Raw genomic sequence first — 230,686 nt, forward strand, 5'->3', positions numbered from 1 at the left:
CGGCCGCGGCACGGCGCGGAGAGCGCGGGGCGCGGCAGGCGCGCGTATCAGCGGTGCGCTGGTTCTGAGCGGCCACGGTTACGGCAGCGGTCGCAGTCGCAGCCCGAGTCGCAGTCGCGGCCCGAGTCGCAGTCGCGGCCCGAGTCGCAGTCGTGGTGCCCGCGGTGGTGGACGTGCTGGTGGTCATGGGTATCCCCCTTGGGTTTGATGCGTCACCCAGTATGGGGGGTGTCCGAGGTGGCCGAGTGGGGACGGGGGTCCGGCGCCGGGGACGGCAGCGGGGCCGGCGGCGCCGTGACCGGCGGCGTCGCGGACGTCGACGGAGCCTCAGGCTTCGGCGTGGCTTCGGAGTTCGCCGGGGCTTCGGACTTCATGGCGCGGGTCTCGCTCTTGAAGATCCGCAGCGATTTGCCCAGCGCGCGAGCGGTGTCCGGCAGCTTCTTGGAGCCGAACAGCAGGATCACCACCAGGACCACGATCAGCAGGTGCCAGGGCTCCAGCCCGTTGCGCAGCATGCCGGTACGTCCTCTCTCTCGTCTCTCGTCCTCGCCCTTGATCAAAGTTGCTACATTGCGCAACTATACAACCAAGGGTCGGTGCGAACCGTCTTCTTCTGTGAGAAGCCGCGCGGATGGGGTGCACGAATGTCAGCAAGCAGCCACAAAGCAGCGGACGGACACGGAGACGGACGCGGCGGACGGAACGGCCACGGCAACGGCAGCGGCAGCGGCAGCGGCAGCGGCGGGCGACGGCCCTGGAGGGTTCTGGGGGTCCTGGCCGCGGCTCTCCTCGTACTGATCGTCGCGGGCGCCGGCTGGGTCTACCTCAAACTCGACGGCAACATCTCCGTCTTCGACGCGGACGGGGTCAGCCCACAGCGCCCCGGCACGGGCGCGGGCGGCCAGAACATCCTGGTCATCGGCTCGGACTCGCGGTCGGGCGGCAACCGCGCACTCGGCGGCGGCAAGGAGGAGATCGGCCGCTCGGACACCGCGTTCCTGCTGCACATATACGGTGACAGCAAGCATGCCGTCGCCGTGTCGATACCCCGGGACGCCCTCGTCGCCCTGCCGCCGTGCCGGCTGCCCGACGGGCGGTGGACCGCGCCGCGCGCCCAGGCGATGTTCAACTCGGCCTTCTCGGTGGGCGGTACGGCCAAGGGCAACCCCGCCTGCACGCAGAACACCGTCGAGAAGATGGCCGGCGTACGGGTCGACCACACCGTGGTCGTCGACTTCGAGGGCTTCTCGAAGCTGACCTCCGCCGTCGGCGGCGTACCGGTGTGTCTGCCCAAGGACGTGTACGAGGGCGACCTCAACCCGCACCTCGGCTCGCCCGGCAAGCGCATCTTCGCCAAGGGGCCGCAGACCGTCTCGGGACAGCGGGCGCTGGATTACGTACGCATCCGGCACGGTATCGGCGACGGCTCCGACATCGGCCGCATCCGGCGCCAGCAGGCGTTCGTCGGCAGCCTGATCAAAAAGGTCAAGGAGCAGGGCCTGAACCCGGCCACCCTGCTGCCGCTCGCCGACGCGGCCACCAAGTCCATGACCGTGGACCCGGGCCTGGACTCGGCCGACAAGCTGCTGTCGTTCGCGATGTCGCTGAAGGACATCGATCTGCACAACACCAAGTTCGTGACGGTGCCCTGGCGTTACCAGGGGGAGCGGGTGGCCGTCGTGCAGTCGCAGGCGGACGAGCTGTGGGCGGCCATCAAGGCGGACCGGGCCATCGGCGGTTCCTCGTCCGCCGGCTCGTCCGCCGGCTCGGGCGGTGGTTCCGGCACCGGTCCGGCCGGTGACGCGACGTCCGGTACGGCTTCCGGCTCCGGCCCCGCCTCCGGGTCGGCTGCGGCTCCCGGCCACGGAGCCATGCCCGGCCGGGGCATCAGCGTCGCCGTCTACAACGGGACCACGACGACTGGTTTGGCGGCCCGCGCGGCCGACCGGCTGCGCGCCGACGGCTTCACCGTCACCACCGCCACGACCGCGCGCTCCCAGGACCACGCCACCACCGTGGTCGAGTACGGCGCGGGCGAGGAGGCCCGGGCGGCGGTCGTCGCCGGCAGCCTGGCCAGCGCGAAGATGGTCCGCGTCGGCCCTCCCGGCATCAGGGTCGTGCTCGGTCGTACGTACGTGGCCGAGGCCGGTGCTGGGGCCGAGGCCGGTGCTGGAGCCGGGGGCGGAGCCGATGCCGGGAGCCGGGCAGACGGTACGGCCACTGCCGCACCCGGAGCCGGCGCCTCCAAGGCGAACGGCGGCAAGGTGCGCTCGGCCGACGACGACATCTGTTCGGGCCTGTCCTACGGGTGAGGCACCCCTTACAGGTGCCTGCGGGTTACAGGTGCCTGCGGGCGCGGACGCCCCGGCGCGTCCCGGCCACCGCCAGCGCCAAGGCGGCACCGTACAGTCCCAGGACACCCGCCAGCAGCGGGTAATAGAGGAGCGGCGGTGCCGCCATGCCCAGGGCCGGGCCCAGTGGTGACAGCGGCAGCAGTACGCCGATGGCGGCGAGCGCGCAGGCGGCGGGGCGGACCGGCCCGTGTCCGAGCCAACGGGACGTACGGCCACGGTCTTCCATACGGCTACGGCCTGCCGTACGGCCACGGCCACAGTCCTCCGTACGGCCACGGCCTGCCGTACGCAGCAGATACATCACCAGCGCCTGCGTGAGCAGATTCTCGGTGAACCACCCGGCGTGGAAAGCCGCTTGGCCGCCCGGGGAACCGGTGTCACCCGCACCGTGCACCGCCGTCGCCAGGATGCCGAAGGTGGCGAGGTCGGCGGCGGCGTTGAGCAGGCCGAAGCCGGTGAGGAAGCGCAGCAGACGGGCGGGGCGCAGCGCCATGGGCCCGCGCAGCGCGGCGGGGTCCGGCCGGTCGAAGGCGAAGGCGAGCTGGACGGCGTCGAAGCACAGGTTCTGCACCAGGACCTGCGCCGGGAGCATCGGCAGGAAGGGCAGCAGCAGCCCCGCGGCGAGCATCGCGATGACGTTGCCGAGGTTGGAGGAGAGGGTGCCGCGCAGGTACGTGGTGATGTTGGCGGTGCTGTGCCGGCCGGCCTCGATCGCCCGGCCGATGGCGCTCAGGTCCTTGGAGGCGAGCACCACATCGGCCGTCTCGCGCGCCGTGTCGACGGCGTCGCGGGGGCAGATTCCCACGTCGGCGGCGTACAGCGCGGGCAGGTCGTTGACGCCGTCGCCCAGGAAGCCGACGGTGCTCCCTTCCGTACGCAGCACACCGACGATCCGCGCCTTGTGCTCGGGCGTACAGCGCGCGAACGCCGTGGTCCGGGCGGCGAGGCGGGCCAGTTCCTGATCGGTCAGGCCGTCGATCCGATCGGCGTTGACCACGGAGACCGGGACCGGGACCGGCCCTGAGCCCGAACCCACGCCCGGGCTCGAACCCACGTCCGAGCCCGGCCCCGGCTCCGCATCCGGCCCCGTTCCCAGGCCCAGGTCGCGGCAGACCCGTGCCACGGTCCCCGGGTGGTCGCCGGTGAGGACCTTCACCGCCACACCACGTCGGGCCAGTGCCGCCGACGCCTCGGCGGCGGTGGGCGCGAGGGCGTCCCGCAGTCCGATGAAACCGACGAGGGTCAGGCCGTACTCGTCGGCCGGGGTACAGGAGCGAGGGCGCGCGGGCTGCTCGGCCAGTGCCACGGCCAGCAGCCGCAGGCCGTCGGCGGCCCGCTCCTCGACGAGCCTGGTCAGCCGGGCGCGGGCGGCGTCGTCCAGTTCGCTGTCCGCCCACTCACCGTGCCACGGAACGCCGTGCTGCGACTCGCCGTGCTGCAACTCGTCGTGCTGCGACTCGTCGTCCTGGCCGGTGGCCCGTACGCGTACCCGTACACAGCGCGCGAGGACCTCCTCGGGGGCGCCTTTGACGACGAGGGTGTACGGGCGCGCGCGGGGGCGTGTACGCCGTTGCGTACGCCCGGAGGCCGTACTGACACCGGAATCGGAGCCGGAACCGCAGCCGGAGCCGGAACCTGGGCCGATCACCGCGTCCGCCCACACCCGGGCTCCCGGCTGTCGCGAGGCGCCCGGATGATCCAGGGGAACCGGGGAGTCCACGGGGTCCAGAGCAACAGGCCGTCGCACCACCGCCGAGGAGATACGGCGGACCGGGTCGAACGGCAGCGCGGCCACACCGTCGTACGCGGCCGGGTCCGGCCTGCCCCCGCCGGCCACCACCGCCTCCTCCCTTGCTTCCGCACCCGCTTCCGCTTCCACCTCCGCCTCCGCCTCCGCCGCGTCGAGGATCGCCTCGTCCAGGGCGTCCGGTACGGGCAGGTCGGCGAGCTGGAGCGTCCACAAGCTGTTGACCGCCGCCCAGTGCAGCGCGTCCGGGCCGGGCCGGCCGTCCGGGTCGAGGGAGCAGTCCAGGACGGGGCGGTCCTGGGTGAGGGTGCCGGTCTTGTCCGTACAGAGCACGTCGACCGCGCCGAGGTCGTGCAGTGCGGGCAGCCGCTTGACGATCACCTCGCCGCCGCGCGCCAGCCGCGCCGCGCCACGGGCCAGCGCGGCGGTGACGACGACCGGCAGCATCTCGGGCGTCAGCCCGACCGCCACCGCGACGGCGAACGGCAGCGTCTCCAGCCCGCGCCCGCGCAGCGCGGCGTCGGCCATCAGCACCAGCGGCGGGGTCAGCAGCATGAAGCGGATCAGGATCCAGGAGACGCCGTTCACGGAACGGTCGAACGCGCTCTCCCGGCGCCGCCGCGCGGGGCTGCCGGACGCCGCCCGGTGGCTGTCGGCCAGGGCGGTACGCGCGCCGGTCGCCAGCACCACTCCGGTACCGCTGCCGGACACCACACCGCTGCCCTGGAAACAGAGGTGCGGCTGTTCGAACAGGTTCGCGGCTGCCGGTGGCGCGTCGACCGCGCGTTTGGGCACCGGCGCGGACTCGCCGGTCAGCGCGGCCTGGCGCACGGTGAGGCCGGTCGCGCGGAGCAGCCGCAGGTCCGCAGGGATCACGTCACCTGGCGCGAGGCGGACCACATCACCCGGGACGAGCTGGTCGACGGGAATTTCCCGAAACGATTCCGCGGGCGGGACGGCCGAGGTGGGCGTATCCGGTGGACCGGCGGGGCGGCGCGCTACCGACGCCGTATCGGGCAGCAGCTCGCGCAGCGCTTCCGTGGCACGCTCGGCCCGGTACTCCCCGCCGGCCCGCAGCACACAGCTCACCACGACCAGGACGCCGATCACGCAGGCCGTGCCCCAGGAGGCGACGGCCGCCGAGACCAGGGCCAGACAGAGCAGCACCGTCGTGAACGGGTCGCGCAGACTGCGCAGGAACCGCCGGAGCCGGCCGGCGCGGCGCCGGGCCACGAGCGTGTTCTCGCCGTGGCGCGCGAGACGCTCCTCGGCCTGCGCCTCCGTCAGTCCGCGCGGCCCGCTCTCCAGCAGCCGCAGCACTTCCAGGGTCGTGAGCGCGGTGGACGATACGGGTGAGGTTGCGGTGGCAGGTGCGGTTGCGGGTGCAGTTGAGGTGGCGGGTGCGGTCGAAGCGGTGGATGTGGCTGAGGGGGCGAGGGAGGCGAATCCGGCGCCCGGCCCACGTACGTCATCGACCCGCTCCGTACGACCTCCGAAGCCGATGCCAGTGCCAGTGCCAGTGCCGGAGTCGGTGCCGGAGCCGGTCCCGGCCGCCGTGACCTCGTCAGGCGCCCAGACCACGGACTCGTCCCGGCACCGCGCGTCCGTCGCTACCGTCAAGGCGATCGACGCGATCGGCGAGCCGGCCGACCAGCATCCGTACCACCGACACCACGTCCGGATCGTCGACCAGGTACACCACCCGGCGCCCCTCCCGCCGGGACCGCACCAGACCCGCGAGCTTCAGCTTCGCCAGGTGCTGGCTCACCGCGGGCAGCGCGCCGCCCACCCGCGCGGCGAGGCCGGTCACATCGCTCTCGCCCTGGGCCAGTACCCATACGATGTGGAGCCGCGCGGGCGAGGCCAGCAGCCCGAAGGTCGCCGCCGCCTCCGTCAGTACCGCGGCGGAGGGATCCGTCAGTACCTCGGGGGACGGGTCCGTCACGTCCTCGACGCCTCTCGCCACTGCCGCTCTCCGTCCGCCCGGGCCGTCGCCCTCACCCCCGAAAAGGCCCAGTCTAGGGCGTTTCTGATGGATCTCCGTGGAAGACGGAGCGGTGTTCGGTGCGTGCGCTCGGCGTGCGGTGTGAAGGGTCATGTGGCGGAGCCACCTGTCCCTTTGCGCCGTGCGGCGAGGGTGCGTGCCGGGCGTCGCGAGGCCGCGGAGATCCGTCAGAAGCGCCCTAGGGGCCCGGGAGCCGCTTCCCGGGGCACTCCCGGCAGCAGGGGAAACAAGGAGCACAAGGAGAACGAGGAACACGAGGGGGCACGGAAAGAGGCTCAGGTCGGGGGAAGCGGCACCGGGGGAACAGGCCGCCTCCCCCGTTGAGGGCCGGACCTCACAGTCCACGCCGGGCTCGGGGGAAGCCGCGGCGTGGACCCCGCAGCGAGGTCCTGTTCCCGGGCCCTGCGCGGACTCCTGCCAGATCCCGCGGGGCACACATCCATGCTGGGCCCCGGACGCCCGTCCGCCGAGCGGCAAAGGGCCCCGTCGGGCGGGTCATTGGTCCTTAAAGAGCGCATCAGTGCGAACGGCGCGTGACACAGCACGTGACACGGTTCCTGACACAGCGCGTGAGAGCAGAGTCTCAAACGCGCTGGTGATACGTGAGGGCTTTTGTGAGGCAGGTGTGGTTAGACTCGCCCGTCCGTGCAGGGTGCCGGGGAGGCGCACGCATTGCCGTAGGGGAGACGGAGCAGATGGCGCAGGCGAAGAAGATCGGGCTGTACGTGATCGTCGTCTTCGTGCTCTACACGATCATCACGTCCCCGGCGCGTGCCGCCGATCTCGTCCAGATAGGGTTCGAGGGCATTTCGTCCGCCGCTCACGGCGTCGGGCAGTTCATGACCGCACTGATCGCGTAGGCGGCGGGAGCCCCTCCCGGGCGGCGGCGCCTCGTCCGTACGTACGGAGGGAAGTTCCGGTGATACGCCACCTGGTCCTTTTCAAGCTCAACGAGGGCGTCCGGCGGGACGAGCCGCGGGTCGTGGCCGGCGCCCGTGCCTTCCAGGAACTGAAGTCGCACATTCCGGAGCTGGAGTTCTGGGAGTGCGCCTGGAACATCACCGACCGGCCCATCGCGTACGACTTCGCCGTCAACTCGGCCGTGGCGGACGCCGACGCGCTCAAGCGCTACATCGAGCACCCGGCCCATCAGGCCGCCGCGGCCCAGTGGCGCGAGTTCGCCACCTGGGTGATCGCCGACTACGAGTTCTGAGTCCGCCCGGTCTGCCGGGAGGCGCGAGAGCTCCACGCCGGGGCCACGCCGGGGCCGCGCCAGGGCCGTACGGAGAAACCCGTACGGCCCTTTCGCATACCTGTTCCGCCTTGCTGAACAGCGCCCCGGTTCGTACGCATCGTGAGGCTATCGCCAAGGCTTGACATAAAGCGATCCACGCGGCTCACACCCGCCCGCGCACGCCCCCGCGCACCCCGTTCACGGCTCCGCCATGTGCTCAACTCTGCCCTCAACACGGTGTTATGCGGTGCTTGCACACAGTGCACATGTCTTGTGATGCTATGACCGCTTTTGCCGGATGAATGGACAGTGAAGGGTGGCGTGACCGTGACGTCTCGTACTGCGCCCAAGGCTCCATCCCGCGAGAGCCGGAGCGCGGACACGCGAGCGCTCACGCAAGTCCTCTTCGCCGAGCTGGCGGGCCTGGATCCGGGGACGCCCGAGCACACACGGGTCCGTGCCGCCCTGATCGAGGCCAATCTGCCGCTGGTGCGCTATGCGGCGGCACGTTTCCGCAGCCGCAACGAGCCGATGGAGGACGTCGTCCAGGTCGGCACGATCGGGCTGATCAACGCGATCGACCGGTTCGACCCCGACCGCGGGGTGCAGTTCCCGACGTTCGCGATGCCCACGGTGGTCGGCGAGATCAAACGTTACTTCCGCGACAACGTACGTACCGTCCACGTGCCGCGCCGGCTCCACGAGCTGTGGGTGCAGGTCAACGGCGCGACCGAGGACCTGACCGTGCTGCACGGCCGCTCACCCAGTACGGCGGAGATCGCCGAACGCCTCAAGATCGGCGAGGACGAGGTGCTGGCCTGCCTGGAGGCCGGGCGGTCGTATCACGCCACTTCTTTGGAGGCGGCGCAGGAGGGTGACGGGCTGCCCGGCCTGCTGGACCGCCTCGGTTACGAGGATCCGGAGCTGGCCGGCGTCGAGCACCGCGACCTCGTACGGCATCTGCTCGTACAACTGCCCGAGCGCGAACAGCGGATTCTGCTGCTGCGGTACTACAACAACTTGACGCAATCGCAAATCAGCGCGGAGCTGGGGGTGTCGCAGATGCATGTCTCGCGGCTACTGTCGCGGAGCTTCGCCCGGCTGCGGTCCGCAAACAGGATCGAGGCATAACCGGGAAGAGCGACCCGTTCCTGCACAGATATGTCGACTTGGCGCTACAGCGCGTTGCCGACATGTGACATTCTGCAGGAACTGCGTTTGCCACGGCGCCGCCTCCGGTATTCAGGTGGAGGCATACGTTCCCGGCCCGGCGAGGACCGGGGACGCCACAGCGACCCGACCGCGACCTCAAGGGGGTGGCATGTCCGTAGAACTGGGCAGCTCGAAGGTGCTTGCCGCGATTCCCGCACCGGCACCGCATGTGCACGACGACGACGCCATCAACACCCGCACGCTCTCCCGCTCCCTGTTCCTGCGGCTGGCCACGCTCGACAAGGACAGCGCGGAACGTACGTACGTCCGCGACACCTTGATCGAACTGAACCTGCCGCTCGTCCGCTACGCGGCGGCGCGTTTCCGCAGCCGCAACGAGCCGATGGAGGACATCGTCCAGGTCGGCACGATCGGACTGATCAAGGCCATCGACCGTTTCGACTGCGAACGCGGCGTGGAATTCCCCACGTTCGCGATGCCGACGGTGGTCGGCGAGATCAAACGCTTCTTCCGGGACACCTCCTGGTCCGTACGCGTACCGCGCCGGCTCCAGGAACTGCGGCTGGCCCTGACGAAGGCCAGCGACGAACTCGCCCAGAAGCTCGACCGCTCGCCGACCGTGACCGAACTGGCCGAGTGCCTGGGGGTGTCGGAGGAGGACGTGGTCGACGGGCTGGCGGTGGGCAACGCCTACACGGCCTCGTCGCTGGACTCCCCCTCGCCCGAGGACGACGGCGGCGAGGGTTCGCTCGCGGACCGGCTCGGGTACGAGGACAGCGCGCTGGAGGGGGTCGAGTACCGCGAGTCGCTCAAGCCGCTGCTGGCCAAACTCCCGCCGCGGGAGCGCCAGATCATCATGCTGCGCTTCTTCGCGAACATGACGCAGTCGCAGATCGGTGAGGAGGTCGGCATCTCGCAGATGCATGTCTCGCGCCTGCTCACCAGGACGCTTGCGCATCTGCGCGAAGGACTCATCTCCGACTGACGCCGGGCGCCGGTCCGCCGTCACGGGGCGGGGCGGCCGGCGCGGATGGCTCGTACGGGAAGGTTGTCGCCCTCATGGGAAGGCGATCGCCCGTAGGGGAAGCTGATCACCCGTACGGCAAGCTGATCGTTCCTGCGAGGTGAACCACCCGTACGGGATGGAGCGTTCGACGTACGGAACGTATGCGAGCCGTCCCGGACCGGTAAGTGCGGAACTCGTACGGGACCCGGACAAGGACCCGTACAAGCGCCGTACAGGCCGTACAGAAAGACACCCGCCGGGCATCCAACGCCCGCGCGCCCCCGCCCGCTTGAGGCAGCTTCCGCTTTCCGGCGGAAAGCGCCCGCCGGGGCGTCACCCCGCGAGCGCCGGCCCCTGGCGATGCTCCAGGGCTCCCCGAACGCCCAGGCCCCGGCCCCAGGCACCAGGCCCCGGGCAGCCCCGCTCCGAGCGCCCCAGGTCTTAGAAGAGGGCCAGCCACGCCGCCGCGGCCACGGCCGCGATCACGACCACGACGCCCACGATGAGCCCGATGCGCGGGCCGGCGGCAGCCTGCGGCGCCGCGGCCCGGCGCCCTCCGCCCTGCGGCGTGCCCTCGTCGACGAAGGCGCGGAACATCTGCGTGCTGCCGGCCGGGTCGTGGTTGCCGTCGGCCGGGTTCTGCGGGTAGTTCGCCATAGGGCAGGACCCTAGCGAACAAGGGCATCGAAGGCACCCCTGGGCCTCACTCATCACTGGCCGGCGGCTTTACGGGGCCCATCGCGCTCCTTGACCACGCCACGGCCCACTCTTTTCGCTCCTTTTACCCTTCTGGTCCGATATACGTTTGCCTTCAGCAACCAAATGACTCTATGGTTGCCCTAAGCAACAAATGAATGCGTGGAGGTGCCCATGGCCGCTCAGAGTCAGTACGAGGAGCTGGCCCGGCAGCTCAGTGCCATCGGTGCCGTCAAGCGCGAAATGGGACGCATCCTCCCCCACGACTGCCCGCCCGCCTCGGCCGGTGTGCTCACCCTGCTCGATCGTTACGGCGAGATGCGGATGAGCAGGCTCGCCGAACTGCTGGCGATCGACATGTCGGTCACAAGTCGACATGTCGCTCATGTCGCGGAGCGCGGCTGGATCGAGCGAGAGGCCGATCCACTGGACAAGAGGTCGCGGCTGCTGCGCCTGACGCCGAGCGGCCGGGAACTCCTGGCGGAGCTCTCCGAGCGCTACACGGAATCACTCGCCCGGTACCTGGACGACTGGTCCGACGCCGACGTCGGCCGTCTCAACGAGCTGCTCGCCAGGCTGCGTGACAGCTTCGGCGACTGCCGTCCCCGGGCGCACCACGACTCCACCACCCGTACACCCGCAGTATGAAAAGGAACCACATGGCTACGACCACACCGTCCGGTGTGCGGGGCGGCCACGCCAAGCGCGGGGGCCACCCGGCCCCCGACGGAGCCCCGATGTCGCACCGACAGATCATGGAGGCGCTGTCCGGGCTGCTGCTCGGCATGTTCGTCGCCATCCTCTCGTCGACGATCGTCTCCAACGCCCTGCCCGAGATCATCCACGACCTCAAGGGCGGCCAGAGCGCCTACACCTGGGTCGTGACGGCATCGCTGCTGGCGATGACCGCCGCCACCCCGCTGTGGGGCAAGCTCTCCGACCTGTTCAGCAAGAAGCTGCTGGTGCAGGTCGCCCTGATCATCTACGTACTGGGCTCGGCCGCGGCCGGACTCTCGCAGAACGCCGGCATGCTCATCGCCTGCCGTGTCATCCAGGGCATAGGCGTGGGCGGTCTGTCCGCCCTGGCCCAGATCGTCATGGCCGCCATGATCTCCCCGCGTGAGCGTGGGCGGTACAGCGGCTACCTCGGCGCCACCTTCGCCGTCGCCACCGTCGGCGGCCCGCTGCTGGGCGGCGTCATCACCGACACCAGTTGGCTCGGCTGGCGCTGGTGCTTCTACGTCGGCGTGCCCTTCGCGGTGATCGCGCTGATCGTGCTCCAGAAGACCCTCAAGCTCCCGGTCGTCAAGCGGCAGGTCAAGGTCGACTGGGCGGGCGCCTTCTTCATCAGCGCGGCGGTCTCGCTGCTGCTGGTGTGGGTGACGCTGGCCGGTGACAAGTACGACTGGATCTCCTGGCAGACCTTCGTGATGGTCGGCGGCGCGATCGTGCTCGGCGCGGTCTTCGTGTTCGTGGAGTCCAAGGCGAGCGAGCCGATCATCCCGCTGCGGCTGTTCCGCAACAAGACGATCACCCTCGCCTCGCTGGCCTCGCTGTTCGTCGGTATCGCGATGTTCACCGGCACCGTCTTCTTCAGCCAGTACTTCCAGCTCGCCCGCGACAAGTCGCCGACGATGTCCGGCATCATGACCATCCCGATGATCGGCGGCCTGTTCGTCTCCTCGACGGTTTCCGGCCAGGTCATCACCAAGACCGGCAAGTGGAAGGCGTGGCTGGTCTCCGGCGGCGTCCTGGTCACCGCCGGCCTGGGCCTGCTGGGCACCATCCGCTACGACACCGAGTACTGGCACATCGCGATCTTCATGGCCCTGATGGGCCTGGGCATCGGCATGATGATGCAGAACCTGGTGCTGTGCACCCAGAACCAGGTCGCCCCGCAGGACCTGGGCTCCGCGTCCTCCGTCGTCACCTTCTTCCGCTCCCTCGGTGGTGCGGTGGGCGTCTCGGCGCTCGGTGCGGTGCTCGCCAACCGCGTCACCCACTACGTCAAGGAGGGCCTGACCGAGCTGGGTCCCAAGGCCGCACACCTGGCCAAGGGCTCCGGCGGTGGCGGCGGCATCCCCGACCTGGCCGCGCTGCCCGCCCCGCTGCGTACGGTCATGCAGAGCGCGTACGGCCACGGTGTCGGCGACGTCTTCCTCTACGCGGCGCCCTGCGCGCTGCTGGCCTTCCTCCTCACGCTTTTCATCAAGGAGGTCGCGCTGAAGACCCGCGGCGGCCTGGCGCAGTCCGCCGAGCCGCAGGGCGCGGACACCGCCGTCCCCGCGGCCGGTGCCACGGCTCCCGCCGCGGCGCGGGCCGAGGAGCCGGTGCCCGCCATGGCCGGCGCGCCGTCCGTCGCGGACGACGGGGACGGCCGGGCGCCCTCCTGGGCGCGGCAGGCCCAGGCCACCGACACCCAGCCGCTGGCGGCGTACGCGTCCGCCGGTGCCCCGGAGGCTCCCGGCACCCCGTCCGGTCCCTCCGTGCACGGTTTTGTACGCAACGCCGAGGGCAACCCCGTGCCGCGCTCCGCGGTGACGCTGATCTCGCTCAGCGGTCAGCAGCTCGGCCGCTCGGCGGTCCAGGCCAACGGCTCGTACGTGCTCAGCGCCCCCGGCGCCGGCTCGTACGTCTTCATCGCGGCGGCCGACGGCCACCAGCCGCAGGCGTCCACCATCGTCATCGGTGACCAGCCCCTGAGCTACGACGTGCTGCTCAGCGGCACCAGCGGCCTGACCGGCCAGGTGCGCGGCGCGGTGACCGGCGAGCCGGTGGAGGGTGCGATGGTCGTGGTCACCGACGTACGCGGTGAGGTGCTGGCCACCGGCACGACCGGCCCCGAGGGCCACTTCGCCTTCGAGGAGCTGGCGAGCGGCTCCTTCACCGTCGCGGTGAACGCCGCGAGCTTCCGGCCGACCGCACTGCCGGTCGAGGTCGGCGGGCAGGGCACGACCCGTATCGAGGTCGAGCTGCTGTCCGGCGCGCGGGTGCAGGGCGTCGTACGGGCGGGCGCGCAGCGCCGTCCGCTGCCGGACGCGCGGGTCACGCTGGTGGACGCGGCGGGCAACGTCGTGGCCACCTCGACGACCGGTGAGGACGGCGCGTACGCCTTCACCGACCTGGACGCGGGCGACTACACGGTCATCGCGAGCGGCTACCCGCCGGTCGCGGGCGGCCTGACGGTCGACGCACGCGGGGTCGACGGCTTCGACGTCGAACTCGCCCACCCCGGGGACTGACCCCGGCCCCCGGAGCTGACCGACGGTCGGCTCCGGGCCCCGGAGCGCGGCTCCGGGCAACCGATCCCCGGCCCGCGGCGCATCGTTCGAGCGGAGGCGCGCCCCGGGCCGGGACCCAGGACCCCGGGCGGCGGCTCGGCGCACAGGCAGGGGACGGCCTGCGAGCTGCTGCCCGGGGCCCGACATGTACGAGGCGAGAAACGGGAGCGGGAATGACTTCGACGGGCGCGGGAGCGGCAGGCGTACGGGCGCGGATCCGCACGCGGGACGGGTGGGCGGTGCAGCACGCGGTGCTGACCGTCACCGACATGACGGGCGCGCAGATGGTGCGCGCCTCGGCCGACCAGGACGGTGTCGTACGGGAGGCGCAGCCGCTGGCCCCCGGCCCGTACACGGTGATCGTGACGGCCGTCGGGTACGCGCCGGTGGCCTCCAGCGCGATCGTCACGGCGAGCGGCCGGCTGGACGCGGGCACGGTGGTGCTGGCCCGCCAGGGTGGCGCGGAGCTGCCGCCGCCGGGGGCCTGGACCGTCGACCCGATGCACTCCACGGTCGCGGCGGTCGCCCAGCACCTGGGCATCTCCAGCGTGCACGGCCGTTTCACCGAGTTCGGCGGCCGGATCGAGATCGCCGAGGACCTGGAGAAGTCCACGGTCGAGGCGGTCATCAAGGCCGCGACCATCGACACGGGCAACGAGATGCGCGACGGCCATCTGCGGTCGGCGGACTTCCTGAACGTCGCGGAGTTCCCGGAGATCACCTACCGCAGCTCCGGGCTGGAGCCGGCCGGGCCGGACCGCTGGACCGTGCACGGCGAGCTGTCGCTGCACGGTGTCGTACGGCCGGTGGACCTGAACCTGAGCTACCTCGGTACGGGTCCCGACCCGTGGGGCGGGGTGCGCGCGGCCTTCCACGCCACCGCGGAACTGAGCCGCGAGGACTTCAAGATGAACTACAACCAGGTCGTGGCGGCCGGGATCGCGGCGATCGGCACGACGCTGCGGGTGGAGCTGGACATCCAGGCCGTACAGGGCGAGAGCCTGCCGACGGCGTGACGCGGGGCGTACAACGGCGGGAGCGGAGCATGTAACGGCGTTACGGGCGTTACGGCACGCTCAGCGGCGGTCGGGCCGTGGGCCGAAATCCTTCGGGGTGGGCGGCCTGCGGCCCGTCTGCGTCACCAACTCCACGCTGATGTCGCGCAGTTTGACGTTGCGCCCCTGGGAGGCGCGGCGCAGGATCTCCAGCGCGGTGTCCGCGTCGACCCGGCCACGCGCCATCACGATCCCGATCGCCTGGTCGATGACGCTGCGCGAGAGCATCGCCCGCCGCAGGTCCTCGGTCAGCTCCATGTGCCGCTGGATGCGCAGGGCGACGCCCACGGCACCGGCGGCCTGCGCGGACAGCAGCCGTGCGGTGTCCATCTCGTCCTCGAACGCCTTGGGGACCCTGGCGTAGAGATTGAGCGCGCCCAGACAGGCGCGGCCGTCCTTCAAGGGCAGCGCGAGGACGGACCGCACGCCGTACGCCCGCGCGTCCCGTATGTACTCCGGCCAGCGGCTCTCGTCGTGGACGTCCGCCACGTGCTGCTCGCAGCCCTCGCTTATGCTGGTCAGGCAGGGGCCGCCGTTCTCCCCGTACTGGATCTCGTCCAGCCGCCGGGCGTCACCGTCGCTGCTGGCTGCGGTGGTCACCTGGCCGTGGCGGCACAGTGTGACGCTGCTGGAGTGCACGTGTTCGAGACTTTCCACGGCCCGGTCGGTCAGGTCCTTGAGGAAGGCGTCGAGGTCTTCGCTGTCGGCCAGTGACCGGTGCAGCGCGAGCAGATCCAATCCGTTGCCTTGAGTCATCGTGCCGCCGCGAGTACCCCTGTACGGTTCTCCGACACCCCCTCGGCGCCGGTGTGTACGGGCGCGATCACCTACCGTGGCCGCCGGGCGCGCACCTCCACCATGGCTCCGCCGGGCGCGGCTGCCTGCCCGGCGGCGGCCCCGCCTCCTACCCGTTGGCCGGCTGCGGACCCTGCGTCCCGTTGGCCGTCTCCACGATCCGCAGCGCGATGTCGCGCACCTTCACGTTCTCCTTCTGCGAGGCGCGCACCAGCCGCCCGAACGCCTCGGTGCCGTTGATGTCGAGCTTGCCCATCAGCACCCCGGTCGCCTGCCCGATCACATCGCGGGTCTGCATGGCCTCGGTGAGCTGCTCCTGCACCATGGCCGACTCCAGGGCGATGCCGACGTATGCGCTCAGCAGCCGCCCGATGCGTACGGAATGCCGGTCGAAGGCGCGCGGTGCGCGGGCGTAGACGGTCAGCACGCTGGTGCGGCGCGCGGTGCCGCGCAGCCGGAAGGACAGCGCGGAGCGCAGCCCCACGAGGCTGAGTTGCGGGTCGCTCTCGCCGCGCTCGATGACGGTGCTGCCGCTCTCGTGGAAGCGGTCGAGCAGGTGGTCGGGGAAGCGGTCGTGGGACTGGTCGACCGTCCGTACGATCTCGTCCGTCCATGCCAGGGTGCGGATCTGGTCGTTGCGGTCGGCCGCGGAGATGCCGGCGTACTCGGCGGCGGGCACGGTCCGTACGGCGAGGTTGACGGCGGTACGCATGGTCGCGCGGGGGCCGTCCGCGACGTGCAGCTCGACCGCAGCCGCCGTCAGCGACTCGGCCAGCCCAAAGGCGTCGCCGGAAAACGACACTTCGGAAGTATGTAGGGAATCCACCACGAACCTCTTCGGCATGCATGGCCGTAAGGCCATACGCAGGAGAGCTCCGCAGCACATTCCCGACTGCGAGCACACGAATGGGCAACACTCTACCGTCCACGGACTCTTGGGGTCGATCTCGGTCGGAATGCTCCGTGGCGCGCCCGCACGTGGTGCAATGGAGTGCCCGGGTCAGGAAGCGGCCCTGTTGAGGGGGTCCGCCCCCGGCGCAGGTCTGCCCGTCCGGCGTGCCCGCCCTGCCGGACCCCACGGTCACTGGTTGGACAGGTGTGAAACCGATGACACATCACTTGGTGGCGCACGACCTCGCGCGCTGCACCCTTCTCTCCCTGCCCGAGGAAGTCGACTTCGCCAACGCCGGCGCGCTGTACGAGGACGCCAGCGGCATCGTCGACGCACGGTCCGAAACGTTGGACGCGCTCATCCTGGACCTGACGGCCACGTCCTTCATCGACACCAGCGCGCTGGAACTGATCGCTTCCGTGAAGGAGCACGCCTGGGAACGCAGCCGCGCCCCGCTGCGGGTGGCGGCCCGTACGCCCCAAGTGTGCCGGTTGCTGGACATGGTCCATATCCGCAGGGACGTCCCTGTTTACGATGACCTGGCCGAGGCGCTGCTGGGCGGCCCGGCGAGCTTTCCCCGCTGACGGCACGCGCCGGTGCCGACTCCGCACCGGCGCGTGCGCCCTGAACCGCCGAGGCACGTACGGGAGCACCGGCGCGCACCCGCGGTCACCGGCGCGTACTCGGAATCACCGGCGCGCACCCGCCGTCATCGGCGCGCGCCCGGATTCACCGGCGCACTCACGCCACCGTGCGCCCCGCGTCACGCAGTGCTTCGATCCCCGCGATCTGCAAGTCGAGTGCGAACGCGAAGTCGCGCTCGCTCAGCTCCTTCGCGCTCAGCCCGCGGTCGGCGTCCAGGGCCTTGGAGGACATCTGCCAGGTCTCGGCGAATTCCGGCAGGCTCCGGATCGTCCCCATGACCTGTTCCAAGTAGTCGTCCAGGGAGATGCCCACCTCGCGGCAGCGCGCCTCGTGCAGGGCCTCGACGGCGCTGAACCCGTACACGAACTGGAAGACGGCGGCCAGCGCGCCGGAGATCTTCTCCTGCGGCAGACCGCTGCGCTGCATGGCGCGCAGCGTGACGTTGTTGAAGGCGATCGAACGCGGTCCGATGTTGAGGTACTCGCCCAGCAGGCGGGCCACCCAGGGGTGGGCCAGCAGCATCCTGCGGTACTCCCCCGCGAGTTGCCGCAGGTGATCGCGCCAGTCCGCGCCCTCGTCCGCCTCGTCGGGCAGGGTCATCTCGCCGGTCACCGCGTCGATGGCCAGCTCCAGCAGGGCGTCCTTGGTGTCGACGTACCAATAGACCGACATGGCGGTGACACCCAGCTCGGCGGCGAGCCGGCGCATCGAGAACTTCGCGAGCCCCTCGGCGTCCAGCAGCCGGACGGTGGCCGCCACCACCTTGTCCAGGTCCAGCCCGGCCGGCTGGTCCGCCTTCCGTTTGAGGGGAGGGCGCTCGGCCAGCCAGACACTCTTGAGCTGCTTGCCGGCGCGGCTGTCCGTCGCTGCCATGGCGCGCCCTCCTTCGTTCCGTTCGCAGTGGTGCGCACTCGATGCTATTCCGGCCGGCCGCCCGCGGGCCCCGGCCGGACGGCCTCTTCGGCGGCCCCGCCCTTCTCGGGCCCGGACGCCGCGGACCGCACAGTTGACGCCTCATCGGACGGATCGCCGGCCGGTGCGCCGGACCGGGCGCCGGACGCAGCCGCGGACGGGTTCTGCTCCGGTTCCGGTGCCGACGAAGGCGTACGCTCCGTACGACGCAGCAGTACGGCAGCGAGCATTCCGCCCAGGAAGACGGCCCCGGCGCCGACCAGTTGGCTCACCTCGATGCCCGCCGCGAAGGCGTCCTGCACACTCACCCGCTCCGCGTCCGTACGCGCCAGGGCGAGGGCCGCGGGCAGCGAGCCGGCACCGGCCGCGACGGCCGGCAGCAGCGCCGCGAAGCGGGAGTTGAGGACCGCGCCCAGGACGGCGACGCCCAGGCTCTGGCCGAACTCCATCAGCGTGCCGTTGACGCCCGCGCCCACGCCCGCCTTCTCCGGCGGGATCGCGGACATGATGGCGTTGGCCATGGTGGGCATCGCCACCGCGATGCCGGCACCCATCACCACCAGGCCGAACAGCATGCCTCCGTAGCTGTGGCCGCCGAGGGTGGCGATGGCGGCGAGCCCGCCCGCGAGCAGCGTCATCCCCGTGACGATCATGCCCGGGGTGCCGAGCTTGGGCAGCAGTTTGGCGCTCAGGCCGGTGAAGTTCAGCAGGACGACGGTCAGGGCGAGCGGCGCCATCCGCAGCCCCGCGTCCAGGGCCCCGTACCCGAGGACCAGTTGGAGGTGCTGGCTGAGCAGGAACAGCGAGCCGCCCATGCCGAACGCCACGAGGATGCCGCCGGAGACCGCGCCGATGAACCGGGCGTCACGGAAGAAGTGCATGTCCAGCATCGGGTGCGGGACGTGCAGCTCCCACAGGGTGAACGCCGTCAGGGCGACCAGGCCGACCGCGGCGGAGACGAGGACCTGGCCCGACAGCCAGCCATGCTCGGGTCCGGTGATGATCGCGTAGACCACACCGACCATGCCGATCGTGGACAGCAGCGCGCCCAGCAGATCGGGACGGTGTTCGCTGCCGCTCTTGGACTCCGGCACCAGTTTCAGGACGGCGACGAAACCGAGGAGCGCGACCGGAATGTTGATCAGGAAGAGCGCACCCCACCAGAAGTGGTCCAGCAGCGCACCGCCGATCAGCGGCCCGGTGGCGAAGCCGAGCGAGCTGACCGAGCTCCAGATGCCGATGGCCTTGGGGCGGTCCTTGTCGTCGAAGGTCTGCATGACGACGGCGAGCGTGGTGGTCACCAGCAGTGCGCCGCCGACACCCATGGCCGCCCGGGCGGCTATCAACTGCCCCGGCGACTGGGCGAGGGCCGCCCCCAGCGACGCGGCGCCGAAGAGGAGCAGGCCGGTGGCGAGCATCTTCTTGCGCCCGTAGCGGTCGGCGGCGTTTCCGGCGGTCAGCAGCAGTCCGGACTGGACCAGCGAGTACGCGCTGATCATCCACTGGACGTCGGCGGTGCTCGCGCCCAGCTCCCCGGTGAGGGAAGGCACGGCGACGGTCAGAACGGTGTTGTCGAGCAGGACGGTTAATTCCGCCAGGCAGATGACACCCAGGATCAGCCAGCGCGTCGAACTGCGGGGCGGGCTCCCGGGCGGGGTGCCTGATGGGGTGGCTGTCTCGGCCACGGTGGACATAAGGGGCTCCCTGTGCGGTGCGTGCGTACGGGCATGCGCACGCTGCAGACGCGCGGACGTTGCAGACGTGCGGACGTGCAGGGGTGCAAGTGCGGGCGCGACGGCCCACATACACCGTACAGGGATCGCTATACGCCGTACAGCGACTTTTTCTCAGCGCACGGACGCCGAACCCGGCTTGATCAGATACCCCAGCCCCCTCCGCGTGTGAATCATCGGATCCCGCCCCGCATCGATCTTCCGACGTAGATAGGAGATGTACAGCTCGACCACATTGGCCCGGCCGCCGAAGTCGTAGCTCCAGACCCGGTCCAGGATCTGCGACTTGCTCAGCACCCGGCACGGATTGCGCATCAGGAACCGCAGCAGCTCGAACTCGGTCGGCGACAGACCGATCTCCTCCCCGCCGCGCCACACCGCACGACTGTCCTCATCCATCAACAGATCCCCAACACTCAACCGGGGCCCGCTGGACGCATACGGAGAGAAGTGGCGCCGCGGCGCCGAGGTCATGGACATGCCCCCACCATGCCCGCCCGCCCTGAAAACCCCCTTTCCCCTCCCTATAAATCCCCTAAGAAACCACCCCTCACAGATCCCCCGAGAAACCAGCCCACCCCCCGCAACCGCCCCCTCAACCCCTCAACCCCTCAATCCCACAATCCCTCCCCCCGCCGGCCGGCTGGGCCGCCCCCGCGCGGTCCAGCCGGCCAACACCCCATCAGCATGGCACCCACCACTGACAATCGCCCTGACCAGCTCGTTCACCGAACCCGCGGCCCACCAGCCCTTAAAACAACCCCTCCTGACAGCCCGCGCCCGCACCTCCCGGCCGCACGGAAACAGTCGTCACCCCACCCGCCGCGCCCCTCAACACCCATCCCGCCAACAACCGCCCATCCACCACAAACACCCCACCCCCAACATCACTCACATACACATCACCTCCCACCCCAGCCACCACCTCCCCCACAATCTCCTCCCCCGCCGCCAACGCCACGACCTCCCCGGCCCCCACGGGCACCCGCGCCAGCCCGAAAAGCTCCCCCTGGTCCTCGTACGCGAAAGGCACCGGCTCCAACGCCTCCGGCCATCCCGCCAGCCCCTGCGCCGCCGCATGCAGTGCGGCCAGCGCGGCAGCCCGCTCCGGCACCGGCGGCAACGCCGCACGCCCCGCCCGCTTCTCCGCCTTCCCGAACCGGTCCCGCACCTCCAGCGCGCTCCCCAGCAACGCCTCCGCCCGCCGCGCCGCCATCAACGGCCCCCGCCCCAGCCACGCGTACCCGACGGCCCCCTGCTCCACCAGCCGCGCCGCCCCCCGCGCCACGCCCGTGATCCCCACCTTCACCAACCCGGCCCCGAAATACGCCAAATACACCCCATAGGGCCGCGGATCATCACCCATCGTGTCCGCAGCCACCGACCGGGACCGGTCCAACCGCGCACAATCCGCACACCGACCGCTCGCACTCCCCCCGTCGAGCACCGCCCCGTACGGACACAAAATCCACCGCCCCCCGCGCCGCACCCCCACACAGCGCCGCTCCCCCACCACCGCAAACGCCAGCCCCCGCCCCGCCGCCAACGCACTGAACCGCTCCTCGCCCCGCTCAGGCGAATACCACCCCAGCCCCTGCCGCACCCCCCGCCACCACACCCCCGTACACCACCACACCCACCCACCCTACGGCCGCCCCACCGGCCCCGCCGCGGACGCGACCGACCATTCGACGGCGTTCACGTAACCGCCCAGACCACCCCCGCACACGCGGGAACCACATCCACGTCCTCGACCATGTCACCGAGGACTGGGGACCACCCCCGCACACGCGGAGACCACACTCTCCTGGTCGACATGGACGGAACGGCCCGGGGACCACCCCCGCACACGCGGGGACCACTGCGCCGTCCAGCCGGGTATCCACCAGGGCTCGGGACCACCCCCGCAACACGCGGGGACCACTCCAGGTCTCCAATCAGAATGTGCGGCGGCCGGGGACCACCCCCGCACACGCGGGGACCACCGGTCGACGGCGATCAGCGCGGCCCGGCTGAAGGGACCACCCCCGCACACGCGGGGACCACCGGTGGGTACGGTGTTGAGTTTTTCCCCCACCGGGACCACCCCCGCACACGCGGGGACCACGACCCTGGCGGCACCGGCGCGTTCACCACGACGGGACCACCCCCGCACACGCGGGGACCACAGGAGCTGACCTGGGCTTTCAGTCGGCGAGAGGGCCGTTTTTGCTTACTTTCCGAGAACTCGACATAACACCTACTCCGGGCATGGCCTACTCATCGCATCAAGGTAATCGCCACGGTCGACAGTCAACAGGCCAGTCCGCTGCCCGACTTGGCCAAGAGCCGTCGGCCCCCGGCGCCTGCGGGACCCACCCGTGCCCCGCCGTCCGGGGGCGCCCCCGCTCCCGCAGCGCCCACCCCCGGCCCCGGCCCCGGGCCCCGGAACGTCGCTCTGTATGCGCTGGGTGAGACCCCCAAAGCAGCCTGGAGGTGCTGTCTCAGGGAAGCCGCCGTACCGAAGCCGGCCTCGGCGGCGATTCGGTCGATCGTCAGGTCCGTCTCCTCCAGCAACTGGCGGGCCCGCTCCACCCGTTGCTGGGTCAGCCACTGCAACGGCGAGATGCCGGCCTCCTCCCGGAACCTGCGCGTAAAGGTCCGTACGCTCATCGATTCGCGCGCCGCCAGCTCTCGCAGGCTGACCGGCCGGTCCAGGTGCTCCAGCGCCCAGGCCCGTGCCGCGCCCGTGGAGGAGAGCTGCGGCTCGGGAACCGGCCGCCGGATGTACTGAGCCTGTCCGCCGTCACGGTGCGGCGGTACGACCGTGCGCCGGGCCACGTCGTTGGCGACCGCCGCCCCGTGGTCGCACCGGACCATGTACAGGCACAGGTCGATGCCGGAGGCGACGCCCGCCGCCGTCAGGACGTTCCCCTCGTCCGCGTAGAGCACATCCGCGTCCAGCGCCACCGCAGGGAACCGCCGCCGGAACTCCTGGGCCGACTTCCAGTGCGTGGTCGCCCGCCGCCCGTCCAGCAGCCCGGCCGCGGCCAGGACGAAGGAACCCGTACAGATCGAGGCGACACGCGCACCAGGCCGGATGCGGGCCATCGCCTCGGCCACCGACGGGAGCAGCCGCCCCTCGTCGTCCATGCCGTAGCTCTCCTGGGAGGCCGGTACGACCACGGTGTCGGCCTCTTCCAGCGCCTCGGGCCCGTGCGCCACGTAGATCGTGAAGTCGGCGTCCGTACGTGTCTCACCCGGCTCCGGCGCACACGTCAGCACCTCGTACAGGGGTTCGCCCCCCGCCCCCTGGGCGTGCCCGAACACCCGGTGCACGATCCCGACCTCGATCGGCAGCAGACCGTGCCGTACCAGTACGGCGACCCGATGACGACCGTCATCCGCGAAAGCGCTCATACCCCCGCCCCCATCCCCCGATCCTCACGGCCGGGCCCTCATCACCCGTCCCCACCCGTCCCTCATGGCCCGATCGTTGCACAGCGCGATCATTGGGCCAACGTCCCCAGCGCTCACGCAACGACAACAGGCCCGGTATACGTACAGCGAGTACGTATACCGGGCCTGTCATTCAGCAGTAGCGGGGACAGGATTTGAACCTGCGACCTCTGGGTTATGAGCCCAGCGAGCTACCGAGCTGCTCCACCCCGCGTCGGTGAACCCGACCTTACGCCACCACCCCACCACCTGGGAAATCCTTTACGGAACCGACAGGCGATCCGGGGCCGGTGTGCGGCGGCCACAGGTCCCTCAGGCGGCCTGGACAGTCTGACCGGCCTGGACGGTACCGGCGGTCTGGACGGTACCGGCGGCCTGGACCGTCTCGCCGGTCCGGGCGTCCCGGGCGGCGCCGGGGGTCAGGCCCAGGGCGCGGAAGGTGACGCGCTGGTCGAACCACAGCAGCGCCATCGTCGTACCCGCCATGACGACCGCGAAGAGGACATGCCCGACCGTGGAGGTGACCTGGGTGCCCAGAGCGCCCAGCAGCGCGTGTGCGCCCATCCGGAAGGCGATCAGACCGATGGCGATGAAACGGGTACGGGAGTTCTTCAGCAGCGCCTTCACCAGCTTGATCCGGCGGCGCAGCACGGTCAGGCCGACGGTGATGTTCACCGCCGCGAAGCCCAGGATCACCATCCAGGCACCGGACCACGCGTGGCACAGGTCGTAGGCGGCCCCCATGACCCCCTCGAAGGCAAAGAACCACACCGGCAGCGGCTTGACGTTCGCGAGCTCCTCCGCGGAAACCTGCGTCGACTTCTTCTCGGCCTTCGTGAAGATCTTCATGTCCGTCCCCTGGTGAAGTGGTGAAGTACTGCTGCCCTGTGATGTCTCCATCCTGGTAAAACCCCGGTCTTCCCGGCAGCATCAAGCGTCCCTACCTCGCCAGGACAAATGTCATGGCGCCCGGCCGTCGGCGCCGGCAGGGCGTTCGCCGATCACCGTTACGGGAGCGAAGAACCGCAGGATGCGCTACTGGGCCTGGCGGCGAAGCATGCGGCGCACGCGGCCGGCACGCCGAGCAGAGGCGAGTTCACGGCCCAGGCCACCCCTTGCTGACACCCCTGCTGATACGTACGGTCGCCCCGTATGCGAACCCGCCGACGTGACAGTCGTGTTGACTCGCAGCGGGACAGCCCTGCGGGTTATCAGAACCTGCGTTGCTGGAACGGCGCCCCCCAGAAGCCACGGGATCCGAACCGCTCGAAAGAGTCCGCACCTCGGCCGCGGAAAGGCGTCTCGCCGCCATCAACCGCCGCAAGGTCAAGAAAATAGCCTTCTGGGTCGGCATGCTCGCCTGTCTTGTGTGCTCGCTCGCCGTGATCGCAGGTCTCGTCCAGGGCTATTACGAGATGGGCCATCCACCCGGCGGCTGGTGTCAGGACGATTCCCCCAAGCGTGTGAAGCCCTGACCAGGCTCAACCAGATTGACTTGAAGCATGTGGGTCGCATGTTCGCGCTCACGCCGGCCCCTCCGGCGTGGTCCGCTCCCCTCCGTGGCGGTCCGGGAGCGATCCCACGGCCACCCCGCCCGCAGGGCGGGCTTGAACCAGTAGAGAAAGTTGTAACTCAGGCTGGCGGGAGGGGCTTGAAGTCTTCTGTGCAGGCGGGGAGTGCGGTGCCGTGCCGGTGGGCTAGGGGGAGGAAGAGTACGGGGCGGATGGTCCAGGTGATGCGGGTGGTGGCCTGGGTGACGGTCACCGTGTAAGGCTGTCGGTGGAGCAGGGCTGCCCTGGCCTTCATGCGTCCTTCGCAGAGCCAGGTCCAGGCTTCGCGGGAGGCGTCGGGGTCGAGGGCCGGTGTGATGGTGCGGAGGGCGACGGCTACCCACCTGTCGGCCTGGTGGGCCGAGTAGGCGTCGAAGGATGCGTGCAGGGCCGGCTTCTCGGTCGGGTTCGCGAGGTCCTGCGTCCAGCACTCGCACCAGTAGCCGCGGCGGGGCTTGTCGGTCTTCAGCATGGGTGGGCTCCTGGCCGGTTGCTCGTGAAGAGTTCTGCGGTGACGGTGTGGGCGCCCTGGCTGCTGTGGACCACCACGCGGTGAGCGATCGCGTTGACCATGCCGAGCCCGCGGCCGTGCTCGGCCTCCTCGTTTTGGTCCTCGACCTTGGGGTACGTGCCTGCGCCGCCGTCGTCGGTGACCGACAGGGCGATGACCTGTGGAGTGACCGCAAGGGACAGGTGGAAGCTGCCGGAGTCCCGCCCGCTGGCGGTGTGCAGGATCGCGTTCGAGCTCAGCTCGCTCACGAGCAGTTCGGCGTCCTCGGCCAGCGGGGAATCGCGCAGTACGTCGCGGGTCCATCGGCGGGCCCGGCTCACCTCTTCCGGGGAACCTGGGCAACTGAGCCCCCAGACCCGAACCCTACTCATATACTCGTGCATACAAGCTCCTTCGCGCTGGTAGGCCGCCATGTACAGCGGGTTCGGGCTAGACGAGTTTCACGCCGTCGTGGGCGCGGACGGCCGGCGGGGCAGTCGCGTCGAGCGCGTCCAGGACGCGGATCGCGTACGCCTCGTCGGCGAGTTCGGTGACTTCCTCGCGGGTGGCCCACCGCAGCGCGCGGGTCTCGTCCCCGGTGGCGGGGGTGCCGTCGGCGGCCCGGCAGCGGAAGACCAGAGACACGATCAGGCCCGTCATGTTCTTGTAGACACCGGTCAAGGTCGCTGGAAGATCGATCTTGATGCCGGTCTCTTCGAGGACTTCGCGCTGAAGGGCTTCCGGGATGGTTTCCTCGCGTTCGAGGACTCCGCCCGGCGGTTCCCAGTGGCCGTTGTCGCGGCGCTTGATCAGGAGAGCCCGGCCCTGGTCGTCGACGATGACTCCGGCGACGCTCACGGAGTGCGGACGGTCGGTGCTCACGTTCCTCGGCCCTTTCGGATGGCTAGGCTCTCCACCGTAGCAACAGCACTCGCCCACTCGTCTAGATATCTAAAGGAGTAGTCCACGTGACGTCTCTTCCGAGCGTTCTTGGCGCTCTCGACCCCATGAGTGATCGTGCGGTTTTCCGGCAGATCGCCGATCAGCTTCGCGAGGCCATCGACCGTGGCCGGTTCAGGGAAGGGGAAAAGCTGCCCTCGGAAGCCGAGCTGGTGGAGCACTACGGGGTTTCCCGTATGACGGTGCGGAACTCCTTCTCGGTCCTCCAGGGCGAGGGCCTGGTCCATGCCGAGCACGGCAAGGGTGTCTTCGTCCGGCCGCGCCCGCCCGTCCACCGCCTCGCCTCCGACCGCTTCGCCCGGCGCCACCGCGAGCAGGGCAAGTCCGCGTTCACCGTGGAGGCCGATGCCGCCGGCAGCCATCCCACGGTGGACGGCCTGGAGGTCAAGGAGGAGAAGGCCAGCCAGGACATCTCCGCCCGGCTCGGCTCCGTACGGCGGGTGCTCGCCCGGCGCCGCCGCTACCTGCTCGATGGCCGGCCGGTCGAGTTCGCCACCTCCTACCTGCCGCTCGACATCGCCCGCGGCACGCAGATCGCCGAGCCCAACCCCGGCCCCGGCGGCATCTACGCCCGGCTTGAAGAGCTGGGCCACCACCTCGACCACTTCGAGGAGGAGATCCGCGCCCGGATGCCCTCACCCGCCGAGGTCAAGACACTGCAACTGGCCTCCGGCGTCCCGGTGATCCGCCTGATCCGCACGGCGTACGACACAGAGAAGCGGGCCGTGGAGGTCTGCGACACGGTGATGGCGGCGGACGCCTACGTCCTCTCCTACCAGCTCCCGGCCACCTGACCGGCGGTGCGCGAGGCACCCCGATTGAGCCTGGCAACCTGTGACCCGCATGTTCGCTCCGCGGGCTCGTCGGGGCGGGCTGCGGCTGATCCCGCTCCAGAAGACGCGGAACACATGCGAGCGGCGCTCGACAGTCTTTCGGGAGCTGTGAGCGGCACCGGCTGGCCCGGTTGCTGTTTTCGCTGCTGTACGGCACGACAAAGCCCCCGTCCGGGTGACCCGGCGGGGGCTTTGACCTGCTGTGCGCTCGGCAGGATTCGAACCTGCAACCTTCTGATCCGTAGTCAGATGCTCTATCCGTTAAGCTACGAGCGCTTGGCTTTCCGGCGGTTTTTCTTGCCGGTCGGCGTTGCGGGAACAACATTACATGACCTGCGCCGTGAGGCGAAATCCGATTCCCTGACCGCCTCTGACCTGCGGAAACGCGGTTGGGGGCGGGGGCGGGGCGGGTGGTCCGGGTGGGGGAGCCTTCGATGATCCGGGCGGGAATCGGGCAGGTGTGGCCCTTGGCGGGGGAAGCGGCGGGGAAGTAGACGGGCAGCCGGGTGCTGATGCTGCCTGCCTGGTCCTGTTGGTGCTGTGAGGCCGGTCCTTGGTGTGCGCCGGGTTTGTCGGCAGGTGTGTCGGCGGGTGCGTCACGGCGCGTACGGGTGAGGGCGTACGAGAGAAGGCGTACGGGAACGGGCGGGCGAGTGGGGGCACCGTCGGTGGGGCGTACGGATGGAAAAAGGTTCAGGCCCTGGTCTGTGGGACCAGGGCCTGAACCGTGAAGCGGAGGCGGAGGGATTTGAACCCTCGATGGGCTTTAAAACCCAAACCGCATTAGCAGTGCGGCGCCATAGACCGGACTAGGCGACGCCTCCACACACCCCACCCGCGCGTAAGCGCTTCGTGGCGTGTCCAGAATGATGGCACAGCTCAGTGTGCTGCGACCAATCGCCCCCTACGGTACTAGGCAGGTGGGCCACCGGGCAAAGGTCTTCCGCGCCGGGACAGCGCGCGCCCCGGGCTGGGTCGGCGGGGCCCCGGGCGGAGTCGGCGGCGCCCGGGCGGGGACGGCGGGGCGCTCATGGGGGCTTACACATCTCGCACACCGCACGTACACGGTTTGCACGCGGCTCACGCACGGTTCGTACACGTCTCGAACATGGCGTCCCGTACGGCGCGGCGCGCAACGTCATGGGCCGCGGCGCGTTAAACGTGCCGGGAGCTCTTGCGGGCGAGAGAGCCCCGTAGTGCCTCTGCAGGTCTTCGTATGTCCCTCAGACGACGCCCCTCCCCGCGCACCTGGAGTCCGTGATGCCGCTCCGCCGACCGTCTCTGTTCGCCGCGGTCATCGCCGCCGCCTCCGTGGCGTCCCTCGCGTCCGCGGTGTCGCCGGCCGTCGCGTCGGCCGCCACCGCGCCGGCCGCCGCCGCTCCGATTCCGCTGTTGCCGTCGCGGACGGCTCCCACGGCCGGGGATCACCTCACCGTCACCGTCAGCCACTCCGGCGGTCCGGCCACCGACGGCACGTACGAGCTGCGCTGTCACCCCGCCGGCGGCACCCACCCGGCCGCCCGGTCCGCCTGCGCGCTGCTGGACCGGCTGACGACCTGGGGCTCCGATCCGTTCGCGCCGGTGGCCTCGGACTCCCAGTGCACGATGCAGTACGGCGGCCCGGCCACCGCCCGCGTCACAGGCGTCTGGGCCGGCCGCCCCGTGAAAGCGAACTTCAAGCGGTCCAACGGATGTGAGATCAGCCGCTGGGACCGTTTCGAGCCGCTGCTGCCGGCGACCGCTTCATGAGGGCGGGGAGGGATGTGGGGAGAGGTGTGGGGATAGACGTGCGGAGAGGTGTGCGGAGAGGTGTGGGGAGGGATGTGCGGAGAGGCGCGCGGAGGGATTGGGTGCGGATTTTTGGGGAGGACTTGGTGAGGGATTCGGTGAGGAACTTCGGGAGGGAGTAGCGCGGCAGGTCAGGACGCGGGGCACATGTCGGGCGTGCGGCGAGTCGCGCGGAGCCGTGCCGGTACCTCCCCCTCATCCGTCTCCGCGCCCTCATACAGTGCCCGTAGACTCCTTTCCAGTGACCCGCCACGGACGTGACGGTGAGATCTGCAAGGTGCGGTAACAGGGAGGAAGCGTCGTCGTGAGCAGCAGGCCATCCCGAGGCGCTGCTCGCCTCGCAGCCATACTCGACGCCCTGCCCGACGCGCTGTTGCTCGTCAACTGCAACGGCACGGTCGTCAACGCCAACACCATCGCGCTGGAGACGTTCGAGGCTCCTGGAACCGCCCTGGTGGGCCGTGGGCTGCTCGACCTCCTGCCGTCCTTCGACTCCAAGCGCATCCCCGGTTCCATGCGGCGCCGGGACGAGGAGATGGACGGCCCCCGGACGAAGCCGACGCGGATGGTCGCGCGGCGCACCGACGGCACCGAGCTGCTGGTCGAGGTCACCAGCGCCAACCTGGAGGACGGGCGCACCCCGTACGAGTCCGCCTTCGAGGCCGCGTACGCCGATCACCGCAACGGGTACACCGGCGACGAGCTGCTGATGCTGGTCGTACGGGACCTGACCGGGACGCTGGACACCGAGACCGAGCTGGCGCGTCAGCAGCGGCAGACGGAGATGATCCTGCGCGCGGCGGCCGAGGGCGTGGTCGGCGTCGACGACGAGGGCAAGGTCGTCCTGGTCAACCCCTCCGCGGCCCAGATCCTGGGCTACCGGGCGAGCGAGCTGGGCGGCCGGGAGCTGCACCCGCTCATCCACCACTCGCGGCCGGACGGCTCGCCGCTGCCGTGGGAGGAGACGCCGCTGGCGGACACCCTGAAGTCCGGGCGCAAGCACCGGGTTCGGGGGCAGGTGCTGTGGCACAAGGACGGCCGTTCGGTCGCGGTGGACCTGACGACGGCGCCGGTACGGGACGGGGACCAGCTCGTCGGCGCGGTGATGACCTTCACCGACCGGCGGCCCTATGACGCGCTGGCGGCCCGCCACGCGCAGTTGCTGGCCGTCCTGGACCAGTCGCTGCGCGGTCCGCTGGAGGAGCTGAAGGCCGAGCTGAGCACGCTGGCGGCCGATCCGGCAGGCCAGTTGTGGCCGGAGGCGAACCAGATCCTGCACCACCTCGCCGCGGGCTACACCCGGATGACGACGCTGGTGGACAACGTACTGAGCTTCCAGCGGCTGGACGCGGGCCGCGAGCGGCTGAAGCGTACGAAGGTCTCGCTGGACGATGTGGTGGCGGCGGGCGTGGAGGGTGCGGTCGAGCTGATCGGGCCGGGCCGCGCGCAGTTCGCCGTACACGCGCCTCCCATAGAGGCCGAGGTGGACGCGGAGCGGATCGCCCAGGCGCTGGCACATCTGATCGCGGATGTGGCGGGTGTGGACGCCACGGGCAATGCGGGCGGCGGCGGTACGGGTGCCGCGCGCAATGCGGGCCGGGCGAGCGGCACGGCGTCTGCGGCGGGTGGGGCTGGTGGGACCGGCTCGGGGGCGGGCGCGCGCGCCGGGACCGGTGCTGGTGCCGGGGCCGGGGCCGGTGCTGGGGACTCCACGATCGTGGTCGCGGCGGCCAAGCGCGGTGACGTCGTACGGATCGAGGTACGCGGGCCGTACGGCGGCGGCGACCCGGTCCATCACCCCATCGTGCGCGGGATCGTGCGGCAGCACGGCGGCGTGCTGCAGACGCACGAGGTGCCGGGCGCGGGCGGCAGCTCGTACGTACTGGAGGTGCCGGTCACGGCGGACGGCTCGGCCGCGACCGGGGACCGGGCACGCGAGGCGACCGGGAACGAGACGACCGTGATGCCGGTGCCCGCCGAGCGGGCTCGGGGCACGGACGAGGGCCGGGGCGGGGGCCAGGACGCGGGCGCGGGCGCGGCCGGAGCCGTGGGGGCGGCCGGGCGGGGCGGGCGGCCTGTGCCTGTGCCGGGTACGGGGCGGGGCCCGACTGCGGGTGGTCGTGGTCACGGTGGGCCGGACGAGTCGGCCGGTGGGGTCGAAGGTGCGGCGCCGGGGGCTTTGGGGGTTCCGGGCTCTTCGGGTGCTCCGGGTGCTTCGAACTCTTCGCGTACTTCTGACGCTTCTGGGGCGTCGGGGTTTGACGGGGCTTCGGCTGCGGCTGGCGCGGTCGGCCGGGACTCGGCGGGCGGGGTGGAGCCGGCGAACGCGGCGGGGAACGCCGGCCCCGGTGCCTCGGAGGACATGCCCTCCGGGCGTCGGCGCGCACGGCACTCCGGCACGCCGGGACAGCGGCCGGACGAACAGCGGCCGGACGAGGACACGCCTCGTGCGGGCGTACCGGGCACCGGTGTGCCAGGTACCAACGTGCCAGGCATCGGCGTTCCGGGCATCGGCATTCCCGGTATCGGTATCCCGGGGCAGAACACCGGTCCGCACAGTGGCGGCACGGCCTCTTCCGGCCCCCGGCCCGGCGCCACGGGGCAGGCCGGGGCCGACGGGCCCTCCGGAACCGGAAGCGGTACGGGGGGTGGCCGCCGTCCTCTGGGTCAGGTGCCGAACGCCCGTACGGCGCCGGGGGTTCACGGTTCAGCGGCGGATTCGTACGGCGGTGTCGCCCCGCGCCACGACCAGGAGCACGACACCGGCGCAGGTACCGGCACCGGCACCGGCGCGGGCCACGGTGGCGGCGGCCGGCCCGGCATGAGTACGGAACCGGGGCCGGGCGGCGCCGGGACCGTACCGCCGAGCGGGCGGCGGCGCGGACAGCCGGAGGCGGCCGAGGACAGCGCGCTGTCCTCGCTCCCGGCCGGGCTGGGTGGCGAATCCGTCCAGGGGTCCGCGGTGGCCCACCCCGGGGCACCGGCGCAGCCCACCGGCCGGCGGGCGCGCCGTCCGCTCGCCGACGCGAGCGAGCGAGCGGTGCCCGGCAGCCGGCAGCCCGCGCACCAGCCGCTGCCCTCCCCCGCGCAGCCGCACACGCCCTCTCAGGTGCCTGTTCAGCAGGTGTGGCAGGCGGGGCAGGCGAAGGGTGCGTCGCCCACCGGCTCGTCTTCCGATCCGTCCACCGGCTCGTCCCCCGGTTCGTCCGCCGGCTCCTCTTCCGGTCCGTCCGTCGGTGGCCGTACGGCGTTCGCGCTGCCGCCCGCCGCCGCGGACCAGACTCCGGAGTCCCTGGCGGCGGCGCTGCCGACCGTGGCCGGCCAGTTGCCCGCGCAGGCGGCCGGGCCGCAGGACGACGGCGTGGGCACGGGACGGCGCCGGGCGCGCCGGGCCGTGGCCGAAGGTCCGGTCGCGGGCGGGTCGGGCGATGCGGCCATGCCGGGGCAGCCTGCCGGTGCCCTGAATTCGGCGCAGGCGCAGGGCGGTTGGGGCTCCGAGCCGACCGGACGCCGTCGTGCACGGCGGGCCGCGGCCGAGGAGCGGGCTGCGGCGGCGATGGCCGACACGGAGTCGACGGGAACGTTCGTCGCGGGTCCCGAGGGCCTGGTCGCCCACCCGGCCGGGCCGGTGCCCGGACCGGCGACCGGACCGGGCACCACCGGCAACGCGACGGGTACGGGTGCGGCTACAGGTACGGACACGGGTACGGATGCCGAGGCCGGGCCCGGGGTGGGCGGCGAGGCCGGACCTCTCGCCCGTACGGCCTCTGAAGGCGCCATGGGCACGGTTCCCGGCGAAGAGCACGGGACGGCGCCCGGCGACCTGTCGAGGGCCGGGGACCCGGTGCCCGCTCCCACGGGCCGCCGGCGCGGCCGGCCCAGCCCGGTCGAGGCCCCGCAGGCCGCCGAAGCCGCTCAGGCCACTCAGGAACAGGCGACGGCCCGGGACCCGCAAGGACCGGTCCAGGGCCAGGGCCAGGGTCAGAGCCAGAACCAAGGCCAGGCCCCTGGCCACGCCCGCCGACAGCCGCCGCCTCAGCAGCCACAACAAGCACAGCAACCGCAACACGGTCAGCACGCACAGCACGGACAGCAGGCACAGCCCCAGCCACAGCCGTCCCAGCCCCAGCCACCGCGGGCGAGCGCTCATCCGCAGCCACGCCCCCTCGGCCACGGCCCGGGCCAGTCGGCGCCCGAGCCCGAGGAGGAGGGCGCCGGGCCGGCCGCGAGCCAGTCCCACGGCCGTGCGTTCAGCGTGCGTACGCTCGGCCAGGGCGCGCCGTTCGCCCAGCACCTCTCCGACCGGCAGCACCCGGCGGCCCCCGGCGGTACGCCCGTACCCGGCGCCGCACCCGCCGGTTCCGGCCGCCGCCGTAAGCTCGCCGCGCCTCCGCAGGAGGACGACCGTACGGGCGCGGCCGACGCCGTACCCGGTGAGAACCGCCCCCACCCGCACGCGGCCGGCCCCCGCCCGGCCCCGCACGCCCCCGCCCCGGGCGCGCCCCTGCCACCGGACCAGCAAGCCCAACCGCAAGCCCAACCGCAGCCACAGCCCCAACCACAAGCGCACCCACAGCCACACCCGAACGCGCCCTCGCACCTCCTGGACCCCTCCGAGGGCCGCGCCTTCGCGATCTCCGCGCCCGACGACGGCAGTGAGGGCCCCGAGCCGCTGGACGGCCCGAACGGCGCGGTCGAGGTCGTGGACCACCAGCCTCCGCCGATGGACGACGAACTGCCGCCGGAGCCGCTGGACAACCCGCGCCGGCTGCTCGTATGGCCCGCCCCGGACGCCTCCACGGAGCAGGCGCTGACCGACCGCGGCTACCGCCCGGTGATCGTCAACTCCCGCGAGGAGGTGGACGCGCAGATCGCGGCGTACCCGGCCGCGCTGTTCATCGACCCGCTGACCGGACCGATCACCCGTACGGCCCTCCAGTCGCTGCGTCAGGCGGCGGTGGCGGCCGAGGTCCCGGTGCTGGTGACGGCCGGGCTCGGGCAGGCGACCCGGGAGGCCGCGTACGGCGCCGACCCGGCCGTACTGCTCAAGGCCCTGGCCCCGCGCGACAGTGAAATGCACCCGGCCCGCGTGCTGCTGGCCGAGGAGAACGACGCCATCGCCGGTGCCCTGACCGCCTCGCTGGAGCGGCGTGGCATGCAGGTCGCGCGGGCCGCGACGGACGCCGATGCGGTCACCCTCGCCGCGCAGATGCGGCCGAACCTGCTGGTCATGGACTTGATGCAGGTACGCCGCCGACGGGCCGGGATCGTCGACTGGCTGCGCGCCAACGGCCTGCTGGCCCATACGCCGCTGGTCGTCTACACCTCCGCCGACCTCGATCCGGCGCAGCTTCCGCAGCTCGCCGCGGGCGAGACCGTGCTCTTCCTGGCAGAGCGCTCGACCAGCGCCGAGGTACAGACCCGGATCGTCGACCTGCTGGCCAAAATCGGCACAAACTAAGCAGACCAAGCCGAACAAACCGAACGAACCGAACAAACCACCCCGGTACAGACAGCCCGCGGCGGCGATCAGTCCTCGGCCGGCCAGTCCCAGCCGAGCTGGAGAAACATCCCGAGGCGGTCGCTGACGGCCCGGATCCGCGAGATCCGGCCGTCGGTGACCGTCAGGATCCAGATCTGCTCGACCTCGAAGGAACGGCGGGTGGGCTCGGGCATCCGGGGGTGGAAGCCCGTATGCGTACCGCTGACCAGCAGTCGGGCCACCACACTGGCACCCTCGGCAATGAGTTCCTGGGGCCGCATCCGGGCGTTGCTGAAGGCGTCGAGCTGCTGGCGGAAGCCGTCGAAGGCCGCGCCCGGCTCGTCGGCCGCGCCCACAATGATCTTGTTGTGGTCGATGACGTCCCGCGCCATGTACCGAGGGAGGTCGTCGAGCCGCCCCTCGCTGAGCGCCTGGAAGAAGCCGGCCGCCACCCTCTTGTTCTCCTCTAGACCCATCTGGCCCATCCTTACGCCGTAAGTAACGTGGAAGCCGCTACGATGAACTTACGACGTAAGAAAGTCAAGCGGTCCACCGACAACGGCGAGAGCAACAGCGGCAGGCAAGGAGCACCCCACGATGACCCCGAAGCGGAAGCAGGGCGAACGGGCCGGCCTGACCAGGGAACAGGTCCTGGACGCCGCGCTGGCCCTGGTGGACCGGGAGGGCGCCGCCGCGCTGACCATGCGGCGGCTCGGCTCGGAGCTGGGCGTCGAGGCGATGACCCTCTACAACTACGTTCCCAACAAGGCGGAACTGCTCGACGCTCTGGTGGAACGGGTCTGCACCCAGGCCCTGCCGCCCGAGCCGGCGCAGGTGTCGCCGGACGTGGACTGGCGGGGACTGCTGCGCGGGTACGCCGACTCACTGCGGCAGGCACTGCTGCGCCACCCCAGGATGCTGCCGCTGGTGGCGACCCGTCCCGCGGTGACTCCGGCGACGCTGGACGCGGTCGAGCGCGGCCTGCACGTACTGACGGCCGTGGGATTCCCCCTGGGGCGCGCGGTCGACGCCCTCAACGCCCTGACCCTCTTCGTCGTCGGCCACACCGCCGCCGAGGCCGGCATCGGCGGCGGGGAGGGCGGCCGGGGCTCGGTGCAGTGGCTCGCCGGCCTGGATTCCGCGCGCTATCCGCTCGTGGTCGAAGCCGCGCGGACCGGCGCCGGAGTCGATGACGCGGCCCGCTTCGACTTCGCCGTACGGGCCCTGCTCAACGGCTTCTCCCCGGCCGCCGACACGCCGAGCCCCGACACCCCACACCCCGAGGCCCCCACCCACCACACCCCCTGAGCGCCGCCCCCTTCCCCCTCACCCCAACCCCCTCACCCCAACCGCATCACCCCAGCCGCGTCACCTCCATCTCCCCCTCCGCGTACCACCGCCGCAGCACCTTCTTGTCGAACTTCCCCACGCTCGTCTTCGGCACCGCCGCCACCAGCGCCCACCGCTCCGGAACCTGCCAGCGCGCCACCCGCTCGCCCAGGAACGTCCGCAACTCCTCGTACCCGGCGCTCGCGCCGTCCCGCAGCACCACGGTCGCCAACGGCCGCTCTCCCCACTTCTCGTCCGGTACGGCCACCACCGCGGCCTCCGCGACGTCCGGGTGCGCCATCAGGTGGTTCTCCAGCTCGACCGACGAGATCCACTCGCCACCCGACTTGATGACGTCCTTGGCACGGTCGGTCAGCGTCAGATAGCCGTCCGGCGTGATCGTGCCGACATCGCCCGTACGCAACTGGCCGAGCGCGGTGAACTTGTCCTCGGGCCGGAAGTCCGCCCCGTCCGCCCCGCCGTAGTACGCGCCCGCGATCCACGGCCCGCGCACCACCAGCTCACCGGTCGACTTCCCGTCCCAGGGCACCGTCTCGCCGTCCGGCCCGATCAGCCCGGCCTCGACGGAGGCGGGGAAGCGGCCCGCGGTGATCCGGTAGCGCCAGGCGTCCTCGCCCTCCACACCGGCCGGCGGGTGGGCGATACAGCCCAGCGGCGAGGTCTCCGTCATGCCCCACGCCTGAACGACCCGCAGCCCGTGCCGCTCCTCGAACGCCCGCATGACGGACGGCGGGATCGCCGAGCCGCCGCTGACGACGGTCTTAAGGAAGGACAGATCGCGCGGCCGGGCGTCCAGTTCGGCCAGCAGCCCCTGCCAGATGGTGGGCACGCCCGCCGTGACCGTGGGCCGTACGGACTCGATCATCTCGGCGAGCGGCGCGGGCTGCAGGAAGCGGTCGGGCATCAGCAGCGAGGAGCCCGCCATGAAGGCGGCGTGCGGCAGACCCCAGGCGTTGACGTGGAACATCGGCACGACCGGCAGACAGATGTCCGCGGGCGTCAGCCCGAAGGACGAGGCCGCGTTGACCTCCATCGCGTGCAGATAGACGGAACGGTGGCTGTACGTCACACCCTTGGGATCACCGGTCGTCCCGGAGGTGTAGCACAGCGCCGCCGCCTGCCGCTCATCGATCTCAGGCCAGTCGTAGCGGCGCGGCCGGCCCGCGATCAGCTCCTCGTAGTCGTGTACGCGCGGCCGGCAGCCCTCCAGAACGGAGCGGTCCCCCGGCCCGGCGACGACGACGTGCTCGACCGTCGGCAGATGCGGCAGGAGCGGCGCGAGCAGCGGCAGCAGCGTGCCGTTGACGATGACCACCCGGTCGGCGGCGTGGTTGACGATCCACGCGATCTGCTCGGCCGGAAGCCGCAAATTCAGGGTGTGCAGCACGGCCCCCATGGACGGCACCGCGAGGTACGCCTCCAGGTGAACGGAGTTGTTCCACATCAGGGTCGCGATCCGCTCGTCGCCCCGCACCCCCAGCTCGTCGTGCAGGGCGTTGGCGAGCTGCACCGAGCGCTCACCCACCTCCCGGAACGTACGGCGCTCCGGCTCGGCCTCCCCGGTCCAGGTCACCACCTCCGCCGCACCGTGCACGAGCGCTCCGTGCACGAGGATGCGGGTCACTGTCAGCGGTACGTCCTGCATCGTGCTCAGCACCGGTGGCCTCCGGAAAGATCAGGTTTACGCGCGGGTAAGGAACCCTGATTCTTTCGCCGTATCTCCCGGTAAGTCACTACCTCGCGCGAGCTACTCAGGCCGCCACCGCGAGGTCCGGGTCCTCCCGGAGTTTGGCCAGGGCGCGGGAGACGGCGCTCTTGACCGTGCCGACCGAGACGCCCAGGACCTCGGCGGTCTGGGCCTCGCTCAGGTCCTCGTAGTAGCGCAGTACGACCATGGCGCGCTGGCGGGCCGGGAGGCGCAGGACCGCCCGCCACATCGCGTCGCGCAGCGCCTGTGCCTCGGCCGGGTCGGGGGCGGGTATGGGGTCCAGCTCGGGGATTTCCTCGCACACGTACTCGTCGACCTTGCGCTTGCGCCACTGCGAGGTACGCGTGTTGACCAGGGCGCGGCGTACGTACCCGTCCAGCGCCCTGTGGTCCTCGATCCGTTCCCACGCCAGGTAGGTCTTCGTCAGTGCCGTCTGCAGCAGGTCCTCCGCATCGTTCGGGTTCGCGGTGAGCGAGCGGGCGGTCCGCAGCAGTACCGGTCCGCGGTCGCGTACGTACGACGAGAACGACGGGAACACAGCGGCGGTGGAGGCGCTGGTGCACACTGGCGTGGTCATGGCTCCACGCTAAAAGTGCGGGGGGTCGCCATGGATCGGCCCCAGGTGCCGAAGCGTTCTCCGTCTCAAGTTGTACGGGTGGGGCGTACCCCACCTTCTCAGGGCGTACGGGCGGTGATCGTCCCCTAGGGTCTCCCCGTCGGCGGCGGTGCTTCCTACCTGATCACCGCGACCGGGGCGTCCACTTTGTTTCGGTCGATGTGGAGCTTGCGTCCGCCGTGTTTCTCCACCACGTTGCCCGCGTACTGGTGGATCCGCCGGTGCGGGCGCCAGCCCTGGCCGGACAGCTCCGGCTCCCCGTACAGCGAGGGCTTGCCGTGCCAGCGCGCGAACCACATCACGGCGGGCAGGTCCCCCACCCCGGAGCGCCGGGCCTGTTCCAGGTGCCGCACCCCGGAGTCGGCGCTGCCGTAGAAGCCGGGCAGGTATCCATGGTGACGCACCTCGCGGCTCCAGCCGCGGACGAAACGCAGCGTCGCGCGGGCGCACGGCTTGGAGTTCAGTTTGTACGCCTCCATGTCCAGGTAGATCGGGCTGCCGCCGGCGATACCCAGCGGCCGGGCCCGGCGGATCGCGTCCCGGGCCTCGGCCTCGCCCTGCCGCCACGGCCGGCTGCCGATGGTGTGGTGCCGGCGGTCCTTGCCGACGACGCACGGGGCCTGCGAACCGACGTAGAGGGGCAGGACGTACCAGCCCAGGCGGCGGGTGGCACGCATCCAGGCGTGGCTGAGGTGCGACTGCTTCTTGCAGGACCGGCCGCGGCCACCGTAGTAGACGCCGATGGCGCGGTACTTGGAGTGCTTCCACGCCCGCAGGGTGCGCTGGGAGGGGGTGTTGCAGGTGTCCAGGCCCCAGCCCCGGAAGATCTTGGGCGAGTCCAGCGCTGCGCGGTCCGATACGCCCGAGCTGTTCAGTACGCCCGCGCTGTTCGGTACGGCCGAGCTGTTCGGTACGGCCGAGCTGTTCGGTACGGCCGCACGGACCGACGTGCCTGCCGGGTCCGCCGGGGACGCTGCCACGTACGGCGAGCCCGTCCCGTACGAAAAGGGTGCACCGCGCGGCGTGTGCGGGCCGGTCCGCCACGCGTCGGCCGTCCGGCCCGGCTGGTCCGCCCGCCGGGGCAGCGGCCCGGCGACGGCGCCCGGCTCCACCCCGGCCATCAGGGCGACCAGGGCGGTGAGCAGCAAAACGCCCCTTCGGATGATCCTTTTTGTCGATCGCATAGGGCGAGTGAAAGGGTCCGGCCCGGCCGAGACCGGACGGACACGCCAGCTTTTACCGTTTTACCCGCTTTCAGCCGTCTGCTGGAGGGGGCGCGGTCGGTTCTCCGCCACCCGCCGTCAGCCGCCGGGCACTCTGCCGACGGCCTCCATGCGCCCCGCCGTCAGCCACCGGGCGCCCCGCCGTCAGCCGTCCGTGCCGAGGACCAGTCCGGAGGTCGGTACGCCCGTCCCCGCGGTCACCAGGACCCGTGCGGCGCCCGGTACCTGGTTGACGGAGGTGCCGCGGAGCTGCCGTACCGCCTCCGCGATGCCGTTCATGCCGTGCAGATACGCCTCGCCGAGCTGCCCGCCGTGGGTGTTGAGCGGCAGCGCGTCCGCCGCGACGAAGCCGGCCGCCTCACCCCGCCCGCAGAAACCGAACTCCTCCAGTTGCATCAGCACGAAGGGCGTGAAGTGGTCGTAGAGGATGCCGACGTCGATGTCGGAGGGACGCAGCCCGCTGGTGCGCCACAACTGCCGTGCCACCACTCCCATTTCGGGCAGACCGGTCAGGTCGTCGCGGTAGAAGCTGGTCATCTGCTCCTGCGCCCGGCCCGCGCCCTGCGCCGCCGCGTGGATCACCGCGGCCGGCCGCGCCAGGTCCCGGGCCCGTTCGACCGAGGTCACCACGAGCGCCTGGCCGCCGTCGGTCTCCTGGCAGCAGTCCAGCAGCCGCAGCGGCTCCACGATCCAGCGTGAGGCGACGTGGTCGGCGAGGGTGACGGGCCGCCCATAAAAGTACGCGGCGGGGTTGCGGGCCGCGTACCGGCGGGCGGTGACGGTGACATGCCCGAACACCTCGGGAGCCAGTCCGTACGCGTACAGGTAGCGCTGTGCGGCCATGGCGACCCAGGAGGCGGGTGTCAGCAGGCCGGCGGGCAGGTTCCAGCCGAGCGCGACGCCCTCGGCAGACGGTTCGCGACGCCGTACGCCGGCTCCGAAGCGGCGGCCGGAGCGCTCGTTGAAGGCGCGGTAGCAGACGACGACCTCGGCGACCCCGGACGCCACCGCGAGGGCCGCCTGCTGGACCGTGGCGCAGGCCGCGCCGCCGCCGTAATGCACGCGGGAGAAGAAGGACAGCTCGCCGATGCCGGCGGCCTGCGCGACCGTGATCTCCGGGCTGGTGTCCATGGTGAAGGTGACCAGCCCGTCCACGTCGGCGGGGGCCAGCCCGGCGTCGTCCAGGGCGGCGCGTACGGCTTCCACGGCGAGCCGCAGCTCACTGCGGCCGGAGTCCTTGGAGAACTCGGTGGCGCCGATGCCGACGACGGCGGCCCGGCCGCCGAGCGAGTCCGCGGCGCGCAGGCTCATCGGGCTGCCTCCGGCTTCGGTTCCGGTTCTGGCTGTGGCTGCGGCTCCCGATTCGGCTCCGGCCCCGCCTCCGGGAGGGTGACCGTGATCGTTCCGGTCACGTGGGGGCCCAGGCTGTTCATGCCCACGATCCGTACTTCTGCCGTACGTCTGCCGTCGTCGCCGGTGTCGTCGCCGGTGCCCCCTTCCACCGCCGACCTGGTGACAGTGCCCCGCAGTACCATCTCGTCCCCCGGATAGTTGGGCACGCCGAGCCGGATGGCCGCCTTGCGCAGGACGGCTCCGGGACCCAGGCAGTCGGTGACGTAGCGGCCGACGAGCCCGTTGGTGGTCAGGATGTTCATGAAGATGTCCGGGGAGCCCTTGGCGCGGGCGGCCTCGGCGTCATGGTGCACGTCCTGGTAGTCGCGGGAGGCCACGGCTCCGGCGACGATCAGCGTACGGGTGACCGGTATCGCGAGCGGCGGCAGCTCGTCACCGGCCGGCGTCGCGGGCGGGGCGGCGGGCTCCGCACCGGATTCGGCAGGGGTTTCCGACCCCGCCGCCGCCACGCTCCCCATATCGTCTTCCGCCCCGGCTGCCGCCCCGCCTTCCGCCCAGTCTTCCGTGCCGCCTTCCGCCCCGGCTGCCGCGGTGAAGACCGGCAGCTCCCATTCGCCGTCCACCCGGCGGAAGTCCAGCCGTACGGGCATCCCGATCCGCACCCGGTCGTACGGCACACCGACCACACCGGCGACGATCCGTACCCCCTCCGCCAGCTCGATCAGCCCCACCGCGTACGGCCCCGTGCCGCCGGCTGACGAAGCGGGCAGGGCCGGGTGGTGCACCACCACGTACGAATAGACCGTTCCCCCGCCGCCGGCCGGCACCGTGTCCCACTTCTGCGAGCCGCAACTGCCGCACCCCGGCAGCCAGGGGAAACGCAGCGTCCCGCAGCCGCAGCACCGCTGGATGAGCAGCTTGTGCTCGGCGACGCCGTCCCAGAATCCCGCGTTGTCGCGGTTGACGACGGGCCGCGGCCGGCCCCCGGACCCACCGGCACCGCGCTCGGCACCCTCGCTCCCGCCCTCGCCGGCCCCCGAACGGCCGTCTCTGCGCCCGCCCTTCGCCACCGGCGCGTACTTCAGTATCCGGAAGCGATGCGTCCCGGCCGGCACCCCCCGGGCACGTATCTCCATCCGGGTCGTGATGAAGTACCCGGACCCGAGCTTGGTCGTCTTGCGGGCGGAGACCGACTCGATGACGGCGTCGAAGGTGACCGTGTCCCCCGGGCGCAGCGGCCGTAAGTACTCCTGCTCGCAGTCGGTGGCGACCACGGAGGCGTATCCGGCGGCGTCCAGGAGTTCGAAGAGTTCGTCGTACGCCGCCGAGCGCCCCGTAGCGTCTGCGTGGTCTGCGTGGTCTGCGCGGTCTGCGCGGTCCGACTGGCCCGAGAGGCCGCCCATCGTCCAGACCTGGAGCATCGTCGGGGGCGCGATGGCGTCCGGCCCCCGGTAAGCGGGGGAGGCATCGCCCATCGCCTCGCACCAGTGTCTGATCATCGGCGCGTTGACGGGGTCCTTGCCCACCCCCGCCGTCACCGCGGCCTTCCCTTCGAACAGCTTCAGCCGCTCATGGAGCCCGTCCGTCCGCGGCGCCCGGTCGTCCACCGCTGCCTCCCCGCCCGCCGCCACCCGCGCGGGCGCGCGAGTGAGAGGGTTTCTGACTGTCCGTCAGAAACCCTCTCACTGTCAAGGCCGCCGCGGCGGCCCGCTGCGGGCCCCGCGCCACCCTCAGGAACGCAACGTCACCAAAGGGTGGTGAAGTTGATCGTCGTGGTGGTCTCGTCGATGTAGGCGAAGCCCACGTCGTTGAAGTTGTAGATACGGCTGTCGTTCGACGCGCCATAGCCGGTGGCCGACTGCTGCGAGGTGGTGGAGTTGCCCTCGTTGTCGTCGGCGACACCGGAGCCGAGCACGCCCGCCGCGGAGGCGTTCGACCCGTGGTTCGCGTAGCCGCCGTTGTCAGCCTGGGCTACGCCGGTGAAGCAGGCGGCCGCGAGGGGGAGCGCTGCCAGCGAGGCGAAAACGCGGGTGCGGGTGCTTGCCATGACTATTCCTCCTACGGAACACAACTCGAGTTCGGTGAGAACTGCTTGGTGGCGCAGGGCGGTTGGCCGGCCGCCCTGCAAGACGCTTCACGACGTCGCGCAACCAGATGTGCCCAGCGGGACTCCGGCGATACCACCCATAGGCTCCGTTTCCCCCGCAAGTATGAATATTGGGGGCAACTGCATCCAAGCGCGCAATATCTCATCGCAACCCCACAATTGCGATGAACCACCCTCAGTGCAAGCGGCGCACCGGTTCACCATCTTTTCGATCCATTTCATCCCCCCTCTGCCCTCCCTCTCGCAGCCCCGTTCCACCCCTTCCGGGAATCGAACTGGCATACGAAAATAGACCCATGGCCTCTTCCTCACGCCATGCCCGGACATCCGCCGCCCGCCCCCGCCGGCCCGGAAACGACCACGCCACAGCCCTGACCCACGCCCTCGTCGCGGCCGGCCGCGGCTACGCCGTACTCCCGCTGACCCGTACGAAGCTGCCGGCCCTGCGCTCCCCGCACCGCCCCATGCCCGGATCGGCCATTTGCCACGGGGAGTGCGGCCGGCCGGGGCACGGCGTACACGACGCGAGCAGCGATCCGCTGACCGTCCGCCGGCTCTTCGCCGCCGCCCCGTGGGCCACGGCCTACGGCATCGCCTGCGGCCTGCCGCCGTACCACCTCATCGGCATCGACCTCGACACCAAGAACGGCGCCGACGGCCTGACCGCCCTGCGCCTCATCACCCAGGAACACGGCTTCGCACTGCCCCCCACGGTCACCGTCCGCACGCCCTCGGGAGGCCGGCACCTCTGGCTCTCCGGCCCGGCCTCACCGCCCGCCCCGCCGGTCCCCAACTCCGCGGGCCGCCTCGCCCCGGGCATCGACATCCGCGGCGCCGGCGGCTACCTGGTCGGCCCCGGCTCCCTCACCGCCCGCGGCCACTACCGCCTGGTCCCCGGCTCCCCCCGCACCCCGGCCCCCGCCCCCATCCCGTTCCTCTCCCTCCTGACCGCACCCCACACCCCCACCCCCGACTTCCCTCATCCCTCCGCACCGGTCCCCTCCTCCGCCCAGGCCCTCGTACGCTTCGTCCGCACCTCCCCCATCGGCCAGCGCAACGCCCGTCTCTTCTGGGCCGCCTGCCGCGCGTACGAATCCGGCCTCGGCCAGGAACTGGCCCCCGCCCTCGCCGAAGCCGCCCGCCGCACCGGCCTGACCGACCGCGAGGCCCACACCACCATCACCTCCGCCGCCCGCCCCCGCCCGCGCCCCGCCCACCGGTACTGATCGCAGCGGTACGCGGCCGAGCCACCTCGCCGGAAGACTTGCCGGAAGAAACGGGTGGTCTGCTTGACGTCCGCGGATGGTCCGTGGTGGCCACCGTCCTGGGAGAAGGGCTGCGTTACGAAGGGCGCGAGGCGTGCGGGTGCGGCAAGGACCCCAAGTACCGACCGCGAACGCGCGCCGAACTACGGGTACGGCAGACCGCTGCCGCAAGAGACGCACTGCCGCTGTCCGAGACACTGGCCCGCCCGGGCCCCTTGACCCCGCCGGCGAACTGAAGGTGTCCGGGCCGGCCTGGCTGAATCCGCGGTGAGACGAATGGCGAGAGGGGCACCCGGGTGGTCCGGGCGCCCCTCTCATCTGCGGTTTTTACCGCGTGGGCGGAGGCTGTGGGATTTGAACCCACGGTGAGGGGTTACCTCACGACAGTTTTCAAGACTGTTCCCTTAGGCCGCTCGGGCAAGCCTCCCCGCGCCGCCGGTGGAGTGGTGGCGCGGGGATCAGACTAGCGCGTCACTTGTCTCCCGTGCGCTGGTCCAGGGTGACCTGGGCGGTGTGCTCCTTGCCGTCGCGTACATATGTGAGGGTCACCCGGTCGCCCGGCTTGTGCTGCCAGATCTCGCTGATCAGGGTCGGGCCGCTGTCGATGACGGTGTTGTCGAGCTTGGTGATGGTGTCGCCTGGCTTGAGGCCGGCCTTGTCGGCGGGGCCGCCCGGGGTGACCGGGGCCGAGCCGTTGGTGCCGGTGCGGCTGATCGTCGCGCCGTCGCGGGAGTCCTTCAGGCCGACCTGGACGCCGATCTGCGGGTAGATCGGCTTGCCCGTCCTGATCAGGTCGTCCGCCACCCGCTTGGCCTGGTCGATCGGGATCGCGAAGCCCAGGCCGATGCTGCCGGACTGCTGGCTCTCGCCGCCGAAGCCGCCTCCGCCGCCCGCCGACTGGATCGCGGAGTTGATGCCGATGACATTGCCGCCGGCGTCCATCAGCGGACCGCCGGAGTTGCCCGGGTTGATCGAGGCGTCGGTCTGCAGGGCGCTCATGTACGAGGCGCTGCTGCCGCCGCCGTCGCTGGAGGCCACCGGGCGGTCCTTGGCGCTGACGATGCCGGTGGTGACCGTTCCGGAGAGGCCGAAGGGGGCGCCGATGGCGATCGTGGCGTCACCGACCGCCACGTTGGCGGACCGGCCCAGCGGCAGCGGCGAGAGGTGGGCGTCCGAGGCGTTCTTGAGCTTGATGACGGCCACGTCGTACCCCTGGGCCCGGCCCACGACCTCGGCGTCGTACTTCTTGCCGTCGGAGAACGTCGCGGTCAGCCTGCCGCCCTCGGCCGCGCTGGCGACGACGTGGTTGTTGGTGAGGATGTGGCCCTGCTTGTCGTAGACGAAGCCGGTGCCGGTGCCGCCCTCGCCGCTCGCGCCCTGCGCCTCGATCGTCACGACGCTGGGCAGCGCCTTCTGCGCTATGCCGGCGACCGAGGTCGGCTTGCGGTTCAGGGCCTCGGGGTCGCCGGAGGCGCTGACGGTGGTCGAGCTGTTGGTGTCGCTGCGGCCGGCGGCCCAGAAGCCGATGCCGCCGCCGATGCCGCCCGCGACCAGCGCGGCCACCAGGACCGCGGCGATCAGGCCGCCGTTGCGGCGGGGCTTGGGCGGGGGCATGGGGGCGCCCCATACGGCGGTGGTGTCACCGTCGCCGCCCCCGCCACCGCCGTACGGAGGGGGCGGGGGGCTGCTCCAGCCGCCGGTGGCGGGGGTGGCGGTGCCGACGGCGGCGGTCGGGGTGCCGGGCGCCGGGGTGCTGTGTGCCGGCGTACCGTGCGGCGGCTGCGGCGGCTGGTCGGCGCCCTGGGCCGCCGTGGGTGCGAAGCCGGGCGCCGGGGGCGCGTCCGAGGGCGGGGCGGCGGGCGGAGCCGTGGGCGGAGCAGCGGGCCGGTCCGCGGGGGCGGAGGCCGTCGTGGAGGGCGTCTGCGGCGCCTGAGGGGCTTGCGGCGGCGCGGCGGGCGCGGGAGGCGCGGTGGGGGCGGGCGAAGGCCGGGTGCCGGACTCCGGGGCGCGCTCCGGCGCCCGCGGCGCGGTCGACGGCTCGGCCTCCGAGGGGACGGCGGCTCCCTCGTTCTCGGTGCTCACGGCTCTCTCCTCAGCTTCACGACGGTTCCGGCCCGCGGCTCACGCTCGGGCACCGGTCCTTATCCGTATACCGGCTCCTGTACCGGATATCGCATACGGAGTTTCACCTATCCGGTGTGTCCGGTGTACGAGCGCCCCGGACCCTGAAGGACGGCCGGCTGTCTCCAGCCTTTCCCACGGTGCGTCAGAGCACCGTAAGCCGGGGCTGTGACTGTCCCCTCATCCTTTATGTCGGACAATTCGGGCGCATCTGGTGGTATGCACATCAGGTGTCGCTCAAGGTCCGGACCAGCGGCCGGACCGGGGGCCGGCCGGCGGGCCCGCCCGGCGGCGTACCCAGTGGCTCGCCCGGCGCACTGCCCGGCAGCGATGGCACGATAACGCGGTGACCACTGCGCGCCCGGCCCGGGACGACCGTCCGGGGCCGCCCACCATTTCCGTCGTAGCCCATCGTGGCGCGTCCGAGGACGCGCCGGAACACACCCTCGCCGCGTACCGCAAGGCCATCGAGGACGGTGCCGACGCACTGGAGTGCGATGTCCGCCTCACGGCCGACGGCCATCTCGTCTGCGTCCACGACCGCCGGGTCAACCGCACCTCCAACGGGCGCGGCGCCGTCTCCGCCCTGGAGCTGGCCGACCTCGCGGCCCTGGACTTCGGCTCGTGGAAGGAGGGCGCCGACGGCACAGCGCCACAAGGGGCCGGCGGGCGGGGCGCCGACGGCGCGTACGGCGGGCCCGGCACGTACGACACCGCCGAGGCGCCCGACCGGCAGCACGAGGACCCCGAGCGCACGTCCGTCCTGACCCTGGAGCGGCTCCTGGAGCTCGTCACGGACGCGGACCGCCGGGTGGAGCTGGCCATCGAGACCAAACACCCCACCCGCTGGGCGGGCCAGGTCGAGGAGCGGCTGGTCGAACTGCTGGAGAGATTCGGCCACACCAAGGGAACCGGCGACCTGCCACCGCCCGTCCGCGTCATGAGTTTCTCCGCCCGGTCGCTGCACCGCGTCCGGGCCGCGGCTCCGGAGATTCCCGGTGTCTATCTGATGCAGTTCCTCACCCCCCGTCTCCGCGACGGCCGGCTGCCGCCCGGCGTACACATCGCGGGGCCCGGCATACGGATCCTGCGCGCCCATCCCGAGTACGTCGCCAAGGCGCACCGCGCGGGCCACCAGGTGCACGTGTGGACCGTGAACAGTGAGGCGGACGTGGAGTTGTGTACACGTCTGGGAGTGGACGCAATCATCACCAACCGCCCGAAACAGGTACGAAGCCAGCTCGGCCTGGCCTGAAGGCCATTAGAAGGCCATTACAGGGAGTGCACCGGCGCATTCGAGCCGTATCGGCTCGGCGCGAGTGCGTCGGCACGCAAGGATTGGCCGGTTTCCGGTCCAGTCCAATGGGGCATTCATCCGGTGGCGTGGGGCAAAGGAGGTCTCGGGGGTGGCGTTGGTGGTGGCACAGAAGGTGCCGGCGTCGTCGATCATGGCCGTTCCCCATGGTCCAGCGGGCGTGGGCTCGGCCAGACGTCGTCTGCGCGACGATCTGCTGGCAAGTGGCATTCAGGGCGGCGTCGTCGATGACGCGGTCCTTATTCTTTCGGAATTGCTGAGCAATTCGTATCGGCACGCGCGTCCGATATACGCGAACGGCGCACCGGATTCCGTACGGGCCCCCGTACCGGACTCCATATGCGGCCCCGCACGGGATTCCGGGCCGGGCGCCGCGCGCGATGCGGCGGCGGAGCCCGTACCCGATTCCGTACGGGCTTCGTGGCGTATCGACGGACAGGGGCAATTGACCGTTTCGGTCACCGACGGAGGGGGTCCCACCCGACCACTTCCGGCCACTCCTTCGGTCACCGCGCGCGGCGGCCGGGGTCTTGCGATCATCCGGTCCTTGGCCAAGGACTGGGGAGTGCATGACAGTGAGGGAGAAGTGACGGTCTGGGCCGTCCTGTCGGTGCACGACGCGTTCGCTGCCCGCGTGGACCTGGCGCCGGCTCCCCTCGGCGGGGAAACGGCACGCCCGACCAGATTGCCGAACGGGGTGCCCAGACCCCTGCCGAACGGCCTGCCGGGAGGGCTCTCTCCCGCGCTGGCGGCCGAACTGGCCCTGGCGGACCTGGAAGAGCCCGCGTGAGGGGCTGTAGGAGGGGTTCTGAATGAGGGGCTCTGTATGAGAGGCCGCATGAGGGGCTCTGTGGCTCTGTGTGAGGAGCTGCCGAGGCTCCGCATGGAGGCTCGTGCGGGGGCTCCGTAAGGGCCCTGCACAGGGTTCACGTAAGGGCTTCACAGGGGCCCGCGCAGAGGCCGCGCGGGCCCCTGTGGCACGACCGGTCGGCGCACTGCCGCCCGTACGGCCACGGCGCCCGGCCGCCCGTACGGTGGCGGCGCGCTGCCCGGCGAGGCGATCGGGCTAGGCTCGCGCCGACGCGTGCCCGTACGCGTCCGCCTGCCAGGACCGACCAGGAGACACCCTCGCCATGGCCAAGAAGCACCGCCCCAGACCAAGGCAGCAAGCTCGCACAACTCCCGGATCACCAACGGGGAGGTGCCCGTCGTCGGTGCGCGCGAGCCCTGCCCCTGTGGCTCGGGCCGCCGCTACAAGGCATGTCACGGCAGGTCGGCGGCGCAGGCCGCGACCGAGCTGGTGCGCCGCCCCTTCGAGGGGCTGCCGGGCGAGTGCGACTGGGTGGCGCTGCGTGAACTGGTGCCCGCCGCGACGGTCGAGCTGACGCTCAAGGGCGGGCTGCCGCAGGGCGTGCCCTCGGTGACGCTGGCGACCGTCCTGCCCATGGCCTGGCCCGCGCTGCGCCGTGACAACGGCGCCGTCCTCCTCGGACTGCAGAACGACACCGCTTCGGGTGACATCAGCCGCGACCTGGCGGACACCCTCCAGCGCGCGCTGACCGCCGAGCCCGGTACGCCGGTCGCCGCCGCCCGCGCGGGTGCCGACGGGCCGCGCCTGCAGGACCTGCTGGACCTGGACGCGCCGTTCGAGCCGGTCGTCCACACCGGCTTCGAGTTCTGGGTGGAGGACGCGGACAACGCGTCGGGCGAGGTGGCGGCCTCCCTGGAGCGGGCGAACGCCGCGGCCATCCCGACCGCGCGGCTCGCCGGGCTCGAAGGCGCCTACTGGTGCGAGGCCCCCGGGAAGAACCACCTGCGCTGGGTCATGTCCCACCCGGAGGAGAAGCTGCTGGACGCGCTCGCGCGGCTGCACGCCGCCGGGACGTCCGCGCTCGGCGAGGGCACCCGCCTGGTCGGGTCCTTCCGCGCGCACGGACTGGTCGTACCGGTCTGGGACCTGCCCTCGCAGATGGGCGCGGAGGAGGCGGCCGGGCCGGCCGCGGCGTTCGGCGAGCGGCTCGCCGGGGCGCTGGCCTCGGACGCCCCGCTGACCCCGGAGGAGCGCCGGGCCCGCAGTGGTCTCACCAACCGTCAGGTAACGCTGAGCTGACAGTGACGACAGTGGCGCGAGGGACGTGACTCCTGTCACAACTCCCCGTGTACACCGGGAAATGCGCGTCCGGAATTCCACGATCGAATTTGCGAACGGCCGATCTCTTGTTACCGTTCTAGGAGCCCGGTCGCTGGTGCATCCCCCGTCGCCAGCGACCGGGCGCTTCCATGTCCCGGTGCCGCCGCCCCGGGCCCGCCCGGACGTTGCGCGTTCCGCGCCTGGTCCGGCCGCCTGCGGCCCGCCTCGGCCGCCTTCCGTACCGGCTCCTCGCCCCGCCGGCCGGTCCCCGTACGCACGGCTGTGGAAGTGCCTCCTGCGGCCTGCGGAACGCGTCCGCACCGTCCCCGTGGGACCGGACTCCGACCCGGGAACCGGCCGATCGCCGTCCCGCGCACCGGCCGTGCACCGGCCCGGCGTTGCTCCGAACGGGTCGTCATTGGTCCGAACCTCTGGCGGGCAGGGTGGAGTTGCTGCCCGCCCGCAGCAACAGCCGCTCCCCGTCCACGTCGGACACCTCCGCCACCGCGCTGTACGCGCCGTAGGCCCCTTCCTCCCCCGCACGGCCCTCCAGCAGCCCGCTGCCAGCCTCGGAGCCCGCCGCCTCACCGTTCCCGCCCCGGCCCCCGTCCAGGCCCTGTACGGTCCGCTCAGCCGGTGTCTCGCACGTCCCCGGCTCGTCCCCGGCGGGCACCTCGCAGTGCGCCTGTACGGTCCCGCCGTCCGGCCGCATCAGCGTCAGTTCGGCACGCAGCGGTGCTCCCGAGGTGTTGCGGTAGTACGTACGCGCCCATGTGCGGCCGTCCGCGGCCACGACACAGGTCTGCGCCTCGACGCCCGCGGGAGAGGCCAGTTCGGGCCCGCACCGCGCCGTGTGCCGGACCGCCGTACCCCCCGGGCTCAGGCCCAGGCCCGCCAGCAGCTCACCGTCGGCCTTTCGCGTACGGCCGAAAGGCCCGGCGTCCGCGCTCCCGCCCGCCGCCGACGCGAGCGGCTCACCGGCGCCGTACGGCGTGCGGGACCGCCCGGACGAGGGCGCGTCACGCGCGCCGGACCGCTCCGAGGGCCCGGGCACGGCCTTGGCCGGCTCGGCGCGCCCGGACTCGGCGGGCCCCGCTGTCGCGGCGGCCAGGGGCAGCGCGATGGCGAGCGCCACCGTGCTCGCGAGTGCGATCATGCGGAGATTCGGCGCGCGCTCCATGGGACCCACCTGCTGTTGACCGGCCGTCGGCGGATGACCGACGGTTCGACCGCCGACGGCCCAACGGTCCGGCGAGGCGACTTGGGTACCGGCCGGGCGCAGCGGCCGACGGCTTGTCGATGCGCCGAACATAGCGGTCACAGGGGGGCGCATCGGAGGCTCACGCACCCGATTCCCCTGGAACACCGGACGCCTCATACCCGTACGAGTGAATCGCGAGCGCGTCGCTTCATTCAGCAGGACGGTCGGGTATGGAGCGAGCGCCTCCGCACGTCCGCGTCCGGCCCCGTGCCGGGCCACATGCCGGGTCCCGGCACCCCCGCCCCCGCGTCAGTACGCCAGCCGGCTGCCGCCGTCCGGGGCGCTGGTGCTGGCCGCCACCAGCGCGTCCACGATGGTCGCCACCTGCGGCAGCCAGGGCGCGCCGGTCCCGGCGGCGGGCGGGCGCTCCCAGCGCACCTTCCCCGCGCCGATCTGCGAGGGCGGCAGCACCACATAGCCGCCCTCGCCGTGGAACCGCAGCGAGCTGGGCACCCACGCGTGCGAGTGCAGCAGCTCGCCCAACTCCTCCAGGCAGTACGGCGAGACGAGCAGCGACCAGCGGGTGGGCGTGGCGACGACCGGACCCAGACGTACGCCGAAGTGGTCCAGGGCCGCCAGGGCCCGCGCCCCGGCCACCGCCGGCAGGCTCACGGCGCACGGCGCCCGGCCGCCGGTGGCCAGCACGACGGGCGCGTCGGGCCGGTTGGTCCACCACCAGCGCACCATACGGGCGTCGGTCGTGGCCGCGAACAGGCCGGGGTCGAAGGGGTGCGCGCCGGGTACCGGGCAGTCCGGGTCGGGGCAACTGCACGGCCGGGCGGCGCGCTCGGCCCGGCCGGGCCACCCGCTCGTCGTACGGCCGCCCGCCGTACGACCGCCGGGCGGCCGTACGGCTGCCTGGAGTCCTACGCCCGGGAGTACGGGCCACTGCCACTCGGTGGCGCAGTGGAGCGCCGCACCGAGCAGTGCCGGCCTTCCGCCGCGCCGGAACAGGAGCTTGCGTCGCCTTCCGAGGATCTCGCGCATGAGCGCTCGTTCCTTTCCGTTAACGCCGAGGGCTATGTCCATCGCACTGAGCACTACGCACTACATGCTGGTTCGTCCCGCTTTGTGGAGGTTCTCGGCGGTTGCCGGCCGCCCCACCACATGGATCTCATTCACTGCGCGTACAGAGCAGCGCATCACGCCGTACACCGAGCGTGGAACGTGGCGGGGGGTGGCGCGCGCAGGGCGCTTGCTGTCCCGTAGTGCATCCCGCCACTTGGGGGTGCGGCGCGGTCGTCGCCGTGTAAGACGCCCGTGCCGGTCGGAGAGTTCCGGTGCGGGTTCAACTGTCCCCGCCCTTTTCGACTCCTACCCGCCACATCGGCCGTGACGCGCTGTCGATCGCCGTCAGTCGACCTCGAATTGACGCCCGGTGGGACATTTTCCGGCCAAACTTTCCATCCCACAGACACCACAAGCCCCAACAGGACAATGCTGGACATCCCATCACCGGGGCGTGTACATGTGGAGGGATTGATAGCGGAGCAACACGACATGGGGGTTTGCGATGCTATTGAGAAAATCGAGCGGTCGGACACACTGTGCGACAGCCCTCCCCGCAACGTCGAAATCCATCCCGTTCACCGTCCTGACCTCGGAAGACACCCGGCGCGACGTAAGCCGTCGGCCATGAGCACCCCCCACCTGCCGAAAGTGGCCGGAATCGAACCCACACTTCCCGGCCCCGCGCACACTGCCGAGCCTTCTTCGGCTCCCCCGGCCGCCTCCCCGGCCACTTCTGCTTCTGCTACCGCCGCCGGTACGGCCACCGGCCCCGGGCCCGGGCCCGACGCCGGCTCAGATGCCGGGGCCGGACCCGGCGCCGCCTCCGCGGACGTCTCGCCCGCCGTCCGGCTCGCCGCCGTCCAGGACCGACTCGCCGGCTGGATCTCCGACCTCACCACCCTGCACGACCTGACCGGACAACTGGCGCGTACGCGGGCCCTGGACGACGCCCTCCAGGAACTGCTGCGCGCCGGAGCGTCCCTGGTCGGCGCGCGCCGCGGCCTGGTCATCCTCGAACCGGCCGACGGCCTGGGACCGGACACCACCCTCGGCCTCGGGCTCGGCCGGGCCGACATCGGTGACATCGAGACCGTCCCGCGCCGCGCGCTGTCCTATGGGCGCATCCTCGACGGCCTTCCGGAACGGGAGAGTGCCGAGGGGTACGGGGGCGGGTCCCGGGCCTCTGGGGCGCACGGCACCGGCACTGGTACGGGTGCCGGAATCGGTGCCGATGCCAGTGCCAGTGCCGGTGCCGATATGGGGGCGGGTGGCAGTACGCCGGGTTCTGTCTCCCCGGCGGACACCGACGCCCCCGGCGCGGGCCCCGCCACCGGCCCCGCCACCGGCACCTCCGACGTCACCGAGCCCGACATCCCCGGCGCCCCCGGCCTGGACCCGCGCCTGCGCGAGGTCGCCGCCCGCCTCGGCTACGCCGCCAGTTACGCCGTACCGCTCGCCGCCGCCCCCATGGGAGGGATCGGCGCCGCGGTCTGGCTCTACGACGAACCGGCCCGCCCCACCGCGCGGCAGCGCCACCTCATCGGCCTCTACCTCGCGTACGCCACCGAGCACCTGGCCCGCCTGCTGGAACTGCGCCGCCAGGAGCGGACCGTCGCCACACTCCGCGAGGAGCTGCTGCCCAGCCGGCTGCCGCGGATCCCGGGCGTACGGCTCGCGGTACGGCACAGCTCCGGGCCGCTGGGCGGCGGCGACTGGTACGACGCGCTGCCGCTGCCCGACGGCGCGCTGGGCCTGGCCATCGGGTCCGTCACCGGCTCGGGGCCGAGCGCGGTGGCCGCGATGGGCCGCCTCAGGGCGTCCCTGCGCGCCTACGCGGTCATGGAGGGCGAGGATCCGGTGGCGGTCCTCTCCGACCTGGAGCTGCTGCTGCGGCTGACCGAACCGGCCCGCAGCGCCACCGCGCTGTTCGCCTTCGCCGAAGCCCCGCCGGCGGTTCCCGGGCCTCTTCCCGGGTCGCTTCCCGGTCCCCATACCGGGCCTCTCCCCGGCCCGGGCGCGACGGACGGACCCGGAGCCGGACCGGGCGGACCGTATGGGCCGGCCGGAACCCCCGGGCCTCCCGGGCCTCCCGGACCGCTCGGACCGGGACCGTCCCCGTCCGGTGGCCCCCCGGTGACCGGGCCGTCCCCGCTGTCCGTCCGCGGCCCGGTCGGCGGCCCGCCCGACCCGTACGGTTACCCCGGCCCCGGTGGTCCCGTACCCGGCAGCCCGGGCTCCCCCGGCGTTCCCGGTGCTCCCGGCGGGCCGGTCGCCCGCAGGATCGTGCTGGCCGGAGCGGGCCACTGCCCCCCGCTCCTCATCGGTGACCACCGCGCGGAGTTCGTGGAGACCTCGCTGTCCGCGCCGCTGGGCATGCTCGCGTGCTGGGAGGCACCGAGCGTGACCATCGAACCGGTACGGGGCGAGACGCTGCTCCTCTACAGCGACGGGCTGCTGCACCGCACCGGCGACCCCATGGACCGCGCCTTCGCCCGGCTGCACACGGCGGCGGCCGGCGTCCCCAAGGCCGTACGCCGCGACCCCGAAGCGATCGTGGATCACATGGTCCGCGCGCTGCTGCCGCAGGGCCTGGAGGACCCGCGGTCGCAGGAGGACGTCGTCCTGCTCGCCGCCCATTTCGAATAGGCCGAACAGCGGCCGACCCCAGGCAGCACCCCTCACGCACTCCTCGCGCACTCCTCACGCACTCCTCGCCCACTCCTGGTGCCCTCCTCGTGCACTCTTCGCGCACACACCGACGCACACCGCCACCGCCCCGTCCCCGGTGGCGCGACAGGACCGAAAGCCGCAAAAGTTCATGGCTTCCTGCCCCTGGACCGCCCTTCATTCGCACATACGATGGAGGGCGATTCAGTCCTAAAAGGAGGCATGGTGACCGACGAGCTCACGCCGGAGACCCCGGACAGCGAAGAGCAGCCGATCAAGCAGCGCAAGAACGGCCTTTACCCGGGCGTCTCGGACGAGCTCGCGGAGAACATGAAGAGCGGCTGGGCCGACACCGAGCTGCGCGACCTCAAGCCCGTCGAGCAGGCCCCGAACGCCGCCCGGCGGCGCGAGGCGCTGTCCCGGCGCTTCCCGGGCGAGCGGCTGGTGATCCCGGCGGGCAACCTCAAGACCCGTTCGAACGACACCGAGTACGACTTCCGTGCCGCGACGGAGTACGTCTACCTCACCGGCGACCAGACCGAGGACAGCGTGCTCGTCCTGGAGCCGCGGGCCGACGGCGCCGAGGGCCACGACGCGACGCTCTACCGCCTGCCCCGCTCCAACCGCGAGAACGGCGAGTTCTGGCTCGACGGCATGGGCGAGCTGTGGGTCGGCCGCCGCCACAGCCTCAGCGAATCCGAAGCGCTGCTCGGCGTTCCGTGCAAGGACGTACGCGAGCTGGCCGAGGCGCTGCGCGAGGCCACCGGCCCGGTCCGGGTCGTACGCGGCCACGACGCCGGCATCGAGGCCGCGCTGACCGACAAGGTCACCGCCGAGCGCGACGAGGAGCTGCGCGTCTACCTCTCCGAGGCGCGGCTGGTCAAGGACGACTTCGAGATCGGCGAGCTCCAGAAGGCCGTCGACTCAACCGTCCGCGGCTTCGAGGACGTCGTGAAGGTCCTGGACAAGGCCGAGGCGACCAGCGAGCGCTACATAGAGGGAACGTTCTTCCTGCGGGCCCGCGTCGAGGGCAACGCCGTCGGCTACGGCTCCATCTGCGCCGCCGGTCCGCACGCCACCACGCTGCACTGGGTCCGCAACAACGGACCGGTCCGCCCCGGCGACCTGCTCCTGCTGGACGCGGGCGTGGAGACCACCACCCTCTACACCGCGGACGTGACCCGTACCCTGCCCATCGACGGCACCTACACCGACCTCCAGCGCAAGATCTACGACGCGGTGTACGAGGCCCAGGAGGCGGGCATCGCGGCCGTCAAGCCGGGCGCGAAGTTCCGCGACTTCCACGACGCCTCGCAGCGCGTCCTCGCCGAGAAGCTCGTCGAGTGGGGCCTGGTCGAGGGCCCGGTCGAGCGCGTCCTGGAGCTGGGCCTCCAGCGCCGCTGGACCCTGCACGGCACCGGCCACATGCTCGGCCTGGACGTCCACGACTGCGCCGTGGCCCGTACGGAGACGTACGTCAACGGCACACTGGAGCCGGGCATGGTCCTGACCGTCGAGCCCGGCCTGTACTTCCAGGCCGACGACCTGACCGTGCCGGAGGAGTACCGCGGCATCGGCGTACGGATCGAGGACGACATCCTGGTCACCGAGGACGGCAACCGGAACCTCTCGGCCGCGCTGCCGCGCCGTGCCGAGGAGGTCGAGGCGTGGATGGCCGCCCTGAAGGGCGAGCAGTCCTGACCCTCTGCTGTGATGCGGCGGGCCGCTGATCCGCGGCCCGTCAGGCACAGGTGACGGCCGGTGCCCCCTCTGGGGCCTCCCCGGCCGTCACTCGTCATTCCCACTCGTCATTCCCACTCGTCATTCCCACTCGTCATTTCCACTCGTCATTTCCACTCGTCATTTCCAGTCGTCGTCCCCCGTACGAACACACCCGCCCGCGCCGAGACGTACGCCGCGCTCGCCGCGGACTCGATCAGCTCCGCGTCGACGGGACGGCGGGCGATGAGCATGCGGTAGTAGAACGGCGCCCCCAGCGCGGCCATGACGTCGCCCGGATCCGTACCGGCGGGCACCTCCCCCCGTTCGACCGCGCGCACCACCATCCGCCCGGCCAGCCGCAGCCGGTCGTCGAAGAACTCCCGCAGCGCGTTCGACGCCTGCGGCTCCCGCGCCGCGGCGGACACCACCGCCTCGATCAGGCCGTGGTGGCGCGGCTCCGCGTAGAAGCGGGCGATGGTGGCGGCCAGCGCGCGCAGGTCCGCGAGCAGCGAGCCGTTGTCGGGCAGCGGCACCCGCTCGCTCATGTCCGCCAGCAGATCACACAGCAGCCGCTCCACCGAACGCCACCGCCGGTAGAGCGTCGCGAGGTGGATCCCCGACCTCTGAGCGATCCGCTCCATGCTCAGCGCGGCGTACCCGCCCTCACCCAGTTCGTCGAAGACCGCGGCCAGGACGGCCGCCCGGGTACGGGCCGTCCGTCCGCCCGGCCGGGTCGCACCCGGGGTGGGCTGCGCAGTGTTCATGGCCGCTCCGTATTGCAGTGCGGGTTCCCGCCAAGTATTGTCCGGAACACATTAACGCGAGCAACTTCGCGTTAGCTGGTCATGCCGGTCCCGCGCCGCCGGGGACACCGCGGGGGAGGTCCACCGTCGCCGCGGGACCGCGCTGGCCAGCCCTCGCAGTTGCCCCTGGCCCGCAGGCCGGTCCGCAGGCGTCATGAAGCCACTCCGCCTCCGAGAACCACCGAGGAATCCCCTCGATCGGCAGATCATCGTCGCCGAACGACCCCGTGACGGCCAGATCTACTGATGGAAAAGAGCTGTGCGATCACCACGACAGGGCGGACAGACCGGCTGAAGTCCAGCGAACTGTGGCTGGAAATAGCCGACGATTTCCCCCGATTCGATGTTTTCCGGATAAATATCATCGGCCATAAGCATGCCAAGTCGGCACGCGCCAAGATCATGTTTACCTGAATCAGTGTCAGCAGGTCACGATCCTGGTACTTACATCAAGACTGTCAGGACGCCATGGGAAGCGTCGCCCCCTCCCTCCATTTGAGGATCTTGTCGAAACTCACCACCGCGCCGTGCCGCCCCGAGCGGTTGCGGTAGCGGACGTGGTCGGTGAGGGCCTCAATAAGAAAGAGCCCCCGTCCGTGCTCGGCCTGGGCCGGGGCGGGGGCTGCTGCCATCTGCTGAGGCGGTGTCGGATGGGCGGGCTGTTTGGCCCGGCGGTTCCTCCTGGTGCGGGGCGGCCGTTCCGTGAAGCCGGGGCCGGAATCGGTCACTTCGATGCGGCAGGTGTCCCCGTTGATGAAGGCGGTGACCCGGTAGTCCTCCGTGGTGCCGTCACCGCCGTGTTCGACGGCGTTGGCGCACGCTTCGGAGAGGGCTACGGACAGGTCGTGGGAGATGTCGGGGTCGACCCCGGCCGTCTCCATCGTTCCCAGGAGGAGCCGTCGGGCGAGCGGCACGCTCGCGGCCTCGCGCCGCAGATGGAGGGACCACCAGATGCTCATCGCTGTAGCCTCCAGGTCACGGCTCGACATACCGATACGTATTGCCGGGCCCGGAGGTCCGTAAGCGTGCCGTTGACGTGACTCCGCTCATTCGGCGGATGTATGGATCATGCCGACCGGTGTAGGGGAGGTGTAGGGGAGAGGATTCCCGCAAATCTCCACGGGTCCCGCGAACCTCCACGGGTCCGCGTCGGCCCGCACCGGCTCGCACGGGCCCGTACGCGGGCACCATGACGAGTGGCCGGACGACGGCCCTGCCGATGGCGTCCCGTAAGCGCAGTGGGATGATGGCGCGGCCATGTCTGCACCGTCCGCCCCCGCCCCGCGTGCCGCCGCCGATCTGCGGCTGCTTCGGGCCGCGGTCTTCACCGCGGTCTGCGTCGCGCTGTCCGCGGCCGGGCACATGGCCGGCTCCTGTGCCGCCGTCCCGCTGTGGACGCTGGGTACGGGCTGCGCGGTGGTCTTCGCGGTCGCCGCACCGTTGGCCGGACGGGAACGGTCGCTGCCGGGGATCGCCGCGGCGCTGGCCGCCGGGCAGCTCGCCCTGCACGCCCTGTTCGCGCTGGGGCAGCACTCCACGGCCCTGTCCATGTCCGGTCCGGCGTCCACGGGTACGGTCCTCAGCGACCGCTCGGCGATCGTCCTCGCCCAGCACATCACGTGCGGCCTGGGCGCCGGGCAGCTCGGCGGTGCCGAGGCCCGCCACATCCTGCACACCGCCGCGATCGGCCCGGCCGCCGCCGGGTATCCGGCGGCGCTCGCGGATTCGGGCACAACGGCCGGGGCCATGCTCCCCATGGCGGACGGCGGGTACGCGGGTCCCCCGGCGGTCCACGGGCTGCTCCCCTCCGTACCGATGCTGATCGCCCATCTGCTCGCCGCGCTCGCGGCCGGCTGGCTGCTGCGCCGTGGTGAGGCGGCGCTGTGGCGCCTGGTACGGCTCTCCGCGCCCGCCGCGCGCGAGGCCATGGCCGCGGCGGAGTGCCTGGTCGGCGCGTTGCGCTGGGCGCTGACGCTCGTCCGCGCGCTGCTCGCGGGCCTGCGCGGAGCCTTCGACGGTACTGCGCGCCCCCTTCGTTCGTACGGACATGACAAAGCCGGCCCGAAGGAACTCGCGCTCGCCCACAGTGTCATCAGGCGGGGCCCGCCCGCCCCGGCCCTCGCGGCCTGACGACACGCGCAGCACACCCATCCCCACAGGACGGGGCCCCGGCCGGACCGCCGGGCCGGCTCGCGTGCCGCCGCCGCACGCCCGCCACCCATCCCTTCCCTCCTTCCTGTGGAGCGTTTCCTCATGTCCCGGACCACCGCACCGTCCCGCCGTCTCGTCCGCCGGCTGCCGCTGATCGGCGGCGTCGCCGCCGGCAGTGTGCTGCTGCTCGCCGCCCCCGCGTTCGCGCACGTCAGCGTGCAGCCCGGACAGGCCGAGAAGGGCGGTTACGCGACGATCAACTTCAAGGTGCCCAACGAGCAGGACGCCGCCTCGACCGTGAAGCTGGAGGTCACCCTGCCCGCCGACCACCCGCTGGCGTCCGTCATGCCGCAGCCGGTGCCCGGCTGGAAGGCCGAGGTCACCAAGACCAAGCTCGCCAAGCCGATCGAGATGCACGGCAAGAAGATCGACGAGGCGCCCTCCAAGATCACTTGGACGGCGGACGGCGGCAAGATCGGGCCGGGCGAGTTCCAGCAGTTCCCGCTGTCGGTCGGCAAGCTTCCCGAGGACGTCGACCAGCTCGTCTTCAAGGCCCTCCAGACGTACGACAACAAGGACGTCGTGCGCTGGATCGAGCCGGCCAAGGAGGGCGCCGAGGAGCCGGAGCACCCGGCGCCGGTGCTCAAGCTCGTCGCCGCGAGCGGTGACGGCCACGGAGCCGGTGCGGCGGGCGCGGCCGGTGCCAAGAGTGCCTCCACCCAGAACGCGTCCGGGACCGGCTCCTCGGACAACAGCGACACCACCGCGCGGGTGCTGGGCGCCATCGGCATCCTCGTCGGCATCGTCGGGGTCGCCTTCGGCGTGCTCGCCGGCCGGCGCCGCAGCGCCTGAATCCGTACGGGCGTCGGGACCGGCCGCGTACGGTCGGCAGACGTGCCCGCCGGCTCGGCGGCGTATGCGCGTGGGGTGCCCACCGGCGCCGGAGCCGGCCGTACGCGGCCGAGCCGGCACCCGGTGCGCCGGTCCCGCCCCCTCACCTTCCTGAAAACGGACGAATGTCATGCCTGTAACGCGTAGCAGAAACGCGCTCGTGGCCGCCCTCGTGGCCGCCACGGCCCTCACCCTGACCTCCTGCGGCAGCGACGACGACAGCAACAAGGCCGTCGCCGACGTGTCCGGAGGCATCCGGTCCAAGCCGATCGTCACGCTCGACTCCCCCATGGAGAAGCCGGACCTCGTCCTGACGGACACCGACGGCAAGAAGTACGACCTGATCGAGCGGACCAAGGGCCACCCGACCCTGATCTACTTCGGCTACACCCACTGCCCGGACGTCTGCCCGCTGACGATGAACAACATCGAAGTGGCCATGAAGCAGCTCCCCAAGGCCGAACAGGACGATCTGCGCGTCGTCTTCGTCACCTCCGACCCCGAGCGCGACACCCCGGCCGCGCTGAAGAAGTGGCTGGCCGGCATCAACAAGAAGTTCATCGGGCTGACCGGTGACTTCGACACCATCCAGACCGGCGCGAGCCGCGTACGGATCGGCATCGAGAAGCCCGTCAAGAAGAAGAACGGCGACGTCGTCTCCACCCACGGCGCCCAGGTCCTGCTCAGCTCCCCCAAGGACGACAAGATCCACTGGATGGGCATGCAGGAAGCCACGCCCGACAACTACACCGCCGCACTGCCGAAGATCGTCAAGGGACAGAACCCGTGAACCGCCGCACCACCCTCGCCGCCGCCCTCGCCCTGACCGCCGCTCTCGCCCTCGCCGGCTGCGGGTCCCAGGACGCCGACGGCGTCAAGGACGCCAAGGACTCCAAGGGGGGCGCGCCGCAACTGAAGGTCTCCGGCGCATACATGCCCCAGCCGGTCACGCAGGAGATGGCCGGTGCCTTCATGACCGTACGGAACTCCGGCGGCACCGCCGACAAGCTGACCTCCGTCACCAGCGACATCTCCAAGGACATCACGATCCACGAGACCGTCGGCACGAAGATGCAGCAGGTCGACGCGCTGGACGTACCGGCCGACGGCCAACTGGAGCTGGCCCGCGGCGGCAATCACCTGATGTTCATGGGGCTGAAGAGGAAGCCGGTCAAGGGCGACAAGGTCACCGTCGAGCTGCACTTCGAGAAGTCCGGGCCGGTCAAGGTCGACGTACCGGTCGAGGCGAGCACCTTCGTACCGAAGAAGAAATAGCCCAGCAGTCCGAGCAGTCCATGCAGTCCCAGCAGTTCATGCAGTTGCAGTCCGAGCCGAAGAAGAAGTGAGGGGACACCCGCCATGTCCACCACCGCCCTCCGCGCTCCCGGGGTCACCGGCCGCGCCGCCATCGGGTTGCGGCCGGTGCTGCGGCCACTGCTGCTCGTCGCGGCCGTGCTCGGCGCGCTACTGGCCGGCGCCGCCCCCGCCTCGGCCCACGCCGCGCTGACCGGCAGCACTCCCGCGCAGGGATCGGTGGTGGACCGCGTCCCCGAGCAGGTCGCCCTCACCTTCTCCGAGGGCGTCCTGATGGGGGACGACTCGATCCGCGTCCTGGATCCGCGGGGCAAGCGCGTGGACCGCGGCCATCTGCGCAACCTGTGCAGCGGCGGCACCGTCAAGTACGGTGCCGGGCTGCCCCCCGGCCTGCCCGACGGCACGTACACCGTGGCCTGGCAGGCCGTCTCCGCCGACAGCCACCCGGTCGCCGGCGCCTTCACCTTCTCCGTCGGTGCGCCCTCCAGGACCAGCGCGCCACTGCCCCAGCAGGAGGCCGGCGGCGGCGTGGTGGGCGCCCTGTACGGCATCGCCCGATACCTCGCCTACGCCGGGTTCGTCGTGCTGGTGGGCGGCGCGGCGTTCGTTCTGCTCTGCCGTCCGGCCGCGGCCCGCGTACGGTCCGTACAGCGCCTGGTCGTACGGGGCTGGGCCGTACTGACCGCCGCCACGATCGCGATGCTGCTGCTGCGCGCGCCGTACACCGGATCGGGCGACCTCGCCGACGTCTTCGACCTCGGCGGGCTGCGGGACGTGCTGACGACCAAGCCGGGCGCGGCCCTGGTCTCGCGGCTGCTGCTGCTCGCCGCCGCGGCACTGTTCGTCGCGGTGCTCTTCGGCGCGTACGCCCGCGCGCAGGAAGCCGGCGCCGGCGCCGCACCCGGAGGCGGCGCCACGGATACCGACGACAGTGCGGACGCCACGGATACCGACGACAGTGCGGACGCCGCGGACACCGGGGCCACCGCGGACGCCGAGGACGACAAGCGCCGCAAGGACCTCTCTTTCGGTCTCGGCATCGGCGGAGCGATCCTCGCCACCGGCCTCGCCGCGACCTGGGCGATGGCCGAGCACGCCTCCACCGGTGTGCAGCCCGGCATCGCCATGCCCGTCGACGTCCTGCACCTGCTGGCCGTCGCCACCTGGCTCGGCGGCCTGGTCGCCCTCCTCGTCTCGCTCTACCGTGGCCCGGCCGTCGAACGTTCCGGTGTCCAGCGCTTCTCGCGGCTGGCGTTCGGCTCCGTACTGGTCCTGGTGGTCACCGGGATCTACCAGTCCTGGCGCCAGGTCGGTACCTGGTCGGCGCTGGGCGGCACCTCCTACGGCCGGCTGCTGCTCGTCAAGATCGGCCTGGTACTCGTCCTCGTGGGCATCGCCTGGGTGTCGCGGCGCTGGACGGCGCGGCTCGGCGAGGGCCCGGCCGCCGAGGCGGAGGCCGCCGCGGTCCTGGAGTCCAGCACGGTCCTGGAGTCCAGCGCCGACGACCTGAAGTCAGGGAGCGGGAGCGCAAGAGACGGCCGTACGGCAGACGGCACCGCAAGCGGCCGTACGCAGGACGGCGGCTCGGGACCGGACCGTGAGCTGGTCACCGTCCCCCCCGACCCGGCCCGCGCCGCCCAGCTAGCCCGCCAGCGCGCCGCCGCTGCCGCCGCCCGCGACAAGCGCGTCCGCGACGCCGACCCCGAGCGCTGCGGGCTGCGCCGTTCCGTACTGGCGGAGGCGTCGGTCGCCGTCGTCCTGCTGGCCGTCACCACCGTGCTGACCTCCACCGAGCCCGCCCGTACGGAAGAAGCCGTACGGGCCGCGGGCGGGGCCGCACAGTCCGCCGACGCCAATCAGCCGCTGGTCCTGAACGTGCCGTTCGACACCGGCGGCACCCGCGGCAAGGGCACCGTCCGCGTCGACCTCGACCCCGCGCGCAGCGGCAGCGCCAACGACCTGCACCTGCGCGTCGCCGACCCGGACGGCAAGACCATGGACATCCCCGAGGTGAAGGTCTCCTTCACCCTCAAGGCCAAGGGGCTCGGGCCGCTGCCGGTGACGGCCGACCACGTCAGCGAGGGCCACTGGAGCGCGCGCGGCGTCCGGCTCCCGGTGCCGGGGCAGTGGCGGCTCGCGGTCACCGTGCGTACCTCCGACATCGACCAGGTGACCGAGACCAGGAACGTGAAGATCAACTGATGACCGCCTCCGACGCTTCGACTCCTTCCGACGCTCCCACTCCTTCCGACACCCCCACTTCCTCCGACGCTCCCTCTCCTTCCACCGACCGCGCCTCCTCCGTGGACCACGGCCCGTCGGCCTCCCCCGGCCGCGCCTCCCGCGCCCCCGTCGAACTCTCCCGCCGCCGGCTGCTGGGCACCGTCGGTGCCGCGGGCGCGGCCGGACTCGTCGTGGGCGCCACCGGCGGCGTCATCGGTGCCACCGCCGCCCGGGAGGACGCCCCCACCGCGCTGACCACCATCGGCTCGACCTCCGTCCCCTTCCGCGAGGAGCGGGCCCGGCACCAGGCGGGCATCACCACCCCGCTCCAGGCGTGCGGCCATCTCGTCGCCTTCGACCTCGCCCCCGGAGCCGGCCGCAAGGCCGCCGCGGCCCTGCTGCGCCGCTGGTCGGCGACGGCCGAGGAGCTGATGGCGGGCCGCGCGCCCGCGCACGACACGGGGATCGCGCTGGACGCGGGCCCGTCCTCCCTCACCGTCACCTTCGGTTTCGGCCGGACCTTCTTCGACCGTACGGGCCTGGCTGCGCGGCGCCCCGCACAGCTCGACCCGCTGCCGGAGTTCTCCGCCGACGCGCTGGACCCCAAGCGGAGCGAGGGCGACCTGTGGGTCCAGATCGGCGCGAACGATGCGCTGGTCGCCTTCCACGCGCTGCGCGCCCTCCAGAAGGACGCCGCGGGCACCGCCCGGCCGCGCTGGCAGATGAACGGCTTCAACCGCACTCCCGGCGCCACCGCGCGCCCCATGACGACCCGCAACCTGATGGGCCAGGTCGACGGCACCAACAATCCCAAGCCCTCGGACGAGGACTTCGACGAGCACATCTTCGTGGGGCGGGACGCGGAGCAGGAGTGGATGCGCGGGGGTTCCTACGCCGTCGTACGCCGTATCCGCATGCTGCTGGACGACTGGGAGCGGCAGCCGCCGGCCAAGCAGGAGGCGGTCATAGGGCGTCGCAAGTCCGACGGCGCCCCGCTCAGCGGCGGGAGCGAGACCACGCCGATGGACCTGGGCAAGCTCGGTCCCGACGGGGGGCTGGTCATTCCCGCCGACGCCCACGCGCGCATCGCGGCGCCGGACGCCAACCAGGGCGCGACGATGCTGCGGCGGCCCTTCTCCTTCCACGACGGCTTCCGCGAGGACGGTGCTCCGGACGCCGGGCTGCTGTTCATCTGCTGGCAGGCGGACCCGTCGCGGGCTTTTACGCCGGTGCAGCGCAAGCTGGACCGCGGGGACGCGCTGTCGGCCTTCCTGCGGCACGAGGCGAGCGGTCTGTTCGCGGTGCCGCCCGCCGCGGAGCCGGGCGGGTACGTGGGCCGGCCGCTGCTGGAGGGCTGAGGTACCGAGGTACGTGACCGGGCGGGGATCCAGCCGGTCACGGGGCAGGGGCCCGGCGGGTAACCGGGCAGGGGCCCGGCGGGTAACCGGGCCGGGGTCCGGCGGGTGACGGGGCAGGGGCCCGGCGGGGCTGCCCGTCACGCGGGACCCGCATCCGCCCGCGGGCGCCCTCGGTATCGTGACGGGACACGGGAGATCGCGGGGAGCCCCCGCAGGCACGCGAGGGAGTCACCCTGATGTCGGACAGCCGCTACACCTATCTCGGCCCCGAGGGCACCTTCACCGAGGCGGCGCTGCGTACGCTGCCCGAGGCGGCCACCCGCGAGCTGGTGCCGATGGTCTCGGTGCCGGCCGCGCTGGACGCCGTACGCGCAGGTGAGGCGGCTGCCGCGCTGGTGCCGATCGAGAACTCCGTCGAGGGCGGGGTGACCACCACCGTGGACGAACTGGCCGCCGGCGAACCGCTGATGATCTACCGCGAGGTGCTGCTGCCGATCGCCTTCGCACTGCTCGTACGGCCCGGTACGAAGCTGTCGGACGTCAAGACGGTGACCGGGCATCCGGTCGCCCAGCCCCAGGTGCGCAAGTGGCTGGCGGCCCAGCTCCCGGACGCCGTGTGGGAGTCGGCCGCGTCCAACGCCGACGGGGCGCGGCTGGTCCAGGAGGGCCGCTACGACGGCGCGTTCGCGGGGGAGTTCGCGGCGGCGACGTACGGGCTCCGGCCGCTGGTCACCGGCATCCACGACGCGCAGAACGCCGCCACCCGCTTCGTGCTGGTGGGGCGGCCGGCCCGGCCCGCGGCCCGCACGGGGGCGGACAAGACCTCGGTCGTGCTGTGGCTGCGTACGAACCGGCCCGGTGCCCTGCTGGAGCCCTTGCAGGAGTTCACCGCGCGCGGGGTCGGCATGATGCGCATCGAGTCGCGGCCGACCGGTGAGGGCATCGGCCGCTACTGCTTCTCGGTGGACTGCGAGGGCCATGTCACCGACCGCAGGGTGGGCGAGGTCCTCAAGGGGCTCAGGCGGATCTGCCGGGACGTACGGTTCCTCGGTTCGTACCCGAGGGCGGACAGGGTGGCGGCGGACGTACGGCCGGACACCGAGGACGCGGCCTTCACCGAGGCGTCGGACTGGCTGGCCCGCTGCCTCGACGGGCGGGTCTGACCCGCCCCGCCAGGGCGTCCACGACTTGTCCACAGAGTTGTCCACAGACTTGTCCACGGGTTTATCCACAGGCCCGGTTCTCGACCTGGGGATAAGTCGACTTGGCCGAGCCTCCGGCGACCGTCCGACCCGGACAGAGTCGACATATCCCTCTAGTGATGCCCACCCCTCTCCACAGCTTGCGGACGGGCGGGCATCCCGCTCCGCGTCAGCACAATTCGCCCGATCAATCCTTTAGGGCGAGGTAATGCCACACGAAAGAGCGTACGGAGGAGGTTTTGGCGAGGAATCCACGGACCAGCCTTTCAGAAACGGAATGACTTCTTCCGACTTCCACAGATTCCACACACAGCCTGTGGATAAGAGTTCCCAGGCTTCTCGCACCTGTGGACAACCCGGTGGGGCACACGCCCGGTCATGCCCCAACTCCCCGCCCGGCCGGGCCTGGTCACCTTGATCCGCTCTGCGGGAAAGGGAGCAAATGCCCCAGGTCCGGGAATTCGCGCGAATTTGCTCCGACCGCCCTCCGGCCTCCCCGTGAATGGAATAAACGATATCAAAACGGACAAAAGGTGACGCGCCCGGGGAATATCACGTCGATCGCCGGGCCCGGCCCCGGTAGCCTGGTGGGGTGATTGACCTTCGCCTGCTCCGTGAGGACCCCGACCGTGTGCGCGCCTCCCAGCGCGCCCGTGGAGAGGACGTCGCGCTCGTCGACGCACTCCTCTCCGCCGACGAGCGGCGCAGGACCTCCAGCGTCCGCTTCGACGAGCTGCGCGCCGAGCAGAAGGCGCTCGGCAAGCTCATCCCCAAGGCGCCCGCCGAGGAGAAGGCCGAGCTGCTGAAGAAGGCCGGCGAGCTGTCCGCCGCCGTCAAGGCCGCCGACGCCGAGCAGGACGAGGCCAACGAGGAGACCCAGGCCCTGCTGCGCAAGCTCGGCAACCTCGTCCACCCCGACGTGCCCGTGGGCGGCGAGGAGGACTTCACCGTCCTGGAGACCGTCGGCACCCCGCGCGACTTCGCGGCCGAGGGCTTCGAGCCCAAGGACCACCTGGAGATCGGCCAGGCGCTCGGCGCCATCGACGTCGAGCGCGCCGCCAAGGTCTCCGGCTCGCGCTTCTACTACCTGACCGGCATCGGCGCGCTCCTGGAGCTCGCGCTCGTCAACGCCGCCATCGCGCAGGCCACCGAGGCCGGCTTCGTACCGATGCTGACCCCGGCGCTGGTCCGGCCGCACGCCATGGAGGGCACCGGCTTCCTCGGCCAGGCCGCGGAGAACGTCTACCACCTGGAGAAGGACGACTACTACCTGGTCGGCACCTCCGAGGTCCCGCTCGCCGCGTACCACATGGACGAGATCATCGACGCGGCCAAGCTGCCGCTGCGCTATGCCGGCTTCTCGCCGTGCTTCCGTCGCGAGGCCGGCACGTACGGCAAGGACACCCGCGGCATCTTCCGCGTCCACCAGTTCGACAAGGTCGAGATGTTCTCGTACGTCGCGCCGGAGGACGCCGAGGCCGAGCACCGGCGCCTGCTGGAGTGGGAGAAGCAGTGGCTGACCGGCCTGGAGCTGCCCTTCCAGGTGATCGACGTGGCCACCGGCGACCTGGGCGCCTCCGCCTCGCGCAAGTTCGACTGCGAGGCGTGGATCCCGACCCAGGGCAAGTACCGCGAGCTGACCTCGGCCTCCAACTGCGACGAGTTCCAGGCCCGTCGGCTGTCGGTCCGTATGCGTGACGGCAAGAAGGTGCAGCCGCTGGCGACGCTGAACGGCACGCTGTGCGCGGTGCCGCGCACCATCGTGGCGATCTTCGAGAACCACCAGCAGGCTGACGGTTCGGTACGCGTACCGGAGGTGCTGCGCCCCTACCTCGGCGGCCGGGAGATCCTGGAGCCCCTCGCCAAGTGACCCCACCGCCCTACAAGCTCGTCGCGACGGATCTGGACGGGACGCTGCTGCGCTCCGACGACACCATCTCGCGGCGCACCCGCGACGCGCTCGCCGCGGCCACCGCGGCGGGCGCGGCCCACATCGTCGTCACGGGCCGTGCCGCGCCCTGGACCCGGCACATCCTGGACTCCCTGGACTACCGGGGAATAGCGGTGTGCGGGCAGGGCGGACAGGTCTACCACGCGGGCGAACACCGGCTGCTGACGTCCGTCACGCTGGACCGGCAACTGGCCGGTCTGGCGCTGGCCAAGATCGAGGCCGAGATCGGACCGCTGCTCCTGGCGGCGAGCCGGGACGGGCTGGACGGCGATGTCGTGGTCGCCCCCGGCTACCGCATCCAGGAGGGGCCGCTGCCGCACGTCATGATCGATGACCCCGGTGACCTGTGGGCGGCCCCGATCAACAAGCTCTACCTCCAGCACCCCCGCCTGGACGACGACGCCCTGGCCGAGGCCGCGCGCACGGTCGCCGGGGACCTGGTGGGCGTCACCATGGCCGGCCCCGGCATCGTGGAACTGCTCCCGCTGGGCCTCTCCAAGGCCACCGGCCTCTCCCTCGCGGCCCGCCGCCTGGGCGTCAAGGCCGCGGACACCATCGCCTTCGGCGACATGCCCAACGACATCCCCATGTTCGGCTGGGCCGCCCACGGCGTAGCCATGGCCAACGCCCACCCGTCCCTGAAGGCGGTCGCCAACGAGGTCACCACCGCCAACGACGAGGACGGCATCGCGGTGGTGCTGGAGCGGGTGTTCGCTTAGCGGGTGGTGATACGTAGGGTCCAGGTCGGGCCTTACGTCCGGCAGGTGCCCACAGGACGGCCTGCCGCGGGTGCTGACCCGGGGTTTTTTGAAAAGGACATCCTGTTTCTTTCAAAGGAAAGTTATCCACAGCTACGGCTTGGGGGCCGCGCTGCCGCCGTCACACGCCACCTGTGCGCATCTGCGCGTTTTCGTTTGATTACGTTGAGTAACTGTACGTTTATCGGCTCGTTGTCCAGGGTGCGCGAGGGCAACTGGGGATTCGAGGCGTCGAGAGCACGTGAAGTTGAGGTAACCGGCAGAACAACCGGTCGCAGAGGCAGTGGCATCCGTGAGCAGCCCTTGCTCCTGAGCCCTGGATACGGGCATCCCACCAACCCAACTAGTGGATCAGGGGACAAGCCCATGCCACCAGAAACCGTGCTGCTCGAATCCCGGGCTATGCGTGACAGCGTGATCGGACGCGTCGACGTCCTGGACAAGGTCAAGGCACTGAGCCTGCTGCCGGACGGCCTGCACATCACGACACAGATGCTCGCGGACTACTACGAGGTCGGCGAGCGCGTCATCAACAGGCTCATGCAGCGCCATCGCGCTGAGCTGTCAGACAACGGCATGCGCGTCCTCCGAGGCGCTGACCTGCAGGTTTTCGAAAGAGACAACCTGGCTCTTTCAATGAAAAGTTATCCACAGGGACGTGCGCACCTCACCATCTACAGCCGTCGCGCGGTGCTCAACACCGCCATGCTGCTGCGGGACAGTGAGGTCGCTCGTAGGGTCCGTACGCATCTCCTGGACAGCGAAGCGTACGGCCGTCGGCAAGCTCCGGTAGCCGCGCCCGGCTACGCGTCGCTGGACGCGCGTCTGACCCGCGTCGAGTCGTGTCTGGCAGACATCGGGCCGGCGCTGCGTGATCTCGGGCCGGTCATCGGGCGGATGTCCGTACGGCTGGAGCGCCTCGATCGCCGGCTGGAGGCGACGAACCGGCGGTTGGACGCCACCAACCGCGTCGTCGGGGCGATGAGCGAGCGGCTCAGTGATCTCGCGGCGGACGTCCGGGAGTTGCGCGGTGGACCTCGGGGGTCAGTGGCCAGGCGACGAAGCCGAGGGTGAGTGCGATGGCGTGGCCGAAGTCGGTGAAGGTCGCGCCGGTGAGCAGGGGGATGCCGAAGAAGGACAGGAGGGCGGCCAGGTAGAGGTAGCGCCAGGGCGGCGGCAGCCGATAGGTGAGTACGCCGGCCGCCGCCGCCAGGCCGTAGGAGACGCCGATGTCCACGACGTGCGTCATGCTGCGGGGCAGCCGGTGGCCCTTGATGGCGAGCAGGACCAGTTCCTGGCTGACGAGGGTGGCGGCGATGTGTGCGAGGCCGACGGTCAGCAGCCAGCGCCAGGTGCCCAGCCAGCGTTCGACGTTGGCGTGGACGAGCTCGAACATGACGGCGTACAGAAGGAACGAGGCGGGGTTCTCGATCCAGAAGCCGCTGAGCAGCAGGGCGGAGACCGGATGCTCGTTCAGCTCGTCGATGTTGCTGCTGGTGCGGTGGAGGAGGAAGTGCTCCAGCCCTTCGGTGGCGCCGGCCACGACCAGGCTGGTGATGCCGATGATCAGCAGCCAGATGTGGGTGCCGGGTGCGGAGCGTACCCAGGCCGGCACGCGGTCCAGGGGGTGCGCCGGCAGGACGGGCCTCATCGGAGGCGCCCCGGGGCGGCCGGGCGGCGGGCGACCATCGGGCCGGGGCCCTTGACGCGGCGGATGAGCGGCGCGGACTCCATGGTCCGTACGGCGGGCAGTACCGAGATCCGGGTGGTCAGGTAGGTGTAGAGGGAGCGGACGTCGGGGCACAGGACGGTCGCGAAGAGGTTGTTCGGTCCGGTGGTGGCGCAGGCGAAGGCGACTTCCGGGTGCTCGGCCAGCGCCTCGCCGGTGGCGGCCAGCTCGGCGGGCGTGACCGAGAGCCACAGCGCGACCGTCACGCCGAGGCCGAAGAGCCGCAGGTCGTAGTCGACGTCGAAGTACAGGACGCCGTCGGCGCGCAGTTCGGCCAGCCGCCGGCGGACGGTGGACAGGGACCAGCCGGTGACGGCGGCCAGTTCGGCCAGCGGCGTACGGCCGTCCTGTGCGAGCGCGTCCAGGAGGCGGCGGTCGGCGTCACCGAGTTGTACGGGGTCGGGCGGGGCGATCAGGTCGGGCGGGCCGATCGGGGCAGCAGAGGCGGCCGGGTCGATCGGGGTAGCAGAGACGGCCAGGTCGGTCGGTACGGTCGCGTCAGCCGTGACGGCCGGGGCAGACCGGCCGGCCGGGGAGGCGTGGCCGTTCGTACGCCGTACGGACGATGACGGCCGCAGCCGCTCGACCTGCGCCTCGGTGAGCGCCCCGGACTTGACCACCATGTTCTGTGGCCCGCCGAAGAACTCGTGCAGCATGCAGTGGGCGGTGACACCGACGACGCTCGGGGTGCGCGGCAGCTTCTGGAGCAGCAGCGCGTCGCTGTCGCGGCTGCTGGCCGCCCGGCACAGCGCGGAGATCTCGGTCCCGCCGGACATCAGGCTGACCCAGGCCGTGTCCGTACGGCGGGCCAGCGCCTCGGCGATCGCCAGGGCGGTGTCGGGCGTGCTCTGGATCCGTACGAGCCATTCGACCTCCCCCAGGGCACGGGGGTCGGACAGCCCCAGCACCTTGATCACCCCGGCGGTGCGCAGACGGGTGTAGCGGCGGGCGACGGTCTGGTCGGAGACCCCGAGCACCTCGGCGATCTTGCTGAAGGGGGCCCGCCCGTCGATCTGAAGGGCGTGGACGAGCCCTCGGTCCAACGCGTCGAATCCGTCGGTTTTCACCGTTCAAAGCTAGCGGGTGTCGGATCTCGCCGTCGGAAGCGGCGTGGCTGGGCCATACGTGGCGTCGCATCGGACGGTGGGACGGCATCCGAGTGACATCCGAAGGGCATCCGTACGGAATTCGCACGGCATCCGTACGGCATTCGGCATGGACCCGATCGGCACCCACCCGCCATGCAATCGGCATCCAGCCGGCCTCCGAACGGCTTCCCAGCGGCTTCCCAACGGCATCCGATCGGCTTTCGGACCACAACACCCGGACCACTTCCGGACAGCTTCCAGACAACTTCGATCACTTCAAACACTTCGAACACTTCGATCCGCGGAGGAATTGATGCGGAGCAAGTGGTGGCCCCTGGCCGCCATCACCCTGGGCAACTTCATGCTGCTCGTGGACGTCACCATCGTGAACACGGCGCTGCCACGGATGGCCGACGGCCTCCACGCCTCCTTCACCTCGCTCCAATGGGTGCTGGACATCTACGCGCTGGCGCTGGCCGCGCTCCTGATGGTGGCCGGTTCGGCCGCCGACCTGTACGGGCGGCGGCGGGTCTACCTGGCCGGACTCACGGTCTTCGCGCTCGCCTCGCTCGCGTGCGGGCTGGCGCCGGACGAGAGCGTGCTGATCGCCGCGCGGGCGGTGCAGGGCGCGGGCGCGGCGGCGATGTTCGCCACCAACACACCGCTGCTGATGGCCACGTACCACGGCCGGGACCGCGGAGTGGCCTTCGGCGTATGGGGCGGTACGAGCGGCGCCGCGGCGGCCGTCGGACCGGTGCTGGGCGGGGTGCTCACCGAGTACCTGGACTGGCGGGCGATCTTCCTGGTCAACCTGCCGGTGACCGCGCTGGCGGTGTGGATCACGGTTCGCTCCGTCCGGGAGTCCCACGGGGACCGCACGGCGCGCATCGACTGGCCGGGCGCCGCCTCCTTCACCGTGTGCGCGGGCGCGCTGACGTACGGGCTGATGCGCGGCGGCGAGGAGGGCTGGACCGAGGCCGGGACCCTGACGGCCCTGGGGGTGGCGGTGCTGGCGCTGCTGGCCTTCGTCGCGGTGGAGCGCGGCGCCCGCAAGCCGCTGCTGGACCTGGCGCTGCTGCGCCGTCCGTCCTTCGCGGTCCTGATGGCGGCGGCCCTGCTCCTCCAGGCGGCAGCGTTCCCCTATCTGACGTACGTGGGGCTGTGGACGCAGAACGAGCTGGGGCTGAGCCCGGTGATGGCGGGGCTGGCGGTGCTGCCGATGGCGGCGGCCTCGCTGGTCGTGGGCGCGGTCGGCGGCCGGCTGCTGCACCGCGCGGCGCCCGCACTGCCGCTGGCCGTCGGCCTGCTGCTGATCGGCGCCGGCCCGCTGGTGCATCTCGCGCTGCTGGAGGACGGGTCGAGCTGGCCGGCCCTCGTCCCGGGGCTGGTCGTCAGCGGCCTGGGCGTCGGCCTGGCGATGCCGGTACTGGTCGCGGCGGCGCTGGGCGCGGCCCCGCCGGCCCGGGCCGGTATGGCCAGCGGCGCGGTGAACACCTTCCGGCAACTGGGCTACGCGCTGGGCATCGCCATCCTGGGAACGGTCTTCGCCCGGGCCCTGCGGGGCGCTTCGGCCGGTTCTGCCGGCGCGGCGTACATCACCGGGTTGCAGCGGGTGTCCCTGATCGCGGGCGTGGTGGCGCTGGTGGCGGGGCTGCTCGTCCTGGTCGTCGTACGGGACCGGGGCGCGGCCGGACCGCAGGAGCCGGGGCCGGGAGCAGGAGCGGACCAGGGAGCCGAACAGGGCGCGGTCGCGGGCACGCCGGAGCGGACGGCGGCCGGGTCGGCCTCGTAGCGACGGCCGGGACGGCCTCGTAGCGGCGGGCTGTGGGCGGGTCGGCTCCCGGAACCGTACGGCGCCGTAGCCGGTTCCGGGTCGCCGCCCTGGGCCCTGCACCGATCGTCGCGGCAGCGCAGACCCAAGTCAATCCTCGGGTTTTCTAGGAACCTACCTGTCAATTGCTTGGGTCCCGCTCCAATACTCGCAGGGGTCGAGCCCCCAACGGCGCTATTGCGCCCGGCCCTTGGCCTCAAGCCCGGTTGAGTTTCCAGGGTCCCGCGCATGACACAGGAATCCGCAACCCCCGACGTCACCGCCCTGGCCGGCCAGCCCGTCGCCTACTGGACACGGGCCACGACCGAAGCAGTACTCCGTTTCGTACGCGACGCCCCTGACCGTCCTGCAGCGCATGATCCGTAACACGGGCGGCACGGCGACACCCCGTTGAGCCGCGTGACACAGCCCGGCCACCGCACCGATCAGCCGCCGAACCACCCCGGCACATCCAGCCGGAACAGGTCCGGCGGCGTGACCTTGCGCAGGTCCGACTCCAGGGCGCTCAGCCGCCCGGCACCCAGGCGGTCCGCCCAGCGGGCGCGCAGCTCGTCGAAGATCCGGGCCGAGCGCGCGAGTCCGTCGTGGCCGCGCCCGGTGAGCCGCACGATCTTGCGGCGGGTGTCGGCGGGGTCCTTGACCCGTTCGACGTAACCGAGGCGTTCGAGGGTGTCGATGGTCTTGCCGGCCGCCTGCTTGGAGACGCCGAGGCTGCGGCCCAGCTCCACCGCGGTGGTGCCGCGGGCGCCGACCGCCTGGAGTACGAAGCCGTGCAGCGGGCGCAGGTCCGGGTGGCCCTGCCGGGCCAGTTCGGCGTGGAGTTCGTCGATCAGGGTGCGGAAGCCGAGGAAGAGCAGCAGCGGCAGCTCATAGCCGGGAGTGTCGGGCTCCGGAGCCGTAGAAGCATCCGGGGTGCGCGGAAGATCCATTGACACGATAGACAACCTGGTTAACTATATCGACAACACGGTTTACCATCTTAGGAGAAGCACCGATGCCTGTCGTCCGCGCTGCCCAGGCCCGCCGCACCCGTACCCCCAACGGCGTCATGACCACCCTCGCCTCGCCCACCCAGGGAGCCGCCGGCCACCTGCTGTGGCGGGTGGAGCTGGAACCCGGCCGCACCGGCCCGTTCCACGCCTTCGACGCCGAGCAGATCTGGTCCGTGCTGGAAGGCGGCGCCACCGTCGAACTCGGTGACGAGCGCTTCAGAGTGGGTCCCGGTGACACCGTCGTGATGCCTGCCGGCCTGCCCCGGCAGGTCACCACCACACTGGAGTCCGGGCTGACCGCCGTGGTCACCGCGCCCACCGGCACGCTGGCCTACAACCCCACCGGCGTCACCGAGCCCGACGCCTGTGAGCTGGCGCCCCGGGACACGGAGCGGACCGCCCCGCCCTGGACTCTCTGACTGCGATTCCTGACCGCGATCCCTGTCCGCGATCCCTGTCCGCGATCTCTGGCTTCGAGCCCTGACTACGAGCCCTGACTACGACCCAGGGCAGGCGCGGACTCGGGCTCAGGCCGGGGTGACCGGCTCCTGGAGTTCGGTCACCCACCGGTCCGGGTCGGACGGGCACTCCAGATACAGCTCCCGCGCGTACCCGGCGGACCGGTAGCCGTTGGCGTCGATCCAGCGCGCCAGATGCTGCGCGGTGGGCATGATCTCGTCCATCGAACCGCGGTGGACGACGGTGGCGGCCCGTTCGATCGCGGGCAGGTCCACGATCGCGAAGTCGTACGACTCCTCCGGCCGGGCCGTGACCACGAACCCGGCGTGCACGACGACCGCCTCCTCCCCGTCCACCGGCCCCGGCGTGCCGGCCACGCTCTCGTAGTACGCGATGCCCGGGCCGGCCGGGACCACCCCGGCCGCCGCCAGCCGTCGGCACAGCTCCTCGTACAACGGCTGGATGACCGGTCCGATGCTCTCGGGCGCGAAACTGTCGGCGATGCCGGTCAGTTCGGCCACCCGTACGGATTCGACCCGCTTGACCACGATGTCGTCGGCAGACATTTGTCCCTCGCTTTCGATCGTCCGGAGCCTCGCCTCCACCTGCGCCAGCCGCACCCCGGCCGCGGTCACCGTCGCGGCCAGCTCCGCCCGCCGCAGCCGCAGCATGCCGCGCAGTTCCTCCGCACTCACCTGCTCGTCGAGGATGGCCCCCACCTGTTGCAGGCTGAAGCCCAGGTCCTTGAGCGCGATGATGCGGTTGAGACGGGCGAGCTGGCCCGCCTCATAGAAGCGGTATCCGCTGGCCGGGTCGGTACGGGCGGGGCGCAGCAGCCCGATCGCGTCGTAGTGACGCAGCATGCGGGCCGAGACGCGTCCGATGGTGGCGAAGTCTCCGATGCTGAACATGACGTCTCCCAGTGCAGGACTTGCCACAGTGTGAAGGTCAAGGGGCGGGAGGCGCCGTGCCGCGCGGCACGGGCGCGCGGCACGGGCGGACGGGCGGCAAGCGTCGCGTCAAGTCCCGTCCACCGTCCGTCAACAACACGTCAGGACAAGGAGGGACGAAGGGGTGTACGGGCATAACGTCGTCGCGGAGCCCCGGCGCGCCAGTGTCCCGGTCCGGGGCCAGTGTTCTGCGCGAGGAGCGACGTCGTGCCCCAGAATCTGTACGCGGAAGATCCCGAGCCCTCCGAACCTGTCCCGGCCGGGCCTTTGTTCGTACCCGTCCGGCCGGGTCCGGCGGGCTGGACGGCCCGTCTGTTCCGCACCCCGCTCGGCGGCCGTACCGCCGTCGGGTTCACCTCAGCCCAGCGGCTCTCCGCGGTCCTCGGCGCAGGTCAGCCGTGGATCCGGCTCGCCGAGCCCGCGCTGCGCGCGCTGACCGAACCGGTCGGCGCCACCGTCCTGACCGTGGATCCCCGGCCGGGCCCAGAGGTCCGGCGCGTCAGCCATCTGCGGGCCGTCTGAGGAGGGGCGTACGACCATGACCGTCACCACGAGCGCCACCAGCGACACCAACGCCACAAGCACGACGGGCGCAACGAACACGACAGGCGCCATGACCACGGCGAGCACGGCGGGTACTACACGTACAGCGAGTACTACACATTCGGCGCGCACGGCGAAGATCCCGCGCCCGTCCGTCCCGGCACGCGGACCGGCCCCGCTCCCACCGTCCGGCACGCGCGAGGCAGCCGCCGCGCCCGCCGACGACCTGTCCGTCTGGCCGGCCTCCACCACCGCCCTCCCCCACGACGACCTCGCCGTGGGCGGTGTCGCCCTCACCGAGCTGGCCGAGCGCTTCGGCACGCCCGCCTACGTCCTGGACGAGGGCGAGGTGCGCGACCGCTGCCGCGCCTACCTGCGCGCCTTCCCGGAGGCCGATGTCCTGTACGCGGCCAAGGCGTTCCTGTGCCGCGCCATGACCCACTGGGTGCGCGAGGAGGGACTCGGCCTGGACGTCTGCTCCGCCGGAGAGCTGGAGCTCGCCGTCACCACCGGCTTCCCGCCCGAGCGCATCGTCCTGCACGGCAACGCCAAGAGCCCGCACGACCTGCGTACGGCGCTGCGGCTGGGCGTCGGGCGGATCGTCATCGACAGCACCTCGGAGATCGCCCGGCTGGCCGCCGCGGTCCCCGCGGGCAGCCGGCAGCAGGTCCTGATACGAGTGGTGCCGGGCATCGCCGCGGGCGGCCACGCCAAGATCCGTACGGGGACCGACGACCAGAAGTTCGGGCTCTCGCTCGCGGACGGCTCGGCCCAGCACGCCATCACCCGTGTCCTGGGCCAGCCGCGCCTGGAACTCGTCGGGCTGCACTGCCACCTGGGCTCGCAGATCACCACCGTCAAGCCTTATCTGTGCGCCGTGCGACGGCTGGTCGGGCTGCTGGCCAGGGTCCGCGAGCAGCACGGTGTCGTCCTGCCGCAACTGGACATCGGCGGCGGTCACGGGGTCGCCTACCGGCCCGGCGAGGCCGCGCTGGACATAGCCGCCCTCGGCGCCAAGGTACGTGCCGAGCTGACCGGTAGCTGCGCGGCGGCCGGACTGCCGGTGCCCCGGCTGACCGTCGAGCCCGGCCGGGCCGTCGTGGGGCCCGCGGGCGTCGCCCTGTACCGGGTGCTGGCCGTCAAACGGACCGGCGGGCAGACGTTCGTCGCCGTCGACGGCGGGATGAGCGACAACCCGCGGCCGGCCCTGTACGGAGTGCGGTACGCGCCGCGGCTGGTCGGCCGCCGCTCGGCCGCCGAACCCGCCGTGGTGACGGTCGTGGGGCGGCATTGCGAGGCGGGGGACGTGGTCGCCGCCGACGTACGACTGCCCGGGGACGTGCGCCCCGGCGACCTGATCGCCGTGCCGGTCGCGGGCGCGTACCACCTTTCGATGGCGTCCGGGTACAACCTGGTCGGCCGCCCGCCGGTGGTCGCGGTGGCGCAGGGGCGGGCGCGTCTCCTCGTACGGCGCGAATCGCTCGCCGACATCCAAGGGCGCGATATCGGCTTGTGAACTCGTGACCTGCCTGGCTCATGTCCTGCCCTGGCTCATGTCCTGCCTGGCTCGTGACCTGCCTGTCGGCCGGTGGGCGGGGCTACGGGTTCCTGGGTCGCTGGGCTCCTGAGCAGCCCCTGAACAGCCCCTGGGTGGCCCCTGGGCGGCCGGACCACACGGCCGTCCGGGGGCCCTGCCACCCCTCGTTCCCCTCCCCCGCTTCCCAGTCCGTGCATGCTGCAACAATCAGTTGTAGGATGATTGGGTGACTGGCGGCGGCAGGTGATCTCCCTGGCTGCCGCACGGAGACGCACGCACCGACAGCCTTGAGGACGTACGGACATGCCATTGCAGGCCGCGGAACGGCAGTCGCTCGTGGACGCCGTCGTCGACGCCCTGCGCGCCCGGCTGGCCGCCGGGGACTGGAAGGTCGGGGAGCGCATCCCCACCGAACACGCACTGGCCGAGCAGCTCCAGGTGGGCCGCAACACCGTCCGGGAGGCGGTGCGCGTGCTGGTGCACGCGGGACTGCTGCGCTCGAAGCAGGGCGAGGGGACCTTCGTGATCTCCACCGCCGACCCGGGCGACATCATGCGCGCCGTACAGCGGGCCGGAATCCGCGACGTACTGGAACTGCGGATCGCGCTGGAGGCCGAGGCCGCCCGACTGGCCGCCCGGCGCCACCACCCCGCCGACCTGGAGCGGATGCGGGCGGCGCTGGACGCCCAGGCCGCGCTGGAGGACTCCGGCGGACAGCCCGCCTCCGGCAGCCTGGAGCTGTACGCGGACCACGACATCGCCTTCCACACGGCCGTGGTCGAGGCCGCGCACAACACGGCGCTGACGGCCACGTACGGCTGGTTCAGCAGCTCCGTACGCGAAGCCCTGGTCTCGGCGCTCGGCGACCAGGAGATGCCCCGGATCGCGCACGGCGACCACCGTGCCGTCCTGGACGCCATCGCCTCCGGGGACCCGCAGGCCGCCGAGCAGGCCACCCGCGCGCTGCTGGAGAAGCCGAAACGGGCCGTGGAGGCCCTGCTCGGCGATGACTCCTGACCTCCTGGGTCTTCTCTTGGAAGCTTCGGGGACTCTGGGGGCTCTCCGGTCGTCCTGAAACGAACGCCTGCGGGAGTACGTACGTCCGTACCGCCGTACCGCGCCTTCATACGCCGTACGCCCCGCTCACCACCCCGCCCCGCACCTCCCTTCTCCTCTCCTCCCCTCCTCCCTTCGCCCACCGCACGATCAGAAACGAGCAGAAAGGTACGCACCCATGTCAGGGACCAGGTCCGAACCGCCCTTGATCGACGCCGAAGAGGATCTGACCCCGGCCCCTCAGGTCGCCGCGGCCCGCCGCCGGCTGCGCACCCACCCGGCCCTCCTCCTGGCCGGCATCGTGCTGGCCTCCCTCAACATGCGGGCAGCGCTCGCCGGGGCCTCGCCGCTCGTCAGCGAGATCGGTGACCACTTCCGCCTCACGGCCACCACCAGCAGCCTGGTGACGACCATTCCCCTGGTCTTCATGGGGCTGGGGTCCATCGCCGCTCCCAAGCTGGCCCGGCGCTGGGGCACCGAGGCGGTGCTGTTCGGCGCGCTGGTGCTGCTGTGCGGCGGCATCCTGCTGCGGGTGGCGCCGCCGGTGGTCGCGCTGTTCGCGGGCTGCGCGGTGGTGGGCACCGCCATCGCCCTGCTCAACGTCCTGATGCCGGGCCTGATCAAGCGCGACTTCCCCGACCGGGCCGCCTCCATGACGGCCCTGTACTCCACCGCGATGATCCTGGGCGCCACCGTCTCGGCCGCCTGCGCCGTACCGCTGGAGAACGCCCTCGGCGGCTGGCAGGGTTCGCTGGCCTCCTGGGCGCTGCTGGCCGCGGTCGCCGCCCTGCTGTGGATTCCGCAGGTTCTCATCACCCGGCGCGGCACCGGCCACGGCGTACCGGCCGCGACCGCCGCGCGGGGCGGCGGGGACGGGCCGCGGCTGAGCCGTTCACCGCTCGCCTGGCAGGTCACGCTCTTCATGGGGTCGCAGTCCCTGATCGCGTACGTGATGATCGCCTGGATGCCGGTGATCTTCACCGACCACGGCATGAGCAAGACCGAGGCGGGGCTGGTCTTCGCGTTCAGCACGCTCGTACAGATGGGCGGCTCGTTCGTGGTGCCGATGCTGGCGGGGCGGATGCGCCGGCAGCGGCTGCTGGCCGTGTGCGTGATCGCGCTGATGGCGTGCGGGATCGGCGGACTGCTGGCGGCGCCGGTGGCGGGTGCCTGGCTGTGGGCGGTACTGCTCGGCCTCGGCCAGGGCGGCGCCCTTGGCCTGGCGCTGACGATGATGGTGCTGCGCTCCGGTGACGCCCACACCGCCGCCCGGCTGTCGGGCATGGCCCAGACGTGGGGCTATCTGCTGGCGGCCGTAGGCCCGCTGGCGCTGGGCGCGGTCCACCAGGCGACCGGTGGCTGGACGGTACCGGTCGTCCTGCTGCTGGCGGTCTGCGTGGGTCTGGTCCTCCTCGGCCTCGGCGCCGGCCGCGACCGCCGCATCGGCACGGACCCCGCCGCCACCCGCTGACACCGGTCGGGCCCGGCACCCCTGACCTGGCGCGTACGAGCAGACCCCAGCCCCTGAACACCCGCCGGCCGGGCCCGCCCCGAAAGCGCGACGCACGCCGAACGGCCCCGGCCCGGCCGGTGGTCGTGCACCGAACGGCCACAGCCTGTCCCGGGGCGTCGTGCGCCGGACAGTCCCGGCCCGGCCGGTGGTCGTGCGCCGAACGGCCACAGCCCACCCCGGGGCGTCGTGCGCCGGCCGGACCGAAACAGTCCGACCCGACCCCGCCCGGCGCGGCCCGAGGTGTCGTAAACCGGACGGATCCCGCCCCGGGGCGTACGCCGAATGGACCCGGCCTGTGTGTGATCACCGGATTTCCCTACGGCCTGGCCTACCGTCCCCTTATGAGCAATGTGCAGCACCCCGTTCCCCGGCACGGTGGGCGCCTGACCCGCAGGGGGTGGCTCGTCCTGCTCTGCGCCGCCGCCGCGCTGGTGGCGGTGGCGCTGACGCTGCTCCTGGGAGACGACCACGCCCGTACGTCGAAGCTGACCGTCCCGGAAGGGCAGCGGGCCTCGCAGGTCTACGCGGCGGTCGACAAGGCCCTGGACGTCGACCCCGGTACCACCGAGAAGGCCGCACGGACCACGAAGCTGAAACTGCCGGCCCAGGCGAAGGGCAACCCGGAGGGCTACCTCTTCCCGGCGACCTACCCGATCGACGACCACACCACGCCCGGCTCGCTGCTGACCTTCATGGTGGACACCGCGCACCAACGGTTCGCCGCCGACGGCATCAGCGCCTACGACACGGTCGTCACCGCCTCCGTCGTCCAGGCCGAGGCGGACACCCCCCAGGACATGGGCAAGGTCGCCCGGGTCATCGAGAACCGCGTCGCCCAGGGCATGCCCCTCCAGATGGACTCGACCATCAATTACGCGCTGGACCGCAGCACCCTGGACACCAGCCACGCCGACACCCGTACGGACAGCCCGTACAACACCTACAACCACCAGGGCCTGCCGCCCACCCCGATCGGCAACCCCGGGCAGGACGCGCTGAAGGCCGCGAGCGCCCCTCCCCCCGGAGACTGGCTGTACTTCGTCACCGTCAAGCCGGGTGACACCCGCTTCACGGCCGACTACCAGGAACACCAGAGGAACGTACGGGAGTTCAACCAGCGGCGCGGCAAGGCCGCCTCGGGCGGATAGCCGGCGGCCCCGGCCGCGCACCGGCTACGGCGCAGGAGACCAACAGCCCCTGCCACACGGCCCGGCCCCGGCCCTGGCCCGCCGAGCCGCAAGCTGGAACCGGAGCCCGAGGCGCGGCCGTGCGGCCCTCGGGCTGTCTGCTCCTCCTGCCGCTCCTGCTCCTCCTACTCCTCCCCCGCCAGCGTCAGCGCTCGCAGCCGGCGCCCGGCGTACCAGGTGGCGACCACCGTCACCGCCAGCATCAATATCAGTCCCGGCACCAGTGCCACCTCCGAGGTGATCGCGCCCTCCGCACCGATCTTCTGGGCCAGCGCCAGCGCCCACTGCTGCACGCTCAGTGTCCGCGCGCCCGGCACCAGACTGCCGAAGAGCGATTCCCATACGAGCGCGTACACCAGCCCGAAGACGACGGCGTGCCGGCTGATCGTGCCGAAGAAAAGAAACAGGGCGCTGTAGGTGACCGAGGCGACCGCCGCGGCGACCGCGTACGCCACCGCCATCTGCTGGCTGTTGCCGTTGAGTATGAACCCGGCGATCAGGACGGGCACGGCGGAGAAGACCGCCGTCACGCCGATCGCCACGACCAGCTTGGTGAAGATGACCGAGGACCTCGGTATGGGCTTGGCCAGCAGATAGACCACCGAGCCGTCGTCTATCTCCGGGCCGATCGCGCCCGTACCGGCGATGACGCCGATCAGCGGCACCATCGTCGCCAGCGCGAAGCTGCCCAGGATGCCACCCGCGGTGGAGTCGTCCGCGCCGGTCAGCCCCCGTACGGCCACCGCGATGACGATCAGGAGGGCGGGCAGCGCGAAGAGGATCAGCGCGCGGCGCCGTCCGAGCAGCGCCCGGTAGGTGAGCCGGGCGACGGTCGGGTTGAACAGGGTCGGTACCGCCGTGGACTTCGGTGACCTCGCGGGCGGCGTGCCGACCGGGGAGGTCGCAGCGGTGGGGCTGGTCGGGGACATCGCGTCAGGGCTCCTTTCCGGCATCTCAGGCCGCGACGAGGTAGGAGAAGACCGATTCCAGGGACTCGTCGGAGGGCGAGACCGTCAGGAGGCGGATGCCGTGGTCGCGGGCGACACGCGGCAGGAGTTCGGTGAAGCGGCCGAAGTCGACGGCCTGGATACGCAGCGCGCCTTCCGCGAGGTCCACCTCTATTCCGGCCGTGGAGGGGTCGGCGATCAGCGCGGCGGCCAGTGCCCGGTCGTTGTCGGACCGTACGAGGTAGCGGTGCGGGCGGTCAGTCATCAGGCGCCGGATCTTGCGGAAGTCACCGGAGGCGGCATGCCGTCCGGCCACCACCACCTCGATGTGCGAGGCCAGTTGCTCGACCTCCTCCAGGATGTGCGAGGAGAAGAGCACCGTACGGCCTTCGGCGCCCATGCGCCGCAGCAGGTCCATGAGCTGCATGCGCTGGCGCGGATCCATGCCGTTGAACGGCTCGTCCAGCAGCAGCACCGACGGCTCGTGGACCAGCGCTGAGGCCATCTTCACCCGCTGCCGCATGCCCTTGCTGTACGTGGCGATCTTGCGGTCCTGGGCGTACTCCATCTCGACCGTGGCCAGCGCACGGGCCGCCTCGGCCCGGCCCAGGCCGTGCAACTCGGCGTTGGCCAGGACGAATTCGCGGCCGGTGAGGAAGTCGTACATCGCCTCTCGCTCGGGCACGATGCCGATCTCGCGGTAGATCTTCTCGTTGCGCCAGATGGCGGCGCCGTCCAGCGTGACGGTCCCGTTGGAGGGGGCGAGGAAGCCGCCCATCATGTTGATGAGGGTGGACTTGCCCGCGCCGTTGGGGCCGAGGAGGCCGGTGACGCCTGGTCCGACGGTCATCGTGATGTCGTTGACGGCGACGACGTTGCCGAACCAGCGGGAGACGTGGTCGATACGGATCGTTGTCATGGGCGCGGCCCATTCCTTCGCTGGGTGGTGGCGGGCGACGGGCGGACGTTCACAGGCCGGCCTTCCGGTAGCGGCGCATCAGCAGGGCGTAGCAGCCGGCGATGACGGCCAGGGTGACCAGGAGGTAGCAGAACCCGGCCGCCGTGGACGGCTCCGCCGCGTTGGGGAAGGAACTGCTGCCGCCGAGGAACTTGGTCTGTACGCCGTCTATGAGCGTGGTGGGGGAGAACAGACCGAGCCAGCCGACGATGCTCTCCCTGCCCTGTACGGAGGCGATGCCCTGTACGGCGCTGACCGCCGCGTACGGGATGGTCAGTACGGCGATGACGGCGGCCACACCGAACCCGCGGCGCGGCGTGAGCGCGGATATCACCAGGCCGATACCGGCGAAGAGCAGTGACAGCAGGGCCACGGACACCAGGCCCTGGGCGAGGCCCTTGGTCTGGTCCAGGAAGTCGAGTTTGGCCAGCAGCGCGCCCACGTACAGGATCAGCAGCGGGGCGGCGGTCAGGGTGAACAGCGCGCTCGCCATCGCGGCGAACTTCGCGGCCACGTAGTCGACGCGCTCGATCGGCCGCGAGAAGTACAGCGGAACGGTCTTGAAGCGCAGGTCACGGGAGACGGACTGCGGGGCCTGGGCGGCCAGGTACAGCCCGATGACGGCCTGGAGGTAGATCGCGTAGCGGCTGTAGGCGACCGGCAGCGCATTGGCCTTGGTCACCACCGTCACTGCCACCATGATGCCCGCGGGCAGGCACATCACCGCGAACAGCAGCATCGGCAGCACCTTGGACTTGGCGGACCTGCCCAGTCCGTACGCGCCGCGCAGGCTCTGTGAGAACAGCGAGCGGCGGGCGTAGGCACGGCCCAGGCGCGGGCCGTCGTAGTGGCGGTAGCCGATGTTGTGGATGACGCCCTGCGCGGGGACGCCGGTCGTCGTGGTCTCAGGCGGCATCGGATGCGCCTCCGTCCTTCTGGGCGTGGCCGTCCTTCTGAGCGTGGCCGTCCTTCTGGGCGTGCTCGGTGCCGGGGGCGGCCGGTGCCCGGAAGACCTCGGAGATCTGGTGGCGGCGCTGCTCCATCCGGACCAGGCCGAGCCCGAGGCCGGCGACGGTGTCACGCACCAGGTCGTACGTCTGCTCCCCCGCGGCCTCCACATACAGCAGATGGCCGGAGGTGGCGGACTCCGAACCGGCGGAGGCGGAGGTCACCGCCACCCCGGCACCGGCCAGGGCCGCGCGCAGCGCTTCGGTGCCGTCCGGATGCCGCTCGGTGTCGGTGACCTCGACGGCCAGAGTGGCGGTGGTCCGGGTGAACTCATCGGTGGAGGAGGAGCGCAGCAGCTTGCCGCCGTCGATGACGACGACGTGGTCGCAGGTACGCTCCAGCTCGCCGAGGAGGTGGGAGGTGACCAGGACGGAGATGCCGAAGTCGGTGTGGACGCGGCGGATCAGGCCGAGCATGTCGTCGCGGCCGACCGGGTCCAGGCCGTTGGTCGGCTCGTCCAGGAAGACCAACTGCGGGTCGTGGACCAGCGCCTGGGCCAGCTTGACCCGCTGCTTCATGCCCGTGGAGTAACCGCCGATCGGCCGGTAGCGCTCCTCGTACAGACCGACGTGACGGAGCGTGTCGGCGGTGCGCTCGCGGGCGGCGGTCGGCGGCAGCCCCGACATGCGCGCCATGTGGACGACGAACTCGGTCGCCGAGACGTCCGGCGGCAGACAGTCGTGCTCGGGCATGTAACCGACACGCTCACGGATGGCTCCGCCGTCCTGCGCCACGTCCAGACCGAGCACGGTGGCCCTGCCCTCGGTGGCCGGGGACAGCCCGAGGAGGATCTTGATGAGCGTGGACTTGCCGGCACCGTTGGCACCCACCAGGCCGGTCACGCCGGGGGCGATGTCAACGGTCAGCCGGTCCAGGGCGGTCACCCGTGGGTACCGCATGCTGAGGCTTTCGGTGGCGATCACTGTCACGTCTTCGACGGTAGTGGCGCGGAACACACCCGGCGTCAGCCTCAACGGCTGGATGTCCGTCCGACTCCAGGCGTACGGGCCCGTAGGGGGATGAGGGATCGGTTCGGGCGGATCTCAGGGTGCCGGAGCGTCGTATGGGTCCCGGACCGGGACAGGGATGCCGCCCACCCGTGGTGACGGGCGATGCCTAGGAGCCGCTGGGTGCCACCGGCGGGTGCCGGCCCCCTTGACGCAGCCGCCGGTCATTGTCACATTCAGCGGTGTCAAGTTACGTACGCGTACCGGTACCAACGGATGACGGACGGATGGTTGACGATGGCCCCAGTCAGGGAAGCGACCGCCGAACTGCGCGGCTTCCGGGACGTACAGCGGCTCGCGTACGCCTGCGCGGAGGCGGTGGCCGCGCAGCTCAGGCCCGGCGTCACCGAACGCGACGCGGCGCGGATGCAGCGCGAGTGGCTGCGCGAGCGCGGCGTACGGGACTGGTTCCATCTGCCCTTCGCCTGGTTCGGGGACCGCACGGCCTTCGTGGGCATCCGCCTGCCCACCCAGTTCTTCCCCGGCAACCGCCGGCTGGAGCCCGGGATGCCCTTCATCCTGGACATGGCGCCGATCCTCAAGGGCTTCACGGCCGACATCGGCTACTCCGGCTGTCTGGGGCTCAGCCCCTTGCACGACCGGCTGCTGGACGATCTGGGAACACACCGTGAACTGATCCTGCGCGAGGTCCGTGAGCGCCGCCCGCTGCGGGAGATCTACGAAGACGTCGAGCGGCTCATGGTCCGGCAGGGCTACACCAACCGCCACCGCGCCTACCCGTTCGGCGTCATCGCCCACAAGATCGGCCGGGTCAGGGACCGCCGCTGGTCCCCGACGCTCTTCGGCTTCGGCACCAACGCGCTCAAGGGCCTCGCCTCGGACGCCCTGCACGGGCATCGCGAGGGCTGGTCGCCGCTGTGGAGCCCGTACACCTTCTCCGACCACCCGCCGCAGCCCGGTCTGTGGGCGGTCGAACCCCACCTCGGGTTCCGCGGGACCGGTGCCAAGTTCGAGGAGATCCTCGTCGTCACGGACTCCAAGGATCCGAAGGAGAGCGCCTTCTGGCTGGACGACGACCTGCCGCATGTACGGCGCCTGCCGGAGGGGCGGGCGGAGAACGCCGCGTGACCAGGGACGGGAGCCGAGGAAGGGACAGGGGCAGAGCCATGGACATGGGCAGGCGCAGGGGCAGGGGCGGGAGCCGGGCGTACGTGGGAGGAACAGACATGGAGCCGGGCATTCCGGGCGCACGGGAGCACTGGATCCGTACGGGTGGCGTGGAACTGTGCGTCGCGGAACTGGGTGACGCCGACCGTCCCACCGTGCTGCTGCTGCATGGCTACCCGGACAGCAAGGAGGTGTGGTCCCAGGTGGCCGTCGCCCTGGCCGACCGCTTCCACGTCGTGCTCTATGACGTACGCGGCTGCGGGCGGTCCACCGCGCCCGAACCTCTGCGCGGCGGCTTCACGCTGGAGAAGCTGACCGATGACTTCCTGGCGGTCGCGGACGCGGTCAGCCCCGACCGGCCGGTGCACGTGGTCGGGCACGACTGGGGGTCGGTGCAGGCGTGGGAGTTCGCCACCGTCGACCGTACGGAGGGGCGGATCGCCTCCTTCACCTCCCTGTCCGGGCCGTCCCTCGATCACTTCGGCCACTGGATCAAGAAGCGGCTGACACGCCCCACCCCGCGCCGTACCGCCCAGTTCCTCACCCAGGGCGCCAAGTCCTGGTACGTCTACCTGCTCCATACGCCCGTACTGCCGGAACTCGCCTGGAAGGGTCCGCTCGGCACGCACTGGCCGACGCTGCTGCGACGGATCGAGAAGGTGCCCGATGGCGGTGTCAGCGGTGCACGTGTCAGCGGTGCAAGTGCCGGGGGTGCTGGTGCCAGTGGTGCGCGGGACGGCGTGGGAGGCGGGAAAGCTGGGGGAGGCGAAGGAAACGAAGAGGGTCGGGGACACGGGGTAGGCCACGCTTATCCGACGCCGTCGCTGCGGACCGACGCCGCCCACGGCGCCTGGCTCTACCGGGACAACGTCCGTACCCGGCTGCGCCGCCCGCGCGCGGACGCCTACGCGCACTGCCCGGTCCAGCTCATCACCCCGACCGGTGACCCCTTCCTCTCCCAGCGGCTCTATGACGGCCTGGAGCACTGGGCGCCGCGGCTGACCCGCCGCACCCTCCCGGCCGGGCACTGGGTCCCCCGCACCCGGCCCGACCAACTCGTCTCGTGGATCACCGAGTTCGTCAACGCCCAGGAGGAGGGTGATCCGGCCCGGCCGAACACCGCCCCCGGCCGGTACGCCGACCGCTTCAGCGGTCAGTTGGTGCTGGTCACCGGCGCGGCCGGCGGGATCGGACGGGCCACCGCGTACGCCTTCGCGCAAGCCGGCGCACGGATCGTCGCGGTGGACCGGGACGCACCAGGGGCGGTACGTACGGCGGAGACGGCACGCCTGGTCGGCGCTCCACGGGCCTGGGCAGAGGCCGTGGACGTCTCGGACGAAGCGGCCATGGAGAAGCTCGCCGACAAGGTCGCCACGGAGTACGGCACCGTCGACGTACTGGTCAACAACGCCGGTATCGGGCTGTGCGGCTCCTTCCTGGACACCACTTCCGAGGACTGGAAGAAGGTCCTGGACGTCAATCTGTGGGGCGTCATCCACGGCTGCCGGATCTTCGGGAGGCGGATGGCGGAGCGCGGCCAGGGCGGTCACATCGTCAACATCGCTTCGGCGGCGGCCTTCCAGCCCTCCCGGGCGCTGTCCGCCTACAGCACGTCCAAGGCGGCGGTGCTGATGCTGAGCGAGTGTCTGCGCGCCGAACTGGCCGGGCGGGGCATCGGCGTCACGGCCGTCTGCCCCGGGTTCGTCAACACCAACATCACCACGGACTCCCACTTCACCGGTGTCACACCGGAGGAGGAACGCCGCCTGCGGACCAAGTCCGCACGGCTGTACGGAATGCGCGACTACCCACCGGAGAAGGTCGCCGACGCCGTTGTGCGCGCGGTCGTCCGCAACCAGGCGGTCGTCCCGGTCACGCCCGAGGCACGCGCCGCCCGGCTGCTCTCCCGCTTCGCACCACGCGCGCTGCGCGCCGTCGCCCGTATCGACCCCCCGCTGTAACACCGCCGCCCCCACAGCCCACCAACCCACCACGTACGCCTCGCACATCTCACACATTTAACACATTTCACACGCCTCACGTCAGGAGCCGCCACAATGAGCGCCGAGAACGACGGGGAGCGCCATGCGATAGCGCCGCGCCGGGTCTCCTTCGACTGGCGCCGGACCCCCTTGCACTGGATACCGGACGAACCCACCGCCACCCACGTCATCAACGTGCTGCACCTGCTGCTGCCTGCCGGGGAACGGTGGTTCGTCAAGGTCTTCAAGGAAGCCCTTCCCCTGGTCGCAGACCCCGAACTCCTCAAGGACGTCAAGGGCTTCATGGGCCAGGAGGCCACCCACAGCGTCCAGCACTCCTACGTACTCCAGCACCTGGCGCACCAGGGCCTGGACACCGGCCCCTACACCCGGCACGTCGACTTCCTCTTCGAGCGTCTGCTCGGCGAACGGCCCCCTTTCGGCGCCCCCATATCCACCCGGGAATGGCTGCGCTTCCGGCTCTCCCTCATAGCAGCGATCGAACAGTTCACGGCCGTGCTCGGTGACTGGGTACTGCGCGCCGAGGGCCTGGACCGGGCCGACCCCGACCCGGTCATGCTGGACCTGCTGCGCTGGCACGGGGCCGAGGAGGTCGAGCACCGCGCCGTGGCCTTCGACATGTACGAGTACACCGGCGGCCGGGACCTGCCCCGCTACGCCCGCCGGGTGCTGGGCATGTCGGTGACCGCGCCCGTGCTGTTCTACCTGTGGGCCTGGGGCGCGGCCTACCTCCTGCGCCACGATCCGCTGCTCACCGGCCCGACGCGCTACTCGCTGCGGGCGCACAACAAAGCCGTACGCAAGGGGCTGCTGCCGACGTGGCGGGAGCTGGGCGGGGCGATACCGCGCTACTTCAAGCGGTCGTACCATCCCTCGCAGGAAGGGTCGCTGCGCACGGCCGTCGCCTATCTGGCGGGCTCGCCGGCCGCCCGCGCCGCGGCGGGCGCGGTAGGGCGTACGGCCATCTCGTAAGGAGCACCCCCGTGACCGACCAGCCGCCGCCTTCCCCCCACCGGACCCCACCTCCGCCTCCGCCCGCCCGGTCGTCGACACCGGCCAACCACACACCGGCACCGAGCAGACAACAGCCGGCCAAAGCCGGCCGGTCACCAGCCCCGACCACCCGACAGCCCGCCAGAGACCCCCGGTCACCGGCCCCGACCAATCAGCAGCCGGTCCGGACCGGACAGATGGCAGCCGCAACAGAACAGCAGCCGGTACGAACCGTGCAGCCCCCAACCCCGAGCCCGACCGAACGGCCGTCAGCACCGGACGCCGGAGCACCCACACAGGCCGAGAGGCCGGTGCTACCCGCGAAGTGCGCGCCCGCACCTGACGGCCGGGCGTCGGCACCAACTAAGCGGCCACCGTCCTCAGACAGGCAGACGCCCACCCCGAGCGGGCGCACCCCGTCCCCAGGCAAGCAGGCACCGACCCCATCCGAGTGCGGTGCCGACTACCGCATCGAGGATCTGGCTCAGCTCAGCGGTGCGACGGTCCGTACGATCCGCGCGTACCAGGACCGCGGACTGCTGCCCCGGCCCGAGCGGCGTGGGCGGGCCAATGTCTACGGCGAGCCCCACCTGACCCGGCTACGGCAGATCGCGGACCTGCTGGACCGCGGCTACACCCTCGCCAGCATCAAGGAGCTCCTGGATGCCTGGGCCGCGGGCCGCGGGCTGGGCGGAGTCCTCGGGCTGGTGGCCGAGGTCGACGTCCCCTGGACCGACGAGCAGGAGGACCGCATCACCCGCGACGAACTGGACACCCGGTTCGGCGGCGTCCGGGACGACGCGGCGGTCCAGGACGCCGTGGACCTGGGTGTCCTGGAGCGGATTCCCGGCCAGGACGAGGCGTTCCGTGTCCCCAGCCCCCGCGAACTGGCGGTCGCCGCCGAACTCCACTCCGCGGGCGTCCCGCTGCCCGCCATCTCGGATCACCTCCGCGAGGTCCGCGCTCGGGTCGAGCAGATCGCCTCCCGCTTCCTGGAGTTCACCACCGAGCACGTCTTCCGTCAGTACCTCGACCACCCCCCATCAGAGGCCGAGGCCACTGAGGCCGCCGTCCTCGTACGTCGTATGCGTCCGCTGGCCCAGCAGGTGGTCGACGCGGAGCTGGCCCGCGCCATGCGCACCATGGCCACCCGCTACCTCCGCCACCACCTGGCCGAAGCCACCCCCGAAACCGGCACCCCCGGCATCCCCGACACACCCACCACCCCCACTCCGCCCAGCGCACAAGTTCCGTTCAGTACCCCCGCTCCACCGAGCACGCCCACTCCGTGCAGTCGGTGCAGTCCGCCCGGCCCGCCCACAATGACCACCGAACCTGCGGCACCCGAGCGCCCACATGAGACCACCGCGCCCCCCGTCCCGGAGCCGGCCACCCCAGTCCCGGCCGCCCCGGCCCCCGCCTCACCGACGCCGGCCGCCCCGAGCTCTACCGCCCCGGAACCGGTCGTCCTGCCGGCCGAGACCGTGCAGGCCGTACGCGCCCTGGTGGGGCGTGCCCATACCGCCGCCTTCATCACCGCCGCCACTCAGCGGGAGCTGCACGCCCGGACCATGGATCACCTCGCCTCACGTCACCCCTCCTCCAGCTCCGGCAGCCGCTGAACTCCGTTGAGACTCCCTGGACTCGCCTGCCGCACCCGGTCCATCCGCGTCAGCGCGTGGTGGAGGAGACCAGCGAGAGCGGTCGGCCGGCGGTCGCAGACCCACTCCCCGATCCGGTCCCGATCTCCGTCCCGGCCGCCAACCCGGACCCGGCGCCGGGCTTGCCCTGAGGTTCGCGCTCTCGCCGGAACGGTATGAGGGCGGCGAAGAAGAAGAGTCCGCCCAGGGCCAGCAGGTTCAGGCTTGCCGCCATGACCGCCACACCTGCCACGATCGCGACCACCTGCCAGACGGCGGCCCTCTTGATGACCACCAACTGCAGGACCAGCGACAGAAGTCCTATGTAGAGGAACAACGGAACGACCGTGTAGATGACGGGCTTCACGCCGGGGTAGCTCTGGACCAGTCTGAACAGCTCCTGCATCGCCCCCTTGTCCGCCGAGCAGAAACCGACCACGAGGTCGATGCCCGCCTGTATCGCCACGGTGGCGGCGCCGAGCAGTCCCAGCGCCGCGCCCGCATCGGCCACCACCCGGTGTGCCCCGCCGCTCCGGGCCGCCATGCGACGCAGCCGCAGCAGCACCGGCCCGAACAGCACCACCCCGGCCAGCAGGGCCAGATGGCCCGCCGACCAGTCGATCCCGGGATTGTGCTCCGGGTCGATCAGCCGGATCAGCCCATAGGCCATCATGCACACCGGTCCGGCCACCAAGGCCCTGCGTCCCCACGTCGTCTTTGCCATGTCTCGATCTTCGAGCACGGAGGGGGGTCCGCTCTTCCGGGAAGACCCTGGCCCGACCCCGATCCGCCCCTGATGTCACATCAGTGACCCGCGTCAGGGTTCGCCTCGGGGCCCGGGTCGGGGATCCAGTTGCCGTGGAAGCCGAACGGGACCCGCCGCGGCAGATGGACCTCCGCCACCGGCGGCGCGGATATGTTCTCCGCGTCCAGGATCACCAGGTCGCTGGTGTCCTTGGCGGCGTCGTACACGTAGGTGATCAGCCAGCCGGGCCCGCCGGGACGGTCGTCGGCCGGTGCGAAGGCCGCCTCACCCGCCGTACGCCCGGGGCCGAAGTCGTGCCGGGTACAGGCTCCGGTGTGCAGGTCGTACCGCAACAGGGCGCTGGGGAACGCGCCGGTGCCCGGTGCCTCGCTGTGGGTCGCGTGACCGTAGCGGGCATCCAGGCCGGCGAGCCGGTCGTCGACTCGCGGGAACTCGCAGTACTGGTCGTCCAGTTGCTCCTCGGCCACCTTGCCGGTGACCAAGTCGATGGTCCAGCGCCACAGGGTGGAGGGCGACTTGCCCAAGAAGTCGGGGTACCGGGCCACGTAAAGAACGATCCGCTGTCCAGCCTCGTGGGCGTTGAGGGAGTGGAAGACGTAGCAGGGGTCGATGGCGAACCAGCGGACCTCGCCGTACGGGTCGTCGCGCCGCAGCACGCCCAGCCGTGCACCGTAATCCGGATCCCATCCGTAGGGCATGCCCGGCCGGTCATGGTCGAAGACGACCGGCAGGTCCATGAAGATCACGTGCTGGGCCGTGAGGTGGAAGTCGTGCATCATCGTGCCGCCCGGCACGTCGATCGGCCGGCTGACCACCAGCTCCCCGGCCGCGTCCGCCCGATGGTAGGTGAGGTAGGGCGGGGTCGGGCCGCTGTACCCGAAGAAGTGCAGCTCGCCGGTGGTGGGGCAGGTCTTCGGGTGAGCGGTCATGGCGGTCCCGAGCTTGCCGCCGAAGTCATGCGGGCCAAGGGTCTCCAGCTCATGGCCGGGCCGGCAGTCCAGCTCGTACGGGAAGGATGATTCGACCAGCGCGAGGGTACGTCCGGCGTGGCGGACTATGTGGGTGTTGGCGACACCCGCCGTCAGATCGATCCCTCCCTTGTCGTCGTAGAGGGGCGCGCCGTCGGTGAAGGTGGAGGTACGGACCCAGCGGTTGCGGTAGGACAGGGCCTTGCCACCCTCCAGGCGCACGCCGTGGACCATGCCGTCACCGAAGAACCAGTGGGGTGAGGCGGCGTCGTGCGGGTTGGGGCCGTTGCGGAGGTACCAGCCGGTCAGCTCGGGCGGGATTGCGCCCGTGACCGGGAGTTCGTGAGTGGTCAGCTCGTCCATCACCGGCGCGAAGTTGCCGGCCAGGTGCGGCGGGATCCCGGCCCCGGCACGATTCCCGCTGCCGGCGCTGGTGTTCGCGCCGGCACTGGCGTCGGCGCTGGTGACAGCGGTCTTACGGGTGTGAGGAGTTGTACCGGTCATGAGAGTCAGACCTCCTGGAGGGCATGGCGGTCACCCGCTCGCTGAAGGAAACGCGTCCGTGCGCGCTCCGGGTACACCGAGGTGAAGCGGATCGGAAGCAGAAAACCGATGATGTGGACGATGACCGAGTAGGTCATGGGCAGCTCATAGGCGGTTATGAGGGCCTGGGCCATCGCCGACAGAGTGAAGGACGCTGCCCAGGCAGCGGTGATCACGACGTTGATGCGGTAGAAGAGCGGCACCTTCCACACCTCCGGCGGCACCATCCTGCGGGCGATGGCCAGGGTGAACGGCTGCCGTGCCGCGATCGAGCCCCAGGCGAGCACCGCCAGCCACCCCGACGACAGCGCGCCGCTGTAGTCCTTCACAGGACTGTCGGGGCTCAGGAAGGCCAGCGCCGCCAGCGCCGCGAAGTAGGCGATGGTGCCGTAGTCGAGCAGGCGGTCCTTGAGGGAAAGGCCGATGGCGCGGTCCGCGACGAGCAGTCCGCCGCCCAGCACCAGACCTGTCAGAGCTCCCCACTGCCATCCGGCCGAGGACACGACCGCGTAGGCGATCCACGGGATGAAGCTCCGCAGGTAGTTCATTCTTACTCCCCCAGTCACGGCGACATTCCAACTTCGACATGTCGAAGGTAGAGGGTCCACGTTTGACATGTCAACACTGGAAGGTAGTGTTCTGGTCATGAGCCTCCGACACGCCGTTCTGGGATTGCTGGCCGAAGCGCCCGCCAGTGGCTACGACCTGATGAAGCTCTTCGACGCCTCGCTGTCGCACGTCTGGCCGGCCACACAGAGCCAGGTCTACGGAGAGCTGAACAAGCTCACCGCCGCGGGCTTCGTCGAGGTGGTCGCGCACGGCCCGCGCGGCCGTAAGGAGTACGCCCTCACCAGGGAGGGCCTGTCCGAACTGCAGCAATGGCTCGTCGAGGTCGAGCCCAGCAGGCCCCAGCGCCACGACATGCTGCTGCGCGTCTTCTTCCTCGGCGTCCTGACGCCCCTGGAAGCCCGTATGTATCTCCTGCACCAGGCCGAGCGTGCCGCCCGGGCCCGTACCGGCTACCAGCAGGTCCTCGACGGCGCCGACTGGGACGACGAGATGATCTCGGTGTATGGCCGGATCGCGCTGGAGTACGGGCTGCGCATGACCGCCATGCAGGAGGAGTGGGCACGCTGGGCCGCCGACGAGATCAACTCCGAGCGGGCCCGGAAGGCCGCCGAATCGGCCGGGACCGTCGCGTCGGAGCTGTCGTCCAAGGCCACACCGAAGGACGAACCGGAGCCCCGCACCGCGGCGCCGAATTCCGCGTCGAAGCCCCCGTCGACGTCCGCGTCGGACGTCCCTTCACCGGACGCCCCCTCATGGAACAACCCCTCGACGGAGGACTCCTCGTCGGACGACAACGCTCCGGGCGACTCCGCTCAGGAGCGCCGGACCGCGGCAGCAGGGCCCCGGAAGAAATGAAGTGACCGGCGGCGGGCGATACGACACTGTGGCCTGATGGACGAAAAGCGCTCCGTACGCATCTCGAAGTACCTGGCCAGACACCTGCGCCATGAGCCTGAACGGATCGGCATCACCCTTGACGCCCAAGGGTGGGTGCCGGTCCAGGAACTGCTGGACGCCGCCGCCGGGGGCGGTTTCCCGTTCTCCCGCGCCGAGTTGGAGGCGGTCGTCGCCGACAACGACAAGCAGCGGTACGCATTGGTGGACGGCCGTATCCGCGCCAACCAGGGCCACTCCGTGTCCGTCGACCTGGGTCTGCCCGCCGTCGAACCACCCACCGTCCTCTTCCACGGCACGGTGGTCCGTAACGTCGCCGCCATCCGTGACCAGGGCCTGCGGCCCATGTCCCGGCAGGCCGTACATCTGTCCCCCGACCGCGGAACCGCGGTCCGCGTGGGCTCTCGGCGCGGCAAGGCCGTCGTCCTGACCGTAGCCGCGCGGTCGATGCACGAGGCCGGGCACACCTTCCGGGTCAGCGCGAACGGGGTCTGGCTCACGGAACGGGTACCGCCGGAGTTCCTGCGTTTCCCGGGCTGAGAGCCTCGCCGTTTCCCGGGCTGCAAGCCTTGCCGCTTCCCATGCCCGAAGCCTCGCCGTTTCCCAGGCAGAACGCCTCGCCGCGGCCCGCCTCCGAGCCCGGCCTACTCCGCGCTCCCGGCCGGCGCGAGCGCCCCGTACAGGAAAAGGTCGACCAACTCCCGCGTCTTCACGAGGCCGGCCTCCCCCGGAACCGAGACACGGCCCAGTGCGAGGAACACCTCCGCCAGCACCTCCGGTGCCATCCGCAGGCGTTCACGCTCGGGCGCGAACAGCCCGGCCACGGCAGCCCTCGGCGCGGCCATCGCGTCCTCACGGCTCATAGGCGCACCGTCGGTCCCGGCAGCCCCGGCCGTCCCATCCGGCCTGGGCGTCCCATCCGGCCCAGGCGTCCCGGCCATCCTTTCCGTACCAGGAGTACCGGCCTGCCCGTACGCTCCTCGCCCCCGCTGGTAACCAGTCGCGTGCAGCGCGCCGATCACCGCTCCGATACGGTCCAGATGGCCGCGCATCGCATCCAGCGCCTCGGTCAGGCGCTCGGCCAGCGGCTGCTCCAAGGAGATCGCGGAGAGCCCGGCGAGCAGCTCGTCCGGCCTCAGCGCCTCGGCCACACAGGCCGCCAGCAGCGCTTCCTTGTCCTCGAAGACACGGAAGATCGTGGCCTCACCGATGCCCGCGGCCCGGGCGATCTTCGCGGTGGTCACCGCCGTCCCGTACTCGGCCACCAGCGGCAGTGCCGCCGCCACGATCATCGCCCGGCGCTCGTCGGGAGCCATTCCCGGCGCGCGACGCCGGCCCGTTGTGTCAGCCATGCGCCCAACATACGAAAATCCCGGCCCCGGAGGCCGTGCCGGCCCTCGCGATTCTCACAGCGGACGCACCCATCACGTCCAACGCGTCCATCACATTTAACGCGTCTATCACATCCAACCCGTCCACCACATCCAACGCGTCCACCACAAGCATCACGCAAACACCCACCAGCAGACGTCACAGCCCGGGAGCTCCCCACACCGGGAACCACCGCGTCAGCTCCTTCTCGATCACCAGGTCGTCCGTGAGCGTCGCCCGCACCTGTAGTTCCAGCGCGTTGTCGCGCTTCTCGCCGGCTCCCGCCAGTGGCGCGAAGGGATAGAACGTCCCGCGCTTGTAGAGGTAGACCAGCGCCAGCGCCCGTCCTTGGGCCTGCTCATCCACCTCCCCCTGATCGCGGGCCCGCCCACGCCCCTCGCCCCACCCCTGGTCCTCGGCCTGCCCCGGATCGTCACGGAACCCCAGCAGGGAACAGAGGAGCTGCGGCCCGAATCCGGACTCCTCCAGCAAGGTGTTGACCGCATGCAGGTCGTTCACCAGGCCGGCCGTGTCCTGCGGCGCGTGCCGCGCGAGCAGCCACGTGTAGCCGTACGCGTCCTGGCTGTACTCCACCGGGGCGTCCAGCAGGAGCTGTACGTCCTGGCGGATCTGTTTGAAGGCACCTCCCTCGACACTCGCGAAGCACACCGAACCCGCACCCGTGGGTACGAACCCGGCCGCGGCCTGGAGGGTGACGGCGGCGGACGGAAGCGCGAAAAGCTGATCGAGGTCGGGCCGCACCGGCTTGCTGCGCCCGAGAATGACGTCCAGAAATCCCATGACACCACGGCTCCTTGTCCGGCTTTACGACGTCTCAGGCACCCAGCCCTCCGGCCCCAGCCCCCGGCCGCAGACCCCAGGTCCCAGATCCCAGGCCCCGGGCGCTCATAGGCCACCGGCGCACTCACCGCCCCTCCACCAACTACGGCCGCCCCAACTGAGCCGAGATCCGGGCGAGCTGTTCCAGCCGCTGCTCCAGCGTCGGGTGCGAGGACAGCAGCCGCCCGAAGCTCTCCTTGGTGAACGCCGGCGCGAAGTAGAAGGCGTTGAACGGCTCTGCCTTGCGCAGGTCGCGGGTCGGTATCCGCGCCATCTGCCCCGTGACCTTGGTGAGCGCGGCGGCCAGCGCCGACGGGCGGCCGGTCAGGAGCGCGGCGGCCCGGTCGGCGGACAGCTCGCGGTAGCGGGAGAGCAACCGGGTCAGCAGATAGCTGATCACATAGACGACCGCACTGACCGCCGTAACGATCAGTACCGCGATCGCCGCGTTGTTGTCCCGGTTGTTGCGGCCGATGCCGCCCCACAGCGCCGCCCGCGTGATGACGCCGGCCAGTACGCCCAGGAAGGACGCGATGGTCATGACCACCACATCGCGGTGCGCCACATGAGACAGCTCGTGCGCCAGGACGCCCTCCAGCTCCTCGGGCTCCAGTCTGCGCAGCAGACCCGTCGTGGCGCACACCATCGAGTTCTCGCGGTTCCGCCCGGTGGCGAACGCGTTCGGCAGGTCCGTGTCGGCGATCGCCACCCGCGGTTTGGGCATGTCGGCCAGCGCACACAACCGGTCGACCGCGCCGTGCAGTTCCGGCGCCTCCTGCGGTGTGACCTCGCGCGCTCCCATACTGAAGGCCGCGATCCGGTCGCTGAACCAGAACTGCGCGACGAACATGGCGCACGCGATGAGCAGGACGAACACCCAGGCGCCCTTGATCAGCACCACCAGCGCACTCACGACCACCACGTACAGCAGGCCGATGAGGAACATCGTCGTCACCATGCGCGAGGTCAGCCCGCGGTCCGGGGCGAATCGGGTCTGTGCCATGGCTTCTCAGTCCTCCAAACCGCGCAGTCGGAGTCCGTTTCACGCGCACGGTCCCTGAGCCACGGGCCCGCCCGTGCTCCCGTGCTCCCGTGACCCGATTCTCCCCCTTCCCTCCCCTTTACGGGGTAAAGCGCAGGCCAGGGAAAGTGACGTTCTGCGTTTGCCCCGGGCAGGGTTGAGCCCCGGTCGGCGCGGGGATATCTCCGAGGCGTGGGATGCCCGCGCGGCGTACGGTCCGTACATGCATCTGAGCACCGTGATACTTCCCGTCCGCCGTTGGTCCGATGGCGGAAAGGAGATGTGGCAGCGCGCGGAGGCGCTGGGGTTCCATGCCGCCTACACCTACGACCACCTCTCGTGGCGCAGCTTCCGTGACAAACCGTGGTTCGGCGCCCTGCCGACGCTGACCGCCGCCGCGGTGGCCACCGAGCGGCTGCGCCTGGGCACCCTGGTCACCTCACCCAACTTCCGGCACCCGGTCACGCTCGCCAAGGAACTGATCTCGCTGGACGACATCAGCGGCGGGCGGATCACGTTGGGGATCGGCGCCGGCGGCTCCGGCTTCGACGCCACCGCTCTCGGCCAGGAGCCCTGGACGCCGCGCGAACGGGCCGATCGCTTCGCCGAGTTCGTACCGCTGCTAAATTCGCTGCTGACCCAGGACGTCGTCACGTACGAGGGGAAGTTCTACTCGGCGGACGGGGTGCGCAACATCCCGGGCTGTGTGCAGCGTCCGCGGCTGCCGTTCGCCGTCGCCGCCACCGGTCCGCGCGGGCTGAAGCTCGCCGCGCGGTACGGCCAGGCGTGGGTGACCACCGGAGACCCCAAGACCTCGGCGACCGGCACGCCCGCGGAGTCCCTGGAGGCGATCCGCGGGCAGATCGAACGGCTCGACGCGGCCTGCGCGGAAGCCGGCCGCGAGACCGGCCGGAAGGCGGGACACGAGGCCGGGTACGAGGTCGGGCATACAGCCGGGCACGAGGCTGGGCATGCGGCCGGGTACGAGGCCGGTCATGAGGCAGGCCGCCGCCGCGCCGGCCGCCCGGACAGGATTCTGCTCACCGGCTTCACCCCGGACCGCCCGCTGGAGTCCTTCGACGCCTTCGTGGACTTCGCCGGCCGCCACGCGGAGCTGGGCTTCGACGAGATCGTCCTCCACTGGCCGATCGCCGACTCCCTCTTCGCGGCCGATCAGAAGGTCTTCGAGCGCATCGCGACGGAGGGACTCGCACAGCTCGCCTGAGAGACGGCGCTGCGCCCGGTCGCGTATGAAGTCTCGGGAGCGCCCTGCGGCGTACGAGGCCGGGCGCCATCGCGTACGAAGCCGGGCGCCCCGCCGCATACGAGCAGGCGCCTCTTTGGAGGTAGGTACGGCCCGGACGCCGCGTCGTACGTATGGAGCCGACCGGCCGGGCCCTCCGGTGGTGCGCACCAGGCGGCCCCGGCCCTGGCCCCGGCCCTGGCCCCGGCGGCGACCGTACGGGTTCGGCCGCCCCCTGGACGGAATCCTCGCCCTGTAAAGCTCATGCGGGCGCCCCACCGCCCGCCTGTGCGCGCATATGCGGGAAGATGGTCTCCGTGACTGAAGACCCCGCCGCTTCCGCCTCGGCGTCCCGGCCGGCCCGTCCGGTCCGGTTGATCGCCACCGACCTCGACGGCACGCTGCTGCGGGACGACAAATCGGTCTCGGACCGTACGATCGCCGCACTCGCCGCCGCCGAGCGGGCGGGCATCGAGGTCTTCTTCGTCACCGGCCGGCCGGCCCGCTGGATGGACGTGGTCAGCGACCACGTGCACGGGCACGGGCTGGCGATCTGCGCCAACGGCGCGGCCGTCGTCGACCTCCACCGCGGCCGTCGCGTCATCGACTGCAGCCCGCTGGCCAGGACGGACGCGCTGGCCGTCGTCCACGCGCTGCGCTCCGTCGCCCCCGGCACCTCCTTCGCGGTCGAGCGGACGAACGGGATCGACTACGAGCCGGGGTACCCGCCTCTCCAGTTCGATCCGACCGCCGTCATCGCCCCGGCCGACAAGCTCCTCGCCGAGGCCGGGGAGGGGAAGGCGGAAGGGGCATGGCAAGGGGAAGCAGACGGTGAGGAAGGGGAAGGGGAAGGAGAAGGGGGCACGGAATCGATATCCGCCGCCGGTTCCGCCACCACAGCCACCGCCGGCACCGACACGGGCACCGACACCTGCACCGGCACCGGTCCCGGCAACCCCGCCACTCCCGCCGACGGGCCCGTCATCAAGCTCCTCGCCTTCCACCCGGACATGGACCCGGACGCCTTCCTCACCCTGGCCCGTACGACCGCCGGCGCGCACGCCTCCTTCACTCGCTCCAGTCCGACGGCACTGCTGGAGATCAGCGGCCTTGGTGTCAGCAAGGCCGGCACGCTCGCGCGCTGCTGCGCGAAGCGCGGGATCGCGGCGGAGGAGGTCGTCGCCTTCGGGGACATGCCGAACGACCTGGAGATGCTGATCTGGGCGGGAACCTCGTACGCGATGGCCAACGCCCACCCGGACGTGCTGGCCGCCACCACGCACCGTACGGCGAGCAACAACGAGGACGGCGTCGCGGCCGTCATCGAGCGACTCATCGAGCAGCGCGCCCAGTAGGCCCGTACTCGGACCCACGCCTCACCGCCCGTCCCACACCCAACCGTCCACCCGTTCCCCATCCCCGTTCCCCGTTCTCCCGTTCACTCATTCACAACCGCACACCCCGTTTACGCAGCCACGGCACCGGGTCGATACCCGACCCCAGAGCCGGCGTACGCCTCACCTCGAAGTGCAGATGGGGCCCGGTGGAGTTGCCGGTGGTTCCGGAGAGCCCGATGCGCTGGCCGGGCCGTACCCGCTGTCCCACGGCCACCATCGCGGCGGACAGGTGCGCGTACTGCGAGTACAGCCGCTCGCCATGCCGCACCACCATGCTGATTCCGAAGCCATCGCCGCAGGTCAGGCCGACGACCCGGCCCCAGCCGACGGACTGTACGGAGGTGCCGGCCGGCACCGCGAAGTCCTGGCCCGTGTGGCCCTTGGCCCAGTGGCCGCCCGCGCCCCCGAAGGACGCCGACAGCCTGTAGTGCTCCACCGGCCGGGTCCAGCCCCGACGCGAGGCGGACACCGGGGCGAGGGCCGCGGCGGCCGAGACAGCGGTGCCGGGGAGGACGCCGCAGTCCCCGCCGACGGCCGCCCTGCGCGCCAGCACCTGCAAACGGGCACGCGCCGTGTCCAGGCCCCGGCTGAGGCGCCCGTACTTCCTCGCGAGCCGGTCGCGGCGGGCGTCGAGCTCCTCCAGACGGGTGGCCGCCGCCTCCCCCGCCACCGCCAGCCGCCGGCTCTCCCGCAGCGCCTCCCGTGCCCGCCGGGCCAGCGCGCGCTGACTGCGTACGGCCGCCCCGCGCGCCTGGGCCGACGACCTCGGTACGGAGGCAGCCGGAGGCCGTGCCGCGAACGGCATGACGCTGCCGGTCCGGTACTGCTCATCGGCCAGCCGCCCCACCGTCCGGTGCAGTTCGGCAGCCGCACGGCGCTCACGGCGCAGCGCTGCCATGAGCCGGCGGGTCACGGCCCGCTGGACGCGCGCGGCCCGGCGCTCCCGGGCGTACGAACGCGCCGCCCGCCGCTCGACCTGGTCAAGCTCGATCACCTCCAGGCTCACATCGGCCAGCCGCTCGGCACCACCACGCGGCGCCGGGGCCCCTGACGACCGCATCTCCGGTTGCCGCCCCGGCGCGGACGGGCCGTCCGGAGAGGAGTCGTACGGGGACGAGGCGCGCGAAGAAGGAGCAGGTGAAGAGGGGGCGGGCGATGACGGGGCGAGCGGAGCCGGAGGGCCCCAGGGCGTGTCGGTCAGGGGCGCGTCAGGAAAGGGCGCGTCCATGGAAGACCTGTCGGGGAAGGACGTGTCGAGGCCGGGCATGTCGAGGTCGGGCATGTTGAGCAGCGGTGTACGGGAGAGGGCGCGCCGTACGGCCTGCCGTACGTCCACCGGATCCGGCACCCCCGACCGGTCCCGCACCCACACCGGCGGCCCGGGGGGCTCCGGTACGCGCGCCGGGGCTCCGGGGCCGGGCCGCCCGTACGGACGCATGGGCTGGGCGGCGGACGGCCCGGCCACACCGAGGACCGTGGCCAGCAGCACCGCTGACAGGAGCGGCGCACCCGATCGAACCAATAGAGCCGGACACATATGCAGATACTTGCCCTTATCGGACATAAATCTCTAGTAACCGGCTCCGGTCCCCCTCGCAAGGCCCCGAACGGAGCAGTGATCAAGCCCCCATACGCCGCACGCGCGGTGCATCCGCTCTCGCCGCATTCTCAGCGCACCCGCCCTCGCCGCCCGCAGCGGCCGACGCCTCACAACGGCGCCTCCCACGTCACCATCGTGCCCGCCCCCTCGTCTCCCAGCCCCGGCCCGTACGTGCTCGAACCTCCCAGGGACTGAGCACGCTTGGCGAGGTTGTGCAGCCCGCTGCGGCGACCGCCCTCCGGGATGCCGACGCCGTCGTCCGCGACCGTCAGCCGTACCCCCTCCCGCCCGTCCGGCAGGGTGACCGTCGCATCGACGACGACCTCGATACGGGACGCCCGGGCGTGCCGGAAGGCGTTGGACAGCGCCTCGCGCAGCGCCGCGATCAGGTTTTTGCCGGTGCGCTCGCCGACCCGCGCGTCCACCGCCCCCACGAAGCTGACGGACGGCTGGAAACCGAGCGGTACCGCGGCCGTCCCGATCTCGCGCAGCACACGGGTACGCAGCCCGGACGGCGCCTCGGAGGGGCCCTGCTGCAGCGCGAAGATGGCCGTACGGATCTCCTGGATCGTCACGTCGAGTTCGTCGACGGCCCTGCCCACCTGCTCTTTCACCTTGGGCACGACGGACCGGCGCTGCGCGCTCTCCAGCATCATCCCGGTCGCGAACAGCCGCTGGATGACCAGGTCGTGCAGGTCCCGGGCGATCCGGTCGCGGTCCTCCAGGACGGCCAGCCGCTCGCGGTCGCGCTGGGCGTCGGCCAGCACCAGCGCCAGCGCGGCCTGGGCCGCGAACTGCGTGCCCAGCGTCCGTTCGGCCGGGCTGAAGGGCCGGCCACCGCGGGCCCGGGGTGTCGCCAGGGTGCCCAGCACCCGGCTTCCGCTCTTGAGCGGCAGCATCATGCTGGGGCCGAAGCGCGAGGCGATCTCCGTGACCATGCGCGGGTCGGTGGCCGAGTCGTCCACGAACACCGGCTCGCCGGCCAGCAACCGCGCCGCCACAGGACTGTCGGGCGGCATCCGCGTCCCCAGGATTCCCGCCGGGTCGTCGGCCGAGACGGCGACGATCTCCAGGCCGCCGTCCTCGTCGGGCAGCAGCACGATCCCGGCTGCGGAGTCCGCCAGCCGCCGCGCCTGCTCGGCGACGACCGCGAGGGCGTCGTCCACGTCGCTGCCCGCCAGCAGCGCGGTGGTCACGGCGACCGAACCGTCGATCCAGCGCTCGCGCTGCCGGGTGGCCGCGTACACGCGGGCGTTGTTGATGGCGATCCCGGCCTCGGTCGCGAGCACCCGCACCATGTGCAGATCGCCTTCGCTGAACTCGCCGCCACCACGCTTCTCGGTCAGATACAGATTGCCGAAAATCTCTCCCTGGACGCAGATCGGCACCCCGAGGAACGTACGCATCGGGGGGTGCTCCGGGGGAAAGCCGGCCGACCGCTCGTCCTGCGACAGGTCCGCGAGCCGCAGCGACCGCGGGTCGTGGATGAGCGCGCCGAGCAGGCCCTTGTGGCCGTCGGGCAGGGCACCGATACGGCGGCGCTCCTCGGCCGTCACGCCGTACGTGACGAAGTCCGACAGGCCCTCGCGCGCGTCGTCGACGATGCCGATCGCCGCGTAGCGGGCGTCGGCCAGCTCCGCGGCGGTCTCCGCGATCCGGTCCAGGGTGATGTGCAGATCGAGGCCGGCGCCGACGGTGCGCATGGCCTCCAGCAGCCGCGGCACCCGCGCCGTCAGTTCGGTCGACAGCCCCTGGAGGCTGCGCGCGGCCTCGGTGGCGGCCTCCATGGGGTCGGAGTCCGCGGAAGCCGTGGACTCCGGGGCCGGCGGTGGGTCGGAGGAGCCCGCGGGTTCTGAGGGGCCTGCCGTGGCTGCCATGCCCCGAGCCTAATTAGTCGCTTTTTCCGAGGAAATTCGAGAACAGCCGCCTGTACGGCCAATGGCCTTATGCCGCAGACACCGCCTGCGCGTCCCCGGTCTGCTCCGCCACGGTCCGTTCGCGCTCCAGCATCCGTCGGAAAGGTCCGTCGGCCGCCGCCAGCTCCGCGTATGTCCCGTGCTGCACGGCCCGTCCCCGGTCCAGGACCAGCACCTCGTCGACCGCCTCCAGCCCCGTCAGCCGGTGGGTGATCAGCACCGTCGTACGGCCCTCGGTCGCCGCCAGCAGATCCGCGGTCAGCGCGTCGGCGGTGGCCAGGTCCAGGTGCTCGGCGGGCTCGTCCAGGACCAGGACGGGGAAGTCGGCGAGCAGTGCGCGGGCCAGCGCCAGGCGCCGGCGCTGGCCACCGGACAGCTTGGCACCGTGCTCGCCGACCATCGTGTCCAGGCCGTCCGGCAGTCCGCGCACCCAGTCCGCCAGCCGGGCCTGCGCCAGCGCCCGCCACAGGTCCGCGTCCGGCCCGTCGTCCTCACCACCGTCATGACTGCCGTCGCGGTCATCGGCTCCGCCCGCTCCCTCCGTACGGGCCGCTCCCTCCGTACGGCCTGCTCGGTCCGTACGGGCCAGGCGCAGGTTCTCCCGCAGCGAGCTGTCGAAGATGTGGGCGTCCTGGGCACACAGCCCGACGAGCCGGCGTACCTCGTCGCCGTCCACGGCCTCGGCGTCCGCTCCGCCGAGGCGGTACGACCCGGCCTCCCGGTCCAGGAAGCGCAGCAGCACATGGGCGAGGGTCGTCTTGCCGGAGCCGGACGGCCCGACCACGGCCAGCCTGCGGCCGGCGGTCAGGGTGAATCCGACGCCGTCCAGCGCGGGACCCCGCTGCCCCGGATGGCGCGCACTCACGCCCTGTACGACCAGCGGGAACGGTGATCGCGGAGCCGCCGTCGCCGTCCCGGGCCCGGGCTCACGCACCGGCGCCGGGGCGTCCAGCACCTCGAAGACCCGCTCGGCGGAGCGGCGGGTGCGCTGCCGGTACTGCACGGCGAGCGGAAGCCCGGCGACGGCCTCGAAGGCGGCCAGCGGTGTCAGGACGACCACCGCCAGGCAGACGCCCTCCAGCCGGCCGGCGTGTACGGCCTGGACGCCTGCCACGGCCGCCGCCGCGACGGTCAGCCCGCAGATCAGCGCAGACAGACCGGCACCGGCACCGGCCGCGGAGGCCGACCGGGACGCCAGCCGGGTCAGCTCCGCGTCGGCCTGCCGGGTGTGCTTCGTACGGGTCCTGAGCGCGCCCGCGACGGTCAGTTCGGCCGTACCGGTGAACAGGTCCAGGACCCGCGCGGACAGGGCACCCCTGGCCGGGGCCAGTGCCCGCTCGGCCCGGCGGGCCAGCGCTCCGGATACGGCGGGTACCGCGACGCCGGCCAGCACAAGCCCGACGGCCAGGATGGCGCCCGCCTCGGGCAGCAGCCATCCGGTGAACCCGACGGCGCCCACGCCGACCACCACGGCCGTGCCCGCCGGCAGCAGCCAGCGCAGGAAGTAGTCCTGCACGGCGTCCACGTCCGCCACCAGCCGCGACAGCAGATCACCGCGGCTGCGCCGGTGCAGTCCGGCGGGCGCGAGCCGCTCCAGCCGCCGGAAGACGGCGACGCGGACATCCGCGAGCATCCGGAAGACCGCGTCGTGCGCGACCAGCCGCTCGGCGTACCGGAAGAAGGCCCGGCCGATACCGAACGCCCGGGTGGCCGTGACCGCCACCATCAGATACAGGACCGGGGGGTGCTGTGCCGCCCGGGATATCAGCCAGCCGGAGGTCGCCATGAGGCCGACGGCGCTGCCCAGGGCGAGGCTGCCCAGCAGCAGCGCGAGCCCGAACCGGGCCCACCGCGTCCGTGCCGTGCTCCGGAGCCGTGCCAGCGGATGCGACGGCCGCCGCACACCGGGGCCACGCCCGCCCATCAGCTCCGAAGCCGATTCCGCGCCCGGTTCCGAAGTCGATTCAGGGACCGGTGTCGATTCCGGGGCCGGTGTCGAGGCCGATTCCGGGGCCGGGGCCGATGCCGGAACCGCGAGTGCAGCGGCGTCCCGGCTCACCCGCGCGCCGACCGCCGCCGGATCCCCCTCGACTGCGCCGGGGACCGGCTCCGCGGGCCCCGTCAGCCGGACCGTGCGCGAGGCCACGGACAGCAGCGCCGGGCGGTGCACGATCAGGAGGACCGTACGGCCGGCCGCCAGACGGCGCACGGCCTCGACGACCGCGGCCTCGGTCTCGCCGTCCAGGTTCGCGGTCGGCTCGTCGAGCAGCAGGACCGGACGGTCGGCGAGGAAGGCCCGGGCGAGGGCCAGGCGTTGCCGTTGGCCCGCCGAGAGCCCGGAGCCGCCCTCGCCGAGCAGGGTGTCGGCACCGTCGGGCAGCGCGGAGACGAAGTCCAGCGCACCGGCGTCCCGGAGTGCCGCGCGTACCGCCGCGTCGTCGGCGTCCGGGCGGGCCAGCCGTACATTCTCGGCGATGCTGCCGGCGAAGAGGTAGGGCTGCTGCGGCACCCAGGCGATCCGCTGCCGCCAGCGGTCGGGATCGACGGTGGCCAGGTCCCGGCCGCCGGCCAGCACCCGGCCCTCGGTCGGCTCTGTGAAGCCGAGCAGCACGTTCACCAGCGTCGTCTTGCCGGCGCCGGACGGACCGACCACCGCCACCGTCTCGCCGGGACGAACCTCGAAGGAAGTCTGCGGCAGGGACGGAACGGACCGGCCGGGGTGACGAACGACCAGCCCCTCGACGGCCAGTGCGCAGCCGTCCGAACTGGCCCCGTCCGCACTGCCCCGGCCGGAAGCGCCACGATCCGAAGTGCCACCGTCAGAAGTGCAGCCGTCCGAAGCGCCCCCGCCACACGTGCCGCCGTCCGGCACACCGGTCAGCTCCGCGACCGAGGGAGCGGCCCCACCTCCGTGTCGGCGCGGCTCCGTCTCCAGTACCGCGAAGATCTCCTCGGCAGCCGCCAGCCCCTCCGCCGCCGCGTGGTACTGCGCGCCGACCTGCCGCAGCGGCAGATACGCCTCCGGCGCCAGGATCAGCACCGTCAGGCCGGTGCGGAGGTCGAGGTCGCCGTGGACCAGGCGCATGCCGACGCCCACCGCGACCAGTGCCACCGAGATCGTGGCAAGGAGTTCCAGGGCGAAGGAGGAGAGGAAGGCGATACGCAGGGTCCGCAGCGTGGCACGGCGGTAGGCGCCGGTGATGGAGCGGATGGACGCGGCCTGGGCCTTGGCGCGCCCGAAGACCTTGAGGGTGGGCAGTCCCGCGACGACGTCAAGGAAGTGTCCGGAGAGCCGGGAGAGGAGCTGCCATTGGCGGTCCATGCGGGCCTGGGTCGCCCAGCCGATGAGGACCATGAACAGCGGGATCAGGGGGAGGGTGAGGACGATCGTGACCGCGGATATCCAGTCACCGGCCACGATGCGGGCCAGGACGGCGACGGGGACGACGACGGCCAGTCCGAGCTGCGGCAGATAACGCGCGAAGTAGTCGTCCAGGGCGTCGATGCCGCGGGTGGCGAGGTTGGTGAGTTCGCCGGTGCGCCGGGTGCCCAGCCAGCCGGGCCCCAGCCGTACCGCCCGCTCCAGGAGCCGGGTCCGCAGTTCGGACTTCACCGCGGCGCTCGCCCGGTGTGCGGCCAGCTCCGTGAGCCAGGAGACCAGCCCCCGCCCGACGGCGAAGACGGCCAGCAGCGTGACCGGTGTGCTCAGGTCCCCAAGGCTCTGGCCCCGCTGGAACGCACCGACCACGATCTCGGCGATGAGCATGGCCTGGCCGATGACCAGGCCCGCCCCGGCAAGCCCGAGCACCACCACCGCGACCAGGAAGAGGCGGGTGGCGCGGGCATACCGGAGCAGGCGCGGGTCGACCGGTTTCACGTGAAACAACCGTCCTCGTAAGCCACTTAGGGCTGTTACCAGTTGAGTTACTGTCGGACGAATCGTTGTCGGTTCGTCCGACCATCAGCGGACAGGAGCCGCTCGGACCGGTGCGTCGAGCCGACCGGGGAACCGACGCCCCTGCACCGGCTAATGAGCCTCGGCGATGTGCTGGGTGCCGATGCGCTTGCGGAAGACCCAGTACGTCCACCCCTGGTAGAGCACCACGATCGGCGTGGTGATGCCGGCACCCCAGGTCATGATCTTCAGGGTGTACGGACTGGACGAGGCGTTGCCGACCGTCAGGCTCCAGCTCTCGTTCAGCGAGGAGGGCATGACGTTGGGGAAGAGGGACAGGAACAGCGTCGCGACCAGGGCCACGACGGTGACGCCGGAGAACGCGAATGCCCAGCCCTCCCGTCCGAGGCGGTTGGCCCCCAGCGCCGCGAGGAGCGCGGCCACCGCGACGATCACGGTGGCCAGGCTGGCGCCGTCACCCTTGTCGATCTGGGTCCAGGCCAGGAAGCCGGCCAGGAGCACCGCCGTGACCAGGCCGAGGACGGTCGCCATGGCGCGCGCCCGGTCCCGGATGCCGCCCAGCGTCTTGAGCGAGGCGAACACCGCACCGTGGAAGGTGAACAGGCTCAGGGTGACCAGTCCGCCGAGGATCGCGTACGGGTTCAGCAGGTCCAGCAGCGTCCCGACGTACTCCTTGTGCGCGTCGATCCGTACGCCGCGCACGATGTTGCCGAAAGCCACGCCCCACAGCAGCGCGGGGATCAGCGAAGCCCAGAAGATGGCCCGCTCCCAGTTGGCCTGCCAGCGCTCCTCGGGCCGCTTGGCGCGGTACTCGAAGGCGACACCGCGCACGATCAGGCACAGCAGGATGAGCAACAGCGGCAGGTAGAAGCCGGAGAAGAGGGTGGCGTACCACTCGGGGAAGGCGGCGAAGGTCGCGCCGCCCGCGGAGAGCAGCCAGACCTCGTTGCCGTCCCAGACCGGTCCGATGGTGTTGATCAGTACCCGCCGTTCGCTCCGGTCGCGGGCGAGCAGCTTGGTCAGGACGCCGATCCCGAAGTCGAACCCTTCCAGGAAGAAGTATCCGGTCCACAGGACGGCGATGAGGACGAACCAGACGTCGTGGAGTTGCACGGTCGCCTCCTAGTACGAGAAGGCCATCGGCCGGTCGGCGTTCTGCTTGTCGCCGCCGATCCGGGTGGGCGGGTTGAGGTCGGAGTCCGTCAGTTCCTGGGGTCCGGCCTTGACGTACTTCACGAGCAGCCGGACCTCGATCACGGCGAGCACCGCGTACAGCAGGGTGAAGGCGATCATCGAGGTGAGCACCTCGCCCTGAGAGACGCTCGGTGAGACCGCCGCGGAGGTCTTCAGGACGCCGTAGACGGCCCAGGGCTGGCGGCCCGTCTCGGTGAAGATCCAGCCCCAGGAGTTGGCGATGAGCGGGAATCCCAGGGTGAGGAAGGCCAGTGACCAGTAGCCCTTGCTCAGCTTCGCGCCCAGCACCTTGTTCCTGGTCAGCGCGAGGTTCGGAGGCTCCTCGTCGCCCGTACGCAGGGCCGGCGCGAGCCAGAGCTTCTTGCGGGTCAGCCACAGTCCGATGACACCGACGCCGAAGGAGGCCATGCCGAAGCCGATCATCCAGCGGAAGCCCCAGTAGGCGACGGGGATGTTCGGCCGGTAGTCGCCCGGCCCGAACCGCTGCTGCTCGGCCTTGTTGACGTCGTTGATGCCGGGGACCGGCGAGCTGAAGTCGTTGTGGGCGAGGAAGGAGAGCAGACCGGGTATCTCCACAGCGACCTTGTTGTGGCCCTTGTCGACGTCTCCGTAGGCGAAGACCGAGAACGGCGCCGGCTCCTCCTTGTCCCACAGCGCCTCGGCCGCGGCCATCTTCATCGGCTGCTGCTTGAACATGACCTTGCCGAGCGAGTCGCCGCTGATGGCGGTGAGGGCGCCCGCGATGACCAGGGTGACCAGGCCGAGCCGCAGCGAGGTCCGCATGACCCTGACGTGCTTCTTGCGCATCAGGTGGAAGGCGGAGATGCCGACCATGAACGCGGCGCCGGTCAGGAAGGCGGCGGTCAGGGTGTGGAAGACGACGACCAGGGTGGTGTCCTGGGTGAGCACCTTCCAGAAGTCGGTCAGTTCCGCGCGCCCGTTGGCCGCGTTGTACTTGTAGCTGACCGGGTGCTGCATCCAGGAGTTCGCCGCGAGGATGAAGTACGACGAGAGGATCGTGCCGATCGACACCATCCACATGCAGAAGCAGTGGATCTTCTTGGGCAGCTTGTCCCAGCCGAAGATCCACAGGCCGATGAAGGTGGACTCGAAGAAGAACGCGATGAGCGCCTCGAACGCGAGCGGCGCGCCGAAGACGTCACCGACGAAGCGCGAGTAGTCCGACCAGTTCATGCCGAACTGGAATTCCTGGACGATGCCCGTGACCACACCCATCGCGATGTTGATCAGGAAGAGCTTGCCCCAGAACTTGGTGGCCCTGAGGTACTTCTCGTTCCCCGTTCGCACCCAGGCGGTCTCCAGTCCGGCCACCAGCGCGGCGAGCGAGATCGTCAGGGGGACGAAGAGGAAGTGGTAGACGGTCGTGATGCCGAATTGCCATCGCGCCAGGGTCTCCGGCGCCAGGGCCAGTTCCACGGTGTCTCCTTACGTCGCCAATGAGCTGCACCGTTCGCCCTCTTTCACCCCATAGAAATGGGACATAAGGGAGCGCTTGTGAACGCGTTCACATTCACAAGCAATTATGACGCACCCCTTTCCGGCCAATCCCACGGGGGGTAGGTGACCGCCGTCACGCGCAAGAGCCGGGTGGGGTGGCCATTCGGCCCCTACCCGCAGGGGTGCCAGAACCTGTACAAAACCTCACATATGCGGATACGGGCAACAAAAAGCCGGACCGGCAACCCGCTCACGCGGCTCCGGCCCGGCCCTGCTCGTCTATCCCGGCCCCTCACATCTCCTTGCGGAACTCCTCGGCGGCCTTGAGGAACAGGTCCATCGCCTCACTCTCGCCGATCGTCACCCGTACCCCCTCGCCCGGGAACGGCCGGACGACCACGCCCGCCTGCTCACACGCCGAAGCGAACGCCACCGTACGCTCCCCCAGCCGCAGCCACACGAAGTTCGCGTGCGTCTCGGGCACCGTCCACCCCTGCGCGACCAGCGCCCGGAACACCCGGTCCCGCTCGGTGACCAGCGCGTCCACCCGCTCCATCAGCGCCTTGGAGCTGCGCAGCGAAGCCACCGCGGCCTCCTGGGCGAGCTGGCTCACCCCGAAGGGCACCGCCGTCTTGCGCAGCGCCGCCGCCACCGGCTCGTGCGCCACCGCGAAGCCGATCCGCAGGCCCGCCAGTCCGTACGCCTTGGAGAAAGTGCGCAGCACACACACATTGGGCCGGTCCCGGTAGAGCTCGATGCCGTCCGGCACATCGGCGTCCCGGTTGAACTCCCGGTACGCCTCGTCCAGGACCACCAGCACGTCCGCGGGCACCCGGTCCAGGAAGGACTCCAGCTCGGCCCGGCGCACGACCGTACCGGTGGGGTTGTTGGGGTTGCAGACGAAGATCAGACGGGTCCGGTCGGTGACCGCCGCGAGCATCCCCTCCAGGTCGTGCACCTCGTCGGAGGTCAGCGGCACCTGCACGGGCGTCGCGCCCGAGACCTGGGTGATGATCGGGTACGCCTCGAACGAGCGCCACGCGTAAATCACTTCGTCGCCCGGTCCGGCCGTGGCCTGCACGAGCTGCTGGGCCACCCCCACCGACCCGGTCCCGGTCGCCAGATCCGTGACGGGTACCGAGAAGTGGTCCGACAGCTCCGCCATCAGGCCCGCGCAGGCCATGTCCGGGTAGCGGTTGAAGGCCCCGGCCGCGGCGACCGCGCTCTCCAGGACGCCCGGCAGCGGCGGGTAGGGGTTCTCGTTGGAGGACAGCTTGTACGTGACGGGGCCGCCCTCCGCGGCCGGCCTGCCCGGCTTGTACGTGGGGATGCCGTCCAGCACAGCACGCAGCTTCGGGGTCTTCTCGCTCACCGCAGGTCCTCCTCGACCGTCCCGTACGTCTCCAATACTGCACACCTTATGAGGATTGGACCGCCAGGCGTAGAGCCTGCGGCGGGCTTTCGCACCGGCTGCCGGCGCGGCCTTCGAAGGGGCTGCCGACAGGGTCCCCGGCGAGGGGCGCCGAGGGAACCGCCCCCGCGCGCATCCCCAGGGGGGCGCTCCCCGCCATGTCGTGCGCCGGTGGCTCACCCCGTGGCGCGCATCCCTCGTGAAGGTGACATGAGACCTCTTCGAGACCTGTACCAATCGCCAGGCGGAACCCGTCGGACAGGGAACAGACTCCCGACAGCAAAGCCAACTTCCTTTGTTTCAGAGGGCATTTGGCGGATGTTGGCATGCAGAAACGTGCCTTTCCACAGTTTCCCGCATCGACCCGCGGAGGGACCGGCCGAGCCCTACTATCGGCTCGCCATGACAGCAGCAGGGAAGCACCAGGTGAGCCGGTCGACCGGTCGCCGGCTGGGGCGGGCAGGCATCCGGGACGTGGCCGCCGCAGCCGGGGTATCCATCACGACTGTCTCCGACGCGCTCAACGGCAAGGGCCGGCTTCCGGATGCCACCCGTCGCCACGTCCGCGAGGTCGCCGACCGGTTGGGCTACCGCCCCTCCGCCGCCGCCCGCACCCTCCGTACCGGCAAGTCGGGCCTCATCGGCCTGACCGTGACCACGTATGGGGATGAACCTTTCACCTTCACCGAATTCGCGTACTTCGCCGAGATGGCCAGAGCCGCCACCTCCGCCGCCCTGGCCCGCGGCTATGCGCTGGTCATCCTCCCCGCGACCTCCCGCCACGACGTCTGGTCCAACGTCGCCCTCGACGGCACCGTCGTCATCGACCCGGCCGACGGCGACCCCGTCGTCACCGAGCTGGTACGGCACGGCATCCCCGTCGTCTCCGACGGCCGCCCCGGCGGCGCCCTCCCCGTCACCGGCTGGGTCGACAACGATCACGAGGCGGCCGTCCTCGGCCTCCTGGACCACCTCGCCGACGCCGGAGCCCGCCGTATCGGGCTGCTCACCGGCACCACCACGGACACCTACACCCGGCTGTCCACCACCGCCTACCTGCGGTGGTGCGAGCGGATGGGCCAGGACCCGGTGTACGAGTCCTACCCCGCCCACGACCCGTGCGCGGGCGCCGTCGCCGCCGACCGCCTGCTGGCCCGTCCGGACCGTCCGGACGCCGTCTACGGCCTCTTCGACCCCAACGGCACCGACCTGCTGGCCGCCGCCCGGCGCTACGGCCTGCGGGTTCCCGACGACCTCCTGCTGGTCTGCTGCAGCGAGTCCACCGTCTACGCCACCACCGAACCGCCCATCACCACCCTCTCCCTCAAGCCCCGCCGCATCGGCACCGCCGTCGTCCAGCTCCTCATCGACGCCATCGAAGGCCTGGACAGCGGGCGGCAGGTCGAACAGGTGATACCGACCGACCTGATCGTGCGGACCTCCTCACAGCGCAGATCGCCCCGTACGACCGTCAGCCCTCCGCGCGGACCGTCCGCCCCCTGACGAGTCACTTCCCCGGCGATGCGTACGTCATACGAGGGCGCCCGGGCGGCAGGCCGACGGCGCTCGCCGTCGGCCGGGCCCGCTTCCCGCATGGAGAAAAACAGGGTGATCCAGGGATAAAACAGCAGCGAACGCCGGTCACCGGCCGATTGACCACCCCCGGGTGCGTCACAACCCGCGAGCGGCGTTCCTATGATGGGGCGCACGACACCACGGACCGCCGTCGACCAGGCAAGGTCCGCGAGGTGCACGGCGGCGCGATGGTGGAGGGGTCGATGACTCAGGGGGCCGGTCAAGGACCCATGGTGTGGACCATGGGGGCACAATCCGAGGCTGTGCCCGAACGTCCCGGGCCGCCTTCCGGCCCGCCTCCCATGCCACTGGCGCCACCCCCGCCCGTACCCCCTGCCGCGGTGCCCTCCGAGCTGCCCGACGGTTACACCCCCACCGCCCGTGACCTGCCGGTCATCGGCGCCGGCGGCGGGAGCCGTATGGACACCCACCGCACGGACGTCAACCGTACGGACACCCTCATCGACCACCCGGCCGTCGACCACCCGACCGTCGACCTGTCCGCCGTACCCGAAAGCGCCCTGCCCGCCCCCCAGACACCCGAGGGGCCGGGCCCGCTGTACGTGGTCGGCGACGTCCACGGCTATTACGACGAGCTGCGCCAGGCGCTGGCCGCCGAGGGCCTGATCGACGCCGACGGCAAATGGGCCGCGGGCAACACCCGCCTGTGGTTCCTCGGCGATTTCACCGACCGCGGCCCGGACGGCATCGGCGTCATCGACCTCGTCATGCAGCTCTCCGCCGAGGCCGCGGCGGCCGGCGGCTACTGCAAGGCGCTCATGGGCAACCACGAGCTGCTGCTGCTCGGTGCCAAGCGCTTCGGCGACACCCCTGTCAGCTCCGGCGCCGGCACCGCGTCCTTCCAGGCCGCCTGGCTGCTCAACGGCGGCCAGAAGAGCGACATGGACCGCCTCCAGGACCACCACCTCCAGTGGATGGCCCGCCTGGACGCCGTGATGGAGGAGGACGGACACCTGCTCCTGCACTCCGACACCACCGCCTACCTCGAATACGGCGAGACGATCGAGGACGTCAACGACACCATCCACGAAGTACTCACCCGCAGCGACGCCGACGAAGTCTGGGACCTGTTCCGCAAGTTCACCAAACGTTTCGCCTTCCGCGACGAGGCGGGCCCGCAGGCGGTGCACGAACTCCTGGACGCTTACGGCGGCGAACGCGTGGTGCACGGCCACAGTCCCATCCCGTACCTGCTCGGCGAGGTCGGCACGGAGGACGGCGAAGGGGAAGGCATCGCCGTGGAGGGACCGCACGTCTACGCGGACGGGCTGGCCATCGCCATGGACGGCGGTGTCACGATGGCCGGAAAGCTACTGGTCGTGCAACTGCCCCTGACTGGCTGACCGTTGACCGGGCAGGGTTACGCAAGGTCGGCGGTCGGCTGATCGGAGGAGAAAGCGGGTCAAACCCGGTCGCGGCCGGGCTCTATTTCGGGAAACACCCTGTCACCCCGTGCCGGGGGCGCTCTACCATCGGTCTTATCCGTAGCAGGCTCTCCTCCGTTTCCGCCCACTGCCCGGCCACAGCCGGCCTGTACGGCCCTACGGAGCATCGGGGGATGCACATGAACAGCGCTCCGCACCTGCTGAACGAGGACCGCGCGGAATTCGCGCGGATCCTCGACGAGGCGCTGCGTACCGCGAATTACCGACCGGAGCAGGGCTCCGCGGCGGGAAAGCACCTCAACACCGAGCAGTTGCGCACCATGGCGCTCAGCGCCACGACCGCCATCGCCGCATGCGCGACGGCCGAGTACCAGCACTACGTCAAGCTGCGTGAAGAACTGCGCGCACCGGCGCCCGCCCCTTCCGCCGTCACCGCGAACGGTGGCACCAACGGGGCGCCGGGCACGTCCTCGTCGTCCGGCGGCACCGGCCCGGCCGAAGCCGTGGGTTCCGTGGGTGAGGTCACGCAGTCCTCGGGAGCGGGCCTGGCCGCCATGATCACGGTCCTGGCCCCGGTCCTGGCGGCGATCGCCGCCGTTCTCTTCCTTCTCGTCGGGTACGTGCTGCGTACCCTCGGCCCCGACCGGTCCGCCGCCCAGCCCATGATCAGCGTCGGCTGGGTGTTCGCGGCCCTGGCCGTCGCGGGTTTCCTCGTGGCCATGACGGGACTGATCGTCACGGCACTGCGCAACGGCTCGACCTCCACGCCGGCCAAACGCCGGGGCAGCCTGGCCCGCGAGGTGGACCTCGCCCGGGACGCGTGGCGGCAGGCGCTCCTGGAACGCGGTCTGCTGCCGTTCCTGCGCGAGGCACTGGCCGATCCGCCGTCGTCCGGGGCATCCGGAACATCCGGGTCGTCCGGGTCCGGGACACCTGGACCGTCCGGGGCGCCCGGCTCGTCCAGCTCGTCCGGGAAGACGAATCATGATTCGTCCCGGTACGTCCCACAGCGTGGCAGCGACGGCGAGAGCCGCATCTCGCCCCTGGGCTATACGCGTCCCAACTTCACCAGCCCGGACGGCGGACCGCCCGCCGGGCCCCGGCCCCACTTCACCAGCCCGGGGTTCACCAGTCCCGACTACGGCGGTCCGGACCACCAGCCCGAGTAGCGAGCGGTCCGGGCAGCGACACGGCCGGCTGTCACAGCCGGCCGGAGAACGGATCACCGCGGGTACGGCCCCGCCCGCACCGGTGGGGCCGGCCCCTGGGTGCCGGCCCGGCCTGCCTGGCCTACCTGTGCCTGCCTGCCGTACCCGGTGTGTCCGGCATGCCCGGTGTGCCCGGTGTGCCCGGTGTGCCCGCCGTCCTACTCCGCGATCGGCAGATACACCCGGTTGCCCGCCGCCGCGAACTCCTTCGACTTCTGCGCCATGCCCGCTTCCGGATCGATCCCCTCGGACCCCAGGTCCTCACCGTGCTGCCGCCGGATGTCCTGAGAGATCTTCATCGAACAGAACTTCGGCCCGCACATGGAGCAGAAGTGCGCCGTCTTCGCGGGCTCCGCCGGCAGCGTCTCGTCGTGGAAGGCGCGTGCCGTGTCCGGATCCAGGGCCAGGTTGAACTGGTCCTCCCAGCGGAACTCGAAGCGGGCGTCGGAGAGCGCGTCGTCCCAGTCCTGGGCGCCGGGGTGGCCCTTCGCCAGGTCCGCCGCATGCGCCGCGATCTTGTACGTGATGACACCGGTCTTCACGTCGTCGCGGTCCGGCAGTCCCAGGTGCTCCTTGGGGGTGACGTAGCACAGCATCGCCGTGCCCCACCAGGCGATCATCGCCGCGCCGATGCCGGAGGTGATGTGGTCGTAGGCGGGCGCGACGTCCGTCGTCAGCGGGCCCAGCGTGTAGAAGGGCGCCTCCTCGCAGATCTCCTGCTGGAGGTCGATGTTCTCCTTGATCTTGTGCATCGGGACGTGTCCCGGACCCTCGATCATCGTCTGCACGCCGTGCCGCTTGGCGACGGTGTTCAGCTCGCCGAGGGTACGCAGCTCCGCGAACTGCGCCTCGTCGTTGGCGTCCGCGATGGACCCGGGGCGCAGCCCGTCACCGAGGGAGTACGTGACGTCGTAGGACGCCAGGATCTCGCACAGCTCCTCGAAGTGGGTGTAGAGGAAGGACTCCTTGTGGTGCGCCAGGCACCAGGCGGCCATGATCGAGCCGCCGCGCGAGACGATGCCGGTCTTGCGGCGGGCGGTGAGCGGAACGTACCGCAGCAGTACGCCCGCGTGGACGGTCATGTAGTCCACGCCCTGCTCGGCCTGCTCGATGACGGTGTCCTTGTAGATCTCCCAGGTCAGCTCCTCGGCCTTGCCGTCGACCTTCTCCAGGGCCTGGTAGAGGGGGACGGTGCCGATCGGGACGGGGGAGTTGCGCAGCACCCACTCGCGGGTGGTGTGGATGTTGCGGCCGGTGGACAGGTCCATGACCGTGTCGGCGCCCCAGCGGGTCGCCCAGGTCATCTTCTCGACCTCCTCCTCGATGGAGGAGGTGACCGCGGAGTTCCCGATGTTGGCGTTGACCTTCACCAGGAAGTTCTTGCCGATGATCATCGGCTCGATCTCCGGGTGGTTGACGTTGGCGGGCAGTACGGCCCGGCCGGCCGCGATCTCCTCGCGTACGAACTCCGGTGTCACGTTCTCGCGGAGGGCGACGTACTCCATCTCCGCGGTGATCTCGCCGCGCCGCGCGTAGGCGAGCTGGGTGACCGCGGCGCCCGCCCGGCCGCGGCGCGGCTGCCGGGGCCGGCCGGGGAAGACGGCGTCCAGGTTCCGCAGGCCGCCGCGCGGCGAGGTGTGCTTGAGGCCGTCGTCCTCCGGCCGCGGGGGGCGGCCGGCGTACTCCTCGGTGTCCCCGCGGGCGATGATCCAGTTCTCCCGCAGCGGCGCGAGACCGCGGCGGACGTCCGTCTCGATGTTCGGATCGGTGTACGGCCCGGACGTGTCGTACAGCGTCACGTCCTTGCCGTTGGTGAGGTGCACACGGCGGACCGGGACCCGCAGGTCGGGGCGCGATCCGGAGAGGTAGCCCTTGTGCCAGCCGGGCTGTTCCGCCTCGGTGGCACCGTTGTTTTCAGGCGTGCGTGCATCCTGCAGAGTCATTGAGACCCACTCCCTACGCCGGCATTACCCGGTAACAGGTTCGGCGGTCGACGCAGCGGTTCCCGTGACGGCGTTCCCGGCTTCGGCCGGACGTTCCGTACGGGGGTCAGCGCCCTCTCAGCCCGGTGCTCCGAGCTCCCGCGATTGCAAAGGTGTCACCACGGTAGCGGCCGGTATGGCGCGGTGAACAGGGGGCCCTGTCGGTTCTTGCGATGATCGGTCGGTGACCCGCTCCGAGTCCCACACACATGCACACGCGCACGGACACGGGCCCGCCGCGCCCGTGTCCCGGCACCTCCGCAAGGTCATCGCAGCAGTGCTGATTCCCTTCGCCGCCGCCGTTGTGGCCGGGCTGGTCGTGCTGTGGCCGGGCGGGCCTCCCGGCCACCGGCCGTCCGGGGTCGGCTTCGACCAGCCCACCGAGCAGGCGGAGGTGGTACGGGTGGACAAGGTCGACTGCGCGGACGTCAACGCGGGGCCGGGGACCGGGAGCGGATCGGGGCCGGGGTCCGGGGGCGGCGGGGACGGGCCGCCGCAGGTGGGGCCGGGGCCGGGGCCCGGAGCGGGCGCCACGCCGGGGAGCAGCCCCTGCGAGCGGGCCACGGTCGAGGTCACCACCGGCCGGGACAAGGGCCGCACCTTTCAGACGGTGGTGACGCCCGACGCCACCCGCCGCTACACGGCCGGGCAGCGCGTGGTGGTCGCCTACTCCCCCAAAGCCCCCCGGGACCTCCAGTACTCCGTCACCGACGTGGACCGGACACCACCCATGTGGGTGCTTGCCTCGATCTTCGCCGGCGCGGTGGTCGTCGTCGGCCGGCTGCGCGGCGTACTGGCGCTGGTGGCGCTGGTCACCGGCTTCGGCGTACTGACGCTGTTCATCCTCCCGGCCATCCTCCAGGGGTCCGATCCGCTGGCGGTGGCGGTGGTCGGCGGCAGCGCGATCATGCTCATCGCGCTCTATATGTGCCATGGGCTGACGGCCCGTACGTCCGTGGCGGTCCTGGGCACCCTCGCCTCGCTGCTGCTGATCGGCCTGCTCGGCTCGTGGTTCATCGACTGGGCGCACCTGACCGGCAACACCGACGACCAGACCGGTCTGGTGCACGGTCTCTACCCGGACATCGAGGTCCGCGGCCTGCTGCTGGCGGGCATCATCATCGGCTCGCTGGGGGTGCTGGACGATGTGACGGTCACGCAGACGGCCGCCGTGTGGGAGCTGAAGGAGGCGGATCCGTCGGCGAGCCGGCGCACCTTGTACCGGTCGGCGATGCGCATCGGACGGGACCACATCGCCTCGGTGGTCAACACGCTGGTGCTCGCCTACGCGGGTGCGGCGCTGCCGCTGCTCCTGCTGTTCTCCATCGCACACAGCAGCGTCGGTACGGTCGCCACCAGCGAGGTGGTCGCCGAGGAGATCGTGCGTACTTTGGTGGGCAGCGTCGGGCTGGTGGCGTCGGTGCCCCTGACGACGCTGCTCGCGGCACTGGTCGTCGCCACGGACCGCGCGGACACGGACGGCGGGCGCACCAACCGCAGGGGTACGGGCAACGGGGGCGCACGGCACGGAGAGTGGCAACGCGGGGCCGGGGAGCGCCGAAGCACGCTGCGCGTCGTCGGCACACAGCGGGGCGGCACGGAACGTACCCGGCACGGAGCGCGCGGCCGACGCCGCAAACACTGACCGCCGCCGTTGCGTTGGACCAGCCGCGGACCACGGCGGGCCTGCTGCGCACCCGTCGCGTAGGTGTTGCGGACCATTGCGCACCTGCTGCGGTCCGCCCTCCTCACCCCGTCTGCTGGGCCTCCGTAAGGATGCGGTCCAGCGCCGTGTCGAGCGTGTCGCACACCTCCTCCTCCCCCATGGGTACGACGCGGTCCGTACGGTCCAGGAAGGCCACCAGGGGCGCGGCACCGGCACGGAACAGCGCGGTGTCGTGCCCGACCCGCAGGCTGATGAAGACGTCGCCGAGCCGCTCGGGCGAGACCGGCTCGATGCGCACATCCCCGGCCCCGGCGGGTCCGCTCAGCCCGTCCAGCAGCAGCTCCCGGCCGAACGTCCAGGTCACCGGCGCATCACCGGGCAGGTCGAAGGTGAGGCGGATCGCGTAGGGGTCGGCGCCGGTGAACGCCAGCTCCACCGGGATCCGGAAGGTGAGTTCCTCGGACACGAGGAAACTCATGGTCACTTCTGCCTGAACCGTGTCGGTCATCAACCTCTGCCCGTGCTGGTCTCGGTCGGCCATGAACTGCCCCTCGTGGCCCTGTTCACGCCATGGTCGGCCCGCCTCGCCCGTCGGCAGCGGGACCGCCGGACCGGCGGCGGCCGGCCCCACCTGAACCGGGGTGGCCGCGCAGACCGAGCCGACGGCGTACTCCTGGTGTCCGACGGCGTACTCATGGTGTTCGCAGTCCACCCGGGCACGGCGGATCGTCCGCACTCTAACTCCGGCTTCCGGTGCGGCAGTCCGGTCCGCGGCCGAGTTACCCCACCTGGCTCAGCGCACGTCCGTGGGACGCGCCCCGAAGTGCGCCCGCTACGCCAACGCCCCGCTCCGGACCGGGAGCGGGGCGCCGACGCGACGGTGGGGACGACGAGGTCCGTACGTCAAGGAGAGGGAGGTGAGAGGGGATCTCACCACTCGCTCTTGGACGAGGACGACGAGGAACCGTTGAACCGGCGCACCAGGTAGATCACTCCGGCGATCAATGCCACGGCGACGAGGATCTTGAAGAGCAGGCCGACGATGAAGCCGACCAGGCTGCCGATCAGTCCGCCGAAGACGACGATCAGGACGACGGGCACCGCGACCCACTTCACCCACCACGGAAGCCCCGCGAATATCTCCTTCACAGCCATTGCTCTGCCCTGCTTTCTGTGTGCTCTCGCATCGTCCGGGTCGGCCGTCGCGTTTCCTTCGCGCCGAATCTCCGCTTCTTCCTGCACCAACGATGCTAGGACGGCGTGCGCTCCCGCGGGGGCCGCGCAGCCCCGGTCCTCCCCTGACCCGACCCTTACGGGTTCAGGGGGCCGTCCCTCAGCTTTCGGGTGGAGAGAAGACCACCATGACCCGCAGGTCCTCGCTGATGTGGTGGAACTTGTGGGGCACTCCGGCAGGCACGTACACCACGCTGCCGCGCGCGACCGATGTCGTCTCCGTGCCGACGGTGATCGCCGCCCGCCCGCTCATGACGAGGTAGACCTCGTCCTGATCGTGCGGCTGCTGCGGGTCGGTGCTGCCCGCGTCCAGCGCGTACAGGCCCACCGACATGTTCCGCTCACGCAGGAACTGCAGATACGCGCCGTCGTTCGCGGCCCGCTCCGCCTCCAGTTCGTCCAGCTTGAATGCCTTCATGCCCTCCGTACCTCTCCCTGTCCACGTCATCACCACGGGTCCGCCCGGTCTGCGACGATCTCACCATGAAGAATTTCCTGGTCAAGACGATCGCCAATGCCGCGGCGCTGGCCGTGGCCATCTGGCTGCTCAAGGACATCACGCTGACCGGTGAGAACACCGGCCGCAAGGCGCTGACGCTGGCCCTGGTGGCGCTGCTCTTCGGGGTGGTGAACTTCATCGTCAAGCCCGTGGTGAAGCTGCTGTCCCTGCCGCTGTTCATCCTCACCCTCGGCCTCTTCACACTCGTGGTGAACGCGCTGATGCTGCTGCTCACCTCCTGGCTGGCGGACAAACTCCACCTCGCCTTCCATGTGGAAGGCTTCTGGACCGCTCTCCTCGGGGGCGTGATCATCTCGATCGTTTCGTGGGCGATGCATGTGGTCCTCCCCGACGACCGGGACTGATCCACTTTCCCCGGCATCACGGCCGTCCCATGTCCGCCAAGATCAGGGAGCGCTGCGGTTCCCCCGCCGCCAGGGAACCGATCCGGCCTCGTCGGCGCGCGGTGACCGACGAGCCGCGGCCGGGTGAGGTAGAGGTAGGAGTGGAGGACACGGCCCGCGGCGGCTCCCAGGACCGGCCACGGGACCACGAGAGCCGCGAGAGCCGCGAGAGCCGCGGGGCAACCATCGAGGCCGCGACGGCAGGCGGACGGCACGCGGCTCAGACGGATGACACACGGCTCAGGCGGACGACACAGGGCCGATGAGAGGGAGCACCTATGACGGGCGACGGCACACGGGTCGTACGGGCCGGGATCCCAAAGGCGGCGGCGTACGAACCCGCCCTGCCTGGCCCGGTCTTCGCCGCCCACTTCCACCTCCCCGGTGACGCGATCGGCCCGTACACATACGGCCGGGAGGCCAACCCCACCTGGACCCGGCTGGAAACCGCCATCGGCGAGCTGGAGTCCCCGGACGCGCCCGCGCACACCATCACCTTCGCCTCCGGGATGGCCGCCGTCGCCGCCGTCCTCTTCTCCCAGTTGCGCGCCGGTGACGCGGTCGTCCTGCCCAGCGACGGGTACCAGCTCCTGCCGGCCGTACGCGAACGCCTGGAGAGCTACGGCATCGAGGTGCGTACGGCGCCCACGGCCGGTGACGCGCAGCTCGAAGCGCTGGACGGCGCCCGGCTGCTGTGGATCGAGTCGCCCTCCAACCCGGGTCTGGAGGTGTGCGACATCCGGCGCCTGGCGCGGGCGGCGCACGCCCGCGGGGCGCTGGTCGCCGTCGACAACACCCTCGCCACCCCTCTGGGGCAGCGACCCCTGGACCTGGACGCCGATTTCTCCGTAGCCAGCGGCACCAAGGCCCTGACCGGCCACGGCGATGTCCTCCTGGGCTATGTCACCACCCGGGACACGGCCCTGGCCGATGCGGTACGCACCTGGCGCAAGACCGTCGGCGCGATCCCCGGCCCCATGGAGGCGTGGCTGGCGCACCGCTCACTGGCCACGCTCGCCCTGCGCGTACGGCAGCAGGCGGCCGGCGCGCTCGCCCTCGCCGAGGCGCTGCGCGACCACCCGGAGGTGACCGGACTGCGCCACCCCGGCCTGCCCTCCGATCCCGCGCACGAGACCGCCGCCCGGCAGATGCGCGAGGGGAGGTTCGGGTGTGTGGTGTCCTTCACGCTGCCCGACCGCGCATACGCGGAACGTTTCCTCGAAGCGCTGGACCTGGTGGACGACGCGACGAGCTTCGGCGGCGTACGTTCCACGGCCGAGCGGCGCGGGCGCTGGGGCGGGGACGCCGTGCCGGAAGGTTTCATCCGCTTCTCCGTGGGGGTGGAGGAGCCGGCGGACCTGATCGCGGACGTGCTCCGGGCCCTGGACACCGCGGGCCGCAAACGACGCTCCCCATGAGGCGAGGGGGCCGGGCCCGTACCGCTGTCGCTACGTAAAGCGGGCCGGCGGGGTATCCCCCCTCGTTACCCCGTCGGCCCCGGTTCCATGCCCAGCGAACCGTGCAGACAAGGCTAGTTGACTCACCGTCAGTGTCCAATCACGCCAGCGGTACAGTCCTATCGACATATTTATAGTTGGCCCACGACCAGGCTCCGGAGCGCGAAGGAGGTACGTATGGATCTGGCACTGTTACGCACCTTCGTCACGGTCCACCGAGCCGGCTCCTTCACCCGGGCCGCGTCCCTCCTGGGACTGTCCCAGCCCGCCGTCACCAGCCAGATACGGTCCCTGGAACGCCAATTGGGGCGACCGCTGTTCTTACGAGGATCCCGCGGGGTCACCCCCACCACCGTCGGCGACGAACTCGCCCACAAGATCGCCCCGCACCTGGACGCCCTCACCGAGATCACCGAGGCGGACCTCGACGAGGAGTCCGTCACCCGCACCCTCCACCTCGCCGGCCCGCCCGAGTTCACCGCGGAACGCGTCCTGCCCGCGCTGACCCCGCTGATCGCCCGGGGACTGTCCGTCCGTACCGCCTTCGGCCCCACGGAAGAACTGCTGACCGGCCTCGCCGCGGGCCACCACGACCTGGCCCTGACCACCACCCGCCCGCGCGGCGCACTGCTCGCCGCCACCCCTCTGTGCGACGAGGAGCACGTGCTGATCACCGGGCCGCGCTGGGCGGCCCACCTGGGAGGTCCGGCGGCGGTACGGGCCGAAGGCGTACGGGCGCTGGAGGCCGTACCGTTCGTCGAGGTCCACGAGAGCCTGCCGCTGATCACCCGCTACTGGGCCACGGTCTTCGAGGCCGAGCCCACCGCCTCCGCCGCCGTCATCGCCTCCGACCTGCGCGCCGTGCTGGCGTGCGTGACGGCGGGCGCGGGGCTGGCCGTACTGCCGCGCTATCTGTGCTCGGCCGCCCTTGAGGCCGGCGAGGCCGTCGCCCTCCTCGACCCGCCCGTCCCCCCGCTGCGCACGTACTTCCTCGTCGTACGGACCGGGACCCTGGCACTACCGCACATCGCGCGGGCACATGAATGGCTGCTGCAGTCGGCCGGGGAGTGGTGACGGGGACCGGGCGCGCCCGGCCGGGGACCGGGTGCGCCCGGCGCCACTCCGTGCGGCCGGCGCGCCACGGGGCGCGTGGTGGAGCGTGGGTTTCGCGAGGCGCCGGGCGCGGCATCTGTCCCGTATGACCGTACGGCCAGTCGTCAAACGCACCGCCCGCGCCATCCTGCTCGACGGCGAGGACCTGATCCTCATCAAGCGCACCAAGCCGGGCCGCGCCCCGTATTGGATCACTCCGGGCGGCGGGGTGGAGTCCGGGGACGCCTCCGTCGTCGACGCCCTCCACCGCGAGCTGGACGAGGAGCTCGGCGCCAAGGCCAGGGACGTGGTGCCCGTCTTCGTGGACACCGTCGAGCACTTCAGCGACTCGGGCGTGGACGGCGTGAAGGTGCAGCACTTCTTCGTCTGCCGACTGGATTCGATGGATCTCTCGCGGCGGCACGGCCCCGAAGTCGACGAACCGTGCGGGCAGTACGAGGTGGTGCGGGTGCCCTTCACCCGGGTCGGGATCGCCTCCGTCGACGTCGTACCCCTCTCGCTGCGGCACTACCTGGACGGCAACATCGAGGGCATCCGCGCACTGCACGCTCCCGACCTGGGGTGATGCGGAGTACTTGGGTAGCGCGGAAGAACCGGGGCGATGCGGGGGACGGTGCCAGGGTGAAGGACGCCCGTCGCCCGTCGTACGACGCCCGTGGCACGTCGCCAGTCGCCCGTGGAACGTCTCCCGTCTCCCGTTTCCCGCGTTTCACCGTCCCGCCGCGACCAGCTCTTCGAGGGCGTCGTGCCGGATCCGGTCGGCCGGAATCCCGGCGCCCACCAGCGCGTGCACACCGCTGCGGATCATGCCGGGCGGCCCGGACACGTACGCGTCGTACTCGCCCCACGGCCCGTAGTGCTGCACGGCGTCGGGGAGTTGGCAGCACAGCGTGCTGATGGCCCCGCGCGCCGGGCCGGACGCCACGACCGGGCGTACGGACAGCCAGGGATGGGTCTGTTGCAGCCGTAGCATGGTGTCGATGTCATAGAGGCCGTAGTCGCTGCTGGCTCCGTAGAAGACGTCGACCGGGCGGCGCCGGCCGTGTTCGGCGATGTCCTCGACCAGCGCTTTGATCGGCGCGATGCCCGTACCGCCGCCCAGGCACAGCAGGCCGTTGTCAGTGGCGTGGTCTACGGTCATGGAACCGGATGGGGGTCCGAGGCGGATGACGTCGCCGGGGCGGGCGCGATGGACCAGGGCGTTGGACACCCAGCCGGCCGGAACCGCCTTCACGTGGAAGGAGAGCAGGCCGTCGGAGCGGGGCGCCGCGGCGAAGGAGTAGTGCCGCCACACACGTGGCCACCAGGGCGTTTCCAGGCTCGTGTACTGACCGGCGAGAAAGGGGTAGGGCTGGTCGGGCCGTACGGACACGATCGCTATGTCGGGTGTGCGCAGCTCGTGCGAGACCACCTCCGCGTGCCACCACGGAGGAGCCTTCGCCTCGTCCTCCGCGGCCGAATCGATCATGATCTCGGAGATCACGGCGTACGTACGTACCCAGGCGCCCTCGCAGTCCTGGCTCCAGGTCCGGGGGGCGTACCGGGCGAGCGCGCCGAGCAGGCACGTACCGACGGCCGGGTAGTGCCCGGGCAGCGTGCCGTACTTGCGATGGCCACGGCCGAGGTGCGAGAGGTAGGCGGTGAGCGTGCCGGTGTCGTCGGCGTGCTCGGCGGCGGTGAGCAGTGCTTTGAAGAGGCGGTCGCGCTGGGCGTCCATCGCGGCGGGGAAGAGGGCGCGCAGATCGGGGTGCCGTAGGAAGAGGAGGGCGTAGAAGTAGGAGGTCGCCCGGTCGGAGACGGGGTCGATCTCGGCGAGGGTGCGCCGGATCAGGAGCGTGTCGGGGGAGGCAGTGGGGACGGAGGACTTATCAGGAACGGGAGAGACGGGGACCGGAGAGACGTCAGGCACGGAAGAGATGCCAGGCACGGGAGAGACGTCAGCGGGAGGGGAAACGGGGGAGGAAGCGGGAGCGGGGGCGGGTTCCGGAGGAGTGGCGCCCTGGGCACGTCGGCGGTCGGCGGCGGTTCCGACCGGCCTGATCGGGTGGACGGCCGGACGACCGGGACCCCGGCCCGGCCCGGCCTGACCACCCACTGCTCGGTCGTCCCCGGCCTGTCCCTTCTCGGCCCGGCCTCCCATGACTCGATCACCCATGGCCTGACCGCCCATGGTCTGCCTCGCTCTCCGGACATGCGGCTGACCTGCGGCGGACCTACGGCCCACAGTCACCGCGCATTCACCGCGATCACCGCGGCTGCCGTCCCCGCAGCCTGCCACCGCACCCCCTCACACCGGCCGGACAGCCGGAAGTCCGGGCAGCGAAGGGCGCGTTGCCGATACGCTGACAGGCTCCGCACATCCTTCGCACGTCCTTCGGCAGCCGTACGGGCTCACCGGAGGCCGCCGTCCGAGTTCAGCAGCAGCCGCCGTCCGGGATCACCGGCCGGCTCCGGCCCGTACCAGTGCGTACGCCTCGCGCAGATCCCGTCCCTCGTACGCGTACGAGGCCAGCTCACGGACGTGGTGATCGGCGTTCACCGCCACCGACACGGGAAGCCGGGCAAACAGCTCCGCGTCGGACCAGGAATCTCCGTACGCCACACAGTCCGCACGCGTCAGCCCGAAGGCCGCGCACAACTCGTCCGCCGTCTTGACCTTCGTGGACGCGGAAAGAATGCCTTCAGGCTCCACCGGCTCGCGAAAAGGCACCGCGGGCCAGCGCGAACCGTGTGCCGCGTCCGCTCCCCACGCCAGCAGGCGTTCCACGAAGAAGCCCGGTGACAGTGAGATCACCGCGCACCGCTCACCGCGCTCGCGGATGTCCGCCCACACCTCCCGTATGCCCGTCAGCCACGGCGCACCCTCGAACGCCGCCGCCACCAGGTCGTCGGTCAGCTCCGTCCACAACTCGCGGGCGAGCTGCGCGAACCGCGCCGGGGTCAGCTCACCCGCCGCGAAGGCCCGCTCCAGTTCCCCGATCTCCCGCTGCAGGCCGAGCTGCCGGGAGATCTCCACGGCCGCGGCGGAACGGTAGAGCAGGGTCCCGTCCATGTCGAACAGATGCAGCTTCGCCATGCCAGTGAGCTTAGGGGGGTGTGCGTGATCGGAGTGGCCGATGAGAAAAGCTGCGGCGGAACGCGCATCCCGGGCACACCGGTTCACGACCCACCTGCCTCGATCCCCTACGTCCGGGCCCTGTTTCGGCGCCTGCTTTCAGCGCATGCATTTGGCTCTCGGCTCCTGCTCCGGGCCCGCTTTCGGCTCCTACTTCGGGCCGCGTATGAGCGGATACTCCCGGCAGCAGACGCCGTACCGGACGGCGCTTGCCACAGTGGCGACATGCGGCAGCTCCCTCGGCCCGCCCGCCGGGCCCTCCTCGTCGTCCATGTGGCCGTATCCGTCGGCTGGTTCGGGCTGACGCTCGGGCTGCTGACCCTGAGTGTCACCGGCTGGGCCACGGGCTCACCGGACATCGCGGTGGTCACCCACCGTGCCATGAAGATCTTCAGCGACTGGCTGCTCATCCCCGTCGCCCTGCTGACGCTCATCAGTGGGCTGGTACTGGCCCTGGGTACGCGCTGGGGGCTGGCCCGGCACCGCTGGATCGTCGTCAAGTTCTGGCTGACCGTGGTGACCGTCCTGCTGACGGCCTTCTCCCTGCGCCCGGGCATCGCTCAACTCGCCGCCCGGGCAGCCGCCGGCAGCCCGGCCACCGACGTCGGCATGGTGGTCGCCCCCGCCGTGGCGACGGCGACCTACTTTTTCATCACCGCCGTCTCCGTACTCAAACCGTGGGGGCTGACGAAGCGCGGGGTCCGACTGCGGGGGGCGCAGGCCGGACGGATGCGGCCGTCCCGGTCGGCCGACCGCCAGGACGGACCGGTACCTCAGCCGCGATGAAGCGGTGACGAGCGCGGTGCTGAACGCGGGCAGGCGATCGTAGCGGCGGGCGGGCCGAGCGGGCCGGCTCAGTTCCGTACGGCTTCCCCGGCCCGCTCCCCGCTCGCATCACGTGCACCGGCGCTCGCACCAGCACCGGCAGCGGCATCAACCCCCGAACCGGCGGCCACGATCCGGCCCTGGCCGTGGTCCTGGCCCCGGCCGGCCGACCGCCGCTCCAGCACGCTCGACAGGAACGCGACACCCAGCGCCGTCACCGTCATCGCCACCCCGACCCAGTTCGGTGCCGTGTACCCGAGTCCGGCCGAGATGACGATCCCGCCGAGCCAGGCCGCCAGCGCGTTGCCGAAGTTGAAGGCAGCGATATTGCCCGCGGAGGCCAGGGTGGGCGCCGCGGCGGCCTGGTCCATCACCCGCTTCTGGAGCGGCGGTACGGTCGCGAAGCCGAAGACGCCGATCAGCACGATGGTGACGGTCGCGGCGACCTTGTCGTGCGCGGTGAAGCTGAACGCGGCCAGGGTGATCGCGAGGCCGCCCAGGGACACGTACAGCATCGGTAGCAGCGCGCGGTCGGTGAAGCGGCCGGATATGAGGTTCCCGCCGACCATCCCGATGCCGAAGACGGCCGTCAGCCAGATGACGGAGGGCGGCGCGAAGCCGGTGACCTCTGTCATCATCGAGGCGAGGTACGTGACGGCCGCGAAGACACCGCCGAAGCCGAGGGTGGTCATCAGCAGTGCCAGCCCGACCTGGGGATTACGGAAGACGGCCAGCTCATGGCCGAGCCGGGCCGCGGCCTTCTCTGGCCGGGCCGGTATGAGTCCGGCGACTCCGGCCAGGCCGATCACGCCGAGTGCGGCGATGACGAAGAAGGTGGCGCGCCAGCTCACCTGCTGGGCGAGCAGGGTGCCGGCAGGGACGCCGACGACGTTGGCGACGGTCAGGCCGGAGAACATCAACGAGAGGGCGACGGCACGTTTCTGCGGCGCCACCAGGTCGGCCGCGACGATCGAGCCGATGCCGAAGAACGCGCCGTGCGTGAATGAGGAAACGATCCGGCCGACCAGCATCACCTCGAAGGTGGGCGCCGCCCCGGTGATCACGTTGCCGACCACGAACAGCCCCATCAGCAGCGTCAGCATCTGCTTGCGGGTCATACGCGTACCCAGGACCGTCATCAAGGGCGCGCCGAGTACGACCCCCAGGGCGTAGAGGGTGGTCGCGTAGCCGGCCAGGGGGACCGGGACGCCGAACCCCGCGGCCACGTCGGGCAGTAGGCCCATGACCGCGAACTCGGTCATTCCGATCCCGAAGGCACCGATGGCGAGCGCCAGGAGTGCGAGAGGCATGAGCGTCCCTTCGAAGGTTGCGCAGGGCTTTAACAGGCGTCGACAATAATTGCATGCGCTGCTTACTTGCAAGCGCGGGCTATTTCGCTGGTGTCCTATCCTGGTGCGTACGGCCCGTGGCGGTGGCCCAGGGGCGCAGCGCACCGCGGCCCGCGGCTTGTGGTCCGTGTCCCAGTGGCCGGTGGCCCGTAAGGAGAGCTCCATGACGCAGCAACCGCAGGCCCGGCCCCAGCAGCAGGCCCGGCCCGGACAACAGGCCCGGTCCCAGCAGCAGGCCCAGCCGCAGCAGCCCCACGCACAGCCGGCGTCGCAGCCGCACCCCGCGCACTCCACTTCGGGATGCGGCGACGCGGCCGAGTCGTCCCCCGCCACCCGTCTCGCCGCCGGCTGGTGCGCCCTGGCGGCCCTGCACGGGCGGCTGGAGGCGCACATAGAGCGCGCCCTTCAGGCAGGCCACGGCCTCAGCGTCCGCGAGTTCTCCGTCCTGAACGTGCTCAGCGCACAGCACGACGGACCGGGCGGCCATCTGCGCATGCACCAGGTCGCCGACTCCGTCGTCCTCAGCCAGAGTGCGACCACCCGCCTGGTGACCCGCCTCGAAGCGCGAGGGCTGCTCTCCCGCTACCTGTGCCCCGATGACCGGCGCGGCATCTACACCGACGTCACCGAGAAGGGCTGCGCGCTGCTCGCCGAGGCCAGGCCGACCCACGACACGGCCCTGCGTGAGGCCCTGGAGGAAGCGGCCAAGCGGCCTGAACTCGCACCGCTGGTAACGGCGGTGGAGACCCTCGCACCCGCCACCTGACGCCCCGTGGATCACCCCATAAAGTCGCGCCCATGAGCGATTACGAGATCCGCCCCGCGACCGAGGACGACCTTCCCGCCATCGTGGCGATGCTGGCCGATGATCACCTCGGAGCCACCCGCGAGTCCCCGGACGACCTGACGCCGTACCGTACGGCTTACGAGCGGCTCGCACAGGACCCCAACCAGCATCTGATCGTGGCGGTGCGCGAGGGCCGACCGGTCGGCACCCTTCAGCTCACGGTCGTCCCCGGCCTGTCCAGGCGCGGCGCGACCCGCTCGATCATCGAGGGCGTACGTGTCCACTCCGACGAGCGGGGCAACGGCCTGGGGACCCGGCTGATCGACTGGGCGGTGGAGGAGTCCCGCGCACTGGGCTGCCAACTGGTGCAACTGACCTCGGACGCGACCCGTGTAGATGCCCACCGTTTCTATGAGCGTCTCGGCTTCGAGGCTTCTCACCTGGGCTTCAAGCGCCCGCTCTCCTGAGCGACGCCGTCAGCCTCCTGACCGGAGCGCCGACCGGTACGGGCCCGGCCCCTGGTCCTGGCACGGTGCGCTTTCTGCCGACAGGCGCCACCGCAGTACCGCGCGGGCCGGCCCGTACGCGCCGGTGGCACCGGCCCGCCGCATTCCTCACACACCCTTTCGTTACGAATCTCCGCCTCGACCACCAGTTTCGTTACGGCGCGCTCGGGGCGGAGCCCGTCACACATGAGCGCCGTCATCCGCCCGGGCACACCCACCGAAGCCCGTGGCCCCGACCTGCGCTGTTCCATCGCCATACAGCCGACCAGCAGGGCCATCACATCCGGCAGACTCACGTCCGGCCTTACGCCGCCCGCCTCCTGAGCCCGCGTCAGAAGCGTGCCCAGGGCGTCAGCGAAGTCCCGCTCCATGCCCGGTGAGAGCCGGTAACCACCCGCTCCGGCCTCCGTGCCGTCCCCGGCCCCCGCCCCGGATCCTTCCAACGCGTCACACAGCGCCTTGTTCCGTGACGCCAGCCGCACCACCGACGCGAGGAAACGAAAGAAGACCTCTACGGGATCGTCCGCGTCCGCCAAGTCCCTTGCGGTATCGGCAAAAAGCCTTATCCGGTCTGCGATGGCCGCCCTGAACAGGGCTTCTTTGGAAGGGAAATGGCGATAGACCGTGCCCGCGCCCACCCCCGCGCGGCGCGCGATCTCATCGAGCGGCACGCCCAACCCCTGCTCCTCGAAGGCGGATCGAGCAGCTTCCAGCACCAGCGCCCTGTTACGCCGGGCGTCCGCGCGTGAGGGCGTCGCCCTGGCGTCCGCCATCCGCGTACCTCCTGAACTCCGCCTGGGCCCGTCCGGGATCCGTTGACAACCGGGGCCGCGCTCCGCATTTTCAAACGGGGCGCTCGTTCCGATTCTACGGAAAGGTTTGCGCATGATCGCCAACCGTCGGGGTGTCGCGGTGACCAGCGCAATGGGACAGCAAGGGTGAGCGGTTGCGCGCCGCCTGCCGGCGGGCGGATGGACGGTACGTGCACTCACACGCGACCCGGCCGACGCCCCAAGCCGCGCCCCGGCCGCCGTCGGCGCGGAGGTACGAACCGTCGACATGGCCTACCTGGCGTCACTGGAGGACGCCCTCAAAGGCGCCCATGGCGTCTTCAGCATCCAGCCTGCCTTCGGTTCACCTGGCCTGCCACCGGACTTCGACCGGTGCGAGGAGACCCGGTACGGCCGCGATGCCGCAGACGCGCGCGATGAGTCACGACTCGGCGGACGGCCTCCAGTGGCTGAGCGACCGCCGTGCCTTCAAGGGCGACATCGACGCGCTACGCGCCATCCACCCCGCCCTGATGAGTTTCGGCACCGGGCTGCATCGGCACGGGGCACAGCAGCTCAAGCAACTGCTGAACTGACGTCACCACCAACGGAGTTGCGCGACGAGTGATCCAATCTTCGCCTGGATCGTTGTTTCACGTGAAACGGCCGGACGGCCGCCGCGCGCCGCGCCGCGCCGATGATCAGACAGCAATGGGGGGTGTTTCACGTGAAACACCCCCCATTGCACAGCGACATCACGCCCGCGCAAGACCACAACGCGCGGACATCACGTCCGTACGACGCCTCAGCGGGCAATCGCCTCATCCCACGCCGCGCCCGCCACCGCGGCAGCCGCTTCGGCGTTCACCGTCACACCGAGGGCTTGCAGCCCGGCCGCCAGTGCCGACAGGGAATCCAGGACGACATCGCGGTCCGCGGCCTGTCCGTAGTGATTCACCCGGATCATCTCCTTGGCGAGGTCTCCCGCGGCGGCCTGCACCGGCACCGTCGCCGACGGGCCCGCAGCACCCAGTGCGGCAGCCACGACCTCCCGGGCATCCACATCCGCCGGGGCCCGGAGCGTGGTGGCCACCGGCGCCGCGTCCTGGTCACGAACTACGTACGGGGTGAGACCACCCAGCGCCCGTACGCCGGTCCGCACAGCCGCCGCAGCCGCACGGTGACGCTTGACGGCCACCTCCAGGCCCTCGGCCTCCACGCGGTCCACGGCCTGCTCCAGCGCCAGCATCTCCAGTTGCGCCGGAGCGTGCGGCAGAGCGGTACGTCCCCCGTCGACCCAGCGCTCCTTCCAGTCCAGCAGGGAGAGGTAGGAGCGCCGCGGCGCCTGCTCGTTCGCGGCGATCCGCTCCCACGCCCGGGCGCTGACGGACACGACCGAGACGCCGGCCGGTCCGGCGAGCGCCTTCTGCCCGCCGATCACGCACAGATCCACTCCCCACTCATCGGTCAGCAGCGGCTCCGCCCCCACCGACGCGACCGCGTCCAGCATCAGCAGCGCGCCGTGTTCCCGCACCACCTCACCGATCCCGGCGACCGGGTTGGTGTTCCCCGTCGCGGCCTCCGCGTGCACCAGGCTCACGAAGTCGATCGCCGGGTGCTCGCGCAGCGCGTCGGCGACCTGCTGAGGGCTCACCGCGCCTGTGAAGGGCGCGGAAATCGTGACGACCTCGGCACCGCAGGAGCGCAGCCAGCCGCCGAAGGTCTCTCCGTAGGGGCCGGTGACGATGTTCAGCGCGGTGCTGCCGGGCCGTACGGCCGAGCGGATGCACGCCTCCAAGGGCAGCAGCGCCTCGCCCTGCATGGCCACCACATCCGCACGGGTCCGCATCAGCGCGGCAACCTTGTCCTCGATACGTGCGAAGCGGGACGCGCTGAGCGGCGGCAGGTCGAGAAGGACCGGAGCGTCGAAGTTCGCGGTGGCATCAGTCACGGCAGTCACAGTGGCCTTCCAGCGGTAGTGAACCGCACTGCGGCGGCTCCTGGTGTCTGCGCACGACTGTACGTCCGCCTCCGGGACCCCCGCCGTACGGGGCGCACCGCCCCCGGTGGCCCACCGGTCACCCCCGCGGCCCGACTCACACGCGCCAGCCCTCCGGGTCGACCCCGCCCGGCACCGGCGCCGAAGGCTCGTACGGGCCCCGCGTGAAGACAAAGGTCCCCACGTCCAGGTGGCCGGCCGAGCCGTCCTCCGCCCGTACCACCCGCAGCGTCTCTCCCCTGAAATACCCGTCCAGCCCGGTCCAGGTGCCATCGGGCTCCGCCCTGAAGCGCGACGCCCGCCCGGTGGCCCCCGCCGTCGGCCCGATCTCCAGCATCCGGTCGGCCCGCAGCCGCAGTACGTACGGAGCGGCGCCCCAGTACCAGGGGCCGGTCAGCGCCAGCAGTTCCTGGTCCAAAGGGCCGTCCATCGGACGCCACGGCCCGGGGATCCGCGGCTCGTGTTCGATGAGCGTACTCAGCAGGTCCAGTGTGACCGCGCCCACCGCCGGGCCGGATGTGCAGTTGGCCAGGGTGACCCCGGCGAGATCCTCCTCGGCGTCGCACCACAGCGACGCCAGGAAGCCCGGCATCGAGCCGCCGTGCCCGAACAGCCGCCGCCCTTCCTTCCGTACGAGCTGGATGCCCAGGCCGAACCCGGCGTCCCAGTCCGCCCCCTCGGGCGGCACCGCCGGAGTGCGCATCTCGTCAAGGCTCCGGGCGCTGAGCACCCGGTCGTCGCCCCGCATCAAGAACGCCGCCCACCGGCACATGTCCGCCGCCGTGGACCACAACTGCCCGGCCGGCCCCATCAGGCCGGTGTCCTCGGCCGGCTCGGGCAGCAGCGCGTCCGCCCAGGGGTGCACCGCCCAGCCCGCGGCACACGGCTCCTGCGGCAGCAGAGTCGTACGGTCCAGGCCCAGCGGATCCAGTACCTCGCGCCGCAGCGTCTCCCCCCACGGCGTCCCGCCCCGCAGCCGCTCTACCAGCATGCCCAGCACCGCGTAACCGGTGTTGGAGTAGTGGAACCCGCGCCCGGCGGGCAGCGGGTGCGCATGCTCACCGTAGAGATCCGCCGGTTCCGGACGGAGCTCGCCCGGAGTTCGCTCCCACCACGGCCCGCGTGGCTCCGCCGCCAGCCCCGAGGAGTGCGAGAGCAGTTGTGCGACGGTGGCGTCCGGCACCGGCACCACCCCATGGCCGGTGTGTGCGGCCCGGGCCGCACCGTCCACGCGGTTCAGAGACGTGCCGTCCAGGTACGTGCCGATCGGATCGTCGAGGCGGAGCAGCCCTTCGTCCCGCAGCCGCATCACCATCACCGCCACGAACGTCTTGGTGAGCGACCCGATCCGGTACTGCACATCGGCGTCCGGTGTCCGGCCCCCCACCGTGCCCCTGGCCCCCGACCACACCATCCGCCCGCCCCGCGCGACCGCGCCCACCATCGACGGGGCCCGCCCCCGCGTCTGCCCCACGGCCAGCCGGTGCAACAACGCACGACGAGTCCCCGGCAACAGCTCCGCGGACGCGGTGTCACCGGCGGGGTGAGCCGGGTCGGCGGGGCCGGACGGACCGACGGGACCGGCACTCCTCACGGACCCGGCGGACGGCACGCTGGACATGGCACTCCTCCAAGCAGGAGACACGACGACGGGACCGGCCCCATTCCATCACCACCTCCCCACGCCACCCGCTCCCGGGCCATCTGCCCGCCACCGCGGAACAGTTCACGGCGGCTCCGCCACCCGGATGCTGGCCTTGACGCCGGGGTCAAGGTCTACGGTCGACACCGTCGTCGGCACGAGGGAGCACGGACATGCTGATCGGAGAACTCGCGGAGCGGGCGGGCACCACGACCCGGGCCCTGCGCTACTACGAGGCCCGGGGCCTCCTGCGGGCCCGCAGGTCGTCCAACGGCTACCGCACGTACGGCGAGGACGATCTGCGGCTGCTCCAGCAGATACGGACGCTCCAGGACTTCGGCTTCGACCTGGAGGAGACCCGTCCCTTCGTGGAGTGCCTGCGCGCCGGACACGCGGCCGGCGACGCCTGCCCCGACTCCCTTCAGGTCTACCGCGCCAAGCTCGCCGAACTGGACGCCTGCATCGCCGAGTTGCAGGCCGTACGCGAACAGGTCGGCAGCCAGTTGCTCCGCGCGGAACAGGCCCGCGCCGAGCTGGAGACCGCCGCCCGACAGCCCGGGGGCCCGACGCCGCTGTGCGAACTGGCCCCTCACGACACCACCCCGCCAGAACCGAGGAGCACCCCATGACCCACCCGTCGGCTACCGCATCGCCATCGGCACGACTCGCCTCCGCCCCCACCGGCACCCCCGCACCTACGTCCACAACCACATCCGCGTCCGTGGCCACCGTCACGGACGCCACCTTCGCCGAGGAGGTACTGGCGGCCCGGCTCCCCGTACTCGTCGACTTCACCGCCTCCTGGTGCCCTCCCTGCCGGATGATCGCCCCCGTACTGGCCCAGATAGCCGGTGAGGAAGCCGACCGCCTCAAGATCGTCCAACTGGATGTGGACGAGAACCCGATGACCGCCGCCACCTACGGGGTCCTGTCGATGCCCACCCTCATGGTCTTCCACGGTGGCGAACCCGTGAAGTCGCTCGTCGGCGCCCGGCCCAAGCGGCGTCTGCTGCAAGAACTCGCCGACGTCATCTGAGACCGGGCGAGGGCGTCGGGTGAGGAGGTGGGGATGGGCGACGCCGCCGCCCGAGGGCAGGCGAGAACGTCAACCGAAGGCGGGTGAGCCGATCACCTCACCGAGCATCCGCTGCTCCGCCTCCGGCAGCCACCCGGCCGCATGCACCATGTGCAGCGCCGCCCGCAGACGGGCCCGGTCCGCGTCCGTCCCGAGGCACCCCAGATAAGCGGGCAGCGCCATGGCCAGGGCCTTGAGGTCGGCACGCGCGCACCACCCCGCGAGCAGTTCCGCGAGCAGCGCGTCAACGGCGCGCAGGGCGGCGGTCGATGGCTCATCGACCGCCGTCTGCCGTGTCGCCCGGAGTCCCTCGGCGATCGCGCACCGGTTCCAGTTCCCGTAGTCCCCCGCCGGTACGTCCTCGATGTGCTCGGCGGCCTGCCGGAAGTGTGCGTACGCAGCCGCGGGTTCACCAAGGCCCTGGAGGGCCTGTCCCATGTTGATGTGCAGCGAGGCGTAGAAGCCGCGCACCCGTTCATCCCCCACCAGGTCCGCGCGGTCCAGGCTCTCCTGGTTCCACCGCAGCTTGTCCTGCGGCGTCAACTGGTGACGGGCGAGATAGTGGGCCGCCACGCACGCCTCGTAGTCGTCCTCGGCAGTGTCCCAGGCGCGCCGGAACAGCTCACCGGCGTCCGCCCCGCGCCCCGCCGCTTCGGCCTCCATGCCCTGCACACACAGCCGGATCACAGGATTGTCGGGGTTCATGCGCCTTCTCCCTCGGCGCTGTTCCGTACCGGCATGACCAAGGTGGTGAAGCTGCCCTGGTCCGCGGACCGCACGATCACCGGCTGCGTCGCGGACGCGATCTCCAAAAGCACGTCCGGTCCCACGCCCGCGTCCAACGCGGGTACGAGCACCGCGGGATCGAAGGCGATCCGCAGCGTCCTCCGCGCGTCGGTGCCCGCACCCGGCCCGTTCCACGGCCTCGTCCACACGCCCCGCAGCGTCCGCGCACCGGGCCCGCCTCCCGAGACCACCACACCCTGCTCGGCCTCCGGCTCTCCGGCCTTAACGCCCCCACCACCGGCTCCGTACCCCGGCACGTTCTCGGCCACCGTGAGCCAGGCACCGACGCTCCGGCCGGCGAAAGCCTCGCGCAGCGCGATCCGGTCGACGACGACCCGGTGGCGTACGGGTTCCAGTCCGTCCAGCAGCAGCCGGTGATCGGGGTAAGTCCCATACGCACCACCTTCACCGCCATCACCTCCACCGCCCTCACCGCCGCCTGACAGCTCCCGGCTCTCTCCCTCGGCCCGCAACCAGCCGCCCGGCCCGTCGATCTCGATGTCGACCTCTCCCTGCCGTACGGCCCACGCCGCGAGCCCCTTCAACTCCTCCGCTGCCACGAGCACCCGGCCCGGCCCCCCGGCGACCGTGCCGGGCCGCAGCACCCGTACGGCCAGCCGGTAACGGTCCGTGGCCACCAACCGCACTTCGTCACCGGCCAGTTCCAGCAGCACACAGCCCAGGACGGGGAACTCCTCGCGAGCCGCGCCGACCGCCACCGCGGGCGCCACCTGACGTACCGCGCTGGCCAGCTCCGCACCCCCGACCCGTGCCCGAGCCCACGTCCGAGCCCTCACCCCCGTACCGCCCGGACCGTAGGCGCCACCCCTCGTGTGCCCGGCGGCCTCTCCAGCTCTCTCCTGCCCCGAAAACTCACGCAGGATCCGCTCCACCACCGCCCGCGCCGCCTCCGCCGTCCGCCACGTCCTGGTCAGATGGGCCCGCAGCACCGCACGGGCCTCCTCCGCGCCACCATCCAGTACGACGGCCACGTCGACCAACGGCAGCCCGGCCTCCCGCAGCCTGCGCAGGAGATCGGCCCGGGGCTGCTGCCCTGACCTGTAGGAGCGGTACCCGGTACCCGGCTCCACCCGCGCGGGCCGCAGGACACCACAGTCGTCGTAGAAGCGCAGTGCGCTGGGTGTCAGCCCCACCCGCCGCGCGAAGGCCCCGATGCCCAACAGCTCTTCGGTGTCGTCCATGCACGCGATTGTGGGACTTCGACCAACCTGAAGGTCAAAGCCACCCGCTTCCCGTCATCGGCCGTGGAGGGTCCCGGGCCCCGGCGAGGTGAGCGACACTGAGCCGATGAACAGCGATACCCACGAGCAGAGATCTGCCACCGGGGGCGAGGGATCCGACCCGAGGGGCTCCGACGGCCTGACCGTCGGCCGCGCCGCCGCGCTCGTCGGGGTGAGCGTGAAGGCCCTGCACCACTGGGACGAGATCGGCCTCGTACGCCCCAGCGAGCGCACCTGGGCCGGGTACCGGGTGTACTGCGGCGACGACGTGGCCCGGATCCACCGGGTCCTGGTCTACAAGGAGCTCGGGTTCCCGCTCGCCGAGATCGGCCGGATCCTGGACGACCCGGAGATCAATGCGCGCGCCCATCTGCGCCGGCAGCGGTCACAGCTCGTGGAGCGCATCTCCCGTCTGCAGAAGATGGTCGACGCGGTCGATCACATGCTGGAGGCATCGCGCGCCGGGATGCGGCTGACTCCGGAGCAGCAGGTGGAGATCTTCGGTAACGACTGGCAGCCCGCGTGGCTCGATGAGGCCGAGGAGCGCTGGGGCGACAGCGCGCAATGGGCGCAGTACACCGAGCGGGCCGCCGGGAGGACACCGGATGACTGGAAGGACATCGCCGCCGCGACCGATGCTCTCAACGCCGCCTTCGCCGCGGCCAAGCGCGCCGGCGTGGCCCCTGGCTCCGACGAGGCGAACGCCCTCGCGGAGCGGCACCGGTCATTGCTCTCGCAGTACTTCGACTGCACCCACTCGATGCATGTGTGCATCGGCCGGAGGTACGTCGGCGAGCCCGGGTACGCCGACCACTTCGACGCATTCGCGCCGGGTCTGACCGTATGGCTGCGCGACGTGATCTTCGCCAACGCCGAGGCCCACGGCGTTGATCCGAAGACCGCCGAGTGGGAGTGAACGCGTCTCCCGCGGCCCAGCCCGCTGTGATGTGGAAAACCCCGAACCCGCCCTCACCGCTTCGGATCTGCACGTGGTGATGTGCTGTGCGATGTGCACCTTTACGTGTACGCGATGCTGAGCTGCGCTGTTCATGGGGCGTCGAACCCCCGCGTTGCTCTCCACGCGCCACGAGTGGGCCGGAAGACCGCCGGCCCTCGGTGTGTGCACGCCTCCGAAGCAGCTACCTGCTCCACATCGTCAACCGCCGCCCTCGCCGGGCCGCTCAGTCCAGCAGGTCGGCTTCCCAGTTCGTGCGCTGGATCCGTACGTCGATCTCGCGGATCTCCCGTGCGATGACGTCGGCTTGAGCACGCAGTTCCGCGACCGGAAGCGCGGAGAGCATCATCAGCTCGGACCGGAGCTGCCGGCCGTATCCGCGGTCGCCCGTGCCCGCCGCCGCGTCCGCCGCCGCGGTGACCACCGAGTGCCGCAGCCGCAGCACGTCCCGGCGCGCGAGCGCGTCGGTGAGCGTGCCGTTCTGGCCCATGTCCACCGCCGCGTTGGTCCGGTTGATCCGCCGGATCAGCGCTTCGAGCGTGTCCAGAGCCTCGCTGACCTCGGTCAGCAACTGGGCCGCGTCCTCCGCGGGCGTCTCACCTTCCTGGTACCGCGCACTGCTGACGACGCGCGCCCGCAGTTGCTCCACGCGACGTGTCGCCTCCGCACGCTCTGCCAGCGCCTCAGCGAGCTTCACTGTCCCACCCCATCCGTCCTGAACTGCGCACGACCATACGAAGTAAGGCGACTGCTTGCCCACAGGTTTCTCACCTGTTCCGGACCTGTCCCAGGTGGAGAAGCCGACCGGGCCCGTGCCCTGCTTCGGCTGGAGGAAGAATCCCTTACACGCGCCGGGAGGGGCTGCTGGCCTCCCAGGCCGCCTCGATCATCCGGAAGATCTCGTCCACCGCGGCGTCCGGATCGGCCGCCTCGCGGGCCAGGGAGAAGGCGTCGATCGCGAACCTCGCGATCGCCCGGCCGGCCGTCGTGCTCTGCGGCAGGCCGGGATCGGCGGCAATGGCCATGGCCAGTGACTCCGCGTGGCGCAGCCGCATCGACTGCTCGTACTGCCGCAGGTCGGGTGATGCGTCGATCATGCGCCAGATCGGGGCCGCGCCGTCCGCAGCGCAGTGCCGTACCAGGGCCAGGATCTCGCGGCGCAGTGCAGGGATGAGCGGCTCGTTCGGCGCCCGGTCGGTGACCGCTCGCGTGAGGCGTTGCTCGAAGTCCGCGTCCTGCTCGAACACCAGGGCCTCTTTCGAGGCGAAGTGGGAGAAGAGCGTGGTGACGGCCACGTCGGCCTCGGCGGCCACGTCACGGATGCCCACCGCTTCGTACCCGCGTTCCAGGAAGAGCCGCAGCGCGGTGTCGGCGATCTTCTGGCGGGTCGCGGCCTTTTTACGTTCGCGGCGTCCGGGCGGCACGGTCATGCCCTGATGCTAACAAATACGGAACAGCAACGGTTCCAAAAAGCTAACCGTTAGTGCTACGGTCGGCCGCATGAAGAAAGTGAGCTTCGCCGAGTTCGGTGGTCCCGACGTTCTGCAACTCATAGACGCCGAGGAGCCCCACGCGGGCCCCGGCCGGATACGTATCGCCGTACGGGCAGCGGGCGTGAACCCTGTCGACTGGAGAATCCGGGAGGGCCAGGTCCTGGGCGCCCACCCCACCGAACTGCCCGCCGGAGTCGGGCTGGACGCCGCCGGGGTGGTGGACGAGGTCGGCGAGGGCGTCGAAGGGGTGGAGATCGGCGACCGCGTGTTCGGCGAAGGGACGAGTACCTACGCCGAGTTCGCCGTGCTGTCGGCCTGGGCCCGGATGCCCGAAGGTCTGACGTTCGAGGAGGCGGCCGGGTACCCCTCCGTGGTGGAGACCGCGCTGCGCATCATGCGCGAGGTCGGCGTGCAGTCCGGTCAGACACTGCTGGTCAGCGGCGCGTCCGGGGGAGTCGGATCGGCGGTGCTGCAGATCGCCCGCGACCGCGGCATCACGGTGATCGGCACGGCCGGTGCCGCCAACCAGGACTATCTGCGCGGCCTGGGCGCCCTCGCCACGACGTACGGCGAGGGCTGGGTCGAGCGGGTGCGGCAGCTCGGCCGGGTCGACGCGGCCCTCGATCTGGCCGGCTCGGGCGTGCTGCGCGAACTCGTCGAGCTGACCGGGGACCCGGAGAAGGTGATCACCATCGCCGCTGCGCCGGAACTCGGTGTCCGGTTCTCCGGCGTGCCCGGGAGTGTGCACAAGGCGCTCGCCGAGGCCGTCGACCTCATCTCACGGGGAAAGCTGCACATCCCGGTCGAGAAGTCGTACACGCTCGCCGAGGCCGCGGCGGCGCACGCCGACAGCCAGGCCGGTCACACGCGCGGGCGCCGGGTCATCATCGTCTGAGCCGACTCCCACGCCGACGCACCGCCCGGCACACCGAATTCTTTCCAGCGCACCTGCCGGCGGCACCCGGCAGGTGCGCGACACGTAGGAGCCCCCGTGCACACTCCTGTCACGATCATCGGCGCCGGACTTGGCGGCCTGACGCTCGCTCGCGTTCTGCACGTCCACGGCATCCCGGCCACGGTTTACGAAGCGGAACTCTCACCGACCGCCCGCCCGCAGGGCGGGTTGCTCGACATCCACGACCACAACGGCCAACGCGCCCTCAGGGCAGCCGGCCTGATGGACGAGTTCCGCAGCATCGTCCTGAAGGGCCGCCAAGCGATACGGCTCCTCCACCGGGACGGGACCGTCCTGTTCGACAGGGCCGACGACGGCACGGGCAAAAGCCCCGAAGTGCAGCGAGGCGAACTGCGGCAGATGCTGCTCGACTCGCTCCCGGCCGGCACCGTCCGCTGGGGCCACAAGGTCGTCGGCGTCCGTGCCCTCGGCGAGGGGCGGCACGAGGTGACCTTCGCCGAGGGCGCCACCGTCGTCACGAGCCTGCTGGTCGGCGCGGACGGCGCCTGGTCACGAGTCCGGCCGCTGGTCTCCGACGCCGTACCCGAATACGTGGGCCGGTCCTTCGTCGAGACCTGCCTGTACGACGCCGACACCCTGTACCCGGCCACCGTGAAAGCGGTCGGCGGCGGGACGCTCGGGGCGGTTGACCCGGACGAGCACGGGAAGTGGTTCGTGGCTCACCGGGAGAAGGGCGGGACTCTCCACGCCTATCTCACACTGGCCAAGCCGTTGCACTGGTTCGCCGCCATCGACTTCACCGATGCCGCCGCGGCCTCCGCGCGGATCGTGGAGGAGTACGACGGCTGGGCACCGGAACTCATCCCCCTGATCACCGGCGGCGGGACCGCGCCGGTCCTGCGTCCCCTCCACGCCCTGCCGAACGGGCACCGCTGGGACCGGGTACCGGGAGTGACCCTGCTCGGCGACGCCGCGCACCTCTCGCCCCCCAACGGCGAAGGCGCCAATCTGGCCATGCAGGACGGCGCCGAACTCGGCGAGGCCCTCGCCGCACACCCCGACGGCATCGAGACCGCCCTGTGCGCATACGAGCAAGCGCTGTTCCCCCGCAGCGCCGCAGCCGCCGTCGTAGTCGGCCACAACCCCACGCCCCAGGAGGTGATCAGCTTCTTCACCCAGGGCGGGCGAACCGGATGAGCACGGCTCCTTCTGCAGCAGTTCCAGCGGCACCGACTGCCACCCCAGGTACTCCCCCAAGGACTCATCACTGCGCCGGACGCTCAGCCGTACTGGTGTAGGTGCCGCTGTACTCATCGAACCGCCCCCGTGTCTTCCCAAGCGGCTCCGCCAGCCGCCGGACTCTGGGGTTCTGCCCTGGTCACGGACGAAGATGACGGCCAGGGACGGTCCTGTACACGAAGAGGGGAATCACTCGATCAAGAGGCATGATTCTCAGTCCTGTGTCCTATTGGACACGCGGTGGACATCGCCGGTGAGAAGAGGACACAGGACCTGAGGACCTACAACCCCGCGCCTCAGGTCTGTGCCATGTCCACGAAGCGGGAGTAGTGGCCCTGGAAGGCCACGGTGATGGTCGCCGTGGGACCGTTACGGTGCTTCGCCACGATCAGGTCCGCCTCGCCGGCACGCGGCGACTCCTTTTCGTACGCGTCCTCGCGGTGCAGCAGGATGACCATGTCCGCGTCCTGCTCGATCGAGCCGGACTCTCGCAGGTCCGAGACCATCGGCTTCTTGTCCGTGCGCTGCTCGGGGCCACGGTTGAGCTGTGAGAGCGCGATCACCGGCAGCTCCAGCTCCTTGGCCAGCAGCTTGAGGTTACGGGACATGTCCGAGACCTCCTGCTGACGGCTCTCGGCGCGCTTGGACCCGCCGGACTGCATGAGCTGGAGGTAGTCGATGACGACCAGCCGGAGGTCGTTGCGCTGCTTGAGCCGCCGGCATTTCGCCCGGATCTCCATCATCGAGAGGTTGGGCGAGTCGTCGATGTACAGGGGCGCGGCCGACACGTCCGGCATCCGCCGTGCCAGCCGGGTCCAGTCGTCGTCCGTCATGCTCCCGGAGCGCATGTGGTGCAGCGCCACCCGCGCCTCGGCGGACAGCAGGCGCATCGCGATCTCGTTGCGTCCCATTTCGAGCGAGAAGATGACGCTGGGCAGATTGCTCTTGATCGAGCAGGCCCGCGCGAAGTCCAGCGCGAGCGTGGACTTACCCATCGCGGGACGGGCCGCGATGACGATCATCTGGCCGGGGTGCAGGCCGTTGGTCAGCGAGTCCAGGTCGGTGAAGCCCGTCGGGACGCCCGTCATCTGGCCCTGGCGAGACCCGATCGCCTCGATCTCGTCGAGCGCGCCTTCCATGATGTCGCCCAGCGGCAGATAGTCCTCGCTGGTGCGCTGCTCGGTGACGGCGTAGATCTCCGCCTGGGCGCTGTTGACGATCTCGTCCACATCGCCGTCGGCGGCGTATCCCATCTGTGTGATGCGGGTGCCGGCCTCGACGAGCCGGCGCAGTACCGCCCGTTCGTGGACGATCTGGGCGTAGTACTCCGCGTTCGCGGCCGTCGGTACGGACTGGACGAGGGTGTGCAGGTAGGAGGCGCCGCCGACCCGCGCGATCTCGCCGCGCCGGGTCAGTTCGGCCGCGGTGGTGATCGGGTCGGCCGGCTCCCCCTTGGCGTAGAGGTCGAGGATCGCCTGGTAGACCAGCTCGTGGGCCGGCCGGTAGAAGTCGTGGCCCTTGAGGACCTCCACCACGTCCGCGATGGCGTCCTTGGAGAGCAGCATGCCGCCGAGCACCGACTGCTCGGCGTCCAGGTCCTGGGGCGGTACGCGCTCGAATCCGCCGCCCGCCCAGGCGCCGCCGTCGTCCTCGCCGCGGTCGTGGCGGTCTTCGCGGTGACGGTTCTTGCCCTCGCCCCGGCGGGTACGGGCGGCGGGCAGCCGGTCGCTCGGGCCGGAGCCTGCCCAGGGGTCGTCCAAGGGCTCGGGCACGCTCACCGCGCCACCTCCTCCCGTCCGCGACGCGGACCTTGCCGTGCCCTCTTTCTTACGGCACGGCTCCGACAAACGAGACGCCCGACTCCGGTTACGGCGCGTCGAGTTCGGACGAGCTCTCTGGCCGCAACACGTGACGGGCGCCGGACCACGGTAGGCCCGTCGGCACCGTCCGCCAATCTGGTTATCCACAGGCCATGTGGATGACCTACCTGTTCCTGTGGAGAAGTCGGGCGATCCTGTGCACGACTCGGGGGACATAGCTGTGGACAAGGACACAGTCACCCCGTCTCCAAGCCCGTGACCTGGGATTTCCTCGTCCATAGCCTGTGGGGGAGAAAAACTTCGGCAACCTGTTCAAGATCCCGACAAACAACGCGGAGGTGAACGCTCCACCCTCGCCCAAGTAAGGATCAGGTGCTAGTTGTGCCGCTTACCTGTGGAAGATTAGATTGGAAGAATGACACAGGCTCCCCTGACGCCAGAGCGCACCTCCCGCCACCACGACCGCGAGATCGTCGCGCTCGCCCTCCCCGCCTTCGGCGCGCTCGTCGCGGAGCCCCTCTTCCTCATGGTCGACAGTGCCGTCGTCGGCCACCTCGGCACCTCGCAGCTCGCCGGTCTCGGCATCGCCTCCGCGCTGCTGACCACCGCCGTCTCCGTCTTCGTCTTCCTCGCCTATGCCACCACTGCCGCGGTGGCCCGCCGCGTGGGAGCCGGCGACCTCTCCGCCGCCATCCGCCAGGGCATGGACGGTATCTGGCTCGCCCTCCTCCTGGGCGCCGCCGTCATCACCGTCGTCCTGCCTGGCGCACCCTGGCTCGCCGATCTGTTCGGCGCCTCCCCCACCGCCGCCCCGTACTCCATCACCTATCTGCGCATCAGCGCCCTCGGCATCCCGGCGATGCTCGTCGTGCTCGCCGCGACCGGTGTGCTGCGCGGTCTCCAGGACACCAGGACCCCGCTGTACGTGGCCATCGGCGGCTTCTCCGCCAACGCGGCCCTCAACATCGGCCTGGTGTACGGCGCCGGTCTGGGCATCGCCGGATCGGCGTGGGGCACCGTCATCGCCCAGTGCGCCATGGCCGCCGTCTACCTCGTCGTGGTGGTACGCGGCGCGCGCCGGCACGGCGCCTCGCTCCGTCCGGACGCCGCGGGGATCCGGGCCTGCGCCCAGGCCGGGGTGCCGCTGCTGGTCCGTACGCTCTCGCTGCGCGCCGTACTGATGATCGCCACCGCCGTCGCGGCCCGGCTCGGTGACACCCGGATCGCCGCCCATCAGATCATCAACACGCTCTGGACGCTGCTGGCCTTCGCCCTGGACGCCATCGCCATCGCGGGCCAGGCCATCATCGGGCGCTACCTGGGCGCCGGCGACGTGCCGGGGGCCAAGGCCGCCTGCCGGCGCATGGTGCAGTGGGGCATCGCCTCCGGCGTAGTGCTCGGCCTGCTGGTCGCCCTGGCCCGCCCGGTCTTCATGCCTCTGTTCACCTCGGACCAGGCCGTGAAGGACGTCCTGTTGCCGGCTCTTCTGGTCGTCGCTGTCACCCAACCGGTCTCCGGCGTCGTCTTCGTTCTCGACGGGGTGCTCATGGGCGCCGGCGACGGGCCGTACCTCGCCTGGGCGATGCTGGCGACGCTGGCGGTGTTCGCGCCCGTCGCGCTGCTCGTCCCCGTTCTCGGCGGCGGTCTGACGGCCCTGTGGTGGGCCATGGCCCTGATGATGACCGTACGCATGCTGACATTGTGGGCACGCGCCCGCTCCGGCCGATGGATTGTGACAGGAGCCTCGCGTTGAACCATCCCGTAACGGGGGAGCCGTGCTGATAATGACCCTGTGCGCCCGCTTGCCAGGAAAATCGTCCTGCCCCTGACGATGATCGTCGTCGGGGCCGGTGCCATGGTGGGATACGCCGCCCAGGATGCCGACACCAGTACGAAGAACGTCGCCAGCAGGGAAGGGTACGGCAAGTCGGGTGATGTCGACGAGGACCCCGACCCCCAGGACCAGGACCCCTCCGCGACGGCTCCGGCAGACACCGGTAACGCCTACACCCCCCGCAGAACCGAACAGAACGCCCGCGTCGGAACTCTCTTCTCCAAGAACGATTCCAGTGACCATTTCTGTACCGCCAGCGTGGTGCAGAGCCCGGGTCGGAACATGCTGATCACCGCTGCGCACTGCGCGTACGACAGCGAGGCCGGGGCCCCGCGGGACGACCTGATGTTCGCTCCCGACTACCGCGACGGCCAAGAGCCGACCGGCCTGTGGAAGGTCAGGAAGGTGGTCACCGACCCGCGTTGGGACAAGTCCGGTGACGAGGACCTCGACGTTGCCTTCCTCGTGCTCGACCCCAAGGACGGCAAGCAGATCCAGGACGTGCTGGGCGGCAACACCCTCGGCATAGACCGTGGATTCGACAACGAAGTGAAGATCACCGGCTACCCCAGCGGCAGCGACACCCCGATCTCCTGCCACAACCGCACGACGAAGTTCAGTGACACGCAGATGCGCATCCAGTGCACCGCCTTCGCGGGAGGGACCAGCGGCAGCCCCTGGCTGGCCGACTACGACCCCAAGAGTCACACCGGCACGGTCATCGGTGTTCTGGGCGGCTACGAGGGCGGCGGTGACGAGGACGACATCTCCTACGCCGCGTACTTCGACGACGACGTGGCGGAGCTGTACAAGCGCGCCCAGGAAGTGGACTGACCACCGCGCCGGCCGGGCCGGACACCACCTCACAGCGCTGAAGGGCCGCACCCCGGAGACGGGGTGCGGCCCTTCAGTGTGGTGCTGAGTGCGCGATGCCTGGGATCAGGCAGCGACGATCTCGACGCCGAGCTTGGCGACGACGTCGGCGTGCAGACGCACGGACACCTGGTGGGCGCCCAGGGTCTTGATCGGAGCACCGAGCTCGACGCGGCGCTTGTCCACGTCGGGGCCACCGGCGGCCTTGATCGCCGAGGCGACGTCGGCCGGGGTGACGGAGCCGAACAGGCGGCCGGCGTCGCCGGCGCGAACGGCCAGCTTCACCTTGACGCCCTCAAGCTGGCCCTTGACCTCGTTGGCCTGCTCGATCGTGGCGATCTCGCGGATCTTACGACCGCGGCGGATCTGCTCGACGTCCTTCTCGCCACCCTTGGTCCAGCGGATCGCGAAACCCTGCGGGATCAGGTAGTTACGGGCGTAACCGTCCTTGACGTCGACGACGTCACCGGCGGTGCCGAGGCCGGAGACCTCGTGGGTAAGGATGATCTTCATGAGTCGGTCACCCTTCCCTTATCGCGCGGTGGAGGTGTAGGGCAGCAGCGCCATCTCACGGCTGTTCTTCACGGCCGTGGCGACGTCACGCTGGTGCTGGGTGCAGTTGCCGGTGACCCGGCGGGCACGGATCTTGCCGCGGTCGGAAATGAACTTCCGCAGCAGGTTCGTGTCCTTGTAGTCCACGTAGGAGATCTTCTCCTTGCAGAACACGCAAACCTTCTTCTTAGGCTTGCGAGCAGGCGGCTTCGCCATTGTCTCTCTCCAGTGAGTTCAAGAAGTTTGTGCTGACGCCCTCATCAGGCCCCTGGCCCGTCTCTCGTGTTTCACGTGAAACCGCGTTTCACGTGAAACGACGCATGTACGGGCCAGATGTACGGGCCTAGAAAGGCGGCTCGTCCGAGTAGCCGCCGCCGGAGCCACCGCCCCAGCCACCGCCGCCGCCCTGCTGGCCGCCGCCCGCAGGGGCACCGGTCGCCCAGGGGTCGTCAGCGGGAGCGCCGCCGCCCTGGCCGCCGCCGGGGCCGCCGCCCCAGCCGCCGCCACCCTGGCCACCGCCCTGCTGACCGCCGCCGAAGCCGCCGCCCTGGCCACCGCGGCCGGTGGTCTTGGTGACCTTGGCCGTGGCGTTCTTCAGGCTCGCGCCGACTTCCTCGACGTCGAGCTCGTAGACCGTGCGCTTGACGCCCTCGCGGTCCTCGTACGACCGCTGCTTGAGGCGGCCCTGCACGATCACACGGGTACCCCGCGTGAGGGACTCGGCGACGTTCTCCGCCGCCTGACGCCACACCGAGCAGGTCAGGAACAGGCTCTCGCCGTCCTTCCACTCGTTGGTCTGGCGGTCGAAGGTGCGGGGGGTGGACGCGACGCGGAACTTCGCGACCGCCGCACCCGACGGGGTGAAGCGCAGCTCGGGGTCGTCGACAAGATTGCCGACGACCGTGATGACGGTCTCGCCTGCCATTAGGGGAACCTCTCGGCGGGTGTGCTGCTGGCTGCTGGTGTTGCTGCTACTCGAACCCGGTTACCGCTGGCGCTGACGCGCTCAGTGGGTCTCGGGACGGAGGACCTTGGTCCGCAGGACCGACTCGTTCAGGTTCATCTGACGGTCGAGTTCCTTGACGACCGCAGGCTCGGCCTGCAGGTCGATGACCGAGTAGATGCCCTCGGGCTTCTTGTTGATCTCGTACGAGAGACGACGACGGCCCCAGGTGTCGACCTTCTCGACCTTTCCGTTGCCCTCACGGACGACGGAGAGGAAGTTCTCGATCAGCGGGGAGACAGCGCGCTCCTCGAGATCGGGGTCGAGGATGACCATCACCTCGTAGTGACGCATGTAGAACCCACCTCCTTTGGACTCAGCGGCCACGGTCGTTCCGTGGCAGGAGGGTCTTGATGCGTTCCGCACCCGGTCCGTACAGGCGAACCTGGGCAGACATGGGCGCAGATCGTACAGAGTACCCGCCGAGGGGCTTCCGGTTGAAATCCGGCCGCCGATCCCCCCAATCTGGAACACAACGGGTGTGAGCGGCGTTACAGTTCGCCGCCCTGTCTTCGGAGGTGCCGCATGGCACAAGCAGTACGGCCGCAGCACGGCCTCCTCTCGCTCCTGAACAGCGATGGCAAGGCCCATCCCGTCGAGAACGCCTTTGTCGCCGTGACCCTGGTGCTCGGCGCGACCGCATTTCTCACCGCCCATTTCCACCACTTGCACCTGGTCAGTTCATGGACCGGACTGATCGGGATCTTCACCGGTGCCTGGGGACAGTTCATCTCCGCCACCACGGGCGAGCGCTTCCTGCTGGTCATCGGACTCGGCGCCGCGGCGGTCGGCTTCTTCCTCGGCATGGCCCATGGCGGACTCTTCGGCGGCGTACTCGGCTGACGTCGCACGGGAGGGTGCACGGGCACAGCACCCGTACGCCCAAACGGGGCGCTCCCCTGTCACAGTAGGCTTCGGCGCGAGAGCCGGAGCCCCGACCATGGGGACAAACCTGCCGAGGAGCGCCCCGCATGAGCCTGACCCTGAGGACCATCAGCCGAGAGCAGCATCTGGCGTACATCCAGAGTCTGCCCGCGGCGAGCCACATGCAGGTCCCCGCCTGGGCCGACGTGAAGGCCGAGTGGCGCTCGGAGAGCCTGGGGTGGTTCGACACGAGCGGCCAGTTGGTCGGCACGGGTCTGGTCCTCTACCGCCAGTTGCCCAAGATCAAGCGTTACCTGGCCTACATGCCCGAGGGTCCGGTGATCAACTGGTTCGCCCCGAACCTTGAGGACTGGCTGCGGCCGATGCTCACCCACCTCAAGCAGCAGGGCGCCTTCACCGTGAAGATGGGGCCTCCGGTCATCATCCGCCGCTGGGACGCCTCGGCGATCAAGACCGGCATCCAGGACCCGGACGTCAAGCGACTGCGCGATGTCGAGGCCACGTACATCGAGCCGCGCGCTTTCGAGGTCGCCGACCGGCTGCGCCGCATGGGCTGGCAGCAGGGTGAGGACGGCGGCGCCGGCTTCGGTGACGTACAGCCGCGCTACGTCTTCCAGGTCCCGCTGGCCAACCGCTCCCTGGAGGATGTCCACAAGGGCTTCAACCAGTTGTGGCGGCGCAACATCAAGAAGGCCGAGAAGGCCGGTGTCGAGGTCGTCCAGGGGGGTTACCAGGACCTTCCCGAGTGGCAGCGTCTGTACGAGATCACCGCGGAGCGCGACCGCTTCCGCCCGCGGCCCCTCGGTTACTTCCAGCGCATGTGGACGGCCCTGAACACCGAGGACCCCAACCGCATGCGGCTGTACTTCGCGCGGCACAACGGCGTGAACCTCTCCGCCGCGACGATGCTGGTCGTCGGCGGCCACGTCTGGTACTCCTACGGCGCCTCGGACAACATCGGCCGTGAGGTCCGGCCCTCCAACGCCATGCAGTGGCGGATGCTGCGTGACGCCTACGCGCTGGGCGCCACCGTCTACGACCTGCGCGGCATCAGCGACTCGCTCGATGAGAACGACCACCTCTTCGGCCTGATCCAGTTCAAGGTCGGCACCGGTGGCCAGGCGGCGGAGTACCTGGGCGAGTGGGATTTCCCGCTCAACAAGCTCCTGCACAAGGCGCTCGACATGTACATGTCGCGCCGCTGATCACTGTTCGACCGTTCGACCTCCGACACACCGCAGCCACGAGAAAGGTCCTGGGCCCGGCCATGGCGCTCACCCTCTACGTCGACACCGCGCGCTGGCGGGCGCACCAGCAGAGCGTTCTCCAGCAGTTCCCGGGCCTGGTCCCGGTCTGCAAGGGCAACGGTTACGGCTTCGGCCACGAGCGTCTGTCCGAGGAGGCCGCGCTGCTGGGCGCCGACCTCCTTGCGGTCGGCACGACCTACGAAGCCGCCCGCATCAAGGACTTCTTCAGCGGCGACCTGCTCGTCCTCACGCCCTTCCGGCACGGCGAAGAACCGGTTCCGCTGCCGGACCGCGCGATCCGCTCGGTCTCCTCGGTCGAGGGAGTGGGCGGCCTGGTCGGCGCCCGGATCGTCATCGAGGTCATGAGCAGCATGAAGCGGCACGGCATCGCGCCGGAGGACCTGCCCAAGCTCGCCGCGGCCATCGAGGACGTACGGCTGGAGGGGTTCGCGATCCACCTGCCCCTGGACCGTACCGACGGCTCCGATTCGGTCGAGGAAGTCATCGGCTGGATGGACCGGCTGCGCAACGCCGGGCTGCCGCTGCACACGATGTTCGTCAGCCACCTGAAGTCCGAGGAGCTCGCCCGCCTTCAGCAGCAGTTCCCGCAGACGCGCTTCCGCGCCCGCATCGGTACGCGACTGTGGCTCGGCGACCACGAGGCAACCGAGTACCGCGGATCGGTCCTGGACGTCACCCGTGTCTCCAAGGGCGACCGTTTCGGCTACCGGCAGCAGAAGGCCGCCTCCGACGGTTACCTGGTCGTCGTGGCCGGCGGCACCTCGCACGGTGTCGGCCTGGAGTCGCCCAAGGCCCTGCACGGCGTGATGCCACGCGCCAAGGGTGTCGCGCGGGCCGGCCTGGCGACCGTCAACCGCAACCTCTCGCCGTACGTGTGGGCAGGCAAGCAGCGGTGGTTCGCGGAGCCGCCGCACATGCAGGTCTCCATCCTCTTCGTGCCGGGGGACGCACCCGAGCCGCGGATCGGTGAGGAGCTCGTGGCGCACCTGCGGCACACCACCACGCAGTTCGACCGCATCGTGGAACGCTGACCCCGCCCAGGACGACAGGCTCCCGAGACGTTTCGGCCCTGGGACCGCGAGCACTGCTTGAGTTCCAGTTCGTTGATGGCTCTTGTCGGTCGGGATGGACCAAGCTCTGAGCTGGGCACGCGTCGGGCAGGGTGCGGCGACGTGAACTGACCGATGTGCAGTGGCGGAAGATCGAGCCGTTGCTGTCGGCCAACGGCCGCCCCGGTGGGCAATGGTCCGATCACCGCACGGTGGTGAACGGCGTGTTGTTCCGGGCCCGGACCGGGGTGCCCTGGCCGGATCTGCCGGAGCGGTACGGGCCCTGGCAGACCGTCTATGAGCGGCATCGTCGATGGTCGGCGGGCGGCACCTGGCAACGCATCCTGGCGGAGCTGCACATCGAGGCGGATGCCGGCGATCCGGACGGTGCCTGGCCCGCGAGCGGGAGCGGGAGTGGGCGGTGAACCTCGACTCCACCTCCTGCCGGGCGCACCAGCACGCGGCCGGGGCCCGGCATCGCGCGCCGTCCGGCTTCCCGCAAAAGGGGGCGGAGCGCGTGTGAAGGCCGATGGGCGAAAGGCGCGGGGGCGCACACGGGGCGGGCTGACCACCAGGGTCCATCTGCTGGCTGGCGGCGGGTCCGGGGCGGCGGTCGCCCACCGGCCTTCGACAGGGCCCAGTACCGGCGTCGCAACGCGGTCGAGCGGTGCGTGTGCCAGTGGAAGCAGCTCCGCGCGGTGGCCACCCGCTTCGCCACGCGTGACTACGTCTTCAACGGCACCCTGACCTTCGCCGCGATCACCATCTGGCTCCGTGACACCGTCCAAGAGCCATCAGAAACGACCTAACGGTTGTCGTAACACCCCAGTTCAAGGGGTGCGATGTTCGAGATCCGCAAGAACCGGACGGTGGCTCAGGACCTTTCCATGGCCCTGCCGGTGCCGTCGGCCTCCTGTGCCTTCCGCTCGCCCTGGGGACGGCGGACGGCTGCCTCACTCGCGGGCGGCACCCCAGCGGACGGTGGCCTTTCCTTCGACGAGCACCGCACGACGTACGGTGGAGTGCTCCGCCCGCCCCAGCACGAACACATCCGGCGCCCGGTCCAGTACGCCGCCCGAAGGGTCGTCGTCCCCGTCCCGGCGCACGACGTCCCGCTCGGGCAGCAGGATGTCCCGTACGACCAGCGCGCACAGGTACAGCGTCCCCAGCAGATGCAGTACGAGCGCGAGCTGGTAGCCGTCCAGGGGCAGCCCCTGGTGCTTGTCGCCGTTGCCGGTGTAGGCGAGGTACATCCAGATGCCCAGGAAGTACAGGACCTCGCATCCCTGCCAGATCAGGAAGTCCCGCCAACGGGGCCGGGCCAGCACGGCGAGCGGGACCAGCCACAGCACGTACTGCGGTGAGTAGACCTTGTTGGTGACGACGAACAGGGCGACTACCAGGAAGGCGAGCTGTGCCAGGCGCGGACGGCGCGGTGCGTACAGGGCCAGCAGCGCTATCGCGGCACAGCCCAGGAACATCGAGGCCAGCGCGTAGAGGTTCACGTCCTCCAGCGCATTGCCGGTGCGCTGGGAGATCAGCAGCCAGACCGAACCGAAGTCGATGGGCCGCTCCTGGCTGAAGGTGTAGAACTTCGCCCATCCCTCCCGGATGTGGAACCCGGCCCCGTCGTGCGTGATCATGACCGGCACGTTGACGACCAGCCACGCGACCACCGCGCCGGCCAGCGCACTTCCGTACGCGCGCCACTTCCCGGCCCGCCAGCACAGGACGAACAGCGGACCGAGCAGCAGCACCGGGTAGAGCTTCGCCGCGGTCGCCAGGCCGATAAGCACGCCACCTGCCAGGGGGCGGCTGCGCGACCACATGAGCATCGCGGCAGCGGTCAGCGCGACCGCCAGCAGGTCCCAGTTGATGGTGGCAGTCAGCGTGAACGCCGGGGCCAGGGCGACCAGCAGGCCGTCCCACGGCCGACGCCGATGGGTGCGGGCCACGCATACCGCGATGACCGCAGCGCACACCATCAACATCCCGGCGTTGACCATCCAGTACATCTGCTCCCGGTGCTGAATGGCTCCGCTTTTCGGCGTCAGCCAGGAGGCGACCTCCATGAAGACACCGGTGAGCACGGGGTACTCCAGGTACGTCATGTCCCCGGGCAGCTTGTCGAAGTACGGAATGAGACCGTCGGCGAAGCCCCGCCCCGTGTAGAGGTGCGGGATGTCGGAGTAGCAGGCGTGGGTGTACTGACTGGTCGCGCCGAAGAACCACCCGTCGTCGTAGCACGGCAGCTTCTGCACCATGCCGAGCGCGAACATTCCGATGGCCACGAGCGCGATGATCCGCACCGGCGTCCACCAGTGCGTGCCGACCAGCGCACGGCGCCCGATCGGCCCGCCGATCAGTTCGCTCGCAGCCGCCGCCACTTCGTCCCGTTTCGTGGGCCGTACGGGCTCGTCCTGTCGCACGCTCGTCATGCGCCCCATCCTGCCGTACACACCTGAGACGGAAAGGGCGAAGCCCTCGCTCCGTGTGAGTGGAGCGAGGGCTTCACGCTGTCGTGTTTCACGTGAAACGAGCGGGGTCAGCGATCACCATTCATCCTGTCCGCCGTCGTCCGGACCTCCGAAGAGACCGCCCGCGTCATTGTTGCCCGGAGGCGGTTCGGAGGGAGGAGTCGTCTCACCACCGGTGCCGCCACCCGGACGGCCGCCGTTGCCCCCACCATTTGAGGTGGTGTCGCCCCCGTGACCGTGGCGGCAGCGGACGTTCCATTCCGAACAGGTCTCGGTCGGCGTGGGGCTCGGGGAGGTCGTCGCCGGGGGAGTGGTGTGCGACTGGGTCGGTGACGGAGAAGTGGTCGGCGGCGTGGTGACCGGCGGAGGCGTCGGCGACGGGCTCATGCCCTCGCCGTACACCGTCTGGCCGATCGGCCCCGGCTTGGGGAAGGGCAGCAGCGGCTTTCCCTGCATGGCCTCGGTCATGTAGTCGGCCCAGATGCGCGCCGGGAAGGAGGCTCCGTGGATCTTCTCCTCGCCGCCGACGCCGTACATCTTCTCGAACTTCTGGTGTTTGGCCTGGTCATCGACCCGCCACATCCCGATCGTGGTGGCGAGCTGCTTGGTGTAGCCCGCGAACCACGCCGACTTGTTGTCGTCGGTGGTGCCGGTCTTGCCCGCCACTTCGCGCCCGTCAGGAAGCTGGGCGGCCGTACCGGTGCCCTTCTCCACGACGGTCTTCAAGACGTCCGTGACGTTGTCCGCCACCGCCGGGCTGAAGCCCGTCTTCGGCTTCTTGACGTGCTTGTACACCTCCCTGCCGTCCTTCTCGACGCTCTCGACCGAGTAGGGGTCGTCCTGCTGGCCGCTGGCGGCAAAGGTGGCGTACGCGCCGGCCAGCCGGATGGCGCTGGGAGCGGAGGTGCCCAGTGAGTAGGTCGGAGTGGTCTTCGCCATGCTGCGGTCATCGCGCAGGCCCGCGTCGATGGCCGCCTGCTTCACCGTCTCCGTCCCGACGTCCATGCCCAACTGGATGTAGGGGGTGTTGACGGAGTACTGCATCGCGGTACGCAGGCTGATCCTGCCGCGGCTCTCGTTGCCGTCGTTTCGCTGGTGCCACTCCTGACCGTCCTTGTCGTGCCAGACGGTCCCGTCGTAGTTGAGGAGCTTCAGCTTGTTGTTGCCGTTGTAGACGCTGCTCGGCGAGACCCTGGTGCGCGTGGAGGGGTCACGCGGGTCCCTTACGCCCTTGTCCATCGCCGCCGCCAGGACGAAGGGCTTGAAGGTGGAGCCGACCTGGACCCCGGTGAAGTCCGCGTTGTTGGTGTAGTGCTGGGTCGCGTCCTTGCCACCGTAGATGGCGACGATCTTGCCCGTTCCCGGCTCGACCGAGGCGCCGCCGAACTGTACGTACTTGTCGACTTCCCGCTGATCAGGCTTGATGTGTTCCTTGGTGACCCGCTCCACGGCCTTGGTCAGCTCCTCGACCTTCTTCCGGTCGAAGGTCGTGTGGATCTCGTAGCCACCCTGTTTCAACAGCTTGTCGGAGATATCGGTGTTCGTGGTGATGTAGTTGTTGGCGAGGTCGACGAGGTAGCCCTTCTGTCCCCGCAGGTCCATCGCCTTCTTGGGCTTGCGCGGGTTGGGGAACTCGGTGATCTTCGCGCGCGCGGCCTTGGACATCGACCCGACCTCGACCTCACGGTCCAGGATCCACTTCCAACGGGTCTCGGCCCGCTGGCGGTTGCCGCCCTTGGTCTCCGTCGTGATGTAGGGGTCGTAGAGGTTCGGCCCGTTGAGCAGCGTCGCCAGGAAAGCGCCCTCGCTCGGCGTGAGCTTGTCGCAGTCCTTGTCGTAGTAGGCCCGCGACGCCGCCTGGATCCCGTACGCGCCGCGGCCGTAGTAGGCAGTGTTGAGGTAGCCCTTGAGGATGTCGTGCTTGTCCTCCTTCATGCCCACCTTGACCGAGATGAACAGCTCGGTCACCTTGCGCTTTATGGTCTGCGACTGGTCCAGGTACATGTTCTTCACGTACTGCTGGGTGATCGTCGAGCCACTTTGTGTCTCACCTCCCTTGGCCATGTTGAGGACCGCCCGTGCGATGCCCATCGGGTCGACTCCCGAGTCGTCCCAGAACGAAGCGTTCTCGGCTGCGATCACCGCGTTCTGCATGGACTTCGGGATCGATGAGAGCGGCACGATCTGGCGGTTGAGGTCACCGCCACCGGCCACCACCATCGGTTTGCCGTCGGCCCAGTAGTAGACGTTCTTCTGCAGCGATGCCGCCTTCTGCGGATCGGGCACGTCCACATAGGCCAGGGCGATGCCCGCGGCCCCCACCAGCAGACCGAGGAAGCCGACGCACGTACCGAGCACCTGCTTCCACGACGGCACGAACCGGCGCCAGCCGAACCGGCCGGCCCGCGGGTAGTCGATGAGACGCCTCTTGCCGGGCCGCCCGCCGCCTCTTCCTCCGTCACGGCCACCGCCGCCACCGGCCCGCCGGCCACCGCCGCGCCCTCCACGACCACCGTCCGACGCCATCGCGGCGGTTTCCGAGGTACGGCGTCGTCCACCGCGCTGGGCGGCCCGGCGGGCTTCCGCCCGGCCACCGTACGGACTCTGCCGGCCGTACGGGTCAGAACCGGAGCCGGCGGCATTCCCCGGCCCGGGGGCGGCGTCACGCCAAGGCGCGGCGCGGCGCCCCGAGGGCTGTTGTGCGGCGCGTCGGGCCGCAGCACGTCCGCCGCCCTGCGGCTGGGGCGGTTTGCGGCGGTGCTCGCTCATGGAACGGATACTCCTCGGGCAGGCGCGCTATCTCATCGCCTGATGGCGGCAGTTGACTTCAGGTCCCCCCGACGCACGGCCCGCCGCTGGCTCACGGGTCGCACTACACCAAGGGCGGGGACGCCACTTCTCGTCCCACGGTTCCCGGCAGTCTGCATGCCGCACAGACTACGCACGCCCAAAACCTGCTCACCGCCGAAATTCACTCCAAATCAGTCAGGTGACCAGCGCGAATCACGGATGTGACGCCGTTCACCATCCCCCCTCTTGTCCCGTTCGTATGCTCGATCTATCGTCTGGATGTATCGAGTCGATACATCAGCTCGGCATAAAGAACGCACGCATCCAGGGAGGCGGGGATGAGCAGGCGATCCGGCATCCTTGAGTTCGCTGTCCTCGGACTGCTCCGCGAATCCCCCATGCACGGCTACGAGCTGCGCAAACGGCTCAACACCTCGCTTGGGGTCTTCCGTGCGTTCAGCTACGGCACGCTCTATCCCTGCCTCAAGGCGCTGGTCGCGAACGGCTGGCTGGCAGAGGAGACGGGCTGCTCTCCGGAACCGCCCGCCACTTCCCTGGCCGGGCGCCGGGCGAAGATCGTCTACCGGCTCACGGCAGAGGGGAAGGGGCACTTCGAAGAACTGCTCACCCACTCCGGCCCGGAAGCATGGGAGGACGAGCACTTCGGCGTCCGTTTCGCCTTCTTCGGGCAGACCTCACGGGACGTACGCATGCGGGTGCTGGAAGGTCGCCGCAGTCGCCTGGAAGAGCGCCTCGAAAAGATGCGCGTCTCCTTGGCCCGTACTCGTGAGCGGCTGGACGACTACACCCTTGAGCTCCAGCGGCACGGCATGGAGTCCGTGGAACGCGAGGTCCGGTGGCTGAACGAGCTGATCGAGAGCGAGCGCGCCGGGCGCGACCAACGCGCCTCGGAGCCCGCCGAGCAGGACAAGAAGGACACGGCAGGAAACACGGACGGCCTGCCCCGGCACCGGGGTGGAACCCGGCCGGACCCGTCCGATGACACCACCACATGAGGTCCCGCATCCGCGGAACCTCGTCGAGAACACAGGGAGCAACCGGAATGGGTTCGGTTCGCGTAGCCATCGTCGGCGTGGGCAACTGCGCCGCCTCGCTGGTCCAGGGCGTCGAGTTCTACAAAGACGCCGACCCCGACAGCCGTGTGCCCGGCCTCATGCACGTGCAGTTCGGCGACTACCACGTGCGTGACATCGAGTTCGTGGCCGCCTTCGACGTCGACGCCAAGAAGGTCGGCCTCGACCTGGCGGATGCCATCGGCGCCAGCGAGAACAACACGATCAAGATCTGCGATGTGCCGCACTCGGGCGTCACCGTGCAGCGCGGGCACACCCTGGACGGGCTGGGCAAGTACTACCGCCAGACCATCGAGGAGTCCCAGGAGACCCCGGTCGACATCGTGCAGGTCCTCAAGGACAAGCAGGTCGACGTTCTGGTCTGCTACCTCCCGGTCGGCTCCGAGGACGCCGCCAAGTACTACGCCCAGTGCGCCATCGACGCCAAGGTCGCTTTCGTCAACGCCCTCCCGGTCTTCATCGCCGGCACCAAGGAGTGGGCGGACAAGTTCACCGAGGCCGGTGTGCCGATCGTCGGGGACGACATCAAGTCCCAGGTGGGCGCCACGATCACGCACCGCGTGATGGCCAAGCTGTTCGAGGACCGCGGTGTGATCCTGGACCGCACGATGCAGTTGAACGTCGGCGGCAACATGGACTTCAAGAACATGCTCGAACGGGAGCGCCTGGAGTCCAAGAAGATCTCCAAGACGCAGGCCGTGACCTCGCAGATCCGCGACCGCGAGCTGGGCGAGGACAACGTTCACATCGGTCCGTCGGACTACGTGTCCTGGCTGGACGACCGCAAGTGGGCCTACGTACGCCTGGAAGGCCGGGCCTTCGGCGAGGTCCCGCTGAACCTGGAGTACAAGCTTGAGGTCTGGGACTCTCCCAACTCCGCGGGCATCATCATCGACGCGCTGCGCGCCGCGAAGATCGCCAAGGACCGCGGGATCGGCGGGCCGATCCTCTCCGCCTCCTCGTACTTCATGAAGTCCCCGCCGGTGCAGTACTTCGACGACGAGGCGCGGGAGAACGTCGAGAAGTTCATCAGGGGCGAGGTCGAGCGCTAAGCGCCCGCCGCTCACCTCTGCACCTCCACCTCCCCGCAGGCCCCCGGACATCCGACCGGGGGCCTGCGGGCTGTGTGAGGCTGTGGACCATGTCCGTTGTGCGTGACCTCCGCATACTGCTCACGTTGCGCGACTTCCGCTCCCTGCTGTCCGTGCGGCTCCTCTCCCAGGCCGCCGACGGCGTCTACCAGGCCGCGCTCGCCTCGTTCGTCGTCTTCACCCCGGAGAAACAGGCGACTCCCGCCGCCATCGCCACCGCCATGGCCGTCCTGCTGCTCCCCTACTCACTGCTGGGGCCTTTCGCCGGGGTTCTGCTGGACCGCTGGCGACGCCGCCAGGTCCTGCTGTACGGCAATCTGCTGCGCACCGCACTCGCCCTCGGCACGGCCGCGCTGATCGTCGCCGAGGTTCCCGACTGGCTGTTCTACGCCTCGGCGCTGTCCGTCACGGCCGTCAACCGCTTCGTCCTGGCCGGGCTTTCGGCCGCCCTGCCGCGCGTCGTCGACGATGTGGACAGACTCGTCATGGCCAACTCCCTCTCCCCGACGGCCGGAACTCTCGCCACCACGGCCGGCGCCTCCCTGGTCTTCCTCGTACGGCTCCTCGGCATCCGTTCCAACGCCCTGGTCGTGGTGCTCGGCGCGGCTCTGTACCTCTGTGCCGCCCTCATGGCGCTCCGTATGTCTCCGGCGCTGCTCGGGCCCGACCGCACACGCCCTCGACCGGCCCTGGTGGCGTCGGTGTCGATCACCGCGCACGGCCTGGCCGCCGGGCTGCGCCACCTCGCGGAGCGCCGTACCGCCGCCCAGGCGCTGGCCGCCATGACGGTGCTGCGCTTTTGTTACGGAGCCCTGACGGTCATGGTCCTGATGCTGTGCCGGTACGCCTGGTCCGACAACGCCTCCGAGGGGCTGGCTCTCCTCGGTCTGGCCGTCACCGTCTCGGGCGCCGGCTTCTTCGCGGCGGCCGTACTCACTCCCTGGGCGACGGCCCGCCTGTCCCAGCTCGGCTGGATCGCGGCCTGCGCCGGTTCCGCGGCGGTCCTGGTACCGGCCCTCTCCCTGTTCTTCGTCCCCGGGCCGATGCTGGCCGCCGCCTTCCTCCTCGGACTGGTCAGCCAGGGAGCGAAGATCGCCACGGACACCGTCGTCCAGTCCTCGGTCGAGGACGCCTTCCGCGGCCGGAGCTTCGCCCTGTACGACGTGCTGGTCAACGTGGCTTTTGTCGCCGCGGCGGGAGTGGCGGCCCTCATGCTGCCGCCGGACGGACGATCCCCTTTCCTGCTCGGTGTCGTCACCTGCCTCTACGCGGCCGTCGCCGTCACAGTCGCCCGTTTTGCACGGAGACAGGCGCCCACACCGTGAGGGGCCCCTACCGCGCGCTTCGGCGATCCACCGCGACCCGATACGTTACGGAGCGTCCATCACACGCCGACAGGCACCATCTTCAGGGGGACTCCCATGAGCACGCCGCCGCCTCCGCAGGGGCAGAATCCGTACGGGCAGGCCCCGTACGGGCAGCAACCGTACGGACAGAGCCCGTACCCGCAGGCTCCGTACGGACAGCCTCAGGGCGGTTACGCGTACCCACCGCAAGGCCAGTACATGCAGCAACCGCAGCCGGGTTACCCCCAGGCGCCGCAGCCGTACATGCCTCCGGGCGGGGCACCGGTTCCTCCGCCACCTGCCCGTAAGGGAGTATCGCCCAAGATCATCCTGAAGGGGGCCATCGCCGTCATAGCCGTGATCGCCCTCGCCGTCGGATGGTTCGCCACCAGGGACGACGCCGACCAGGCCAAGGTCGGCGACTGCATGAAGAACAACGGCAACCAGATCAACCCGGACCTTCAGATCGTGGACTGCGGCACTGCGGATGCGCAGTACAAGGTGAAGGAAGTCCACAACGACACCACCGACCAGAAGGTCTGCCCCGCTGGCACCACCGCCTATGCGGAGAGCCAGCACCGCAGGCGTCGCGCGGACACCAGGTTCGTCCTCTGCCTGACCGATGCGAAGTCGAGCTGAGCGAACGTCTCCGAGGTGACGCGGAGGCGTTGTTTCACGTGAAACACGGTCGTCGACAGACCACCGGTTTCACGTGAAACCTCGGCCTTCTCAGCTCCGGGCGGCCCACCATTCCTTGAGCGCGGCGATCGCCGCTTCTCGTTCCATCGGCCCGTTCTCCAGCCGAAGCTCAAGCAGATGCTTGTACGCCTGACCGACCTCCGGGCCCGGAGCCAGGCCCAGGGTTTCCATGATGTCGTTGCCGTTCAGGTCGGGCCGGATCGAATCCAGTTCCTCCTGTTCCTGCAACCGCGCGATGCGCTCTTCCAGCCCGTCATACGCCCGCGACAGAGCGTTGGCCTTGCGCTTGTTGCGGGTGGTGCAGTCCGAGCGGGTCAGCTTGTGCAGTCGCTTCAACTGCGGACCGGCATCCCGTACGTAGCGGCGGACCGCGGAGTCGGTCCACTCGCCCGTTCCGTACCCGTGGAACCGCAGATGCAGTTCCACCAGCAGCGACACGTCTTTGATCATGTCGTTGGAGTACTTCAGAGCGGTCATCCGCTTCCTGGTCATCTTCGCTCCCACGACCTCGTGGTGATGGAAGGAGACCCGGCCGTCCGGCTCGAAGCGACGCGTCTTCGGCTTGCCGATGTCGTGCAGCAGCGCAGCCAGCCGAAGGATCAGGTCAGGCCCGTCCTCTTCGAGGTCGATGGCCTGCTCCAGGACCGTCAGCGTGTGCTCGTAGACATCTTTATGACGGTGATGTTCGTCACGTTCCAGCCGCAGTGCGGGCAGCTCCGGCAGCACCCGGTCGGCGAGCCCGGTGTCGACCAGCAGCTTCAGCCCCTTGCGGGGGTGGGATGCCTTGATCAGCTTGTTCAGCTCATCCCGGACCCGTTCCGCGGAGACGATGTCCAAACGCTCCGCCATGGCCGTCATCGCGTCGACGACCTCGGGGGCCACCTCGAAGTCGAGCTGCGCGGCGAACCGGGCCGCACGCATCATCCGCAGCGGGTCGTCGGAGAAGGACTCCTGCGGCGTGCCCGGGGTACGCAGTACCCGTGCGGTCAGGTCTTCCAGGCCACCGTGCGGGTCGATGAACTCCTTGTGCGGCAGCGCCACCGCCATGGCGTTGACCGTGAAGTCCCGGCGGACCAGGTCTTCCTCGATGGAGTCGCCGTAGGACACCTCGGGCTTGCGCGAGGTGCGGTCGTACGCCTCCGAGCGGTACGTCGTCACCTCGATGTCGAAGGAGTCCTTCTTGCAGCCGACCGTGCCGAAGGCGATCCCGACCTCCCACACCGCGTCCGCCCACGGCCGCACGATCTTCAGTACGTCCTCGGGCCGGGCGTCGGTGGTGAAGTCCAGGTCGTTGCCGAGCCGGCCGAGCAGGGCGTCCCGTACCGAACCGCCGACCAGGGCAAGCGTGAACCCGGCCTCCTGGAATCGGCGGGCCAGGTCGTCCGCGACGGGGGAAACCCGCAACAGCTCGCCGACGGCTCGGCGCTGCACCTGGCTCAGCGCGTTCGTCTGCTGCGGGGTCCGCTCGGTCTGCGGGGAGGAGAAGTCATCGTTGGCGTTCGGCACAACAGAACAGGGTACGTGGCCACGCCGTGCGAGACCTCCCGTCAGCAAGGGCACGACCGGTTCGGCCGACAACCCAAGTGATCACGTGGCGCGGTCCGCAGCACTTAGCCGCAGCGGGCCTCGTTACCATTCGTGGACGCACATTCCGACGACCACTGACGACGACGAGGGACGGGCGAACGCGTGGCCGAGGCGGCAGGGTTCCAGGAGACTGAACGGCCGCGCGGTCGATGGCTGCGACGCACCGCGGCGCTGCTCGCCGGCGCCCCCCTCCTGGCGGGGCTGCTGCAGACCCCGGCCACTCCCGCCCGCGCGGTCAGCGGCTCGCGCACCGTCGATGTCGCCATCGACTCCCTCACCCCCTCCACCCCGGCCAAGGACGGTTCCGTCACCGTCTCCGGCACCCTGACCAACAAAGGCGACACCCCGGTCACGGACGCGCACGTCGGTCTGCGGGTCGGCCCGGAGATCGACAGCCGCAGTGCCATGGACAGCGCGGCCAAGCGCACCGGCTTCCTGCCCGGCGTGGACGGCCAGGAGGACAAGAAGCACACGGCGAAGGTCGCCGACCTCGCACCGGGCGTCAGCAGGAACTTCACCCTCCGGGTGCCCGTGAAGGATCTCGGCCTCGGTGGTGAGGGTGTCTACCCGCTCGGTGTCTCTCTGTCCGGCCAAACCCGCGACGAGCGGTACGAGCGGGTGCTGGGCATCGAGCGGACCTTCCTGCCCTGGCAGCCGTCAGGTGCCGGCAAGAAGACCAAGCTCACCTACCTGTGGCCGCTGATCTCCGCCACCCACCTCACGGCCGAGACCGACGCCGCCCAGACTCCCGTCTTCCGCAACGACGACCTGGCGTCGGAGATCGCCCCCGGAGGCCGGCTCCAGCAGCTCGTCGCGCTCGGCAAAGACCTCCCGGTCACCTTCGTCGTCGACCCGGACCTGCTCGCCTCCGTCGAAGCGATGACCGAGACGTACAAGGTCGAGGGCCCCGACGGTCCGGTGGCGGGCAAGAACCAGGCGGTCGCCAAACAGTGGCTGAACGACCTGGAGAAGGCTGTCAAGACGCACGAGGTCGTCGCGCTGCCCTTCGCCGACCCCGATCTGGCCTCGCTCGCCCACCACGGCAAGAATGTCCCCAGTGCTCTCGGTCACCTCGCGCCGGCCACCGAGCTTGCCGCCAAGACCGTGGAAACCATCCTGGGGTTCAAGCCGCGCACGGACTTCACCTGGCCCGCCGAAGGAGCGATCGACTCCTCGATCATCGACGTCGCCACCTCCGCCGGTGCCCACAACGTCATCACCCGCAGCGACAGCCTCCGGGAGAACGGCGGCCTGTCCTACACCCCGACGGCCGCCCGCCCCATCGGGGGCGGCAACACGGCCGTCGTCTCCGACGCACGGCTGTCCACCGCCTTCGAAGGCGACATGGCCAAGGCGCGGAACGCGACCCTCGCCGTACAGGAATTCCTCGCCCAGAGCCTGCTGATCAACCAGCAGGAACCGAACCGCCAGCGCAGCATCGTCGTCGCGCCCCAGCGCAGGCCCTCCACCACCCAGGCCCAGGCGATGGCCACGGCGCTGAACTCCCTGGCGTCGGGTGGCTGGACGCAGCCCCTGAACCTGAGCGAGGCGGCGAAGGCCGATCCCGATCCGGGGGCCACCCGCCAGGTTCCCGGCAGTGGTGCCTACCCGGGCTCTCTGCGCAAGCAGGAGCTCCCCGTCGACGCCTTCCGTGAGATCCAGGACACCAAGACCGCGCTGGACGACTTCACCGGTGTGCTCTCCGACCCCCGGCGCGTGGTGACACCCTTCGGCAACGCCGTCATGCGTGAGATGTCCACCGCGTGGCGCGGCGACGGCTCGGGCGCCACAAGGTTCCGCACGTCGGTGCGCAGCTACCTCGACGACCTGACCAAAAAGGTGCAGCTCATCCAGAAGTCGAACGCGACGCTCTCCGGGCGCAGCGCGACGATTCCGGTGACGGTCCAGAACAACCTGTTGCAGGGCGTCAAGGGCATGACGCTGGAACTGACCTCCTCGCAGCCCAACCGGCTCAACGCGGGCAAGCCCCAGGACATCAAGGTCGACGGCGGTCACAGCCAGTCCTTCAAGTTCGACACCACGGCGAACGCCAACGGTCCCGTACGGGTCACCGCCCAGCTCTACACCGCGGACGGCAAGCCCTATGGTGACGCGATGGTCTTCGAGGTGAACGTCACCGAGATCACCTCCACCGTGATGCTCGTCATCGCGGGCGGCGTCCTGCTGCTCGTCCTGGCCGGCGTCCGTATCTACCTCCAGCGCAAGCGCGCCGCGGCACACGGCACGGCGCAGGACGCCGACGACACCGCGCAGGACGCGGAGGGCACGGATACGAACGCCGGTGAAGACGGCGAGGACGGCAAGACCGGTATGGACGGGGATGAACCCGGGCAGCAGAGTGACCCGGCACCGGACACCGGTTCGCAAAGCTCGGACGCGTCCGGCTCAGGTGAGAAAGTGGACCGTTGATAGATGGCCGGGCCGGATGGCCGGGGACGGATGAGGTGGGGCAGCGATGAATGCGCCGTACGACGGTGACCGCGGCCGGGGCGCGAGCGACGACCCGGCGAGGCAGGTCCCCCCGCATTCCCAGGGGCCTTCGCCTTCCTCCCATGACCCCTACGTGCAGGACGCCTACTCCCACGACCCCTATCGCACGCAGGACCCCACGGCCCAGGACCCGGTGACCGAGGCGCTCTACGACCGGTCGGCACATCCCCCGCCGCCGCCCGGGCAGCAGCCGCAGCCGCTCTACCAGCAGCCGCCCCCGCCCCAGCACCGTCCCGATCCCCAGGTGTGGGCACCGCCCCCGCCGCCCGAGCCGCAGGGTCCCACGCGCCATCTGCCGTACGGTGACGACGCTGCGACGACGCAGTTCGTGGGCGTGGACGACCTGATCACCCACGCCGCCGACGAGCGGCCCGGACAGGACGCCTTCGCGCACCTCTACCGCGACCAGCAGCCCTACCAGCCGCGCGGACACAAGGCGCCCGAACAGGGACCTCAGGGACCGCAGCAGGAGCCTTGGGGACCGCACCAGGCAGCCGTGGCGGCCCAGCAGGGCCCCGTGGCTCCGCAGCAGGAGCCCGTCCCGGAGACGGCGGCCGTTCCCGAACCGCCGGCCGCCGCCGCACCCGCCAAGTCCTCCGGCGGGCGGGCCGGCAGTCTGCTCAAGTCCAGCGCCGTCATGGCCGCCGGCACGATCGTCTCCCGCCTCACCGGTTTCGTCCGCTCGGCGCTGATCGTCGCCGCGCTCGGTGGCGCGGTCCTCGGTGACGCCTGGCAGGTCGCCTACACCCTGCCGACGATGATCTTCATCCTGACCATCGGCGGCGGCCTGAACTCCGTCTTCGTCCCGCAGCTCGTCCGCGCGATGAAGGAGGACGAGGACGGCGGCGAGGCCTACGCCAACCGCCTGCTGACGTTGGTGGTCGTGGTGCTGGGGGTGCTGACGGTCGCGGCCGTCCTCGCGGCACCGCTCCTGGTGAAGCTGGTCTCCTACCCCATCTCCCGCGACCCGGCGGCCAACGAGGTCGCCGTCGCCTTCACCCGCTTCTGCCTCCCCACGATCTTCTTCATGGGCATGCACGTGGTCATGGGCCAGATCCTCAACGCCCGTGGCCGCTTCGGCGCGATGATGTGGACCCCGGTCCTGAACAACATCGTCATGATCGCCACTTTCGGACTGTTCCTGTGGGTCTACGGCTCCGCCAAGACCTCCCACATCGGCGTCACCACCATCCCCGACGAAGGCATCCGGCTGCTGGGCATCGGCACTCTGCTGGGACTGGTCGTCCAGGCGCTGGCGATGATCCCGTACCTCCGGGACACCGGATTCAAGCTCCGGTTGCGCTTCGACTGGCGCGGCCACGGCATGGGCAAGGCCGCCAAGCTCGCCAAGTGGACGGTCCTGTTCGTCCTCGCCAACCAGGCCGGCGTCCTGGTCGTCACCCAGCTCTCCACCTCCGCCGGTGACACCGCCGCACAGAGCGGCCATCCCGGCACGGGCTACATCGCCTACGCCAGCGCCCAGCTCATCTGGAACATGCCGCAGGCCATCATCACCGTCTCGGTCATGGCCGCCCTGCTGCCCAGGCTGTCCCGCTCGGCCCACGACGGGGACACCGGAGCCGTCCGCGACGACCTGTCCCAGGGCCTGCGCACCTCCGCGGTCGCCATCGTCCCGCTGTCCTTCGGCTTCCTGGCCATCGGCGTGCCGCTGTGCACCCTGATCTACGGTTCCTCGGGCGCCGGCGTGTCGATGGGTTACATGCTGATGGCTTTCGGGGTCGGCCTGATCCCCTTCTCCGTGCAGTACGTCGTCCTGCGGGTTTTCTACGCGTACGAGGACACCCGCACGCCCTTCTACAACACGGTGATCGTCGCCGCCGTCAACGCCGCCGCCTCCGCCGTCTGCTTCTTCCTGCTGCCCGCCCGGTGGGCCGTGGTCGGCATGGCCGCCTCCTACGGTCTGGCGTACGTCATCGGTGTCGGCGTGGCGTGGCGCCGCCTGCGCAAGCGGATGGGCGACGACCTGGACGGCGCTCACGTCGTGCGTACGTACGCACGACTGGCCGGTGCGAGTATTCCCGCAACCCTGGTCTCGGGCGCCATCGTGTACGTCATCATGAAGGCGCTCGGCAGCGGGCTCCTCGGCTCGCTCGCCGCGCTGGCAGGTGGCCTCACCGCACTTTTGGTGATCTTCTACGTGGCCGCGAGGAAAATGCGCATCGAAGAACTGAACGCCATGGTCGGCATGGTGCGCGCCAAGCTGGGGCGTTGACCACCGCAACCATCGACCGCCACCGTGTGTCGTGCATAGTGGCGGACTGTGGGCACAATTGTCGTGGCTCTTAGAGCCTGCAACGGATGGGGAGGCAGGAACGACGGTGGCGGAACGGAGCACGGCTGCCGTCGACGTGGCCGACACGAGCGGTGAGGAACCGCTGACCGCCAAGGCGGGCAAGGCCACGGACGACGGTGCGGAGGCCGAGAGGGTAGCCGGCACACACAAGGAGACCGCACGCCCCGACGAACGCAGCGCCACGACAGGCAGAACACAGCCGCCGGACCTGCACAGCGGGCACAAACTCGCCAAGCGCTATCGACTCGAAGAATGCGTCACCCGTCTGGACGGATTCAGTAGCTGGCGCGCGGTCGACGAGAAACTGCGCCGTGCCGTCGGCGTCCACGTCCTGCCCGCCGACCACCCGCGTGCCCGCCCCGTCCTGTCCGCCGCCCGCTCCGCGGCGCTTTTGGGCGACCCCCGTTTCGTGCAGGTCCTGGACGCCGTCGAGGAGAACGACCTCGTCTACGTCGTGCACGAGTGGCTGCCCGACGCCACCGAACTCACCACCATCCTGGCGAACGGGCCACTGGAGCCGCACGAGGCCTATCAGCTCGTCAGCCAGGTCTCCCAGGCCATGACCGCCGCCCACCGGGAAGGGCTGTCCCATCTCCGGCTCACCCCCGGTTCGGTGCTGCGCACCGAGTCCGGGCAGTACCGCATCCGTGGTCTGGCCGTCATGGCCGCGCTGCGCGGCATCACCAGTGACCAGCCCCAGCGCACCGACACCGAGGCGATCGGCGCCCTGCTGTACGCCGCCCTGACCCAGCGCTGGCCGTACGAGAACGACGCGTACGGCCTGTCCGGGCTGCCCAAGGACCTGGGGCTGATCCCCCCCGACCAGGTACGCGCGGGAATCCATCGCGGCCTGTCCGAACTGGCCATGCGGGCCCTGGTCAACGACGGCGCCACCGCCTCCCGTCAGGAACAGCCCTGCTCCACGCCCGAGGAACTGGCCAAGGCCGTCGCGGCCATGCCGCGCATCCGGCCGCCGGAGACCTCCTTCACCGCCCCGCCGCCCTACCAGCGCACGGCCTACCAGCAGGGCTCCTACGGCCCGGTTCCGTCCCGCAACGGGCAGCCGGCCGCTCCGGTCACCACGCAGGTGCCCTCGCCGCCGCCCCCACTGCAAAGCCGTACCGGCAAGGCCCTCAAGTGGAGCGTCTCGGCGCTACTCATCGCAGCGCTGGGCCTGGGAAGCTGGCAGCTCGCCGACACTCTGCTGAAGAGCGAAAATCCCAGCACCCCGCAGGAGAATTCCGGCTCCGAGCGCACCAGCGAGAAGCGGCCCGCACCCAAGCCCCTCGCCATCGCGCACGCGACGGAGTTCTCCCCGCAGAACGCGGTCACCGGTAAGCAGCCCGAGAACGCCGTGGACGGCGATCCGAGCACCGCATGGGTGACCAAGCGATTCAGGGGATGGGCGAACTTCGGCAATCTTTCGGACCGCAAGGACGGCAGCGGCATCGTCGTCGACCTCGGGAGCGTGAAAGAGGTGGCCGGCGTCCAGGCCCGCATGTACCAGCCGGGACAGACGGCCGAAATCCTCGCCGCCTCCCCGGATGCGTCGAACCCGACGTCGCTGAGCGACTTCCCGCAGCATCTGACCAAGTCGGAAAGAGCCGGCGACCAGCTCACCGTGAAGCTGGACAAGCGGGTGCGCACCCGGTACATCCTGATCCACATCACTGAACTGCCCGGTGATGGAAGCGGTGAGTGGTACCGGGGCGGCATCTCGGACATCAAAGTCACCGGATGACCTTGTTCTGACGAGCCGTACGGAAACGGACACAACAGCCGTGCCGACGGCAAGACGCGCGCCGGCGGCACTGCGAAGGCTCACTGAGGTGGATAGTGTGGTGCCGATCGGCTCGCGCGAATCCTGGAGGAGCCGTCTCCGGGGGAGGGGGTCTTCTACGTGGGTCTGCTCGGAGACTCCAGCGATCAGGACCTCCTCGCGCGCCACGTGGCCGGTGATCCGGATGCTTTCGGGGAGATAGTCCGGCGCCACCGCGACCGGCTCTGGGCGGTGGCGCTGCGCACCCTGGGGGACCGTGAGGAAGCGGCCGACGCGGTCCAGGACGCCCTGGTCTCCGCCTACCGTGCCGCCCATACCTTTCGCGGCCAGTCCGCCGTCACCACTTGGCTGCACCGCATCACGGTCAACGCCTGCCTGGACCGGGCCCGTAAAGCCGCCTCCAGGCGTACCTCGCCCGTCGCTGAGACGGAGCGCCTGGAACAGTTGCTGGAACCGCACGAGTCCGCTGCCGTCCCGGCCGAGCGCCAGGATCTGTACCGGGAACTTCTCAGCGCACTGCGTACCCTCCCCGAAGAGCAACGTGCCGCGCTCGTCCTCGTTGACATGCAGGGTTATCCCGTGGCCGAAGCCGCGGCGATACTCGACGTCCCCGCCGGTACGGTCAAAAGCCGATGTGCACGCGGCCGTGCCCGGCTGCTCCCTTTGGTCACCCATCTGCGTCCGGAGCAAGGGGATAACAGACCCGCAGGTGGGGGAAGGAACCGGGCGCAGGGGACATCCGTCCCACAGGCGGCAGGGCCGAAGGACACAGATGCCGTGAAGGGCGGAGGTGGGCGAGCGTGACATCCACGACCGACACGGACGAGCACCCGGAGGTCTCGGAGATCTCCGCAATGACCGACGGACTCCTCCCGCCCTCACGCACCGCGGTACTCCGTAACCACCTCGCGCACTGTGAGCTGTGCGAGGACGTCCATGCCTCCCTGGAGGAGATCCGGGGACTGCTGGGGACCCTCCCCGGCCCGGCCCGTATGCCCGCCGACGTGGCGGGGCGGATCGACGCCGCCCTGGCGGCCGAAGCCCTGCTCGACTCCACTGCCCCGACTTCGGGCAGCTCCGTTTCACGTGAAACGCCGGTCGCCGCTGTGGACTCTGTTTCACGTGAAACAGTCCTTCGCACCCCCGGGACCGACAGCGGCGCCGCCACCCGGCCGCCTGGACAACCCCGTGCGACCACCGGGCCGGGCCGTCCGGCCCCCGCGTCCCGGCGCCGCGTGCGGCGCTGGCCCAGGGTGCTGCTCGGCACGGCAGTGGCTGTGGCCGTACTCGGCGTCGGCGGGGCCATCCTTCGCGGTGCCGTTGCGCCGGATGGCCACAGTGATGCGTACGCCTCCAAGGCGCCTCAGAAGAGCAGCGGCAGCCCGAGTCCGTCGGGGCTCACCTCGGCGACGGTCGAGACGCAGGTGCACCACCTTCTCGCCTCCTCCGGCAGGAAGAAGACACCGGAAGTCGGCACGCGCAGCACGCCCTCCTCCCCGCTCCGGGACGAGGCCGCCACCGTGCCTTCCTGCGTCCAGCGGGGCACCGGCCGCACCGACCTCCCACTGGCTTCCACCCGTGAGACCTACGAGGGCAAGGACGCCTATCTCGTCGTCCTGTCGCATCCGTCCGACCCGTCCCGGGTCTCCGTCTACGTCGTCGCCGCCTCCTGTGTCACCGCCTCGCCCCCTGCTCCCGGCAAGGTCCTGCTGTTCCGTTCCTACGCACGGGACTGAACCGGCCGGGGTCCGCCGCGGCACCACGGGAATGCTCGCCCCGTAGGATCCGTTGGGTGGGGTGAGAGTTCACAGAGAGCCCCAGCAAGCAGTCGGCAGAGACAAGGAAGACACCCGTGAGCGACGTCCGCAACGTGATCATCATCGGCTCCGGGCCCGCGGGCTACACCGCCGCGCTCTACACCGCCCGTGCCTCCCTCAAGCCGCTGGTCTTCGAGGGCGCCGTGACCGCCGGTGGCGCGCTGATGAACACCACCGAGGTGGAGAACTTCCCCGGCTTCCGGGAAGGGATCATGGGCCCGGACCTGATGGACAACATGCGCGCCCAGGCCGAGCGCTTCGGTGCCGAACTCATCCCGGACGACGTCGTCTCGGTCAACCTCACCGAGGACATCAAGACCGTCACCGACAGCGCCGGCACGGTGCACCGTGCCAAGGCCGTCATCGTCACCACCGGCTCCCAGCACCGTAAGCTCGGGCTGCCGCACGAGGACGAGCTCTCCGGGCGCGGTGTCTCCTGGTGCGCCACCTGCGACGGGTTCTTCTTCAAGGACCAGGACATCGCCGTGGTCGGTGGTGGCGACACCGCGATGGAGGAAGCCACCTTCCTCTCCCGGTTCGCCAAGTCCGTCACCGTCGTCCACCGCCGCGACACCCTCCGCGCCAGCAAGGCGATGCAGGAGCGTGCCTTCGCCGACCCGAAGATCAAGTTCATCTGGGACAGCGAGGTCGCCGAGATCCACGGCGAGAACAAGCTCTCGGGCCTGACCCTGCGCGACCTCAAGACCGGCGAGACCTCCGAGCTGCCTGTCACCGGACTGTTCATCGCCATCGGTCACGACCCGCGTACCGAACTGTTCAAGGGCCAGCTCGACCTGGACGACGAGGGCTACCTGAAGGTCTCCGCGCCCGGCACGCACACCAACCTCAAGGGTGTCTTCGCGGCCGGTGATGTCGTGGACCACACCTACCGCCAGGCCATCACCGCGGCCGGCACCGGCTGCTCCGCCGCCCTGGACGCCGAGCGCTTCCTCGCCGCCCTCTCGGACGGCGAGTCCACCCCCGAGCCGGAGAAGACCGCCTCCGTCTGACCGGCCGTCTGCCCCCGACCCATCCCAGTAAGGAGATTGCCATGGCCGGTGCCACGGTGACCGTAACGGACGCCAACTTCGAAGAGGTCGTCCTCAAGAGCGACAAGCCCGTACTCGTCGACTTCTGGGCCACCTGGTGCGGTCCTTGCCGCTCGGTCGCGCCCGTCCTGGAGGCCATCGCCGCCGAGCACGACGAGATCGTCATCGCCAAGCTCAACACCGACGAGAACCCGCAGACCACCGCCAAGTACGGCGTCATGTCGATTCCGACCATGAACGTCTACCAGGGCGGTGAGGTCGTCAAGACCATCGTCGGCGCCAAGCCGATGGCCGCTCTTAAGCGGGACCTGGCGGACTTCCTCGCCTGAGCCACCAGTCGTACGACGCGGACGGGCCCGCCCCCACAGGGGCGGGCCCGTCCACATTTCCCGCATCCTGGCCGCACGCTCTACAGCGGTCGCAGTACCGGTTCTTTCTGGACGGCACCCAGCAGCCGGTCCAGCGCCAGTTCCACGTCTTCCTTCCAGGAGATCGTGGTGCGCAGTTCGAGCCGCAGCCGGGGGAAACGCGGGTGCGGCCGTACCGTCTTGAAGCCCACCGCCAGGAGGTGCTCGGCGGGAAGCACACACGCCGGTTCTTCCCAGCGCGCGTCCCCGAACGCCTCGACCGCCTTGAAGCCGCGCCGGATCAGGTCCTTGGCGACCGTCTGCACCATCACCCGGCCCAGTCCCTGCCCCTGGAAGCCCGGCGTCAGCCAGGCCGTCAGCAACTGCACGGCATCGGAGGACACCGGGCTCGTGGGAAAGGCCGTGGAGCGCGGCACATACGCCGGGGGCGCGTACATCACGAACCCGACCGGCACCTCGTCGACATAGACCACCCGCCCGCAGGAACCCCATTCCAGCAGTACGGCCGAGATCCAGGACTCCTTTTCCAGCTCCGTCCGGCCGCCCTTTACCGCGGCCTCGCCACTGACGGGATCGAGCTCCCAGAAGACACAGGAGCGGCACCGCTTGGGGAGATCCGGAAGGTTGTCCAGCGTGAGCGGTACGAGCCTGCGGCCCATGAAGCCAGGTCCTCACTTCCCTCGCCCGCCACACCACGGGACGCTGCCAGCATCTCCCGCTCCTTGAGCAGGCCCCCGACAAATCCACCGACGGCTCCGAGGCCGAACCCCGCTGCCATCAGTGCGGTGCGGCTCACCGATCGCATGGCTCTCTCCTCGATGTGAGGCTTCCCTGCGGATGCGCGCCATACCCGGTCGCATCGTATCGACGGCACGCTGCCGCTGGTACCGCGCAACGGCAAAGGGCGGGCCGTGTTCCGGTGACGAACAACGGAACACGGCCCGCCCCACAGGCCCGAGGAGTCAGTTTACTTGTCCTCGCCGGTCTCCTGCTCCATGACCCGGCCCTCGCCCGGGGCGAGCGTGCCGAGGATGCGGTCCAGATCCTCTATCGAGGCGAACTCGACGACGATCTTTCCCTTCTTCTGTCCCAGGTCTACCTTCACCCGGGTCTCGAAGCGGTCCGAGAGCCGGGAGGCGAGATCGCTCAGCGCGGGGGACACCCGCGCACCGGCACGCGGCCCCTTGGCCTTGGCCCCGCTCTTGGGGCGTGTCCCCATCAGCGTCACGATCTCCTCGACCGACCGCACCGACAGCCCCTCGCGCACGATGCGCATGGCCAGCCGCTCCTGCTCCTCCGCATCATCCACGGGAATAAGGGCCCTGGCATGGCCTGCGGAAAGCACTCCCGCCGCAACCTTTTTCTGCACCGGCGGTGACAGCCGCAACAGCCTCAGGGTGTTGGAGACCTGGGGACGGGACCGTCCGATCCGGTCGGCCAGTTCATCGTGGGTGCACTTGAAGTCCCGCAGCAACTGGTCGTAGGCCGCCGCCTCTTCCAGTGGATTGAGCTGGGCGCGGTGGAGGTTCTCCAGCAATGCGTCCAGCAGCAGCTTGTCGTCCTCGGTCGCCCGGACGATGGCGGGGATCCGTTCCAGGCCGGCCTCACGGCACGCCCGCCAGCGGCGCTCGCCCATGATCAGCTCGTACCGCTCGGGACCGGTCTGCCGGACCACCACCGGTTGCAGCAGGCCCACCTCCCGGATGGAGATGACCAGCTCCTCTAGCGCAACCTCGTCGAAGACCTCACGTGGCTGCCGTGGATTAGGGGTGATGGAGTCCAGCGGAAGCTCAGCGAAATGAGCCCCCTCGACCTCCTTGATCACCTCCATGGCGGCAGCCTCCTCCTTCACCGGCGCTCGTGTTTCACGTGAAACAGGGCTCTTGGGAAGCGAGGCGACCTTCGCCGCCGCAACCCCTCGGTCCGCCACTATGACCGGCACGTCCGATGGCGACATCGTTCCCCTGCCCACTGCGGGGCCGGTTCCCTCTGGGGTCTGCTGTGCCGGGGGGATCAGTGCAGCAAGCCCACGGCCCAGCCCCCTACGTCGTTCGCTCACTGATTCCCCTCCGACATGCTGTGCTGTTGTGCTTGGTAGTTCACGGTGGGTCCCTGCCCCCCGGCCCCGGCGACTCCACGCAGTGCGATCTCCCGAGCCGCCTCCATGTAGGAGAGCGCCCCGCTGGATCCCGGGTCATAGGTGAGAACGGTCTGCCCGTAGCTGGGCGCCTCGGAGATACGCACGGAACGAGGAATGCTGGTACGCAGCACCTCGCTGCCGAAGTGGTTGCGTACCTCGTCGGCGACCTGCGAGGCCAGGCGGGTCCGCCCGTCGTACATGGTGAGCAGGATCGTCGAGACATGCAGTCCGGGGTTGAGATGTCCCCGTACCAGGTCGACATTGCGCAGCAACTGGCCCAGTCCCTCCAGCGCGTAGTACTCGCACTGGATGGGGATCAGCACCTCGGCGCCGGCGACCAGCGCGTTGACGGTGAGCAGTCCCAGGGACGGCGGGCAGTCGATGAGGATGTAGTCCAGCGGCTGCTCGTACGCCTTGATGGCCCGGTCCAGCCTGCTCTCCCGGGCCACCAAGGACACCAGCTCGATCTCGGCACCGGCCAGATCGATCGTGGCAGGAGCACAGAACAGGCCCTCCACGTCCGGTACCGGCAGCACGACGTCGGAGAGCGGCTTGCTCTCCACCAGGACGTCGTAGATCGAGGGCACCTCGGCGTGGTGGTCGATTCCCAGAGCCGTCGAGGCGTTGCCCTGTGGATCGAGATCGACCACCAGGACCCGGGCTCCGTGCAGGGCCAGCGAAGCGGCGAGGTTGACGGTCGTGGTGGTCTTGCCGACCCCGCCCTTCTGGTTGGCGACCACCATGACCCGGGTCTGTTCCGGCCGGGGCAGACCGCCGTCCACGCGGCCGAATACCTCCACCGGTAGCTGAGCTGCACGACCGATCTGGGTGTCGTCCATCGGGGACGGCGTCTCCTGGGAAACGCCCTCCTCGAACGACTCGCTACGGGGACCGGGGACCGGATCGGTCATCGGCCCCGCGATGTTGGCGTCGGACCGCAAGGATTCACTCTCCTCGACATCAGGCTCGCAATGCTCAGAGCCTGCCATGCTTTCGGGGTGGTGAACCACTGAGGTCCGTTCTCCTGTGGATACATCCTCTTCTGTGGATACATCCGTGACCCATGTGGGTTGACGGTCGCGCGGCGCGGCAGCCGCCCGGCCCCGGCTGATAATTCCCTGCAGCAGAGAACGACGTTTCACGTGAAACACGATGACAGCGCAGCGCCCGAATTCTCCGCGACACTCCGCTTTATGTCGTTTTGATGGGTTTTATGGAGTACTCCGCATGGACATCCGGTGGGAGTGCTCGCGCCCGGAAGCCGTCAGCGGCGCCGACCCCGCGAGCCACGGCCGGTCCGCGCCGCCTTGGCCCGCTTGGCCGCAAAGCGCACCCCGCCGGGGCTCTCCCCGACCTCCACCCGCACCACCGTCGACAGCGGGTCCACGATCCCTTCACCGACCTGCACCACAGAGGTCTCCACCACACCGAGCTTGCTCAGCGCGGCCCGCGCGCCCTTCAGCTCCTCCTCAGCGGTGTCCCCCTTGAGCGCCAGCATCTCGCCGTACGGACGCAGCAGCGGAACACCCCAGCCCGCGAGACGGTCCAGCGGCGCCACCGCCCGGGCGGTCACCACATGCACCTGCGGCAGCTTGCCCATGACCTCCTCGGCCCGGCCGCGCACCACCGTCACATGATCCAGTCCCAGCAGCTCGACCACTTCCTGGAGGAAGGTCGTCCGCCGCAGCAGCGGCTCCAGCAGGGTGATCTTCAGGTCCGGACGCACCAGCGCCAGCGGAATCCCCGGAAGCCCTGCCCCCGACCCGACATCGCACACCGTGACGCCCTCGGGAACCACTTCCGAGAGAACCGCACAGTTCAGCAGGTGCCGCTCCCACAGCCGCGGCACCTCACGCGGCCCGATCAGCCCCCGGCGCACCCCCGCGTCGGCGAGCAGCTCGCCATAGCGCACAGCCTCCGCAAAGCGCTCACCGAATACCTCCTGCGCCGCTTCCGGCGCCGGCGGGAGCTCCGCTGCTGCCTCCGTCACGGGAACCGCCCTTCCTCTGCACTGCATCTTCGACATGGACCCAGGAACCGCGGCGCCGAGCACCGGCGCCACGAAACCGGATGAGAAGGCGCCCGATGGTTCAGACACCCCCTGATACAGAAGGCTGACAAGTTTCGGCCCCGCCTGCGAGCAGACGGGGCCAAAGATCTTAGGGACGCCGACGCCGGTCAGGCCGGCAGAACCACCACTCGGCGCTGCGGCTCCTCGCCCTCGGACTCGCTGCGCAGTCCGGCCGCCGCCACCGCGTCGTGTACGACCTTCCGTTCGAAGGGCGTCATCGGCTTGAGCTTCACCGGCTCACCGGTGCTCCTGGCCTCCTCGGCGGCCTTGGCACCCAGCTCCGCCAGCTCCGTACGCTTGCGCGCCCGGAAACCCGCGATGTCCAGCATCAGCCGGCTACGGTCACCGGTCTCCCGGTGGACCGCCAGCCGGGTCAGCTCCTGCAGCGCCTCCAGCACCTCACCGTCACGGCCCACCAGCTTCTGCAGGTCACGGCCGGCCGTGTCACTGATGATCGACACGGCGGCACGGTCCGCCTCGACATCCATGTCGATGTCGCCGTCGAGGTCCGCGATGTCCAGCAGCCCCTCAAGGTAGTCGGCCGCGATCTCCCCCTCCTGCTCCAGGCGGGTGAGCGTGTCCGTGCCCTCAGCGGCAGGGGAGCCCTCCACCGAGGACGAGGGGCGGGTCGTGTCCGTCACAGAAGGACTCCTTCTTACTTCTTGGACGGGTGCTTGGGCCGCTGTGGGCCCTTGCGCTGTCCGGACTTGGCCTTACGGGAGCCGGAGGAGGTGTGACCGTCCTTCTTCGGCGTGCTGTCCTGCGGTGTCTTCTTCTCCAGCGACTGCTTCTTCGTGGCGCTCTCGGCCGAGGCGCCCGCAGTGCCGGAGACCGACCCGGCACGGGTACGGTTCTGCGCTCCGCCGCCCGAGGGCTGCGTCTGACGCTGGGACTTCGTCTGCCGCTTGGGCTGCTGCCGGTTCTGGCGCGCCTCCTCGGCGGCCTTCCTGGCCTCGGTCTCGGCCGGGTCCTCGACGATCTTGCCCTTGGCGCGCAGCCGCTCCTGCCGCTCCTTGAACGCCTTGCTGCCCGGAGTCGGGTTACGGCGGATGACGTACATCTGCTGGCCCATGGTCCACACGTTGGTGGTCAGCCAGTAGACGAGGACACCGACGGGGAAGTTGATGCCGAAGACGGCGAACATGATCGGGAAGACGTACATCAGCATCTTCTGCTGCTGCATGAACGGCGTCTTCACCGTCAGGTCGACGTTCTTGGTCATGAGCTGGCGCTGCGTGTAGAACTGCGACGCCGACATCAGCACGATCATGATGACCGTGACCACACGGACGTTGGTCAGGGACGCGCCCAGGCTCTCGATCTTCTCCGCGCTGTCCATGAACTTCGCAGCCAGCGGGGCGCCGAAGATGTGCGCCTTCTGCGCGCTCTCCAGCAGCGACTGATCGATGAAGCCGACCGTCTTGTTATTGGCGATGTGGTTCAGGACCTGGTAGAGCGAGATGAAGAACGGCGACTGCGCCAGGATCGGGAGACAGCTCGAAAGCGGGTTGGTACCCGTTTCCTTGTAGAGCTTCATCATCTCTTCGGACTGGCGCTGCTTGTCGCTCTTGTAGCGCTCCTGGATCGCCTTCATCTTCGGCTGGAGCGCCTGCATGTTCCGCGTCGCCTTGATCTGCTTCACGAAGAGCGGGATCAGGCAGATACGGATCAGCACCACCAGCGAGACGATGGACAGACCCCACGCCGCTCCACTGTTCCGGTCGAAGAGGAGGCTGTAGAACGAGTGGAACTGGACGATGATCCAGGAGACGGCGTAATAGAGAGGATTCAGGATCGTGTCCACGAATCAGGCTCCTTGGGCGTTGGGCTGAGTCTCGGGCTGTGCGGCGGGCTCATGGACGACGGGCCCGCCCGAACGGCTCCTCAGCCGCTGATGCCAGACCGGACGCTTCCGGGGAGGAACGTGGTCCACGCCACCGAGCGACCACGGATTGCACCGCAGGATGCGCCAGGCCGTCAGCGCGGTCCCTTTCACCGCGCCGTGCCGGTCGATGGCCGTATAGCCATAGCGGGAGCACGACGGGTAGTACTTGCAGACCGGGCCCAGCAGTGGGCTGATGGTCCATTGGTACAGCTTGATCAGCAGCAGCAGCGGATACTTCATCGCGGCGCCCTCCCCCGACCTTCGGTATGGGGATTCCCACCCAGCAGCCGCTGCAGCGCGGTGTCCAGGTCGCGGGCCAGGTCGTCGTGGTCCGCCGTACCCGCACCGGGCAGCGCCCGTACGACTACCAGGCTACCGGCGGGCAGCCGGTCCAGCCGGTCCCGCACAAGGTGGCGAAGTCTGCGCTTGACCTTGTTGCGGACCACGGCACCGCCGACGGCCTTGCTCACGACGAAACCCGCACGCGCCGGGGGAAGGCATTCCCCCGCTGCGTGCGGGTCCGTTGCACCGCTACGAAAATGAACGACAAGGAGCGGGCGCCCGGCCCTGCGTCCCCGGCGTACCGCGGTCGCAAAGTCCTCGCGCCGCCTCAGCCGATGTTCGGTAGGCAGCACGTCATGGACCTATAGGTCAGGCTGCTCAGGCCGACAGGCGCGCGCGACCCTTGCCACGGCGGGCGGCGAGAATCGCACGGCCGGCGCGGGTGCGCATACGCAGGCGGAAGCCGTGGGTCTTCGCGCGACGGCGGTTGTTCGGCTGGAAGGTGCGCTTGCTCACTCGGGGGCTCCAGAAATACTTGGTGTCTCCGGGGAGACAGATGTGGGGCGTCGACTGGCTGTCACCGTGCGCCCACGAGTAGCTCGCAACGCCCGAGTGCACCGCTACACGATCACCAGAGCGCGATCTTTGCCCATCGGAGGCAGGCGGCAGCAGCCATCGACAACTCGACCTGGTTACGGTACGCGCGGCGACGTCATCCGGTCAAACCGGCCCCGCTCCGACCACACTATGCACAGGCTGTGGACAACAACTTGAATCCCCCACCCCGCCCTGACTACCGTGGGTCAACTCCGATTCCTTCCCGCCCGCCCCGTGAATCACACATTCGTGGGACCTGTGAGAGAGCGTGCTCTGTGGCTGACGTACCTGCCGATCTTGCCGCAGTGTGGCCACGCGTCCTCGACCACCTCCTACGCGCGGAGAGTGACAGTCTCAAGCCCAAGGACCAGGACTGGCTCAAGCGCACCCAGCCGCTGGCCCTGGTCGCCGACACCGCGCTGCTCGCCGTGCCGAACGAATTCGCCAAGGGCGTCCTGGAGGGCCGGCTCGCCCCCCTCATCGGCGAGGCGCTGAGCCACGAGTGCGGCCGTCCCATCCGTATCGCGATCACCGTCGACGACTCGACCGACGAGCCCGCGGCCCAGCAGCCGCCCTCGTCCCCGCAGCAGCACGGCCAGACTCAGCTTGGCCAGTCCCAGCACGGTCAAACGCAGCACGGTCAAACGCAGCACGGTCAGACACAGCACGGCCGGCCCCAGCATGGCCAGGGACTGCACGGCCAGGGCCAGCAGGGCCAGCAGGGACAGCAGGGACAGCAGGGACAGCACCAGCCCCAGCAGGCGCAGCCGCAACACCAGTCCCAGCAGTACGACGGCTACGACGACCGTGACAACCGGCAGGGCTACGGCGTCCAGGGTGACGACCTGCCCACCGTCCGCCCCGCCTACCCCGATTATCAGCAGCGCCAGCAGCCCCGGCACGACCCCGGCGCCTGGCCGCAGCACTCCAACGGCCACGCGGGCGGCATGGGCGACCCCGGCCGCCACGAGGACTACGGCTGGCAGCAGCAGCGGCTCGGCGGCTTCCCCGAGCGCGACCCGTACGCCTCTCCGCCGCCCCCACACGTACAACAGCAGCATCAGCACTCCCAGCGGTCACAGAACGACTACCGGCCGCAGGCATCCGAGCGCCCCGGTCCGCCCCAGCACCAGCCTTCTGAGGGCCCGCGCTCCCCGTACGAGCAGCCGCAGCGCCGCGACCTCTCCGAGCACCAGCCGACCGCGCACACCCCGCACCCGGGCTCCGGCTCCCACCTGCCGGCGCCCAGCGGCGCGCCCGGCCCGCTCGCCGCCCAGCCCGCTCCCGCGGCCGGTCCCGGTGAGCCCACCGCCCGCCTGAACCCCAAGTACCTCTTCGACACCTTCGTCATCGGTGCTTCCAACCGCTTCGCGCACGCCGCCGCGGTCGCCGTCGCGGAGGCGCCGGCCAAGGCGTACAACCCCCTGTTCATCTACGGGGAGTCCGGCCTGGGCAAGACGCACCTGCTGCACGCCATCGGGCACTACGCGCGCAGCCTCTACCCGGGCACCCGGGTGCGGTATGTGAGCTCGGAGGAGTTCACCAACGAGTTCATCAACTCCATCCGCGACGGCAAGGCGGACGCGTTCCGCAAGCGCTACCGCGACATGGACATCCTTCTGGTCGACGACATCCAGTTCCTGGCGAGCAAGGAGTCGACGCAGGAGGAGTTCTTCCACACCTTCAACACCCTGCACAACGCCAACAAGCAGATCGTGCTGTCCTCCGACCGGCCGCCCAAGCAACTGGTCACCCTGGAGGACCGGCTCCGCAACCGCTTCGAGTGGGGCCTGATCACGGACGTGCAGCCGCCGGAGCTGGAGACGCGGATCGCGATCCTGCGCAAGAAGGCCGTACAGGAGCAGCTCAACGCGCCGCCCGAGGTACTGGAGTTCATCGCCTCGCGCATCTCGCGCAACATCAGGGAGCTGGAAGGCGCGCTGATCCGTGTCACGGCCTTCGCCTCGCTCAACCGGCAGCCGGTGGACCTGGGCCTGACGGAGATCGTCCTGAAGGACCTGATCCCCGGCGGCGAGGACGCCGCTCCGGAGATCACCGCGACCGCGATCATGGCGGCGACCGCGGACTACTTCGGGCTGACCGTCGACGACCTGTGCGGGTCCTCGCGGAGCCGGGTGCTGGTGACGGCCCGGCAGATCGCCATGTATCTGTGCCGCGAGCTGACGGATCTGTCGCTGCCGAAGATCGGCGCGCAGTTCGGGGGCCGCGACCATACGACGGTGATGCACGCCGACCGCAAGATCCGCGCGCTCATGGCGGAGCGGCGCTCCATCTACAACCAGGTCACCGAACTCACCAACCGCATCAAGAACGGCTGACCCACGCCGCGTACGGAAGCAGCCCGGTTACGGAAGCAGCCCGGTACGGGAGGTGGCTGCGTACAGAGCCAGAAGCAGCCGCACAGCCGCGTACGGGCATCCCGTACACGGGCACGGCCTCTCCAGGAGACGTACGGGCGGATCCCCGCACGAACGCGTCCCCGCCCGCTACTCCGAGACCTCCCGCCGCCCTTCCTGGAGCGCGCCCCATCCCGGTTCTCACCCCCGCTTCCCGTACGACACAAGGCTCCTGAGCGGCCGTCATGCCCCGTCAGCACACCTCGCCGTCACACCCCGCCGACACGCTCCCAGCCCCGCCCCGAGCGCCTGTCGAACCCCCTCCGGGCCTCCCCCGAGCCTCCTCCGTACCCCGCCTCATGCCCCGTCAGCCGGCCCCCTCTGTTCGATTTTCGGCGAGGTAACGGCCTCTCTCCACAGATTGGGCAAGAATCTTCCGTCCACACCCTGGGGACTCCATAGTTATCCAGTCCCTGTCCACAGGCCCGACCGGTCGCAGTACATCCCCCAGGTCACAGGGGTGTGGATTTGTGGCTGAAGATGATCCACAGGCTGTGGACAAAAGATCGCCCCATGGTTGCCCACATGACTCGTCCACCGCTCGCCCACAGCCCGAGCCGCCTTGTCCCCAGGCTTCCCGGGTCTTTCCACACCCCTGTCCACTGTTCGGCAATGCGACACCAGCGCTCACCGTGGCGAGTGAAAGGCGTCACACCAACGTGGAGGGTTGGGCTGTGGGGAACAGGGGTAAATCTGGGGATGGCGCTGGGGAGAAGTGCGCCCTGCCTGTGAACCGGCTGTGCAGAACTTCCGCCGATCCACAGACCCACCTGCTTATCCACGGCCCCCGCCCACAGGCGCAGTGGACAAAAAATCGGCGTTGACCTGCGAAAAGGCAGTTGTCCACCGTTTCCACAGGGCCTACTACTACGACCACAGAGATCTACCGGGGAACTCGCTCGGAAACGGGCCCTGTGCACAACTCGGCCCGGAGCGCCTCCGGACCTCTCGCCCCGACTTGACCCCGAGCCGCACCGACTGTCGGTGGCGTACGTCAGACTGGTGCCGCGGCAACCCAGCCGACGAAGAAGGCCAGCAGGGCGAGAGCCAGCAACAGCAGGAGGCGGTTTCCGGTGAAGATCCGGGTGGAGCGCGATGTACTCGCGGAGGCAGTGGCCTGGGCGGCCAAGAGCCTCCCGGCCCGTCCGCCGGTGCCCGTCCTCGCGGGCCTGCTGCTGAAGGCGGAGGAGAGTGCCCTGAGCCTCTCCGGCTTCGACTACGAGGTCTCGGCGCGGGTCTCGGTCGAGGCGGACGTGGAGGAGGGCGGCACGGTCCTGGTCTCCGGCCGCCTGCTCGCCGACATCTGCCGCGCCCTCCCCAACCGTCCGGTGGAGATCTCCACAGACGGTGTACGGGTCACCGTCGTCTGCGGCTCCTCGCGATTCACACTCCACACCCTTCCTGTGGAGGAGTACCCGGCCCTGCCGCAGATGCCGACCGCCACCGGCACCGTCCCCGGTGAGGTCTTCGCGGCTGCCGCCGCCCAGGTGGCCATCGCCGCCGGCCGCGACGACACGCTCCCGGTGCTCACCGGCGTACGGATCGAGATCGAGGGCGACACCGTCACGCTGGCCTCCACCGACCGCTACCGCTTCGCGGTCCGCGAGTTCCTGTGGAAGCCGGAGAACCCGGACGCCTCCGCCGTGGCGCTGGTGCCCGCCAAGACGCTTCTGGACACCGCCAAGTCGCTGAGCAGCGGTGACACCGTCACGCTGGCGCTGTCCGGGTCGGGCGCGGGCGAGGGCCTGATCGGTTTCGAGGGCGCGGGGCGGCGTACGACCACGCGGCTGCTCGAAGGCGACCTGCCGAAGTACCGCACGCTCTTCCCCACGGAGTTCAACTCGGTGGCCGTGATCGAGACCGCGCCGTTCGTCGAGGCGGTCAAGCGTGTGGCCCTGGTGGCCGAGCGCAACACTCCGGTGCGGCTGAGCTTCGAGCAGGGTGTGCTGATCCTGGAAGCGGGGTCGAGCGACGACGCACAGGCTGTGGAAAGGGTCGACGCCGACCTGGAGGGCGAGGACATCTCCATCGCCTTCAACCCGGGCTTCCTGCTGGAGGGCCTGTCGGCCATCGACTCCCCGGTCGCGCAGCTCTCCTTCACCACGTCGACCAAGCCCGCGCTGCTCAGTGGCCGGCCGGCCAAGGACGCCGAGGCGGACGAGGCGTACAAGTACCTGATCATGCCGGTCCGCCTCTCCGGCTGACGGCCGACGGCCGACGCTGACCGAGGGCTGAGCCGCTCATCACGGCTGATCGGGCGGCCCGCGAACCGTACGCGCTCGCGGGCCGCCCGCCCTCCCTGCGCCGTCCCTCAAGGCTGTCCCGGCGCCGTCGTCGTCGCCGTACGAAAGCCCCTCGGCCCGCAGTACGGCGACCGGCTGATGAGCGCCCTGGCCCACAGGTGTGCACGCACCCGCGGGCGTAGGCTCGGACTCAGGTACGAAACGCAACGACTACGTGCAAAGAGGGTCTGTGATGGAGCTCGGTCTCGTCGGTCTCGGCAAGATGGGCGGCAACATGCGTGAGCGCATCCGCCGCGCAGGACACACCGTCGTCGGATACGACCGCAACCCCGACCTCGCCGATGTCCACAGCCTCAAGGAGCTGGTGGACAGCCTGAAGGGGCCGCGGGTCGTGTGGGTCATGGTGCCGGCCGGTGCCGCCACCCAGTCCACGATCGACGAGCTGGGTGAGCTGCTCTCCCCGGGTGACGTGGTCGTCGACGGCGGGAACTCCCGCTGGACGGACGACGAGAAGCACGCCGAGGAGCTGAAGGCCAAGGGCATCGGCTTCGTGGACTGCGGTGTCTCCGGTGGCGTGTGGGGCCTGGAGAACGGCTACGCGCTGATGTACGGCGGCGCCGCGGACGATGTCGCCAAGGTGCAGCCGGTCTTCGACGCGCTCAAGCCGGAGGGCGACTTCGGCTCGGTGCACGCCGGCAAGGTCGGCGCCGGTCACTTCGCGAAGATGGTCCACAACGGCATCGAGTACGCCATGATGCAGGCGTACGCCGAGGGCTGGGAGCTGCTGGAGAAGGTCGACTCCGTCACCGACGTACGCGAGGTCTTCCGCTCCTGGCAGCAGGGCACGGTCATCCGCTCCTGGCTGCTGGACCTGGCCGTCAACGCGCTGGACGACGACGAGCACCTGGACAAGCTGCGCGGTTACGCCGCCGACTCCGGCGAGGGCCGGTGGACGGTGGAGGCCGCGATCGACAACGCGGTGCCGCTGCCCGCGATCACCGCGTCCCTGTTCGCGCGGTTCGCCTCGCGCCAGGACGACTCGCCGCAGATGAAGATGATCGCCGCGCTGCGCAACCAGTTCGGTGGCCACGCGGTGGAGAACGCCAAGAAGTAACGCCAGGAAGTAAGCACCGCTCAACAGGCTCAGGTTCAGGCTCAGCAGTTTCCGCTCAGCGGTTTTTGCGGTTTCCGCCGAGTGACACAAGTAGTTTCCGTAGTTCCGCTGCCGGGGGAGGTCGGCGCGCCACCATGCACGTCACGCATCTCTCGCTCGCCGACTTCCGCTCGTACGCCCGGGTCGAGGTCCCGCTCGGACCGGGCGTCACGGCTTTCGTGGGCCCCAACGGGCAGGGCAAGACCAACCTCGTTGAGGCGGTGGGCTACCTCGCCACCCTCGGCAGCCACCGGGTCTCCTCCGACGCGCCGCTGGTGCGCAAGGGGGCGGAGCGGGCGATCGTCCGGGCTTCGGTGGTGCAGGGCGAGCGGCAGCAGCTCGTGGAGCTGGAGCTGAATCCGGGCCGCGCCAACCGCGCGCGGATCAACCGGTCCTCGCAGGTCAGGCCGCGGGACGTGCTGGGCATCCTGCGGACGGTGCTGTTCGCGCCGGAGGACCTGGCGCTGGTCAAGGGCGATCCGGGGGAGCGCCGCCGCTTCCTGGACGAGCTGATCACCGCGCGCTCGCCGCGGATGGCGGGCGTGCGGTCGGACTACGACCGGGTGCTCAAGCAGCGGAACACCCTGCTCAAGACGGCGGCGCTGGCGCGGCGGCACGGTGGCCGGCAGCTCGACCTGTCCACTCTTGACGTATGGGATCAGCACCTTGCCCGCGTGGGTGCGGAACTGCTCGCTCAGCGTCTGGATCTGATCGCCGCGTTGCAGCCGCTGGCGGACAAGGCGTACGAGCAGCTCGCACCCGGCGGCGGCCCGGTGGGGCTGGAGTACCGCGGTTCCCTGGGCGAACTGCCGGCGGGCGCCGCCGCGGGCGGGGCCTCGCGCGAGGAGCTGTACGGGCTGCTGTCGGAGGCCCTCGGCCAGGCGCGCAGGAGCGAGATCGAGCGCGGGGTGACACTGGTCGGGCCGCACCGCGACGACCTGCTGCTCAATCTGGGGGAGCTGCCGGCGAAGGGGTACGCCAGTCACGGCGAGTCGTGGTCCTACGCGCTGGCGCTCCGCCTGGCCTCGTACGACCTGCTGCGCTCCGAGGGCAACGAGCCGGTGCTGGTGCTGGACGACGTGTTCGCGGAGCTGGACGCGCGGCGCCGGGAGCGGCTGGCGGAGCTGGTGGCGCCGGGCGAGCAGGTGCTGGTGACGGCGGCGGTGGACGAGGACGTGCCGGGGCAGTTGGCCGGGGCGCGGTTCGCGGTGTCCGGCGGTACGGCGGAGAAGGTCCGTCCGTGAGTGGTCAAGAGTCCCAGGAGCCCGACAAGTCCCGTGGGTCCCACACACCGCAGGGACCTGACGAGTCCGGCAAGCCCAAGCCGCCGGAGCTGTCCGGCGTGGACCTGGCGCGGCAGGCACTGGTGGCGGCCAAGGAGCAGGCCCGCGCCCGTGGGGCCGCCGCCCAGCAGAAGAAGCAGGCGCGGCGGGGCGGACTGCGCTCGGGTGCGCGGGCGGACGGCCGGGACCCGCTGCCGCTGGGCGCGGCAATCAGCCGGCTGATCACCGAGCGCGGCTGGGAGACCCCGGCGGCGGTCGGCGGGGTGATGGGCCGGTGGCCGCAACTGGTGGGGCCGGAGGTGGCGCAGCACTGCGAGCCGCAGAAGTACGACGAGGACGCGCGGGTGCTGACCGTGCAGTGCGACTCCACGGCCTGGGCGACGCAGCTCAGGCTGCTGGCGCCGCAGCTCGTGGCACGGCTGAACCAGGACCTGGGACAGGGCACGGTCCGGCTGATCAAGGTGCTGGGGCCGGGCGGCCCGGCACGGCGGTACGGGCCGTTGCGTGCGCCGGGGAGCAAGGGCCCCGGGGACACGTACGGCTGATACCCATGGCCGATACCTACGCCTGATACCTGCGGTTACACGTGCGGCCAGCGCCTGCCGCCGAGCCGTACGGCTGAGCGCCCGGACGCGGACCGCCGAGGGTGCGGACGCCTGCAGCCGGGCGCGGAAACGTATCACCAAGATCGTTGTCGTGCGGCGCCAAGATCGCGGACATCTGCCACCGAAGGTGCGGACGGACCCGTACGGCCGAGCGTGCGGATCTCTCCGCGCGGGGGCGCGCGCGTACCGCCGGAAGCGCACACGTACGGCTGCGGTGCGGGTGTGACGGGTGAGACTCCGCTCACGGTTCCCGGAGGTTGACAGCCCGAAGCGCTGAGTGCCGGTGTGAGCGTCCTGAGGGGCCGCCTCAGATATGGGGAGTCGGCGGACGCCAGTTCAGGGCGGCACGTGACGACTCAGGCGCCTGCAAACCCCCATTAGTGTCGGCGCTACCGGTAGACTGGTAGCAATCCCGCCCACTCGCGGAATATGTCGAACGACGTAGCCGCTCCCGCCTGTCTTCCACGGGTATTGCCCGTCGCAGGCCGGGAAAGGCTCGTGCTGTGCCAGAAAGGGCGCTTCGTGGCCGACTCCGGCGACCTCAACGAGAACAAGACGGCTTCTACTGAAGAGGGGGTTCCGGCAGCCGACGTCAGTGGCGACTCCTCGGAAGAGAAGTCGTACGACGCCAGCGCGATCACCGTCCTTGAGGGCCTGGACGCGGTCCGTAAGCGCCCCGGCATGTACATCGGTTCCACCGGTGAGCGCGGTCTGCACCACCTGGTGCAGGAGGTCGTCGACAACTCCGTCGACGAGGCGATGGCCGGGCACGCCGACACCATCGACGTGACGATCCTGGCCGACGGCGGGGTGCGTGTCGTGGACAACGGCCGCGGTATTCCGGTGGGCATCGTGCCCTCGGAGAACAAGCCGGCCGTCGAGGTCGTGCTCACCGTGCTGCACGCGGGTGGCAAGTTCGGCGGCGGCGGTTACGCGGTTTCCGGTGGTCTGCACGGCGTGGGTGTGTCCGTCGTCAACGCGCTGTCGCAGAAGGTTGCCGTCGAGGTCAAGACGGACGGTTACCGCTGGACGCAGGATTACAAGCTGGGTGTGCCGACGGCGCCGCTGGCCCGTAACGAGGCGACGGACGAGACCGGCACCTCGGTGACGTTCTGGGCCGACGGCGACATCTTCGAGACCACCGAGTACAGCTTCGAGACGCTCTCCCGCCGTTTCCAGGAGATGGCGTTCCTCAACAAGGGCCTGACCATCCAGCTCACGGACGAGCGCGCGGCCCATGTGGACGAGGAGGGCAAGCCCCTTTCGGTCCGGTACCACTACGAGGGCGGCATCGTCGACTTCGTGAAGTACCTCAATACCCGCAAGGGCGAAACGGTCCACCCCACGGTGATCGACATCGAGGCCGAGGACAAGGAGCGGCTGCTCTCCGTCGAGGTCGCGATGCAGTGGAACACCCAGTACACCGAGGGTGTCTACAGCTTCGCGAACACCATTCACACGCATGAGGGCGGTACGCACGAGGAAGGTTTCCGTGCGGCGCTGACCGGCTTGATCAATCGGTACGCGCGCGACAAGAAGCTGCTGCGGGAGAAGGACGACAACCTGACGGGTGAGGACATCCGTGAGGGTCTGACGGCCATCATTTCCGTGAAACTCGGTGAGCCCCAGTTCGAGGGCCAGACCAAGACGAAGCTGGGCAACACCGAGGCGAAGACTTTCGTGCAGCGGGTGGTGCACGAGCACCTCGCGGACTGGCTGGACCGTAATCCCAACGAGGCCGCCGACATCATCCGTAAGGGAATTCAGGCGGCCACCGCCCGGGTGGCGGCGCGCAAGGCACGTGACCTGACCCGGCGCAAGGGACTGCTGGAGACGGCGTCGCTGCCGGGCAAGCTGAGCGACTGCCAGTCCAACGACCCGAGCAAGTGCGAGATCTTCATCGTCGAGGGTGACTCGGCCGGCGGTTCGGCGAAGGCCGGCCGCAATCCCGAATACCAGGCAATCCTTCCGATCCGGGGAAAGATCCTCAACGTCGAGAAGGCCCGGGTCGACAAGATCCTGCAGAACAACGAGGTGCAGGCGCTGATCTCGGCGTTCGGTACGGGCGTCCACGAGGACTTCGACATCGAGAAGCTCCGCTACCACAAGATCATCCTGATGGCGGACGCCGACGTCGACGGCCAGCACATCAACACCTTGCTGCTCACCTTCCTCTTCCGCTTCATGCGCCCGCTGGTGGAGGCCGGTCACGTCTACCTCTCGCGCCCGCCGCTCTACAAGATCAAGTGGGGCCGGGACGACTTCGAGTACGCCTACTCCGACCGTGAGCGCGACGCGCTGATCGAGCTGGGCAAGCAGAACGGCAAGCGCATCCGCGACGACTCGGTCCAGCGCTTCAAGGGTCTGGGCGAGATGAACGCCGAGGAGCTGCGGGTGACGACCATGGACGTGGACCACCGCGTTCTGGGCCAGGTCTCCCTGGACGACGCCGCCCGCGCGGACGACCTGTTCTCGGTGCTGATGGGCGAGGACGTGGAGGCGCGGCGCTCGTTCATCCAGCGCAACGCCAAGGACGTCCGCTTCCTCGACATCTGATCCCGTCGGTCTGAACGACAGCCGCAGCGCGAAAGGACTTTGAACAGCAATGACCGACGAGAATCCCCCGTGACCCCCGGCGTGGCCCCGGACGGCACCGCCGCCGCCGTGGAAGGCGTGGGCCTGCGTGTCGAGCCCGTCGGGCTCGAAACGGAGATGCAGCGCTCCTACCTCGACTACGCGATGTCCGTGATCGTCTCGCGGGCGCTGCCGGACGTGCGGGACGGCCTCAAGCCGGTGCACCGCCGCGTCCTGTACGCGATGTACGACGGCGGATACCGGCCCGAGAAGGGCTTCTACAAGTGCGCCCGCGTCGTCGGTGACGTCATGGGTACGTACCACCCGCACGGCGACTCCTCGATCTACGACGCGCTGGTCCGCCTCGCGCAGCCGTGGTCGATGCGGATGCCGCTGGTGGACTCCAACGGCAACTTCGGCTCCCCGGGCAACGACCCGGCCGCGGCCATGCGGTACACCGAGTGCAAGATGAAGCAGCTCTCCATGGAGATGCTGCGGGACATCGACGAGGAGACCGTCGATTTCCAGGACAACTACGACGGCCGCAACCAGGAGCCGACGGTCCTGCCGTCGCGCTTCCCCAACCTGCTGATCAACGGCTCGGCCGGTATCGCCGTCGGCATGGCCACCAACATCCCGCCGCACAACCTGCGGGAGGTGGCGGCCGGTGCCCAGTGGGCGCTGGAGAACCCCGACGCCTCCCACGAGGAGCTGCTGGAGGCGCTCATCGAGCGCATCAAGGGCCCGGACTTCCCCACGGGTGCGCTGGTGGTGGGCCGCAAGGGCATCGAGGAGGCGTACCGCACGGGCCGCGGCTCGATCACGATGCGCGCGGTGGTGGCGGTCGAGGAGATCAACAACCGTCAGTGCCTGGTGGTCACCGAGCTGCCGTACCAGGTCAACCCGGACAACCTCGCGCAGAAGATCGCCGATCTGGTGAAGGACGGCAAGATCGGCGGCATCGCGGACGTCCGCGACGAGACCTCCTCGCGTACGGGCCAGCGGCTGGTGATCGTGCTCAAGCGTGACGCGGTGGCCAAGGTCGTCCTGAACAACCTCTACAAGCACACCGACCTCCAGACGAACTTCGGCGCGAACATGCTCGCGCTGGTGGACGGCGTGCCGCGGACGCTCTCGCTGGACGCGTTCATCCGCAACTGGGTCGCCCACCAGGTCGAGGTCATCGTCCGGCGCACGAAGTTCCGGCTGCGCAAGGCCGAGGAGCGGGCGCACATCCTGCGCGGTCTGCTCAAGGCCCTGGACGCCATCGACGAGGTCATCGCACTGATCCGGCGCAGCGATACGGTCGAGGTGGCACGCGACGGGCTGATGGGCCTGCTGGCCATCGACGAGATCCAGGCCAACGCGATCCTGGAGATGCAGCTTCGCCGGCTGGCCGCCCTGGAGCGGCAGAAGATCGTGGCGGAGCACGACGAACTCCAGGCCAAGATCAACGAGTACAACGCGATCCTGGCGTCGCCGGAGCGGCAGCGGCAGATCATCAGCGAGGAGCTGGCCGCGATCGTCGAGAAGTTCGGCGACGACCGGCGTTCGAAGCTGGTCCCCTTCGAGGGCGACATGTCGGTCGAGGACCTGATCGCCGAGGAGGACATCGTCGTCACGATCACCCGTGGCGGCTACGTCAAGCGTACGAAGACCGACGACTACCGCTCGCAGAAGCGCGGCGGCAAGGGAGTACGGGGCACGAAGCTGAAGGAAGACGACATCGTCGACCACTTCTTCGTCTCCACCACCCACCACTGGCTGCTGTTCTTCACCAACAAGGGCCGGGTCTACCGCGCCAAGGCCTACGAGCTGCCGGACGCGGGCCGGGACGCGCGCGGCCAGCACGTCGCCAACCTGCTGGCCTTCCAGCCGGACGAGCGGATCGCGCAGATCCTGGCGGTGCGCGACTACGAGGCCATGCCGTACCTGGTGCTCGCCACCAAGGCCGGCCTGGTGAAGAAGACGCCGCTGAAGGACTACGACTCGCCGCGCTCCGGCGGTGTCATCGCGATCAACCTGCGGGAGCGGGAGGACGGCACGGACGACGAGCTGATCGGCGCCGAGCTGGTCTCCAGCGCGGACGACCTGCTGCTGATCAGCAAGAAGGCGCAGTCGATCCGCTTCACGGCCACCGACGATGCGCTGCGTCCCATGGGGCGTGCGACGTCCGGCGTCAAGGGTATGAGTTTCCGTGAGGGGGACGAGCTGCTCTCGATGAATGTGGTGCGGGCCGGTACGTTCGTCTTCACCGCCACGGACGGCGGTTACGCCAAGCGCTCTCCCGTGGACGAGTACCGCGTGCAGGGACGTGGTGGTCTGGGCATCAAGGCCGCCAAGATCGTGGAGGACCGGGGTTCGCTGGTCGGGGCCCTGGTGGTGGAGGAGACCGACGAGATTCTCGCCATCACCTTGAGCGGTGGCGTGATTCGTACGCGGGTCAGCGAGGTCAGGGAGACCGGTCGTGACACCATGGGCGTCCAACTGATCAACCTGGGCAAGCGCGATGCCGTGGTCGGTATCGCACGGAACGCCGAGGCCGGGCGCGAGGCCGAAGAGGTCGATGGGGTCGAGGGGCCCGAGTCGGCCGACGACGCCGAGGGCACCGCGTCCGTGGCGGCCGAGGGCGGTGCGCCCGCGGCGGAGTAGCACGAGGAGTAGATCGTGAGTAGAGCCACGGGCGCTGCGGCGGGCGGGCCGGGAGCGAAAAGACGCTCCCCGGCCGGACCCGCGACCGTGACGGAAGACGGCGCCCGTGGCTCTGCCGCTGACGACGGCTCCTCATCGGAGGGCTCCTACCAGGGGGGAACCGTGACCGACAGGCGACAGCCGTCCTCACAGCACCAGGCCAGGCAGCAGACCGCGCAGGGGGTGCAGGCCCAGCGGGCGCAGGCTTCGGGGGCCGCGGCGGGCGGGGCACCCGGTGGGGCGCAGCAGCCGTACCAGCCGCCCCAGGCGTACCGCTCGGGCTCCGGCGGGGGCGCGGGCTCCTCGGGTTCACCGGCAGGGCGCCGGCCGCGTACGGGCACGCGCACGGAACCCCGTACGCGCAAGGCCCGGCTGCGGGTGGCCAGGGCCGATCCCTGGTCGGTGATGAAGGTCAGCTTCCTGCTGTCCATCGCGCTGGGCATCTGCACGATCGTGGCGGTATCGGTGCTGTGGATGGTGCTGGACGCGATGGGCGTCTTCTCCACCGTCGGCGGCACGATCAGCGAGGCGACCGGGTCCGAGGGCAGCGGTTTCGACCTGGAGTCCTTCCTGTCGCTGCCGCGGGTGCTGATGTTCACCACGATCATTGCGGTGATCGACGTGGTGCTGGCGACGGCGCTGGCCACGCTCGGGGCCTTCATCTACAACATCTCGGCCGGTTTCGTCGGCGGGGTGGAGCTGACGCTGGCGGAGGACGAGTGAGGCCGGGAGCCGGTACGGACGGGGCGTTCCCGGGGTCATGGGGAACCGATTTTGGGAACGCCTCTGAAGTGCGCTAATCTTTCGGTGCAGCGCGGGGCTATAGCTCAGACGGTTAGAGCGCTTCCCTGATAAGGAAGAGGCCACAGGTTCAAGTCCTGTTAGCCCCACCAGCGCGATCGGCCCGGCCGGAGATCTCTCCGGCCGGGCCGATTCGTTTCTGCGGACGGTGTCTCTCCCCGGCTCGATCGACTTCTCCGGGCTGATTCGTTTCTGCGGGACAGGAGTTGGTCCGGCCCTAGGTCACCGATCGGTATCGGCCGTGTGTATCATCGGCCACCAGAGGTCCCCTACGTCAACGAAAGACGAGGTCGCGCGGTGAAGAAGCTTCTCCTGGTCGCACTGGCCGCCATCGGCGGGCTCCTCGTGTACCGCCAGATCCAGGCGGATCGCGCCGAGCAGGATCTGTGGACGGAGGCGACCGACTCCGTGCCCGCAGGTTCGGGTGTGTGAGACACGAAACAGCTCGTACGGAACCCCGGTCGTCCCTGGTGGCGGCCGGGGTTCCGTGCGTCCGTGACCGCTCCCTTTTGTTTGCTTGCGCACATTGATAGGTTGCGCCAGCAAAGATGATGTTGAGCGCCGGGGCGGGCCCTCGGCGGACGGTTGAGTCGGCGGGTCGGTAGGTCGGCGGGGACGGCGGCGGGGTAGGACGGGCCCCGGTTCGGGGTCGGGATCGTACGGGCTCGTAGAGGCTCGTACGGGATTATGAGGGGGGACGCACGGTGAGGCGGCGGCGGACGGCTGGGGGCGAGACGATGCGGGGCTGGAGTCTGCGGCGTGGTGAGGCGGGACGCGGCACCCTGCGACGCGCCGTGAGGGGGGCCGGCGCCGCGGCGCTCGCCACGATGGCGCTGCTGTCGTCACCCGTACCGGCCGGGGCCCGGAGCGGTGGCCTGCCCACGTACAAGACGGCTCAGGACGCCAAGGCGGTCAAGGGCACGCCCAGCACTGAGGACGCCCCGCGGATCATCCCCGGCAGGTACTCCGACAGCATCGCGCTGGGGGAGGAGAAGCACTACGCCGTCGACCTCGACGCGACGTCCAACGCCTATGTGGCGGCGGTCGCCGCGCCACCACCGGGCGCGGAGGTCGAGGACTACACCGACAACCTGTTGGTTCAGATCAGGGACAGCCGCGGAAACTCGTGCGGTCCGCAGGGGCGTACGGCCTTCCGGGGCCACAGGATGGCCTACCCCGTCGCGGACTACGCCGGCCGGCAGATCCGCGGACGACGGGCCGACTGCCAGGAGGCGGGCGTGTACGACGTCGTCCTCAAAAGAGAGGGCAGGTCGGCCGCGGGGCCCGACCGCTGGCCCGTCGAGCTGTCCTTCCTCACCGAGCCGGGCCTGACGGGCAACGCGCCCGGCAAGCCGGCCGACGCCACCCGGCCCACCGAGACACCCCCTCCGCCCACTGCCGCAACGAAGAAGAAGGCCACCGGCGGCACCGGCTTCAACGACGCCGGTTCGGTCGGCAAAGGCGTGTGGAAGGACCGGATCAGGCCCGGTGAGACCCGCTTCTACCGGGTGCCCGTCGACTGGGGACAGCAGCTCAACGTGAGCGCCGAGCTGCCGGGCGCCCCGGCCGGCGGCACCGGCACCGGGTTCCTGCCCGACGCGCTCGGTCTGAGCGTCTACAACCCGGCGCGCGGCCTGGTCGGTACGGTCGACTTCGCCGCGTACGACGGAAAACCCGCCGCGGCCCGGATGTTCACCGCACCGGTCGACTACGGGAACAGGGAGAGCAGCGTCGACGCGGTCGGCGCGATGCGGTTCGCGGGCTGGTACTACCTCGAAATCTCCCTGCACGGCGACACCGCGAAGTACTTCAAGGACGGCGCGGGCCTCACCCTGCGGGTGGATGTGAAGGGGAAGGCGAAGGCCGGGCCCGGTTACAGCAAGGACACGCCCGACTTCTCCGTCAGCCAGGACGACAAGGAAGCGGCCGGCAAGGGCCTGAGGGGCGGTCAGGAGGACGGCCCGGGCGCCGGCGCGGGCGGCACCAGGCGGCTGCTGGGTTATGCGGGGCTCGGCGTGGGCACCGTACTGCTGGCCGGGCTGGGCACGTGGACGCTCGTGGCTCGGCGGCGGGGCGCGGTGGCGGCTCCGGGGGCGTCTCAGGTAGTCGCCCCCGGGCAGGAACGGTCAGGGCCGGGAGTCGATACGCAGAAGATGAGCCCACCGCAGAACCCTTAGCCGTACGAGGCACCCTGTCCTGGCCTGTCCTGGCCAGGACAGACTCTCAGCCGCCCGCCAGCGCCCACACACCCAGGGCGATGCACAGCAGCGCCACGACCAGAACCGGGACCGCCACCTTCGGGGGCGGTCCCGGCCGCCGTACGGCAGCAGCCGCGCCGGTGGCAGGTGCCGCCGGCGTCGCCGTGGCCTGAGGGGGACGGCCCGCGGTGTACGGACGGGTGCGGGCGGGGTCCCGGCGGATGGCGGCCGTGGCCTCGTACGGGGAAACCGGCCGACCGGGTGCGGGGGCGGCGGCCGGCGGCGCGACCGGGACCGGAGGCGGGGGTGGGCTTGATGGCCGAGCGGCCGAGGCCGAGGCAGGGACCGGAGCCGGTGCCGGAACCGGGCCGGGCGGCGTGCTCGGCGGAGCAGGCGGGGGCGGCGTACCAGGCCGCTCCGGCACCACCACACCGGACGTCGACCCCGCACCCGTACCCGTACCCATACCCATGCCCGTACTTGCCCCCGAAGCCGAGGACACCGGAGAGACCGGACCGCCCCCGGCACCGGAACCGGTCCGCGCTTCCGCCCCCGGAACACCGGCCCCGCTTCCGCCCTCGGCCTCCGCCTCAGCCTCTCCCTCGGCCTCCCGCGGGGCCGGCGCCACCGGCCCGTCCGGCCCGAAGCCCGCCGGCAGCGGTCCGATGTGGTCGAAGACCTCGACGGCCTCTTCCTCGATCGTCACCTCCGGCAGCAGCTCGGCCGCAGAGAGGAGCGCCTTGCGCGCGCCCGTGGCCGTCTTGAACCGGGCCTCGGGGTCCGGCTGCAGCAGGTTCGCCAGGACCTGCCACAGCGGCTCCGGCACGTCCTGCGGCGCATCGGGCGTGCCGTGCTCCTCGAAGTGCCGTACGAGCGCCTGGGTGTCGGGCTTGTTCCCCGTCAGCAGGTACAGGGCGACCAGGCCGACCGCGAAGAGGTCGGCGGGGAAGTCCGGCTCGGCGCCCGTCAGTTGCTCGGGCGCGAAGTAACCGGGCGTGCCCACGACGTAGTTGGCCTCGGTCAGCCGGGGTTCACCCTTGCGCATGGATATGCCGAAGTCGGACAGCCGCAGGTGGGGGCGCCCGGTTCCGGTGGCTTCCAGCAGGATGTTCGCGGGCTTGATGTCGCGGTGGACGACGCCCTCGGCGTGTACGGCGGTGAGCCCGGCCAGCAACTGGTCCAGGAGTGTGCACACGAAGCGGGGCGGCAGCGGCCCGTAGTCACCCACCAGGTGCGCCAGCGAACCACCGTTCACCAGGTCCATGGTGAACAGCACCTTGTCGTCGTCGGCGGCCCAGCTCGCCGGCGCCAGGACGTGCGGGTGATCGATGCGCAGCGCCTGTTCCCGTACGAATCGCAGCAGCGCGTGCGCGTCGCTCTGCTGGAGCACCTTGGCCGCCACGTACCGGCGCCGACGGCCGTCCCAGGCACGCCAGACGGCACCCACACCGCCCCGTCCGATCGGATCGATCAGCTCGTACCGGCCGGCGAAAACCTCACCCATTGCGTCCCTGTCCCCTGCCCCTGACCCGCCCTTGTCCCCTTATCCCCCTCTCCCCCGTTAACTCTGGTGCGCTTCGTAGTGCGCCACCGCGTCCGCCGTCCGCCCCGCGCCGTACACCCGCAGGAACTCCGCCAGTTCGGGGTGGGTGGGAGCGAGGGTGTTCGCGGCGTCGATGATGTCGCCGGCCGCCGAGACCGAACGCAGCAGCGACTGGATCTCGCGCACCACGCGCCGTACGGTCGTGGCCCCCGTGGACGAGGCGGTCTGGCCGGTGTTGTTCAGCACCGAGCCGCCCGCGCTCTTCCTGACCTCCTCCATACGGTCGGTGGCCTCGGCCGCGCTGACACTGCCGTCCGCGACCTGCCCGGCCAGCTCTTGGAGCGCCTGGACCCGCTGCACCACGGCCGGATTCCCGATCTTCGCGCGCTGACCGCTCATGAGCTGCGACAACATGGGCGCCGACAGTCCCAGTACGGAAGCCAGCCGCGCCTGGTTCAGACCGAGGTCGTCGATGAGGCGGCGGAACAGCGCTCCCAGGGGCTCCCCGTACCAACTCCGCTGCAGCTCCCGAGCGCGCGCGGTGGCTTCCTGCTGTGCTGCGTCCATGGCCTCTCCCCTGTCTCCCCGATCGCGCTTCGCTGCCGCGAATCTCGCGCAGCATCCTACGGAGACGACCTGGTCGCGGCGATACCCGGTCGGAAAACCCTCCTGGCACCGGGTACCCTGGTCGGCGACGGGGCCTTAGCTCAGTTGGTAGAGCGCTGTCTTTGCATGGCAGATGTCAGGGGTTCGACTCCCCTAGGCTCCACTTATGAAATGCCCTCTGGCCTGCGGAAACGCGGTTCGGGGGGCGTTTTTTTGTGCCCATCATGTGCCCATCATGTGCCCGTCGGTGGGTGCATCCGCGCCCATCGGGCATGGAGGGAGCCCTTGCCCTCCTTGCCCTTCAAGGGATGTGCCCGCTCGCGTCTCCCCCTGGGATCTCCTGGGCCCGACGACCGCCGGGATCGCGGGCTGGTTTGCGAGCCTTGCTGGTTTCCTACTCGTTTGACACAGTGGACCGTATGTCTGAGGAGGCGTACAGCATTGGTGAGGGCCCAGCCACGCGGGTGAGCCTGTCCCTGCCGGAGGGGACGGCGGAGGCGATCCGCGCGCGGGTGGGCAAGCGGGAGTTCTCCGCGTTCATCACGGCCGCAGTCGAGCGTGAGCTGCGCGGTCAAGTTCTGGACGAGTACCTGACCGACTACGAGCGGCGCAAGGGCCCGGTTTCGGAGCAGGCGCAGGAGCGGGCGCGGATGGTCTTCGACGAGGTGTTCGCTGAGGAAGAGCAGTGGCCCGCCGCAAGCTGACTCATGCGGGGACCCTGGTCCTGGACAGCGAGGGCCTGTCGAAGCTGCTCAGGGATGACGAGCAAGCGGTCGCACTGGTTGCGGAGGCGCGGCGGCGGGGCATGGATGTGGTGATCTGTGCGCTCACCATCATCGAGGCCGTGCATGCCCGCACCGACAAGGCCCGGCTGCGGTGGCTGCTGTCGGGGCTGCGGGTGGTCGCGGTGGGGGACGAGGAGGCGAAGGCGGCTTCGGCACTGCTGATGGCGGCCGGTCTGCACGGCCAGAAGTACGCCATCGACGCGGCCGTGGCCGGGACGGCTCTGCGCCAGCAGCGCCCGGTGGTGATGCTGACCTCGGACATCGATGACATGACCAAGCTGTGCGGAGACCGGGTCCGGCTCGTTGCCGTTTGAATGCGGTTGGTGTTCCTGGCTGTTGAGCGCGTTGTGTGCGCATGACCGCTGGCGGCGACACGCTTCGTGCCACAGCGAAAGCAGGGGGCGGCCGATTCACCTGTGGGGGCTGTATACGCGGACGCATACTTCATCCATGTCTGATGCCATGATCCGTGTGCCTGCCGAGGTGCGGGACCGTCTGGCGGTCATCGCCGAGTCGCGGGGGACGTCGATCCGTTCATTGGTGCAGGAGTTCGCGGAGACCACGCTGACCGACGAGGAACGGCGGGAGCGGGCGGAGCGGACGCGCGCGTATCTGGCGGACCACTTCGGCGTCGAGGTGAGCGATGAGGAGAGCGCGGCCATGGGGTGGAAGCTCCGAGGAGCCTTTGCCCGGCCGCAGCGGGATGTCGCCGGGTGATCCAGCACCATCTCGTGCTGGATCACCCGACGTTGTTGGCGCTGTCGGGAAACCGGCAGGTGTCCGCACTGATCCACCGCGCGCACTTCGAGCCCGAGACCAGGCTGTGGGCGCCGGTCCTGTCGGTCCTGGAAGCCGACGCCGAGCACGTTGGACTGGCCGGACACATCGGTCAGCTCGACAGGACCGCTTTGAGGGGGCTTGAGGGAGAAGGGGCGGCGGATCGCGGGGCGGCGGTGGTGTGTGCCGCCCCGCGTCCGATTGGTCAGGTCACCTGGCCGGGTGTGCCTCGGCGGCCCGGGTGCTGCCGGCCCCGGTGCTTGCGGCGGCCGGTGGCAGGGGTGCCGGTGTGCCGGTGGCCGGTGGGGTCACCGCGGCCGGGCGTTCGCCGGCGATCGGGTTGCCTGCCCATCGTGTGCCGGCCGGTACGCTCTCGCCGCGCATGACCAGTGACGCCGGGCCGATGGCGGCGCGTTCGCCGACCGTGGTGCCGGGCAGCGTGATGCCGTGCGGGCCCAGGGAAGAGCCCGCCGCCATATGGACGGTGTCCAGCCGCATGATCCGGTCGTGGAACAGGTGCGTCTGCAGGACACAGCCGCGGTTGACGCTGACGCCGTCCCCGAGCGTGATCAGGTCGGTCTCCGGCAGCCAGTACGTGTCGCACCACACGCCGCGCCCGATCCGGGCGCCCAGGCTGCGCAGCCACCAGTTCAGTACGGGCGTGCCGGTGAAGGCGCCGGCCATCCACGGCACGGCCAGTGACTCCACGAAGGTGTCGTACAGCTCGTTGCGCCACACGAACGAGGACCACAGCGGATGTTCACCGGTGCGGAAGCGGCCGACGAGCAGCCACTTCGCGGCGGTCGCGGTCAGCAGGGCCAGCAGCCCGGCGGCCAGCAGCAGGAGGGCGCCCATCAATGCCGCCAGCCCGATCCCGCCGGCCTTGAGCGCGCCCTGCTCACCGACCAACACCGCCTCGGCCAGCGTCATCGAGCACATCAGCGGCAGCACCCGGCAGGACTCGACGGCCGCCCGCGCCAGCACCAGCTTGCGCGGCGGCTCGAAGGTACGGCCGGGGTCGGCGGACGAGGGGGTGCGCGGCAGCGGCAGCGCGGGCCGCCCCAGCCAGGACGAGCCGGGCTCGCTGCGCTCCGGCGCGTCCGACAGCACGCCGATCAGGGCCTGGTCCGGGACCTCGCGGTCCGGGCCGACGATCCCCGAGTTGCCGACGAACGCCCGCCGCCCGATGTGCGAGGTGCCCAGCCGCAGCCAGCCACCGCGCAGTTCGTACGGGGCCACCAGCGTGTCGTCGGCAAGGAAGGCGCCGTCCGCCACGCTCAGCAGGGACGGCAGCGGCAGCACGGTGGAGATCTCGGCGTGCCGGCCGACCCGGGCGCCGAGCAGCCGCAGCCACAGCGGGGTGGCCAGGCTCGCGTAGATCGGGAAGAGACTGCTCCGGGCGCCGTTCAGCAGCCGGGTGACCAGCCAGGCGCGCCAGGCCACCGGCCCGCGCACCGGGTACGTACCGGGCCGTATGCCGCGTCCCAGCATCCTGACCACGGCCGCGACCAGCAGGATCCAGCACAGCGTCGTGACGACGGCGATCACGGGTGCGGCGGCGAACAGCCGCAGCGCCGCGTCGTGGAGCGTCGTACAGTCGCGCACCAGCCAGTAGACGCCGGCGAGCGCGGGCAGCATGGCCAGCAGCGGCAGCACCGGCAGTCCGGCCAGCGTCAGGCCGTACGCGGCGGTCCACAGGCGGGAGTGGGCCGGGCGGGCATCGGGCCAGGCGGTGCCCGCCGTACGGGCGTTGCCCTCGGCGGGCCGGGCGGGCGACCCCTCCCAGACCTCGTGAGCCGGTACGGTCCCGCCCAGGCAGCCGCCGGGGGCCAGTTCGGCGCCCGGGCCCAGCGCGGCGCCGGGCAGCAGCGTCGAGCGGTGGCCCACCCGGGCACCCGCCCCCACGCTCACGGACCCGACCCGCAGCACGTCCCCGTCCAGCCACCAGCCGGACAGGTCGGCCTCGGGCTCCACGCTCGCGCGCTCGCCCAGTTCGGCCAGGCCGGTCACCGGGGGCATGGCGTGCAGCGCCACATCGGCACCCACCCGGCAGCCCAGGGCCCGTGCGTACAGCCGCGCCCACGGCGTACCCAGCAGCGCGGGCACACCGAACGCCGCCACCGTCCGCTCGGCTGCCCACAGCCGCATGTGCACCTGTCCGCCGCGCGGATAGGCGCCCGGGGTGATGGAGCGGGTGAGCGCGCGGGCGGCCAACGCGCCGATGGCGAACCGGGAGGGGGCGCTCATCAGCACCAGCCAGCCGACGATCACCAGCCACCAGGAGGTGTGCGGCACCCAGGTCTGCGGGGCCAGCAGCCACAACACGTTGTCGGCGGCGGCCAGGGCGACCGCGCCGCGCAGGCCGGCCACGCCGTACAGGAGGAGCTGGATGAGCATCTGTACGGCGCCGGTGCGGCGCGGTACCGGCCGGACCGCTTCGGCGCCGGACGACGGCTCACGGCGGGCCGGGCCCGAGCGGGCGGGCCCGGCGTCCGGATGCCCCGTACCGCCGTGGGCTGCCACGCTGCCCTGTCCGTCCTGGCCACCGTCCGCCGACTGTTCGGCGGTCAGCGAGTCCAGGTAAGCGGCCATGTCACGCAGGACCGGCCGGCGGTAGAGATCGGCCACCGAGACGCCGGGGTGGTCGGCGCGCAGCCTGGAGGCCAGTTGGGCGGCGCTGAGACTGCCGCCGCCCAGGGCGAAGAAGTCGCTGTCCGCGCCGGGCCGTACGCCCAGCAGCTCCTGCCAGGCATCGGCGAGCCGCGCGGCGGTGCCGGTGAGTCCGTCGCGCGAGCCGTCTTCCCCCGCGTCCGCGTCCGGTCCGCCGGACCGGTGCGCGTCCGGGGACGCGTCCGTGCCCGTCCGGTCCGTCGCCGCGGCGGGCAGCGGCCAGGGCAGCGCGTCGCGGTCCACTTTTCCTGACGTACGGGTGGGCAGCTCGGCCACCTCGGCCAGTACGGGCACCAGCGCGGCGGGCAGCCGGTCCGCCAGGACCTTGCGGGCCAGGTCGGGGCGGAAACCGGTTTCTGTGCCTGTTGTGGTTCCTGCGCCTTTGCCTGTTCTGGTGCTTTTGCCTGTTTTGGTGTCGGAACCGGTGGCCGTACGGGTCTCCGGTACGACGTACCCGACCAGGATCCGGCCCCCGGACGGCGTGGTGCGCACCGCGGCAGCCGCGCTCCGGACACCGTCCAGATCGGCCAGCGCCGCGTCGATCTCGCCCAGTTCGATCCGCCGGCCACCCACCTTGACCTGGTCGTCGGCGCGTCCGACGTAGAACAGGCCCTCGGGTTCGGCCCGTACCAGGTCCCCCGTACGGTAGGCGCGCCGTGCGTCCAGCGCCGGGCAGGGCACGAAGCGCTCCGAGTCCTTGGCCAGGTCGAGATAGCGGGCCAGGCCGGCGCCCGCGATGATCAGCTCGCCCTGGGCGCCGTACGGAACCGGCGTACCGTCGGCGTCGACGACCGCCAGGTCCCAGCCGTCCAGGGGGAGCCCGATCCGTACCGGCTCCTGCGGCAGCAGGCGTTCGGCACACGCCACGACCGTGGTCTCGGTCGGCCCGTAGGTGTTCCACATCTCCCGGCCCGGGGTGGCGAACCGCTCCACGAGCCCGGCGGGGCAGGCTTCACCGCCGACGATCAGCAGCCGTACGGCGGCCAGGGCCTCGTCCGGCCACAGCGCGGCCAGCGTCGGCACCGTGGAGACCACCGTGATGCCCCGCTCGACCAGCCACGGGCCCAGCTCGTGGCCCGCCCTCACCAGCGAGCGCGATGCCGGCACCAGACACGCGCCGCTCCGCCAGGCCAGCCACATCTCCTCGCAGGAGGCGTCGAAGGCCACGGACAGCCCGGCCAGCACCCGGTCACCGGGGCCCAGTGGCCGGTCGCCGCGCAGGAACAGCTCCGCCTCGGCGTCCACGAAGGCCGCGGCGGCTCGGTGGGTGACGGCGACGCCCTTGGGTGCGCCGGTCGAGCCGGAGGTGAAGATGATCCACGCGTCGTCGTCCGTGGAGGGAGTACGGGGCGGGGCGCTTCCGTCGGTCGACGGTGCGCTCCTGTCGGACGACGACGGCGGCGGGTAGTCGCCGACCGGGCCCGACAGCAGCGGCTCGGCGGCGCCGTTGAGAACCGCGCACACCCCCGCCTCACCGAAGACCGAGGCCGCCCGCTCCTCAGGATCGTCGGCGTCGACCGGAACGTAGGCGGCACCGCTGCGCAGCACGGCCAGGATGGACAGATACAGCTCCGCCGTACCGGAGGCGACCCGGATCCCGACCCGGTCGCCGGGGCCGATGCCGTGCGCCGCCAGACGCTCTGCGCGTCGGCCGACCTCCGCCCACAGAGTGCGGTAGTCGATCACCTCCTCCCCGGTGTCGAGGGCCGGCGCGTCCGCGTGGGCGGTCACGGTGGCTTCCAGGACATCGAGCAGCGTCCGTGGCGGATGGGCCGGCGCTCCCCGGTATATCGCCGCGTCGGGGCCGTCGGAGGTGTCGGAGGCGTCGGAGGCGGCGGGCTGGCCGGGCACACCCGACGGGGCGGTTATGCCGGACGGTGCTTCCACGGGATCGCGGGAGGAAGGCAGAGAGGACAAGGACATCGAGAGCCTTTGGTTCAACGTGAATACGGGCGGATGTCCTACGGGACGTCCGCCCGTACAAGAGGCGCCTCACGCGGGCTCGGTTCTGGTCCTTTTGCCAACTCTGCGTAAAAGGCCGGTTTGCTTGATGGGTGGAGGGCTGGTGACGGAAATCTAAGAAAATGTCTCATAAACGCTGGCTACAGTTCCTTGCCGTCGGCGGCGCGCCCTGGCCGCCGGATCGTCGACGGCGCGGCACCGCCTGCTCCCGAGCGAGCGGGCCGGCCAACTGCGCAGACGCGACCGCGTGATCGTACGGCCGCACGATCACGGGACCGTACGGCCGGAGGCCCGCGCTACCGGGCTCCCGCGTGGCCGGGTGGCCCGCGGGAGCCCCATGTCGTCCTGAAGGAGAACTCGGCGATGCGGGAAATGATGTCCTTCGCGGCACAAGCCTTCCGCCGACTCACGAAAGCCCGTCACCGGAGCGGCCGGATGTCGCACCGGAAGGAAGCCGGTCGAAGAAGCCGGTCGAAGAAGCCGGTCCAGGGAAGCCGTCGGAAGAATTCCCGGGGCGCGACGCACACAGCAAGTGGAAACAGGAGGGGAAGCGTCCTGCGGCCTTGCGGGACGCTCAATACGGCTGGACATTGACGCGCAAGCGGTGGGCGGTCCGTCGCACGACGCGGCCGTGTTGTCGTCCTGTACCCCCGTCATCGTGGGTACGGGACGACAACACGGCCGTCGTACTTCTGTCCTCAGACCCCGTCCGTCATGGGGGACGTCAGGGACGCTTAGGGCGTCTGGGGCGTCAGGAACGCCTGGGGCGTCAGGAACGTCACGAAGTCCGGGACGTCAGGGCGTGCCACCGCGCTGCTCGGGCTCGGCCTCCGCCTCGGCCTGCTTGGCCTGCACCTCCGGGTCCAGAACCGCCGCCTCCGCGCTGCCGTCCACCGCGGAGAGCGTCGCCCGGTCGTTGACCTCGGTGGGGGCGGGCGGCTCGACCAGCCAGTCCGGGTTGGCCTGCTTGTCCCACCACTTCCACGCGACGACCGCGCCGCCGGCCAGCACGGTCAGCACCGCCAGGCGCTTGGCCAGCCGTCCGGCCCGGGCCCGGCGCCGGTGCTTCTTGACGAGCTTTTCGATCTCGGCGGCCGACACCTGTCCGCGCAGCGCCGCCAGCGCCGCCGTACCGCGGGCCAGGGCTTCTTCCCGTACCGGTTCGGCGGCGGCACGCGCGCTGTGGACGGCGTGCTCCACGCGAGGTGCCGTGTAGTCGGCGGCCTGACGCGCGGCCTTACGGGTCATCTTCGCCGCCCGGGCCGCCGCCGCGTCCACCTTGGGGGGCAGCGCGCCACGCGCGTGCTCGATGCGCGGCTGTACGTGGGCGTCGTACTGGTTGCGGGCCTGGTGAGCAGCCTCGGCGACCTTGGGTGCCAGCCGCGTTCGAGCCTCGTGCGCGTAGTGAACGGCGGTGTCCTTGGCCGTGCCGGCATACGGAGCCACCACCTCCGCGGCGTGCCGCACGCTGTCCTTGGCCGAAACGGTCGCGGCGCGCACGCTGTCCTTGCGGGTCACGGGATCCTCCTCCTCGGTGGCGTGTCCGGGGGCTCGGGGCCGTCCCCCAACGTCTTGTTCCTCGCCTGTCCACCCGGTTGAAGATCATGCCTGCTCATGCCTGGTACGGCATGTGCGAGCGGGCATCCGGGTCATTGGGGACCTTACGGAGCCATCGGAGCCTTCTGACGACAATGCCACGGTTCGTCGCCGCGCGCGCCGGTTCGGCCGGTACTGGTCCCTGTTCTCATGGGACGAGTGGCCCCGTACCGGCCATGTACTCCTCCCCTGCGCGTCGGATTCCTGACGGCTTCCCGACAGCTTCCTGTTGGTTTCCTGCGGCTTTCGGTCGGCTTGTGATCAGCTTTTGATCAGCTTCCGGTCGGATTCCCGCCGGATTCCCGGCGGGAAGAAATTGTGCGAAGCGCGTACCGAGGCGGTGGCCGGGGGACGAACGGGCCGGTCCGTGCGAGGATCGGGAACCGTCAGTGCAGACTTATGGAAGGTAGATCGTGGCTGAGCAGCTCTACGCCACCCTGAAGACCAACCGGGGCGACATCGAGATCCGGCTTCTGCCGAACCACGCCCCGACGACAGTGAAGAACTTCGTCGAGCTCGCCAAGGGCGAGCGCGAGTGGACCAACCCCAAGGACGGCAAGAAGTCCACCGCCAAGCTGTACGACGGCACGGTCTTCCACCGGGTGATCAGCGGTTTCATGATCCAGGGCGGTGACCCGCTGGGCAACGGCACCGGTGGTCCGGGGTACGAGTTCAAGGACGAGTTCCACCCGGACCTCTCCTTCAACAAGCCGTACCTCCTGGCCATGGCCAACGCCGGCCCGGGCACCAACGGCTCGCAGTTCTTCATCACGGTCGCCCCGACCACGTGGCTGACCGGCAAGCACACCATCTTCGGTGAGGTCGCCACCGACGCCGGCAAGAAGGTCGTGGACGACATCGCCGCTACCCAGACCAACCCGCGGACCGACCGTCCCGTCAACGACGTCGTGATCGAGTCGGTCGTCATCGAGAACCGCTGAGGCCGGTCGTCCGGTCCGGTACGGCCGTCTGCCGTCTGCTGTCTGCCGTCTGCCGTCGGTCGTACCGGGAACCATCGCGCCCTGCCTGGTCGTAGATCGGGTGGGGCGCGAAGCTGTTGCACGCCGTGGAGCGGAACGAAACGGAGCGGGGCCGGGGGCGGTGCCGAGGTGGCGCGCTGCGGTGAGATCCGTACGCACAGGACACCCGTACGCACAGGACGAGGGACCGAGGGGACCGACGACCGATGGACCAGGTGCCAGGCAGCCCGCAGGAGCCGCGGGACGCGAAGGAAGGCAGCGGCCTGCCCGGTTGCTACCGCCACTCCGACCGGGAGACCGGTATCCGCTGCACCCGCTGTGAGAAGCCCATCTGCCCCGAGTGCATGGTCAGCGCCTCGGTCGGCTTCCAGTGCCCGGACTGCGTACGCGGTGGCAGCGGTACGGGCCACGCACCGCGGGCCGCGGTCCCCCGTACGGTCGCGGGCGGCGCGCTCACCGCCACCCCCGCCCTGGTGACCAAGATCCTCATCGGTCTCAACCTGGGTTTCTTCGTGCTGGTCCTCGCTGCGCAGCAGGGCCTCTTCGGGGACGCCGGCCAGGACGTCGTCGGTGACCTGGACATGCTTGCCCTGGCCTGGGACCCGGGTCAGTTCAAGCTCGTCGGTGTCGCCGAGGGCGAGTGGTACCGCCTGCTGACCGCGATGTTCCTGCACCAGCAGATCATGCACATCGGGTTCAACATGCTCTCGCTGTGGTGGCTGGGCCCCTCTTTGGAAGCGGCTCTCGGCCGGGTCCGCTATCTGGCGCTCTACCTGCTCTCCGGGCTGGGCGGCAGCGCCCTGTCCTACGTGCTCGCCGCCCAGAACGAGCCCTCGCTGGGCGCCTCGGGCGCGATCTTCGGCCTGCTCGGCGCGACCGCCGTACTGCTGCGCCGACTGCGTTACGACATGAAGCCGGTCCTGATCCTGCTCGGCCTCAACCTGGCCTTCACGTTCCTGTGGCCGAACATCGCCTGGTCGGCCCATGTGGGTGGCCTGGTGGTGGGCGCGGCGGTGGCGTACGGCATGGTGCACGCGCCCCGCGAGCGGCGGACGCTGGTGCAGGTAGGAACCTGTGCGGTGGTGCTGGTGGCGATCATCGCGGTGGTGTGGGTGTGGACCGCTCATCTGCTGAGCGGGACGGCGGGACTGATGACCTGAGGGCCTGCGGCCCGGCCCGGTGACCTGGCTCGGTGCCCCGGGGCCCGGTGCCGTGAACCCCGGTCGTGCGGGCCGAATCGCTGAGTTGTCCACAGCGAGTGGCGGATCTTGCGCAGGTTGTGGGGAACATGCGTTCCGCATCGCACTGACCTGCGTTTCCCCAAGCAGGGCAAGGGGTGGCGGCGGCTCGCGAGGTGAGCCGCCGGTCACACCGGTGTCAACCCACAGGAAGTTATCCACAGATCTTCTGAAGTTTTCCCCGGCTGTGGATAACGGTGTGGATGGCCTTGGGCAGTACTTGCGCCGAGGAGCCGGGAATGCTGCGGGTGCTGCGGGCCGCCACCGGCTTCACCGGCTCCGTCGGCGCCGCCCCGCGGCTACTTCCACTGGGTGGAGACGCCGAATCCCACCGCGATGAAGCCGAAGCCGCAGACGATGTTCCAGTTGCCCATGGCCTTGACGGGCATGTCGCCCCCGGTCACGTAGAAGAGCACGATCCACGCCAGTCCGATCAGGAACATCGCCAGCATCAGCGGAGCGACCCAGCGGCGGCCGGAATTCAGCTTGAGACTGGCTGCCTGCTTCGCCGGCGGCGGCGTGAAGTCGTCCTTCTTGCGGATCCGTGACTTCGGCACGAGGAACTCTCCTGTCGATGCGCTGCGTGACCGCGCCGGGGGCGGGGTGTAGGGAATGGAGCCGGGCGGGGGAGCGACGGGGAGCGTCCCTCCCCGGGCGTCCGTTAGCGTAGTGCTTCCGCGGCGTCGTAAGGAGTAAGGGTACGTTGAGCACTTCCGCTGACTCCCCCGGCCGCCCGTCACGCAGCCACCCGCGCCGCCACCTGCGGCCCGTGCGTCTTTTGACCCTCGCCGTCTTCGCGCTCGCCGGACTCATCTTCTGGCTGAGCTTCGACACCGCGCGTGGCACGGACCTGCGCTCGGACGATTCCATGCTGCGGCTGTCCGACCTCATCCAGGAACGCAGCCACAAGAACGGCGCCCACGACGAGCGCAACGCCTCCCTACGGGACGAGATCGACGGGCTCGCGCGGCGGGACGACGGCGGCTCCCGGGCCGAGAACGCCAAACTCAAGGCCCTGGAAGCCAACGCCGGCACGAAGAAGATCGACGGGCCGGGCCTGACGGTGACGCTCACCGACGCGCCGCCCAACGCCACCGCCAAGATTCCCGGGGTGCCCGAACCGCAGCCCAACGACCTCGTCATCCACCAGCAGGACCTGCAAGCCGTCGTCAACGCCCTGTGGCAGGGAGGCGCCAAGGGAATCCGGGTCATGGACCAGCGGCTGATCTCCACCAGTGCCGTGCGCTGCGTCGGCAACACCCTCATCCTTCAGGGCCGGGTCTACTCGCCGCCCTACAAGGTGACGGCCGTCGGTGACCGCGAGACCCTCGGCAAGGCGCTCAACGCCTCGCCCGCCATCCAGAACTACCTGCAGTACGTCAACGCCTACGGCCTGGGCTGGAAAGTCGACCAGCACGAGACGGTGACTCTGCCCGGCTATTCCGGCACAGTGGATCTCCACTACGCACAGCCTGTGAAGCCGTAGCGCCCGGGAGGTCCGCCGGCGTCCGGCACCCCTGACGCCGGGGGAGTCCCGCGCGCCGGGACATGCGGGAGGCAGGGCCGGAATGACGGTGCGGTCGGTCGTCAGGACGTTCAGCGAAATCTGCATCACCCTCGGCACGCTGATCGTGCTGTTCGTCGCGTACCTGCTGCTGTGGACCGGCGTACGGGCCGACAGCGCGATGGACGGCGAGATCGGCAGGCTCCAGGACCGGTGGGCCGCCAAGCCGTTCGCCTCCGGCGACGGACGTCACGGCCCCGGCCGGCCCGGCACCGCGCGAGGGGACCTCCCGGGCCGGCCCGGTCCGCAGCCGCCGTACAAGGACGGCAGGGCGTTCGCCGTCATGTACATCCCCCGCTTCGGGGCGAACTGGTCCAAGCCCGTACTGGAAGGGACCGGAAGCGAGGTGCTCAAGCGCGGGCTGGGGCACTACCGCGGTACCGCCCGACTCGGCGAGCTGGGCAACTTCTCCGTCGCCGGGCACCGGCGGACGTACGGCGACCCGTTCAAGGACGTCCCCGAACTGCGGCCCGAAGACGCCGTGGTGCTCACGGACGGCACGTGGTGGTTCACCTACCGCGTCGACCGGAAGCCGTACACGACGCTGCCCACCGATGTCGGAGTCATCGATCCCGTGCCGCGCAAATCCGGATACACCGGGCCGGGCCGGTATCTGACCCTGACCACCTGCGAGCCGGAATGGGGCCACAGCCACCGGCTGATCGTCTGGGCCCACCTCGATTCCACGCGGCCCGTGGAGCGCGGGCGGCCCGCTGCTTTGGGTCGCTGACCCACCAAGCCCGACCGCCGCCCCTTACTCTGGTGGGGCAATCGACACCGTCAACGACACCGACATCGGCAAGTAGGGGCAGCGACAGCATGTACGGCTGGATCTGGCGGCATCTGCCGGGCAACACATGGGTGAAGGCGCTGATTTCACTCGTGCTGGTACTGGCGATCGTCTACGTGCTCTTCCAGTACGTCTTCCCATGGGCGGAGCCGCTGCTCCCCTTCAACGACGTCACGGTCGACGAAGGGATGGCCGCCGTCCGATGAGCGCACGAATTCTCGTCGTCGACAACTACGACAGCTTCGTCTTCAACCTCGTCCAGTACCTCTACCAGCTCGGGGCCGAGTGCGAGGTGCTGCGCAACGACGAGGTCGAGCCGGGCCATGTCCCGCCTCCCGCCTCCACGGCGGCCGACGGCACCGCGGGCTTCGACGGCGTCCTGCTCTCCCCCGGCCCCGGAACGCCCGAAGAGGCGGGGGTCTGCGTCGACATGGTGCGCCACTGCGCCGCCATCGGCGTCCCGGTCTTCGGCGTGTGCCTGGGCATGCAGTCGATGGCGGTCGCGTACGGGGGTGTGGTCGACCGTGCCCCCGAGCTGCTGCACGGCAAGACCTCCCTGGTCACCCACGAGGGCGCCGGGGTCTTCCGTGGCCTGCCGTCCCCCTTCACCGCCACCCGCTACCACTCGCTGGCCATCGAGCCGGACACCGTGCCCGACGAGCTGGTGGTCACCGCCTGGACCGACACCGGCATCCCGATGGGGATCAGACACCGCGAACTGCCCGTCGAGGGCGTGCAGTTCCACCCCGAATCGGTGCTGACCGAGTGGGGCCACCAGATGCTCGCCAACTGGCTGGTGGAGTGCGGCGACCAGGAGGCCGTGGAGCGCTCGGCGGGGCTCGCCCCGGTGGTCGGCAGGGCCGGCGCGTGACCGCCCTCCGCCCCGAGCGCCAAGGGAAGTCCTATCCGCCCTCCGGGCCCAGTGGCGGGTACGACGACCTCGAAGCGTTCGAGGCGGCCGTCGGGCAGCTCGATGACCCGCTGACGGACCCGCTGCCCGTCCCGGCCCCGACCCGGCCCTCCGTCCCGTCCCAGCAGGCCGCATCCCCTTCCGGCCGGCAGCCGGAGCGACGGGCCGAGCAGCCCCCCGGCCGGCCCGCCGGGCAGGAGACCGCGCAGTCGGCCGCCCGCCCTGCCGGAAGCGGAGGTGACGCCTCGCACGCGGGCGCCGAGGTCCAGCGCCCCGGTTCGCCGTGGTTCCGTCCGCGCCGGCAAGCCGCGCCGTCTCAGTCGCCGACCCGCCCGCAGCCACCGTCCTCCGACCCGCAGGACCGGTCCCGGACACGGCCCCCGGCCCCCACCCAGCCGCTGACGTACGAGCCGATAACGCGGCCGGTGCCGCCCACATCGCCAACACTGCTGTCACCGGCGACGCCAACGCCGACCCCGCTGACCACTCCGACGCCGCAGCCCATACCCAACCCGTTCGGCATCCCCCGGCCGACGGACCTCCCGGCACCGTCCACCCCCGCTTCCGGGCCCGTGCGCGACGACGAGACGATGGCACTGCGGCAGGCCGAGGAGCGGACCACCACGAGCCGCTCGGCAGACGCTGTTTCACGTGAAACCGATGCATGTGAAACCGGCGTGTCCCACGCCGCCACGGCAGCCTTCCCGCAAGCCGCACCGACGAGCCCTTCGCCCACGGACCCGTCGCCTGTGGGCCCGTCGGCCGCTGCCCCGGCGTCGTCGGTGACCGGTGGCCGTGCGGCCCGCCGTAAGGCCGCACAGGAGGCCGCCAAGCGGAGCGGCAGACGCAACCGCCGGGGCACCCCGGACACGCCCGCGGAAGCCGCCACGGCGTCCACCGCGACGTCCGCCACGGCAGCGCCGAAGGGTGCGCCCGCCTCCCGGCTGGAGGCCCGCCGCGCCGAGCGCGCCCGTAAGGCCGGCCCCGGCGTGATCGTGAGCCGGGTGGTGGGCGAGCTGTTCATCACCGTCGGCGTGGTGATGCTGCTGTTCGTGACCTACCAGCTCTGGTGGACGAACGTGCTGGCGCATCAGGAGGCGGGCGGCGCCGCCAGCAACCTCCAGCACGAGTGGGACCAGGGCGGTGGCGACCGCGAGGCCGGCGCCTTCTCACCCGGCCAGGGCTTCGCGATCATGTATATCCCCAAGCTGGACGTGAAGGTCCCGATCGCCGAGGGCATCAGCAAGCCCAAGGTGCTGGACCGTGGCATGGTCGGCCACTACGACAAGGACAGCGTGAAGACGGCGATGCCCTGGGACAAGAAGGGCAACTTCGCGGTGGCGGGGCACCGCAACACCCACGGCGAGCCGTTCCGCTACATCAACAAGCTCACCAAGGGCGACAAGATCGTCGTCGAGACGGGGAGCTACTTCTACACGTACGAGATGTCCAGCGCCCTGGCTCAGACATCGCCGAGGAACATCGGAGTCATCGCCCCGGTGCCCCGTGGCTCGGGGTTCAAGGGCCCGGGCCGCTACATCACGCTGACGACCTGCACCCCGGAGTTCACCAGTACCTACCGGATGATCGTGTGGGGCAAGATGGTCGAGGAGCGACCGCGAAGCAAAGGCAAGCCGGATGCGCTCGTAAGCTGAGCGAAGGTAAAAGGGGTACATCGCGGTGACTGCCACCCGACACGACGAGGGCACCGAAGCGCCCACGCCCGCTCCCGGGCCACGCCGGATACGCCGGCGCATCGCCGCCGTCGTCAGCGTGATCGGCGAGCTGCTGATCACAGCCGGACTGATCCTGGCGCTGTTCGTCGTGTACTCGCTGTGGTGGACGAACGTCCTCGCCGACCGCGAAGCGCACAAGCAGGGTGACCGGATACGCAAGAACTGGGCGCAGGGCCCCAAGGGCCCCGGCGCGCTCGACACCAAGGACGGCATCGGCTTCCTGCACGTCCCGGCGATGAAGAACGGCGAGGTGCTGGTCAAGAAGGGCACCGACTCCGACATCCTCAACGAGGGCGTGGCCGGCTTCTACACCAAGCCGGTGAAGTCCGCGCTCCCCCAGGAGAAGAAGGGCAACTTCACGCTCGCCGCACACCGCGACGGACACGGCGCGAAGTTCCACAACATCGACAAGCTCAAGGAAGGCGACCCGATCGTCTTCGAGTCCAAGGACACCTGGTACATCTACAAGGTCTACGCGTCCTTGACCGAGACCTCGAAGTACAACACCGACGTCCTGGACGACGTCCCCAAGGAATCCGGCAAGCGCAAGCCCGGCCGCTTCATCACCCTGACGACCTGCACCCCCGTCTACACCTCGGACTACCGCTACATCGTCTGGGGCGAGCTGGTCCGCACCGAAAAGGTCGACGCCAACCGCACCGCCCCCAAGGAACTCCGCTAGCCGGCCCGCAACGTAGGGAGCCCCGGTCACCTCGCGAGGTGACCGGGGCTCCCTACGTTGCGGGCCGCGCCGGGTCAGTGGCGGTGGCGGCCCCAGGGGCCGCCGAGGAAGCCGCCGTCGTCGCCGCCCTGGTTGTCGCCGGTGTCACCGCCCTGGCTGTCCCCGGTGTCACCTCCGGGCGCACCACCGTTGCCGGGGAGCACCGTGAGGTTGACCGTGGAGCCCTTGTCGACCTGGGTGCCGGCCGGCGGGTCGGACCTGACCACCAGGTCGTCGTCGCCCTGTCCGCCGGTGATGTTGCCGACGACCAGGCCCATGTCGGTGAGGGCCTTCTTGGCGTCCTTGAGCTTCCTGGTGGCCAGCTCCGGAACCGCGATCTTCGCGGCCGTCTTGCCGACAGTCAGGGTGACGGTGGCGCCCTTGTTGGCCGGGGTGTTGCCCGCCGGGTTCTGGTCGATCACCTTGCCGGCCTGCTGCGGGTCGCTGACCTCCTTCTCGGTCTTGGTGACCATGAAGCCCAGGTCGGTCAGTTGCTTGGCAGCCGCCGCGTAGTCCTGGCCCCTGACCTCGGGAACCGGCGTCTTGGGGGACGCCTGGGCCACGGTCAGGGTGATCCCGGTGTCCTTGGGCGCCTCGGTCTGGGCCTTGGGGTCCTGACCGATGACGGTGCCCGGGGTGCGCTCGGACACCTCGGTCTTCTGCTTGATGTTCTCAAAGCCCTTGCTCTTGAGCTCATCGCTGGCCCGCGCGAACGGAATCCCACGGACATCGGGGACGGTGACCTTCTCGGCCCCCGAGCACACGGTCACGGTGACCGTGCTGTCCTTGTTGATCTTGCTGTTCGCCTCGTGGTCCTGCGCGGTGATCTCGCCCTTCTTGGCGTTGTCGCAGGGCTTGCTGCCGCCCTTGACCACCTTGAAGCCGCCGTTGTCGCCCTCGGTCTTCGCCACCTGCAGCTTCTTGCCGATGAGGTTGGGCACCGTGACCTGTTGGTCCTTGGCGTCCTCGTTGAACATCACCGTGCCGATGAAAATCGCACCGACCAGTACCAGGATGCCCGCCACGACCAGGATGATCGTGGAGGTGTGGCTCTTCTTCTGGCCGCCGCCCCCGCGGCGCCGGTCCCCACGGTCCTCGTAGCCGTAGCCGCCGTCGTCCGGGTTCATCGGCGGCAGCATGGAGGTCTGGCCGGCCGGGTCCTGGGCCCGCAGCATCGTGGTGGGCTGATCCTGCTCGTAGCCCGCCGCGGCCAGACCCGCGGTGGCCGCCACCGGCTGCCCGTCCAGGGCCGCCTCGATGTCGGCACGCATCTCGTCCGCCGACTGGTAGCGGTAGTCGGGGTCCTTGACCAGGGCCTTGAGGACGATGGCGTCCATCTCAGGGGTGATCTCGGGGTCGAAGACGCTCGGCGGCTGCGGCTCCTCCCGTACGTGCTGATAGGCGACCGCGACCGGCGAGTCGCCGACGAAGGGCGGGCGCACGGTCAGCAGCTCGTACAGCAGACAGCCGGTGGAGTACAGGTCGGAGCGCGCGTCGACCTGCTCGCCCTTGGCCTGCTCGGGTGAGAGGTACTGGGCGGTGCCGATGACCGCCGCGGTCTGCGTCATCGTCATACCGGCGTCGCCCATCGCGCGGGCGATGCCGAAGTCCATGACCTTGACCTGGCCCGAGCGCGTCAGCATGACGTTGGCGGGCTTGATGTCGCGGTGGACGATGCCGGCCCGGTGGGAGTACTCCAGGGCCTGGAGTACTCCGATGGTCATCTCCAGCGACCGTTCGGGCAGCAGCTTGCGGCCGGAGTGCAGCAGTTCGCGCAGCGTGGAGCCGTCGACGTACTCCATCACGATGTACGGGATGGAGACGCCGTCGACGTAGTCCTCGCCCGTGTCGTACACCGCGACGATCGACGGGTGGTTCAGCGAGGCGGCCGACTGGGCCTCACGGCGGAACCGGGCCTGGAAGGACGGATCGCGGGCGAGGTCCACCCGGAGCGTCTTCACAGCGACGGTGCGCCCCAGGCGGGTGTCGTGGGCGAGGTAGACCTCGGCCATGCCACCGCGGCCGAGCACCGAGCCCAGCTCGTACCGGCCGCCGAGGCGACGCGGCTCTTCCATAAGCTTCTCCAGCCCTCTCCGTCATCCCGACCGCACCCGTGTGTGGTCCGGCGGTGTGCTGTTCGGGCATACCGTACCCGGCACGCCTCAAGGGACCCGTTCGTCACCGGCACCTGATATACGACCGGTATTGGCGCGAGCCGGGTCACTTCTTGCCGAGTACCGCCTCCATGACGTGCTTGGCGATGGGCGCGGCCAGCCTGCCGCCCGCGACGTCGTCGCGCAGCGTGTCGGAGCCCTCGATGACGACGGCGACGGCGACCGGGATGCCCTTGCCGGTCTTGGCGTAGGAGATGAACCAGGCGTACGGATTGTCCTTGTTGTCCTCGCCGTGCTGCGCGGTACCCGTCTTGCCGCCGACCGTGACGCCGTCGATCTGGGCCTTGGTGCCGGTGCCCTCCTTGACGACCGTCTCCATGATCGACTGGATCTTCTGGGCGTTCTCCGGCTTCAGCGGCTGGCTCATCGTCTCGGGGGTGTGCTGCTGGATGACGTTGAGGTTCGGCGCGACGAGCTTCTCGACCATGTACGGCTTCATCAGCTTGCCGCCGTTGGCGATGGCGGCGGTGACCATGGCCATCTGCAGCGGGGTGACGCGGTTGGACGCCTGGCCGATGCCGTCCATCGCGTTCTGCGGACGGTTGTCGGTGGGGTAGACGCTCTCGGCGGCGCGGACCGGCGTGTCGACCTTGGCGTTGTTGAAGCCGAACTTCTCCGCCTGCTCCTTCATCTTCTTGTTGCCCAGGTCGTCACTCATCTTGCCGAAGACGGTGTTGCAGGAGACCCGCAGCGCCTCACGCATGGTGGCGTTCTCGCAGGGCAGGTTGCCCTCGTTGGGGAGGTCGTGGGTGGACAGCGGCAGCCGCCAGGGCAGCGGCGACCGGGTCTTCTCGTCCACGCTGTTGTACAGGCCGTTCTCCAGCGCGGCGGCGGCGGTGACGACCTTGAAGGTGGAGCCGGGCGGGTAGGTCTGGCGCAGCGCCCGGTTCAGCGTCGGGTCGTCGGGGTTGTTCTTCTTCTGCAGCTTGTTGAACGCCTCGCCGTCCTTGCTGGACATGCCGGCGAAGCTGGAGGGGTCGTACGAGGGGGTGCTGGCCAGCGCCAGGATCGCGCCGGTTTCCGGGTTGATCGCGGCGACGGCGCCCTTCTTGTCGCCCAGCCCCTCGAAGGCGGCCTTCTGCGCCTTGGCGTCCAGAGTGGTGACGACGTCGCCGCCCTTTTGCTTCTCACCGGTGAACATGTCGACCGTACGGCTGAAGAACAGCGAGTCGTCGGTGCCGGTCAGAATGCCGTCGTAGAGCTTTTCGAGCTGGTTGGCGTCGAACGCCTGCGAGGCGAAGCCGGTGACCGGCGCCCACATGGGACCGTTCTTGTACGTGCGCTTGTACTTGAAGTCGCCGATGTCGGTGGTCGTGGACCCCGTGACGGCCTGGCCGTCGACGATGATGTTGCCGCGCGGCTTGCTGTAGCGCTCGATGGCGACCCGGCGGTTGTGCTTGTCGTTCTTCAGCTCATCGGCCTGTACGAACTGGACCCAGTTGACCCGTACGAGCAGGGCCAGGATGAGCAGGCCGCAGAAGATGGCGACCCTGCGCAGGGGCTTGTTCACGGTCGGACCACCTGGGTCATCTCGGCGTCGGTGGACGGGGCGGGCGCGGGGCGGGACGGCGTGCGGTGTCGCTGATGCGCAGCAGGACGGCGACCAGGGCCCAGTTGGCGATGACGGAGGAACCGCCCTGTGCCAGGAAGGGCATGGTCATGCCGGTGAGCGGGATCAGGCCGGTGACACCGCCGGCCACGACGAAGACCTGGAGGGAGAAGGCGCCGGACAGGCCGACGGCCAGGAGCTTGCCGAAGGGGTCGCGGGCCGCCAGGGCCGTACGGATGCCGCGCTCGATGAGCAGCCCGTACAGCAGCAGGATGGCCATCACGCCCGCCAGGCCGGCTTCCTCGCCGACGGTGGCCAGGATGTAGTCGCTCTTGGGCGCGATGCCGCCGATCAGGCGGGAGAAGCCCTGGCCGAGACCGGAGCCCAGGATGCCGCCGGAGCCGAAGGAGTACATCGCCTGGGCGGTCTCGGTGACACCGCCGTTGGAGGCCAGCTCCAGCGGGTTGAGCCAGTTGTGGACACGGGTTTGCACGTGCGAGGCGAAGGTGGCCACCGCGACCGCGCCGCCGGCGCTGAGCAGCAGGCCGAAGACGATCCAGCTCGTACGCTCGGTGGCGACGTACAGCATGATCACGAACAGGCCGAAGAAGAGCAGCGAGGTGCCCAGGTCGGTCTCGAAGATCAGGATCATCAGGCTCAGTGCCCAGATGACCAGGATGGGCCCCAGGTCACGGCCACGCGGCAGGTACAGACCCATGAAGCGGCGGCTGGCCAGGGCCAGCGCGTCGCGCTTGACCATCAGGTACCCGGCGAAGAAGATCGCAATGATGATCTTCGCGAACTCGCCGGGCTGCAGTGAACCGACCCCGGGAATGGTGATCCAGATGCGGGCACCGAACTTGGCCGGGAAGAACACCGGCGCGATCAGCAGTACCAGTGCCACGGCCATGGACATGTAGGTGTAGCGCTGGAGGACCCGGTGGTCCTTCAGGAAGATCAGTACGCCGAGGAAGAGAGCCACGCCGAGGATCGACCACATGAGCTGGCCGGGGGCCATGGCGCCGCCGAGGGCCTTGGTGGTGATCTGCGGCTCCTGGTCGAGGCGCCAGATGAAGACCAGTCCGAGGCCGTTGAGCAGGGTGGCGATGGGCAGCATCAGCGGGTCGGCGTACGGCGCCCATTTGCGTACGACGAGGTGGGCGACGCCCGCCATCAGCGTCAGCCCCACGGCGTAGCCGAGCACGCCGGCGGGGACCTCGCCCGCCTTGGCCAGGCCCACGTTGACGTACGCGAACACCGAAATCAGCACCGCGAACAGGAGCATGGCCAGCTCGGTGTTGCGACGGCTCGGGGCTCCGATGGTGCCGATGGTGGTCGTGTTGGTGATGCTGCTCATGAGATCTCCGGCCCCCTACGCCCTCACTGCTGGGTGCTGCAATTTTTTTCCAGCTTCTGCTGCTCCTCGGAAGGGGGCTGGCTGGTGGTGGGAGTCGGCTTCGGTGTGACCAGGGCGGTACGGGTGCCGAGCTGGCCGGGGACCCCGGGCTTGGCGGAGCCGCCGGGGCCGGTGCTGGTGCCGGACTGACCGGACTGACCGGACTGACCGGGCTTGGCCGTACCGGGCTTGCCGGGCGTTCCCGGCTTCTGCCCGGTGGTGCCGCCGGCCTGGCCCTCCTTCTTCTCGCGCTCCGCGTCCCGCTGGGCGCTCTCGCGCTGTTCCTTGGCCTGGCAGGCGCTCGCCTGCTTGCTCAGCTCGGTGACCTTCTCGACGGCCTGGCTGCGGCTGTCGACGGCGATGGTCTCCTTGACCTGGTTGCGCTGGTAGACCGGCAGGTACTTGAGTTCGATCTCGGGGTGGTCCTCGTCGACCTTGTTCAGCTTGATCCACGCGAGATCCTGGCTGATGCCCTGGTAGAGCGCGACGTGGTTGTCCTTGGCGCCGACGAAGTACTGACTCTGCGTCCAGCGGTAACCCGCGTAGAGCCCGCCGCCCACGGCGGCCAGCGCCAGCACCATGACCAGCGACCGCTTGATCCACTTACCGCGCCGGGCGGGCTTGAGGTACTCCTCGTCGGTGAACGCGCCGAAAGCCCCCTGTGGCGGCCCCCCGATCTCCTGGTCACCGCTGCCCGGCGGCCCGAAGGCACCTTCCGGGGAGGCGGCCGAGGCGTCCCGGCCACGGCCCAGTTCGGCGGCGCGGGCGGCCGGGGTCTGCAGGGTGCTGGGGTCGTTGAGCTGATGCTGGTTCTCCGCGACCGCTCCGACGACCACGGGCGTGTCGCTGAGCCGCCCTGTGAGGGTGTCGTTGCCGTCGACGTCCAGCACGTCGGCGACGATGCAGGTGATGTTGTCCGGGCCGCCGCCGCGCAGCGCGAGCTGGATGAGGTCCTGGACGGTCTCCAGCGGGCCCTGGTAGTGGGCCAGGGTCTCTTCCAGCGTCTGGTGGCTGACGACGCCCGACAGGCCGTCCGAGCAGATCAGATAGCGGTCCCCGGCGCGCACCTCCCTGATGGACAGGTCGGGCTCGACGTGGTCACCGCTGCCCAGCGCGCGCATCAGCAGCGAACGCTGCGGGTGGGTGGTGGCCTCTTCCTCGGTGATGCGGCCCTCGTCGACCAGGCGCTGCACCCAGGTGTGGTCCTGCGTGATCTGGGTGAGCACGCCGTCGCGCAGCAGGTAGGCGCGGGAGTCACCGACGTGGACCAGCCCCAGCCGCTGGCCGGTCCACAGCAGCGCGGTCAGGGTGGTGCCCATGCCCTCAAGCTGCGGGTCCTCCTCGACCATGACGCGGAGCTGGTCGTTGGCGCGCTGTACGGCCGTACCCAGGGAGGTGAGGATGTCGGAGCCGGGAACGTCGTCGTCGAGCTGGACGAGGGTGGAGATCACCTCGGAGGAGGCGACCTCGCCGGCGGCCTGGCCGCCCATGCCGTCGGCGATCGCGAGCAGCCGGGGGCCGGCGTAACCGGAGTCCTCGTTCCCTTCCCGGATCATGCCTTTGTGGGATCCGGCGGCGAAACGCAGTGACAGACTCATGCGCACCTCGCCCGTCGGCTCGGGGTACAGCCGGTCTCGTCGAGCCACACTGCCCACCCTCCGGTCGGGAGCACGCTCGGGTCCGTCGAGTGGACCGCCGCGGCTCGCTCGCTCCGCTCGCTCATTTTCGTACTACTTCCGCAGCTCGATGACGGTCTTGCCGATGCGGATCGGGGCTCCCAGCGGAATCGGTGTCGGGGTCGTCAGTCGGGTCCGGTCCAGGTACGTGCCGTTGGTGGACCCGAGATCCTCGACGATCCACTGGCCGTCACGGTCCGGGTAAATCCTGGCATGCCGGCTGGAGGCGTAGTCGTCGTCCAGCACGATCGTGGAGTCGTGGGCACGCCCGAGGGTGATGGTCTGGCCCTGGAGAGCGACGGTGGTGCCCGTCAGTGTGCCTTCGGAGACCACCAGTTTGGTGGGTGCGCCGCGGCGCTGACGGCTGTTGCCGCGACCGCCGTCCTGGCGGCGCTGCTGCGGCGGCGAGGCGGGTGCCTGGCGCTGCGTACGCGGTTCCTGCCCGCCCCGTCGGGCGGCGCCGCGCTGGGTGACGCGCGTACCGAACAGGTCGCTGCGGATGACCTGTACGGCCACGATGACGAACAGCCACAGTACGGCGAGGAAACCCAACCGCATGACCGTGAGGGTCAGCTCTGACATTGCCCCCGCTTCACCCTTCGGCTTGCCGGTAAACGATGGTGGTACTGCCCACGACGATCCGCGAGCCGTCGCGGAGCGTAGCGCGGGTGGTGTGCTGCCCGTCTACCACGATGCCGTTGGTAGAGCCCAGATCCTGGATCGTCGAGGGCGTTCCGACCCGGATCTCGCAGTGACGCCGGGAGACTCCCGGGTCATCGATCCGTACGTCCGCGTCGGTGCTGCGGCCCAGCACGAGGGTGGGGCGGGAGATCTGGTGCCGGTTCCCGTTGATCTCGATCCAGCGCCTGGTCTGCGCGCCGCGGTCGGCCGCTCCCCGTGCCTGGTGCCAGCTCTCGACCGCCGAGCCCGGCTGCGGGCCCGCGCCGGGGAGCGCCGCACGCGGCATGGCCGCCCCGGGAGGCGGGGAGGTGGGCATCGGCGGCGGGCTGACGTGACCGGCGCCCGGAGGCACGCTGCGCGGCCCGGAGGCGGCGCGCTGGGCGGCTGCCGCCTGGCCGGGGTGGTCCTGGGAGGTGCTGGCGGCCAGGGTGCGGCTGCGGACGCGGTACAGGCCGGTGTCGAGGTCGTCGGCCTTCTCCAGGTGCACCTTGATCGGGCCCATGAAGGTGTAGCGCTGCTGCTTGGCGTAGTCGCGGACCATGCCGGAGAGCTCGTCTCCGAGCTGCCCGCTGTACGGGCTGAGCCGCTCGTAGTCGGGGGTGCTCAGTTCGACGATGAAGTCGTTGGGGACGACCGTACGGTCGCGGTTCCAGATGGTGGCGTTGTTGTCGCACTCGCGCTGGAGCGCGCCGGCGATCTCAACGGGCTGCACCTCGGACTTGAACACCTTGGCGAAGGTGCCGTTGACGAGACCTTCGAGACGCTGCTCGAAGCGCTTCAGTACTCCCACGGGGCACCTCCTTCCTCAGTCTTCGTCAGGCCGGTCTTCGTCAGGGTCGTCCAGATACTGCTTACTGATCGTATCCACGCGTCGGGAAATCGGGTGGTTCCCCTTTCACGCCTTGAGGACGAGTGTCGCCCCTCACAAGGTTGCTCACTGTTGTCGCGGCTGTTGTTCGGGTCCGTCGCGGCGACCGCGCCACAGCGATGGTGCCCGGTGCGTGCCGCCGCGTCACTGCGATCGTAGATGTGCGCCACTCACAGTGTCCCGCAACCGCCGCGCCAGGCGTCCGGGTGGGGGGTTTCCTGTGGACGGAGCCGGCGGTGGGCGGGGAAGTCCGGGGGGAGTCCGGGGAGAAACGTGAAGGGGAGCGGGAAACCAGGGGGGCGTGGGGCGTGCGGGGTCCGAGTGGAAGGGGTGGGTGAGGGAGATCTGAGCCGGTCCGCGGGGGCTGTGGATACGGGAGCCGCGAGGAGGGGTGGGACGGAGGCTGCGAGACGGCCCGGGAAGGCGGCCCGGGACCGGGGCTCGCGGTGGACGTGCGGCAGATGCGCGGCAGATGCGCGGGCCCGGGTGGTGGGAGAGGGGAGAAGCGGAAGCTCGTGGGCCTCGGGAGGGCTTCCGCGGGCCGTGGAGGACCACCTTGAGGGAAGGCGGTCGAAGACACCCTCGTCAGCGTGCTAATCTTCTGGATGTCGGCAGGCGCTCGCACAAGACCCGGACAGACCAGTCCGGAAGGCGTGAGAGAATCGAACGACACACCCAATGCGCGGGTGGCGGAATAGGCAGACGCGCTGGATTCAGGTTCCAGTGCCCGAAAGGGCGTGGGGGTTCAACTCCCCCCTCGCGCACAGATGAGACCCCCGGTCCGGAGACATCCGGCCGGGGGTTTTCTCGTTGTCGGCTTGTCGCCTTGTCGTCAGCTTGCCGACGGGTTGTCGTCGGGCTTTCGGCAAGTGAGTCGTACGTCACATCGGGTGTGAGGGTGAGGACGGCGGGCCGGTAGGGGCGGCGTCGGCGAGGGCCGTGCTGAAGGCGCGCGTACGGGCCGTTTCGTACTCCCGGTGCCAGACCAGGCCGAGCGCGGAGTCCGGCAGGCCGGAAACCGGTACGAAGGCGAGGTCACGGCGCCCGTGGAAGTCCGCCGTGGGGTGGCACAGCAGCATCGCGCCGCGGCCGGCGGCGGCCAGGGTCAGCCCCTCTTGGAGGGTGCGGACGCGGGGGCCGGGCGGGATGGGCCGGCCACTGGGGGTGGCCTCGGGGGCCTGGGCCAGCCGCCAGTACTCGGGGGCTGGGCCCTCCACGGAGATCAGCGGGCCTTCGGCGAGGTCCTCGGCGTGCAGGGCGGTGCGGGCGGCGAAGGGGTGGCGCACGGAGACCGCGAGGGTCTGCCGCTGCCGGGAGAAGACCGGCCCCAGGACGAGCCCCGGCTCCCGTACGGGCAGCAGGACGACGGCCGTGTCGACCTCGGCGCGGCGCAGTGCGCCGAAGGGGTCGTGCAACGGGATCTCGATCAGTTCGGTGACGCACCCGGGATGGCGGGCCTGGAAGGTCTCGACGGCCCGTATGACGTCGTCCGCCGCGCTGCCCTGGAAGCCCACGCGCAGTCGGCCCTCGATGCCCCGGGCGGCGGCGACCGTGGCCTCCACGGTGGCGCTCAGGGCGTCATAGGCGGGGCGCAGGGAGGTACGGAAGTCCTCTCCCAGAGGCGTCAGGCGTACGCGGCGGCTGGTGCGCTCGACGAGACGGGCGCCGACGCGGCGTTCCAGGGCACTGATGAGCTGGCTGACGCGGCTCTGGGAGATGAGCAGGCGGGCGCCGGTGCGGCCGAAGTGGAGCTCTTCGGAGAGGGCGAGGAAGCACTCCAGTTCGCGGATCTCCAGGCCGCTGCTCATGGGCTCGACTCCTTGTGGGCCGGGGGTGTGGGAGGTGGACCGGGGGTGTGGGAGGTGTGGGCTGCTGTGGGACGGCGTTGAGGGGCGCGTGGATCTATGAGCCCCGCTCATAGAAGGGTGAGGGCTTCGGCGTTGTTCCCGTACGGGCGCGGGCGTTGGCTGGTGACATGGCAGAGCTTGACGGCGTAACGACAGGTGTGGGTGGTGTGCGGCGCGAGGGCGTGGGCGAGCGCGTGGGCACAGGTGCAGGCACAAGTGCGGGTTCGATTGCAGGGGTAGGAGCAGGAGCAGGAGCAGGAGTTGAGGCAGGGGCAGGCGTAGACGTTGATGGGAGCACGGCAGAGGCGGACGCGTCCCAGGTGACAGTAGGGGTGGCTGTTTCGAACGGTGCGGCTTCGGCCGCGTCGGCCGGGTGCGCTGATACGTCGGATTCTTCGGATTCATCGGGTCCATCGGATTCGTCGCGGGGCCGACGTACGGGGTGGAGCGCCGTGGTGGCGGTGGCGGCAGCGACGTTCACGGTGGTGACGTCCGAAATGCTGCCGGTCGGTCTGCTGACCCCTATGAGAGACGCACTGGGGGTCACGGACGGGATGGCAGGGATGACTCTCACGGTCACCGGCCTGGTCGCGGCGCTGGCGGCGCCTGCCCTGACGCTCGCGGTCGGACGGCTGGACCGCCGGCTGGTGCTGTGCGGGCTGATGACGCTGCTCGCGGTGGCGAACACGGTGGCCGCCGCCGCGCCGGACTTCCCCGTGATGCTGGTGGCACGGGTGCTGGTCGGTCTGAGCATGGGGGGTGTCTGGGCGCTGGGGTCGGGGCTGGCGGTGCGGCTGGTGCCCCAGAGGTCTGTGGGGTCGGCGACAGCGCTGGTCTTCAGCGGTGTCGCGGTCGCGTCGGTGCTCGGGGTGCCTGCGGGCACCCTGATGGGTGAACTGGGCGGCTGGCGTTCGGCATTCGTGGCGGTGGGCGTGCTCGCCGGCGCGGTGGCGGCCGGGCTGTCCCTGTTGCTGCCGCCGCTGCCCGCCGAGACCCCGGTGCGCCTGTCCGGGGTGCTGGCGCTGCTGCGCGACGTACGGGTACGGACCGGGCTGGTCGTGGTGGCGCTGTTGGTCACCGGGCACTTCGCGGCTTACACGTACGTGCGACCCGTCCTGGAGACGCTGACGGGGGCCGGTGCGGAACTGATCAGCACCCTGCTGCTGGTCTACGGGCTGGCCGGGATCGCCGGGAACTTCATGGGGGGAGCCGGGGCCGTGCGGTCGCCGCGCGGTGCGCTCCTGGTGATCAGCGGGGTGTTGGCGGGGACGGTGCTGCTGGTGCCGGTTCTGGGGGTGGGCGTACCTGGTGCTGTGGCACTGCTCGTGATCTGGGGACTGGCCTATGGAGGTGTGTCGGTCAGTACGCAGTCGTGGTTGACGGCGGCGGCACCGGGGGCGCGTGAGACGGCGTCGGCGTTGTTCGTCGCGGTGTTCAACGCGGCGATCTCGGCGGGCGCGCTGGCCGGCGGGAGGGCCGCGGACGGCTGGGGAGCCGTGGGAGTGATGTGGCTCGGGGGCGCGCTGGCCCTGGGGGCGCTGCTGGCGGTGTCCGTGGGGAAGGCGCCGGCGACCGAGCGGTGCGAATGAGGGAGGCGTGGCCGCGTGCGCCTTGCCCTGTGATCTTTGCCTGCGACCTTGTGACCTGTGATCTGTGCCCGGTGCCGTGTACCCCGTGCCGCTTGCCGCGTGGCCGTGAGCGGGGGCGCGGGCAGGGGCGGTCGGGTAGGCCGTAAGGCATAGCGGGAGGCACGACTTTCGTCGCGGGTGAGAACGACGAATGGCGGATGTGACGCTGTGTGAACTTTCTCTACGCTGATCGCATGAACGTGACGGGGAATGTTGTGGGGAATCTTCGGACTGCGTGGCGTGATGGCGACTGGCCACGCCGGCGTGAGGGAGGGGACGTACGGGCGTGGACGGTGACTGTCCCTGCTGGAGTGAGGGGTTGGCCAACGCCGACGCGGGTGAACGGCCTCATATGCGCCGGGCGGCGATGAGCCAGGCGACGATGAGCCGTACGTCGGCCGGGTTCTGGCCAAGCTGAGCTGCGAGAACCGGGCACAGGCGGCACTGTCGGCACGGCACGCCGGGCTGGGCACGTAGGGGCGCGGGGTGGCGTCCCCGGGCGGTACGTGACGTACTGCCCGGGGTCGGTGGCCGGTCCGCGCTCGCCGGAGCCCGGGGCGGGGCCCGATGGCGGGGGTGGTGCCCTGCCCACACCGCCCGATGTGTCAGGTGCGTCAGGTGTGGAAGGGCCGTCAGGCGGCGAAACGCTCGGCGAGTGCCTTGGCCCTGGTCACGGCCTCCTGGAGGGCCTTGTCGCGCGAAGCCTCGTACAGCGGGATCAGGTCCTTCATCGCCGGGTTGACCGGGGCCATGGTCAGTTCGGGGACGATGAACTCGACCTCGAGGCCCATCATGTCGGCCAGGACGGCCTTCAGGTAGTTCTGGACGAAGTCGGAGTTCTCGCGCGGGGTGCCCGGGGCGTACGAACCGCCGCGGCTGGTGACGATGGTGACGGGCGTGCCCTTGGCGGACTGCTGGTCACCGGCCGTACGCCCCATGATGATCACCTGGTCGAGCCACGTCTTGAGGGTGGAGGGGATCGAGAAGTTGTACATGGGGGCGGCGATCAGCACCGCGTCCGCGTTCTCCAGCTCCTCGACGAGCTGAGTGCGCAGGGCGAAGGCGGACTGCTGCTCGGCGGTGTGGGTGGCGGGGTCGCTGAAGGCGGCGGTGTGGGCGGCGGCGTCGATGTGGGGCAGCGGGTCGACGGCCAGGTCACGGTAGATGACGGTTCCGTCGGGGTGCTGCTCCTCCCATGCCTTGCGGAAGGCGGCGGTCACCGAACGGGAGGCGGAGCCGCCCGCGGGAAAGACGGAGGAGTCGATGTGCAGGAGCGTAGCCATGACAGGCGGTCCCTTCGAGTGCGGCCGGTTGCGGCCTGCGACTGACAAACCGTGCGTACCTATTACTAGCACAGTAGCTTACTTTTCCGCAGTACCCAACGGAAAAGTAGTACGCTGGGGGAATGGCGGACCACAGTGAACAGTCGTGCAGGCGGGCCGATGCCGGTGTGGCCCGCGTCTTCGAGGTGTTCGGGAAGCGATGGACCGGCCTGATCGTGGCGACCCTGCTGCCCGGACCCGTGCACTTCGCGGAGCTGCGGAGGGCGGTCGAGGGGATCAGTGAACGCATGCTGTCGGACCGCCTTACCGAACTGTCCGCGACCGGCCTGGTCGTGCGGGAAGTGGATGCCGGGCCTCCGCTGCGGGTGACCTATCGGCTCACCGAGGCGGGGCAGGCGCTGGAGCCGGCCCTCGCCGAGCTGGGCAAATGGGCGGAGCGGTATCTGTCGGACGGTGGGACGTGCCCGGAGCGATTCCGTAAGTGACGCGGCGCCGCGTCGAGGTGGGGGCCTGGGCCGGTGGGTGAGGCGGGCGCCCCGGAAGCGCTCGTGCCGTAGGTGCTTACCGGGAAGGGGTCGAAGCGCTTCGGCCGCAAGGGGGCCGCAACGCTCCGGCCGGCACTGTAAGAGGTCCGGAAGGGATCGCGGCGGACCGGTTCATTCGAGCTGCTCCTGTGCGGCGTTGTAGCGCAGCAGGTATGACGCGAAGCGGTCCAGGTCGGCTTCGTCCCAGTCGGCCAGCCGCTCCCGGAACGCCTGGCGGCGGCTGGCGGTGACGGCGGCCAGCACCTGCGCGCCCTTGGCGGTGGGGTGCAGTACCTGTACGCGGTGGTCCTCCGGGTCGACGCGGCGCTCGACGAAACCGAGCTTCTCCAGGGCCGAGATCTGCCGGCTGACCGTGGACTTGTCCAGGAGGTAGTGCGCCGCGAGGTCGGTCGCGCGGCATCCTCGCTGGTCATCGAGGTGCGCGAGCAGCGTGTAGGAGACGAGCGAGAGCTCGGGATGCATACGCGCCGCTATGGCGCGGGCGCGCCGGGCGAATGCCGTCATCTCCTGCTGGATGGTCTCCACGGACTCTTCTCTGCGGCTTCGGTGGCTCACGGGTTGCCTTTCCTGTAACTAGTTGTATAGTACAACGTGTGGTGAGAGTTGTATAAGCCAACTACTGGTGACTTCTCTCCCCGGCCCCTTCTTCCTCGTCCCCTCATTCCACGACACCTCCCTGTGAGCGACTAGCTTGAGAAGGTCTGCCCCATGAGTTCGGACCGACGTACCGGTCACCAGCACCGCCCCGACAACTCCGCCGCGCTGCGCCACGTCCTGACACACCTGATCACGCCACTGCTGATGTGCGTCGGCATGGGACTGGCGTATCTGGGAGCTTTCGCGAACCCCTCGCCGCACCACTTGCCCGTCGCGGTCGTCGGCTCGGGGCCCGGCGCGCAGGTGCTGGCCCAGTCGATCAACGACAAGGCCGGGGACGCCCTGGTGGTCCGTACGGTCGGCAGCCGGGCGGAGGCCGTCGACCAGCTCAAGCACCAGGACATCTTCGGCGCGTACGTGATCAACGCCAAGGGGGACGGGGCCGCCGGGGGCGAGGGTTCCAGTGGTACGCCGAAGGGCGCGCCGACGGCGAAAACCGCCAAGCCGACCGGGAAGCCGAGCACGTCGACGGCGAAGTCCGGTGCAGCGGCCACGAAAACCGGTACATCGGCTGCGAAGTCCGGTGCGGCGGCTGGGGGGTCGCCCGAATTGATCGTCGCGTCGGCCGGATCCGACACGACCGTCTCCGTCGTACAGAAGATCTTCACGCCGCTCGCGGCACACCAGGGCGCGCCGCTGAAGGTCACCGACGTGGTGCCGACGGCCGAGGACGACCCGACCGGCCAGGGCATCTTCTTCCTGCTGGTCGCGCTCAGCATCGGCTCGTACGCCTCGGTCGCGGTGATCGGCGGTGCCGGAGGCGCTCTGCCCATCAGGATGCGGGCGATGCTCGCGGTCGGCACGTCCTTCGTGGTCAGCATCATCGGCACGCTCTTCGCCGGCCCGGTCTTCCATCTCGTCGATCACGGCCTGTGGGGTCTGTGGGGCATGGCCTGGCTGTACTCGGCGGGCATTCTCCTGATCGGAACCGGACTGCACACCTTCCTCAAGCGCTGGACGACGCTGGGCGTGATGGTGCTGTTCGTGATGCTGAACTTCACGACCGCCGGTGGGGTCTTCCGGCCCGAGATGCAGAACGGGTTCTTCTCCGCGCTGCACTCCTTCTGGAACGGCGCGGGCTTCGTGGAGGGCACCCGCAGCCATGTCTACTTCGACGGCAACGGCCTGGCCGGCCATGTCTGGACGCTGGTGCTGTGGCTGGTCGTGGGCCTGGTGATGATCGGTGTCGCGGCGCTGGCCGAGTCCCGGCGGCGACGGGCGGAGGCGACCACGGCGGCCAACGCCCAGGCGGTCGCGGCGGCGGCCGTGGCGGCAACGGTTCCGATGCCGCAGCGGGACGGACAAGGCGCTCCTGAGGCGCGGAACGCGCACGGCGCGCGGGGCGCGGGCGCGCAGGCACGGCAGGACGAGACCGAAGAGGAGATGGAAGAGGCCGTAGGAGTCTGAGCGGCGGGCCTCCCCGGGCCCCGCAGCTCCCTCCAGCGCTCTATCGGCTCTTCCTCCACCCCCTCCGGGGCTTGTCGGCCGGTAACAGCAAAACTCCTGCTCGCAAGCCCCTTCCCGAAGTTATCCACAGGCCCTGCCGGACGGCGGGGCCTGTCTGTACCGTCGTGGTCGGAAGAGGACATCACGCAGGGTGCAGGGCGAGGGCGAAGGGGGAGGTGGCGCGCGATGACGCGGTTGCCGTACGTGCCGGGGTTCGCGAAGGGACGCACGCCGGGTGCCAGCGCGGGACCGGGGCCGGCCACGGAGCCGGGGCCCAAGGCGGCGGGAAAGGCCCTGCGCTCCAAGGTCCCCCGCTCCGCGCACAGCGAGCTGATCATCGGGGCGGGCCGGCCGGACGCCGCCTCGGTCGTCGAGGAATCCAACGCCGGCCGGCTTGCGGAGCTGACTCCTATACGGGTGGGG

192 protein-coding genes, 7 tRNA genes, 6 pseudogenes, 1 CRISPR repeat array and 1 riboswitch (1 of these 207 cut by a window edge) are annotated in these 230,686 nt (G+C 70.4%); of the genes and pseudogenes, 109 read left to right on the forward strand and 96 right to left on the reverse strand.

The window, feature by feature from the left end:
- Window positions 1-212 precede the first annotated feature (212 nt).
- Window positions 213-515, reverse strand: coding sequence for a Sec-independent protein translocase subunit TatA (gene tatA / locus KGS77_RS16235; RefSeq protein ID WP_242582133.1), 303 nt, complete (start codon window positions 513-515; stop codon window positions 213-215).
- A gap of 129 nt (window positions 516-644) precedes the next feature.
- On the opposite strand from tatA, the gene KGS77_RS16240 reads away from it, so the two are divergent.
- Window positions 645-2,312 (forward strand): LCP family protein, encoded by a 1,668-nt coding sequence (locus tag KGS77_RS16240; RefSeq protein ID WP_242582134.1) that lies wholly within the window; start codon window positions 645-647, stop codon window positions 2,310-2,312.
- 25 nt (window positions 2,313-2,337) lie between these two features.
- On the opposite strand, the pseudogene KGS77_RS16245 reads toward KGS77_RS16240, so the two are convergent.
- Together KGS77_RS16245 and KGS77_RS16250 are read right to left on the reverse strand one after the other, a co-directional pair.
- Window positions 2,338-5,433 (reverse strand): annotated as a pseudogene (locus KGS77_RS16245) (HAD-IC family P-type ATPase); the annotation flags it as partial.
- Between the two features lie 232 nt (window positions 5,434-5,665).
- Window positions 5,666-6,046, reverse strand: a complete 381-nt coding sequence (locus KGS77_RS16250; protein WP_242587497.1) for a metalloregulator ArsR/SmtB family transcription factor — start codon at window positions 6,044-6,046, stop codon at window positions 5,666-5,668.
- Between the two features lie 755 nt (window positions 6,047-6,801).
- On the opposite strand from KGS77_RS16250, the gene KGS77_RS16255 reads away from it, so the two are divergent.
- From KGS77_RS16255 to KGS77_RS16270, 4 genes are all read left to right on the forward strand, one after another.
- A complete protein-coding gene (locus KGS77_RS16255; protein WP_242582139.1) occupies window positions 6,802-6,966 on the forward strand; it encodes a hypothetical protein in 165 nt (54 codons plus the stop codon).
- A 59-nt stretch (window positions 6,967-7,025) separates the two neighbouring features.
- Complete coding sequence (locus tag KGS77_RS16260) at window positions 7,026-7,319, forward strand: Dabb family protein (RefSeq protein ID WP_242582142.1); 294 nt, start codon at window positions 7,026-7,028, stop codon at window positions 7,317-7,319.
- 342 nt (window positions 7,320-7,661) lie between these two features.
- Complete coding sequence (locus tag KGS77_RS16265; RefSeq protein ID WP_242582145.1) at window positions 7,662-8,471, forward strand: RNA polymerase sigma factor SigF; 810 nt, start codon at window positions 7,662-7,664, stop codon at window positions 8,469-8,471.
- Window positions 8,472-8,661: 190 nt separating this feature from the next.
- Entirely contained in the window at window positions 8,662-9,498 is an 837-nt protein-coding gene (locus KGS77_RS16270; protein WP_242582147.1) for an RNA polymerase sigma factor SigF, read from the forward strand.
- Between the two features lie 462 nt (window positions 9,499-9,960).
- Here KGS77_RS16270 and KGS77_RS16275 read toward each other — a convergent pair whose 3' ends face one another.
- On the reverse strand, window positions 9,961-10,176 hold the full coding sequence (locus KGS77_RS16275) for a hypothetical protein (RefSeq protein ID WP_242582148.1): 216 nt from the start codon (window positions 10,174-10,176) through the stop codon (window positions 9,961-9,963).
- A gap of 213 nt (window positions 10,177-10,389) precedes the next feature.
- Here KGS77_RS16275 and KGS77_RS16280 point away from each other — a divergent pair, with 213 nt between their 5' ends.
- From KGS77_RS16280 to KGS77_RS16290, 3 genes are all read left to right on the forward strand, one after another.
- Window positions 10,390-10,863, forward strand: a complete 474-nt coding sequence (locus tag KGS77_RS16280) for a MarR family transcriptional regulator (protein WP_242582149.1) — start codon at window positions 10,390-10,392, stop codon at window positions 10,861-10,863.
- An 11-nt stretch (window positions 10,864-10,874) separates the two neighbouring features.
- Window positions 10,875-13,457 carry an MFS transporter gene (locus tag KGS77_RS16285; protein ID WP_242582150.1) on the forward strand — a complete coding sequence of 861 codons (2,583 nt, stop codon included), beginning with the start codon at window positions 10,875-10,877 and terminating at the stop codon, window positions 13,455-13,457.
- 212 nt (window positions 13,458-13,669) lie between these two features.
- On the forward strand, window positions 13,670-14,512 hold the full coding sequence (locus tag KGS77_RS16290) for a YceI family protein (RefSeq protein WP_242582151.1): 843 nt from the start codon (window positions 13,670-13,672) through the stop codon (window positions 14,510-14,512).
- A gap of 60 nt (window positions 14,513-14,572) precedes the next feature.
- On the opposite strand, the gene KGS77_RS16295 is transcribed toward KGS77_RS16290, so the two are convergent.
- Window positions 14,573-15,307, reverse strand: a complete 735-nt coding sequence (locus KGS77_RS16295; RefSeq protein WP_242582152.1) for a GAF and ANTAR domain-containing protein — start codon at window positions 15,305-15,307, stop codon at window positions 14,573-14,575.
- Between the two features lie 148 nt (window positions 15,308-15,455).
- The gene (locus tag KGS77_RS16300; RefSeq protein ID WP_242582153.1) at window positions 15,456-16,148 is read right to left on the reverse strand and encodes a GAF and ANTAR domain-containing protein; all 693 of its coding nucleotides are present in this window, start codon (window positions 16,146-16,148) and stop codon (window positions 15,456-15,458) included.
- 305 nt (window positions 16,149-16,453) lie between these two features.
- On the opposite strand from KGS77_RS16300, the gene KGS77_RS16305 reads away from it, so the two are divergent.
- Window positions 16,454-16,822 (forward strand): STAS domain-containing protein, encoded by a 369-nt coding sequence (locus tag KGS77_RS16305; RefSeq protein ID WP_242582154.1) that lies wholly within the window; start codon window positions 16,454-16,456, stop codon window positions 16,820-16,822.
- A 157-nt stretch (window positions 16,823-16,979) separates the two neighbouring features.
- Here the strand turns inward: KGS77_RS16305 and KGS77_RS16310 are convergent, their stop codons facing one another.
- The 7 genes and pseudogenes from KGS77_RS16310 to KGS77_RS16340 form a co-directional block, all read right to left on the reverse strand.
- On the reverse strand, window positions 16,980-17,756 hold the full coding sequence (locus KGS77_RS16310; protein ID WP_242582155.1) for a TetR/AcrR family transcriptional regulator: 777 nt from the start codon (window positions 17,754-17,756) through the stop codon (window positions 16,980-16,982).
- Between the two features lie 44 nt (window positions 17,757-17,800).
- Window positions 17,801-19,489 carry an MFS transporter gene (locus tag KGS77_RS16315; protein ID WP_242582156.1) on the reverse strand — a complete coding sequence of 563 codons (1,689 nt, stop codon included), beginning with the start codon at window positions 19,487-19,489 and terminating at the stop codon, window positions 17,801-17,803.
- A 153-nt stretch (window positions 19,490-19,642) separates the two neighbouring features.
- A pseudogene (locus tag KGS77_RS16320) lies at window positions 19,643-19,948 on the reverse strand (winged helix-turn-helix domain-containing protein); the annotation flags it as partial.
- A 331-nt stretch (window positions 19,949-20,279) separates the two neighbouring features.
- Window positions 20,280-21,164: a DUF2797 domain-containing protein gene (locus tag KGS77_RS16325; RefSeq protein ID WP_347404498.1), complete on the reverse strand. Its 885-nt coding sequence runs from the start codon at window positions 21,162-21,164 to the stop codon at window positions 20,280-20,282.
- 75 nt (window positions 21,165-21,239) lie between these two features.
- Window positions 21,240-21,696: direct repeats of the CRISPR family, unit length 29 nt; unit sequence GGGACCACCCCCGCACACGCGGGGACCAC.
- Window positions 21,697-21,820: 124 nt separating this feature from the next.
- Entirely contained in the window at window positions 21,821-22,927 is a 1,107-nt protein-coding gene (locus KGS77_RS16330; RefSeq protein ID WP_242582157.1) for a helix-turn-helix domain-containing protein, read from the reverse strand.
- Between the two features lie 179 nt (window positions 22,928-23,106).
- A tRNA-Met gene (locus KGS77_RS16335) sits at window positions 23,107-23,180 on the reverse strand.
- Window positions 23,181-23,278: 98 nt separating this feature from the next.
- On the reverse strand, window positions 23,279-23,815 hold the full coding sequence (locus KGS77_RS16340; protein WP_242582159.1) for a hypothetical protein: 537 nt from the start codon (window positions 23,813-23,815) through the stop codon (window positions 23,279-23,281).
- Window positions 23,816-24,189: 374 nt separating this feature from the next.
- Between KGS77_RS16340 and KGS77_RS16345 the strand changes: the two genes are divergently transcribed.
- On the forward strand, window positions 24,190-24,441 hold the full coding sequence (locus KGS77_RS16345) for a hypothetical protein (RefSeq protein ID WP_242582160.1): 252 nt from the start codon (window positions 24,190-24,192) through the stop codon (window positions 24,439-24,441).
- A 157-nt stretch (window positions 24,442-24,598) separates the two neighbouring features.
- On the opposite strand, the gene KGS77_RS16350 is transcribed toward KGS77_RS16345, so the two are convergent.
- The 3 genes from KGS77_RS16350 to KGS77_RS16360 are packed head-to-tail and all read right to left on the reverse strand — an operon-like array spanning window position 24,599 to window position 25,864.
- The gene (locus KGS77_RS16350; protein WP_242582161.1) at window positions 24,599-24,988 is read right to left on the reverse strand and encodes a hypothetical protein; all 390 of its coding nucleotides are present in this window, start codon (window positions 24,986-24,988) and stop codon (window positions 24,599-24,601) included.
- Window positions 24,982-25,410, reverse strand: coding sequence for an ATP-binding protein (locus tag KGS77_RS16355; RefSeq protein ID WP_242582162.1), 429 nt, complete (start codon window positions 25,408-25,410; stop codon window positions 24,982-24,984). Before KGS77_RS16355 ends, KGS77_RS16350 begins: the two co-directional genes overlap by 7 nt.
- A 46-nt stretch (window positions 25,411-25,456) precedes the next feature.
- A complete protein-coding gene (locus KGS77_RS16360; protein ID WP_242587499.1) occupies window positions 25,457-25,864 on the reverse strand; it encodes an NUDIX hydrolase in 408 nt (135 codons plus the stop codon).
- Window positions 25,865-25,974: 110 nt separating this feature from the next.
- On the opposite strand from KGS77_RS16360, the gene KGS77_RS16365 reads away from it, so the two are divergent.
- Complete coding sequence (locus KGS77_RS16365; protein ID WP_242582163.1) at window positions 25,975-26,760, forward strand: GntR family transcriptional regulator; 786 nt, start codon at window positions 25,975-25,977, stop codon at window positions 26,758-26,760.
- 242 nt (window positions 26,761-27,002) lie between these two features.
- Here the strand turns inward: KGS77_RS16365 and KGS77_RS16375 are convergent.
- Together KGS77_RS16375 and KGS77_RS16380 are read right to left on the reverse strand one after the other, a co-directional pair.
- Window positions 27,003-27,075: transfer RNA gene (locus KGS77_RS16375), tRNA-Arg, on the reverse strand.
- A gap of 457 nt (window positions 27,076-27,532) precedes the next feature.
- A tRNA-Ser gene (locus KGS77_RS16380) sits at window positions 27,533-27,623 on the reverse strand.
- Between the two features lie 436 nt (window positions 27,624-28,059).
- Here KGS77_RS16380 and KGS77_RS16385 point away from each other — a divergent pair.
- Window positions 28,060-28,548 (forward strand): SSI family serine proteinase inhibitor, encoded by a 489-nt coding sequence (locus KGS77_RS16385; RefSeq protein WP_242582164.1) that lies wholly within the window; start codon window positions 28,060-28,062, stop codon window positions 28,546-28,548.
- A gap of 343 nt (window positions 28,549-28,891) precedes the next feature.
- Entirely contained in the window at window positions 28,892-34,048 is a 5,157-nt protein-coding gene (locus KGS77_RS16390) for a PAS domain-containing protein (RefSeq protein WP_242582165.1), read from the forward strand.
- A 68-nt stretch (window positions 34,049-34,116) separates the two neighbouring features.
- Here the strand turns inward: KGS77_RS16390 and KGS77_RS16395 are convergent, their stop codons facing one another.
- Window positions 34,117-34,545: an ester cyclase gene (locus KGS77_RS16395; RefSeq protein ID WP_242582166.1), complete on the reverse strand. Its 429-nt coding sequence runs from the start codon at window positions 34,543-34,545 to the stop codon at window positions 34,117-34,119.
- Between the two features lie 121 nt (window positions 34,546-34,666).
- On the opposite strand from KGS77_RS16395, the gene KGS77_RS16400 reads away from it, so the two are divergent.
- Window positions 34,667-35,377 (forward strand): TetR/AcrR family transcriptional regulator C-terminal domain-containing protein, encoded by a 711-nt coding sequence (locus tag KGS77_RS16400; protein ID WP_242582169.1) that lies wholly within the window; start codon window positions 34,667-34,669, stop codon window positions 35,375-35,377.
- 46 nt (window positions 35,378-35,423) lie between these two features.
- Here the strand turns inward: KGS77_RS16400 and KGS77_RS16405 are convergent, their stop codons facing one another.
- The 6 genes and pseudogenes from KGS77_RS16405 to KGS77_RS16435 all read right to left on the reverse strand — a co-directional run bounded on the left by KGS77_RS16405 (window position 35,424) and on the right by KGS77_RS16435 (window position 42,366).
- The gene (locus KGS77_RS16405) at window positions 35,424-37,076 is read right to left on the reverse strand and encodes a long-chain fatty acid--CoA ligase (RefSeq protein WP_242582171.1); all 1,653 of its coding nucleotides are present in this window, start codon (window positions 37,074-37,076) and stop codon (window positions 35,424-35,426) included.
- Window positions 37,077-37,170: 94 nt separating this feature from the next.
- Complete coding sequence (locus KGS77_RS16410) at window positions 37,171-37,704, reverse strand: SigE family RNA polymerase sigma factor (protein WP_242582173.1); 534 nt, start codon at window positions 37,702-37,704, stop codon at window positions 37,171-37,173.
- Between the two features lie 155 nt (window positions 37,705-37,859).
- Window positions 37,860-38,891, reverse strand: coding sequence for a DUF1906 domain-containing protein (locus tag KGS77_RS16415; RefSeq protein ID WP_347404499.1), 1,032 nt, complete (start codon window positions 38,889-38,891; stop codon window positions 37,860-37,862).
- 219 nt (window positions 38,892-39,110) lie between these two features.
- The gene (locus KGS77_RS16420) at window positions 39,111-40,277 is read right to left on the reverse strand and encodes a lipid-transfer protein (RefSeq protein WP_242582175.1); all 1,167 of its coding nucleotides are present in this window, start codon (window positions 40,275-40,277) and stop codon (window positions 39,111-39,113) included.
- A gap of 629 nt (window positions 40,278-40,906) precedes the next feature.
- Window positions 40,907-41,950, reverse strand: a pseudogene (locus KGS77_RS16430) (OB-fold domain-containing protein); the annotation flags it as partial.
- Window positions 41,951-42,063: 113 nt separating this feature from the next.
- Window positions 42,064-42,366, reverse strand: coding sequence for a hypothetical protein (locus KGS77_RS16435; RefSeq protein ID WP_242582178.1), 303 nt, complete (start codon window positions 42,364-42,366; stop codon window positions 42,064-42,066).
- 356 nt (window positions 42,367-42,722) lie between these two features.
- On the opposite strand from KGS77_RS16435, the gene KGS77_RS16440 reads away from it, so the two are divergent.
- Window positions 42,723-43,652: a bifunctional DNA primase/polymerase gene (locus tag KGS77_RS16440; protein ID WP_242582185.1), complete on the forward strand. Its 930-nt coding sequence runs from the start codon at window positions 42,723-42,725 to the stop codon at window positions 43,650-43,652.
- A gap of 378 nt (window positions 43,653-44,030) precedes the next feature.
- On the opposite strand, the gene KGS77_RS16445 is transcribed toward KGS77_RS16440, so the two are convergent.
- Window positions 44,031-44,118, reverse strand: a tRNA-Ser gene (locus KGS77_RS16445).
- A gap of 44 nt (window positions 44,119-44,162) precedes the next feature.
- Window positions 44,163-45,773 carry a trypsin-like peptidase domain-containing protein gene (locus KGS77_RS16450; RefSeq protein WP_242582187.1) on the reverse strand — a complete coding sequence of 537 codons (1,611 nt, stop codon included), beginning with the start codon at window positions 45,771-45,773 and terminating at the stop codon, window positions 44,163-44,165.
- Between the two features lie 385 nt (window positions 45,774-46,158).
- Between KGS77_RS16450 and KGS77_RS16455 the strand changes: the two genes are divergently transcribed.
- The 3 genes from KGS77_RS16455 (at window position 46,159) to KGS77_RS16465 (ending at window position 49,237) form a co-directional block, all read left to right on the forward strand.
- Window positions 46,159-47,067 carry a glycerophosphodiester phosphodiesterase family protein gene (locus KGS77_RS16455; RefSeq protein WP_242582190.1) on the forward strand — a complete coding sequence of 303 codons (909 nt, stop codon included), beginning with the start codon at window positions 46,159-46,161 and terminating at the stop codon, window positions 47,065-47,067.
- A gap of 151 nt (window positions 47,068-47,218) precedes the next feature.
- Window positions 47,219-47,917 carry an ATP-binding protein gene (locus tag KGS77_RS16460; protein ID WP_242582193.1) on the forward strand — a complete coding sequence of 233 codons (699 nt, stop codon included), beginning with the start codon at window positions 47,219-47,221 and terminating at the stop codon, window positions 47,915-47,917.
- Between the two features lie 396 nt (window positions 47,918-48,313).
- On the forward strand, window positions 48,314-49,237 hold the full coding sequence (locus KGS77_RS16465; protein WP_242587502.1) for a DUF5926 family protein: 924 nt from the start codon (window positions 48,314-48,316) through the stop codon (window positions 49,235-49,237).
- A 436-nt stretch (window positions 49,238-49,673) separates the two neighbouring features.
- Here the strand turns inward: KGS77_RS16465 and KGS77_RS16470 are convergent, their stop codons facing one another.
- Window positions 49,674-50,414: a hypothetical protein gene (locus KGS77_RS16470; protein ID WP_242582196.1), complete on the reverse strand. Its 741-nt coding sequence runs from the start codon at window positions 50,412-50,414 to the stop codon at window positions 49,674-49,676.
- A gap of 354 nt (window positions 50,415-50,768) precedes the next feature.
- Window positions 50,769-51,506: a bifunctional DNA primase/polymerase gene (locus KGS77_RS16475; protein WP_242582199.1), complete on the reverse strand. Its 738-nt coding sequence runs from the start codon at window positions 51,504-51,506 to the stop codon at window positions 50,769-50,771.
- A gap of 648 nt (window positions 51,507-52,154) precedes the next feature.
- On the opposite strand from KGS77_RS16475, the gene KGS77_RS16480 reads away from it, so the two are divergent.
- A complete protein-coding gene (locus tag KGS77_RS16480; protein ID WP_242582202.1) occupies window positions 52,155-54,176 on the forward strand; it encodes a SpoIIE family protein phosphatase in 2,022 nt (673 codons plus the stop codon).
- A gap of 246 nt (window positions 54,177-54,422) precedes the next feature.
- Window positions 54,423-55,898 (forward strand): aminopeptidase P family protein, encoded by a 1,476-nt coding sequence (locus tag KGS77_RS16485; protein WP_242587503.1) that lies wholly within the window; start codon window positions 54,423-54,425, stop codon window positions 55,896-55,898.
- A 146-nt stretch (window positions 55,899-56,044) separates the two neighbouring features.
- Here the strand turns inward: KGS77_RS16485 and KGS77_RS16490 are convergent, their stop codons facing one another.
- Window positions 56,045-56,683: a TetR/AcrR family transcriptional regulator gene (locus tag KGS77_RS16490; RefSeq protein ID WP_242582205.1), complete on the reverse strand. Its 639-nt coding sequence runs from the start codon at window positions 56,681-56,683 to the stop codon at window positions 56,045-56,047.
- Window positions 56,684-56,968: 285 nt separating this feature from the next.
- Here KGS77_RS16490 and KGS77_RS16495 point away from each other — a divergent pair, with 285 nt between their 5' ends.
- Window positions 56,969-57,136, forward strand: coding sequence for a hypothetical protein (locus KGS77_RS16495; RefSeq protein WP_242582208.1), 168 nt, complete (start codon window positions 56,969-56,971; stop codon window positions 57,134-57,136).
- 44 nt (window positions 57,137-57,180) lie between these two features.
- On the opposite strand, the gene KGS77_RS16500 is transcribed toward KGS77_RS16495, so the two are convergent.
- Window positions 57,181-57,681 carry an ATP-binding protein gene (locus tag KGS77_RS16500; protein WP_242582220.1) on the reverse strand — a complete coding sequence of 167 codons (501 nt, stop codon included), beginning with the start codon at window positions 57,679-57,681 and terminating at the stop codon, window positions 57,181-57,183.
- 298 nt (window positions 57,682-57,979) lie between these two features.
- Between KGS77_RS16500 and KGS77_RS16505 the strand changes: the two genes are divergently transcribed.
- The 10 genes from KGS77_RS16505 (at window position 57,980) to KGS77_RS16550 (ending at window position 69,644) form a co-directional block, all read left to right on the forward strand.
- Window positions 57,980-58,852, forward strand: a complete 873-nt coding sequence (locus tag KGS77_RS16505) for a hypothetical protein (RefSeq protein ID WP_242582224.1) — start codon at window positions 57,980-57,982, stop codon at window positions 58,850-58,852.
- Between the two features lie 123 nt (window positions 58,853-58,975).
- On the forward strand, window positions 58,976-59,725 hold the full coding sequence (locus KGS77_RS16510) for a YcnI family protein (protein ID WP_242582227.1): 750 nt from the start codon (window positions 58,976-58,978) through the stop codon (window positions 59,723-59,725).
- Between the two features lie 169 nt (window positions 59,726-59,894).
- Window positions 59,895-60,554 carry an SCO family protein gene (locus KGS77_RS16515; protein WP_242582232.1) on the forward strand — a complete coding sequence of 220 codons (660 nt, stop codon included), beginning with the start codon at window positions 59,895-59,897 and terminating at the stop codon, window positions 60,552-60,554.
- Complete coding sequence (locus tag KGS77_RS16520) at window positions 60,551-61,039, forward strand: copper chaperone PCu(A)C (RefSeq protein ID WP_242582235.1); 489 nt, start codon at window positions 60,551-60,553, stop codon at window positions 61,037-61,039. Before KGS77_RS16515 ends, KGS77_RS16520 begins: the two co-directional genes overlap by 4 nt.
- Before the next feature lie 84 nt (window positions 61,040-61,123).
- The gene (locus KGS77_RS16525; RefSeq protein WP_242582239.1) at window positions 61,124-63,280 is read left to right on the forward strand and encodes a copper resistance protein CopC; all 2,157 of its coding nucleotides are present in this window, start codon (window positions 61,124-61,126) and stop codon (window positions 63,278-63,280) included.
- Window positions 63,280-64,659 (forward strand): iron uptake transporter deferrochelatase/peroxidase subunit, encoded by a 1,380-nt coding sequence (gene efeB / locus KGS77_RS16530; protein WP_242582242.1) that lies wholly within the window; start codon window positions 63,280-63,282, stop codon window positions 64,657-64,659. Before KGS77_RS16525 ends, efeB begins: the two co-directional genes overlap by 1 nt.
- Before the next feature lie 236 nt (window positions 64,660-64,895).
- Entirely contained in the window at window positions 64,896-65,822 is a 927-nt protein-coding gene (pheA, locus tag KGS77_RS16535; RefSeq protein ID WP_242582244.1) for a prephenate dehydratase, read from the forward strand.
- A 631-nt stretch (window positions 65,823-66,453) separates the two neighbouring features.
- The gene (gene serS / locus KGS77_RS16540) at window positions 66,454-67,731 is read left to right on the forward strand and encodes a serine--tRNA ligase (protein WP_242582246.1); all 1,278 of its coding nucleotides are present in this window, start codon (window positions 66,454-66,456) and stop codon (window positions 67,729-67,731) included.
- On the forward strand, window positions 67,728-68,531 hold the full coding sequence (locus tag KGS77_RS16545) for an HAD family hydrolase (protein WP_242582248.1): 804 nt from the start codon (window positions 67,728-67,730) through the stop codon (window positions 68,529-68,531). Before serS ends, KGS77_RS16545 begins: the two co-directional genes overlap by 4 nt.
- Before the next feature lie 405 nt (window positions 68,532-68,936).
- Window positions 68,937-69,644 (forward strand): hypothetical protein, encoded by a 708-nt coding sequence (locus KGS77_RS16550; protein WP_242582250.1) that lies wholly within the window; start codon window positions 68,937-68,939, stop codon window positions 69,642-69,644.
- Here the strand turns inward: KGS77_RS16550 and KGS77_RS16555 are convergent.
- Together KGS77_RS16555 and KGS77_RS16560 are read right to left on the reverse strand one after the other, a co-directional pair.
- On the reverse strand, window positions 69,565-70,221 hold the full coding sequence (locus KGS77_RS16555) for a rhomboid-like protein (protein WP_242582253.1): 657 nt from the start codon (window positions 70,219-70,221) through the stop codon (window positions 69,565-69,567). The genes KGS77_RS16550 and KGS77_RS16555 overlap by 80 nt on opposite strands.
- Window positions 70,218-71,366 (reverse strand): Lrp/AsnC family transcriptional regulator, encoded by a 1,149-nt coding sequence (locus tag KGS77_RS16560; protein ID WP_242582255.1) that lies wholly within the window; start codon window positions 71,364-71,366, stop codon window positions 70,218-70,220. The genes KGS77_RS16555 and KGS77_RS16560 overlap by 4 nt, the downstream gene beginning before the upstream one ends.
- Before the next feature lie 334 nt (window positions 71,367-71,700).
- Here KGS77_RS16560 and KGS77_RS16565 point away from each other — a divergent pair, with 334 nt between their 5' ends.
- Complete coding sequence (locus KGS77_RS16565; RefSeq protein ID WP_242582257.1) at window positions 71,701-73,179, forward strand: MFS transporter; 1,479 nt, start codon at window positions 71,701-71,703, stop codon at window positions 73,177-73,179.
- Between the two features lie 464 nt (window positions 73,180-73,643).
- On the opposite strand, the gene KGS77_RS16570 is transcribed toward KGS77_RS16565, so the two are convergent.
- Window positions 73,644-74,147, reverse strand: a complete 504-nt coding sequence (locus tag KGS77_RS16570; RefSeq protein WP_242587504.1) for a MarR family winged helix-turn-helix transcriptional regulator — start codon at window positions 74,145-74,147, stop codon at window positions 73,644-73,646.
- Between the two features lie 65 nt (window positions 74,148-74,212).
- Here KGS77_RS16570 and KGS77_RS16575 point away from each other — a divergent pair, with 65 nt between their 5' ends.
- The gene (locus tag KGS77_RS16575) at window positions 74,213-74,629 is read left to right on the forward strand and encodes a cupin domain-containing protein (protein ID WP_242582259.1); all 417 of its coding nucleotides are present in this window, start codon (window positions 74,213-74,215) and stop codon (window positions 74,627-74,629) included.
- 108 nt (window positions 74,630-74,737) lie between these two features.
- Here KGS77_RS16575 and KGS77_RS16580 read toward each other — a convergent pair whose 3' ends face one another.
- Complete coding sequence (locus tag KGS77_RS16580) at window positions 74,738-75,580, reverse strand: MerR family transcriptional regulator (protein WP_242582261.1); 843 nt, start codon at window positions 75,578-75,580, stop codon at window positions 74,738-74,740.
- Between the two features lie 246 nt (window positions 75,581-75,826).
- Here KGS77_RS16580 and KGS77_RS16585 point away from each other — a divergent pair, with 246 nt between their 5' ends.
- From KGS77_RS16585 to mltG, 5 genes are all read left to right on the forward strand, one after another.
- Entirely contained in the window at window positions 75,827-76,141 is a 315-nt protein-coding gene (locus tag KGS77_RS16585; RefSeq protein ID WP_242582263.1) for an SAV_915 family protein, read from the forward strand.
- 16 nt (window positions 76,142-76,157) lie between these two features.
- Window positions 76,158-77,678, forward strand: coding sequence for a diaminopimelate decarboxylase (lysA, locus tag KGS77_RS16590; protein WP_242582265.1), 1,521 nt, complete (start codon window positions 76,158-76,160; stop codon window positions 77,676-77,678).
- 324 nt (window positions 77,679-78,002) lie between these two features.
- Window positions 78,003-78,716, forward strand: a complete 714-nt coding sequence (locus KGS77_RS16595; RefSeq protein ID WP_242582267.1) for a FadR/GntR family transcriptional regulator — start codon at window positions 78,003-78,005, stop codon at window positions 78,714-78,716.
- A gap of 217 nt (window positions 78,717-78,933) precedes the next feature.
- The gene (locus tag KGS77_RS16600) at window positions 78,934-80,226 is read left to right on the forward strand and encodes an MFS transporter (protein WP_242582269.1); all 1,293 of its coding nucleotides are present in this window, start codon (window positions 78,934-78,936) and stop codon (window positions 80,224-80,226) included.
- Between the two features lie 383 nt (window positions 80,227-80,609).
- Entirely contained in the window at window positions 80,610-81,416 is an 807-nt protein-coding gene (gene mltG / locus KGS77_RS16605) for an endolytic transglycosylase MltG (protein WP_242582272.1), read from the forward strand.
- A gap of 164 nt (window positions 81,417-81,580) precedes the next feature.
- Here the strand turns inward: mltG and KGS77_RS16615 are convergent, their stop codons facing one another.
- The 4 genes from KGS77_RS16615 to KGS77_RS16630 all read right to left on the reverse strand — a co-directional run bounded on the left by KGS77_RS16615 (window position 81,581) and on the right by KGS77_RS16630 (window position 85,324).
- Window positions 81,581-82,300 carry an ABC transporter permease subunit gene (locus KGS77_RS16615; RefSeq protein ID WP_242587505.1) on the reverse strand — a complete coding sequence of 240 codons (720 nt, stop codon included), beginning with the start codon at window positions 82,298-82,300 and terminating at the stop codon, window positions 81,581-81,583.
- Window positions 82,301-82,409: 109 nt separating this feature from the next.
- Window positions 82,410-83,321, reverse strand: a complete 912-nt coding sequence (locus KGS77_RS16620; protein WP_242582274.1) for an ABC transporter ATP-binding protein — start codon at window positions 83,319-83,321, stop codon at window positions 82,410-82,412.
- A 49-nt stretch (window positions 83,322-83,370) separates the two neighbouring features.
- On the reverse strand, window positions 83,371-84,276 hold the full coding sequence (locus tag KGS77_RS16625) for an ABC transporter permease subunit (protein WP_242582276.1): 906 nt from the start codon (window positions 84,274-84,276) through the stop codon (window positions 83,371-83,373).
- Window positions 84,266-85,324 (reverse strand): ABC transporter ATP-binding protein, encoded by a 1,059-nt coding sequence (locus tag KGS77_RS16630; RefSeq protein WP_242582278.1) that lies wholly within the window; start codon window positions 85,322-85,324, stop codon window positions 84,266-84,268. Before KGS77_RS16630 ends, KGS77_RS16625 begins: the two co-directional genes overlap by 11 nt.
- Window positions 85,325-85,612: 288 nt before the next feature.
- Here KGS77_RS16630 and KGS77_RS16635 point away from each other — a divergent pair, with 288 nt between their 5' ends.
- From KGS77_RS16635 to KGS77_RS16650, 4 genes are all read left to right on the forward strand, one after another.
- Entirely contained in the window at window positions 85,613-86,464 is an 852-nt protein-coding gene (locus tag KGS77_RS16635) for a M24 family metallopeptidase (protein ID WP_242582280.1), read from the forward strand.
- 98 nt (window positions 86,465-86,562) lie between these two features.
- Entirely contained in the window at window positions 86,563-88,464 is a 1,902-nt protein-coding gene (locus tag KGS77_RS16640; RefSeq protein ID WP_242582281.1) for an SDR family oxidoreductase, read from the forward strand.
- Window positions 88,465-88,560: 96 nt separating this feature from the next.
- Complete coding sequence (locus KGS77_RS16645; RefSeq protein ID WP_242582283.1) at window positions 88,561-89,478, forward strand: metal-dependent hydrolase; 918 nt, start codon at window positions 88,561-88,563, stop codon at window positions 89,476-89,478.
- Window positions 89,479-89,810: 332 nt separating this feature from the next.
- Window positions 89,811-91,121: a MerR family transcriptional regulator gene (locus KGS77_RS16650; protein ID WP_347404500.1), complete on the forward strand. Its 1,311-nt coding sequence runs from the start codon at window positions 89,811-89,813 to the stop codon at window positions 91,119-91,121.
- Window positions 91,122-91,170: 49 nt separating this feature from the next.
- Here the strand turns inward: KGS77_RS16650 and KGS77_RS16655 are convergent, their stop codons facing one another.
- The 3 genes from KGS77_RS16655 to KGS77_RS16665 all read right to left on the reverse strand — a co-directional run bounded on the left by KGS77_RS16655 (window position 91,171) and on the right by KGS77_RS16665 (window position 93,964).
- Complete coding sequence (locus tag KGS77_RS16655; protein WP_242582286.1) at window positions 91,171-91,863, reverse strand: hypothetical protein; 693 nt, start codon at window positions 91,861-91,863, stop codon at window positions 91,171-91,173.
- An 80-nt stretch (window positions 91,864-91,943) separates the two neighbouring features.
- A complete protein-coding gene (locus KGS77_RS16660) occupies window positions 91,944-93,236 on the reverse strand; it encodes a carotenoid oxygenase family protein (RefSeq protein WP_242587507.1) in 1,293 nt (430 codons plus the stop codon).
- 146 nt (window positions 93,237-93,382) lie between these two features.
- A complete protein-coding gene (locus KGS77_RS16665; RefSeq protein WP_242582289.1) occupies window positions 93,383-93,964 on the reverse strand; it encodes a hypothetical protein in 582 nt (193 codons plus the stop codon).
- A 97-nt stretch (window positions 93,965-94,061) separates the two neighbouring features.
- On the opposite strand from KGS77_RS16665, the gene KGS77_RS16670 reads away from it, so the two are divergent.
- Both KGS77_RS16670 and KGS77_RS16675 read left to right on the forward strand, forming a co-directional pair.
- Window positions 94,062-94,841 carry a helix-turn-helix transcriptional regulator gene (locus KGS77_RS16670; protein ID WP_347404501.1) on the forward strand — a complete coding sequence of 260 codons (780 nt, stop codon included), beginning with the start codon at window positions 94,062-94,064 and terminating at the stop codon, window positions 94,839-94,841.
- A gap of 36 nt (window positions 94,842-94,877) precedes the next feature.
- Window positions 94,878-95,420 (forward strand): RNA 2'-phosphotransferase, encoded by a 543-nt coding sequence (locus tag KGS77_RS16675; protein ID WP_242582292.1) that lies wholly within the window; start codon window positions 94,878-94,880, stop codon window positions 95,418-95,420.
- A gap of 104 nt (window positions 95,421-95,524) precedes the next feature.
- Here the strand turns inward: KGS77_RS16675 and KGS77_RS16680 are convergent, their stop codons facing one another.
- From KGS77_RS16680 to htpX, 3 genes are all read right to left on the reverse strand, one after another.
- Window positions 95,525-96,232 carry a TetR/AcrR family transcriptional regulator gene (locus tag KGS77_RS16680; protein WP_242582295.1) on the reverse strand — a complete coding sequence of 236 codons (708 nt, stop codon included), beginning with the start codon at window positions 96,230-96,232 and terminating at the stop codon, window positions 95,525-95,527.
- A 178-nt stretch (window positions 96,233-96,410) separates the two neighbouring features.
- On the reverse strand, window positions 96,411-97,052 hold the full coding sequence (locus KGS77_RS16685) for a hypothetical protein (RefSeq protein ID WP_242582299.1): 642 nt from the start codon (window positions 97,050-97,052) through the stop codon (window positions 96,411-96,413).
- 142 nt (window positions 97,053-97,194) lie between these two features.
- On the reverse strand, window positions 97,195-98,094 hold the full coding sequence (gene htpX / locus KGS77_RS16690; protein ID WP_242582302.1) for a zinc metalloprotease HtpX: 900 nt from the start codon (window positions 98,092-98,094) through the stop codon (window positions 97,195-97,197).
- A gap of 241 nt (window positions 98,095-98,335) precedes the next feature.
- Between htpX and KGS77_RS16695 the strand changes: the two genes are divergently transcribed.
- Window positions 98,336-99,337 (forward strand): LLM class flavin-dependent oxidoreductase, encoded by a 1,002-nt coding sequence (locus tag KGS77_RS16695; RefSeq protein ID WP_242582318.1) that lies wholly within the window; start codon window positions 98,336-98,338, stop codon window positions 99,335-99,337.
- Window positions 99,338-99,672: 335 nt separating this feature from the next.
- A complete protein-coding gene (locus KGS77_RS16700; protein ID WP_242582321.1) occupies window positions 99,673-100,710 on the forward strand; it encodes an HAD hydrolase family protein in 1,038 nt (345 codons plus the stop codon).
- A gap of 91 nt (window positions 100,711-100,801) precedes the next feature.
- Here the strand turns inward: KGS77_RS16700 and KGS77_RS34635 are convergent, their stop codons facing one another.
- The 6 genes from KGS77_RS34635 to hisC form a co-directional block, all read right to left on the reverse strand.
- A complete protein-coding gene (locus tag KGS77_RS34635; protein WP_277994231.1) occupies window positions 100,802-102,241 on the reverse strand; it encodes a M23 family metallopeptidase in 1,440 nt (479 codons plus the stop codon).
- A 218-nt stretch (window positions 102,242-102,459) separates the two neighbouring features.
- Window positions 102,460-104,139: a GAF domain-containing protein gene (locus tag KGS77_RS16710; protein WP_242587508.1), complete on the reverse strand. Its 1,680-nt coding sequence runs from the start codon at window positions 104,137-104,139 to the stop codon at window positions 102,460-102,462.
- A 157-nt stretch (window positions 104,140-104,296) separates the two neighbouring features.
- A complete protein-coding gene (gene cydD / locus KGS77_RS16715) occupies window positions 104,297-108,145 on the reverse strand; it encodes a thiol reductant ABC exporter subunit CydD (RefSeq protein WP_242582324.1) in 3,849 nt (1,282 codons plus the stop codon).
- 150 nt (window positions 108,146-108,295) lie between these two features.
- Entirely contained in the window at window positions 108,296-109,297 is a 1,002-nt protein-coding gene (gene cydB, locus KGS77_RS16720) for a cytochrome d ubiquinol oxidase subunit II (RefSeq protein WP_242582326.1), read from the reverse strand.
- Window positions 109,298-109,306: 9 nt separating this feature from the next.
- Window positions 109,307-110,815 (reverse strand): cytochrome ubiquinol oxidase subunit I, encoded by a 1,509-nt coding sequence (locus tag KGS77_RS16725; protein WP_242582329.1) that lies wholly within the window; start codon window positions 110,813-110,815, stop codon window positions 109,307-109,309.
- Window positions 110,816-111,128: 313 nt separating this feature from the next.
- Window positions 111,129-112,208, reverse strand: a complete 1,080-nt coding sequence (gene hisC, locus KGS77_RS16730; RefSeq protein WP_242582331.1) for a histidinol-phosphate transaminase — start codon at window positions 112,206-112,208, stop codon at window positions 111,129-111,131.
- A gap of 441 nt (window positions 112,209-112,649) precedes the next feature.
- On the opposite strand from hisC, the gene KGS77_RS16735 reads away from it, so the two are divergent.
- The 3 genes from KGS77_RS16735 to KGS77_RS16745 all read left to right on the forward strand — a co-directional run bounded on the left by KGS77_RS16735 (window position 112,650) and on the right by KGS77_RS16745 (window position 116,397).
- Window positions 112,650-113,750 carry a LacI family DNA-binding transcriptional regulator gene (locus KGS77_RS16735; protein WP_242582335.1) on the forward strand — a complete coding sequence of 367 codons (1,101 nt, stop codon included), beginning with the start codon at window positions 112,650-112,652 and terminating at the stop codon, window positions 113,748-113,750.
- 260 nt (window positions 113,751-114,010) lie between these two features.
- A complete protein-coding gene (locus tag KGS77_RS16740) occupies window positions 114,011-115,186 on the forward strand; it encodes a metallophosphoesterase (protein WP_242587509.1) in 1,176 nt (391 codons plus the stop codon).
- A gap of 215 nt (window positions 115,187-115,401) precedes the next feature.
- Window positions 115,402-116,397 (forward strand): hypothetical protein, encoded by a 996-nt coding sequence (locus tag KGS77_RS16745; RefSeq protein WP_242582338.1) that lies wholly within the window; start codon window positions 115,402-115,404, stop codon window positions 116,395-116,397.
- A gap of 197 nt (window positions 116,398-116,594) precedes the next feature.
- On the opposite strand, the gene thiC is transcribed toward KGS77_RS16745, so the two are convergent.
- Window positions 116,595-118,379 carry a phosphomethylpyrimidine synthase ThiC gene (gene thiC, locus KGS77_RS16750; protein ID WP_242582341.1) on the reverse strand — a complete coding sequence of 595 codons (1,785 nt, stop codon included), beginning with the start codon at window positions 118,377-118,379 and terminating at the stop codon, window positions 116,595-116,597.
- Window positions 118,373-118,531, reverse strand: a riboswitch (TPP riboswitch). Its footprint overlaps the gene before it by 7 nt.
- 71 nt (window positions 118,532-118,602) lie before the next feature.
- Here thiC and KGS77_RS16755 point away from each other — a divergent pair.
- Window positions 118,603-120,063: a YibE/F family protein gene (locus KGS77_RS16755; protein ID WP_242582344.1), complete on the forward strand. Its 1,461-nt coding sequence runs from the start codon at window positions 118,603-118,605 to the stop codon at window positions 120,061-120,063.
- Between the two features lie 103 nt (window positions 120,064-120,166).
- Here KGS77_RS16755 and KGS77_RS16760 read toward each other — a convergent pair whose 3' ends face one another.
- The 3 genes from KGS77_RS16760 to KGS77_RS16770 all read right to left on the reverse strand — a co-directional run bounded on the left by KGS77_RS16760 (window position 120,167) and on the right by KGS77_RS16770 (window position 121,735).
- Window positions 120,167-120,592: an SsgA family sporulation/cell division regulator gene (locus KGS77_RS16760; protein WP_242587510.1), complete on the reverse strand. Its 426-nt coding sequence runs from the start codon at window positions 120,590-120,592 to the stop codon at window positions 120,167-120,169.
- A 422-nt stretch (window positions 120,593-121,014) separates the two neighbouring features.
- Window positions 121,015-121,233 (reverse strand): DUF5326 family protein, encoded by a 219-nt coding sequence (locus KGS77_RS16765; protein WP_242587511.1) that lies wholly within the window; start codon window positions 121,231-121,233, stop codon window positions 121,015-121,017.
- Window positions 121,234-121,417: 184 nt separating this feature from the next.
- Entirely contained in the window at window positions 121,418-121,735 is a 318-nt protein-coding gene (locus KGS77_RS16770) for a cupin domain-containing protein (protein WP_242582347.1), read from the reverse strand.
- A 65-nt stretch (window positions 121,736-121,800) separates the two neighbouring features.
- Here KGS77_RS16770 and KGS77_RS16775 point away from each other — a divergent pair, with 65 nt between their 5' ends.
- The 4 genes from KGS77_RS16775 to KGS77_RS16790 all read left to right on the forward strand — a co-directional run bounded on the left by KGS77_RS16775 (window position 121,801) and on the right by KGS77_RS16790 (window position 125,355).
- Complete coding sequence (locus tag KGS77_RS16775) at window positions 121,801-122,181, forward strand: phage holin family protein (RefSeq protein ID WP_242582350.1); 381 nt, start codon at window positions 121,801-121,803, stop codon at window positions 122,179-122,181.
- Window positions 122,182-122,498: 317 nt separating this feature from the next.
- Window positions 122,499-123,638: a cystathionine gamma-lyase gene (locus KGS77_RS16780; RefSeq protein ID WP_242582359.1), complete on the forward strand. Its 1,140-nt coding sequence runs from the start codon at window positions 122,499-122,501 to the stop codon at window positions 123,636-123,638.
- 216 nt (window positions 123,639-123,854) lie between these two features.
- Window positions 123,855-124,751, forward strand: coding sequence for a LysR family transcriptional regulator (locus KGS77_RS16785; protein WP_242582362.1), 897 nt, complete (start codon window positions 123,855-123,857; stop codon window positions 124,749-124,751).
- Between the two features lie 124 nt (window positions 124,752-124,875).
- The gene (locus tag KGS77_RS16790) at window positions 124,876-125,355 is read left to right on the forward strand and encodes an NUDIX hydrolase (protein WP_242582365.1); all 480 of its coding nucleotides are present in this window, start codon (window positions 124,876-124,878) and stop codon (window positions 125,353-125,355) included.
- A 144-nt stretch (window positions 125,356-125,499) separates the two neighbouring features.
- On the opposite strand, the gene KGS77_RS16795 is transcribed toward KGS77_RS16790, so the two are convergent.
- Both KGS77_RS16795 and KGS77_RS16800 read right to left on the reverse strand, forming a co-directional pair.
- Window positions 125,500-126,885, reverse strand: coding sequence for a globin domain-containing protein (locus KGS77_RS16795; protein ID WP_242587512.1), 1,386 nt, complete (start codon window positions 126,883-126,885; stop codon window positions 125,500-125,502).
- 342 nt (window positions 126,886-127,227) lie between these two features.
- Window positions 127,228-127,866: an HAD-IB family phosphatase gene (locus KGS77_RS16800; protein WP_242582367.1), complete on the reverse strand. Its 639-nt coding sequence runs from the start codon at window positions 127,864-127,866 to the stop codon at window positions 127,228-127,230.
- A gap of 264 nt (window positions 127,867-128,130) precedes the next feature.
- Here KGS77_RS16800 and KGS77_RS16805 point away from each other — a divergent pair, with 264 nt between their 5' ends.
- Window positions 128,131-128,691, forward strand: coding sequence for a DUF2269 domain-containing protein (locus KGS77_RS16805; protein WP_242582369.1), 561 nt, complete (start codon window positions 128,131-128,133; stop codon window positions 128,689-128,691).
- A 68-nt stretch (window positions 128,692-128,759) separates the two neighbouring features.
- On the opposite strand, the gene KGS77_RS16810 is transcribed toward KGS77_RS16805, so the two are convergent.
- Entirely contained in the window at window positions 128,760-130,040 is a 1,281-nt protein-coding gene (locus KGS77_RS16810) for an MFS transporter (RefSeq protein WP_242582371.1), read from the reverse strand.
- A gap of 397 nt (window positions 130,041-130,437) precedes the next feature.
- On the opposite strand from KGS77_RS16810, the gene KGS77_RS16815 reads away from it, so the two are divergent.
- Window positions 130,438-130,845: a MarR family transcriptional regulator gene (locus tag KGS77_RS16815; protein WP_242587513.1), complete on the forward strand. Its 408-nt coding sequence runs from the start codon at window positions 130,438-130,440 to the stop codon at window positions 130,843-130,845.
- A gap of 32 nt (window positions 130,846-130,877) precedes the next feature.
- A complete protein-coding gene (locus tag KGS77_RS16820) occupies window positions 130,878-131,333 on the forward strand; it encodes a GNAT family N-acetyltransferase (protein WP_242582373.1) in 456 nt (151 codons plus the stop codon).
- Here the strand turns inward: KGS77_RS16820 and KGS77_RS16825 are convergent.
- Window positions 131,303-132,145, reverse strand: a complete 843-nt coding sequence (locus KGS77_RS16825) for a TetR/AcrR family transcriptional regulator (protein ID WP_242582375.1) — start codon at window positions 132,143-132,145, stop codon at window positions 131,303-131,305. The genes KGS77_RS16820 and KGS77_RS16825 overlap by 31 nt on opposite strands.
- 434 nt (window positions 132,146-132,579) lie before the next feature.
- On the opposite strand from KGS77_RS16825, the gene KGS77_RS16830 reads away from it, so the two are divergent.
- Window positions 132,580-132,738 carry a hypothetical protein gene (locus tag KGS77_RS16830; protein WP_242582377.1) on the forward strand — a complete coding sequence of 53 codons (159 nt, stop codon included), beginning with the start codon at window positions 132,580-132,582 and terminating at the stop codon, window positions 132,736-132,738.
- A gap of 209 nt (window positions 132,739-132,947) precedes the next feature.
- Here the strand turns inward: KGS77_RS16830 and KGS77_RS16835 are convergent, their stop codons facing one another.
- On the reverse strand, window positions 132,948-134,093 hold the full coding sequence (locus tag KGS77_RS16835) for an aminotransferase class V-fold PLP-dependent enzyme (RefSeq protein WP_242582379.1): 1,146 nt from the start codon (window positions 134,091-134,093) through the stop codon (window positions 132,948-132,950).
- Between the two features lie 145 nt (window positions 134,094-134,238).
- Entirely contained in the window at window positions 134,239-135,762 is a 1,524-nt protein-coding gene (locus tag KGS77_RS16840) for a serine hydrolase domain-containing protein (RefSeq protein ID WP_242582382.1), read from the reverse strand.
- Between the two features lie 194 nt (window positions 135,763-135,956).
- Between KGS77_RS16840 and KGS77_RS16845 the strand changes: the two genes are divergently transcribed.
- The gene (locus KGS77_RS16845) at window positions 135,957-136,412 is read left to right on the forward strand and encodes a MerR family transcriptional regulator (RefSeq protein WP_242582385.1); all 456 of its coding nucleotides are present in this window, start codon (window positions 135,957-135,959) and stop codon (window positions 136,410-136,412) included.
- 92 nt (window positions 136,413-136,504) lie between these two features.
- On the forward strand, window positions 136,505-136,819 hold the full coding sequence (trxA, locus tag KGS77_RS16850) for a thioredoxin (protein ID WP_242582388.1): 315 nt from the start codon (window positions 136,505-136,507) through the stop codon (window positions 136,817-136,819).
- A gap of 69 nt (window positions 136,820-136,888) precedes the next feature.
- Here the strand turns inward: trxA (KGS77_RS16850) and KGS77_RS16855 are convergent, their stop codons facing one another.
- Window positions 136,889-137,563, reverse strand: coding sequence for a hypothetical protein (locus KGS77_RS16855; protein ID WP_242582391.1), 675 nt, complete (start codon window positions 137,561-137,563; stop codon window positions 136,889-136,891).
- The gene (locus KGS77_RS16860; protein WP_242582394.1) at window positions 137,560-138,846 is read right to left on the reverse strand and encodes a MerR family transcriptional regulator; all 1,287 of its coding nucleotides are present in this window, start codon (window positions 138,844-138,846) and stop codon (window positions 137,560-137,562) included. Before KGS77_RS16860 ends, KGS77_RS16855 begins: the two co-directional genes overlap by 4 nt.
- Before the next feature lie 106 nt (window positions 138,847-138,952).
- Between KGS77_RS16860 and KGS77_RS16865 the strand changes: the two genes are divergently transcribed.
- A complete protein-coding gene (locus KGS77_RS16865; RefSeq protein ID WP_242582397.1) occupies window positions 138,953-139,801 on the forward strand; it encodes a MerR family transcriptional regulator in 849 nt (282 codons plus the stop codon).
- Window positions 139,802-140,066: 265 nt separating this feature from the next.
- Here the strand turns inward: KGS77_RS16865 and KGS77_RS16870 are convergent, their stop codons facing one another.
- Window positions 140,067-140,537: a DIP1984 family protein gene (locus KGS77_RS16870; protein ID WP_242582399.1), complete on the reverse strand. Its 471-nt coding sequence runs from the start codon at window positions 140,535-140,537 to the stop codon at window positions 140,067-140,069.
- A gap of 145 nt (window positions 140,538-140,682) precedes the next feature.
- On the reverse strand, window positions 140,683-141,270 hold the full coding sequence (locus tag KGS77_RS16875; protein ID WP_242582401.1) for a TetR/AcrR family transcriptional regulator: 588 nt from the start codon (window positions 141,268-141,270) through the stop codon (window positions 140,683-140,685).
- Window positions 141,271-141,340: 70 nt separating this feature from the next.
- Between KGS77_RS16875 and KGS77_RS16880 the strand changes: the two genes are divergently transcribed.
- Window positions 141,341-142,228, forward strand: coding sequence for an NADP-dependent oxidoreductase (locus tag KGS77_RS16880; protein ID WP_242582403.1), 888 nt, complete (start codon window positions 141,341-141,343; stop codon window positions 142,226-142,228).
- Window positions 142,229-142,324: 96 nt separating this feature from the next.
- Entirely contained in the window at window positions 142,325-143,446 is a 1,122-nt protein-coding gene (locus KGS77_RS16885; RefSeq protein WP_242582406.1) for an NAD(P)/FAD-dependent oxidoreductase, read from the forward strand.
- A gap of 338 nt (window positions 143,447-143,784) precedes the next feature.
- Here the strand turns inward: KGS77_RS16885 and dnaB are convergent, their stop codons facing one another.
- A complete protein-coding gene (gene dnaB / locus KGS77_RS16890) occupies window positions 143,785-145,266 on the reverse strand; it encodes a replicative DNA helicase (protein ID WP_242582409.1) in 1,482 nt (493 codons plus the stop codon).
- A 457-nt stretch (window positions 145,267-145,723) separates the two neighbouring features.
- On the opposite strand from dnaB, the gene KGS77_RS16895 reads away from it, so the two are divergent.
- Complete coding sequence (locus KGS77_RS16895) at window positions 145,724-147,061, forward strand: MATE family efflux transporter (protein WP_242582412.1); 1,338 nt, start codon at window positions 145,724-145,726, stop codon at window positions 147,059-147,061.
- Between the two features lie 39 nt (window positions 147,062-147,100).
- Entirely contained in the window at window positions 147,101-147,976 is an 876-nt protein-coding gene (locus KGS77_RS16900; RefSeq protein WP_242582460.1) for a trypsin-like serine protease, read from the forward strand.
- 105 nt (window positions 147,977-148,081) lie between these two features.
- Here the strand turns inward: KGS77_RS16900 and rplI are convergent, their stop codons facing one another.
- From rplI to rpsF, 4 genes are all read right to left on the reverse strand, one after another.
- Window positions 148,082-148,528, reverse strand: coding sequence for a 50S ribosomal protein L9 (gene rplI / locus KGS77_RS16905; RefSeq protein ID WP_242582462.1), 447 nt, complete (start codon window positions 148,526-148,528; stop codon window positions 148,082-148,084).
- 18 nt (window positions 148,529-148,546) lie between these two features.
- Window positions 148,547-148,783 (reverse strand): 30S ribosomal protein S18, encoded by a 237-nt coding sequence (gene rpsR, locus KGS77_RS16910; RefSeq protein ID WP_003978893.1) that lies wholly within the window; start codon window positions 148,781-148,783, stop codon window positions 148,547-148,549.
- A gap of 127 nt (window positions 148,784-148,910) precedes the next feature.
- A complete protein-coding gene (locus tag KGS77_RS16915; RefSeq protein ID WP_242582464.1) occupies window positions 148,911-149,492 on the reverse strand; it encodes a single-stranded DNA-binding protein in 582 nt (193 codons plus the stop codon).
- 81 nt (window positions 149,493-149,573) lie between these two features.
- Window positions 149,574-149,864 (reverse strand): 30S ribosomal protein S6, encoded by a 291-nt coding sequence (gene rpsF / locus KGS77_RS16920; protein WP_003978891.1) that lies wholly within the window; start codon window positions 149,862-149,864, stop codon window positions 149,574-149,576.
- A 231-nt stretch (window positions 149,865-150,095) separates the two neighbouring features.
- Between rpsF and KGS77_RS16925 the strand changes: the two genes are divergently transcribed.
- The 4 genes and pseudogenes from KGS77_RS16925 to KGS77_RS16940 all read left to right on the forward strand — a co-directional run bounded on the left by KGS77_RS16925 (window position 150,096) and on the right by KGS77_RS16940 (window position 153,581).
- Window positions 150,096-150,413, forward strand: a complete 318-nt coding sequence (locus KGS77_RS16925; protein ID WP_242582465.1) for a hypothetical protein — start codon at window positions 150,096-150,098, stop codon at window positions 150,411-150,413.
- 128 nt (window positions 150,414-150,541) lie between these two features.
- Window positions 150,542-151,660, forward strand: a complete 1,119-nt coding sequence (locus tag KGS77_RS16930; protein ID WP_242582467.1) for a peptidoglycan bridge formation glycyltransferase FemA/FemB family protein — start codon at window positions 150,542-150,544, stop codon at window positions 151,658-151,660.
- 62 nt (window positions 151,661-151,722) lie between these two features.
- Entirely contained in the window at window positions 151,723-152,754 is a 1,032-nt protein-coding gene (locus KGS77_RS16935) for an alanine racemase (RefSeq protein ID WP_242582469.1), read from the forward strand.
- A gap of 131 nt (window positions 152,755-152,885) precedes the next feature.
- A pseudogene (locus KGS77_RS16940) lies at window positions 152,886-153,581 on the forward strand (IS5 family transposase).
- A gap of 144 nt (window positions 153,582-153,725) precedes the next feature.
- Here the strand turns inward: KGS77_RS16940 and KGS77_RS16945 are convergent.
- Both KGS77_RS16945 and KGS77_RS16950 read right to left on the reverse strand, forming a co-directional pair.
- The gene (locus KGS77_RS16945) at window positions 153,726-155,210 is read right to left on the reverse strand and encodes a glycosyltransferase 87 family protein (RefSeq protein ID WP_242582483.1); all 1,485 of its coding nucleotides are present in this window, start codon (window positions 155,208-155,210) and stop codon (window positions 153,726-153,728) included.
- A gap of 114 nt (window positions 155,211-155,324) precedes the next feature.
- Window positions 155,325-158,018: a transglycosylase domain-containing protein gene (locus KGS77_RS16950; RefSeq protein ID WP_242582486.1), complete on the reverse strand. Its 2,694-nt coding sequence runs from the start codon at window positions 158,016-158,018 to the stop codon at window positions 155,325-155,327.
- Between the two features lie 359 nt (window positions 158,019-158,377).
- Between KGS77_RS16950 and KGS77_RS16955 the strand changes: the two genes are divergently transcribed.
- The 4 genes from KGS77_RS16955 to KGS77_RS16970 all read left to right on the forward strand — a co-directional run bounded on the left by KGS77_RS16955 (window position 158,378) and on the right by KGS77_RS16970 (window position 162,209).
- Complete coding sequence (locus tag KGS77_RS16955) at window positions 158,378-159,055, forward strand: PadR family transcriptional regulator (protein WP_242582488.1); 678 nt, start codon at window positions 158,378-158,380, stop codon at window positions 159,053-159,055.
- Window positions 159,056-159,102: 47 nt separating this feature from the next.
- A complete protein-coding gene (locus KGS77_RS16960) occupies window positions 159,103-160,185 on the forward strand; it encodes an inositol-3-phosphate synthase (RefSeq protein ID WP_242582491.1) in 1,083 nt (360 codons plus the stop codon).
- An 89-nt stretch (window positions 160,186-160,274) separates the two neighbouring features.
- The gene (locus KGS77_RS16965; protein WP_242582493.1) at window positions 160,275-161,549 is read left to right on the forward strand and encodes an MFS transporter; all 1,275 of its coding nucleotides are present in this window, start codon (window positions 160,275-160,277) and stop codon (window positions 161,547-161,549) included.
- Window positions 161,550-161,645: 96 nt separating this feature from the next.
- Window positions 161,646-162,209, forward strand: coding sequence for a hypothetical protein (locus KGS77_RS16970; protein WP_242582512.1), 564 nt, complete (start codon window positions 161,646-161,648; stop codon window positions 162,207-162,209).
- A gap of 90 nt (window positions 162,210-162,299) precedes the next feature.
- Here KGS77_RS16970 and KGS77_RS16975 read toward each other — a convergent pair whose 3' ends face one another.
- Window positions 162,300-163,775 (reverse strand): CCA tRNA nucleotidyltransferase, encoded by a 1,476-nt coding sequence (locus KGS77_RS16975; protein WP_242582514.1) that lies wholly within the window; start codon window positions 163,773-163,775, stop codon window positions 162,300-162,302.
- Window positions 163,776-163,958: 183 nt separating this feature from the next.
- Here KGS77_RS16975 and KGS77_RS16980 point away from each other — a divergent pair, with 183 nt between their 5' ends.
- The 7 genes from KGS77_RS16980 to trxA (KGS77_RS17010) all read left to right on the forward strand — a co-directional run bounded on the left by KGS77_RS16980 (window position 163,959) and on the right by trxA (KGS77_RS17010) (window position 173,656).
- On the forward strand, window positions 163,959-166,286 hold the full coding sequence (locus tag KGS77_RS16980; RefSeq protein WP_242582516.1) for a DUF6049 family protein: 2,328 nt from the start codon (window positions 163,959-163,961) through the stop codon (window positions 166,284-166,286).
- Between the two features lie 46 nt (window positions 166,287-166,332).
- Entirely contained in the window at window positions 166,333-168,600 is a 2,268-nt protein-coding gene (murJ, locus tag KGS77_RS16985; RefSeq protein WP_242582518.1) for a murein biosynthesis integral membrane protein MurJ, read from the forward strand.
- Window positions 168,601-168,706: 106 nt separating this feature from the next.
- The gene (locus KGS77_RS16990) at window positions 168,707-170,422 is read left to right on the forward strand and encodes a protein kinase family protein (RefSeq protein ID WP_242582520.1); all 1,716 of its coding nucleotides are present in this window, start codon (window positions 168,707-168,709) and stop codon (window positions 170,420-170,422) included.
- Window positions 170,423-170,581: 159 nt separating this feature from the next.
- Window positions 170,582-171,265, forward strand: coding sequence for an RNA polymerase sigma factor SigM (sigM, locus tag KGS77_RS16995; RefSeq protein ID WP_242582523.1), 684 nt, complete (start codon window positions 170,582-170,584; stop codon window positions 171,263-171,265).
- Window positions 171,262-172,197, forward strand: a complete 936-nt coding sequence (locus tag KGS77_RS17000) for a hypothetical protein (RefSeq protein ID WP_242582525.1) — start codon at window positions 171,262-171,264, stop codon at window positions 172,195-172,197. Before sigM ends, KGS77_RS17000 begins: the two co-directional genes overlap by 4 nt.
- A 116-nt stretch (window positions 172,198-172,313) precedes the next feature.
- Window positions 172,314-173,288, forward strand: a complete 975-nt coding sequence (gene trxB, locus KGS77_RS17005) for a thioredoxin-disulfide reductase (protein WP_242582528.1) — start codon at window positions 172,314-172,316, stop codon at window positions 173,286-173,288.
- A gap of 41 nt (window positions 173,289-173,329) precedes the next feature.
- Window positions 173,330-173,656, forward strand: a complete 327-nt coding sequence (gene trxA, locus KGS77_RS17010; protein ID WP_242582531.1) for a thioredoxin — start codon at window positions 173,330-173,332, stop codon at window positions 173,654-173,656.
- 80 nt (window positions 173,657-173,736) lie between these two features.
- Here the strand turns inward: trxA (KGS77_RS17010) and KGS77_RS17015 are convergent, their stop codons facing one another.
- The 9 genes from KGS77_RS17015 to rpmH form a co-directional block, all read right to left on the reverse strand.
- A complete protein-coding gene (locus KGS77_RS17015) occupies window positions 173,737-174,354 on the reverse strand; it encodes a GNAT family N-acetyltransferase (protein ID WP_242582535.1) in 618 nt (205 codons plus the stop codon).
- 308 nt (window positions 174,355-174,662) lie between these two features.
- On the reverse strand, window positions 174,663-175,754 hold the full coding sequence (locus KGS77_RS17020; protein ID WP_242582538.1) for a ParB/RepB/Spo0J family partition protein: 1,092 nt from the start codon (window positions 175,752-175,754) through the stop codon (window positions 174,663-174,665).
- Window positions 175,751-176,824, reverse strand: coding sequence for an AAA family ATPase (locus KGS77_RS17025; protein WP_242582540.1), 1,074 nt, complete (start codon window positions 176,822-176,824; stop codon window positions 175,751-175,753). Before KGS77_RS17025 ends, KGS77_RS17020 begins: the two co-directional genes overlap by 4 nt.
- Before the next feature lie 275 nt (window positions 176,825-177,099).
- Window positions 177,100-177,825, reverse strand: coding sequence for a 16S rRNA (guanine(527)-N(7))-methyltransferase RsmG (gene rsmG, locus KGS77_RS17030; RefSeq protein WP_242582542.1), 726 nt, complete (start codon window positions 177,823-177,825; stop codon window positions 177,100-177,102).
- Window positions 177,826-178,013: 188 nt separating this feature from the next.
- Window positions 178,014-178,517, reverse strand: a complete 504-nt coding sequence (locus KGS77_RS17035; protein ID WP_242587514.1) for a R3H domain-containing nucleic acid-binding protein — start codon at window positions 178,515-178,517, stop codon at window positions 178,014-178,016.
- Between the two features lie 44 nt (window positions 178,518-178,561).
- A complete protein-coding gene (gene yidC, locus KGS77_RS17040; protein ID WP_242582544.1) occupies window positions 178,562-179,710 on the reverse strand; it encodes a membrane protein insertase YidC in 1,149 nt (382 codons plus the stop codon).
- 3 nt (window positions 179,711-179,713) lie between these two features.
- Complete coding sequence (yidD, locus tag KGS77_RS17045; RefSeq protein ID WP_242582546.1) at window positions 179,714-180,031, reverse strand: membrane protein insertion efficiency factor YidD; 318 nt, start codon at window positions 180,029-180,031, stop codon at window positions 179,714-179,716.
- On the reverse strand, window positions 180,028-180,426 hold the full coding sequence (gene rnpA / locus KGS77_RS17050; protein WP_242582548.1) for a ribonuclease P protein component: 399 nt from the start codon (window positions 180,424-180,426) through the stop codon (window positions 180,028-180,030). The genes yidD and rnpA overlap by 4 nt, the downstream gene beginning before the upstream one ends.
- A gap of 25 nt (window positions 180,427-180,451) precedes the next feature.
- Entirely contained in the window at window positions 180,452-180,589 is a 138-nt protein-coding gene (rpmH, locus tag KGS77_RS17055) for a 50S ribosomal protein L34 (RefSeq protein ID WP_125638610.1), read from the reverse strand.
- Window positions 180,590-180,945: 356 nt separating this feature from the next.
- On the opposite strand from rpmH, the gene dnaA reads away from it, so the two are divergent.
- From dnaA to KGS77_RS17110, 11 genes are all read left to right on the forward strand, one after another.
- The gene (dnaA, locus tag KGS77_RS17060; protein WP_277994232.1) at window positions 180,946-183,009 is read left to right on the forward strand and encodes a chromosomal replication initiator protein DnaA; all 2,064 of its coding nucleotides are present in this window, start codon (window positions 180,946-180,948) and stop codon (window positions 183,007-183,009) included.
- Window positions 183,010-184,160: 1,151 nt separating this feature from the next.
- A complete protein-coding gene (gene dnaN, locus KGS77_RS17065; protein WP_242582550.1) occupies window positions 184,161-185,291 on the forward strand; it encodes a DNA polymerase III subunit beta in 1,131 nt (376 codons plus the stop codon).
- A 271-nt stretch (window positions 185,292-185,562) separates the two neighbouring features.
- On the forward strand, window positions 185,563-186,444 hold the full coding sequence (gnd, locus tag KGS77_RS17070) for a phosphogluconate dehydrogenase (NAD(+)-dependent, decarboxylating) (RefSeq protein WP_242582552.1): 882 nt from the start codon (window positions 185,563-185,565) through the stop codon (window positions 186,442-186,444).
- Between the two features lie 134 nt (window positions 186,445-186,578).
- A complete protein-coding gene (gene recF, locus KGS77_RS17075; RefSeq protein WP_242582554.1) occupies window positions 186,579-187,727 on the forward strand; it encodes a DNA replication/repair protein RecF in 1,149 nt (382 codons plus the stop codon).
- 89 nt (window positions 187,728-187,816) lie between these two features.
- Window positions 187,817-188,311 carry a DciA family protein gene (locus KGS77_RS17080; RefSeq protein WP_242587516.1) on the forward strand — a complete coding sequence of 165 codons (495 nt, stop codon included), beginning with the start codon at window positions 187,817-187,819 and terminating at the stop codon, window positions 188,309-188,311.
- A gap of 558 nt (window positions 188,312-188,869) precedes the next feature.
- Window positions 188,870-190,927, forward strand: coding sequence for a DNA topoisomerase (ATP-hydrolyzing) subunit B (gene gyrB, locus KGS77_RS17085; protein WP_242582556.1), 2,058 nt, complete (start codon window positions 188,870-188,872; stop codon window positions 190,925-190,927).
- A 69-nt stretch (window positions 190,928-190,996) separates the two neighbouring features.
- Window positions 190,997-193,597, forward strand: a complete 2,601-nt coding sequence (gyrA, locus tag KGS77_RS17090; protein WP_242582557.1) for a DNA gyrase subunit A — start codon at window positions 190,997-190,999, stop codon at window positions 193,595-193,597.
- Window positions 193,598-193,684: 87 nt separating this feature from the next.
- A complete protein-coding gene (locus KGS77_RS17095) occupies window positions 193,685-194,359 on the forward strand; it encodes a DUF3566 domain-containing protein (protein ID WP_242582559.1) in 675 nt (224 codons plus the stop codon).
- Between the two features lie 93 nt (window positions 194,360-194,452).
- A tRNA-Ile gene (locus tag KGS77_RS17100) sits at window positions 194,453-194,529 on the forward strand.
- Window positions 194,530-194,734: 205 nt separating this feature from the next.
- Window positions 194,735-194,869: a DLW-39 family protein gene (locus tag KGS77_RS17105; RefSeq protein WP_003958712.1), complete on the forward strand. Its 135-nt coding sequence runs from the start codon at window positions 194,735-194,737 to the stop codon at window positions 194,867-194,869.
- Between the two features lie 362 nt (window positions 194,870-195,231).
- A complete protein-coding gene (locus KGS77_RS17110) occupies window positions 195,232-196,614 on the forward strand; it encodes a hypothetical protein (RefSeq protein ID WP_242582561.1) in 1,383 nt (460 codons plus the stop codon).
- 46 nt (window positions 196,615-196,660) lie between these two features.
- Here KGS77_RS17110 and KGS77_RS17115 read toward each other — a convergent pair whose 3' ends face one another.
- Window positions 196,661-198,139 (reverse strand): serine/threonine-protein kinase, encoded by a 1,479-nt coding sequence (locus KGS77_RS17115; protein WP_242582563.1) that lies wholly within the window; start codon window positions 198,137-198,139, stop codon window positions 196,661-196,663.
- Between the two features lie 57 nt (window positions 198,140-198,196).
- The gene (locus KGS77_RS17120; protein WP_242582565.1) at window positions 198,197-198,745 is read right to left on the reverse strand and encodes a DNA-binding protein; all 549 of its coding nucleotides are present in this window, start codon (window positions 198,743-198,745) and stop codon (window positions 198,197-198,199) included.
- Window positions 198,746-198,874: 129 nt separating this feature from the next.
- Between KGS77_RS17120 and KGS77_RS17125 the strand changes: the two genes are divergently transcribed.
- From KGS77_RS17125 to KGS77_RS17140, 4 genes are all read left to right on the forward strand, one after another.
- A tRNA-Ala gene (locus tag KGS77_RS17125) sits at window positions 198,875-198,947 on the forward strand.
- 256 nt (window positions 198,948-199,203) lie between these two features.
- Window positions 199,204-199,488, forward strand: coding sequence for a hypothetical protein (locus tag KGS77_RS17130; protein WP_242582568.1), 285 nt, complete (start codon window positions 199,204-199,206; stop codon window positions 199,486-199,488).
- Window positions 199,470-199,883: a PIN domain-containing protein gene (locus KGS77_RS17135; RefSeq protein ID WP_242582570.1), complete on the forward strand. Its 414-nt coding sequence runs from the start codon at window positions 199,470-199,472 to the stop codon at window positions 199,881-199,883. The genes KGS77_RS17130 and KGS77_RS17135 overlap by 19 nt, the downstream gene beginning before the upstream one ends.
- A gap of 136 nt (window positions 199,884-200,019) precedes the next feature.
- A complete protein-coding gene (locus KGS77_RS17140; protein WP_242582572.1) occupies window positions 200,020-200,286 on the forward strand; it encodes a hypothetical protein in 267 nt (88 codons plus the stop codon).
- 270 nt (window positions 200,287-200,556) lie between these two features.
- Here KGS77_RS17140 and KGS77_RS17145 read toward each other — a convergent pair whose 3' ends face one another.
- Complete coding sequence (locus KGS77_RS17145; protein ID WP_242582574.1) at window positions 200,557-204,939, reverse strand: Pls/PosA family non-ribosomal peptide synthetase; 4,383 nt, start codon at window positions 204,937-204,939, stop codon at window positions 200,557-200,559.
- 834 nt (window positions 204,940-205,773) lie between these two features.
- Window positions 205,774-206,496, reverse strand: a complete 723-nt coding sequence (locus KGS77_RS17150) for a DUF5324 family protein (RefSeq protein WP_242582576.1) — start codon at window positions 206,494-206,496, stop codon at window positions 205,774-205,776.
- A 491-nt stretch (window positions 206,497-206,987) separates the two neighbouring features.
- On the opposite strand from KGS77_RS17150, the gene KGS77_RS17155 reads away from it, so the two are divergent.
- Complete coding sequence (locus tag KGS77_RS17155) at window positions 206,988-207,515, forward strand: peptidylprolyl isomerase (RefSeq protein ID WP_242582578.1); 528 nt, start codon at window positions 206,988-206,990, stop codon at window positions 207,513-207,515.
- A gap of 245 nt (window positions 207,516-207,760) precedes the next feature.
- Complete coding sequence (locus tag KGS77_RS17160) at window positions 207,761-208,714, forward strand: rhomboid family intramembrane serine protease (protein ID WP_242582580.1); 954 nt, start codon at window positions 207,761-207,763, stop codon at window positions 208,712-208,714.
- 377 nt (window positions 208,715-209,091) lie between these two features.
- Here the strand turns inward: KGS77_RS17160 and crgA are convergent, their stop codons facing one another.
- Window positions 209,092-209,349, reverse strand: coding sequence for a cell division protein CrgA (crgA, locus tag KGS77_RS17165; protein ID WP_242582582.1), 258 nt, complete (start codon window positions 209,347-209,349; stop codon window positions 209,092-209,094).
- 146 nt (window positions 209,350-209,495) lie between these two features.
- On the opposite strand from crgA, the gene KGS77_RS17170 reads away from it, so the two are divergent.
- From KGS77_RS17170 to KGS77_RS17195, 6 genes are all read left to right on the forward strand, one after another.
- Window positions 209,496-210,278, forward strand: a complete 783-nt coding sequence (locus KGS77_RS17170) for a DUF881 domain-containing protein (RefSeq protein ID WP_242582584.1) — start codon at window positions 209,496-209,498, stop codon at window positions 210,276-210,278.
- Window positions 210,279-210,360: 82 nt separating this feature from the next.
- Window positions 210,361-211,086: a class E sortase gene (locus tag KGS77_RS17175; RefSeq protein WP_242582586.1), complete on the forward strand. Its 726-nt coding sequence runs from the start codon at window positions 210,361-210,363 to the stop codon at window positions 211,084-211,086.
- Between the two features lie 89 nt (window positions 211,087-211,175).
- Complete coding sequence (locus KGS77_RS17180; RefSeq protein ID WP_242582588.1) at window positions 211,176-211,352, forward strand: hypothetical protein; 177 nt, start codon at window positions 211,176-211,178, stop codon at window positions 211,350-211,352.
- A complete protein-coding gene (locus tag KGS77_RS17185) occupies window positions 211,349-212,017 on the forward strand; it encodes an aminodeoxychorismate/anthranilate synthase component II (RefSeq protein ID WP_242582592.1) in 669 nt (222 codons plus the stop codon). Before KGS77_RS17180 ends, KGS77_RS17185 begins: the two co-directional genes overlap by 4 nt.
- Window positions 212,014-213,711: a class E sortase gene (locus KGS77_RS17190; RefSeq protein WP_242582595.1), complete on the forward strand. Its 1,698-nt coding sequence runs from the start codon at window positions 212,014-212,016 to the stop codon at window positions 213,709-213,711. Before KGS77_RS17185 ends, KGS77_RS17190 begins: the two co-directional genes overlap by 4 nt.
- Window positions 213,712-213,736: 25 nt before the next feature.
- Complete coding sequence (locus KGS77_RS17195; RefSeq protein WP_242582598.1) at window positions 213,737-214,474, forward strand: class E sortase; 738 nt, start codon at window positions 213,737-213,739, stop codon at window positions 214,472-214,474.
- A gap of 74 nt (window positions 214,475-214,548) precedes the next feature.
- Here KGS77_RS17195 and pknB read toward each other — a convergent pair whose 3' ends face one another.
- From pknB to KGS77_RS17225, 6 genes and pseudogenes are all read right to left on the reverse strand, one after another.
- Entirely contained in the window at window positions 214,549-216,588 is a 2,040-nt protein-coding gene (gene pknB / locus KGS77_RS17200; protein ID WP_242582600.1) for a Stk1 family PASTA domain-containing Ser/Thr kinase, read from the reverse strand.
- 145 nt (window positions 216,589-216,733) lie between these two features.
- Entirely contained in the window at window positions 216,734-218,197 is a 1,464-nt protein-coding gene (locus tag KGS77_RS17205; RefSeq protein WP_242582602.1) for a penicillin-binding transpeptidase domain-containing protein, read from the reverse strand.
- Window positions 218,194-219,593, reverse strand: a pseudogene (locus tag KGS77_RS17210) (FtsW/RodA/SpoVE family cell cycle protein). Before KGS77_RS17210 ends, KGS77_RS17205 begins: the two are co-directional and overlap by 4 nt.
- Window positions 219,594-219,616: 23 nt before the next feature.
- The gene (locus KGS77_RS17215; RefSeq protein ID WP_242587517.1) at window positions 219,617-221,230 is read right to left on the reverse strand and encodes a PP2C family serine/threonine-protein phosphatase; all 1,614 of its coding nucleotides are present in this window, start codon (window positions 221,228-221,230) and stop codon (window positions 219,617-219,619) included.
- Between the two features lie 132 nt (window positions 221,231-221,362).
- Window positions 221,363-221,890 (reverse strand): FHA domain-containing protein, encoded by a 528-nt coding sequence (locus KGS77_RS17220; protein WP_242582603.1) that lies wholly within the window; start codon window positions 221,888-221,890, stop codon window positions 221,363-221,365.
- A 10-nt stretch (window positions 221,891-221,900) separates the two neighbouring features.
- On the reverse strand, window positions 221,901-222,779 hold the full coding sequence (locus KGS77_RS17225; protein WP_242582605.1) for a DUF3662 and FHA domain-containing protein: 879 nt from the start codon (window positions 222,777-222,779) through the stop codon (window positions 221,901-221,903).
- Window positions 222,780-223,537: 758 nt separating this feature from the next.
- Between KGS77_RS17225 and KGS77_RS17230 the strand changes: the two genes are divergently transcribed.
- A tRNA-Leu gene (locus KGS77_RS17230) sits at window positions 223,538-223,621 on the forward strand.
- A 117-nt stretch (window positions 223,622-223,738) separates the two neighbouring features.
- Here KGS77_RS17230 and KGS77_RS17235 read toward each other — a convergent pair.
- Complete coding sequence (locus KGS77_RS17235) at window positions 223,739-224,665, reverse strand: LysR family transcriptional regulator (protein ID WP_242582608.1); 927 nt, start codon at window positions 224,663-224,665, stop codon at window positions 223,739-223,741.
- 491 nt (window positions 224,666-225,156) lie between these two features.
- On the opposite strand from KGS77_RS17235, the gene KGS77_RS17240 reads away from it, so the two are divergent.
- Both KGS77_RS17240 and KGS77_RS17245 read left to right on the forward strand, forming a co-directional pair.
- Window positions 225,157-226,293 carry an MFS transporter gene (locus KGS77_RS17240; RefSeq protein ID WP_242582611.1) on the forward strand — a complete coding sequence of 379 codons (1,137 nt, stop codon included), beginning with the start codon at window positions 225,157-225,159 and terminating at the stop codon, window positions 226,291-226,293.
- 347 nt (window positions 226,294-226,640) lie between these two features.
- A pseudogene (locus KGS77_RS17245) lies at window positions 226,641-226,809 on the forward strand (DNA-binding response regulator); the annotation flags it as partial.
- A 155-nt stretch (window positions 226,810-226,964) separates the two neighbouring features.
- On the opposite strand, the gene KGS77_RS17250 reads toward KGS77_RS17245, so the two are convergent.
- Window positions 226,965-227,615, reverse strand: a complete 651-nt coding sequence (locus tag KGS77_RS17250; protein ID WP_242582621.1) for an NAD(P)H-dependent oxidoreductase — start codon at window positions 227,613-227,615, stop codon at window positions 226,965-226,967.
- A 122-nt stretch (window positions 227,616-227,737) separates the two neighbouring features.
- On the opposite strand from KGS77_RS17250, the gene KGS77_RS17255 reads away from it, so the two are divergent.
- Window positions 227,738-228,100: a helix-turn-helix domain-containing protein gene (locus tag KGS77_RS17255; protein ID WP_242582624.1), complete on the forward strand. Its 363-nt coding sequence runs from the start codon at window positions 227,738-227,740 to the stop codon at window positions 228,098-228,100.
- 171 nt (window positions 228,101-228,271) lie between these two features.
- Here the strand turns inward: KGS77_RS17255 and KGS77_RS17260 are convergent, their stop codons facing one another.
- Window positions 228,272-228,664, reverse strand: a complete 393-nt coding sequence (locus KGS77_RS17260; RefSeq protein ID WP_242587518.1) for a MarR family winged helix-turn-helix transcriptional regulator — start codon at window positions 228,662-228,664, stop codon at window positions 228,272-228,274.
- A gap of 204 nt (window positions 228,665-228,868) precedes the next feature.
- On the opposite strand from KGS77_RS17260, the gene KGS77_RS17265 reads away from it, so the two are divergent.
- A complete protein-coding gene (locus tag KGS77_RS17265) occupies window positions 228,869-230,224 on the forward strand; it encodes an ABC transporter permease (RefSeq protein ID WP_242582627.1) in 1,356 nt (451 codons plus the stop codon).
- Between the two features lie 225 nt (window positions 230,225-230,449).
- On the forward strand, window positions 230,450-230,686 hold the start of the coding sequence (locus tag KGS77_RS17270; RefSeq protein ID WP_242582630.1) for a DUF2252 domain-containing protein. It continues 1,443 nt past the right edge of the window; 237 of the gene's 1,680 nt are visible here — the first part of the coding sequence; it begins with the start codon at window positions 230,450-230,452; the stop codon falls past the right edge of the window.

The organism is Streptomyces sp. MST-110588 (genome assembly GCF_022695595.1).
Lineage (GTDB): Bacteria > Actinomycetota > Actinomycetes > Streptomycetales > Streptomycetaceae > Streptomyces.

What these genes read in the sequence shown, in the direction of transcription:
- KGS77_RS16355 (WP_242582162.1), bottom strand. Translation starts at nt 25,410, where the DNA reads ATGCACGAGTATATGAGTAGGGTTCGGGTCTGGGGGCTCAGTTGCCCA.
- efeB (WP_242582242.1), top strand. Translation starts at nt 63,280, where the DNA reads ATGACCGCCTCCGACGCTTCGACTCCTTCCGACGCTCCCACTCCTTCC.
- KGS77_RS16410 (WP_242582173.1), bottom strand. Translation starts at nt 37,704, where the DNA reads ATGACCACGCCAGTGTGCACCAGCGCCTCCACCGCCGCTGTGTTCCCG.
- KGS77_RS17015 (WP_242582535.1), bottom strand. Translation starts at nt 174,354, where the DNA reads ATGGGCCGCAGGCTCGTACCGCTCACGCTGGACAACCTTCCGGATCTC.
- rpsF (WP_003978891.1), bottom strand. Translation starts at nt 149,864, where the DNA reads ATGCGTCACTACGAGGTGATGGTCATCCTCGACCCCGATCTCGAGGAG.
- KGS77_RS16960 (WP_242582491.1), top strand. Translation starts at nt 159,103, where the DNA reads ATGGGTTCGGTTCGCGTAGCCATCGTCGGCGTGGGCAACTGCGCCGCC.
- KGS77_RS17160 (WP_242582580.1), top strand. Translation starts at nt 207,761, where the DNA reads ATGGACCAGGTGCCAGGCAGCCCGCAGGAGCCGCGGGACGCGAAGGAA.
- KGS77_RS17260 (WP_242587518.1), bottom strand. Translation starts at nt 228,664, where the DNA reads ATGACGGCATTCGCCCGGCGCGCCCGCGCCATAGCGGCGCGTATGCAT.
- KGS77_RS16860 (WP_242582394.1), bottom strand. Translation starts at nt 138,846, where the DNA reads ATGGACGACACCGAAGAGCTGTTGGGCATCGGGGCCTTCGCGCGGCGG.
- pknB (WP_242582600.1), bottom strand. Translation starts at nt 216,588, where the DNA reads ATGGAAGAGCCGCGTCGCCTCGGCGGCCGGTACGAGCTGGGCTCGGTG.
- KGS77_RS17265 (WP_242582627.1), top strand. Translation starts at nt 228,869, where the DNA reads ATGAGTTCGGACCGACGTACCGGTCACCAGCACCGCCCCGACAACTCC.
- KGS77_RS17175 (WP_242582586.1), top strand. Translation starts at nt 210,361, where the DNA reads ATGACGGTGCGGTCGGTCGTCAGGACGTTCAGCGAAATCTGCATCACC.
- KGS77_RS16595 (WP_242582267.1), top strand. Translation starts at nt 78,003, where the DNA reads ATGCCATTGCAGGCCGCGGAACGGCAGTCGCTCGTGGACGCCGTCGTC.
- KGS77_RS16930 (WP_242582467.1), top strand. Translation starts at nt 150,542, where the DNA reads ATGAGCCTGACCCTGAGGACCATCAGCCGAGAGCAGCATCTGGCGTAC.
- KGS77_RS16510 (WP_242582227.1), top strand. Translation starts at nt 58,976, where the DNA reads ATGTCCCGGACCACCGCACCGTCCCGCCGTCTCGTCCGCCGGCTGCCG.
- KGS77_RS16295 (WP_242582152.1), bottom strand. Translation starts at nt 15,307, where the DNA reads ATGACTCAAGGCAACGGATTGGATCTGCTCGCGCTGCACCGGTCACTG.
- htpX (WP_242582302.1), bottom strand. Translation starts at nt 98,094, where the DNA reads ATGGCACAGACCCGATTCGCCCCGGACCGCGGGCTGACCTCGCGCATG.
- KGS77_RS16330 (WP_242582157.1), bottom strand. Translation starts at nt 22,927, where the DNA reads ATGAGCGCTTTCGCGGATGACGGTCGTCATCGGGTCGCCGTACTGGTA.
- KGS77_RS16340 (WP_242582159.1), bottom strand. Translation starts at nt 23,815, where the DNA reads ATGAAGATCTTCACGAAGGCCGAGAAGAAGTCGACGCAGGTTTCCGCG.
- KGS77_RS16830 (WP_242582377.1), top strand. Translation starts at nt 132,580, where the DNA reads ATGAGTCACGACTCGGCGGACGGCCTCCAGTGGCTGAGCGACCGCCGT.
- KGS77_RS16740 (WP_242587509.1), top strand. Translation starts at nt 114,011, where the DNA reads ATGGTGGAGGGGTCGATGACTCAGGGGGCCGGTCAAGGACCCATGGTG.
- KGS77_RS16525 (WP_242582239.1), top strand. Translation starts at nt 61,124, where the DNA reads ATGTCCACCACCGCCCTCCGCGCTCCCGGGGTCACCGGCCGCGCCGCC.
- KGS77_RS16695 (WP_242582318.1), top strand. Translation starts at nt 98,336, where the DNA reads ATGCATCTGAGCACCGTGATACTTCCCGTCCGCCGTTGGTCCGATGGC.
- KGS77_RS16935 (WP_242582469.1), top strand. Translation starts at nt 151,723, where the DNA reads ATGGCGCTCACCCTCTACGTCGACACCGCGCGCTGGCGGGCGCACCAG.
- KGS77_RS16270 (WP_242582147.1), top strand. Translation starts at nt 8,662, where the DNA reads ATGTCCGTAGAACTGGGCAGCTCGAAGGTGCTTGCCGCGATTCCCGCA.
- KGS77_RS16515 (WP_242582232.1), top strand. Translation starts at nt 59,895, where the DNA reads ATGCCTGTAACGCGTAGCAGAAACGCGCTCGTGGCCGCCCTCGTGGCC.
- KGS77_RS16810 (WP_242582371.1), bottom strand. Translation starts at nt 130,040, where the DNA reads ATGCCTCTCGCACTCCTGGCGCTCGCCATCGGTGCCTTCGGGATCGGA.
- KGS77_RS16865 (WP_242582397.1), top strand. Translation starts at nt 138,953, where the DNA reads ATGAACAGCGATACCCACGAGCAGAGATCTGCCACCGGGGGCGAGGGA.
- KGS77_RS17180 (WP_242582588.1), top strand. Translation starts at nt 211,176, where the DNA reads ATGTACGGCTGGATCTGGCGGCATCTGCCGGGCAACACATGGGTGAAG.
- KGS77_RS16775 (WP_242582350.1), top strand. Translation starts at nt 121,801, where the DNA reads ATGAAGAATTTCCTGGTCAAGACGATCGCCAATGCCGCGGCGCTGGCC.
- KGS77_RS17255 (WP_242582624.1), top strand. Translation starts at nt 227,738, where the DNA reads ATGGCGGACCACAGTGAACAGTCGTGCAGGCGGGCCGATGCCGGTGTG.
- KGS77_RS16400 (WP_242582169.1), top strand. Translation starts at nt 34,667, where the DNA reads ATGACCCCGAAGCGGAAGCAGGGCGAACGGGCCGGCCTGACCAGGGAA.
- KGS77_RS16655 (WP_242582286.1), bottom strand. Translation starts at nt 91,863, where the DNA reads ATGGCAAAGACGACGTGGGGACGCAGGGCCTTGGTGGCCGGACCGGTG.
- KGS77_RS16760 (WP_242587510.1), bottom strand. Translation starts at nt 120,592, where the DNA reads ATGACCGACACGGTTCAGGCAGAAGTGACCATGAGTTTCCTCGTGTCC.
- KGS77_RS16580 (WP_242582261.1), bottom strand. Translation starts at nt 75,580, where the DNA reads ATGTTCAGCATCGGAGACTTCGCCACCATCGGACGCGTCTCGGCCCGC.
- KGS77_RS16495 (WP_242582208.1), top strand. Translation starts at nt 56,969, where the DNA reads ATGGAAAAGAGCTGTGCGATCACCACGACAGGGCGGACAGACCGGCTG.
- KGS77_RS16420 (WP_242582175.1), bottom strand. Translation starts at nt 40,277, where the DNA reads ATGAGCCTGCGCGCCGCGGACTCGCTCGGCGGCCGGGCCGCCGTCGTC.
- KGS77_RS16915 (WP_242582464.1), bottom strand. Translation starts at nt 149,492, where the DNA reads ATGGCAGGCGAGACCGTCATCACGGTCGTCGGCAATCTTGTCGACGAC.
- KGS77_RS17235 (WP_242582608.1), bottom strand. Translation starts at nt 224,665, where the DNA reads ATGAGCAGCGGCCTGGAGATCCGCGAACTGGAGTGCTTCCTCGCCCTC.
- KGS77_RS16735 (WP_242582335.1), top strand. Translation starts at nt 112,650, where the DNA reads ATGACAGCAGCAGGGAAGCACCAGGTGAGCCGGTCGACCGGTCGCCGG.
- tatA (WP_242582133.1), bottom strand. Translation starts at nt 515, where the DNA reads ATGCTGCGCAACGGGCTGGAGCCCTGGCACCTGCTGATCGTGGTCCTG.
- KGS77_RS17130 (WP_242582568.1), top strand. Translation starts at nt 199,204, where the DNA reads ATGTCTGAGGAGGCGTACAGCATTGGTGAGGGCCCAGCCACGCGGGTG.
- thiC (WP_242582341.1), bottom strand. Translation starts at nt 118,379, where the DNA reads ATGACTCTGCAGGATGCACGCACGCCTGAAAACAACGGTGCCACCGAG.
- KGS77_RS16620 (WP_242582274.1), bottom strand. Translation starts at nt 83,321, where the DNA reads ATGACAACGATCCGTATCGACCACGTCTCCCGCTGGTTCGGCAACGTC.
- KGS77_RS16475 (WP_242582199.1), bottom strand. Translation starts at nt 51,506, where the DNA reads ATGCGCGAGATCCTCGGAAGGCGACGCAAGCTCCTGTTCCGGCGCGGC.
- KGS77_RS16625 (WP_242582276.1), bottom strand. Translation starts at nt 84,276, where the DNA reads ATGCCGCCTGAGACCACGACGACCGGCGTCCCCGCGCAGGGCGTCATC.
- KGS77_RS16570 (WP_242587504.1), bottom strand. Translation starts at nt 74,147, where the DNA reads ATGGATCTTCCGCGCACCCCGGATGCTTCTACGGCTCCGGAGCCCGAC.
- KGS77_RS16480 (WP_242582202.1), top strand. Translation starts at nt 52,155, where the DNA reads ATGAGCACCCCCCACCTGCCGAAAGTGGCCGGAATCGAACCCACACTT.
- KGS77_RS16395 (WP_242582166.1), bottom strand. Translation starts at nt 34,545, where the DNA reads ATGGGTCTAGAGGAGAACAAGAGGGTGGCGGCCGGCTTCTTCCAGGCG.
- KGS77_RS17250 (WP_242582621.1), bottom strand. Translation starts at nt 227,615, where the DNA reads ATGGCTACGCTCCTGCACATCGACTCCTCCGTCTTTCCCGCGGGCGGC.
- KGS77_RS16675 (WP_242582292.1), top strand. Translation starts at nt 94,878, where the DNA reads ATGGACGAAAAGCGCTCCGTACGCATCTCGAAGTACCTGGCCAGACAC.
- yidD (WP_242582546.1), bottom strand. Translation starts at nt 180,031, where the DNA reads ATGAAGTATCCGCTGCTGCTGCTGATCAAGCTGTACCAATGGACCATC.
- KGS77_RS16435 (WP_242582178.1), bottom strand. Translation starts at nt 42,366, where the DNA reads ATGGCAAGCACCCGCACCCGCGTTTTCGCCTCGCTGGCAGCGCTCCCC.
- KGS77_RS16575 (WP_242582259.1), top strand. Translation starts at nt 74,213, where the DNA reads ATGCCTGTCGTCCGCGCTGCCCAGGCCCGCCGCACCCGTACCCCCAAC.
- KGS77_RS16280 (WP_242582149.1), top strand. Translation starts at nt 10,390, where the DNA reads ATGGCCGCTCAGAGTCAGTACGAGGAGCTGGCCCGGCAGCTCAGTGCC.
- recF (WP_242582554.1), top strand. Translation starts at nt 186,579, where the DNA reads ATGCACGTCACGCATCTCTCGCTCGCCGACTTCCGCTCGTACGCCCGG.
- KGS77_RS16770 (WP_242582347.1), bottom strand. Translation starts at nt 121,735, where the DNA reads ATGAAGGCATTCAAGCTGGACGAACTGGAGGCGGAGCGGGCCGCGAAC.
- gnd (WP_242582552.1), top strand. Translation starts at nt 185,563, where the DNA reads ATGGAGCTCGGTCTCGTCGGTCTCGGCAAGATGGGCGGCAACATGCGT.
- KGS77_RS16660 (WP_242587507.1), bottom strand. Translation starts at nt 93,236, where the DNA reads ATGGACGAGCTGACCACTCACGAACTCCCGGTCACGGGCGCAATCCCG.
- KGS77_RS16950 (WP_242582486.1), bottom strand. Translation starts at nt 158,018, where the DNA reads ATGAGCGAGCACCGCCGCAAACCGCCCCAGCCGCAGGGCGGCGGACGT.
- KGS77_RS16925 (WP_242582465.1), top strand. Translation starts at nt 150,096, where the DNA reads ATGGCACAAGCAGTACGGCCGCAGCACGGCCTCCTCTCGCTCCTGAAC.
- KGS77_RS16275 (WP_242582148.1), bottom strand. Translation starts at nt 10,176, where the DNA reads ATGGCGAACTACCCGCAGAACCCGGCCGACGGCAACCACGACCCGGCC.
- KGS77_RS16470 (WP_242582196.1), bottom strand. Translation starts at nt 50,414, where the DNA reads ATGATCGCACTCGCGAGCACGGTGGCGCTCGCCATCGCGCTGCCCCTG.
- KGS77_RS16305 (WP_242582154.1), top strand. Translation starts at nt 16,454, where the DNA reads ATGACACATCACTTGGTGGCGCACGACCTCGCGCGCTGCACCCTTCTC.
- KGS77_RS16285 (WP_242582150.1), top strand. Translation starts at nt 10,875, where the DNA reads ATGGCTACGACCACACCGTCCGGTGTGCGGGGCGGCCACGCCAAGCGC.
- KGS77_RS16665 (WP_242582289.1), bottom strand. Translation starts at nt 93,964, where the DNA reads ATGAACTACCTGCGGAGCTTCATCCCGTGGATCGCCTACGCGGTCGTG.
- KGS77_RS16640 (WP_242582281.1), top strand. Translation starts at nt 86,563, where the DNA reads ATGGAGCCGGGCATTCCGGGCGCACGGGAGCACTGGATCCGTACGGGT.
- KGS77_RS16845 (WP_242582385.1), top strand. Translation starts at nt 135,957, where the DNA reads ATGCTGATCGGAGAACTCGCGGAGCGGGCGGGCACCACGACCCGGGCC.
- KGS77_RS17185 (WP_242582592.1), top strand. Translation starts at nt 211,349, where the DNA reads ATGAGCGCACGAATTCTCGTCGTCGACAACTACGACAGCTTCGTCTTC.
- murJ (WP_242582518.1), top strand. Translation starts at nt 166,333, where the DNA reads ATGAATGCGCCGTACGACGGTGACCGCGGCCGGGGCGCGAGCGACGAC.
- KGS77_RS16685 (WP_242582299.1), bottom strand. Translation starts at nt 97,052, where the DNA reads ATGGGATTTCTGGACGTCATTCTCGGGCGCAGCAAGCCGGTGCGGCCC.
- KGS77_RS16645 (WP_242582283.1), top strand. Translation starts at nt 88,561, where the DNA reads ATGAGCGCCGAGAACGACGGGGAGCGCCATGCGATAGCGCCGCGCCGG.
- lysA (WP_242582265.1), top strand. Translation starts at nt 76,158, where the DNA reads ATGACCGTCACCACGAGCGCCACCAGCGACACCAACGCCACAAGCACG.
- KGS77_RS16500 (WP_242582220.1), bottom strand. Translation starts at nt 57,681, where the DNA reads ATGAGCATCTGGTGGTCCCTCCATCTGCGGCGCGAGGCCGCGAGCGTG.
- KGS77_RS16745 (WP_242582338.1), top strand. Translation starts at nt 115,402, where the DNA reads ATGCACATGAACAGCGCTCCGCACCTGCTGAACGAGGACCGCGCGGAA.
- KGS77_RS16505 (WP_242582224.1), top strand. Translation starts at nt 57,980, where the DNA reads ATGTCTGCACCGTCCGCCCCCGCCCCGCGTGCCGCCGCCGATCTGCGG.
- KGS77_RS16315 (WP_242582156.1), bottom strand. Translation starts at nt 19,489, where the DNA reads ATGTCCACCGTGGCCGAGACAGCCACCCCATCAGGCACCCCGCCCGGG.
- KGS77_RS17140 (WP_242582572.1), top strand. Translation starts at nt 200,020, where the DNA reads ATGTCTGATGCCATGATCCGTGTGCCTGCCGAGGTGCGGGACCGTCTG.
- KGS77_RS16875 (WP_242582401.1), bottom strand. Translation starts at nt 141,270, where the DNA reads ATGACCGTGCCGCCCGGACGCCGCGAACGTAAAAAGGCCGCGACCCGC.
- KGS77_RS17215 (WP_242587517.1), bottom strand. Translation starts at nt 221,230, where the DNA reads ATGAGTCTGTCACTGCGTTTCGCCGCCGGATCCCACAAAGGCATGATC.
- KGS77_RS16565 (WP_242582257.1), top strand. Translation starts at nt 71,701, where the DNA reads ATGCGGAGCAAGTGGTGGCCCCTGGCCGCCATCACCCTGGGCAACTTC.
- KGS77_RS17120 (WP_242582565.1), bottom strand. Translation starts at nt 198,745, where the DNA reads ATGGACGCAGCACAGCAGGAAGCCACCGCGCGCGCTCGGGAGCTGCAG.
- KGS77_RS16490 (WP_242582205.1), bottom strand. Translation starts at nt 56,683, where the DNA reads ATGAACACTGCGCAGCCCACCCCGGGTGCGACCCGGCCGGGCGGACGG.
- KGS77_RS16710 (WP_242587508.1), bottom strand. Translation starts at nt 104,139, where the DNA reads ATGGAGGCCGCCACCGAGGCCGCGCGCAGCCTCCAGGGGCTGTCGACC.
- KGS77_RS16290 (WP_242582151.1), top strand. Translation starts at nt 13,670, where the DNA reads ATGACTTCGACGGGCGCGGGAGCGGCAGGCGTACGGGCGCGGATCCGC.
- KGS77_RS16255 (WP_242582139.1), top strand. Translation starts at nt 6,802, where the DNA reads ATGGCGCAGGCGAAGAAGATCGGGCTGTACGTGATCGTCGTCTTCGTG.
- KGS77_RS17025 (WP_242582540.1), bottom strand. Translation starts at nt 176,824, where the DNA reads ATGGCAGGCTCTGAGCATTGCGAGCCTGATGTCGAGGAGAGTGAATCC.
- mltG (WP_242582272.1), top strand. Translation starts at nt 80,610, where the DNA reads ATGAGCAATGTGCAGCACCCCGTTCCCCGGCACGGTGGGCGCCTGACC.
- KGS77_RS16350 (WP_242582161.1), bottom strand. Translation starts at nt 24,988, where the DNA reads ATGCTGAAGACCGACAAGCCCCGCCGCGGCTACTGGTGCGAGTGCTGG.
- KGS77_RS16895 (WP_242582412.1), top strand. Translation starts at nt 145,724, where the DNA reads ATGACACAGGCTCCCCTGACGCCAGAGCGCACCTCCCGCCACCACGAC.
- rplI (WP_242582462.1), bottom strand. Translation starts at nt 148,528, where the DNA reads ATGAAGATCATCCTTACCCACGAGGTCTCCGGCCTCGGCACCGCCGGT.
- pheA (WP_242582244.1), top strand. Translation starts at nt 64,896, where the DNA reads ATGTCGGACAGCCGCTACACCTATCTCGGCCCCGAGGGCACCTTCACC.
- KGS77_RS16555 (WP_242582253.1), bottom strand. Translation starts at nt 70,221, where the DNA reads ATGAGGCCCGTCCTGCCGGCGCACCCCCTGGACCGCGTGCCGGCCTGG.
- KGS77_RS16780 (WP_242582359.1), top strand. Translation starts at nt 122,499, where the DNA reads ATGACGGGCGACGGCACACGGGTCGTACGGGCCGGGATCCCAAAGGCG.
- KGS77_RS16825 (WP_242582375.1), bottom strand. Translation starts at nt 132,145, where the DNA reads ATGGCGGACGCCAGGGCGACGCCCTCACGCGCGGACGCCCGGCGTAAC.
- KGS77_RS17145 (WP_242582574.1), bottom strand. Translation starts at nt 204,939, where the DNA reads ATGTCCTTGTCCTCTCTGCCTTCCTCCCGCGATCCCGTGGAAGCACCG.
- rpsR (WP_003978893.1), bottom strand. Translation starts at nt 148,783, where the DNA reads ATGGCGAAGCCGCCTGCTCGCAAGCCTAAGAAGAAGGTTTGCGTGTTC.
- trxA (WP_242582531.1), top strand. Translation starts at nt 173,330, where the DNA reads ATGGCCGGTGCCACGGTGACCGTAACGGACGCCAACTTCGAAGAGGTC.
- KGS77_RS16880 (WP_242582403.1), top strand. Translation starts at nt 141,341, where the DNA reads ATGAAGAAAGTGAGCTTCGCCGAGTTCGGTGGTCCCGACGTTCTGCAA.
- KGS77_RS16945 (WP_242582483.1), bottom strand. Translation starts at nt 155,210, where the DNA reads ATGACGAGCGTGCGACAGGACGAGCCCGTACGGCCCACGAAACGGGAC.
- KGS77_RS16805 (WP_242582369.1), top strand. Translation starts at nt 128,131, where the DNA reads ATGCGGCAGCTCCCTCGGCCCGCCCGCCGGGCCCTCCTCGTCGTCCAT.
- KGS77_RS17220 (WP_242582603.1), bottom strand. Translation starts at nt 221,890, where the DNA reads ATGTCAGAGCTGACCCTCACGGTCATGCGGTTGGGTTTCCTCGCCGTA.
- KGS77_RS16635 (WP_242582280.1), top strand. Translation starts at nt 85,613, where the DNA reads ATGGCCCCAGTCAGGGAAGCGACCGCCGAACTGCGCGGCTTCCGGGAC.
- KGS77_RS17115 (WP_242582563.1), bottom strand. Translation starts at nt 198,139, where the DNA reads ATGGGTGAGGTTTTCGCCGGCCGGTACGAGCTGATCGATCCGATCGGA.
- KGS77_RS16840 (WP_242582382.1), bottom strand. Translation starts at nt 135,762, where the DNA reads ATGTCCAGCGTGCCGTCCGCCGGGTCCGTGAGGAGTGCCGGTCCCGTC.
- KGS77_RS16965 (WP_242582493.1), top strand. Translation starts at nt 160,275, where the DNA reads ATGTCCGTTGTGCGTGACCTCCGCATACTGCTCACGTTGCGCGACTTC.
- KGS77_RS16785 (WP_242582362.1), top strand. Translation starts at nt 123,855, where the DNA reads ATGGATCTGGCACTGTTACGCACCTTCGTCACGGTCCACCGAGCCGGC.
- KGS77_RS16970 (WP_242582512.1), top strand. Translation starts at nt 161,646, where the DNA reads ATGAGCACGCCGCCGCCTCCGCAGGGGCAGAATCCGTACGGGCAGGCC.
- KGS77_RS16240 (WP_242582134.1), top strand. Translation starts at nt 645, where the DNA reads ATGTCAGCAAGCAGCCACAAAGCAGCGGACGGACACGGAGACGGACGC.
- KGS77_RS16790 (WP_242582365.1), top strand. Translation starts at nt 124,876, where the DNA reads ATGACCGTACGGCCAGTCGTCAAACGCACCGCCCGCGCCATCCTGCTC.
- KGS77_RS16855 (WP_242582391.1), bottom strand. Translation starts at nt 137,563, where the DNA reads ATGAACCCCGACAATCCTGTGATCCGGCTGTGTGTGCAGGGCATGGAG.
- KGS77_RS16800 (WP_242582367.1), bottom strand. Translation starts at nt 127,866, where the DNA reads ATGGCGAAGCTGCATCTGTTCGACATGGACGGGACCCTGCTCTACCGT.
- KGS77_RS16550 (WP_242582250.1), top strand. Translation starts at nt 68,937, where the DNA reads ATGCCACCAGAAACCGTGCTGCTCGAATCCCGGGCTATGCGTGACAGC.
- KGS77_RS16955 (WP_242582488.1), top strand. Translation starts at nt 158,378, where the DNA reads ATGAGCAGGCGATCCGGCATCCTTGAGTTCGCTGTCCTCGGACTGCTC.
- KGS77_RS16600 (WP_242582269.1), top strand. Translation starts at nt 78,934, where the DNA reads ATGTCAGGGACCAGGTCCGAACCGCCCTTGATCGACGCCGAAGAGGAT.
- KGS77_RS16820 (WP_242582373.1), top strand. Translation starts at nt 130,878, where the DNA reads ATGAGCGATTACGAGATCCGCCCCGCGACCGAGGACGACCTTCCCGCC.
- KGS77_RS16440 (WP_242582185.1), top strand. Translation starts at nt 42,723, where the DNA reads ATGGCCTCTTCCTCACGCCATGCCCGGACATCCGCCGCCCGCCCCCGC.
- KGS77_RS16310 (WP_242582155.1), bottom strand. Translation starts at nt 17,756, where the DNA reads ATGGCAGCGACGGACAGCCGCGCCGGCAAGCAGCTCAAGAGTGTCTGG.
- KGS77_RS16680 (WP_242582295.1), bottom strand. Translation starts at nt 96,232, where the DNA reads ATGGCTGACACAACGGGCCGGCGTCGCGCGCCGGGAATGGCTCCCGAC.
- KGS77_RS16670 (WP_347404501.1), top strand. Translation starts at nt 94,062, where the DNA reads ATGAGCCTCCGACACGCCGTTCTGGGATTGCTGGCCGAAGCGCCCGCC.
- KGS77_RS16385 (WP_242582164.1), top strand. Translation starts at nt 28,060, where the DNA reads ATGCCGCTCCGCCGACCGTCTCTGTTCGCCGCGGTCATCGCCGCCGCC.